This window comes from Pseudoalteromonas sp. ATL1 (assembly GCF_058933015.1).
The window spans coordinates 2,240,760-2,471,445 of record NZ_JBZYXL010000001.1 but is presented as its reverse complement, the minus strand read 5'-3'; the positions used below and the strand labels follow the sequence as shown (position 1 = coordinate 2,471,445).

At 42.1% G+C, this 230,686-nt stretch carries 206 protein-coding genes, 3 tRNA genes and 4 pseudogenes (1 of these 213 running past the window's edge); 63 read left to right on the top strand and 150 right to left on the bottom strand.

The window, feature by feature from the left end:
- Positions 1 to 148: 148 nt before the first annotated feature.
- Both AC5FX4_RS11215 and AC5FX4_RS11210 read right to left on the bottom strand, forming a co-directional pair.
- A complete protein-coding gene (locus AC5FX4_RS11215; protein ID WP_493606472.1) occupies positions 149 to 913 on the bottom strand; it encodes a substrate-binding periplasmic protein in 765 nt (254 codons plus the stop codon).
- Between the two features lie 80 nt (positions 914 to 993).
- Complete coding sequence (locus tag AC5FX4_RS11210; RefSeq protein WP_493606471.1) at positions 994 to 1,713, bottom strand: substrate-binding periplasmic protein; 720 nt, start codon at positions 1,711 to 1,713, stop codon at positions 994 to 996.
- Positions 1,714 to 2,564: 851 nt separating this feature from the next.
- Here AC5FX4_RS11210 and AC5FX4_RS11205 point away from each other — a divergent pair.
- Positions 2,565 to 3,248 carry a peptidoglycan-binding domain-containing protein gene (locus AC5FX4_RS11205; RefSeq protein WP_493606470.1) on the top strand — a complete coding sequence of 228 codons (684 nt, stop codon included), beginning with the start codon at positions 2,565 to 2,567 and terminating at the stop codon, positions 3,246 to 3,248.
- A gap of 374 nt (positions 3,249 to 3,622) precedes the next feature.
- Here the strand turns inward: AC5FX4_RS11205 and AC5FX4_RS11200 are convergent, their stop codons facing one another.
- From AC5FX4_RS11200 to AC5FX4_RS11185, 4 genes and pseudogenes are all read right to left on the bottom strand, one after another.
- Complete coding sequence (locus tag AC5FX4_RS11200; RefSeq protein ID WP_493606469.1) at positions 3,623 to 3,847, bottom strand: hypothetical protein; 225 nt, start codon at positions 3,845 to 3,847, stop codon at positions 3,623 to 3,625.
- 21 nt (positions 3,848 to 3,868) lie between these two features.
- Positions 3,869 to 4,114 carry a hypothetical protein gene (locus AC5FX4_RS11195; RefSeq protein WP_493606468.1) on the bottom strand — a complete coding sequence of 82 codons (246 nt, stop codon included), beginning with the start codon at positions 4,112 to 4,114 and terminating at the stop codon, positions 3,869 to 3,871.
- Positions 4,115 to 4,134: 20 nt separating this feature from the next.
- Positions 4,135 to 4,299, bottom strand: a complete 165-nt coding sequence (locus AC5FX4_RS11190; protein WP_493606467.1) for a hypothetical protein — start codon at positions 4,297 to 4,299, stop codon at positions 4,135 to 4,137.
- A gap of 42 nt (positions 4,300 to 4,341) precedes the next feature.
- Positions 4,342 to 5,873, bottom strand: a pseudogene (locus tag AC5FX4_RS11185) (DNA cytosine methyltransferase).
- 128 nt (positions 5,874 to 6,001) lie between these two features.
- Between AC5FX4_RS11185 and AC5FX4_RS11180 the strand changes: the two are divergent.
- Entirely contained in the window at positions 6,002 to 6,277 is a 276-nt protein-coding gene (locus tag AC5FX4_RS11180) for a hypothetical protein (RefSeq protein WP_493606466.1), read from the top strand.
- Positions 6,278 to 7,006: 729 nt separating this feature from the next.
- On the opposite strand, the gene AC5FX4_RS11175 is transcribed toward AC5FX4_RS11180, so the two are convergent.
- The 22 genes from AC5FX4_RS11175 to AC5FX4_RS11070 all read right to left on the bottom strand — a co-directional run bounded on the left by AC5FX4_RS11175 (position 7,007) and on the right by AC5FX4_RS11070 (position 24,144).
- Positions 7,007 to 7,954 carry a hypothetical protein gene (locus AC5FX4_RS11175; RefSeq protein ID WP_493606465.1) on the bottom strand — a complete coding sequence of 316 codons (948 nt, stop codon included), beginning with the start codon at positions 7,952 to 7,954 and terminating at the stop codon, positions 7,007 to 7,009.
- Positions 7,927 to 8,631, bottom strand: a complete 705-nt coding sequence (locus tag AC5FX4_RS11170) for a hypothetical protein (RefSeq protein ID WP_493606464.1) — start codon at positions 8,629 to 8,631, stop codon at positions 7,927 to 7,929. Before AC5FX4_RS11170 ends, AC5FX4_RS11175 begins: the two co-directional genes overlap by 28 nt.
- Positions 8,628 to 9,113 (bottom strand): baseplate complex protein, encoded by a 486-nt coding sequence (locus AC5FX4_RS11165; RefSeq protein WP_493606463.1) that lies wholly within the window; start codon positions 9,111 to 9,113, stop codon positions 8,628 to 8,630. Before AC5FX4_RS11165 ends, AC5FX4_RS11170 begins: the two co-directional genes overlap by 4 nt.
- Positions 9,110 to 9,739 carry a hypothetical protein gene (locus tag AC5FX4_RS11160; RefSeq protein ID WP_493606462.1) on the bottom strand — a complete coding sequence of 210 codons (630 nt, stop codon included), beginning with the start codon at positions 9,737 to 9,739 and terminating at the stop codon, positions 9,110 to 9,112. The genes AC5FX4_RS11165 and AC5FX4_RS11160 overlap by 4 nt, the downstream gene beginning before the upstream one ends.
- Positions 9,732 to 10,007, bottom strand: a complete 276-nt coding sequence (locus AC5FX4_RS11155; RefSeq protein WP_493606461.1) for a hypothetical protein — start codon at positions 10,005 to 10,007, stop codon at positions 9,732 to 9,734. Before AC5FX4_RS11155 ends, AC5FX4_RS11160 begins: the two co-directional genes overlap by 8 nt.
- A gap of 200 nt (positions 10,008 to 10,207) precedes the next feature.
- Complete coding sequence (locus tag AC5FX4_RS11150; RefSeq protein ID WP_493606460.1) at positions 10,208 to 11,458, bottom strand: SUMF1/EgtB/PvdO family nonheme iron enzyme; 1,251 nt, start codon at positions 11,456 to 11,458, stop codon at positions 10,208 to 10,210.
- On the bottom strand, positions 11,458 to 12,033 hold the full coding sequence (locus AC5FX4_RS11145; RefSeq protein WP_493606459.1) for a phage tail-collar fiber domain-containing protein: 576 nt from the start codon (positions 12,031 to 12,033) through the stop codon (positions 11,458 to 11,460). Before AC5FX4_RS11145 ends, AC5FX4_RS11150 begins: the two co-directional genes overlap by 1 nt.
- Entirely contained in the window at positions 12,030 to 12,833 is an 804-nt protein-coding gene (locus AC5FX4_RS11140; RefSeq protein WP_493606458.1) for a hypothetical protein, read from the bottom strand. The genes AC5FX4_RS11145 and AC5FX4_RS11140 overlap by 4 nt, the downstream gene beginning before the upstream one ends.
- Entirely contained in the window at positions 12,826 to 13,974 is a 1,149-nt protein-coding gene (locus tag AC5FX4_RS11135; protein WP_493607811.1) for a baseplate J/gp47 family protein, read from the bottom strand. The genes AC5FX4_RS11140 and AC5FX4_RS11135 overlap by 8 nt, the downstream gene beginning before the upstream one ends.
- Positions 13,964 to 14,293: a DUF2590 family protein gene (locus AC5FX4_RS11130; RefSeq protein WP_493606457.1), complete on the bottom strand. Its 330-nt coding sequence runs from the start codon at positions 14,291 to 14,293 to the stop codon at positions 13,964 to 13,966. The genes AC5FX4_RS11135 and AC5FX4_RS11130 overlap by 11 nt, the downstream gene beginning before the upstream one ends.
- Entirely contained in the window at positions 14,293 to 17,067 is a 2,775-nt protein-coding gene (locus AC5FX4_RS11125) for a phage tail tape measure protein (protein ID WP_493606456.1), read from the bottom strand. The genes AC5FX4_RS11130 and AC5FX4_RS11125 overlap by 1 nt, the downstream gene beginning before the upstream one ends.
- Before the next feature lie 3 nt (positions 17,068 to 17,070).
- A complete protein-coding gene (locus AC5FX4_RS11120; protein ID WP_409076818.1) occupies positions 17,071 to 17,214 on the bottom strand; it encodes a DUF6890 family protein in 144 nt (47 codons plus the stop codon).
- Positions 17,215 to 17,237: 23 nt separating this feature from the next.
- Entirely contained in the window at positions 17,238 to 17,525 is a 288-nt protein-coding gene (locus AC5FX4_RS11115) for a putative phage tail assembly chaperone (protein ID WP_493606455.1), read from the bottom strand.
- Positions 17,515 to 18,147, bottom strand: coding sequence for a hypothetical protein (locus AC5FX4_RS11110; RefSeq protein ID WP_493606454.1), 633 nt, complete (start codon positions 18,145 to 18,147; stop codon positions 17,515 to 17,517). The genes AC5FX4_RS11115 and AC5FX4_RS11110 overlap by 11 nt, the downstream gene beginning before the upstream one ends.
- A complete protein-coding gene (locus AC5FX4_RS11105; protein ID WP_493606453.1) occupies positions 18,147 to 18,596 on the bottom strand; it encodes a phage protein in 450 nt (149 codons plus the stop codon). Before AC5FX4_RS11105 ends, AC5FX4_RS11110 begins: the two co-directional genes overlap by 1 nt.
- 10 nt (positions 18,597 to 18,606) lie before the next feature.
- A complete protein-coding gene (locus AC5FX4_RS11100; RefSeq protein ID WP_493606452.1) occupies positions 18,607 to 19,707 on the bottom strand; it encodes a DUF2586 domain-containing protein in 1,101 nt (366 codons plus the stop codon).
- Positions 19,708 to 19,728: 21 nt separating this feature from the next.
- A complete protein-coding gene (locus AC5FX4_RS11095; protein ID WP_493606451.1) occupies positions 19,729 to 20,361 on the bottom strand; it encodes a phage virion morphogenesis family protein in 633 nt (210 codons plus the stop codon).
- Positions 20,354 to 20,824 carry a phage tail protein gene (locus AC5FX4_RS11090; RefSeq protein ID WP_493606450.1) on the bottom strand — a complete coding sequence of 157 codons (471 nt, stop codon included), beginning with the start codon at positions 20,822 to 20,824 and terminating at the stop codon, positions 20,354 to 20,356. The genes AC5FX4_RS11095 and AC5FX4_RS11090 overlap by 8 nt, the downstream gene beginning before the upstream one ends.
- Positions 20,821 to 21,258, bottom strand: coding sequence for a head completion/stabilization protein (locus AC5FX4_RS11085; protein WP_493606449.1), 438 nt, complete (start codon positions 21,256 to 21,258; stop codon positions 20,821 to 20,823). Before AC5FX4_RS11085 ends, AC5FX4_RS11090 begins: the two co-directional genes overlap by 4 nt.
- A 109-nt stretch (positions 21,259 to 21,367) precedes the next feature.
- Positions 21,368 to 22,096 (bottom strand): phage terminase small subunit, encoded by a 729-nt coding sequence (gpM, locus tag AC5FX4_RS11080; RefSeq protein WP_493606448.1) that lies wholly within the window; start codon positions 22,094 to 22,096, stop codon positions 21,368 to 21,370.
- Positions 22,097 to 22,182: 86 nt separating this feature from the next.
- Positions 22,183 to 23,220 carry a phage major capsid protein, P2 family gene (locus AC5FX4_RS11075; RefSeq protein ID WP_493606447.1) on the bottom strand — a complete coding sequence of 346 codons (1,038 nt, stop codon included), beginning with the start codon at positions 23,218 to 23,220 and terminating at the stop codon, positions 22,183 to 22,185.
- Positions 23,221 to 23,262: 42 nt separating this feature from the next.
- Complete coding sequence (locus tag AC5FX4_RS11070) at positions 23,263 to 24,144, bottom strand: GPO family capsid scaffolding protein (RefSeq protein ID WP_493606446.1); 882 nt, start codon at positions 24,142 to 24,144, stop codon at positions 23,263 to 23,265.
- Positions 24,145 to 24,347: 203 nt separating this feature from the next.
- On the opposite strand from AC5FX4_RS11070, the gene AC5FX4_RS11065 reads away from it, so the two are divergent.
- The 4 genes from AC5FX4_RS11065 to AC5FX4_RS11050 are packed head-to-tail and all read left to right on the top strand — an operon-like array spanning position 24,348 to position 27,977.
- Positions 24,348 to 26,132, top strand: coding sequence for a terminase large subunit domain-containing protein (locus AC5FX4_RS11065; RefSeq protein ID WP_493606445.1), 1,785 nt, complete (start codon positions 24,348 to 24,350; stop codon positions 26,130 to 26,132).
- Entirely contained in the window at positions 26,132 to 27,199 is a 1,068-nt protein-coding gene (locus AC5FX4_RS11060; protein ID WP_493606444.1) for a phage portal protein, read from the top strand. The genes AC5FX4_RS11065 and AC5FX4_RS11060 overlap by 1 nt, the downstream gene beginning before the upstream one ends.
- Entirely contained in the window at positions 27,196 to 27,522 is a 327-nt protein-coding gene (locus AC5FX4_RS11055) for a phage holin family protein (RefSeq protein ID WP_493606443.1), read from the top strand. The genes AC5FX4_RS11060 and AC5FX4_RS11055 overlap by 4 nt, the downstream gene beginning before the upstream one ends.
- Positions 27,522 to 27,977 (top strand): hypothetical protein, encoded by a 456-nt coding sequence (locus tag AC5FX4_RS11050; RefSeq protein WP_493606442.1) that lies wholly within the window; start codon positions 27,522 to 27,524, stop codon positions 27,975 to 27,977. The genes AC5FX4_RS11055 and AC5FX4_RS11050 overlap by 1 nt, the downstream gene beginning before the upstream one ends.
- A 34-nt stretch (positions 27,978 to 28,011) precedes the next feature.
- Here AC5FX4_RS11050 and AC5FX4_RS11045 read toward each other — a convergent pair whose 3' ends face one another.
- Together AC5FX4_RS11045 and AC5FX4_RS11040 are read right to left on the bottom strand one after the other, a co-directional pair.
- Positions 28,012 to 28,578 carry a hypothetical protein gene (locus AC5FX4_RS11045; RefSeq protein WP_304179124.1) on the bottom strand — a complete coding sequence of 189 codons (567 nt, stop codon included), beginning with the start codon at positions 28,576 to 28,578 and terminating at the stop codon, positions 28,012 to 28,014.
- 154 nt (positions 28,579 to 28,732) lie between these two features.
- Positions 28,733 to 29,290 (bottom strand): hypothetical protein, encoded by a 558-nt coding sequence (locus AC5FX4_RS11040; protein ID WP_493606441.1) that lies wholly within the window; start codon positions 29,288 to 29,290, stop codon positions 28,733 to 28,735.
- 344 nt (positions 29,291 to 29,634) lie between these two features.
- On the opposite strand from AC5FX4_RS11040, the gene AC5FX4_RS11035 reads away from it, so the two are divergent.
- Positions 29,635 to 29,880 carry an ogr/Delta-like zinc finger family protein gene (locus AC5FX4_RS11035; RefSeq protein ID WP_493606440.1) on the top strand — a complete coding sequence of 82 codons (246 nt, stop codon included), beginning with the start codon at positions 29,635 to 29,637 and terminating at the stop codon, positions 29,878 to 29,880.
- Positions 29,881 to 30,501: 621 nt separating this feature from the next.
- On the opposite strand, the gene AC5FX4_RS11030 is transcribed toward AC5FX4_RS11035, so the two are convergent.
- The 5 genes from AC5FX4_RS11030 to AC5FX4_RS11010 are packed head-to-tail and all read right to left on the bottom strand — an operon-like array spanning position 30,502 to position 35,532.
- The gene (locus AC5FX4_RS11030) at positions 30,502 to 33,735 is read right to left on the bottom strand and encodes a replication endonuclease (RefSeq protein ID WP_493606439.1); all 3,234 of its coding nucleotides are present in this window, start codon (positions 33,733 to 33,735) and stop codon (positions 30,502 to 30,504) included.
- A complete protein-coding gene (locus AC5FX4_RS11025; protein WP_493606438.1) occupies positions 33,729 to 34,136 on the bottom strand; it encodes a hypothetical protein in 408 nt (135 codons plus the stop codon). Before AC5FX4_RS11025 ends, AC5FX4_RS11030 begins: the two co-directional genes overlap by 7 nt.
- Before the next feature lie 22 nt (positions 34,137 to 34,158).
- Positions 34,159 to 34,749 (bottom strand): SAM-dependent methyltransferase, encoded by a 591-nt coding sequence (locus AC5FX4_RS11020; protein ID WP_493606437.1) that lies wholly within the window; start codon positions 34,747 to 34,749, stop codon positions 34,159 to 34,161.
- A gap of 8 nt (positions 34,750 to 34,757) precedes the next feature.
- Positions 34,758 to 35,162, bottom strand: a complete 405-nt coding sequence (locus AC5FX4_RS11015) for a hypothetical protein (protein ID WP_493606436.1) — start codon at positions 35,160 to 35,162, stop codon at positions 34,758 to 34,760.
- Positions 35,155 to 35,532: a helix-turn-helix transcriptional regulator gene (locus tag AC5FX4_RS11010; RefSeq protein WP_493606435.1), complete on the bottom strand. Its 378-nt coding sequence runs from the start codon at positions 35,530 to 35,532 to the stop codon at positions 35,155 to 35,157. The genes AC5FX4_RS11015 and AC5FX4_RS11010 overlap by 8 nt, the downstream gene beginning before the upstream one ends.
- A gap of 164 nt (positions 35,533 to 35,696) precedes the next feature.
- Between AC5FX4_RS11010 and AC5FX4_RS11005 the strand changes: the two genes are divergently transcribed.
- A complete protein-coding gene (locus AC5FX4_RS11005) occupies positions 35,697 to 36,155 on the top strand; it encodes a helix-turn-helix domain-containing protein (RefSeq protein WP_493606434.1) in 459 nt (152 codons plus the stop codon).
- A 14-nt stretch (positions 36,156 to 36,169) separates the two neighbouring features.
- Here AC5FX4_RS11005 and AC5FX4_RS11000 read toward each other — a convergent pair whose 3' ends face one another.
- The 5 genes from AC5FX4_RS11000 to AC5FX4_RS10980 form a co-directional block, all read right to left on the bottom strand.
- Positions 36,170 to 36,529, bottom strand: a complete 360-nt coding sequence (locus AC5FX4_RS11000) for a hypothetical protein (RefSeq protein ID WP_493606433.1) — start codon at positions 36,527 to 36,529, stop codon at positions 36,170 to 36,172.
- On the bottom strand, positions 36,529 to 37,083 hold the full coding sequence (locus AC5FX4_RS10995) for a hypothetical protein (protein ID WP_493606432.1): 555 nt from the start codon (positions 37,081 to 37,083) through the stop codon (positions 36,529 to 36,531). Before AC5FX4_RS10995 ends, AC5FX4_RS11000 begins: the two co-directional genes overlap by 1 nt.
- Positions 37,084 to 37,105: 22 nt before the next feature.
- The gene (locus AC5FX4_RS10990; protein WP_493606431.1) at positions 37,106 to 37,279 is read right to left on the bottom strand and encodes a hypothetical protein; all 174 of its coding nucleotides are present in this window, start codon (positions 37,277 to 37,279) and stop codon (positions 37,106 to 37,108) included.
- A gap of 208 nt (positions 37,280 to 37,487) precedes the next feature.
- Positions 37,488 to 38,495, bottom strand: a complete 1,008-nt coding sequence (locus tag AC5FX4_RS10985; protein ID WP_493606430.1) for a hypothetical protein — start codon at positions 38,493 to 38,495, stop codon at positions 37,488 to 37,490.
- An 83-nt stretch (positions 38,496 to 38,578) separates the two neighbouring features.
- Entirely contained in the window at positions 38,579 to 39,790 is a 1,212-nt protein-coding gene (locus tag AC5FX4_RS10980) for a tyrosine-type recombinase/integrase (protein WP_493606429.1), read from the bottom strand.
- A gap of 112 nt (positions 39,791 to 39,902) precedes the next feature.
- Here AC5FX4_RS10980 and sbcB point away from each other — a divergent pair, with 112 nt between their 5' ends.
- Positions 39,903 to 41,369 carry an exodeoxyribonuclease I gene (gene sbcB, locus AC5FX4_RS10975; RefSeq protein ID WP_493606428.1) on the top strand — a complete coding sequence of 489 codons (1,467 nt, stop codon included), beginning with the start codon at positions 39,903 to 39,905 and terminating at the stop codon, positions 41,367 to 41,369.
- A gap of 71 nt (positions 41,370 to 41,440) precedes the next feature.
- Here the strand turns inward: sbcB and AC5FX4_RS10970 are convergent, their stop codons facing one another.
- On the bottom strand, positions 41,441 to 42,325 hold the full coding sequence (locus AC5FX4_RS10970) for an NAD(P)-dependent oxidoreductase (protein ID WP_493606427.1): 885 nt from the start codon (positions 42,323 to 42,325) through the stop codon (positions 41,441 to 41,443).
- Positions 42,326 to 42,465: 140 nt separating this feature from the next.
- Here AC5FX4_RS10970 and AC5FX4_RS10965 point away from each other — a divergent pair, with 140 nt between their 5' ends.
- Together AC5FX4_RS10965 and AC5FX4_RS10960 are read left to right on the top strand one after the other, a co-directional pair.
- The gene (locus AC5FX4_RS10965) at positions 42,466 to 42,981 is read left to right on the top strand and encodes a glutathione peroxidase (protein ID WP_493606426.1); all 516 of its coding nucleotides are present in this window, start codon (positions 42,466 to 42,468) and stop codon (positions 42,979 to 42,981) included.
- Positions 42,947 to 43,930: a 2-hydroxyacid dehydrogenase gene (locus tag AC5FX4_RS10960; RefSeq protein WP_493606425.1), complete on the top strand. Its 984-nt coding sequence runs from the start codon at positions 42,947 to 42,949 to the stop codon at positions 43,928 to 43,930. The genes AC5FX4_RS10965 and AC5FX4_RS10960 overlap by 35 nt, the downstream gene beginning before the upstream one ends.
- Positions 43,931 to 43,986: 56 nt before the next feature.
- On the opposite strand, the gene AC5FX4_RS10955 is transcribed toward AC5FX4_RS10960, so the two are convergent.
- On the bottom strand, positions 43,987 to 44,883 hold the full coding sequence (locus AC5FX4_RS10955; RefSeq protein WP_493606424.1) for a DMT family transporter: 897 nt from the start codon (positions 44,881 to 44,883) through the stop codon (positions 43,987 to 43,989).
- Positions 44,884 to 45,001: 118 nt separating this feature from the next.
- Here AC5FX4_RS10955 and AC5FX4_RS10950 point away from each other — a divergent pair, with 118 nt between their 5' ends.
- Positions 45,002 to 45,775, top strand: a complete 774-nt coding sequence (locus tag AC5FX4_RS10950; RefSeq protein ID WP_493606423.1) for a substrate-binding periplasmic protein — start codon at positions 45,002 to 45,004, stop codon at positions 45,773 to 45,775.
- Positions 45,776 to 45,803: 28 nt separating this feature from the next.
- On the opposite strand, the gene AC5FX4_RS10945 is transcribed toward AC5FX4_RS10950, so the two are convergent.
- The 5 genes from AC5FX4_RS10945 to AC5FX4_RS10925 all read right to left on the bottom strand — a co-directional run bounded on the left by AC5FX4_RS10945 (position 45,804) and on the right by AC5FX4_RS10925 (position 54,740).
- Complete coding sequence (locus AC5FX4_RS10945; RefSeq protein ID WP_493606422.1) at positions 45,804 to 48,494, bottom strand: ATP-binding protein; 2,691 nt, start codon at positions 48,492 to 48,494, stop codon at positions 45,804 to 45,806.
- A gap of 74 nt (positions 48,495 to 48,568) precedes the next feature.
- Positions 48,569 to 50,809 (bottom strand): TonB-dependent receptor, encoded by a 2,241-nt coding sequence (locus AC5FX4_RS10940; protein ID WP_493606421.1) that lies wholly within the window; start codon positions 50,807 to 50,809, stop codon positions 48,569 to 48,571.
- Between the two features lie 90 nt (positions 50,810 to 50,899).
- Positions 50,900 to 53,143: an NAD(P)-binding protein gene (locus tag AC5FX4_RS10935; RefSeq protein WP_493606420.1), complete on the bottom strand. Its 2,244-nt coding sequence runs from the start codon at positions 53,141 to 53,143 to the stop codon at positions 50,900 to 50,902.
- Between the two features lie 21 nt (positions 53,144 to 53,164).
- A complete protein-coding gene (locus AC5FX4_RS10930; protein WP_493606419.1) occupies positions 53,165 to 54,121 on the bottom strand; it encodes an acetoacetate decarboxylase in 957 nt (318 codons plus the stop codon).
- A 22-nt stretch (positions 54,122 to 54,143) separates the two neighbouring features.
- Complete coding sequence (locus tag AC5FX4_RS10925; protein ID WP_493606418.1) at positions 54,144 to 54,740, bottom strand: dienelactone hydrolase family protein; 597 nt, start codon at positions 54,738 to 54,740, stop codon at positions 54,144 to 54,146.
- 278 nt (positions 54,741 to 55,018) lie between these two features.
- Between AC5FX4_RS10925 and AC5FX4_RS10920 the strand changes: the two genes are divergently transcribed.
- Positions 55,019 to 55,882, top strand: a complete 864-nt coding sequence (locus tag AC5FX4_RS10920; RefSeq protein ID WP_493606417.1) for a TIGR02285 family protein — start codon at positions 55,019 to 55,021, stop codon at positions 55,880 to 55,882.
- Here AC5FX4_RS10920 and ccoG read toward each other — a convergent pair.
- The 3 genes from ccoG to AC5FX4_RS10905 all read right to left on the bottom strand — a co-directional run bounded on the left by ccoG (position 55,879) and on the right by AC5FX4_RS10905 (position 59,866).
- The gene (ccoG, locus tag AC5FX4_RS10915) at positions 55,879 to 57,261 is read right to left on the bottom strand and encodes a cytochrome c oxidase accessory protein CcoG (RefSeq protein WP_493606416.1); all 1,383 of its coding nucleotides are present in this window, start codon (positions 57,259 to 57,261) and stop codon (positions 55,879 to 55,881) included. The genes AC5FX4_RS10920 and ccoG overlap by 4 nt on opposite strands.
- Before the next feature lie 145 nt (positions 57,262 to 57,406).
- A complete protein-coding gene (locus AC5FX4_RS10910) occupies positions 57,407 to 58,834 on the bottom strand; it encodes a sigma-54 interaction domain-containing protein (protein ID WP_493606415.1) in 1,428 nt (475 codons plus the stop codon).
- Positions 58,835 to 58,906: 72 nt separating this feature from the next.
- On the bottom strand, positions 58,907 to 59,866 hold the full coding sequence (locus tag AC5FX4_RS10905; RefSeq protein ID WP_493607810.1) for a GlxA family transcriptional regulator: 960 nt from the start codon (positions 59,864 to 59,866) through the stop codon (positions 58,907 to 58,909).
- A 97-nt stretch (positions 59,867 to 59,963) separates the two neighbouring features.
- Here AC5FX4_RS10905 and AC5FX4_RS10900 point away from each other — a divergent pair, with 97 nt between their 5' ends.
- Positions 59,964 to 60,377, top strand: coding sequence for an MAPEG family protein (locus AC5FX4_RS10900; protein WP_493606414.1), 414 nt, complete (start codon positions 59,964 to 59,966; stop codon positions 60,375 to 60,377).
- A gap of 75 nt (positions 60,378 to 60,452) precedes the next feature.
- Entirely contained in the window at positions 60,453 to 61,892 is a 1,440-nt protein-coding gene (gene rsmF / locus AC5FX4_RS10895; protein WP_493606413.1) for a 16S rRNA (cytosine(1407)-C(5))-methyltransferase RsmF, read from the top strand.
- A gap of 264 nt (positions 61,893 to 62,156) precedes the next feature.
- Here the strand turns inward: rsmF and AC5FX4_RS10890 are convergent, their stop codons facing one another.
- From AC5FX4_RS10890 to AC5FX4_RS10880, 3 genes are read right to left on the bottom strand one after another with little or no spacing between them, the layout of a single operon-like run.
- Positions 62,157 to 63,659 (bottom strand): aldehyde dehydrogenase (NADP(+)), encoded by a 1,503-nt coding sequence (locus tag AC5FX4_RS10890; RefSeq protein WP_493606412.1) that lies wholly within the window; start codon positions 63,657 to 63,659, stop codon positions 62,157 to 62,159.
- 25 nt (positions 63,660 to 63,684) lie between these two features.
- Positions 63,685 to 64,686 carry a 4-hydroxyproline epimerase gene (locus AC5FX4_RS10885; protein WP_493606411.1) on the bottom strand — a complete coding sequence of 334 codons (1,002 nt, stop codon included), beginning with the start codon at positions 64,684 to 64,686 and terminating at the stop codon, positions 63,685 to 63,687.
- A 4-nt stretch (positions 64,687 to 64,690) separates the two neighbouring features.
- A complete protein-coding gene (locus AC5FX4_RS10880) occupies positions 64,691 to 65,602 on the bottom strand; it encodes a dihydrodipicolinate synthase family protein (protein WP_493606410.1) in 912 nt (303 codons plus the stop codon).
- A 252-nt stretch (positions 65,603 to 65,854) separates the two neighbouring features.
- On the opposite strand from AC5FX4_RS10880, the gene AC5FX4_RS10875 reads away from it, so the two are divergent.
- The 6 genes from AC5FX4_RS10875 (at position 65,855) to AC5FX4_RS10850 (ending at position 69,880) form a co-directional block, all read left to right on the top strand.
- Complete coding sequence (locus AC5FX4_RS10875; protein ID WP_493606409.1) at positions 65,855 to 67,099, top strand: NAD(P)/FAD-dependent oxidoreductase; 1,245 nt, start codon at positions 65,855 to 65,857, stop codon at positions 67,097 to 67,099.
- An 8-nt stretch (positions 67,100 to 67,107) separates the two neighbouring features.
- The gene (locus AC5FX4_RS10870) at positions 67,108 to 68,328 is read left to right on the top strand and encodes a M24 family metallopeptidase (RefSeq protein ID WP_493606408.1); all 1,221 of its coding nucleotides are present in this window, start codon (positions 67,108 to 67,110) and stop codon (positions 68,326 to 68,328) included.
- A gap of 89 nt (positions 68,329 to 68,417) precedes the next feature.
- A complete protein-coding gene (locus AC5FX4_RS10865) occupies positions 68,418 to 68,618 on the top strand; it encodes a ParD-like family protein (RefSeq protein WP_493606407.1) in 201 nt (66 codons plus the stop codon).
- Positions 68,611 to 69,396, top strand: a complete 786-nt coding sequence (map, locus tag AC5FX4_RS10860; protein WP_493606406.1) for a type I methionyl aminopeptidase — start codon at positions 68,611 to 68,613, stop codon at positions 69,394 to 69,396. Before AC5FX4_RS10865 ends, map begins: the two co-directional genes overlap by 8 nt.
- A 65-nt stretch (positions 69,397 to 69,461) precedes the next feature.
- Positions 69,462 to 69,617: a hypothetical protein gene (locus AC5FX4_RS10855; RefSeq protein WP_493606405.1), complete on the top strand. Its 156-nt coding sequence runs from the start codon at positions 69,462 to 69,464 to the stop codon at positions 69,615 to 69,617.
- Positions 69,618 to 69,655: 38 nt separating this feature from the next.
- Positions 69,656 to 69,880 carry a hypothetical protein gene (locus AC5FX4_RS10850; protein WP_493606404.1) on the top strand — a complete coding sequence of 75 codons (225 nt, stop codon included), beginning with the start codon at positions 69,656 to 69,658 and terminating at the stop codon, positions 69,878 to 69,880.
- 56 nt (positions 69,881 to 69,936) lie between these two features.
- On the opposite strand, the gene AC5FX4_RS10845 is transcribed toward AC5FX4_RS10850, so the two are convergent.
- From AC5FX4_RS10845 to AC5FX4_RS10830, 4 genes are all read right to left on the bottom strand, one after another.
- A complete protein-coding gene (locus AC5FX4_RS10845; protein ID WP_493606403.1) occupies positions 69,937 to 72,603 on the bottom strand; it encodes a TonB-dependent receptor plug domain-containing protein in 2,667 nt (888 codons plus the stop codon).
- Positions 72,604 to 72,970: 367 nt separating this feature from the next.
- Complete coding sequence (locus tag AC5FX4_RS10840; protein WP_493607809.1) at positions 72,971 to 76,051, bottom strand: error-prone DNA polymerase; 3,081 nt, start codon at positions 76,049 to 76,051, stop codon at positions 72,971 to 72,973.
- A gap of 148 nt (positions 76,052 to 76,199) precedes the next feature.
- Entirely contained in the window at positions 76,200 to 77,405 is a 1,206-nt protein-coding gene (locus AC5FX4_RS10835; RefSeq protein ID WP_493606402.1) for a DUF8225 domain-containing protein, read from the bottom strand.
- Positions 77,406 to 77,438: 33 nt separating this feature from the next.
- On the bottom strand, positions 77,439 to 79,169 hold the full coding sequence (locus AC5FX4_RS10830) for a hypothetical protein (RefSeq protein ID WP_493606401.1): 1,731 nt from the start codon (positions 79,167 to 79,169) through the stop codon (positions 77,439 to 77,441).
- 413 nt (positions 79,170 to 79,582) lie between these two features.
- Between AC5FX4_RS10830 and AC5FX4_RS10825 the strand changes: the two genes are divergently transcribed.
- The 4 genes and pseudogenes from AC5FX4_RS10825 to AC5FX4_RS10810 all read left to right on the top strand — a co-directional run bounded on the left by AC5FX4_RS10825 (position 79,583) and on the right by AC5FX4_RS10810 (position 85,473).
- The gene (locus AC5FX4_RS10825) at positions 79,583 to 82,111 is read left to right on the top strand and encodes a TonB-dependent receptor plug domain-containing protein (protein WP_493606400.1); all 2,529 of its coding nucleotides are present in this window, start codon (positions 79,583 to 79,585) and stop codon (positions 82,109 to 82,111) included.
- 309 nt (positions 82,112 to 82,420) lie between these two features.
- Positions 82,421 to 82,939, top strand: a complete 519-nt coding sequence (locus tag AC5FX4_RS10820; protein WP_493606399.1) for an SEL1-like repeat protein — start codon at positions 82,421 to 82,423, stop codon at positions 82,937 to 82,939.
- Between the two features lie 103 nt (positions 82,940 to 83,042).
- Positions 83,043 to 84,244 (top strand): annotated as a pseudogene (locus AC5FX4_RS10815) (IS256 family transposase).
- A gap of 167 nt (positions 84,245 to 84,411) precedes the next feature.
- The gene (locus AC5FX4_RS10810; RefSeq protein ID WP_493606398.1) at positions 84,412 to 85,473 is read left to right on the top strand and encodes a Kelch repeat-containing protein; all 1,062 of its coding nucleotides are present in this window, start codon (positions 84,412 to 84,414) and stop codon (positions 85,471 to 85,473) included.
- 136 nt (positions 85,474 to 85,609) lie between these two features.
- On the opposite strand, the gene AC5FX4_RS10805 is transcribed toward AC5FX4_RS10810, so the two are convergent.
- Together AC5FX4_RS10805 and imuA are read right to left on the bottom strand one after the other, a co-directional pair.
- Positions 85,610 to 87,010, bottom strand: coding sequence for a Y-family DNA polymerase (locus AC5FX4_RS10805; protein ID WP_493606397.1), 1,401 nt, complete (start codon positions 87,008 to 87,010; stop codon positions 85,610 to 85,612).
- Entirely contained in the window at positions 87,007 to 87,696 is a 690-nt protein-coding gene (imuA, locus tag AC5FX4_RS10800) for a translesion DNA synthesis-associated protein ImuA (RefSeq protein WP_493606396.1), read from the bottom strand. The genes AC5FX4_RS10805 and imuA overlap by 4 nt, the downstream gene beginning before the upstream one ends.
- A gap of 360 nt (positions 87,697 to 88,056) precedes the next feature.
- Here imuA and AC5FX4_RS10795 point away from each other — a divergent pair.
- Positions 88,057 to 88,431 (top strand): annotated as a pseudogene (locus AC5FX4_RS10795) (transposase); the annotation flags it as partial.
- Positions 88,432 to 88,646: 215 nt separating this feature from the next.
- Here the strand turns inward: AC5FX4_RS10795 and AC5FX4_RS10790 are convergent.
- From AC5FX4_RS10790 to sdhC, 9 genes are all read right to left on the bottom strand, one after another.
- Positions 88,647 to 91,442, bottom strand: coding sequence for a TonB-dependent receptor plug domain-containing protein (locus AC5FX4_RS10790; RefSeq protein ID WP_493606395.1), 2,796 nt, complete (start codon positions 91,440 to 91,442; stop codon positions 88,647 to 88,649).
- Between the two features lie 241 nt (positions 91,443 to 91,683).
- Positions 91,684 to 92,556: a succinate--CoA ligase subunit alpha gene (sucD, locus tag AC5FX4_RS10785; RefSeq protein ID WP_105168407.1), complete on the bottom strand. Its 873-nt coding sequence runs from the start codon at positions 92,554 to 92,556 to the stop codon at positions 91,684 to 91,686.
- On the bottom strand, positions 92,556 to 93,722 hold the full coding sequence (gene sucC / locus AC5FX4_RS10780; RefSeq protein WP_152086094.1) for an ADP-forming succinate--CoA ligase subunit beta: 1,167 nt from the start codon (positions 93,720 to 93,722) through the stop codon (positions 92,556 to 92,558). Before sucC ends, sucD begins: the two co-directional genes overlap by 1 nt.
- Before the next feature lie 178 nt (positions 93,723 to 93,900).
- Positions 93,901 to 95,394 carry a 2-oxoglutarate dehydrogenase complex dihydrolipoyllysine-residue succinyltransferase gene (odhB, locus tag AC5FX4_RS10775; protein ID WP_493606394.1) on the bottom strand — a complete coding sequence of 498 codons (1,494 nt, stop codon included), beginning with the start codon at positions 95,392 to 95,394 and terminating at the stop codon, positions 93,901 to 93,903.
- A gap of 10 nt (positions 95,395 to 95,404) precedes the next feature.
- Positions 95,405 to 98,218, bottom strand: a complete 2,814-nt coding sequence (locus AC5FX4_RS10770; RefSeq protein WP_493606393.1) for a 2-oxoglutarate dehydrogenase E1 component — start codon at positions 98,216 to 98,218, stop codon at positions 95,405 to 95,407.
- Between the two features lie 85 nt (positions 98,219 to 98,303).
- On the bottom strand, positions 98,304 to 99,023 hold the full coding sequence (locus tag AC5FX4_RS10765) for a succinate dehydrogenase iron-sulfur subunit (RefSeq protein ID WP_476291102.1): 720 nt from the start codon (positions 99,021 to 99,023) through the stop codon (positions 98,304 to 98,306).
- A 10-nt stretch (positions 99,024 to 99,033) separates the two neighbouring features.
- Entirely contained in the window at positions 99,034 to 100,806 is a 1,773-nt protein-coding gene (gene sdhA, locus AC5FX4_RS10760) for a succinate dehydrogenase flavoprotein subunit (protein ID WP_493606392.1), read from the bottom strand.
- Positions 100,807 to 101,154 (bottom strand): succinate dehydrogenase, hydrophobic membrane anchor protein, encoded by a 348-nt coding sequence (gene sdhD, locus AC5FX4_RS10755; protein ID WP_493606391.1) that lies wholly within the window; start codon positions 101,152 to 101,154, stop codon positions 100,807 to 100,809.
- On the bottom strand, positions 101,145 to 101,522 hold the full coding sequence (gene sdhC, locus AC5FX4_RS10750) for a succinate dehydrogenase, cytochrome b556 subunit (RefSeq protein WP_493606390.1): 378 nt from the start codon (positions 101,520 to 101,522) through the stop codon (positions 101,145 to 101,147). The genes sdhD and sdhC overlap by 10 nt, the downstream gene beginning before the upstream one ends.
- Positions 101,523 to 101,917: 395 nt before the next feature.
- On the opposite strand from sdhC, the gene AC5FX4_RS10745 reads away from it, so the two are divergent.
- The 3 genes from AC5FX4_RS10745 (at position 101,918) to AC5FX4_RS10735 (ending at position 104,937) form a co-directional block, all read left to right on the top strand.
- Complete coding sequence (locus AC5FX4_RS10745; RefSeq protein WP_493606389.1) at positions 101,918 to 103,204, top strand: citrate synthase; 1,287 nt, start codon at positions 101,918 to 101,920, stop codon at positions 103,202 to 103,204.
- Between the two features lie 102 nt (positions 103,205 to 103,306).
- Entirely contained in the window at positions 103,307 to 104,524 is a 1,218-nt protein-coding gene (locus AC5FX4_RS10740) for an aminotransferase class V-fold PLP-dependent enzyme (protein WP_493606388.1), read from the top strand.
- A gap of 5 nt (positions 104,525 to 104,529) precedes the next feature.
- Positions 104,530 to 104,937 carry a SufE family protein gene (locus AC5FX4_RS10735; protein ID WP_493606387.1) on the top strand — a complete coding sequence of 136 codons (408 nt, stop codon included), beginning with the start codon at positions 104,530 to 104,532 and terminating at the stop codon, positions 104,935 to 104,937.
- 17 nt (positions 104,938 to 104,954) lie between these two features.
- Here AC5FX4_RS10735 and AC5FX4_RS10730 read toward each other — a convergent pair whose 3' ends face one another.
- The 7 genes from AC5FX4_RS10730 to AC5FX4_RS10700 all read right to left on the bottom strand — a co-directional run bounded on the left by AC5FX4_RS10730 (position 104,955) and on the right by AC5FX4_RS10700 (position 112,559).
- The gene (locus AC5FX4_RS10730; RefSeq protein WP_493606386.1) at positions 104,955 to 105,725 is read right to left on the bottom strand and encodes a substrate-binding periplasmic protein; all 771 of its coding nucleotides are present in this window, start codon (positions 105,723 to 105,725) and stop codon (positions 104,955 to 104,957) included.
- Between the two features lie 102 nt (positions 105,726 to 105,827).
- Positions 105,828 to 106,628 (bottom strand): tRNA cyclic N6-threonylcarbamoyladenosine(37) synthase TcdA, encoded by an 801-nt coding sequence (gene tcdA, locus AC5FX4_RS10725; RefSeq protein ID WP_493606385.1) that lies wholly within the window; start codon positions 106,626 to 106,628, stop codon positions 105,828 to 105,830.
- A 1-nt stretch (position 106,629) separates the two neighbouring features.
- Positions 106,630 to 107,295, bottom strand: coding sequence for a TIGR01621 family pseudouridine synthase (locus AC5FX4_RS10720; protein WP_493606384.1), 666 nt, complete (start codon positions 107,293 to 107,295; stop codon positions 106,630 to 106,632).
- Positions 107,283 to 107,480 carry a Trm112 family protein gene (locus AC5FX4_RS10715; RefSeq protein ID WP_493606383.1) on the bottom strand — a complete coding sequence of 66 codons (198 nt, stop codon included), beginning with the start codon at positions 107,478 to 107,480 and terminating at the stop codon, positions 107,283 to 107,285. Before AC5FX4_RS10715 ends, AC5FX4_RS10720 begins: the two co-directional genes overlap by 13 nt.
- Positions 107,470 to 108,450 (bottom strand): tetraacyldisaccharide 4'-kinase, encoded by a 981-nt coding sequence (lpxK, locus tag AC5FX4_RS10710; protein WP_493606382.1) that lies wholly within the window; start codon positions 108,448 to 108,450, stop codon positions 107,470 to 107,472. Before lpxK ends, AC5FX4_RS10715 begins: the two co-directional genes overlap by 11 nt.
- Positions 108,451 to 108,452: 2 nt before the next feature.
- The gene (gene msbA, locus AC5FX4_RS10705) at positions 108,453 to 110,189 is read right to left on the bottom strand and encodes a lipid A export permease/ATP-binding protein MsbA (RefSeq protein WP_493606381.1); all 1,737 of its coding nucleotides are present in this window, start codon (positions 110,187 to 110,189) and stop codon (positions 108,453 to 108,455) included.
- 150 nt (positions 110,190 to 110,339) lie between these two features.
- Positions 110,340 to 112,559, bottom strand: coding sequence for a DNA internalization-related competence protein ComEC/Rec2 (locus AC5FX4_RS10700; protein WP_493607808.1), 2,220 nt, complete (start codon positions 112,557 to 112,559; stop codon positions 110,340 to 110,342).
- Between the two features lie 30 nt (positions 112,560 to 112,589).
- Here AC5FX4_RS10700 and AC5FX4_RS10695 point away from each other — a divergent pair, with 30 nt between their 5' ends.
- Entirely contained in the window at positions 112,590 to 113,096 is a 507-nt protein-coding gene (locus tag AC5FX4_RS10695) for a DUF2062 domain-containing protein (RefSeq protein ID WP_493606380.1), read from the top strand.
- A 64-nt stretch (positions 113,097 to 113,160) separates the two neighbouring features.
- On the opposite strand, the gene AC5FX4_RS10690 is transcribed toward AC5FX4_RS10695, so the two are convergent.
- The 21 genes from AC5FX4_RS10690 to AC5FX4_RS10590 all read right to left on the bottom strand — a co-directional run bounded on the left by AC5FX4_RS10690 (position 113,161) and on the right by AC5FX4_RS10590 (position 142,015).
- Positions 113,161 to 114,897, bottom strand: coding sequence for a DUF3466 family protein (locus tag AC5FX4_RS10690; protein ID WP_493606379.1), 1,737 nt, complete (start codon positions 114,895 to 114,897; stop codon positions 113,161 to 113,163).
- Between the two features lie 11 nt (positions 114,898 to 114,908).
- Complete coding sequence (gene uup / locus AC5FX4_RS10685; RefSeq protein WP_493606378.1) at positions 114,909 to 116,822, bottom strand: ATP-binding cassette ATPase Uup; 1,914 nt, start codon at positions 116,820 to 116,822, stop codon at positions 114,909 to 114,911.
- 1 nt (position 116,823) lies between these two features.
- Positions 116,824 to 117,054, bottom strand: coding sequence for a glutaredoxin family protein (locus tag AC5FX4_RS10680; protein ID WP_493606377.1), 231 nt, complete (start codon positions 117,052 to 117,054; stop codon positions 116,824 to 116,826).
- Positions 117,047 to 119,158, bottom strand: coding sequence for a bifunctional 23S rRNA (guanine(2069)-N(7))-methyltransferase RlmK/23S rRNA (guanine(2445)-N(2))-methyltransferase RlmL (gene rlmKL, locus AC5FX4_RS10675; RefSeq protein WP_493606376.1), 2,112 nt, complete (start codon positions 119,156 to 119,158; stop codon positions 117,047 to 117,049). Before rlmKL ends, AC5FX4_RS10680 begins: the two co-directional genes overlap by 8 nt.
- 59 nt (positions 119,159 to 119,217) lie before the next feature.
- A complete protein-coding gene (locus AC5FX4_RS10670) occupies positions 119,218 to 119,745 on the bottom strand; it encodes a cell division protein ZapC domain-containing protein (protein WP_493606375.1) in 528 nt (175 codons plus the stop codon).
- 125 nt (positions 119,746 to 119,870) lie between these two features.
- Entirely contained in the window at positions 119,871 to 120,881 is a 1,011-nt protein-coding gene (gene pyrD / locus AC5FX4_RS10665; protein WP_493606374.1) for a quinone-dependent dihydroorotate dehydrogenase, read from the bottom strand.
- Between the two features lie 95 nt (positions 120,882 to 120,976).
- On the bottom strand, positions 120,977 to 125,815 hold the full coding sequence (locus AC5FX4_RS10660) for an NAD-glutamate dehydrogenase (protein WP_493606373.1): 4,839 nt from the start codon (positions 125,813 to 125,815) through the stop codon (positions 120,977 to 120,979).
- A gap of 201 nt (positions 125,816 to 126,016) precedes the next feature.
- Positions 126,017 to 128,347, bottom strand: a complete 2,331-nt coding sequence (locus AC5FX4_RS10655) for an efflux RND transporter permease subunit (protein WP_493606372.1) — start codon at positions 128,345 to 128,347, stop codon at positions 126,017 to 126,019.
- Positions 128,347 to 129,345 (bottom strand): WD40/YVTN/BNR-like repeat-containing protein, encoded by a 999-nt coding sequence (locus AC5FX4_RS10650; RefSeq protein ID WP_493606371.1) that lies wholly within the window; start codon positions 129,343 to 129,345, stop codon positions 128,347 to 128,349. The genes AC5FX4_RS10655 and AC5FX4_RS10650 overlap by 1 nt, the downstream gene beginning before the upstream one ends.
- Positions 129,346 to 129,448: 103 nt before the next feature.
- Positions 129,449 to 130,816, bottom strand: a complete 1,368-nt coding sequence (locus AC5FX4_RS10645; protein WP_493606370.1) for a DUF1329 domain-containing protein — start codon at positions 130,814 to 130,816, stop codon at positions 129,449 to 129,451.
- An 11-nt stretch (positions 130,817 to 130,827) separates the two neighbouring features.
- Complete coding sequence (locus AC5FX4_RS10640) at positions 130,828 to 132,945, bottom strand: DUF1302 domain-containing protein (protein WP_493606369.1); 2,118 nt, start codon at positions 132,943 to 132,945, stop codon at positions 130,828 to 130,830.
- A gap of 237 nt (positions 132,946 to 133,182) precedes the next feature.
- Positions 133,183 to 133,404, bottom strand: a complete 222-nt coding sequence (locus AC5FX4_RS10635; RefSeq protein WP_493606368.1) for a DUF2835 family protein — start codon at positions 133,402 to 133,404, stop codon at positions 133,183 to 133,185.
- A gap of 8 nt (positions 133,405 to 133,412) precedes the next feature.
- The gene (pepN, locus tag AC5FX4_RS10630; RefSeq protein WP_493606367.1) at positions 133,413 to 136,010 is read right to left on the bottom strand and encodes an aminopeptidase N; all 2,598 of its coding nucleotides are present in this window, start codon (positions 136,008 to 136,010) and stop codon (positions 133,413 to 133,415) included.
- Positions 136,011 to 136,058: 48 nt separating this feature from the next.
- On the bottom strand, positions 136,059 to 137,516 hold the full coding sequence (nhaC, locus tag AC5FX4_RS10625; protein ID WP_493606366.1) for a Na+/H+ antiporter NhaC: 1,458 nt from the start codon (positions 137,514 to 137,516) through the stop codon (positions 136,059 to 136,061).
- A gap of 180 nt (positions 137,517 to 137,696) precedes the next feature.
- Positions 137,697 to 139,727: a carboxy terminal-processing peptidase gene (gene prc / locus AC5FX4_RS10620; RefSeq protein ID WP_493606365.1), complete on the bottom strand. Its 2,031-nt coding sequence runs from the start codon at positions 139,725 to 139,727 to the stop codon at positions 137,697 to 137,699.
- A 12-nt stretch (positions 139,728 to 139,739) separates the two neighbouring features.
- Positions 139,740 to 140,390 (bottom strand): RNA chaperone ProQ, encoded by a 651-nt coding sequence (gene proQ / locus AC5FX4_RS10615; protein ID WP_493606364.1) that lies wholly within the window; start codon positions 140,388 to 140,390, stop codon positions 139,740 to 139,742.
- Positions 140,391 to 140,402: 12 nt separating this feature from the next.
- Positions 140,403 to 140,684 (bottom strand): hypothetical protein, encoded by a 282-nt coding sequence (locus tag AC5FX4_RS10610; protein WP_493606363.1) that lies wholly within the window; start codon positions 140,682 to 140,684, stop codon positions 140,403 to 140,405.
- Positions 140,681 to 141,142, bottom strand: coding sequence for a GAF domain-containing protein (locus AC5FX4_RS10605; protein ID WP_493606362.1), 462 nt, complete (start codon positions 141,140 to 141,142; stop codon positions 140,681 to 140,683). The genes AC5FX4_RS10610 and AC5FX4_RS10605 overlap by 4 nt, the downstream gene beginning before the upstream one ends.
- 131 nt (positions 141,143 to 141,273) lie before the next feature.
- A complete protein-coding gene (locus AC5FX4_RS10600) occupies positions 141,274 to 141,648 on the bottom strand; it encodes a hypothetical protein (protein ID WP_493606361.1) in 375 nt (124 codons plus the stop codon).
- Positions 141,649 to 141,790: 142 nt separating this feature from the next.
- A tRNA-Ser gene (locus AC5FX4_RS10595) sits at positions 141,791 to 141,881 on the bottom strand.
- A gap of 43 nt (positions 141,882 to 141,924) precedes the next feature.
- Positions 141,925 to 142,015: transfer RNA gene (locus AC5FX4_RS10590), tRNA-Ser, on the bottom strand.
- Positions 142,016 to 142,254: 239 nt separating this feature from the next.
- Between AC5FX4_RS10590 and AC5FX4_RS10585 the strand changes: the two genes are divergently transcribed.
- Genes AC5FX4_RS10585 through AC5FX4_RS10565 form a run of 5 tightly spaced genes read left to right on the top strand, consistent with a single transcriptional unit; the run spans position 142,255 to position 144,281 of the window.
- A complete protein-coding gene (locus tag AC5FX4_RS10585) occupies positions 142,255 to 142,920 on the top strand; it encodes a Bax inhibitor-1/YccA family protein (protein WP_476294249.1) in 666 nt (221 codons plus the stop codon).
- 55 nt (positions 142,921 to 142,975) lie between these two features.
- Positions 142,976 to 143,329: a sulfurtransferase complex subunit TusD gene (tusD, locus tag AC5FX4_RS10580; RefSeq protein ID WP_493606360.1), complete on the top strand. Its 354-nt coding sequence runs from the start codon at positions 142,976 to 142,978 to the stop codon at positions 143,327 to 143,329.
- Positions 143,326 to 143,682 (top strand): sulfurtransferase complex subunit TusC, encoded by a 357-nt coding sequence (gene tusC / locus AC5FX4_RS10575; RefSeq protein ID WP_493606359.1) that lies wholly within the window; start codon positions 143,326 to 143,328, stop codon positions 143,680 to 143,682. The genes tusD and tusC overlap by 4 nt, the downstream gene beginning before the upstream one ends.
- Positions 143,679 to 143,948 carry a DsrH/TusB family sulfur metabolism protein gene (locus AC5FX4_RS10570; RefSeq protein ID WP_493606358.1) on the top strand — a complete coding sequence of 90 codons (270 nt, stop codon included), beginning with the start codon at positions 143,679 to 143,681 and terminating at the stop codon, positions 143,946 to 143,948. The genes tusC and AC5FX4_RS10570 overlap by 4 nt, the downstream gene beginning before the upstream one ends.
- Before the next feature lie 3 nt (positions 143,949 to 143,951).
- A complete protein-coding gene (locus AC5FX4_RS10565) occupies positions 143,952 to 144,281 on the top strand; it encodes a TusE/DsrC/DsvC family sulfur relay protein (RefSeq protein ID WP_493606357.1) in 330 nt (109 codons plus the stop codon).
- A gap of 83 nt (positions 144,282 to 144,364) precedes the next feature.
- Here AC5FX4_RS10565 and AC5FX4_RS10560 read toward each other — a convergent pair whose 3' ends face one another.
- Both AC5FX4_RS10560 and AC5FX4_RS10555 read right to left on the bottom strand, forming a co-directional pair.
- Positions 144,365 to 144,700 carry a zinc ribbon domain-containing protein YjdM gene (locus AC5FX4_RS10560; protein WP_493606356.1) on the bottom strand — a complete coding sequence of 112 codons (336 nt, stop codon included), beginning with the start codon at positions 144,698 to 144,700 and terminating at the stop codon, positions 144,365 to 144,367.
- Between the two features lie 93 nt (positions 144,701 to 144,793).
- Complete coding sequence (locus AC5FX4_RS10555) at positions 144,794 to 145,720, bottom strand: alpha/beta hydrolase (protein WP_493606355.1); 927 nt, start codon at positions 145,718 to 145,720, stop codon at positions 144,794 to 144,796.
- A 577-nt stretch (positions 145,721 to 146,297) separates the two neighbouring features.
- Here AC5FX4_RS10555 and AC5FX4_RS10550 point away from each other — a divergent pair.
- Both AC5FX4_RS10550 and AC5FX4_RS10545 read left to right on the top strand, forming a co-directional pair.
- Positions 146,298 to 147,419: an ISAs1 family transposase gene (locus AC5FX4_RS10550; protein WP_493606354.1), complete on the top strand. Its 1,122-nt coding sequence runs from the start codon at positions 146,298 to 146,300 to the stop codon at positions 147,417 to 147,419.
- A 995-nt stretch (positions 147,420 to 148,414) separates the two neighbouring features.
- Positions 148,415 to 148,762 (top strand): hypothetical protein, encoded by a 348-nt coding sequence (locus AC5FX4_RS10545; protein ID WP_493606353.1) that lies wholly within the window; start codon positions 148,415 to 148,417, stop codon positions 148,760 to 148,762.
- 589 nt (positions 148,763 to 149,351) lie between these two features.
- Here AC5FX4_RS10545 and bamJ read toward each other — a convergent pair.
- The 5 genes from bamJ to trhO all read right to left on the bottom strand — a co-directional run bounded on the left by bamJ (position 149,352) and on the right by trhO (position 152,132).
- Complete coding sequence (bamJ, locus tag AC5FX4_RS10540; protein WP_493606352.1) at positions 149,352 to 149,969, bottom strand: BamJ family beta-barrel-assembly machinery protein; 618 nt, start codon at positions 149,967 to 149,969, stop codon at positions 149,352 to 149,354.
- Between the two features lie 71 nt (positions 149,970 to 150,040).
- Positions 150,041 to 150,409: a hypothetical protein gene (locus AC5FX4_RS10535; protein ID WP_493606351.1), complete on the bottom strand. Its 369-nt coding sequence runs from the start codon at positions 150,407 to 150,409 to the stop codon at positions 150,041 to 150,043.
- A gap of 51 nt (positions 150,410 to 150,460) precedes the next feature.
- Positions 150,461 to 150,551: transfer RNA gene (locus AC5FX4_RS10530), tRNA-Ser, on the bottom strand.
- A 68-nt stretch (positions 150,552 to 150,619) separates the two neighbouring features.
- Positions 150,620 to 150,991 (bottom strand): hypothetical protein, encoded by a 372-nt coding sequence (locus AC5FX4_RS10525; protein WP_493606350.1) that lies wholly within the window; start codon positions 150,989 to 150,991, stop codon positions 150,620 to 150,622.
- A 154-nt stretch (positions 150,992 to 151,145) separates the two neighbouring features.
- Positions 151,146 to 152,132: an oxygen-dependent tRNA uridine(34) hydroxylase TrhO gene (trhO, locus tag AC5FX4_RS10520; protein ID WP_493606349.1), complete on the bottom strand. Its 987-nt coding sequence runs from the start codon at positions 152,130 to 152,132 to the stop codon at positions 151,146 to 151,148.
- A 220-nt stretch (positions 152,133 to 152,352) separates the two neighbouring features.
- On the opposite strand from trhO, the gene AC5FX4_RS10515 reads away from it, so the two are divergent.
- From AC5FX4_RS10515 to AC5FX4_RS10500, 4 genes are all read left to right on the top strand, one after another.
- Entirely contained in the window at positions 152,353 to 153,675 is a 1,323-nt protein-coding gene (locus tag AC5FX4_RS10515) for a DEAD/DEAH box helicase (RefSeq protein WP_493607807.1), read from the top strand.
- A complete protein-coding gene (locus tag AC5FX4_RS10510; RefSeq protein ID WP_493607806.1) occupies positions 153,672 to 154,505 on the top strand; it encodes a CvfB family protein in 834 nt (277 codons plus the stop codon). Before AC5FX4_RS10515 ends, AC5FX4_RS10510 begins: the two co-directional genes overlap by 4 nt.
- A 62-nt stretch (positions 154,506 to 154,567) precedes the next feature.
- Entirely contained in the window at positions 154,568 to 155,443 is an 876-nt protein-coding gene (locus AC5FX4_RS10505) for a hypothetical protein (protein WP_493606348.1), read from the top strand.
- Entirely contained in the window at positions 155,409 to 156,611 is a 1,203-nt protein-coding gene (locus AC5FX4_RS10500) for an IS256 family transposase (protein WP_493606347.1), read from the top strand. Before AC5FX4_RS10505 ends, AC5FX4_RS10500 begins: the two co-directional genes overlap by 35 nt.
- Positions 156,612 to 156,947: 336 nt before the next feature.
- Here the strand turns inward: AC5FX4_RS10500 and AC5FX4_RS10495 are convergent, their stop codons facing one another.
- Genes AC5FX4_RS10495 through AC5FX4_RS10485 form a run of 3 tightly spaced genes read right to left on the bottom strand, consistent with a single transcriptional unit; the run spans position 156,948 to position 159,151 of the window.
- Positions 156,948 to 157,538, bottom strand: a complete 591-nt coding sequence (locus tag AC5FX4_RS10495) for a cytochrome P460 family protein (protein WP_493606346.1) — start codon at positions 157,536 to 157,538, stop codon at positions 156,948 to 156,950.
- Positions 157,539 to 157,546: 8 nt separating this feature from the next.
- Complete coding sequence (locus tag AC5FX4_RS10490) at positions 157,547 to 158,155, bottom strand: cupredoxin domain-containing protein (RefSeq protein WP_493606345.1); 609 nt, start codon at positions 158,153 to 158,155, stop codon at positions 157,547 to 157,549.
- 9 nt (positions 158,156 to 158,164) lie between these two features.
- Positions 158,165 to 159,151, bottom strand: a complete 987-nt coding sequence (locus AC5FX4_RS10485; RefSeq protein ID WP_493606344.1) for a cytochrome-c peroxidase — start codon at positions 159,149 to 159,151, stop codon at positions 158,165 to 158,167.
- A 164-nt stretch (positions 159,152 to 159,315) separates the two neighbouring features.
- Between AC5FX4_RS10485 and AC5FX4_RS10480 the strand changes: the two genes are divergently transcribed.
- Entirely contained in the window at positions 159,316 to 161,736 is a 2,421-nt protein-coding gene (locus AC5FX4_RS10480; RefSeq protein ID WP_493606343.1) for a methyl-accepting chemotaxis protein, read from the top strand.
- A gap of 31 nt (positions 161,737 to 161,767) precedes the next feature.
- On the opposite strand, the gene AC5FX4_RS10475 is transcribed toward AC5FX4_RS10480, so the two are convergent.
- The gene (locus AC5FX4_RS10475; RefSeq protein ID WP_493606342.1) at positions 161,768 to 163,831 is read right to left on the bottom strand and encodes a TonB-dependent receptor plug domain-containing protein; all 2,064 of its coding nucleotides are present in this window, start codon (positions 163,829 to 163,831) and stop codon (positions 161,768 to 161,770) included.
- Positions 163,832 to 163,998: 167 nt separating this feature from the next.
- Positions 163,999 to 164,217 (bottom strand): DUF1289 domain-containing protein, encoded by a 219-nt coding sequence (locus tag AC5FX4_RS10470; protein WP_493606341.1) that lies wholly within the window; start codon positions 164,215 to 164,217, stop codon positions 163,999 to 164,001.
- A 397-nt stretch (positions 164,218 to 164,614) separates the two neighbouring features.
- Between AC5FX4_RS10470 and AC5FX4_RS10465 the strand changes: the two genes are divergently transcribed.
- On the top strand, positions 164,615 to 165,028 hold the full coding sequence (locus AC5FX4_RS10465) for a hypothetical protein (RefSeq protein WP_493606340.1): 414 nt from the start codon (positions 164,615 to 164,617) through the stop codon (positions 165,026 to 165,028).
- Between the two features lie 170 nt (positions 165,029 to 165,198).
- Positions 165,199 to 165,558 carry a hypothetical protein gene (locus AC5FX4_RS10460; RefSeq protein ID WP_493606339.1) on the top strand — a complete coding sequence of 120 codons (360 nt, stop codon included), beginning with the start codon at positions 165,199 to 165,201 and terminating at the stop codon, positions 165,556 to 165,558.
- 103 nt (positions 165,559 to 165,661) lie between these two features.
- Here the strand turns inward: AC5FX4_RS10460 and AC5FX4_RS10455 are convergent, their stop codons facing one another.
- Positions 165,662 to 165,805, bottom strand: a complete 144-nt coding sequence (locus AC5FX4_RS10455; RefSeq protein WP_493607853.1) for a hypothetical protein — start codon at positions 165,803 to 165,805, stop codon at positions 165,662 to 165,664.
- On the opposite strand from AC5FX4_RS10455, the pseudogene AC5FX4_RS10450 reads away from it, so the two are divergent.
- Positions 165,788 to 166,084: pseudogene (locus AC5FX4_RS10450) on the top strand (ISAs1 family transposase); the annotation flags it as partial. The gene AC5FX4_RS10455 and the pseudogene AC5FX4_RS10450 sit on opposite strands and share 18 nt — an antisense overlap.
- 149 nt (positions 166,085 to 166,233) lie before the next feature.
- On the opposite strand, the gene AC5FX4_RS10445 reads toward AC5FX4_RS10450, so the two are convergent.
- Complete coding sequence (locus AC5FX4_RS10445; RefSeq protein WP_493605013.1) at positions 166,234 to 167,568, bottom strand: IS5 family transposase; 1,335 nt, start codon at positions 167,566 to 167,568, stop codon at positions 166,234 to 166,236.
- A 373-nt stretch (positions 167,569 to 167,941) separates the two neighbouring features.
- On the opposite strand from AC5FX4_RS10445, the gene AC5FX4_RS10440 reads away from it, so the two are divergent.
- The 4 genes from AC5FX4_RS10440 to AC5FX4_RS10425 all read left to right on the top strand — a co-directional run bounded on the left by AC5FX4_RS10440 (position 167,942) and on the right by AC5FX4_RS10425 (position 170,386).
- Complete coding sequence (locus AC5FX4_RS10440; RefSeq protein ID WP_493606338.1) at positions 167,942 to 168,253, top strand: hypothetical protein; 312 nt, start codon at positions 167,942 to 167,944, stop codon at positions 168,251 to 168,253.
- 90 nt (positions 168,254 to 168,343) lie between these two features.
- Positions 168,344 to 168,925: a hypothetical protein gene (locus tag AC5FX4_RS10435; RefSeq protein WP_493606337.1), complete on the top strand. Its 582-nt coding sequence runs from the start codon at positions 168,344 to 168,346 to the stop codon at positions 168,923 to 168,925.
- Between the two features lie 11 nt (positions 168,926 to 168,936).
- Positions 168,937 to 169,974, top strand: a complete 1,038-nt coding sequence (locus AC5FX4_RS10430) for an SPASM domain-containing protein (RefSeq protein ID WP_493606336.1) — start codon at positions 168,937 to 168,939, stop codon at positions 169,972 to 169,974.
- A complete protein-coding gene (locus AC5FX4_RS10425; protein ID WP_493606335.1) occupies positions 169,958 to 170,386 on the top strand; it encodes a hypothetical protein in 429 nt (142 codons plus the stop codon). The genes AC5FX4_RS10430 and AC5FX4_RS10425 overlap by 17 nt, the downstream gene beginning before the upstream one ends.
- A gap of 178 nt (positions 170,387 to 170,564) precedes the next feature.
- Here the strand turns inward: AC5FX4_RS10425 and serS are convergent, their stop codons facing one another.
- From serS to lrp, 6 genes are all read right to left on the bottom strand, one after another.
- Positions 170,565 to 171,866 (bottom strand): serine--tRNA ligase, encoded by a 1,302-nt coding sequence (gene serS, locus AC5FX4_RS10420; RefSeq protein ID WP_493606334.1) that lies wholly within the window; start codon positions 171,864 to 171,866, stop codon positions 170,565 to 170,567.
- 9 nt (positions 171,867 to 171,875) lie between these two features.
- Complete coding sequence (gene crcB, locus AC5FX4_RS10415; RefSeq protein ID WP_493606333.1) at positions 171,876 to 172,256, bottom strand: fluoride efflux transporter CrcB; 381 nt, start codon at positions 172,254 to 172,256, stop codon at positions 171,876 to 171,878.
- Positions 172,249 to 173,589 (bottom strand): replication-associated recombination protein A, encoded by a 1,341-nt coding sequence (locus tag AC5FX4_RS10410; protein WP_493606332.1) that lies wholly within the window; start codon positions 173,587 to 173,589, stop codon positions 172,249 to 172,251. Before AC5FX4_RS10410 ends, crcB begins: the two co-directional genes overlap by 8 nt.
- 5 nt (positions 173,590 to 173,594) lie before the next feature.
- Positions 173,595 to 174,224, bottom strand: coding sequence for an outer membrane lipoprotein periplasmic chaperone LolA (gene lolA / locus AC5FX4_RS10405; protein ID WP_493606331.1), 630 nt, complete (start codon positions 174,222 to 174,224; stop codon positions 173,595 to 173,597).
- Positions 174,225 to 174,229: 5 nt separating this feature from the next.
- Positions 174,230 to 176,773, bottom strand: coding sequence for a DNA translocase FtsK (locus AC5FX4_RS10400; protein ID WP_493606330.1), 2,544 nt, complete (start codon positions 176,771 to 176,773; stop codon positions 174,230 to 174,232).
- A gap of 67 nt (positions 176,774 to 176,840) precedes the next feature.
- Positions 176,841 to 177,320 carry a leucine-responsive transcriptional regulator Lrp gene (gene lrp, locus AC5FX4_RS10395; RefSeq protein ID WP_190363691.1) on the bottom strand — a complete coding sequence of 160 codons (480 nt, stop codon included), beginning with the start codon at positions 177,318 to 177,320 and terminating at the stop codon, positions 176,841 to 176,843.
- Between the two features lie 142 nt (positions 177,321 to 177,462).
- On the opposite strand from lrp, the gene ald reads away from it, so the two are divergent.
- Complete coding sequence (gene ald, locus AC5FX4_RS10390; protein ID WP_493606329.1) at positions 177,463 to 178,584, top strand: alanine dehydrogenase; 1,122 nt, start codon at positions 177,463 to 177,465, stop codon at positions 178,582 to 178,584.
- A gap of 171 nt (positions 178,585 to 178,755) precedes the next feature.
- Positions 178,756 to 179,808, top strand: coding sequence for a Kelch repeat-containing protein (locus AC5FX4_RS10385; RefSeq protein WP_493606328.1), 1,053 nt, complete (start codon positions 178,756 to 178,758; stop codon positions 179,806 to 179,808).
- 40 nt (positions 179,809 to 179,848) lie between these two features.
- Here AC5FX4_RS10385 and AC5FX4_RS10380 read toward each other — a convergent pair whose 3' ends face one another.
- Positions 179,849 to 180,829, bottom strand: a complete 981-nt coding sequence (locus AC5FX4_RS10380; RefSeq protein ID WP_493606327.1) for a DUF4382 domain-containing protein — start codon at positions 180,827 to 180,829, stop codon at positions 179,849 to 179,851.
- A 361-nt stretch (positions 180,830 to 181,190) separates the two neighbouring features.
- Here AC5FX4_RS10380 and AC5FX4_RS10375 point away from each other — a divergent pair, with 361 nt between their 5' ends.
- Both AC5FX4_RS10375 and AC5FX4_RS10370 read left to right on the top strand, forming a co-directional pair.
- The gene (locus tag AC5FX4_RS10375; RefSeq protein WP_493606326.1) at positions 181,191 to 183,059 is read left to right on the top strand and encodes a methyl-accepting chemotaxis protein; all 1,869 of its coding nucleotides are present in this window, start codon (positions 181,191 to 181,193) and stop codon (positions 183,057 to 183,059) included.
- Between the two features lie 187 nt (positions 183,060 to 183,246).
- Complete coding sequence (locus AC5FX4_RS10370; RefSeq protein WP_493606325.1) at positions 183,247 to 184,173, top strand: hypothetical protein; 927 nt, start codon at positions 183,247 to 183,249, stop codon at positions 184,171 to 184,173.
- 1,039 nt (positions 184,174 to 185,212) lie between these two features.
- Here AC5FX4_RS10370 and AC5FX4_RS10365 read toward each other — a convergent pair.
- The 3 genes from AC5FX4_RS10365 to AC5FX4_RS10355 form a co-directional block, all read right to left on the bottom strand.
- Positions 185,213 to 185,695: a GrpB family protein gene (locus AC5FX4_RS10365; RefSeq protein ID WP_493606324.1), complete on the bottom strand. Its 483-nt coding sequence runs from the start codon at positions 185,693 to 185,695 to the stop codon at positions 185,213 to 185,215.
- Positions 185,696 to 185,997: 302 nt separating this feature from the next.
- Positions 185,998 to 187,821: a glycoside hydrolase family 16 protein gene (locus tag AC5FX4_RS10360; RefSeq protein ID WP_493606323.1), complete on the bottom strand. Its 1,824-nt coding sequence runs from the start codon at positions 187,819 to 187,821 to the stop codon at positions 185,998 to 186,000.
- 618 nt (positions 187,822 to 188,439) lie between these two features.
- Complete coding sequence (locus AC5FX4_RS10355) at positions 188,440 to 189,027, bottom strand: class I SAM-dependent methyltransferase (protein WP_493606322.1); 588 nt, start codon at positions 189,025 to 189,027, stop codon at positions 188,440 to 188,442.
- A gap of 80 nt (positions 189,028 to 189,107) precedes the next feature.
- On the opposite strand from AC5FX4_RS10355, the gene AC5FX4_RS10350 reads away from it, so the two are divergent.
- Positions 189,108 to 189,518 (top strand): helix-turn-helix domain-containing protein, encoded by a 411-nt coding sequence (locus tag AC5FX4_RS10350; protein WP_493607805.1) that lies wholly within the window; start codon positions 189,108 to 189,110, stop codon positions 189,516 to 189,518.
- Between the two features lie 11 nt (positions 189,519 to 189,529).
- Here AC5FX4_RS10350 and AC5FX4_RS10345 read toward each other — a convergent pair whose 3' ends face one another.
- Positions 189,530 to 190,096 (bottom strand): MarR family winged helix-turn-helix transcriptional regulator, encoded by a 567-nt coding sequence (locus tag AC5FX4_RS10345; protein ID WP_493606321.1) that lies wholly within the window; start codon positions 190,094 to 190,096, stop codon positions 189,530 to 189,532.
- Between the two features lie 104 nt (positions 190,097 to 190,200).
- Here AC5FX4_RS10345 and AC5FX4_RS10340 point away from each other — a divergent pair, with 104 nt between their 5' ends.
- Entirely contained in the window at positions 190,201 to 190,440 is a 240-nt protein-coding gene (locus AC5FX4_RS10340) for a thioredoxin family protein (RefSeq protein ID WP_493606320.1), read from the top strand.
- A 2-nt stretch (positions 190,441 to 190,442) separates the two neighbouring features.
- A complete protein-coding gene (locus tag AC5FX4_RS10335; RefSeq protein WP_493606319.1) occupies positions 190,443 to 191,186 on the top strand; it encodes a hypothetical protein in 744 nt (247 codons plus the stop codon).
- 91 nt (positions 191,187 to 191,277) lie between these two features.
- Here AC5FX4_RS10335 and AC5FX4_RS10330 read toward each other — a convergent pair whose 3' ends face one another.
- From AC5FX4_RS10330 to AC5FX4_RS10305, 6 genes are all read right to left on the bottom strand, one after another.
- A complete protein-coding gene (locus AC5FX4_RS10330) occupies positions 191,278 to 191,646 on the bottom strand; it encodes a hypothetical protein (RefSeq protein WP_493606318.1) in 369 nt (122 codons plus the stop codon).
- Positions 191,647 to 191,662: 16 nt separating this feature from the next.
- A complete protein-coding gene (locus AC5FX4_RS10325; RefSeq protein ID WP_493606317.1) occupies positions 191,663 to 192,508 on the bottom strand; it encodes a PhzF family phenazine biosynthesis protein in 846 nt (281 codons plus the stop codon).
- A gap of 33 nt (positions 192,509 to 192,541) precedes the next feature.
- Entirely contained in the window at positions 192,542 to 193,171 is a 630-nt protein-coding gene (gene upp / locus AC5FX4_RS10320; protein ID WP_493606316.1) for a uracil phosphoribosyltransferase, read from the bottom strand.
- 11 nt (positions 193,172 to 193,182) lie between these two features.
- On the bottom strand, positions 193,183 to 193,731 hold the full coding sequence (locus AC5FX4_RS10315; protein ID WP_493606315.1) for an NAD(P)H nitroreductase: 549 nt from the start codon (positions 193,729 to 193,731) through the stop codon (positions 193,183 to 193,185).
- An 86-nt stretch (positions 193,732 to 193,817) separates the two neighbouring features.
- Positions 193,818 to 194,516, bottom strand: coding sequence for an HvfX family Cu-binding RiPP maturation protein (locus AC5FX4_RS10310; protein WP_493606314.1), 699 nt, complete (start codon positions 194,514 to 194,516; stop codon positions 193,818 to 193,820).
- An 81-nt stretch (positions 194,517 to 194,597) separates the two neighbouring features.
- Positions 194,598 to 196,559, bottom strand: a complete 1,962-nt coding sequence (locus tag AC5FX4_RS10305; RefSeq protein WP_493606313.1) for an oxidoreductase — start codon at positions 196,557 to 196,559, stop codon at positions 194,598 to 194,600.
- Between the two features lie 265 nt (positions 196,560 to 196,824).
- Between AC5FX4_RS10305 and sppA the strand changes: the two genes are divergently transcribed.
- Positions 196,825 to 198,693 (top strand): signal peptide peptidase SppA, encoded by a 1,869-nt coding sequence (sppA, locus tag AC5FX4_RS10300; protein WP_493607804.1) that lies wholly within the window; start codon positions 196,825 to 196,827, stop codon positions 198,691 to 198,693.
- 58 nt (positions 198,694 to 198,751) lie between these two features.
- Positions 198,752 to 199,762: an asparaginase gene (gene ansA / locus AC5FX4_RS10295; protein ID WP_493606312.1), complete on the top strand. Its 1,011-nt coding sequence runs from the start codon at positions 198,752 to 198,754 to the stop codon at positions 199,760 to 199,762.
- A gap of 43 nt (positions 199,763 to 199,805) precedes the next feature.
- Here ansA and gnd read toward each other — a convergent pair whose 3' ends face one another.
- A complete protein-coding gene (gene gnd, locus AC5FX4_RS10290) occupies positions 199,806 to 201,179 on the bottom strand; it encodes an NADP-dependent phosphogluconate dehydrogenase (RefSeq protein ID WP_493606311.1) in 1,374 nt (457 codons plus the stop codon).
- Between the two features lie 453 nt (positions 201,180 to 201,632).
- On the opposite strand from gnd, the gene pyk reads away from it, so the two are divergent.
- The gene (gene pyk / locus AC5FX4_RS10285; RefSeq protein ID WP_493606310.1) at positions 201,633 to 203,066 is read left to right on the top strand and encodes a pyruvate kinase; all 1,434 of its coding nucleotides are present in this window, start codon (positions 201,633 to 201,635) and stop codon (positions 203,064 to 203,066) included.
- 30 nt (positions 203,067 to 203,096) lie between these two features.
- On the opposite strand, the gene AC5FX4_RS10280 is transcribed toward pyk, so the two are convergent.
- From AC5FX4_RS10280 to AC5FX4_RS10255, 6 genes are all read right to left on the bottom strand, one after another.
- Positions 203,097 to 203,921 (bottom strand): LytR/AlgR family response regulator transcription factor, encoded by an 825-nt coding sequence (locus tag AC5FX4_RS10280; RefSeq protein WP_493606309.1) that lies wholly within the window; start codon positions 203,919 to 203,921, stop codon positions 203,097 to 203,099.
- Positions 203,921 to 204,991, bottom strand: a complete 1,071-nt coding sequence (locus tag AC5FX4_RS10275) for a sensor histidine kinase (protein WP_493607803.1) — start codon at positions 204,989 to 204,991, stop codon at positions 203,921 to 203,923. Before AC5FX4_RS10275 ends, AC5FX4_RS10280 begins: the two co-directional genes overlap by 1 nt.
- 146 nt (positions 204,992 to 205,137) lie before the next feature.
- Positions 205,138 to 206,694: a SulP family inorganic anion transporter gene (locus tag AC5FX4_RS10270; protein ID WP_493606308.1), complete on the bottom strand. Its 1,557-nt coding sequence runs from the start codon at positions 206,692 to 206,694 to the stop codon at positions 205,138 to 205,140.
- Between the two features lie 122 nt (positions 206,695 to 206,816).
- Positions 206,817 to 207,275 (bottom strand): Lrp/AsnC family transcriptional regulator, encoded by a 459-nt coding sequence (locus AC5FX4_RS10265; RefSeq protein WP_476293459.1) that lies wholly within the window; start codon positions 207,273 to 207,275, stop codon positions 206,817 to 206,819.
- Between the two features lie 70 nt (positions 207,276 to 207,345).
- Positions 207,346 to 207,987 (bottom strand): MBL fold metallo-hydrolase, encoded by a 642-nt coding sequence (locus AC5FX4_RS10260; protein ID WP_493606307.1) that lies wholly within the window; start codon positions 207,985 to 207,987, stop codon positions 207,346 to 207,348.
- 1 nt (position 207,988) lies between these two features.
- Positions 207,989 to 209,779 carry a M14 family metallopeptidase gene (locus AC5FX4_RS10255; protein ID WP_493606306.1) on the bottom strand — a complete coding sequence of 597 codons (1,791 nt, stop codon included), beginning with the start codon at positions 209,777 to 209,779 and terminating at the stop codon, positions 207,989 to 207,991.
- 148 nt (positions 209,780 to 209,927) lie between these two features.
- Between AC5FX4_RS10255 and AC5FX4_RS10250 the strand changes: the two genes are divergently transcribed.
- Positions 209,928 to 210,755, top strand: a complete 828-nt coding sequence (locus tag AC5FX4_RS10250) for an SDR family oxidoreductase (RefSeq protein WP_493606305.1) — start codon at positions 209,928 to 209,930, stop codon at positions 210,753 to 210,755.
- A 61-nt stretch (positions 210,756 to 210,816) separates the two neighbouring features.
- On the opposite strand, the gene rplT is transcribed toward AC5FX4_RS10250, so the two are convergent.
- The 4 genes from rplT to thrS all read right to left on the bottom strand — a co-directional run bounded on the left by rplT (position 210,817) and on the right by thrS (position 214,103).
- Entirely contained in the window at positions 210,817 to 211,176 is a 360-nt protein-coding gene (gene rplT / locus AC5FX4_RS10245) for a 50S ribosomal protein L20 (protein WP_152086179.1), read from the bottom strand.
- A 15-nt stretch (positions 211,177 to 211,191) separates the two neighbouring features.
- The gene (gene rpmI / locus AC5FX4_RS10240; protein WP_070985175.1) at positions 211,192 to 211,392 is read right to left on the bottom strand and encodes a 50S ribosomal protein L35; all 201 of its coding nucleotides are present in this window, start codon (positions 211,390 to 211,392) and stop codon (positions 211,192 to 211,194) included.
- 182 nt (positions 211,393 to 211,574) lie between these two features.
- Positions 211,575 to 212,135, bottom strand: a complete 561-nt coding sequence (gene infC, locus AC5FX4_RS10235) for a translation initiation factor IF-3 (protein ID WP_105168483.1) — start codon at positions 212,133 to 212,135, stop codon at positions 211,575 to 211,577.
- Between the two features lie 57 nt (positions 212,136 to 212,192).
- Positions 212,193 to 214,103 carry a threonine--tRNA ligase gene (gene thrS, locus AC5FX4_RS10230; protein ID WP_493606304.1) on the bottom strand — a complete coding sequence of 637 codons (1,911 nt, stop codon included), beginning with the start codon at positions 214,101 to 214,103 and terminating at the stop codon, positions 212,193 to 212,195.
- Between the two features lie 255 nt (positions 214,104 to 214,358).
- Here thrS and AC5FX4_RS10225 point away from each other — a divergent pair, with 255 nt between their 5' ends.
- Both AC5FX4_RS10225 and AC5FX4_RS10220 read left to right on the top strand, forming a co-directional pair.
- Positions 214,359 to 215,363 (top strand): endonuclease/exonuclease/phosphatase family protein, encoded by a 1,005-nt coding sequence (locus AC5FX4_RS10225; protein WP_493606303.1) that lies wholly within the window; start codon positions 214,359 to 214,361, stop codon positions 215,361 to 215,363.
- A 63-nt stretch (positions 215,364 to 215,426) separates the two neighbouring features.
- Positions 215,427 to 215,873, top strand: a complete 447-nt coding sequence (locus tag AC5FX4_RS10220; RefSeq protein WP_493606302.1) for a DUF3010 family protein — start codon at positions 215,427 to 215,429, stop codon at positions 215,871 to 215,873.
- A gap of 39 nt (positions 215,874 to 215,912) precedes the next feature.
- Here the strand turns inward: AC5FX4_RS10220 and AC5FX4_RS10215 are convergent, their stop codons facing one another.
- From AC5FX4_RS10215 to glnS, 5 genes are all read right to left on the bottom strand, one after another.
- On the bottom strand, positions 215,913 to 216,461 hold the full coding sequence (locus tag AC5FX4_RS10215) for a hypothetical protein (RefSeq protein WP_493606301.1): 549 nt from the start codon (positions 216,459 to 216,461) through the stop codon (positions 215,913 to 215,915).
- A 24-nt stretch (positions 216,462 to 216,485) separates the two neighbouring features.
- A complete protein-coding gene (locus AC5FX4_RS10210) occupies positions 216,486 to 216,728 on the bottom strand; it encodes a DUF2164 domain-containing protein (protein ID WP_493606300.1) in 243 nt (80 codons plus the stop codon).
- The gene (locus tag AC5FX4_RS10205) at positions 216,718 to 217,026 is read right to left on the bottom strand and encodes a hypothetical protein (RefSeq protein ID WP_493606299.1); all 309 of its coding nucleotides are present in this window, start codon (positions 217,024 to 217,026) and stop codon (positions 216,718 to 216,720) included. Before AC5FX4_RS10205 ends, AC5FX4_RS10210 begins: the two co-directional genes overlap by 11 nt.
- A 107-nt stretch (positions 217,027 to 217,133) precedes the next feature.
- The gene (locus AC5FX4_RS10200) at positions 217,134 to 218,978 is read right to left on the bottom strand and encodes a serine/threonine protein kinase (protein WP_493606298.1); all 1,845 of its coding nucleotides are present in this window, start codon (positions 218,976 to 218,978) and stop codon (positions 217,134 to 217,136) included.
- Positions 218,979 to 219,033: 55 nt separating this feature from the next.
- Entirely contained in the window at positions 219,034 to 220,698 is a 1,665-nt protein-coding gene (gene glnS, locus AC5FX4_RS10195; RefSeq protein ID WP_493606297.1) for a glutamine--tRNA ligase, read from the bottom strand.
- A gap of 229 nt (positions 220,699 to 220,927) precedes the next feature.
- Between glnS and AC5FX4_RS10190 the strand changes: the two genes are divergently transcribed.
- Complete coding sequence (locus tag AC5FX4_RS10190; RefSeq protein WP_493606296.1) at positions 220,928 to 222,004, top strand: DUF3083 family protein; 1,077 nt, start codon at positions 220,928 to 220,930, stop codon at positions 222,002 to 222,004.
- Here the strand turns inward: AC5FX4_RS10190 and AC5FX4_RS10185 are convergent.
- From AC5FX4_RS10185 to mltG, 7 genes are all read right to left on the bottom strand, one after another.
- Positions 221,988 to 225,575, bottom strand: coding sequence for an ATP-binding protein (locus AC5FX4_RS10185; protein WP_493606295.1), 3,588 nt, complete (start codon positions 225,573 to 225,575; stop codon positions 221,988 to 221,990). The genes AC5FX4_RS10190 and AC5FX4_RS10185 overlap by 17 nt on opposite strands.
- 410 nt (positions 225,576 to 225,985) lie before the next feature.
- Complete coding sequence (locus AC5FX4_RS10180) at positions 225,986 to 227,845, bottom strand: alkaline phosphatase D family protein (protein WP_493606294.1); 1,860 nt, start codon at positions 227,843 to 227,845, stop codon at positions 225,986 to 225,988.
- Positions 227,838 to 228,623, bottom strand: coding sequence for a TatD family hydrolase (locus tag AC5FX4_RS10175; RefSeq protein ID WP_493606293.1), 786 nt, complete (start codon positions 228,621 to 228,623; stop codon positions 227,838 to 227,840). The genes AC5FX4_RS10180 and AC5FX4_RS10175 overlap by 8 nt, the downstream gene beginning before the upstream one ends.
- An 8-nt stretch (positions 228,624 to 228,631) precedes the next feature.
- Positions 228,632 to 228,958, bottom strand: coding sequence for a PilZ domain-containing protein (locus AC5FX4_RS10170; RefSeq protein ID WP_493606292.1), 327 nt, complete (start codon positions 228,956 to 228,958; stop codon positions 228,632 to 228,634).
- Positions 228,959 to 228,966: 8 nt separating this feature from the next.
- Positions 228,967 to 229,866, bottom strand: a complete 900-nt coding sequence (holB, locus tag AC5FX4_RS10165; RefSeq protein WP_493606291.1) for a DNA polymerase III subunit delta' — start codon at positions 229,864 to 229,866, stop codon at positions 228,967 to 228,969.
- Positions 229,866 to 230,495 (bottom strand): dTMP kinase, encoded by a 630-nt coding sequence (tmk, locus tag AC5FX4_RS10160; protein ID WP_493606290.1) that lies wholly within the window; start codon positions 230,493 to 230,495, stop codon positions 229,866 to 229,868. Before tmk ends, holB begins: the two co-directional genes overlap by 1 nt.
- Positions 230,485 to 230,686 carry the 3' end of an endolytic transglycosylase MltG gene (gene mltG, locus AC5FX4_RS10155; RefSeq protein WP_493607802.1) on the bottom strand. 785 nt of this gene lie beyond the right edge of the window, so only the last 202 of its 987 coding nucleotides appear in the window; the start codon falls outside the window, past its right edge; the stop codon is at positions 230,485 to 230,487. The genes tmk and mltG overlap by 11 nt, the downstream gene beginning before the upstream one ends.

The following is a 230,686-nucleotide window of genomic DNA, read 5'->3' as shown; positions in this document are numbered from 1 at the left end:
CAAAGTAAAGGTCTGTCACTGGTAAAAAGTCATAGTAGCTGATTATCGGCTTTTTCAGCCGCAGTGTCTTGGGTAAATTGAAAAAAGCGTGATTTTAATCGCTATTTGCGCGTAACCGAACACTAATTAAACACAATGAGTTTCAAAACTAATCGGCTGTCGTGCTCATTAATTTGGATAGTTCATCGTTAAAACGTGATAAAAACACATCGTTAATATCAGCCGATGCCTTACCGAAAATAAAATGTACGGGCTCGTCATAAATTTTATAAGGATAAATATGCAGTACGTCGTTGTGCGCTTCTTTCATATACAAACGCATGGTAATGGGATCGCCAACAACCGCATCAACTCGCTCCGCCACGAGCATGTCCAACCTATTTTGTAAGCCATGAATATGAAATATCTGGGCCTTTTTGGCTGCTTTTAAGTAGTCTTCAAACTCCTTGCCATACCAAGTATGCTTGTCCGTTGCGACCACAACACCTTGTGTATTCAAATCCGCAAGTTTATGAACCGACCACTTGTGCGCATTTTTTGCTAATACAGCAACTCGCACAGCTTCGTTGCGGTACGGTTTTGAAAAGTAAAACCCTTTCCTACTTTTCGTTTTATACGCATACATACCAATATCAATGTGCCCTCTTTCAACTTCTACTAAAGTGCGCTTCCAAGTCATTCGTACAAACTCATATTTACATTTCATGTTATTAAGAACGGCACTGATCAGCGCAATATCGTTACCAACCGGTTGGTCACTGTCGTCGGTCAAATAGGAAAATGGTTTATAGGGATGCCATGCAATTGAAAGCTTTTTGGCACCACAAGGTTCGGCGGGGTTTAAGAGACTCGCTTGAACACTCCCTGCCAGCAGCAAGTAGGCTATCAAAGATAAAACAACGCCCTTTAACATTCGCTCATCACCAAAAGTCTCAACTACTCAATGTTTTAGTGTAGTTTAAAGTAAAATTTTTGTTACCTTACAAGCGCCTATTATGGATGAATAAGCGCTTCCTGTGCTATGACTTCAAATGCCGCTTTAAGTGCATTCACCGTTTTATCAGGCGTCGCCAAACTCGCAACCACATACAATTCATGACGGTCATCAATTGCTTTATGTCTTTTATAGATGTGTTTTTTGCCAGCGGTATTGCGTTGTTCAGGCACATGAGATGCAAATATAGTCTGAACTCTTCTTTTGTTTAACATTTGCCACGCGCTTTCCATATTCGCCACCAACACCAAATTATCTCCCAGTTTAAACCCTAGACTAAGCAGTTTTCCTTCCTCATAACTGCCTCTGATCGCAACGGTTGAATACTTAAGCGCGTCATCAATACTTGAGACTTTTACTCGGGTATCTGGTAATGAATAGAAATCGTATTTAAGCGTGGTGATTTGATAAAGCCAATGAAAATGCGCGATACGCTGCTGGGTTTTTGCCATGGAAAACAACAGTACGTTTGGTTTCACCAACACCATTTCGTAGGCACGCGCCCAAGGGATAACCTCAATGTTTGACTCAAATCCAGCTAAAGCCAAAGCTTGCTTTACCTGAGATACGGCTCTACCCGTGAGCTTGCCCTCCTTTTCAACCACGGTATAGGGTGGAAAATGTTCTGTAAATACTAGTAATTGGCTGCTATTGGTATTGGCAACACACGAAGTAAACAATGCACTTAAACAAACCAAATATAATAAGGCACGTGACATAAATGGGTTCTGTAGCGATAGTCCTTCATAAGTTTAGTGATCAGCACCTCTTTTTGCACTTAAAGCATACATAGCTAATTACCTATTTTCATAGAGACCCCATAATCACCCGTCCTGAATGAAATGAAACACAACTCTTATCCGCAGCTCATCAAGGTTAATTAACAAATTTTGTATCTATATGTGCTACTCTCATTTACTGAACACCATGAATACAAAAGACAGCAAGACCGATGTATTCATGAACTATATTAAGTTTTAAACGAATACAGATGCTCATTTTACTAAGGATTAGACTTCGAAATGGCACAGATCCCCTATTTGATGACGATCTTGTTCTCGATTCTTGCGTGGACAATTAATCAACTAACTGAAGAACTCAGTGACAACCCAATTATTGAGATCACGAATGTTCGGTACGTTCAAAATACTGGAGAACTTGAATATACATTAACGAATGTCTCCAACAAATCTATGTTCACAGATTTATTCTTTCACTTGAAGCTTGCCAAGCCCCTTTGTAAACATCCTCCAGTGGTTCGATGGTCTGCGCCCAACGTAAAACTATCTGATACGGTCCCACCCAAGTGCGAGAACAAAGGCTCTGCCAGATACCAAGTACCCCAAATACACCCAAACTCAAAAATTGTATTGTTACTAAAAACTGATTCATATACAAATTCGGAACTGTTTGTACAAAGCACTAGCCCTGTGAACTTAACGAATAAGTCGCTTGAAACTTATCTCGTAAAAAACAAACTCACAATTCTGATTTGCTTGTTTTTCTTTTGGCTCACATTAATTTTAATTTACATCGTCGCACTTAAAAGAAAATGGTTGGAGATGCCGTCATGAAATGTATTCTTATATTAACTTTACTGGTTCCCGAGCTGACTTTTGCTAGCCCCAAAAAAGAAGCTTTGCGCATTGTAGACAAAGATACGACTCAAGGTGTGGAAACAACAATCCAAAAAGTGACCGTTAATAACCAGCAATATCCGGTATCTCAAACGGGCAAAAACGGCTACATATTGAAACCGTTCAACTGTGAGTTGTTGGAACGAGTAAAAATTTTACCGTTTGATTCAAATTATTACCAAAAAGAGATCCGATGCCCGCTGGTTGATAAAACAGTTTACCTGCAATCAGCCGAATATGAGTTGAACTTATATGCGAATGCTCAAGTGAGCCTTGACGTTGGTGACTTCGGTAGTGCTGCCATGGCTTACACAGAAATGAGAGCGAGAGTAAAAACCAACAGTGCTTTTAATAAAACGGTTATTGAGAAAAACGCCTATGATAGCGCTGGCAAATATTTCTCAGTTGCAACCGCAACTCAATTCGATCCACAACAAAACAAAGCGGTTATGAGCAAAGAGCTACAATCAGCCATTATTGAGTTTCAAAAGAGTCAAGGTATTAAAGTGACCGGTAAATTGGATTTTAAAACACTCAGCACTATGTCGAATAAAAACCTAACCGAGCTCGTTTTTAAAAAGCCTCAGCAGCTTAATGGCGTTGCGCCGAAGCATTAATGTTTAGGTAAGAATAAACAAGAAGATGCGCAAATTATAAGATGGTAAACCGTTTGCACCAACTCCTTAGAATAATTTTGCGTTTTACCCACTCCCCCACATTATGCGACAATGGTGATTAGTGTTTTGCATATGTGGTCACTTTATAAAAATTGTTGACTCAACATAATGAATAAGAAAGGTTTATCCCCCTAAATGGCAATACAAGAACAAAGCCCAAACGGTCCCACAATTTACTGGTATGATTATGAGATAAGAACCATAAAGCGCTGACTTTTAACAACAAATTAATTTAGCAATAAATCACATACACACAGCCATACACACTTTTATCAACTCATTATTTAACAATTTACTCTGTTATTCCAACTCAATTATTTCAACGGTATTTCCATTGCTGAAAACTGCTTTATTTCCCACCCAAGCTCAGTCATCCGCTCATTTAGAGTTCCAGTAAAACCTTCTCTCAATGCCACTTTCATAACGCTTTGCTCGCACTCATTTTTAGTTAATCTGGCATGGTGAAAGCAAATCAAATTTCCGTACTCGTCATCATGCACTGTCGGTGCGTAGAAGTTACTAGCAATTAATTCAGTCATAATTATTCCAACGTCTGATAATTAACGATAAGAGTTATGATACTGACGAATAAAATCGTCCTGAAAACACTCTTGATTACTTGTGATTATCACATCACCCGATTGCTCTTTAATACCAAAATGAGCCAAGTTATCACTAACACTATCAACCAAGTCTTTTTTACTTTTAACACTCGACCAAAGGGCGGCTCCATCTTCGTCATTTTGCATAAGCCATGTTTTCGCTTGCTTTGCAGTTAAGCGTGAAAATGGTACTTTAGTAGCCATAACAGTTCCCGTTTTCCAATTTAAAATTTAAAGTGAACTTCTTCATAAGCGACAGCCAGATCAGCCAGCGCGTCTAGTTCCTTAAATTCAGTTTCGCTTAGATTGCCTTCACCCATATCTATCAGTTCATCTATGCGTTTCATAATCGTTTTGTACTGCTCTTCTGATACACACTCACTAGACATTATCTGCCCCCGTATTCCAATGGGGCGCTAAGCGCCCGTTTATTAAGCCGCAACTTGGCTTGCATTTGAACTAAAGTTCGCCTCTACAATTGCTTGAGCAATTGGCGGACAAACTGCGTTACCACACCGGGCAACTTGGCTTGCTTTTGACAGTTTGTTGCCCTCACTATCGTGACCAATAATATAGTCTACAGGAAAACCCTGAGCGGCAAACAGCTCATGCGGTTCAAGCATACGCATGCCTATATCAACTATTTGATAGTCTTCACCTTGAATCGTAACCAAACCAAAGCGGTCTCTGGTCGTCACTGTATGCAAAGGCTTATCTACTCTGTGCGCGTTTCCTGCACCGTAATACTCAACTAAAAACGCTCGAACCTCACCAATATGAAAACCGCCGGCAGAAATAGTGTGAACGGGTTCATTAGTACCATGTCCAATATTTGTCCCACGCATTTTTATCATATGACTGGTCACAAGAGCGTTATGATCTTTCGCTGTGACTGTATGTAATGGTTCTTTTATATCTGAGCCATTTACACCTGTGTAGTGCTTAGCAATATGCGCAGAAACTAAAGCAAAATGACCGCCTTTAACCTGGGCGCATATCGTTCTTAGTGGTTCATTTGCTGACATATTTCGTTGATTACTGGCATTTGCATGTTCGGTAATAAATGGAGTTGAACATTCACCAGGTACAACGAATGGATCGTTCGAATTAATTACAAATCTCTCTAACCCTTTAGCTATTCGCTTCAGTGTATTCTCTGCTAAAGGACGCTTTCTGTTAAAAATAGAACGAACAGGAATGCTCCAATCAATAATATCTGCGGCCGTTTTATATGGTAGTAACCCCTCGCCATGCGTTGGTTTTGGCCAAGCTATGGGTTGGCTATCATTTCTCGCAACCATAAACAAACGCTTGCGTGTAGTAGGTGCACCATAATCACACGCAGAAAGTATTTTCCACTCTACCTTATACCCTAGACCACGCTTGATAGATTTATAAATAGCGAGCTTTTTTGTTATGTTGTAGTTACATCGAAAAAGCGACTCGTAAACGTCTTTGTATGCAGCGTGACTTTTCTCCAACCCATTAGAAAGTGCTGCAACAAAGCCCTCAAAAGTTTGTCCACGCCTTTCTTTACATGGTTTTCCATCAACAACAGGCCCCCACGTAAGAAACTCTTCAACGTTTTCAAGTGCTATAACCCTAACAGGCACTTGAGCTGCCCAATTGATTGCTACCCATGCAAGGCCCCTTATATTTTTATCTACAGGAGTAGCGCCTTTTGCTCGCGAAAAGTGCTTACAATCAGGCGAAAACCAAGCAAAACCAAGCAAAACCAAGCAAAACCAACAGGTCTGCCACGACAAGCAGATACCGGATCAACGTCCCACACTGACTCGCAATAATGTTCGGTCTCTGGATGATTCAATTTGTGCATATCTATCGCAGCAGGATCATGGTTGATAGCAATATCAACGTGTCGTTCAAGTCCTAGTTCAATACCAGTGCTTGCCCCGCCTCCACCTGCAAAGTTATCAACTACGATTTCACCTGGTAAAAGCATGGTTACTCCTTATTGAATAAATCAACTTTGATGTATACATCATAAATCAAAGTTGATTTATTTCAATTGATTTTTACATCATTTTTGATTTATTTAATAAAAGATACTAGGATCGCGAGATTACATAATTGGACGATAAGACATTGCCAAAGAAGTTAGACGACAACCCACATTACGTAGAAGCGTTGAGAAGCTTTTTAAAAGCAGAACGCAAAAAAATGGGTGGAACAAAAGCGCTTTATTTGGAGCTGTACGGTACAGAGCCAAAGGAAATAGAAGAAAAGCGGCTAATTAACCTGTTAAATCGCGGGGCGCTCTCAGGTGAGTTTATTGGCCTGTGTGTTGATAAGCTGGGCTTGGCAGATAGAACACTTGGTGAAGCATTCAATATAAATCAAAGTTGATTTAAATAGGCATAAGGCCTAAGTAGGAAGGTCACACTACACCGCTTAACAGCATCAGAAACAAGCCTTTTTCTAACTGGCTTGTGACCTTTAGTGAATGGCATATGACACCAGATTTACACCCAATTCCAATGTAGTATATTAAACAAACACTGAAAACTACAGGTATTGAGTTTATTGGTGATATTGGAAATGTCCTTTGGAGTGCAAAGGCTTCACCAGCCTTTGCAATTTGATAGATCAGATTCAATTGAACAATGTTTCTAGCAGCTCTCGAATCAACCAAGAAACAAATCCTTGTTTCACGCCTTTTTGAAAGTCATTTTCAGTGGTTGTGTTGTCACTAGGTTTATTTTTTTGGGTCATATTAAGACTCCTATATTTATTTTTATATGATCCTAGCGCCACCAATTCATTTCAGCTTAAGCCACACGATTGCCACCAACGAAGCTTATGTTGGACATAGTATTAATTGAGAAAGAGTATGGATTTCACGCAGAAAAATACCGCAATTCTTTAGTAAGACAGCAGTAAAAATACAAAAACGAGATTGGTTTTCTAGGAGTGAATGAAACGACTTAATAGTTATAGTTCTTGTCGGTTCATAATTACATTATAACAGTAATGAGAATCGTTCGCAATAGGGTGTTATCGTTGCACACTTGAGGCTTCCAATCGGCATATATATGGTTGGGTATGCACAGCTTAGTCACAAAATCTGTGGGTAACTTAACCCACAATCGGATCTAGATCACTTTTTAACGATTTTGCATCCGCTGAGTATGATGAAAAATCCCCTGACTCTGCGGGTGGTTTTCCAGGAGGGTGAATATGGGCTGCTAACGTTTTATTGGTATCACTCACAATAGCAATCAGATCGGATAATATTTTCAATGCATTAACTGACTCATTACCTACCCACACTGTTGCGCCTTCTACTTTTGCCAGTTCGGTAGCCTTAGCATGTAGCGTTTTAAGCGTAGTTATATTCGTGTTTTCAGTCGCTTCAATATCTACCTGTTTTTTACTGCCAATTAACACCCCTTCTAGTGCAACGATTAATGCTTTCTCACCCGCCAATGCTTTGTATGCGCCCATCACTTCGGTTATTTGATTGCCATCGATCTTTAATATGTCATGCGTATCTATGCTACAGTTGCGTTGATGGTAATTTTCACCTCGGTTGCGCGATTTAATCGTGCTGGTATCGCTCGTTTGGGTTATATCTCCATCGGTTGAAAAGTGCCAATTACCGTCTCGGCCCTGTAATTTACTACGGCTACTTTGCTGTAGTGTTACGTCTGTGCGTTTATGCGCTGGCACTAAGCTTTGCCATGGCAATAGGCTCGTGATCACGGGGTGGCTATTTAAGCCATCAATATATTGTATTAAACAATGCATGCCTGGCGTTGGTTCGTTTAGTAATCCGTGATCGGACGCTTGGCCTGTGCTTAGTGTTACTTGCTGAAATACGGGCACGGCTACTGGCTCACCCGTTAGCGGGTTTAATAGCTGTACGTCGGCGGCTTTTAGCGGCCTAAACGCTGTGCTGATTGCAGCGGCGTCACTTGGCAGGTCGTATAGTTTTTCTATGCGTGCCAATTGCGGCAAATGTTTACGCTCGTTTAACTCTGGAAAGTAGCGCTGTATTAGGCGTTTAATGGCTTGTTTGACCATCGTATGTGCATCCTGTCGTTGATTAAGGTTACTTCGGTAATATATCGGCCATTTAGTTTTATGCCTGGTCGTAGTTTTGGGATAGCGATTAACTCGCCAGTAGTTGAGCTTTTAGCGGTTATTGTGTGCTCCGGAAAGTCATTGATAGCTGCGAGCGGCCAACGGGAGTCATGCCAACTGCCTACAAATATTTTGCCGTCTGGGCGTTGTTGGAATATAAAATCATTAATGCCCCATACTTTACCAATTTGCCTTAGCGCTTCGATGCCTGTGCCGCTGTGATAAAAAGCGGGGGCTATTTTATTTAAATATTCTGCGTTCTCTGGCGTTACAAACTCAACACCGAGCTTCGCCAATTCATCAAGCACCGCTTTAATTGTTGGGTGTCGAACCGCCAACGGTGCAGAGAAACTTAACGCGCCGAGTAATTCACGGCATGTTAAATACCATCGGCCATTAGCTTGATGTTTTGATTCTATGACGCCGAGAAAATACGGGATCATATTATCGAGCGTATACCCTAGGTGTAGCTCTACTAATCCTCTTGGCTCTTGCTCTGTAACCACTTCAAACTTTGCGCGGCCTGTGCTGGCAATATCTAGCTGCACGGTTTTAGCTACTATGTTAGTAACCGGCTGACCCGCTATTTTTAAGGTGTTAGATAGGCGGGTGCTCATGGCCCTTCTACCTCGTTGAATTTGTTTTGCACATCGTCGTTACTGGTTGTTGCTTGTGGCTCTGCGTTGGTGCTGGCTTGTTCGTCTAGCTGCTGTTGCTCGCGCTCGGATACTGATTGCACCTCTACTAGTTTAAATGTTACTTGCCATGCGCGCTTTTCTTCAAGCTCGGTGGCTTTTACTTCACCGTCAAATTTTGCTTTACGAATTTTATAAGACTCAGCCAGTGCATTAGTAATTGTGTAAATAACACGGGCGCCGTTTTCGTCTAGTGCTTTTGATTTTGCGATAAGATCTGCTAGCTCGCTTTCCTCCAGCATCGGGATTTTTGTTTTTACAGTAATTAAACCAGGCTTAACACCTTGATCACTACTTAGTGCAAAACTACCAAACCCCGACATGTCACCACCGGCGAGTTTTACCGATGCATCAACACGGGTTTCAAACCCCGGTATGTTCCAGCCGTCAATTGCTATGCTCATAAAACCTCTTTAATTTTATTAAGTTCGCCCAGTTCGCCAACGAATAAGCACATTGCCCAATAATTACGGTCATTGCCTTTGCTAGCAACTGAGTCGGCTAACTGCGTTGCTGTGCCGGCTGTTATTAATTGCACATCTACACCGCTACTTTTAGCCGTGAATTGCGCTTGATTTAGTCGCTCGTCGCGGGCTGTTTTTAGCTCTGCTGTTTGGGTTAATGCATCATCAATGGTAGTAATTAATTCCTTGCCACTATCATCGACCGCCGCGAGCTCGTCAGCTATTAGCTGATCGCGTAAAGGCGATAAATTTTGTAGGGTATTTGTTTGCCATTCGATACTTTGACTGTCATATGTTTCGAGCTTGCTTTGCTCTAAAGTGCTTTGACTTTTGGCATGCTGGGCGCAGGCGATAAACTCAGGGATCGGGCAGTATTCGTTTATTGATTCCAACTTACTGGCTAGTACTGCTGGATCTGCAGCACTTACTGATAACAACAAACCACCATGGCTTGTTGGTTTATCGGTGCGCGAGTTATCTTTAATTGCAGACTCAATCAACCGCGCGCCCACTTGCATAGAACAAGGGGCGGCAGTTTGGTGGTAGCAAAGCGCTAGTTTATGCATTTTCAGGAAGTGGGTAACGCGCTTTGATTTCGGTTACTTTGTCTTGCCACTTTTGGTGTAACTCTGGCGTGCCGTCGTATTGCGCTTCCATAAATAATGGATCTGACTCGGCTTTGTATGCAGCTTGGCGCTTTTCAATATTTTGGCTTAGCTCAAACTGCTCCTGATTTAATACAGAGTCGACTTGCTCTTGGTCCATGCCTAGGCTTTTCATGTACTCAGCGGTGGTGTTGCTATGGCGTTCGCCCTTATAAATATAAGTAAACATAGTTTTACCTTTTAAATGGAGTGTCAAATAACTTTAGCTTTATGCTGTGCGTGTTGGCGTGGCTTGCATGGCCTAACCACGATTGCACGCATTGGTTTATTAATATCTCTGCATTTTTCTTCTATTGCTAGCGCGGTCAAATTAATCTCCTTTTATGTTGTTCCCGGGCTATCGCCCGGGGTTCAAATTTCAATAACCAATTACGCAAAGAAAGCGGGACGAAAACCGATATTACTGCTCACAAGCGAACGGCCATAGCTGAGGTGGAGCGCGCCCAGGCCCGCGTTCGAGCCATAGCTCCAGTTGCCGCCACGCAGCGGGAATCGATTGCCATAATTTCGGCAGTAGATTGCACCAGGCACGGTTGTGGTTGATTCAGACTCAATAAGCAAGCGTCGCAAAATCTCGACTTTTTGATACGTTTCTGATTTTGTAATTGCTGCAAAATGGCTATTTGTTAAATACGGGTTGTCGTTACTATCTTCGCCGACTGGGCCGTTACGGTTTGTAATTGCGCTGTTAAGCACTGGAGATCCAGCGCTGCCGGGGCCTTCTGTGTTTGCGACTGGTGAATCAAAATAAGCTGAATGCTTGATCCAGTTTTGCTCTACGATTTCTGAGTTGTTATCTAGCGTGGTGATTACTTGGCCTTCGCTAAGCATCATTTGGTCTAACCACTCCCACACGTTACCAACAAGATCTTGAATACCCCATTCTGTGTGGTCGTGCGACCATGTTGCAGGACCTTTCCCGGTGTCGGTTCTTGCAAGACCCGCCGCATCTCCCGGTATGCCATCATCGTTACGACGCGCTGTCTCTAATTTATTTTCGTGACTGCGGCCATAGTTTGTATTGCCACGCGGCACTGTGTCGTTAGCTAGTGACCATAGCGCTATTGCAGCCCATTCGTGTATGCTCATCATGTGCCAGCCTTCGCCCTTATTGTTACACAGCGCTTTTGCTACATCGTAATGAACTGATGTACGCGGCTGAACACCACCAATTACTGAGCAGCCGCCATTAGCTCCTGATGATGCAAGATATTTAGCAATAAGAACCTCCCCCATTTGCTCGCCGTTGCGCTGGAACATGGTTGGTGTACCTGTGCCTAGCATTAAGTCAACACCCAAGCGGTCAAGAATAGCTTGGTTGATGTCTTCGTAATTAAAACGGGGGATTCGCACCATGACATTTGGATTGCCTTGCTCGTCAATTACTACAGTGTTGCGGCCACCTGACGCATCTTCGATTGCTTTACGGTAACCGTCTGATGCAACGATAGCCAGTTGCGCCGAGTTTGCGGCGACTTGCTGATCAAGTGCGGCCTTTTTTTCGTTGTAGTCGCTGGCTAGCGCGGCAGTTTTAGTATCTATTTCGGCGGCTTTGTTTTCTACCGCTGTAACCACACGATCTGCCGCTGTTACGATTTCGTTGACTTGTTCAATGTTCATCATAGTTCCTTAGTAAATACTGTAAAATCTGACATTAAGAAAAAGTTACGCAACGTGCGGTACATGTTATTTACCTGCGCTGTTGCTGTAGTTAGCGATAGCGCGTTTAGCGCATCTATTTGCGGGCTGTAATCAAACATCCACGATTGGGCTGGGATAGTGATACGCGCTAATGCCGCAGCGGCGGCGAACTTAAGCACAAACGATCGGTTGTGTACGTTGTTTACACCTTGGCGTTTGCGCTGGAGGGGTAAGTAATCAATGGCTAATAGTGTGCCATCTTGCGTTACTAGGCCTATCCAGTTGTAGTCAAAGTCGCCGATGTCTTGCTCTAGCACTACGGCCCATGCAACGGTGTTTGCGTCTACATAGCCAGACACATCAATGTTGCGGCGATGCGTTATTCTTAACGAGCTCGGCATTTGCTCGTTTGGGTTACGCTCGGCGTGCTCGTTTAAATTTGGTATGTTTGCAAACACCAGCTCTTTTACATCAAGCCCTTTGTTTTCAAGTGCTCGGGTAGTTATGTAGTTTTTACCGGCGTTGGTCATAATGCCGGTGATGGCTTCGCTCATAGTATCTCCTTGGCGACACTGACACCGCCCTCTTTACTTAAAAATCCATAGTGATGATGTGCGGCAATAACATGCTGTACATCGGTAGTTATTGCTTGGCGTGCGGTGTTGCTAACTAAGTTATCGAGCCCTAAAAATTGATATAGCAACTCAGTAGGCAGTGTGTGCTTTACGTTGTGCGTTATTGCATGCATTGGCGCGTGGCTACTTTCGTTTTGCAAGTCTGTAAAACCGTGGCTGTATTGTTGCTGGGCTTTATTTTGAGCTTCTAAACGTAGTGGGTGAGCAATATGGCAGCTATCCCACTGCACGTGCGTTTGCCCAACACTGAGTAGTACATCTGCTTTGTTATGAACCGTTAATTCGTAGCGGCGACATGTTCGGCCATAAAGCTGTATTAACTCTGGCAATAAATCTGTATTACCAGCTAACGTTGTATCAGTCATATCAATGCCGATAATATCCCAGTCTCGGCCATCTATTCGCTCACGAACGTTAAGCACTTCTAGCCCCAAGCGGTCAAAAATACTTTTAACTGACGCAATTTCCCCAGCGTCAATGGTGTTAACTAGTGCATACTGTACGCGCTTGCGATATAAATCGATTGGTTCATCATCTAAGCGATGGGTTAAGCGCTCCCACGCGAGAAAACCGAGGACAGGCTCTTCGTTTTGTGACTCGTCTTTTTGGTTAACAGCCCACATAACGTAATCCCGAGATTTTTCCCAATAGCCAGTTGCTGCTTTTACCAGCTTTTCTGCATAGCCTTTGTTTAACCAGATAGCAATTTGATTAGTCATTTGCTACCTCGCTGACTGTTAATGATGTAAGAACCGGCAGCCAGTTGGCCGCTGTTATATCGTCGATATCAAATTTGATTGATTTAAGTTCGCTAAATTGCTCGTGGCATTCTGCTATTAATTGGCTAATGCTGAATATCGTTTGATGTGCTACTCGCGTGGGGGCGTAGGCTGCATTTTGCCTAAAAGCTGCTTGTATAAATGTTTCAAGCTTGCTTTGAATGCTGGCACTCTGCGGGTGCAATTTATACTTTGCGGTAATATCAAAGCCCGTGGTTGCCATGGCGTAAACCAAAAAGTCGTCACCTAAACCATGATGGCCTGCGGTGCGAATGTGCTGGTTAATCGCGCTCAGTAATGCCGTTGGCACGGGGCCTACATCTAAATAAATATACGCGTTAGCAGTGCCAGGGCCACGAGGTGCGCCATTTTGTATTTCAATGTTATCTATCGGTACGCCAAAATTTGCGATAATTTGTTTGTATACTGCGTTGATATGCCATCGTGCTGCGGTGCCAAACACATTACGAATCCTTAAGCGGTAATGCTCGGTGCTTTCATCATCGGAACCTGGCTTAATTAGCCAATCGTTATTGTTGGTTACTGTGATCCCGTCTTGCTGTTCGTAAAAGTAGCGATAAGCATGAGCTGGTAAGTTAAATGCGGCGCCTGTATCGGTAGCCTCAGCTTGACCATGCGCGGTGCTTTGGGCGTCACTAAAATAAACATCTTGCAACAGGGTGAGCTTATAAACAGTATCACCTAACACGTCAGTTACCACCTGGGTACCAGCAACAATAGCGCTTTCACCTTCAGTATTGATACGGGTGAACGTGAGTATGCCTTGTGCTTTTACGCCTGCTTGAATAAATACATTACGCGCCGGGCCGTGGCGTTCAATCAATGCAGTGCGGCTGGCGGTCATAATAAATAAGTCAGGCATTAATTGCTGGGCTATCCAATTAAATAACTTAACGACTGGCTTTGTGATCAACGCTTCAACAGTACGCCAAAACGGGCCGAATGGTGAATCGTTTGCTACCTGAATATTTTGCTCTTTTAACTGCTGTTGCCATTGCGCTTGTGCGGTTTGTTCATCCATTGGCAAGCCTGCATTTTGCATTAGGGTTTTAAAGTCCACTTTGTAGGCCTCCGTATTGGCGCGTTTGCGCATTGATGCTGAGCGTACCGTCGTCATTTTTGTACACTTTTATAGTGCCTGGCTTTATGCGGTTATCTTGCTCTGTAAGTAATTCAAGCTCTGTTAAAATTGGGGCAATGCCATTTTTATTGCGCAGGCCAACGAGCTTGGTTAATAGACCACTTTCTAAAATTCGGTGTTTTATATCCTGCGTGATAACATCTGCTTTTTTTAATGTTGCAGGGTCTAACGAGTCGTTAAGCACAAAGTCGTTATCTTCAACAGCTAAATCTATGTGTAGTGCAATATCAAAATCCATTAGCCGGCTAACTCCATCATTTGCTCAAAGCTCTGCGCTACGTCGTCTGACTTAATCGTTAAGCTATCAATGTGCACACTCTTACGGTTATCGCTCTCGCTTGAGTTGCTGTTGTTTGTGTTTTTGTTTAGGTTTTGTAAAAATGCTGACTTTTGCACTTTGGCTTTATAGCTATTGCTTTGCTGTTGCTGCTTTGCGTTTAACTGCTCAACTTTGTATGCGCTGGTGTTTACTGCGTTAGTAATTACCTGATCTGTTTTGTTGGTTGGGAGCGGCTGCAAAGGCTCTACAACTTGGCTTACACTCGCAAGTTGCACACTTGATCTATCAAATACAGGCGAGTTAGCCGCGTTAGTAAAATTATCAGCTGTGCTGTTAGCTGTATTTTGCAGCGCTGATTGCGGTGCGAACGGCGTTGATTGTGCAATATGGCCAGCATAGTTATGTGTAGTTGGGCTGTATTGTAATGCTGAGTTAATAGCGCTGTTATTTTTGTTGGCCGTTGTTGCACTAGTTGAGTTTGCGACACCGTTCGCAGCTGTGGTTACTGCGTTAGTGTGTGCATTTGCTACAACTGAATTTATGGCGCGGTTATTTAACGCGCTGGTTTGAGTAAGCGCGTTATGTGATTGGTTTGTAGCAATGCTATTTTGCAATGTTGGGTTAGTTGCATTGCTCATTGCTGTGCTTGTTGAATACACAGCATCGTTAACAGCCGAGTAAATAGCGCTGTTATTGATGTTGGCAGTTTTGGCGCTTGTTGATTTTACGCTATCGTTCGTGGCTGTGGTTACTGCGCTGGTGTGTTCATTTGCTACAACTGAACCTACAGCACTGTTATTTAGCGCGTTATTTGTTTGCTCAATGGCATGACTACTTTGTAATGCTGAGTTAATAACATTATTCGTTTGGCCTGCGTTTAACTGCGTTCGATTTGAATATGTAATATCATTCACTGCAGCATCGTTGGCGTTGCCATTGCCTGGTACTTGCGCGGCTTTATTGATCACGGCTTGACCGTAGTCGCGGCTGAACGCTTGATTTGCATTTTGCATGACTAAATTGCTAGGCTGAGCACGGTTAATGTTTTCGTGTGTTGAGGTTGCCTCTGTTTTTATTTTTGCCTCTGTATCGTCAATCAGGCCGAGTTTTTCAAGCACCCATTTAACGCTATCAATTACCCCATTAAAGGCCGCTTTCACACTATCAAACACCACCATTAATACTTTGCCCCACGCGGTATTTTGAAACGCAGCCACTAAATCATCCCAATAATAGATAAGTGCCCCAACGGCTGCGATGAGTGCAATAACACCTGCTACCACCCACGTAATAGGGTTTGCCCAAAGCGCCGCATTAAACAACCACGTTGCAGCTTGACCTGCGAGCATCACCGCTTTAAATGTTCCAATGGCAATGGCCGCTGCGCCCATCGTGGCAATGAGTGATAAAAAGCCCAATACACGCAGTGCGATTAACGCCCCCTGCCATAGTTTTGTTAATACGCTTAAGCCACCTGTTAGCGCGGCAGTTGAAACAAGCGCCATTTTATACAGGCCCATCGTAAAAATAATGATGCCATGAACCGTGATCAGCGCGACGATAACCACAACCAGTGTTGAAATAACGCTTGATAAAAATGGGAATCGCTCAGTCAGTGACACAATGCCCGCAAAGCCGGCAGCGAGCATTTCAACGAACGGCTCAACCACTGGCAATAAGCGGTTACCCATTGCGGTAGCCGCTGCATTAAATGAACCGCCTAAACGATCCCATGGGCTGGCAATTATGTTTGCCATTTCCAAGGCTTTGGAGTTGTCTTGCACGTTTTCAAAAACGGTGATGCCATCTTTTAATTTGTCTACTTTAGTACTGAGTACATCAACAGCTTTTGCACCTTGTTTACCAAATATTTGGGTCAGTACATCACCACGCGCTACAGAACCCAGTGATGATAGCCGTTCATTAATACGCCCTAGCACCACATCAATCGCGAGCATGTCGCCGTTATCAGCGGTTAATTTTATGCCTAATGCATCTTGCGCTTTACCAATCCCTTGTAATAATGAAGCCGCTTGTGTACCAGCCACTGATCCTGATTTAGCAACCAGTTGCAGTTCACCCACTAACGCGAATTGTTGAGCCGAGCTTAAGCCAATGTTTGTCGCAGTCGCCCCAAGGTTTGAAAACGCGGCTTGCATTTCTGCACCGGTGGTTTTGTATAGCTGAACGGCGGTGGCGGTTTGGCCTGCTATTTGGTTTACCCAGTTGGCCTTGCCCATTTTGTTGGCTGTTTTTTCAAATATGCCATACATGGTGCCCATGTAGCTGGTGATTGTTGCTGCATCGGCTTTGGTGGCTACCGCTAACATATTTGATGTTTTAGTAAATTCTGATAGCTCATCGCCTGTTAAACCTGCAATGGCTGATTGAATATCGTAGGCGCTGCGTACAAACTCGGCAGAGTTACCACCGAACTGAAAGCCAAATTCATATGATGTTTTGGTTAGTTTTTGCAATGCGTCGTCGGCAACGCCTAATGATTGCACTTCACCTAAAGCGGCAACGTGATCAATAGCGGGCGCAAGTGATTTTGCAAGGGCGTAACCACCACCGACGGCAGTGGCTGCGCCGCGCATCATTTGATCTTGGGCGGCGGCGGTTTGCTGGCTCAGCTGATTAATTTTAGCCATGACTTTATTAACCGGCCCAGTGACTTTGTCAATGATGCCGATTGAATAAGTAAGCTTGTCTAATTTGCTGAGTGTTGCCATTAATTACTCGCCGCCTAATGCAGTGCAAATGCCGTTATTTACGGCGGTTACAAAGTTTTCTTGCTGTGATGTTTCTAGGTAAAGCGCCTGTGCCAAGCTCTCGTCAGTTACTGGTAGATTGCCAAAATATTTAGCGTGGTATGCCAGTAACTGATCAAGCCTGCTTTTGCCTATTTGCTTGGCTCGGCTTTCGATTTTTTTACCGTAAAATTAAACTCGGGTTGGTATTCTTCAACAATGGCACCCACTAAAAACAACGCGGCACCCGGTTGCTGTACCAGCTCTTTGAGCTTTTTAGCGTCGGCTTCAACCACTGTGTTTAATAAAAAGTTAGTCGCCGGCTGCACCTTGTTGTTCGGCTGAGTCGAGTTAATGTATTTGTTGTAGTCAGCGCCATTGACGTTAAATGTAATGTCGCCAACGGGGGTTTCTAATGCGATTTGTTTCTCAAACGCCATGATCAATACTCTCTTTAATATCTGCTTGCTCTAGCAGTGTGTAGGTAAAATAAGGGCCATACTTGGCTGCTGATTGCTCACACAAAGCAATAAATTCATCAAAGTCATTTGGGTTTGCAAACACCTGGCAACCGGCTGACCATTTATCTACCTGTGTAGATGTGGTTTTACTGTTTGCGCGGTGGCAGTTAATGCCAAAATAACCTTGCTGTAGTAATGCTTGGGGTGTAACGTCCGTGTCTAACTCGGTGTCGTGGTTGTTATCACGTAAAACAACAACCGGTTTATGTTGTACAAGGGCACGGTATTTGCCCTGGTGATAACCCAATGTCCACAGGCTTTTATGCTGCCCTGCAATTAGCACGGCTGTGCCATCTATATTCATTGGGTGTTTACGCCAGTAAATACCGGCATCAGTTGTGGCTTTGAACTGCTTTAACTGCCATTCAGCGTTTTGCTGATACAACACACAAATTGCATCGTTAAACGTGTTGGCACGGGTGTTTGCATGGCGAATACCTATAATGTTTAGGTTTAATTCACCCTCAAATACTTTATGCCCACATGCTTGCAGGGTGCTTAGTAGTGTTGTGGCAGTCAGCGTGCGAATGGCTTTAGTCATTACAGATCTCTCACTTCATCAGCGGTTAAATAAGGCACACCGTTGATTTTTACAAAATCAGGGCTGGTGATTGGGCATTTAATTGAGGTGGTGTCTTCTTCGCCGCCATCGGCTTTGATATTTAAAATTTCGTCTAACTGCGGCAAACAACCAAACGCTTCAACGTTCTTTTTACCGGCGGCTACTTCTGCATTAAATGCCACATCAAACGGTTCAATGCCTTTCCAACTGCCTGCTTTTTCGGCTTGCGCTTGCACTAATAACCAGTTTTCGTGATCGAGTTTTAGCGTTACTTCGCCTTCAACGTCGCCATCAATAAATCCTTTTGGAATACCACGCACTTTTTTAACGGTGCGCCCATCCGTAATTTTGCAAGTGGCTTCCATAACGTGAACCATCGACCCCCCGATAAAAATATCGAAGTCTTTACCGCCTAATACCTTTTGCATGTTCGCGCTCCTACTCTGCGTTATCTAACATGATCCCAACAATAATGGTGCTGGGTGAATCGATTGGCTTAACCTTAAGCACAACTTGCAACGTGGTCGCATCCATAAACGTGAGGTTAATACTGTCGTCTTTTGGGGCGTCAATTAAACCAGGGAACTTGTCGGCGCCGATGTTGACTGATCGCGCCATATCACGCAGTGGTTTACCCATGATGCGTTTACCAAATTCAATACCGGTGCTGCTATTGTTTAAGCGGCGATTTTTAACGTTTTGAATACCGATGATGCGAACGGCACGCGCGGCTTTATCGACAATGCGGCCAATTTCGATTTTTTGGAAATCACCGCCTTCAGCATCCAGCATGTTTACGTCGCCAAAATACACGCCGTCAAAATCAGGGTAAAACTGCGTGCAACTAAAACGCTGTGCATCCAGTGCCGCAGTGGTTGAGTTAGTAAGCGGTTTGCCTGCTGCATCGTTTGGCAATGGCATGAGCGACATTGCCCCAGTCAGTACACGCATTGGGCTATCAGCAATGGTGACTGAGCTTTTGCATAAACGCCCTGTTACGCCGCCGAGTTCATCACCAAATAAAAGCGGGATCACTGCAATGCGCTCGCCTACTACACCATCAGTTAATGGCTGTAATGCAGTGACTAGATCTGACCAATTTTGCTCAGGCGTTAAACCTGGTGCCGCTAATAAAAAGCGCACGTAACGCGATTGGCCTGACAGGATTTCAAGCGCTTTTGCTTGATAGCTTTCAATTTCGGCTTTACCAGTGACGGGCGTACAAATAACAATGATTTCAGGACTGATGTCTTGATCCATTGCTTCATCAATTAAGGCCATTACATCATCACCGGCGCCATGCGGGATGGCATAGCCACTGACTAGGTCGTCGCCGTTGCGTTGCCATGCTTTTACTTGGGTTTTTAATGGTGAGTCGGCGGCGCCAAACAAATCATCAAAATCACTTTGTGCGTTGATTGGTAGAATGCTGCCATTATTTTCGGGCGCTTGGCCTAAAAATAATACGCTGCGCTCTACTTGTTTTGTAGCGCCACTGCCTGTTTGAATAGCGGCAACGGATACTTTACCTTGTGCCATGGTCGTTCCTTTTGCTTTGCGCTACGCCACGTGCATAGCTTTGTTTAAAATAAAACTTTGTTGCTGTTTTTGTTCAGCAACGGTTTGCCCCAAAAAGGAGCGGGCAGGCAAATCAATTTGCCATGAGCTCTTACCTGAGCTGCCCTTTAAATCACGCAGTAAAAACCCTGCTTGGTTAATACTTAAATGCTCAGTTATCCATTTAATGCTGGGGCGTTTGCTGCCCTTCCCTTTGCCTCGCGGAATTGTGTAGCCCTCAGCTATTAGTGCCCGGGCTAAATTTCGCGTGGCTGGGCCCACTTTGTTTTGTGCTGCTTTACCTTTTGGCTTGCCTGCATCTAGGCTTACACCCTCTTGATGAGCGCGCGCTATTTTGCCGCTGTTGCCACCTCTAAAATAAACCCCTGCGCTATTGGCGCCGTAACGTACTTTCATGTTGCGCTTTAGCTTGGTGAGCATTTTCTTTTTTTTGCCGTTTGCTCTGCCTTTCCATGTTTTGCCTATCAGATCACGTTGCCCAGTAATGCGCTCTTTACTGCTTTTATTTGCTACACGTATTGCACTACGTAATATGTTGCGGCGTTTATTGGGCTTGAGCTGTAAAAACGCTAATTGTTCTTTGCTTTGGCCTTCGTCAAATTTGACGTTAAGCACTTACTTCACCATGCAGTGTGAACGCTTCAGCGATCCATAGGCTTTGCTCACCAAAGTCGTAACGGTTGCCGTTTAATTCAAACGGGCCGTTGGGTGTTTGAATAAGCTCAATATCTTCACAAAGCTGGTCAATCGTTAACTCAACTTCGTTACTATTGTCGTCGTTTACGTCGGCGCTAAATTCAATGTCAGTGCTGTCGAAGCGCCCGCCGTTGTTTTGCAACCAAAACGAGGCAAAGGCACAAATAAGCGCAGCCGGTGCAAAGCATGGGTTGATACTGATCACCCCTGAGTAATAAAACCGCGCGGCTAATACGCCATTGCCGTTAATGGTTTTACTGCATGGCTCTATACGTCCGCCTTCTATCCAGCTATCAAACTGGGTATCGAGCGCAAGCTTATGTCCTTGATATTCGGCGCTGGCTAAATGCTGTTTAAGCGTTGCTATTTTGCTCTGGCTCATAACAGCGCTACCGATAAGTTAGGGCTCAGTGCTTGCAGTAAACGCATGGCGTTTAGGCTTTCGCGTTGCCAATGATCATAATTATCAATGGCCGTTTGGCTTTGTGCTGTTGCGCTGTCACGGTGCGTACTGCCCAGCTTTGATACCAGTAAATGCGCCTTAGCTTTGCTATACACCGCATCGTTATAAAACATGACTTGTTGTGCGTTTAGCGGAGTGCCGTTTGTGAGCACCGCGCTTGCTAGTTCTTGGTTAATTTCACCCTGTGCACGCTTTAGCTTTTCAACAAGCAGCTCACTTTTGCTGGCGTAGTCTTGAGCAACCGCGTAATGTTCAATAAAGTGTGCCGTGCTTAATGCTGGGTAATAGCCATTACCTGGCACATCAACATTGATGCTTTGTAAATCTGCTTTTGGCATACCGCTTAAGTTCATATTGCACCTGTAAAACACACGTTAAATTGGGTGTGGGCGCCACTTAGTCACAGGCCGTCAAACAACGAATGCTGACGAAGTGCTAAGTTGCCCACCGGCGTTGGAGCTGTTATTCGCTAACGATCCCTTTTAACTGTTTCGTTAGCTTATCGACTAAACCTTTAACCCCTGCTTTGTCGTTAATCGCTTGAGCGTGCTCTGCAAATAACAGTGCATTACCATAGTTATGCTGAGCTGCATCAACCTTGGCAGCAATGGCGAACAATTTACCGCCCACTACTTCAAGGCCGTTCCAGTCTTGATTTTTTACGGTATTGATAAGGCCGCGCAGTACGTAGCTAATATCAAACAAGCCTTGCTGCTTTGATTCTGATAAATAGAAATTGGCATCGTCATAGAGTTGGTCGATAACGAATGCAGGCCAATGCTTGGTATTAAATACCGGTGGCATTGGTTGCTTTTGCTCAACCATAAATGGCAATAGCTCTAACACGGCATCCCAGCGTTTAAGATCAACCAACCAAATAAACACCCATGCTAAAACTGTGTTCGGGTGGCACTGGCCGCTTAGTCGATATTGATTGATGTAACCTAAATAATCCTGGCGCTCTAACGCTTCTGATTTGTAAGTTGCTTTGTCTGCAATATCAGTAAATGTTTTTAATTGAGCTAAGTCAGATTCGATGGCCGCTGCATAAAGCTGGTACTCGGTTTGCTTAGTGATAGTGGTTGGCGCATTGGTTTCAGTGGCTGTTGCGGTGACCGTTGGCGCTTTTTTGTCAGTGCTTGTTGGTACGCTACTTACTGCTTTGGCTAATGATTTTTTGACTAAGCTCATTTAAAAACACTCTTTAATTTGGTTAAAAAAAGCCGCCCCAAAACAAGGGATATAGGGCGGCTAACTGCTGCTAAATAATTAGCCTGTTATGCCCACTCGTCGCCGGTGGCATTTGGTAACTTGATGCTGGTAGACTCGAAGTACATAACTTTTTCAAGGTCTTCAACGTAGTAGCAATCGTTACGCGATAGGTAGTCTTCAACGCGCTTTTTCTTAGCGTTGTTTTCTACACTGGTACGCGTTGAGCCTGTTTGTACGTAGTGACTTAAGTTTTCAAAGCTGGTTACTAAAATGCCACGCGCAGGGAAAAATGGGATTTTATAAGTCATCAAACCGCCGTACGTATCAATCACCTGCTGCAATTCAATCTTGGTTTTTTCGCTTGGCGTGTGAGCTTGTTTGGCGTACAGCTTATTTTTATCGTGCGCTAATAACTCGTCGCCAATAATAGCGACCATGTTTGCACGCTTATGCTCTGGAATTCCTTGCAATGCATCGTGCACCGCTTGGTCTAGGTTTTCGTAATCGCCACCGGCGCCAATACGAATTTCGCCAGCGGTTTCGCCTTCACTAATTGCACGCTCGGGTGCATCGCGGCGGATCAACTGCAACCAACCAATGTTTACATCGTTCATCATTGGGTAGGCTGTAATGTCGGTTGTATCGGCTACGTGTGTACCATTCCAACCGATTTTAATAATGTCGAGTGCGATTGCTTGGCGAACATGATTACGATAGCGATTATGAAAATCAGGGAACTTAGACCACTGATCCATTTTTATCCATGTGATATGGATGTCACATTCAACCGGATAACAACGGTATTCACGCTTAGCTAGTTTTGATACATCGCGGGTTTTACGCTCTTTGGTGTCGTCGGTTTCAACCCCTGCACGGCCTGTAATACCACCGTCTACACTCATGATCACCGAATGACCAACTAGGTCATCAACCGGCGCAGTGTTGATCATCTGTAAAAATTCAGCTGACTCGTAAACGGCGTCATATAAACGCTGCTCTACTGTAGGCTCTACATTAAATTGCTCGCTCATAGAGGTAACACCGTAGTTAACGGCCATGCCTGCCATAATGGCAACGAATAAATCTCTTGTTCTAGTCTTCATCTGCTTTCCTGCGTGTTGCTAAGTAATGTTAAGGTGATGCACTTACAGCAATTGGCTGTATTTGCCTTCGTCGCCTTCGGGTTCGTCGTCGGCGTCGGTTGTGCCACCCGCAGGTGCTTTTAATGCTTTTTCAAACTTGTCGGTTAGTTCTGTAAGCAATTGCTTAGTTGAAGATAACTCTTCTTTAACTTGGCTTAGCTCGGTGCTTTGTTCGCCTTCTGGCGGCGTTTCTTCGTCTTCCACTTTGGTGGTTGAAAACGAATCAAGCTTAGTGATCACGCCGTCGAGCTTTTGGCCGAATTCGGTAAGCGGTGTGCCGAGTGCATCTTTTAATGCATTGGCTAATTGTGTTTCGTTCATGTCGGGATCTTCCTTTGCGAATAGTCGTTTAAAAAAGGGTTTTTTAGGTGGTGTGTCGATTGGCTCACATGACCCTAAATCAACGGTTAATAAGGCGACGTCCTTGTCGTCTGGTTTACTATTACTACTGAAATGGATTCGGTCTGTGTAGCAGCTTGCGGGGTAGTCGGTCACTGCTAAGCCTGTTAGGTAGGTTTTGCCAGAGCCCATAAAGTCGCGGCTAATTTCGATACTAAAGTAAACGGCTTGGTCTGCTTTGTTCAGCTCAACAAACCCTTGATTGGGGGCAAGTACGGCGTATAAACACACAACGCCTTCTTCGTTTTCATAGGCTTCAACGCTTACTACATCGCCCAACATGCCGGGTATATCTACGTTGTGCAGATTTTTAGCAGCCCAGCCAGACCAATTAAATTCGTGATCAATGTTAATGCGGGCGCCATATTTACGCGGGTTATAGGTTTCTACTATGTCGGCTACGTCTTGCTCAGTTATTTCACGGCCGTCAACGGTCATGCCAACGGCGGCAATTGATAGCGGTTTGGTACGTAGTTGACCTGGCATAAACAACCCTTTTAAATCTGTTTAAGTTAAGCGTTTTGCTTTAAAGTAGTTTGCAGTTTGCCCCCTCTTTCACATCCTTTCCAACGGTTTAACTTTTTGAAATTCCTATATTTAACTTTTAGGAATGGTTAGGTTTTTGACTGACAGATTAAGCGCTTTATAACGAATACACTGCCGCTATGGATTAATAAAAGCGGTGCAATATGAAGGCGAACTACGGACCAGAGATACGCAAAAAAGCACAAGACTTGTATGTTGTTGAGGGCTACACGGTGGACGAAATCGCCGAGCTTGACGATATGCCAAGTGCGCGTAGCGTTCGCCGTTGGGCTGAGGCTGGCAAGTGGGAGGATATGTGCCCAAGCTATAATGCCGAAATGGCGTATAGCAAACGCATTAATGTACTAGCCGATAAAGACAATAAAACCGATGCCGACTATAAAGAGTTAGATTTTTGCACGCGCCAATTATGCGCACTTAATAAAAGCAAACTGGCACCCGCCCCTAAACAACGTGCAAGTAATGACGATACGGCTAGCAATAATAGCGGCAGCAGTCATAACAGTAATGATAAAAAATCGAAGAAGAAAAAGAAGAACGATTGCTCAGGCATTACCGTTGATATGCTCAACGAGCTTAAAGACAAACTGCTTTATCCACATCAAAAACATTGGTTTGAAAACCAAGATCACCGCGCCCGCTTTATATTAAAACCCCGCCAAATTGGCGCGACATTCTATTTTGCCTTTGAAGCGTTTTATGATGCTGTTGTAAATGGCCGCAATAAAATATTTATATCCGCTAGTCGCGATCAAGCCGAAGTATTTAAAGCCAATATTGTAGCCCTGTGCCGTGAGCATTTTAATATTGAATTAACCGGCTCGCCGATGGTACTTAATTTAGCCGGCGGAAAAACGGTTAAGCTGATATTTAAGTCAACCAATGCGCGTACTGCGCAATCCGAATCCGGCGACTTATACATAGATGAAGTGTTTTGGATACCTAAATACAAAACACTGCGCGGCCTTGCCCAAGCCATGGCCACGCATAAGCATTTGCGTATTACGTATTTTAGTACGCCGAGTGTTACCAGCCATGAAGCGTATGATCACTGGAATGGTAAATGGTTTCGTAAAACCAAAGCCTGTAACGATCCTGAATTTGCCATTGATGTTAGCCATAAAAACTTAAAGCATGGCCTACTGTGTGACGATGGTATTTGGCGCCAAATGCTCACCGTGCACGATGTAGTGAGTTCAGGCTTTGACCGCATTGATATTGGCGTACTTGAAAACGAATACTCGCTAGATGAGTTTAATAACTTGTTTATGTGTAAATTTATTGATGATGCCCACAGCGCATTTAACTTAAAACAACTTATGAACTGTGTGGGCGATTCAACCAAGTGGACCGACTTTGATTTAGAGTATGAGCGTCCCTATGGTTTAAAACCTGTCGTTATTGGGTTTGACCCTGCCCGCTTTGGCGACAAAGCCAGTGTTGCCGTACTCAGTGCTCCCATGAAGCCCGGCGAAAAATTCCGCCTGCTTGAAGCACTTGATTTAAGCGGTAATGACTTTGAAGCCATGGCGAACGAAATAAAACTGCTCACCGAAAAATACAACGTGGTACATATTGGCGTTGATACCACCGGCATTGGTTACGGTGTCTGGGAACTTATCACTAAGTTTTACCCTAATGCAGAGCCTATCCATTACAACCCGATTATTAAAAACCGCATGGTGATCAAGGCAATCAACGTTATTCAAAACCGCCGTTTTGAGTTTGACCAGGACGCGGTAAATATAGCCAGCTCGTTTATTAATATTCGCCGCAAAGTGGTTGGCGATCAAATTACCTATGCCACAAACCGCACCGCCACGACAGGCCATGCCGATATTGCGTGGGCAATTATGCACGCCATGTTATTTGAACCACTCGACGGCAACGCCCTTAACCGTCAAACCTCTGTAGGAATTGCAGCTTAATGACCAAACCACGATTACAAGTAAGTAACGGCCAAGCGCCTAACTATAACCAACGTACAGCCGTAACCGATACGTTTAGCTTTGGCGATCCTGAGCCGTGTTTAGATAACCGGTTGACTGATTACATTGGGGTGTTTAGTGATAGTAACGGCATTTATGCACCGCCCATTAGTTTACAAGGTTTGGTAAAGCTGCTGCGCGTAAATGCCCAGCATGGGCCCATACTCTACTTTAAGCGCAACATGATCTTAAAGTGGTATAAGCCAAACCCGCTATTGAGCCACCAAGCGCTTAGTAAGTTTGCCTTTGATTTGCTGTGGAGTGGTAACGCCTATTTGCAGATTATTAAAAACTCATTTGGGCAGGTCATTAAGCTGCGCCATTTGCCTGCACTGACTATGCGTTATACCGATACGCGCGGGGTTTATGCGCAATTAAGTAACCGCAGCCACGAGCCTATTTATTTTAATGCCGGTGAAGTAATACACGTAAAAGAGTATGACCCCGCCCAAGGCATTTATGGCATACCGCAATATTACGGGGGTATACAATCAGCCTTACTCAATGAAGATGCCACCTTATTTAGGCGCCGTTATTACAAGAACGGTGCGCACATGGGCTTTATATTTTCAATGGCAGACCCGTTCATGAGCCTAGAAGATGAAAACGCACTTAAAAAAGCCATTCAAGATAGTAAAGGCGTGGGCAACTTTAGAAGTTTGTTTTTAAACTTTAGGGGGCAAAAAGCCGATGCTGAAAAGTCGTTAAAAATAACCCCAGTGGGCGACATATCAACTAAAGACGAATTTGAACGCATTAAAAAAATCACCCTTAACGACATGCTCAGCATGCACCGAGCACAAGAAGCACTGAGCGGCCAATCATCTGGCGATAGCCCCGGCTTTGGTGATTTAGACAAAATCACCCGCGCCTATTACAACAACGAAGTTGTGCCCCTGCAGCAAGATGTATTAGGGATCAATAACTACTTGCCTACTGCACAGCACATTGATTTTAAAGAGCCTGAATATTCAGACCTAAACCCAACAACGAAGGAAAGCGCATGAGCTTGATTGATGTTATCGAATTTATAAAACAATGGGGGCGATTACTTATGTTGAGTTTTTTAGCAGCCGCAATTCAAATGTATTTGAGCAAACGGCAGTTTACGTTTTTTCATTACTTTATGAGTGTGCTGATTGCCATATTTGCAGCCTACTTATCGGCCATGTTCTGTGAATGGCGCGGGTTTGACGAAAACTTAAAAACGGGCGTGATTGGGGTAACAGCCTACGCGGCCCCGCATTTACTTGAAGGATTCGACAAGCTAATAAAAGCCTTTAGCAAAGACCCAAAAGCGTTTATTAAATTAATCAGGGGGATAAAATAATGGGATGGTTAAAAACACTGGTTTCGTTCATCACAGACCCAATCGCCGATTTAACCGGCGGCTATGTTGAGCGTAAACGTATCGCAGCTGAAATGGCCGCAGACGTAGCACGCGCTGAAAACAATTTTAAAATTGCTCAGTTTGAAGCGAAAGCAAAACGCTGTATGCAAGCCGAGCAAAACGACGCTGATTATGACCTGCTTGTGCTGAAGAACCGCGACAAAACAATGATGGATGAAGTGATCATTCTATTCTTTTTGGGGTTGTTTGTGTGCCATTTTATACCCGCAATGCAGCCGTATATGGAAAAAGGTTGGCAGGCTATGGGCTATAACGGCGCGCCCTGGTACTTTGAATTTGTGATTGTAGGTATTGCGGTTTCAACCCTTGGGTTAATGCGATTGTTTAGAGCGTTTTGGGGCGGTCGTAGTAATAGCAAGGAAAGCGCTAGTTAAAGACTAGCACTATTTATGTTTGAAGTTTTTATTTCTACGTACCATGAAACTCTTTGGCAAAAAACTGTTTAAGATCTCGATATAGTGGAGTGAAAAAATAAACTAATGATGTCCATTCTGGTGCATTTCCTATCAAACCAGTACGTGACAACCTACCAAGTAAAGCCCCCAATACATCTGAATTGACAGTCACCTGGTAAGCACAATATTGAATGGCTTCTTCATATTGCTCTTGAGGGTTTGGCAAACTATCGTCATCAGCAACTCGTTCAGGTTCTTTTACATGGAGATCATCGGTATAAGGAAGACCTCCTTCATTTAAATAAAATAAAATAAGAATTTCCCTGTAGGATAACTCTGAAAAAATAGAAAGGATTTCTTGGTAAAAATCTGGCCGTTTTTCAATAAGTCCTGTTGAATCACCTAATATGAATAACTCCTTAAGCATATTCACTTTTTCTATAGTGGATGCTCGCTCAAGAGCTTCAATTGTACGTATTACGCTAGATAAATAACCAGGGCTCTGGATTTTAGCTTCACTAATGGTAATACCATCTAGCTCTAATTTTGATAGCAGTGACTCTTCCTTATTTTTATTCACAATCCTCATTAAGCTTTGGAATAACTTTACGGACGTTTTTATTTCTGGCGTTATGAGTAAACTCAAAATAACCTCCATGTAAAAAGAAAATAGTATTTTAAATATACTAATATCAAACTAGATAACATCTTACCACATATTATTTTATACAAAATCAATTAGGTATTTGGCTTTTCCAATGTTTAAGAACATCTATGCTGTCTATAAATTTCTCATCTACCTGCTCATCTTTATTTTCTAATATTTGCAAGACTTCGCCATATGCTTCGGCCAAGAATACATGTTCATTTTCAGTGCTGCGTTTGCTTGTACCAATATGGTTAATTTCAAGCTCTAGCCTTTTAACTATCCTATCGTTATGAGCTTCCCACTCTGCATCTGAAAAATTCTCATTAGGTAGAAGTAAGTTTAACTCAACCAATAAAGCATCAACTCTTTCTTTTATTAATTCTAATTTCATATCTTGCCTTTTTGAGTACCATTCAATTTCTAATGCGTTTTCAAATTTACCTGCAACTACTTCAAGACGCTTAAGTGCTCTTGTAAAATTTGGTCCAGGCACACCATTAAGTGTTGCTGCGTTGGTCTTGCTGATACCACGAACCAAGTAATCACTGAGTGCTGCTTTTATATCTTCACTGGTACTTTTACCAAACGATAAAAGTGCATCTAATCGCTCTTGGCTTTGTGAGCCTTTATGTAAATATTTCATAATTTATTTATCACTTAACTGATAATTAACTAATGGTATTTCAATATTAGGTAAATCGCCAGCTATTTGATCTTTTTGTTGTCACTTTATTGTCAAACATTGTCATTTTTTGACAATGCGATCTTTTTAAAATTGCTCACAGATCCTTTTACTGTGCTGGCTGGCGATTAATAGTGTGTCACTGGTCTTGTCAATTTGACGCGTTTTTTGCACGAAAGCGGAAGGCGAGGAGGAGTGAATTTTCCGCCCCTTTTGTTTCTCTGAGCTTGTTTTTGGTTATATTTGCGAGGGAGACAACCACTGTATATAATCACAGCACGTTAATTTAATTGATGGTGTTTAGAATGGCGAGAGTTACATGCCCAAATTGTGGAAGCAAAGCAACTGTTACATCACGTGAAACACAGTCTGATCATGTGGCTGATTTATATGTATCTTGTACTAACACTAAGAGTTGTGGCGCTACGTTCGTAAGCACGCTTGCATTTAAACATTATTTAAACCCGCCAAGGCAAGACACCGCCCAATTGGCTGCGTCTTTGCTACGTAACTTACCCAAAGAAAAACAGTTGGAGTTAATAGGACTATGATAGCTTTTTAGACTGTTCTCTTAGTATCGTTTAACTCAAATACTATCCTATCTTTCATTTTACATGACATCGGTGTATAAAAATTACGCACTTAGATTTTTTTTCTATTTTTCTTTGAGGCATGTTAGTAAATACTAACGCGTATACAACTAGCTGTTTACATAAAATTTATCAAACATTACTAAGAATAAACTCGTATTTATCCAAGAGTTATCCACAATCAAGTGCTTATTACACCATTGCAAATCGTTATAAATATTACTATTTTAATATAGTCGGACAAATGTTGAGCTTCCCATTTTGCTGGGAAAGAGGAAGTTTTGGACTGTCTAATGTGATAATCATGGAAGTCGGCACTATGCGCCAACATAGTGCCATCACGAAAAAGCTCTTGCTGAAAAAATCACCTTTTCTTTGTGTTACGATTAAAAGGTTATATCAAAGTTGATATATCAGCAAGGTTGTTTTTAACTTTGATATAGGAGTATTAGATTTGAAAATCACATTTTCAATCGAACTCTCTGATGCCACGTTGACAGTTTTATATAAGTTAATGATTGCATCTACTGCCTTGGTCAAGTGTTGGCCTTGGCAATAATATGAGGGGCTAAGCCCCTCTTTTTAAGCCCTTAACCCCATTGCCCACCAATCATTATCAGCTATGGCACATGCTTCGCCATTAATAACCAGCGTTGCCAGTTCAAGATCACCCAAATAGTCCGCTTTGCCTTTGGCTCTAACACTGATGTTTAACTCTTCTCGGTTTTCGATATCAGCATATGTGTAAGCAAGTGCAACTAGTTCACGTGCATAACGCCATTGCTCTTTGCTCGGTTCGTAGCTTTCAATAGGTTTAACATTGTCGCTATTCATTTTACCAAACGAATATAGCTCACCATTTGATACGTAATATACTGTATCTTCATGAACAACAGCCTCGCCGTCGTAGCCTGGTGTTTGTTCTCCGAATGGATTATTCAACTGATAACCTTTGAACTCACCAAAGAGCGGCCACACATCATGTTTAACTCGCGGTACTTTCATTTGTGGATATGAATACAACTCGTAAGCTATAGAGAAATATACGCGACCTCTAAATGTAAGGCTCTCACCATCGCGTAACCGGTTAGCATCTTCTAAACTGAAGTATGGCCAGTGCTTATTGCACTCGATTAACCCGTCACTATTGTTAGTATTTGCAGCTTTATACGCTTCAACATGTGCAATACTGTTGATTAATGACTTTTGGCTATCCTTGCGTTGCTCTTTTTTATCCAAAACAACCAAAACACCATTTCTTATCATATAAATTTGGTCATTTCTTCGAACTCTTCGTCCTGCTAGCAGATCCTTTTTAAACTCTCTGATCTCTTCCGCGGTAAAACCGTGCATATCTAGCAACAACTCGTCCTTATCCCTTGTAGTGCAAGGCGTACAATTATTCCCACTAGTCCAAGATAGGTCGGCTGCGCCGACGTTGTTAGCATCGTGCAACGTATCAGCATCGGTGTTGTTATTTGAAGTGGTGCCAATAGGCTGTTTGTCCCACGTGTGCACGCGGGTAACTAAACTAGTAAGCGAGTGTGTATCTTCAATGCCCTTTAATCGTTTAACACATTCACCGTATTCATTACGGTAGGGAGTAACTTCATATGCGGGTTTATACCTGGCATCACGGCCAATACCAAAACCGCCCATTAGATCAACAAAGGTTTTAAAGTCCCCTTGGTCGGCTGCAAGTCTTATTGTTTCAAGGTCATCATTGCCTTTGATTTCTTCTCTAACCCTGCGGAGCTCACGCCAAATGGTGATTGGTGGTGATTTTTGGAATTGGAATTGCCGAATACCCCAAGTGCTGGCCCACGCTTTAACAGGGTTGATAGCTTGTGTTAGCTTCTCCCCTGTTTCTGCATCGTATTCGTTAGCAAGTGCAAAACCATCTATATTCTTACTGATATATTTGGCAATATATGCAGCAGCACCGCCCTGGCGCTTACCATCTTTACCAACTATGGCTGGGTCCATTTTAATCGCTGTGTAGCGTGGGCCACTTGGCGTGTAGTCTTTTTTAGGCTCTTTTGTGTAAATACCACGCTTTTTGTTAAGCCCCCATATACGTCTAGATTTAGTGTATTTTGCTCTTAGCTCTCGGCGCCGTTTAAAACGCTCAAAAAACACGCCTCTATCGTCACGAGTAAAGTATCTGCGGAGTGTGTGATTTACTATATGGTAATAACGCTCAGGCATCCAAAGCAGCATGTGCCAATGCGGGCATCCATCAGCGTGCGGTTCCGCAACACGCAAACCCAGATAAGGGATCTCTAATCTATCTAGCTTGGCTCTTGCTTGTGAAAACAACTTGTTTAAATAGTCGTTAGCCTCTTTAGGTGTTGAACCATCCCAGTTTTTAGAATGAGCATGAAAACGGCTCGGGGCTGTTATGTTGAAAAAGCCACCTACATAGCCCATTGCCTCGGCCATTTCTTCGGTTTCACGAATGCGCAGCATCAATTCATTACGCATATTTTCAGGGTTAGCGACACCCGCTTCCACTGCTTTCATGAGTGAAATAACATCACCGCATTCGTTTACAAGCTCTAAGCTTTCTAAATACCTTTTACCCTTTTCTTTGTTGTGCTTATATTCACTTAACGCTTGTTTAGAGCAATATGCATTAATGCCCTTACGCTTTTTAACGCGCTCTTTATTCTTTTTATCGTATGCTGAAAATACATCACGACCAACTTCACCGGTGGCTATTTCTAAATGCTCAAGATAGCGCGCCCTAATTCTTTTTAACTTAACGCACCACCATTTATGGCACTGTGCTTTAAGTAGGCCAACTTCCGCATCTGGCTCAGTTAAATAAACGCCTTTTTCTGAGTATTTAAGCGACACACCCAAGGGGGCGGCAAATTCAGCAATTGCGTTGTAATAATCTATCGCATCAAAATTATTGTTTTCTTCTGCAAGCTCGCACAATAATGTGGAAACTTGATTCGCTAACACACCCGCATGTTTTTTGGTTTTTTCTAAATTGGCTAATATGTGCCATGGCAGTGGCATTTCAGTCACTATTTTTTGTAGAATCTTGATGCGCGGCTTAAGGCTTTTAATCGTTCGTCTAAACCATTCATTGGCTTTGTATTTACTCCGTACGCTATCATCACATCTTGATAAATAGCGCTTTGCAAACCGCATCTGTAGTGGCTTTGGTACTACTGTTAAACACTCAGAAACAAAGGCTTTGTCTGCATCATCCATTCCACTAAATAACGCAAGTACAGAGCTAGATACTTTGCTATTAGCAAGCTTTTTTAAGGTGCTAATGTGTTCAATATCATTGAATGAATGTGCCTCAAATGATAGTGGCGTGTGTGTGTATTCTTTGGCGAAACGAAGGTTTTTGGACGTTTGACGAACAAAAGAAGCTTGCAAGCTTCTTTTCTTTTTTGATTCGACTATTTGCTTAACTATGTAGTTATGGTGTTTATTATCATGCACCTTCTTAAGTGCTGATTTAGCTTGATCACTAAATGCAAACTTTTTAGTTTCACCCGCTTTAGTTACTAGGACCGTTTCAACATCAATACGTTGCTCTGATTGCTCTAAAAACTCACAAAACCAAGTGTTTGCGTTTTCACTTGGGTTTGCAGGCTCTTTTTCGTGCCAGCTTTCATCTTGTTTAAACTCAAGTTTATCAAGGTACTTTTGGACAAGCTTGAGCTGTGTGTAATTGGTAAATTTCCAAAGGCCGCTCAGTAATGTTTCACGGTGTTTAACGTCATGAACCGCAAGGGCCTTAACCTTTGCGGCTTCATTAACTGCATACACTTCATAATCAAACGTTACCATTGGCGTGTTAGGTGCCATTTGCAAACTAAATCATCTAAGTGATGCCCTAGTCGGTGCGCGCCTTGTTCATGTAAACTATCAACAAACTGTAATGTTATAGATAACTCAGATTCAGTAGCTAACCTGCCAAGTCGAAGAGCATCTTTAATCGCTCTGCAATAATCTATGCCAAGGCTAAAATATTGATAATATCGAGCTGACTTCTTTGTTGGTTGAGCGTTTTGCTTTGCTTTTTGCTTATCAAGCTCTACAGCGAATTGAATTTTAAATTCTTGGAATGAATACCACTCCCAGTTTGTTCGTCTTTTAAAATATTCGCTGGTAAAGCAATCATCCAGTAGCGGTTCAGAGTTGGCATTTCCATCACAAAATGGCAGATCTTGGTCTTTGATATGGGTCATTTTTAATCCTTAATGGGTGGTTTTATATAACGAATAGATTGGTGTGTTCGCAGCGTCTTTTGCTTTTGCTGAAAACAAAATGTGCGTATTCAATTGAATCAGCTTTGCTTGGTTTTTCGGGGTTAAATCCCGGTCTTTTGTGATGAACAAACACGCTATGTAGTGGTAGCTCTTTCCACATTGGGAACCGTTTTTGTGTGCCTAGCCAGTTTAAACGCTGTAAAAGGATTACATAGCCAGAGTCATTAACGTGCTCTAGGCCCTTGTAAGCAAATTCTTGAGCTAGCGTAAATGGTGGGTTAGTTATAACCGTTTGGTAATTTCCTTGGCCTCTTGTTTGTAAAAAATCAATTTCGCGGTATTCAGCTCTGCTATCTGCGCGAATGTCCCATGTGTCCACTTTTTTGCCGAACTTAGCAAGTGCTTTGGGGTAGCTCATTTCGTACTTTTCACAACCACCTGCGCTGGGGTCTAAAATATGATTACCAATCATAATTGGTCTAACGGGTGTGCCAAATGGGTCAATTGCATGTAGAAATTGCTCAATTAACCACGTTGGGGTAACGTAATAATCATCTTCGTTTCTATCCGATACTCGTGCTGTTGAACTCATAACATCACCTAATCAATTTGCTGTTGAATAGGGGTAATAGATACAACGCTACCCTCTTGATACTTAGGTTCATTCGGTTTTGTGCCTTGAACCCACTTTTCTGGCGCCAGAGCATTAGCATCAATAAAACTGATCACTACTCCGTTTATGAACATCAGTGCTTTTCTTAGCTCTTGGCTTTCGTCTAATGTGAATTCACCCCAACTTTTATCTGAATCAAAGCGCCCTAATCTAGCAACATAACAAAGTAGCAAACGCTCTTTTGTTGATAATAAGTTGTTCCAAACATATTCAGGAGTATTTTTAGGCTTGCCACGCATTTGACGAACTTTTAACAGCCCTTCTGGTACGTGGTTATGGTGAACAGATAATTGTGGTTCATGTTGTAACTCAATTGATTTTGCATTAGCCATGATTAACACTCTCGATTAAGTTACTTTCAAGATTGTTTCTGAACTCTTTTAACTCATTTAGTTTGTAACTGTTTGACTTTCCAAGCTGAATTGCTTTAGGAAATGATTCAAGTTTTGCGAGATCAAAAAACTTGTTACGGCCACATCCTAAAAATTTCATTGCCTCAACAGTTGGTAACAAACGATCTTCCATCTGTTCAATCTGTTGGCGTAAGTTAAAGTTCTCATTTACAAGACTAAAAAGTAGGCTTCTCGCATCGTCATGCAACCCCGCTAAGCTGTTAATCTGCTCATGTGAGCTCATGCTTTGATAAATTTGTGGACTGGCCTGTACATCTGTTAAGTTTTTCCCAAGTTCCTGTCTTTGCATATGACACCTCAATCGTTAGTTAGGTTAGTTCCTAAGTTATCCATCTTGTGCTAGCCTTAACATGTTACGTTCTTGAGCCTCAAAAACCAGACCGTAACAAACAACATTAAAACCCTTTTGGTTCATATTTGAACCTGAGCAAACAATAGGACACTTTAGAAACCATGTCAACCCATGTAGGTGTAAAGTTAAAATCTATTCGAACAGAGTTGGGACTAAGCCAGGCCGATTTTTGTGAGATGCTGGGAATCGGTTTAAGTGGATATAAGAAATATGAACTAGGATCGTCGGAACCTGGATATTCTGTTATTGAAAAACTTGCAAACCATGAAAGAACTAAAATGTACTCACTATGGCTTCTTACTGGGGAGAAGAACATAGATGCTGGTCAAATATCTCCAACGGATAAGCTACCAGCTAAAACAGTTCATAACAACATAGAGGAATTGTTTGTTGATGCTGTTTCTGATTCTATTTTGATGTTTGGTTACTTTGAATGGATAACAATAAACAAGGACAAAATTGACCTAGATGCCTGCGGAAAATATGTATTTCAGAAAGTAGCTCCCTTTATTGGTATTTCTGCCTCTTCCCCATCTCTAGAAAAATCGGTCAATGAATAATAATATTGACCGATTTATAATCCAGAATTATTTTTTACGACAGTTAAAATCGGTCTTCGGTCTTCGAGTATAATAATCTCTACTTGTGATTTCCGATAATACTGCTCAGACAATTTGAGCTGTTCATCAACTTTATCAAATCTCACTAATTTATTTTGCTCTTCAACAATTGCACGTCCAATCGCCGATACTATGTTATGGGCAGTAACATTCTCTACCACTTCGTTAGTTTCTCTAAAGCATTTGAAATAATCAGTAATAATTCTATTAAATTTTTGCTCTAACTTGCTCTTCGTATGCCCCTCAACTATTGAAAAAATTATTCCAAAACATAATAAGAGCAAGCATATAACAAAAGTAATTAACAAACCCATTAGATCCTTCCTATCCGTAGCTTAGACGATAAAATAATTTTAACCGGGTACCTTACTACTACCATCAACTCCGTTACATTAATTAAAGCAACTCCAAATTTATAAAATGGGCTAAAAAAAGTGCTGTCATTCATAACATGGAATACATATTGTGTTGTTTGTAACAAACACATTAAAAATGTCAAATATAAACACTGCCTAGCAGTTGAGGAAAATGTGCATTTTCTAATGATATGCATCACGACCATTGAAGCCGCAAATGCCAATGAAATACAAAACATCGAAAAATAGAAAAAGCTAATAAACTTTTCTTTCTCAATTTCAATGTTTAACGCATATTCTGTAACTCTTGACCCAACAAAGTAAAATACAGTTACGTTGAATGCAGATATGAAGCATGAATGAAGTTCATTACTTTCGATTGTCCCTAACGACTGCTTGTCGCCAAAGAACAACGACCAGCGATACCGCCAAAATTTGAGAATCAAAAATATCAACACTACGATCAGCATTGCTTTAACTAGCCAATCTATAGCTATGAAAATCTCATCCATGCCTGTTCCTTGCATTCTATTACTAGCAAATAAAGCTAAAATTTTGTTGTAAATACTCAGGTTGAAAGTGCGCAACAACTTGTTCTGTTGGAACTTTGGTACTACCACCGCCTCCGCCACCGCCATTAACTAATCGAGTATTCAAACTAGATAGTTCTTTTAGTTTTTTTGTTTTAAGTGCAATTAATTTCTTCATAATTCAGGTCCATATTATAAACTTATTACATATCCATTAGCACTTGTTGCAATGATGTTAACTCAATTTATTAACTCTAGCAACTTAGTCCAATCAGTTTAGAACAACTGAAGTGCTAATAACAGAAATACTGGTTAAAAACACAGTAAAAAATTAACCAGATCGCATTAATAATAAGTTAAATGAAATATGCTGAACAGAATTCTGTCTAAGAACTACTTGAAGTTACAATTTCGGCGACACCAATATCTCCAGTAATCAAAACTCTTAAAAATTCCGTCTGTTTTACACTGTAAGAACTATCTTTGACCCACTTACCTTCATTAATTAAAAAAGTGTCAAATGTTACAATGCCTTCATACATTGAGTTAGTATCTACATCCCAGCCCATTTCAACACCATAATTCACCTGTAATACCCGGCTGCCTTGATTGCTCTCAAACATAGCACCTTGTTTAAACGCTAAATTGGTTCCTTGAACCCACCTCATTACAGGCTTTTTATCCTCCATTCGCTCAAGATATTCCAATTTCAAAGCGTCCCTGTGACCATATTTAACATTAAACGCCCAATGTTCTGTTTTTAGAATTGGGTTCCCTTTACCATCCTTAACAACTGCGCAGATTAAGTTTTTGCTAGCAATTGCTCTTGGTTTCCACTGTTTTCGTTGTTCAGCAAGATAGTTGAGTTCAAACTTTAAATTTGGTTCGCCTTTGTAATGTTCGCAAAACAATTCATAGAACTTAGTTGCTGCGCTTTGAAAATATGTGCAACTAATCCACTTCTTGTTTTCCATATTAAGTAGCCACGGTTTTACCTTTTTAAAACCGTCACTGTCCACTTCACTGTATGTAAGCTCTAACAAGGGAGCATCATCTAGCTTAGGAACCAATTTGATAGAGGTGTTTCTTAACTTGAGTGAATGCTCTTTTTTCAAGAATGGATTTAATAATGAGGCCAGTTGATAAACTGAATCAATTTGCATCGGCAATTCAGCCAGCTCATATGCGTCAACCTCGTCAGGTGCGATGAATACTATTTTCTCTAGTTCAAAAGTTCTAACTTCTTCTCTCAGCTTGCAAAACGCCGTAATTGAATTAGCTGATATGGACCTTGGTATGATTTCACGAACTTTACCTGGGAAGCTGCCCGCCGCGTAAATCATATGAACAGTTGCATTATCTTCAAGCGCTTTTTGGGCTAAAGCTATAGTCATTTTCTTTCCTTAGACTTTTCCCAAAATGATAACCAAGAGTAAAAAATGTAACAACATGGTTATTTAAACAGTAAACAAGATCTCTAAAGGTTGTGTATTGCTCCCTCTACTCTTTCCCAGTAAATCTCATATGCCTTAGCTTGATCTTTTAAATAGTCATGCTTGTTATACACCGCCATGACACCGCGCATTTTATGGCCTAGCATCTTTTCAGTTACATGAGGCGGCACCTCAAGTTCGCTTAGCAGTGTACTAAGCGAACGCCGTGCATCGTGTGGTATAAACTTTTCAATTTGATAGTCATTGTTTAGGTGCTGCCACATGCGTGCACAAAACCTATTAATTGAATGAATAGTGATTGCTCTATCTCGTTTGCTCCCTGGAAAAACAAAGCCGTGACTGCCATAAATCAGCTTTAACATGGCTAAAATTTCATGCATTTTTTTGGTGATCGGACGCCTAATTGACGCATTAGTTTTGGAGTTTTCAGGTGGTACTGTCCAAATATTATTAGTAAAGTCTAAGTGCTCCCACTTCATCAAACGCACTTCTGATTGACGCGCCCCCGTTATAAATATCATTTGTAAGCAGGTTTTCGCCACCGGTGTGGCTTTGCTGCTTTCGATTTGACGCCATAGCAATGCAATCTCATTAAATTGCAAATAACGCTGCCCCTGCGTAGAAGGGATCCCTACATGCTTTGTTTGTAAATTGAATAAACTATTATTGTTTGGCAGTTCGCCACGGACTGACGCCCACCTGAATGCGGTTTTTAATCTCACGAGTATAATAGGCGCGGTTTTTAGTGAGCCTTGTGTACCGACAAAATCAAAATACTTGTGCCAGTCAATTGGCGTCATATCAACGGCAGGCTTTTCGTCTAAATATGGCAATATCCATTTATTGACTTGGTTTGTGTATAGAATTTGCGTTTTCTCTTTGTAGCTATCAATGTTCTTGTCTAGCCAATCTTTTGCTATCTTCGCCGCTGTTGGCTCTTCTTTAGTGCCACGTTGGTATTCTTTGTATTTCACCCTAGGGTCTTCACCCGCAGCAATCCAACCTTTGAGGGTATATGCGTGGTCCTGAGCATCTTTAATACCAATGTTTGGGTAGTGCCCGAGCGTGATGATTTGTTGTTTACCCAAATATCTACATCTGTATTGCCAAACCAAAGAACCATTTGCATTGCGTTTTACGCGCAACCCATCTCTATGTGATAATATTAGTGGGTCGTTTTTTTTGTTTACGAGGTTTCGCAGTTTTGCATCTGACAATGCCATGGTTACAGCCATACACACAATTTAAAAATTCATATACACAGTTATATACACACTTAATAGAGATTGCAACGAACAATAAAAAACAACAGCAACTAACACATTCAATTAATAGACTGTTTTATATATGATTTACCAGCCACAACACACAGAAAAAAACGACACCAATACACCTACGATATATTGGTATGACTTCGAGACTTGGGGGGCGTCGCCACAAAAAGACCGTCCAAGCCAGTTTGCAGGTATACGTACTGATTTAGATTTAAACATTATTGGTGAGCCGCTCATTGAGTATTGCAAACCTGCGCCAGATTACCTGCCGCATCCACAGGCTTGCTTGATCACAGGAATAACACCACAGCATGCGCTTAAGCACGGCCTCACCGAGGCAGAGTTTATGGCAAAAATTCATGCCGAATTTAGTCGCCCTGATACCTGTGTCGCCGGTTACAACAGTATTCGCTTTGACGATGAGGTGACCCGCTATAGCCTTTATCGAAACTTTTATGACCCCTATGAACGTGAGTGGCAAAACGGTAACAGTCGCTGGGACATCATTGACTTAGTTCGTGCTTGTTATGCCCTACGCCCCGAAGGCATTGAATGGCCACTCAAAGAAGACGACACACCAAGCTTTAAACTAGAACATTTGACGGTTGCCAATGGCATTGAACATAGCGCCGCACACGATGCGCTTAGTGACGTAACGGCCACCATTGCGTTGGCAAAACTGATTAAAGAAAAGCAGCCTAAACTGTATCAATTCTTCTTTAGTTTGCGTCATAAAAAGGCATTGCTTGATTTAGTTGATGTTTACAACATGCAGCCTTTGGTGCATACCTCGTCGCGTATTCCAGCCAGTCAAGGTTGCACCACTTGGGTTGCGCCTATGAGCTTTCACCCGGTCAATAAAAATGCAGTGGTATGCTTTAACCTGACGCACGATCCTAAAGTACTGTTAGATTTATCTGTAGAAGAACTTCGCGAGCGACTTTACACCAAACACAGTGATTTAGCCGAAGGGGAATTACCTGCTGGGTTAAAGTTGGTTCATGTGAATAAGTGTCCGATACTCGCCCCCGCTAAAACTCTGTTACCGGAAAACGCAGCTCGCTTAGGCATTGATAGAGCACAATGTTTAGAGCACTTAAAAACACTCAAAGCACATCCTGAGTTAAGAGATAAAGTAGCGCAAGTGTTTAATGAACAGGGAGATTTTAGCGCGACGACAAACCCCGATTATCAACTTTATAATGGCTTTACTAGTAAGGCTGACAAAGCCAAATTTGCCATTATCCGTGATGCGGCGCCTCAAACATTAGGCTCACTGAGTTTAGAGTTTGAAGACCCTAAGTTTTCCAGTATGTTGTTTCGCTATCGTGCTAGAAACTGGCCTGAAACACTGAGTCCACATGAATTAGATGTGTGGCGCAAATACTGCCAAAACAAGCTGATGCATGGGGAAGATAACCCTTCGATCAGCGCCGAAGACTTTATGCTAACGCTTGAAAATCTGGTGCATGAAAACGAGGGTAATGAAAAAAACCTCAGTATTTTAAAAGCGCTGTATCATTACGCACAAAGCTTGTAAATATTCATCCAATAACAAATAAAGCCGAACACATGTTCGGCTTTATTTGTTATTACTCACTTGTTATAAAACTACTTTTTATCGTGAATGGCATCCAATCGAGCCAACAAGCTAGAAGTATCAAAACGACCACCTCCAAGCGCCTGAACATCAGCATAGTATTGATCAACCATCGCGGTTAATGGAATGGACGCACCGTTGTTACGCGCTTCATCGAGCGCAATACCTAAGTCTTTACGCATCCAATCCACTGCAAAACCAAAGTCATATTCACCGGCAAGCATCGTTTTATAACGGTTTTCCATTTGCCACGAACCAGCCGCGCCCTTTGAAATGGTTTCAATCACCTTTTCACCATCTAAACCCGCTTTTTTAGCAAAATGTAAACCTTCCGCCAACCCCTGAACAACACCAGCAATACAGATCTGATTAACCATTTTACACGTTTGCCCGGCACCTACCCCACCGAGTAGCTGTGCAAATCGGCTATAAGCGGCCATCACAGGCTGAACTTTATCGAACACCGTTTGCTTGCCTCCCGCCATGACTGTCAAAACACCGTTTTCAGCACCTGCTTGACCACCTGAAACTGGCGCATCGATGAATTCAACCTGTTGCTGGGCCGCTTTTTCAGCGATTTCAACTGCGACTTTTGCAGATGTCGTCGTATGGTCAACAATAATACAGCCCGCTTTAACACCCGCTAGCACACCCGATCCGCCATAGACAACTGAACGTAAATCATCGTCGTTACCAACACACATAAATACGATATCAGCGTTTTTAGAGGCCTCTGCTGGCGTCGTTGCATACTCACCAGCATACTGCTCAGCCCAACTTTTTGCTTTTTCTGTCGTGCGGTTATAAACCGTCACCTTGTGTCCGTTTTGCGCTAAATGGCCTGCCATTGGAAAGCCCATCACGCCTAAGCCGATGAAAGTTACGTTCATTGACATAATTCTGTCCTATTTCGCTGTTATGGTATCAAGAATGGAGTTTTTATACCCAAGTCACACGGGTATAGCAAATGAAAAACAATAAACATTTTATGAAATATCTGAATATTAGAATTAGCGAGCAAGGAGTCTGAGGCGCTATGGAAACAATACACCGCTACAGTGTCAAACTTATTAATGGCGAAACGCTCGCGCTAAAACAATTGCAAGGTAAGACAGTATTAATTGTCAATATTGCCAGTAAATGTAGTTTTGCGGCACAACTCAGCGCCCTAGAAAAGCTCTATCGTCAATACAATCACTATGGATTGGAAATACTTGCCTTTCCTTGTAACCAATTTGGTCGCAATGAACCACTAGAAGGCGCTATGCTCAACGAGTTTTATAGAAGTCATTTTGGCTTAAGCTTTACCGTATGTGATAAAGTGCAGGTAAATGGTCCTGATGCGCACCCTTTGTTTAACTACTTGAAATCTAACACAAGAGGGATTGCACAAAACCGCGCAATTAAATGGAACTTTACCAAGTTTTTAGTAAACTCTGAGGGAGAGCTGGTTTCTCGCTACGCACCACGCACAAAACCAGACACGCTAAAACCTGTCATTGAGAGTCAATTAAATAATGAAAGTAGCCCTATTCAGTTCGCAAAACTATGAAAAGCCTTTTTTCAGCGAGGCAATAAAGGAATATAACAACATTGAACTGCATTATTTCACCGAATCACTGAACGAACAAACCACCCCACTGTGTGAAGGTTTTGATGCAATCTGTGCGTTTGTTAACGACAAGCTGGATGCAGTGGTTTTATCTCAACTTGCGGAATTAGGTATACATACCATCGCGCTACGGTGTGCAGGATTCAATAACGTTGATATACAAGCAGCCAACGCACTGGGCATTAGAGTGGTGAGAGTGCCTGCCTATAGCCCGGAAGCAGTGGCAGAACATTGTATTGCGTTAATGCTGACTTTAAGTCGTAAAACACACAAAGCATATAACCGCGTACGAGAAGACAACTTCGATTTAAATGGTTTACTCGGCTTTAATTTACACAACAAGACCATTGGCGTTATTGGCGCTGGCAAAATAGGCCAAGCTTTGATCTCGATATTAAATGGCTTTGGCGCCAATGTATTGGTTTACGATCCAAACGTTGGTGAAGGCCCTTACATCCTCTCTTCGTTAGATATGCTGCTTGAACAAAGCGATATTATCTCCCTGCACTGCCCGTTGACTGAAACAACGCATCATATGATCAATGAAACTGCCTTTGCGAAAATGAAACCTGGCGTTATGCTGATCAATACTAGCCGAGGCGCATTAATCGATAGTAAGGCATGCATTGCAGCACTTAAAAACCGAACAATCGGTTATTTAGGTTTAGATGTGTACGAGCAAGAGTCGGAGTTGTTCTTCAAAAACCGCAGCGATGAAATTATCCAAGATGACATCTTCTCGCGTTTAGTCAGTTTTCCCAATGTTTTGATCACGGGCCACCAAGGCTTTTTTACTCAAGAAGCACTGGAACAGATTGCATCGGTCACCATCAACAATTTAAATGAGATTGACCAAGGCTTGCAAACATTAACCAATCAAGTGACCTAACGGGCAATTATTTACGCTATGATAATGCGGCTGAGTTCGCCGCATTATTAGCCAGATCACCCGAGCAGTAATAAAGCAACGCCACATAAAGCGACAAAACCACCCAATACCATATTTGATGTTAAAGGTTCTTTTTTAATGTAACCAATGGTCATTACCATTAACGGCGCAGTTGCAAAAATCGTCTGTGCGATGGCGGGGTCTGTGTATTTCACCGAGATTAACTGCAGCCACAAACCGATAAAAGTACCTGAAAATACGGCAATTAATAGCCAAGATTTGTTACTGATCCGCTTCAACGTTATTGCTTGCATTAAACTTTGCTCTTTTAAACAAGCAACGACAAGTGCAACACACAATGTACCACTTGCAAGGCGGATAAATGCAGCCCATAAGCTACTCGTATCTTGTACATTCATCGCTCCTTTCGACATCACCATTCCTGCTGCTTGGCAAACTGCTGCCAGCAACGCAAACGCAAGTCCCTTGTAATAAATACTTTGCTCGACAGTGGGTAATATCTGTTTTGGTTTTACAGCGATCAACACCCCCACAATCGTCATTGCGATACCCAACCATGCGCTAAGCGATAAATAAGTTTCCAGTACAAATATATTAAGTACCCCTGCAATTGCAGGTGCAAAAGACTCTACGATCAAAGTCCTAGCAGCACCTATGTTACGCAGTGCTGCAAAATAGGCACTATCACCGATAGCAATCCCTACAATGCCACTCGCAATCAGCCAATACCACACGGATATATCTTCCGGTATTTGCCAATCCTTTGTAATTACAAACGCAAATATCATCATTACACACGCTAAAATCCCCTTCGAAACATTAAGCTGTAACGGTGAAAGATGATGGCTAAAGTACTTGTAAAGTAGGGTCGAACATGCCCAGACAAACGCGGCACTGATAGCAGCAATTTCTCCTATTCCTAGCTGGATCATTTTTATTATTTACTCTTTTTATATCTGGTTGGATTACGAAAACATTGAAAGCAAGTATCAAACACATTCATGTGCTTACTACTCCCCTATATGATATTGAATTCATGACCTAAACTGAATGTTGGATGCAATCATACTTGGAGAAACTTACATGCAACTATGCCAACTTGCATCTCTTTTTCTATTTTTTTGTTTTTCAATTCAGGCTGAACCAAGCTGTGTCCGAACTTTAAAACTTGGATTCGTGGCTGATTGGCCTCCGTTAACTTACTATGAAGATGGCCGTGCAAAGGGCTTAGATATTGACATCGCGCGGCTCATTTTGTCCGACCTCAATATTTGTATTATCTATGTGACCTTGCCTTCAAGTGCTCGCGCGTTAAAACGCATGGAGAAAGGTGATATAGATTTGGCCGTTATGGTGAGCTATACGACTGAACGCGCAAATTACGGTTTCTTCTCAATACCTTATAGAAAAGAGCAAATGCGTCTTTTTAGTGTAAAAGACCTTCGTACCTTGTTAGATGACTCAAAAACGATAGGTTTGAGTATTGGTTCGTACTATGGTGAAGAGATAGAAGCCTTAGCTAACGACGCTCAGTACCAGAACTTAATGGTCAGCATTTCAAGTGCTCAACGAAGAGCGGAAATGCTTATCAAAAACCGCGTTGACTTTATCATTGAAGATTTGATCACAGGCCTCTATATCAAAAGCATTTCTGGAAACAATAATATTAGGCCTTGGCCATACATCGTCCATGATAACGAAGTCCATTTTTTACTTCGCCGTACACAGCAACATATGCAATTAATTGATGAGATAAATGTTTCAATTGCAAAACTACGTCCACAAATAGATAAGGTCGTAAGTAACTACTCTCGATTAGACTAGGGCTATCTGAGTTTTGGAACTAAACAATTCAGCCTGCTTCTTTGTCACATTCAGCTTGTTTAATCGCCTGCTCAAGCGCGAGGATCAACTCGTTAACCAAGTGCACTATATCAGACTCATCGCACTTTGACTTTATTCGATCATCTAGCTCTGATGCCCATTTTTGTATGTCAGTACAACCAAACATACCTGCAGTACCTTTTATAGCGTGTACCGAGCGACCCAAACCTTCAATATCATGGTACTTAAGTTGATTTTGCAGTTGAACCTTTTGTTCATATAAACCAGACAAATATTTTTGTTTTAACAGCTCAAACTCTTCATTTGGAATATCAATATCTTCTAGGAGCGAAATGTTCAAATAATGGCTAACCTTTTTATTAAACTCATCTCTATCAATAGGTTTGGCTAAATGGTCGGTAAAACCTAGTTTGATATATCGGTCTATCTCGTGCTGCATGGTATTGGCGGTAAGTGCCAAAATTGGCGCAGAGCAACCTGTCGCCTGAATAAAATTCAACGCTTGCTCACCATCCATGACAGGCATTTGTATATCCATTAGGATCAAATCATATTCGTTTTCCAAAACAGCTTGAACTGCGAGCTGACCGTTTTCAACCGCGGTTACATTTAGGCCCATTCTCTCAAGTATTCTTTGAATTAACCTACTGTTATCTAAATGATCTTCAGCCAACAATACATCCCCTTTTAGGTCAGATTGAGGCTGCGTACTTACGCTATCTTCAGTGGGCTTAGATTTACCTACGCCATCTATAGACTCGACCCATTTGGTATTGTCGGTAGTGAATAAGCCAAGTGTCAGTGTAAATTCCGTACCTGAGCCCACTTCGCTGCTCACCGTAATGTCACCGTTTAACTTATTAGCAAGGCTCTTTGAAATATTCAGTCCAAGACCGGTTCCCCCATACTTGCGTGATGTGGATGAATCAGCCTGATAGAACGCACTAAACAGTTCTTGTTGTTCACTCGAGGTCATTCCTATACCCGTGTCAGTCACTGCTATTTTAAGCACATCGTCGGAACAAGATACATCAATGGTTATTTTACCAACCGATGTGAATTTGAGTGCATTTGACGTTAAATTCAATAAAATTTGTCTAAGCCGAGTGGGATCGATAATGATGTGATCAGGTAACGGAAAGTGATATTTAAGCTCAAACTCTAGACCTTTATCTCTAATTTGCTTACCTAACAATGACTCCACATGCGCAATAGATTTAAATAAATTAGCTTCCATTAATTCAATTTCAAGACGGTTTGCCTCAATTTTTGACATGTCTAAGATATCGTTGATTAATCCCAACACGTGCCTAGAGTTTTGTAGAATGATACTAATTGCGTGATTACGTTCACTGGGTTTTATATCACCGAGCATAATGCCATCAGCATACCCAATGATAGAGGTCATAGGGGTTCGGATCTCGTGACTCATGTTTGCCAAAAACCGACTTTTTGACTCGCTAGCATCTCTCAATTGCGAAGCAAGCTGCTCAAGCTCATAAGTACGCTTTAATACTTTCGTTTCAAGATTACGATTTAGCTCAACGTTTTCTTCATTAGTCAGCCTAAATTTGTCTGCTACCGCAAATGCAAGTAACAAAGCATCTAACGCCGTACCAATCAGGCCGAGTAAATACAAATTGAGTGTGGAAGCTGGCAATACGCCCAGATTGGTTAGATTCCCAATCATATTGGGTACCATCATTGCGATATACGCGAGCACAAAATACCGTGCAGGCTTAAATCCATCAATCAGTCTTAAAAAGCCGATATACATTCCCAAGCACAGTGCACTCCCTGTCATGACTGTCGCCCATAAAAAACCGAAGCCAGGAAATAATATACAAAATGGCATACCCAATGCGGAAATGATCCCAAGCCAAACAGATGCCACGGACAAACCTGGATGTGTTTCCTTTAGCTTCAGCAAGCTATTGTAAAATAGTATATTTGTTATTGGCGCAATAGAGAAACCAAGCCAATGTAGATGAGCTGAATAAAAACCAAATAGTTGATCAGAGATATGAAAAAAATGGCTCCAACTAAAAACCCATACACCAGCAAAAAGTGCAAAATATAGATGTGTTGTATCTTTTGAGCCAATGTAAATAAGCAAGTTGTACAAACCAAGTACAATGCCGACACTGAAACATAAAGTCATTATTAGGTTTTCTTTAATGACCAACTCATTAAATTCTTTGACCGGTTTTACCACAAGTTTGGTTGGGGTATAAAAAAAGTCACTTGAAAACGCGGTCACTAAAAAGTACTTAACATTCGGCTTGAGCTTAATTGTGTTGCCATAGTGAAATGCAAACTCGTTAGGATTATTACCTCCAGAAAAGTAACGCTGTACTTCACCATGTTCGCTGTAAATTTTTGTTTCGATACTAGAAAGCACGGTGTTGTAGGGATATAACACCAGCTCATCAAGCCCAGACAAATTGGTTATTGGAATAACCAACCAATACTTCCCAGAGAACAAAGCTCTAGATGGCAGTGAATCAAGCGATCTGCCCCACTGCTCAATATCATAGTAACTGTCAGGAAACCGAGTATTGTCTTTGGAGATATAGAGTCGCGCATGATCATGTAGGTTTGTGTCGCGCTTTTCCAACGTGTACTCAAAAGCATCGGCGCTCCCCAAAAATGAGGAGAGCACGAGAATGAGCGTTAACCATGCTTTTAGCAGCCGCATATGTTGCCTTGATTCATGCTACAACCCTCAAAACTGAATATGTTCCTATTCTACTCTTCAACATCTTCAATTCATCAGAACCGATAACTCACATCCAATCCCAATCTACGCCCTTCCCCTTTAAAGTCTTCCAACATACCTAAAAAGTTGCGTAGATCGAACTTCAAGTTACTGTATTCTTCGTCAAATAAGTTTTTGGCCCACACGTTCACCATCCATTTATCCGCATCGTACTGCGCATTTAAGTGCCATAAAACGAAACTGTCCTGTTTCGCGTAATCCGTTTGCTGTTGGTCAAAATAGTAATCAGATTGATAATCAAAACCTAAACGTGTAGTTAAATTCGCCGATCCCATCGAAATCTCGTAAACTACTTCACCATTAATGTTCCATTCGGAAGTAAATGGCAGTTGCTTATCCGTTAGAGAAAAGCCTGTTGGATCAACATACTCTTTAAATTGCGCATGGGGGATGTAACCTACCCCTAATTGTGTCGAGATCTGTGTATTTAGATCAAATCTAATATCTGTTTCTAATCCATAAATAGTGGAATCAGCTACATTTTTTAAAAGTTGCACAGGGACAGCTCCGGCAATGCTCGAGGGCTGGTTCATAAACACTTGCTGATCTCGATAGTCGTAATAGAACACGGCTGAGTTAACACTCAAACTTTGCTCAGGATAAAACAGCTTAGCGCCGAACTCATGTGCACGTAATGATTCGGCCCCATAATGTGCATCTCTCGCTTGCTCTGGACTTGATAATAGCCCTCCATTATAGCCACCACTTTTTTTACCGTTCGCAAAGCTATAATAAAGTAAGTTGTTGTTTGATAACTTATGATTAATACTTATTTTTCCGGACAATCCATCATCGTCAATACGTCCAGAAACGTCATAAAAAGGCCTAATCACTCCGTCTAAATTGTTGATATCCTCTACAACGTTTGTCGTGGAAACAGAATCATAGTCTACTGCTTCATCACTGTAGCGAAGACCAAATGTCATTGACGTCGATTCCAACCACTGCCACTCATATTGAGCAAAAGCGGCATACACTTTACTTATGATCTCATTATCATAGAAATAGGTTTTCGTATTCCCCCAAAACACAGGGATAAACCGCAGATCGCGGAGAATATCATTGTAGTTGTCTTGATATATACGCTCTTGAAGCTGGAATAAACCGGCTGTTAAATAGCCTTTCTCAGCATCAAGATGATAGCGTAATTCATTCGTTAGTAATTCAGCCTTAAGACCAAGATTACCCTCACACAAGTCGGCAGGTGAACCATCGCAGTTAAACGCATGCTGTCTGTCTAAACGACTAAATGCATTAATCCAAACTATATCCTCTTTCTCTGATGGGCTATATGTGATCTCTGCAGTCCACCCTTTGCCAATACTCAAATGCGGAGAGTCGTTGTTAACATTCACAGCCCAAAAATCATCACTACCATCATTGAAGCCAAAGTTATCTGTACATTGTCCAGCCGCGGCTTTGTCGGCCGAACACACGGCACCATTAATCAAATCGGCTACCCCGATATTGCCAACTGGCTGAACAATACCGTCCCAATGACTGTAGTTTGCTTTTAAATAAACACTTAAGTTGTCCCATTCACCTAAATAACTCAACCGCAAATCAGACTGCTTCATGTTTGCTTCAGGTGCTGTTGGATGTAAGTTGTAAGAGGTGTATTCATAATCTATTTGACTGGCAGCCAGGCGTATTGCGGAGTTTTCATTAAGACTTGCGTTAAAGTATCCTTGCACCCTACTCCAATCATCACTACCAAGACCAACCGTGACAGAGCCGTACGTACCAGCATCTGGGCGCTTGCTTCGGATCAGTACTGCACCACCGGTACTGTTCCTGCCAAACAGTGTACCCTGAGGCCCTTTTAAAACCTCGACTTGCTCAATGTCGAAAAAGTTAACCAGTTGATTGTTTGCAGATCCTACCGACGCTCCATCAATATATGTGGCTACGGGAGAGGTATTTGCGGTGTTGTAATCCAAAAGGCCAACCCCTCGGATATTAACTGCAGGTGGAGTGCCCTCGGCTGCATTTTGGCTTACTTTCATATTTGTAACGAAACGACCAAGCTCAGTTGTATCTTTAATACCAGAACGGCTCATCATTTCAGCGTCGATAGGTGTAACCGCAATACTGACTTCGTTTAACGATTGAGCACGCTTTTGAGCATAAACCTCTATAACCTCAATGTTGTTTTCATCTTGCGCAATGGCTGGATAAGCCAAGGCATTTACTATAACCGTGTACAATAAGCGCTTTGAGAGAGACTGTTGCATATCCTTACTCTTTTTTTACAATTCATTAGGTTAGTGAAAAAAGTATAGTTCATGTACTGATCTCCCCCAAAAATAAAAACAGATTAATCATTACGCGCCATCAGGCTCAAACCCAGTTTCCCCACTTATCTGTTGTGGTAAGCCACAAATTACTCTAGAAGTTTGCATGCCAGCCATAACCGCAGCCTCTACACAGCCTGCATTTACCCCTGTTTTGATCCAGTCTCCTGTCAAATACAAATTCTTAAACAAGCTGCCATCGGTCTCGAGCCTATATTGGCTACTACCGGTCACTGAAAGTACATATCGTTCACTTGGGTCAACATTTACACGCCAGTATTGACTGTCAAAGCGAGCGTCCCCTTGCTGCTGTGTAGGCGCATAAAGTACCGACCAATCAAACTGACTATTATCATAAGCACTTGTCCACAAGGGCTCCATCTCACTTTGTAATTTGGCGATTGCGTTTGCTTTAACTTTTGCAGTTTGTTCCGCAGTAAAGCCATGCGCAGTTCTAGGTGGATAATCCGAGCAACCAAAAGCACTACAGAAGTAAGCAATATTAATCGGTCCATTTTGCGGCCAATCTTCTACTCCTATTAAGTTCGACATTGCAGCCCAAGTATCGAACGGCTGTGAAAATGCACTTAAGATAGGCCTTTGTTCACTGGGTACAGAATAATTAAAGCCAAGTTGTTCATCTGTTTTATTCAGCCAAACTTGAAAAGCTTGCGTAGCCACGGTTTTTACTTTTGTAGCTTGCTCGCTTAGTTTGGAGTCGATCAGCAATAACTCGGGACATAAATGCTCGAGTGCCGCAACAGATATCCCAAAAATGACCTTGTCGAAATCTACGCCTTTTTGCAGCGTTTTAGTGGGTAATGGTTGACCGAATGCATTTTGATAAATCTCGGGCCAATCTGTCCAAAACGATTCCAAGTTAATATTATGCTCTGTGATTAACTGAGCTTGTTCTGGTACGACTTGATCCAGCAATGGCTTTGCTGGCCAACAAGGCAGGCCTTTGACAAAAACAAACGGTTGGTAGTCGTCATCAACTAAGGTCACTTGTTGTGTGATTTTGATTTCATCAACAACATGGTTGCCTAAGGTATCTGTACTCGGTAATAACGAATCTACTTGATTAAAAAACTCAAACTTAACGCCGCGACTCTTTAACAGTTCATAGATTGGCGCAAAAATCACATCGCCCATCCCTGCTTGCATCTTCCACATTACACCGCCTTTGTAACACAACATAATGCGCATCATCGCGAGCGTTGCAACCCCGGCCTCGACATCCCCTTTGTCAAAATCCCCATCAACATAGCCAAAAACCAAATCATAAAACCCTCGGACTGGCGCTGACTCCACTGTGTACTCTGGGTTTGCACCATTTTTGGCAAGCCAAGCCTTAAAGTCTATGTTGTTAATCGTGCCAAAGCCTTTTGAAAACACTTTGTCTTTAATAAGGCCAGTGATAACCGCAATACCCAGATCGGCACACACATAGAGTCGTCTGATATTTGGATTGTCATCCAACAGCTCAACCGCTTCTTGATTCAACCAACGTTTTAGCTTTCGGACAACGTACCAAACAACAAGTCTATCCCTAGCATCACTGAGATTTTTATCTGATGAGCGTAGACTAACAAGGCGTTGTAATTGTTGGCTTAAAATAGAAGGCGTCGACCAGATCTCACGCAACTCATCGTGCGCACTTTTGAAAAAATCGTCTACATCATCTTCTATATCATCAAAGGCTTGGCTAACTTGCGATGCTAAGTGTTGAAGTAAGCTTCTATCACGACGTTTAGTTGTTTGTAACTTGGTTTGTTTATGATGTAACGCAACTTCTTCTTCTAAGCCGCCAATAAACTTTTTCAGCCACGCCACAACTAATTCAATCAGCTGCCAAAAATGCAAATCCAACGTACCATCTGCGGGATTACCTTCAATCAATGGAAAATCGATTGGCCATGTTTCCCATTCGTTCTCAATGTATTCTTGTAAAACAACAAAACTATGCGGTTTAAATGCTTGCTGCCATGTACTCAAAGGCATGTCTGAAGGACGATTTAACTTGTTGTAAACGTTTTCAATGGCACGAAATGAGTTGACGTATGCGCCAAACCAAACATGTAAGCCATGTTCTTCAATCCGCTCACCTAAAAGTGCATTTCTGCCACTTGCTCCTTTACCACCCAATCTCCAACCTAACTGATAAACAGTAATATCATAGTTTTGTTGCCAATCTGGCTTTTCAGTTAAATAAACGGCAGCCGTCATTGCTGATACACCACCACCGAGTATCGCGATTTTCTCTTGACTCATTTTCATTTCCTTGTTGATGAATTACTTACCGCTTACGATTTCGTATGCACCATCTTGATCAAAGTCCATGCAGACGTAGTATGGAAGCATGGCCTGCTGCTCACCGATATCGATGCCGAACATGTCGTTTAGTGGAAATGCATCAACGCGGTTGATCACCACATTGAATTCGTCTTTTAAAAATCCCATCTTGTGGATTTTTTTAATTTCAGAAGGAGAATGAACCACGGCCTTATAAACCGCTTTATCTGCAAAACCATCGGGAAACTGTTTAAACAAGATTTGGTCCATTTGCGGATGTGTAAAACCTGAAAGGAATTGTTTCATTAGCTCTGCGCTAATATTAATATCATCGCAGCTTGAATGCAGTAACTGCGCAACTTCGTGACCTATCTCAAACAGTTCCTCAAACCAATTATCGTTATCAACAACGCGGTCAATCGTTAACAATTCATGCCACGTCATTTTTGTATCGGGGCTAAACGGGTTAAAAGTTTCCAAGCTTAATGAAAAGCGATCCGGCAGCTGGTTAGGATCGGGCATTTCATATCGGCATTGGTATTTGTTATAGCCCCATGTTTCGCGGCCATTCACCAAAGCATTAATATTGTTTACGGTGATGAAAGCAGGATACCAGTATAGATGGGTCATTTTTTGTGTTGAACTGTCAACTTGCGCGATTGGCAGCCAGATAATGATGTCGGTTTCTTGCATCCAACCGTAACTTCTAAAAGGCTCTACTTTGGATGCAATATTTTCTATGTCTGTGAACGTTAACAAGCAATACGACGACAGTGCTTTAAAACTAAACTCAGTACTGGCAACATTATTGAGTGTTTTATCAACATAATTTTGTATGGATACGTAAGTGCCTTTAATAAAAAAACCATACATCATCGCATTAAGCATTCTACAGGGAGGTTTCGCTATCGGATTACCATTGAAGTGTTGATATGCTCCGTATTGCTCTTCGCTCATCGTTAATTTCCTTCATTTTATATCATAGATTTACCTCCAGGTTTTCCTGTACTAGCGACTCCTGAAGTGTTTGAATTTCTTGTTCACACAAATGAGTATAGTGAAGGTATGCATATTTGTTGAATTGCTTTGAAAGCGCATTCATAAATCCATGTTCGTACCTAGTACGCGTGCAATTAACACCAGGCATTTTTTTCAAAGTATTGATAACAGGAGTAAGTTCGAAGTGAGCCTCGTTATGTGGGAATAGAAGTTCAACGTGACATCGTGGATGAGTGTTTAAATAGTTTCTGATCTGACCAGGATAAAAGCCAATGAGCTTTTTCGGGGTAAAACTCCCCGCTTTTGATACTGCTCTCCAAGCAGCCGAAGCTCCGGCACTAAAAGCAATCACAAGATCAGGTTTTACCGATTTAATTGCTCGCTGCACCTTAGATAAATAAACATCATGTCCAACTGCGTTAATAAACTGCTTGTAGACATCGTCTTCATTTTGGTGCGCAAAAAGCTGCTTCATTTCGTACGGTGAGCAAATTATCACTTCACCACTGAGTTCGTTCGCGAATGCATCCAAATTAGCGGTATGACCAAAAATATCACTGACTATTAGCGTTACCATATGAGTTTCCTTGTTATATTAGGTATTGCTTAGGGGTTGATAGCCAACCTGAAATTATATCTAACTGACTATTTAGATGTACAGCACTTGTAAGCTCTAAAATAAGTTCATATCCATTGATTTATAGAGCCATGTTTTATCGTACTTATTCAGGGTGGTCATTAAAATTTAGCAGTTCACCGTACTTTGTAAATACAATCAACACAATTATTTTACACTAATGCAAATTCATGTTTAATAGTATTTGCTAAACTCAAAGTATTACGAGCAGGTGGGATATGCAGATGAGAAAAATTTGGATCCCTACAATGCTTTTGTGGGCTTCTATTTTACAAGCTAAGTCAATAACTTGGATTTACGTTGATTTCTCACCGTATTATATCTTAGATGGTATTCAAAAAGGCATGGGCCGCGATGAAAGCGTTGTACAAATGCTTGCTCAGGCAATGCCAGAGTACAAATTTAACCATATCGTTTTTCCTGCCAGTCGCGCAATAAAAGAACTATCCGATCCTTCCAACACTTATTGCATGGTATCGCTTTACAAAACGGTTGATAGGCAAAAACACATCGCATACACCAACGAAGTGTCAACCATTGGACTATCCCCATCGATGGCCATCAGGAAATCTTCGCTACAAACTTTGAATCTAGAACCTGGTCAACAGGCATCGTTAAAAGAGTTATTACAAAAGCACAAACTCACGCTTGGCATCTCATACCAACGCTCATTCGGCAGTGAAATTGACGACATCATCAAAAATACCGATGAAGACCAAATTGTGATTCGGCCAGGCAAAGACCCACTGGTTGGCCTGACCGGTATGCTGATCAAAAAGCGCATTGATATCGCGCTAGGTTACCCAAGTGAACACTTTCATTTACAACAAATACTTGACCATAATTATGAGCTTTCGCAGCTAACCATCAAAGAAACAAACAACTTTGCACACGGATATATTGGTTGTACTAAACGAGACGAGAGTAACGAACTACTGAACGACTTAGATGTGGCATTAAAAAAAATTAAAACATCGAGAAAGTTTAACGACACTATGCTGTATTGGTTGCCAACTGAGCTCCAGCCAACTCTGACCAGCAAACTCTTGCGGCAACCAATTGATACGCCCCCTGAGAGTTAATTTTTGTAAAAGTAACTTTCTTTCTCTAACATGATACTCGCGTCTTCAACTGCACTGACGGTGAAGGTAATTTTCTGTGCTTTTGACTTGATGTCATATCCATCAGCACTCACCGTCACAGATACCAATTCCATATCTCCAGGGCCAATTTCTATCTGTTCTGGTACCGATAATGTTGCCCCCTCGATACCTTGCAGCGCAATGTGATAGTGCATCACTTGCTGAGTTTTATTAATAATATTAAGTGTATAAGGATTCTCAACAATCCCTTCATAGTTAACACGATACAACGCATTTCTATCTCGAATGATCGAGACTTCAAGCGGTGTACGCCCTAACAACCATACAACCATTGTTGCTACTACCAACGCCGTTAAAGTCGCATAGCCGACCAACTTTAACCTGAATGGGTTAGTGGTTTTGCCCGCAAGTTGATTCTCACTCTTGTAACTGATCAGGCCTTTTTGATAACCAAACTTATCCATTGTTTCATCACATGCATCGATGCACAATCCACAGTTAATACACTCATATTGCAAGCCGTTTCGTATATCAATGCCTGCCGGACAGACATCCACACACAAGTTACAATCTACGCAATCGCCAAGCCCTAACTTCGTAGGGTCGTCTTTGCGCTTTCTTTTACCTCGGCTTTCTCCTCTGACGTCATCATAACTGACAAGTAAAGTGTCTTTATCAAACATCACAGATTGAAACCTTGAATACGGACACGCCACCGTGCACATTTTCTCTCTTAAGAACCCTGCATTTCCGTAGGTGCACAGCGCAAAAAGAAATACCCAAAACGACACAAGGCCAGACCACTCAAAATAGATCATATTTGTATAGAGTTCTTTTGCTGGGATGAAGTAACTCATAAAAGACGTGGCAGTTAGGACCGATAGAACCAGCCAAATACTGTGCTTAGTGAATTTGTTAGTGGCTTTTTTTAAACTCCATGGGGCTTTATCTTGTTTAATACGCTGATTTCGAGAGCCTTCAACTCTGTGTTCAACCCAAGTAAACATGAGCATCCAAACCGTTTGAGGGCACATAAACCCGCACCACACTCGACCTAGCCAATTAGTCACAAAAAACAATGCAAAGGCACCTGCCATAAACAGCCAAGCCAGTATCATAAAATCTTGCGGTAAAAACGTCAGTCCAAAAATGCGAAAATGCTGATGTGCAACGTCGAGTAAAATCGCCTGCTGACCGTCGTAGCTGATCCAAGGTAAACCAACAAACGTTAGCATCAATAACCAACTTAAAGAGCGACGAATTTTCTGAAAATAACCTTTTTGTTCACGAATATAAATCGGACCTTCGTGCTTGTAAGGCTTAATGATGAGATCTTCTTCTTTAATATCAAACTTCATAACAAATCTACTTGCTTATGTAATGGACACAAGTACATTTGCAACTTTCAGACCAAACTGAAAGTTTGCATATCTTTTTGAATTTATTGAATTTAAATTTTAGCCACAAAACAACGTCGTGATATATCACGTTTTACGCTATTTTTCACGATCGATTGATTCCTAGCTTTTTCATTTTTGAACGTAACGTGCTTTCATTCAGCCCGAGCTTATCTGCAGCGCCCTGCTCGCCAGCTACACGCCAATGACATAATTCCAGTATCGTTAGAATGTGCTTACGCTGCGCTTCATCAAGAGACAAATCATCCATTTCTTTTGCCGTAATACCGGGCTGTGCGCCGGCATTGAGTGGTTGAGACAGTTGAATTAAACGCGCGTTACTTAAAATCGCTTCGCGCTCTAGGACATTTTGTAATTCACGAATATTACCGGGCCAATCATAGCGCTGCAGTTTATTGAGAGCAGATTTCGATACGCCTTGAAAGCGCTTACCTAAACGCTTATTGAGCTGTGCAATGATATTGGCACTGAGTAACGGAATGTCCTCTTTGCGCTCTCTTAACGCAGGCACTCTAAGAGGAAACACGTTCAACCTGTAGTACAAGTCCATGCGAAATGTCCCTTGCTCTACCATTTGCCACAAATTGCGATTTGTCGCCGTGATCAAACGAATATCAACAGACAGGGTCTTACTACCACCGACTCGTTCAAACTCTTTTTCTTGTAACACCCTGAGTAGTTTACTTTGCGCTTCAAGCGACAATTCACCAATTTCATCTAAAAACAATGTCCCCTTGTTCGCTAGCTCAAAGCGGCCCTTGCGCAATTCATTGGCACCAGTAAAGGCGCCTTTTTCATGCCCAAATAACTCAGACTCCAATAAACTTGGGGTAAATGCCGCGCAGTTTACCTTCACAAAAGGCAAAGTTTTGCGCTCGCTGAGTCTGTGCAAGTTACGCGCAACCAGCTCTTTACCCGTGCCATTCTCGCCTAAAATCAAAACAGTACTGCTGGTTTGGCTAACAAGTTCAATTTGCGCAAGCATCGTTTTAAAGATATGGCTACTGCCCACCAAGCCGGAATCCTGCCAATCTTCGTTCAACTCTGAAAGTAAGTAAGCGTTTTCATCTTTGAGTTGTTCACTCAATGTTTGCACTTGCTCCAAGGCATTACGCAGCGCCGTTTCTGTTTCTTGTTGCTTTGAAATATCACGAAATATCGCGACTGCACCAATGAGCATTCCATCTCGATAAACGGGTGTAGACGTATATTCAACGGGAAAACAAGTGCCATCTCTGCGCCAAAATACTTCATCTTTTACATGCCGATGTTTGCCGTCAAACATAGTGCAATAAATTTGGCACTGATCGGCTGGGTAAGGCGTACCATCCGCATGACTATGATGGTGATATTGGTGGATTTTCTTGCCTAATAATTCTTCGGCGCGCCATCCTGTCATACGCTCCGCAGCTGGATTAATAAAAACAGCATTACCAGACAGGTCAAACCCATAGATCCCTTCTCCGACTGCATTCAACAATAACTCAGTATCACCTAAAAATTCTTTTACCATGCTAACCAACACCGCCTCGTGAAATATCACGAGCAGCGTAGCACAGTTTAGCAATCACGTCGCTTTTCAATTTTAGTTTGCTTGTCGATAGTCAGATAAACTTTTTCCATACTGTGCTTTAAACACTTTATTGAGCGAACTTAAGTCTTGATAACCTACCTGCCACAATATTTCATCAATGCTCAAACGGGTTGTTCTGAGCAACTGTTTCGCTCTTTCTAATCTTGCGAGCCTCACATAGCTGGATGGTGATAAGCCAACCTGCTTTTGAAAACGTCGGATTAAAGTTCGCTCGCTTGCGCTCAATTTATTGGCCAAGGCTGGTAAAGTTAAATCTGCGGATAAGTTTTCTTTGATGTAATTTTGTAATGCTAACAGTTTGCTATCTTTGTGCAGCTCAAATGCGCCAATACGCATGTAAGGCTGTTGGCTCTGTAGCATTTCAGGTAATGCCAACCAAGAGCGCACATCTTCCGCAATTTGAGCACCGCAGCTTTGTTCTACAAAGTGCAGCATCATTGAAAAATAACACTGTGCAGCGCCTGAAGTAAGCACATTTCCCTGCTGTAAAAACACTTTTTCTTGGCTCACTTTAAGTGCAGGAAAATAACGCTGATAGAAGGATTTTAACCACCAGCTGCTTGTGACGTGCACACCATCTAAGAACCCACTGGTCGCCAAATAGCTCACCGAGGTGCAGGTTGCTATAACGTATTCTGCTTGGCGCGCAATTGCATTGATATGCTCGCTATGCCGAGTCAAATTTTGACATGCTTTCCAAAGTAGATGTGGGCCTTGAAATTGTGAGCCAACCCAAAGCATCACGTCCGTTTCTCGCAGCTGCTCAAGTGTTAAATCACAGTTGATGGTTAATCCCTGACTGGTTCTCACCTGTAATTGTTCAATACCCACCAATTGCCATGAAAACAAATTTCGCTGTGCGACAATATTGGTCACATTGAGTATATCGATGATCCCGGTCAATCCACTCGCAAGCGCATTGTCTGGGCAAATAATCGCCACATTTAACATTGTCACTTTTAACCTTTTTTATGTCATTAATGCCAATTTAGCTTTTCTACTTACTTTCGTAAAGTACCTATAATTAATCAACAAAAGGTATGTTCTGATGTGGATCCACTATCCAATTTTTTTCTTAGTCGCACTGATGTGCTTTTTATGGTTGCTAACCGCGAGTTTACGCATCGGCGCAATACGGCGTAAACAAGTTTCAGCCGCCGATATTCAGTTTGTTAAAAAGAAAAACCTGCCGCTTACCACCACCCTAGCAGGCAATAGTTACGACAATCAATTTCAGCAGTCGACACTTTTTATTGTGTTACTTTGCCTTTTAAATCAACAGCAAATTGATGGACACTTTTGGTATGTAGTGAGTACCTTTTTTGTTGTCGCGCGCTACTGGCATTGCTTTGAGCATGTAGTAGGTAGAAACCTATTGTTACGAACAATCGCCTTTGCGCTAGCAACAAGCTGCTTTTTCATCGCTTGGTTTGCATTCTTATACAACAATTTGTTTGTATAACCACAACCTCCTCTTTTAGCGCTTGTTCGGCGATGATAAAATGGCGTTTTGCACAATTGAAGCTAGGCGCCACTTTTGAATTCTTCGACTTATATTCCAGATGCTTTTTTAGACGACGTAAAAAGCTATATACCCAGCAACTTGTCAATCGACGATTTCATTAAAGCATGCCAAAGTCCGCTTAGACGTTCGGTTCGAGTCAACACCTTAAAAATGTCGGTTGCAGACTTTGTAGATTACTGTGAGAAGCACGACTGGAAAATCGATGCCGTACCTTGGTGCGACACAGGCTTTTGGCTTAGCCGCCCTGAACAAGAAGAACAAAATCTACCTATTGGCAACACCGAGTTGCACCTAAGTGGCTGTATCTACGTGCAAGAAGCCAGCTCAATGCTCCCCCCCATGGCACTTAAAGAAGCACTTGAAGAAAGTCAGTTTGTGCTCGACATGGCAGCCGCTCCCGGTTCAAAAACATCGCAGCTGGCAGCCATTATGAATAATGAAGGTGTATTGGTCGCAAATGAATTATCTTCGTCCCGAGTCAAAGTATTAGCCGCAAATATGAAGCGCATGGGAGTAGGCAACTGTGCTTTGTCGCATTTTGATGGCGTCATATTCGGCGATTATATGTTTGAATGCTTTGATAGTATTTTGCTCGATGCGCCTTGCTCAGGAGAAGGTACAGTTAGAAAGGATGCCGACGCCTTAAAGAACTGGTCAATTGAGTCGAATATCGACATCGCACAAGTACAAAAAAACCTGATAAAAAGCGCCTTTTACGCCCTCAAACCCGGTGGTACTTTGGTTTACTCAACCTGTACTTTAACGCCATTGGAAAACCAAGACGTCTGCTCATATCTGCTTGAACATTTTCCAGAGCAAATTGAGATAGAGCCGTTAGATTCATTATTTAAAGGCGCAGACAAAGCGACCACAGAACAAGGCTATTTACATGTTTGGCCACAAATATACGATAGCGAAGGCTTTTTTATTGCCCGCTTTAAAAAGCTTGGTTCCGTTGATAATGCCAACCAAAAAATCAAAAAAGGCGCTTTCCCATTTGTGCCAGCGGATAAGAAGCTTACACAGAGTTTTCAAAGCTATATCAAAAAGCAATTCGCGATAAAACAATTTCCCGGCACACTAATGAGCCGCGATAAGGAGTTGTGGTTATTTCCTGAACATTTCGAGCTTATCCAAGACAAGATTAAATACGCTCGCCTTGGTATTCAAGTCGGAACAACGCATAAAAATGGGGTGCGCTTAGAGCATGAACTGGCTACCTCACTTGGCTCACTCGCCGAGCAAAATACATTTGAAATGACGCAACAACAAGCCATAGATTACTTTCAAGGTAAAGACATACGTCTTGCACAAGCATCAACAAATATAGGTGAAGTAATTTTAACTTTATGTGGTGCACCTGTTGGTTTAGGAAAGTGGCAAAAGTCTAAAATTAAAAACAGTTTACCGAGAGATTTAGTGAGCAACAGCCAGTTGATAACTTGGGAATAACTTGAATATATCTTGGATATATCTTTTGTGTTTTTTTAGATTAATTTGTCATATGAGGCATAAACAACTGTTTTTAAATAACTTTAAAAATATTTCAGATGTTTGTAATTTTTATGAATAGTTAACTACACTTAAGTTTACTTTCTACTTCTCCCTAATGTATAGAAGGTGTTTTTAAGTAACGCATTGGCTCTCTAGAGCCATCCCCTAAACCCAGAGCATCCCTTTGCTCTGGGTCTTTTTTTGCTTAACATTTATCAACAATTAGTTACTTCTTTGACGACAAATTGGTCTTAAAAATCGCAACATTGCATTCAGCCCTACAGACGTACTTCTTACATCCGTACTTGAAGGGAATGGCCCGCCATGATTCATAGAAGCGCAAACTTCAACGCCAGTCGGCATTTGGTTTTCAATTAAACGACCTACTTTATATTGCAGTGCTTCGATTGTTTCAGCGTTGCTGGCGAAATCGCTTTGCGTGCCATGTATAGAGGCTGTTAACTGCCCTTCTAAACCATCAACCAACTGCTTTAGTTGCTCATCGTTGTCATACTTAACCATCATGACTGAAGGACCAAAGACCTCTTCGTGCAACGATGTGTTATTAAGGTATGTTTGTGCATCAGTAGTAAACAAATGTGCATTTGCATGAAAGTCTTCTTGTAACTGACCTTGAACTAACAGCGTCACCCCGTCTGTCGACTTTAACCTTTCAACACTTTGTTTGAACCCACTAACAATGTTAGGAGACAGCAAAGTATCAGAAGTGCTTTGTGATAGTTGCCTGATTGCTTCTTCAACCAATTGACTTGCACTGCTAGGTACAAACCACAAACCTGGGCTTGTACAAAATTGGCCATTGCCCATTAATACAGATTGACACAATGCTTGAGCTAACTCTTTGCCTTGTTCCACTCCTTTTTGAGTGAATACAACCTGCGGGTTGACGCTGCCCAATTCACCGTAAAATGGGATCGATTCTTTTCTGGTTGCGATCGTTTCCATTAGTTTTTGCGCAACACCAAAACTCCCTGTGAAACCAACCGCTTTCACATCATCAGCAGCAACTAATTGGTGAGAGATCCCATAGCCTTTCGCCTGGATCATCGAAAACACCCCTTTAGGCATACCTGTTTTTGCAATTGCTCTATCAATGGCATGCGTCATTAATTCACTGGTCGCCGGGTGAGCTGTGTGACTTTTCATAACCACTGGACAACCCGCTGCTAATGCCGCCGCAGTATCACCACCCAAAGTGGAAAATGCATAAGGGAAGTTTGAAGCACCAAATACGGCAACAACACCCACTGGTAAGTGACTTAAACGAGTATATGGCTTTGCTAAAGGTGCTCGGCCTGGATCTGCCATGTCTTCAATATCAAGATCCAATAAGCCATTTTTGCACTGCTCTAAATTTTGTGCGAATGCACGTAATTGAGTGACTGTACGTCCGCGCTCACCTTGTAAGCGCGCAAGTGGTAGATTCGTTTCTTGATGTGTTACTTCAAACAGTTGCTCACCGAGTGCTTCAATTTCATCTGCAATGGCGTATAAAAACGTAGCGCGCTCTGCTGGGCTAGTTTGACGGAATTGTACAAACGCCAACTGAGCCGCATTCACTGCTTGCTCTAACATCTGCGCTGTCGCTTCATAAATAGGGGTGATCAAAGGCTGATTCAATTTCGGTGAAAAGCCAAAAAACGGCTCTGCGCCCTCGGCGATACACCACTGCCCTGCGATGTAACTTGCTCCGCTGATCTCCATAACTTACTCCTGTTGTATATATTTATTAAATAACCTGAAATCCAAATGCGTACGGATCATCGTCATCTACGGTAATATTGCTTGTACCAGTGACTCTTGACCAACCACGAATGCTGGGCAATATAGCAGCTTTGCCCGCAATCTCTGTGATACCTTCAACACACCCAACAAACTGACTACCTATGTAGCTTTCGTGTACAAACTCTTCGCCAACTTTAAGCAGCCCTTTTGCGAACAATTGCGCCATTCTAGCGCTGGTGCCTGTGCCACATGGTGAACGATCGATTGCTTTGTCGCCGTAAAAAACGGCATTCGCTGCGCTGGAGTTTTGTTGTTTAGGTTGTCCTGTCCAAAGGACGTGAGAGGCCCCTTTGACCGTTGCATCGAGTGGATGCACACACTCAAGTTGTTTATTTATGATCTGTCGTACGATTGGGCTGTATTTGAGAATCTCACTGGCATTCCAGTTTTCAATACCTGGAAAGTTTTCCTGAGGCTCAACGATGATATAAAAGTTACCGCCATAGGAAATATCCACCGTTAATTGCCCAAGCTCGGGCACATCGACCGTGATATTTTCATGGGCCAGAAACGCAGGAACATTAAACAGTTTAACCCACTCGACTTTGCCATTACGCATCAAGTAATTCACATCAACACGCCCAGCTGGTGTATCAAGTTTTAATTGGCCTTGTTCATTAGGCTGGATCAAACCGTGCTCAAGTGCAAATGTGATGGTACCAATAGTGCCATGACCGCACATGGGTAAACATCCAGAAGTTTCAACAAACAGAATACTCGCGTCACCGTCTGCCGTCGTTGGTGGGTATATGAATGAACCTGACATCATGTCATGACCTCTAGGTTCAAACATGAGCGCCTGTCTGATCCAGTCATATTCAGCCATAAAGTGCTGTCGCTTTTCACTCATTGTGTCACCCCGTAAATTGGGGTGACCACTGGTGATTAAGCGCACAGGGTTACCACAAGTGTGGCCATCAATACATGAAAATGTCCCTTTGCGCATAAGCTTAACCCAAATTAAATTTAGTTAAGTCAACACGGTTACTCATTGCTTCATCGTACAAACGCGCCACCATTGCTTTTTGCTCTTCAGGAAGACTTAAGCGTGGTGCACGAGTTACTTCTGAGCCTCGGCCCGCTAATTGCTCAGCATACTTAATACACTGTACAAGCGTAGGAATTGTGTCTAAACGCAGTAATGGTAAGAACCAACGCCAGATCTCTTTGGCTTCTTCATAACGTCCTTGGCGTGCCAATTCATAAATTGCCACAGACTCTTTTGGAAATACGTTAGTCAGACCTGAGATCCAACCGGTTGCACCCAACATCAAACTTTCTAGGGCAATATCATCTACACCTCCAAAGATAGTGAAACGATCACCAAATGCGCTTTGCAGCTCAGTGATCCGGCGTGTATCTTCTGTGGCTTCTTTAACTGCCACAATATTTTCCTCATTCGCCAGTACCTTCATACCTTCGATAGATACATCAACGCCATAGGTGATTGGATTGTTATAAATCATAACAGGCAAAGACATACTGCGCGCTACTTGCTGATAATGATAAATTGCCTCTCGTTCCGTTGAGCGGTAGACCATCCCTGGAAGTACCATCAATCCATCGATACCAATTTCTTCCGCATCCTGACAAAATTCGATAGCAAACTGCGTGGTTGTCTCAGCTACACCCGTTAATAATGGTACGCGGCCAGCAACGATGTCTTTCGCAGCTTTAAGTACTTCGCGCTTTTCATGCACTCTTAAAGAGCAATTTTCGCCCACAGTACCTAAAACAATAATGCCATGAACACCTTCTTTAATAAGCGCATCAATCATGCCCTTTGTTGCTTCAAAATTAATGCTGCCATCGTCATTAAATTGGGTTGTTACTGCTGGGTAAACCCCTTGCCAATCGATCATCTTATTTTTCCTCATTGGTTTTTGTATTTACCATCTTAGGTATATTGTATACAATAATCAATATCCGAGTGATAATTTTATTTTATAATTATTAACAAATGATGAAATCTATAGCTTAAATTCATGATAAAAAATAAAATTTTGAAGCGAGCTTTGTGCTAAATAATTATTAAATAATCGGTTATGGCTAAAATACAATCTAACAAAAATGCGCAAAAACTCGTTTGAACGACTTCTACAAGAGGAAACTGCATGTATAAAAATAAGCAAAAAATTGCCGTGATTGGCGCGGGTGTTATTGGCATATGTACTGCCAAAAAACTGCGCGATTTAGGGTTTGAAGTGACCTTGTTTGACGAAAATGGCGTTGCCGAACGTTGTTCAAAAGGCAATGCAGGGCATTTTGCGACTGAACAGGTATTTCCTCTCGCATGTGCATCTTTATTGCCAAAGCTACCCACTATGCTGCTCAACCCAAATAGTGCGCTGCGCATTGACTGGCGTTATTTACCCAAAATTTTTCCATGGTTTTTTCGATTTGTTTGCAACATGCGTAGCAGCGCATTTAAGGATCATACCAAAGCACTCAGAGCGTTAAATGAAGCGGCTCTGCCTGCTTTTGAGGAGTTATTAAATGAAGCAGATAGAGATACACTAATCACTAAAAATGGTTCTCTTTTAACCTTCGAGACTACGAAAGAACATGATATAGCTGCAACCTATCGCGCCTTTAAAGATCAGGGCGTTGCCGTGCAATGGCTTAAGGGCGATGCACTATTCGAACTTGAACCTAGACTAAGCAAATCAATAAAAAACGCGCTGCTGTTTAATGAGGTTGGGCATACAGCTAACCCACATAAATTGTGCCTACATATTTTTAATCAATTTATGCACAATGAAGGCGCTTTCATTAAAAAAGCGGTGAAAGACATCACCCCTTTTGAACAGAGTATCGAACTCCTTACTTCAGATAATCACAGATATGAATTCGACAAAATCGTGATTTGTACGGGCGCTTGGAGTAAACCCCTAGCAGCGAAACTGGGTTACAACGTGCCCTTGGATACCGAGCGTGGTTATCACGCGATGCTCGATGAACACGACGTTCTATCGCGTCCGGTTGCATCGGCCGAAAGACAGTTTATCATCACTCCCATGCAACAAGGTTTACGCTTAGCGGGTACTGTCGAGTTTGCAGGTCTCGATGCGCCAGAACGCACACAGCGTGCGACCATGCTCGTTAAACATGCCAAGCATCTAATTAATAATTTAAAAACACGAACGGTTAGTGATACTTGGATGGGTTGTCGCCCTTCACTTCCTGACTCACTGCCAGTTATTAGCCAAGCCCCGAATAATAGCAATGTGCTATTTGCATTTGGCCACCAGCATTTAGGTCTAACTCAATCGGCAATTACCGCCAAATTGATAGGCCAACTGTGTCAAGATGAACGCCCTTCTCTTGATTTAACCCCTTACAGAATAGACAGATTTTAGGAGCACGTATGACAACACTCGGCATTGGTACACAATCACAACAACAAGCCCTCAATGCACTTAGTGATATGACACAGGGGGTCGTCGCCATTCAGCCAGCAGAATATATGCAACGCATTGAAAAAGCACAAGCGTATATGCAGCAGCACAACATTGATGCCATCTATCTCAACGCTGGCACCAACTTAAAGTATTTTACCGGTATGCAATGGTACGCAAGCGAACGTATGGTCGGTGCAATCTTACCGGCGTCTGGTCAGCTTGAATTTATTGCGCCGACCTTTGAAATTGGCTCACTGCTTGATTATCAAATCATCGAGGGTCCAATTAATGATTGGCAAGAACACCAAAACCCTTATGCTCTATTCGCCAGCGTATTGAAAAAAATGGGGATCGGTGAGCAAGCGACCATTGGTATTGACGAAAGTACTGCTTTTTTTGTCGTCGATGGTATTGCAAAAGCAGCGCTCAGTTTAAAACTTATTAATGCCAAAGAAGTCACTGCACATTGCAGGATGCATAAATCAAGCAACGAGCTTGCACTGATCCAGCGCGCTATGGACATGACGCTTGCAGTGCATAAAGCCACCGCAAGCATATTGCATGAAGGGATAACAACAACCGAAGTTGAAGCTTTCATCAACCAAGCTCATAAAAAAGTTGGTGCGCCGGGTAACTACTTCTGTATTGTGCTATTTGGCAAAGCTAGCTCTTTCCCGCATGGTGTAAAAGAACCACAAGTACTTAAAAAAGGCGATGTAGTGTTAGTAGACACAGGTTGTAAGCTCGAAGGTTACTTATCTGACATTACCCGTACCTATGTATTTGGTGAGGCAAACGAACGACAACGTACGATGTGGCAACATGAGAAAAATGCACAGCTTGCCGCTTTTGAGGCTGCGGAAATTGGCAAACCATGTGGGGTTGTTGATGCTGCTGCTCGTGGTTATCTTGCCTCTGTTGGCCTTGGTCCTGATTATGACCTCCCGGGTTGCCCACACCGCACAGGTCACGGCATTGGTTTAGATATTCACGAATGGCCCTATTTGGTTAAAGACAATCCACAGCCACTTGCGACGGGTATGTGCTTTAGCAATGAACCTATGCTGGTTGTGCCTGATGAATTTGGTATTCGTTTAGAAGATCACTTTTATATGACGGATAACGGGCCTAAGTGGTTTACACAACCAAGCCACAGCATTGATGACCCTTTTGGACTGGCTGATTAACTTCGCAGCAGCTGAGGTTAAATAAGGCTATTGCTTTTCAACACCCAAAATATACAATGTATATACAAATCATATATAGGATGTATATTTTGGGTATTGTTAAAATCTCCGATGACTTGCACGAAGAGTTACGTACAACGTCACAAGTCATGTCTCGCTCCATTAATTCTCAAGCAGAATTTTGGATAAAAATGGGCCGCTTGGCCGAGTTAAACCCAGATAAAACCTTTACGCAGCTGATCCAAGCTGAGTTAACCCAACACTTGCAACAGAGCAAGCCCAATGAATGATGTGACTATCAAAACTCCCGAACAAATTGAGCTAATGCGCGAGTCTGGCCGTTTACTTGCGCAAGTATTTGTAATGCTTGATACGCTTGTAAAGCCCGGTGTTTCGACCATGGCAGTGAATGACGCCGTGGAAGCCTACATCACTGATGAGCTAAATGCCCGCCCTGCCTCTAAAGGGCAATATGGTTATCAGTATGTGCTCAATAGCTCGATTAATGAGGTTGTTTGCCATGGCATGCCGAATGAGCAACACATACTAAGTGAAACAGACATAGTTAACTTTGATATTACGCTTGAAAAAAACGGGTTTATTGCGGACTCAAGTAAAATGTATGTGATGCCAAATGCCACAGAAGAAGCTAAAAAGTTGGTGCAAACAACACAAGATGCCATGTGGCAAGCAATCAAACTTGTCAAACCAGGCACTCGACTCGGTGACATTGGCCATATCATTGCAAAACTCGCGCACCAACAAGGTTACAGCGTAGTCAAAGAATACTGTGGTCATGGTATTGGGGAACAAATGCATGAAGCCCCTAATGTACTGCACTATGGAAAACCGAACACAGGTTTGAAGTTGCAGGCAGGCATGACTTTTACCATTGAGCCTATGATCAACCAAGGTACCGCCAAAATTAAAACCAAAAAAGATGGTTGGACGGTGGTCACTAAGGATAAAAAACTGTCTGCACAAACTGAGCATACTATTTTGGTTACACACACGGGTTTTGAAGTGCTTACGCTACACCCAGAAGAAGCATATTTGCTTACAAATTAAGATATTGTATTCCCATACGCCATGCTAATGTACCAGGGTTAACGATTAACTCATTGAGGTATTTCATGAACCCTTGGTTATTGTGTGCAGCAATTGGCACGGGCATGGCTGCAATTATGCATTTGTACTGTATCTATTGGGGCCCAGACGGTTATCGTTTTTTTGGCGCTGGTGAGCAGTTCGCACAGCTTGCGGAACGAGGTAGTTCTACCCCACCCTGATAACATTGGCGATCACGGCAGTATTGTCGTGTTGGGCAGTGATGGCGTTTTATGGTGCTAAAGCGATTTCAATTGTGCCCATGACTCGATATTTGTTGCTTGCTGTTACCTGTGTGTTTTTACTGCGTGGAACCGTAGGTTTTACCTTTATTTTTAACCCACAAGGTCGTAGTGAATTGTTTTGGCTAATTAGTTCGCTCATCTGTTTGGCGCTTGGGCTGTGCTATGCCATAGGCCTCAAGCAACAGTGGCAAAATTTATAGTATAAAAAAGCCCAGCTTATCAGCTGGGCTTTGTTCGAACATACAATGCAATTAAATTAGAACTTATAGTCAAACTTCAAGTAAGCCTGACGACCCAACGCACTATGCGTTTTGTTATCAATACCCATTGACTCTGAAGGCGCAAGAGGTGCTTCTTCATTAAACAAGTTTGCCGCACCTAACGTCAGGGTTAAATCTTTAAAGCCAATATAGCTTACAGTAACGTCATAAGTCGTCCACGAATCAATTTCGTACTTATTGCCGTCACTGTCTTCAAGGTCTTTATTCGAATCAACGTAGTTCACGTTTAAGGTTGCTAACCAGTCATCTTTAGCCCAATCAACTCCAGCAGTCCAACGGTATTGTGGATGCTGATACTCACCATTTAAATCTTCATTAACAGGTCGTGTATTACCTTGTGCATCACTCTCAAATAGCTGCTCATCAAAGTTAAGTGCGTATGTCAGGTTGTAGTTAAATCTGAACTCACCCATCGTTTGGGTTGCTAACTCGTAGGCTAAGTTGACGTCAAAACCATCCGTTTCACGGCCACCAACATTAACAAACGTATCGTTGATCGTAAGAATTCGGCCTAGCGTGCTACCTTGACTTGGTGCACGAACAACCAGGTTTGGATCAGTGCTACAACAATCAACTAGCTTTTGCGCACCGATTTTTTTGATTAGATCTTTTTGATCGTAATTCCAATAATCAACACCCACACTAAACGCATCCGTCGCTTGCCATACCACACCTAAGTTGTAGTTTTCTGATTCTTCCGGTTGTAGGTTTTTATTACCTGCAACAACTGCTGTGTATTCAGTTGGCTCACAATCGACTTCCGCACCAGTTTGGCGACAACGGTCTTTATCTATCACTGATGGTGATTCATCAGTACGGCCTAAATGTAGCTGCACTAAAGAAGGTGCTCTAAATGCAGTCCCCCACGAGCCGCGAACAACGAGTGAATCAACTGGAGCCCATCTAAATGCCACTTTTGGATCGGTGGTGGTGCCAAAGTCACTGTAGTCTTCGTAACGAACAGCAAGTTGTAACTCTAACGTGTCTAATACTGGCACGCTAAATTCCGCAAACACCGCTGTGTTATCTCGATCACCATTCGCTTGTGTCGCTTCAGTACCAAAGATTTCACCACGGATATATTGGCTATCAGGATTATCTTCAATTTTTTCACGGCGAGTTTCAAAACCAAATGCCGCTGACACATAACCTGCACTTAGCTCAAATAATTCACCAGATACGGTACCATCAATCGATTGCATCGTTGATGCACCGTAACGTGTTGTGGTGGTCTCAAAATACGCGAGCCCTGCAGCTGTATTTGTGCTTGGTTCAAACGGGTTCCATAAACCCATATCAATGGCTTCTTGAGCACGGATTTTGTTAGGAAAACCATCAAAGCCCTTTTCGACCGCGCTTGAACGGATTGATGAATAAGCAAGCTCCCAATCCCAATCATTGAAGTTACCACGAGCACCTAATACTGCACGATAGTACTCTGAGTCGACGTCTTTTTTACGGTTACCAATATCGACTGTACGACGACGCATTGAAATATCAACGCCATGTAGGAAATGATCTGGATTATTTGCCAGTGGGTGATTTGGATTGTCACCGCTCATGGTTAATTCTGTGAAGCTTGGACTACCTGCACCTTGAATAAACGTAGAAGAGTGTTGTGCTGAGAATTCAGCAAAACCTTCAACGCCATCAGCAAGTTCTTGTACACCGTTATAATTGAAGCTGACACGCTCTGTTGAAGGAACAAGGCTCATCACTGAGGCATAATCATAACGACAAATATCACCAATGATCATATTTTCAGGGCAAGTATCGTTACCCCATACATCAGCAAAAATAGTTTGTCGAATTGGCGTGCCATCTTCTGCTGTACCAGTCACAGGCAATCTGTTCCACTGCTCGTCAGTAAGCATACTGCGTACAATTTCGATGCTACCAGGGAAACCTGAAGAACTCAGCGAGTTATTACCACCTCTAAAACGCTGATCTGCAGTCGCTGTGTAGTCTCTGTCACCATAAAAAACATCACCGCGCTTAAAATAATCTAAAGAGAAGTTATGCTGGCCTTTGTCTGTTGATGAGCCCCACAATACCGTGAAGTTTTGCTCATCACCACCGCCATCCGCGGTATCTGAAACTTTACCCGATATTTCAAAACCATCTATGTCATTACGCAAAATAATGTTGATTACACCTGCAACAGCGTCAGAACCATAAGTCGCTGATGCACCATCTTTAAGAATATCAATGCGCTTAACGGATGAAACAGGGATGGTGTTTAAGTCAACGAATGATGTTTCAATGTCTTTTGCAAATGGACTAACAGCAACACGGCGACCATTGATGAGCACCAATGTTGAAGACGCGCCTAAGCCTCTTAACGCAACACTCGAACCACCATTTGCAGTGTCATCACTTGAGTTACCTTGTGTACTGAAGGTACCCGTACCCGCAACTGGTAACTTCTGTAACGCACCTATTAGGTCGGTTGAACCTGTAGACGCTAAATCCCCTGCCGAAATTGATTGAATTGGAGATGGACCTTCCATATCCGTACGTTTAATGTGTGAACCCGTCACCTCAATGCGCTCAACTTTTTGCCCATCTGCTGCATGTGCAATCTGAGTTTGACCAAGTAACATTGCTGCAGACAATGCACTTAATGTAAATATTGGCTTCATTGTTTCCTTTCCCCTGTTTTTATGTAAGTTATTGTTTTAATTAACCACCCTTTTTCTATCACATATTTTACCGCCAGACAATTAGGCAAATTTTAACATTTAGCCTTAAATAATTTCCGTTTTTACAGCAAAAAGAAATGAAATTAAAATTTAAAATCAATAACTTATTTACGTTAAATTAGCAAAGACTGGCACCAAACACGCTATTTATGATTGCGATAGTGCGCAAAAATGTTACGACTAAAATGTTACATTTAGTTTCAACGAAGCGAATTTAGATAGACTTCAAGTACCCGTTAAACAAACTAATTTAGGGTGTAAGATTATGTTGAGAGGCTAATAGTTAACTTTTTAACAATGATAAATGTTAATGAAACTCTCTGGTGTTGGGTTTTAATGTCTCTAGCAAGTCAGTGCGATCTAACAAGCGACCAGCGATGATGTGGATGACATTTTCAGCACGTTCAATTGTGCCCTTAATCTCTAATATTTTGGCACTCAGATAAGCCTGTTTTTGTGCTCGTGCAGTGCCAGCCCAAACAATCACATTAATATTTCCTGTATCATCTTCTAGGGTAAAAAATGTCACCCCTGCCGCTGTGCCTGGTGCCTGCTTACCCGTGACTAAGCCAATCACCGTCACCAACTGTTTGTCATTAAGTTGCTCCAACTGCGCCATACGCGTAAAACGACCAAGCCGGCCGGCCTCATCAAGTAGTGTGATCGGGTGTTTATTTAGCGTCAACCCTGTTGCTGCATAGTCTTCTAATACATTATCCAACTCGTTGCCCTCGCCAATGGGCGCAGCCAAATCATCACTTTGCAACACTTGCAGGCCTTGGAAAAGTGGTAACTCGCTTTCTTTATCCATCAACTGCCAACGAGCGCCATACCGCCCTAGAGAAAAACAAGCCAGCGCATTAGCCGATGCTAAGCGCTCAATACTTGCCACACTTACGCCAATGGCTTTTAACTGTTCACAGTTGCTATAGCCATGTTTAGGGCGGTGCGCTAATAGCATATCGGCTGCTGAGTTGCTCAGCCCTTTCACAATACACAGCCCTAAACGGATAGCAAATTGCGACTGATAAACAACCACCTGATGTTCATATTCAGAGTAATTGACGCAAACTGGTAAAACCGCTACTCCGTGACGTTGTGCGTCTTGGCAAAGTTGTGAAGCACTATAAAAGCCCATTGGCATGCTATTGAGTAAAGCAGTATAAAAAAATGCAGGAAAATAACACTTAAGCCAAGCAGAGCTATACGCCAATACGGCAAAAGACGCAGAGTGACTTTCAGGAAAGCCATATTCCCCAAACCCACAGATCTGTGCAAATATTTGCTCAGCATAGCTTTGCGAATACCCCCTTTGTTGCATGCCTTTGAGCAACTTATCTTTAAATTGCAACAGCTCCCCTGTTTTTTTCCAAGAAGCCATGGCGCGGCGCAATCTATCTGCCTCCCCGCCGCTAAACCCTGCAGCAACCATGGCAAGTTTAATTACTTGCTCTTGAAAAATCGGCACGCCCAGCGTACGAGAGAGTACAGCTTTTACTTCGTCTGAAGGATAACTAATGGTTTGTTCACCGCTACGACATTTTAAAAATGGATGAACCATACCGCCTTGAATGGGGCCAGGCCGCACTATGGCTATTTGGATCACTAAGTCGTAATAGCAAGCAGGCTTTAACCTAGGCAGCATGCTCATTTGCGCACGTGACTCAATTTGAAATACCCCAACCGTATCGGCTAGTTGGATCATTTGATAAACCTGCGGATCATCACCTAACGCGGTGATCTCAGCGATACTAAAGCGGTAATTAAATTGCTGCTCAATATAATCGAACGACTTTCTTATCGCACTGAGCATACCCAAAGCTAAAATATCGACTTTTAATAAAGACAGGCTCTCCAAATCATCTTTATCCCATTGGATCACTGTGCGCTCAGCCATCGCCGCATTTTCTATGGGCACCAATTCATACAAAGGCCCAGCTGAGATCACAAAACCACCAACATGTTGAGATAAATGCCTAGGAAAACCCAGTATTTCTTCCACTAGCTCAATAAATAACTGGCCCTGATACGAATGAGGATCAAGCCCTAACTCAACCAACTGTGATTGCCATGACAGCACTTTGTCTCTGCGATTTACCTGCTTTATAAAATAGTCTAATTGGCTTGAGTCCATACCAAGTGCTTTACCTACATCGCGCACTGCACTTTTAAAACGATACGTGATCACGGTCGCAGCTAAAGCGGCGCGCTCTCGACCATATTTTTGATAAATATATTGAATAACTTCTTCACGACGGTGATGTTCAAAATCAACATCAATATCTGGTGGCTCTGCACGTTCTTGGCTTATAAAACGCTCAAAAAGTACGGAGATCTGACGAGGATCAACCGCTGTGATCTCTAAGCAATAACACACCACCGAATTTGCCGCAGATCCTCGCCCTTGATACAAAATCCCCCGCTCTTTGGCAAACATCACGACATCATGAATAGTCAGAAAAAAGTAAGGATAATTAAGCGACTCAATCAGCGATAATTCTTTTTCTATCAGGTTATTTATGTCATCCGGCATACCTGCGGCAAAGCGTAATTGTTTGCCCTTCTCCACCAGCAAACGTAAATAACTCATTGCACTATGGCCTTTAGGCACCAACTCACTTGGATATTCGTACTGCAGGCTATCCAGAGTAAAAGTACAGCGCTGTGCTATCTCACAAGCCGTATTTAACCACTGTGGTTTATAAAGCTTACTCAACTTCTCTTTGCTGCGCAGAGCGCGCTCTGCATTAGGCAGCAAATGTTCACCGGCCTCGTAAATGGAACTATTTAAACGAATTGCGCTAAGCACATGTTGTAATCTTTGCCTATTGGCTACATGCATTAATACGCCACCACAAGCGGTGATGGGAATATCATGCAACACAGCTAGCGCACTACAATGCAATATATATTCTCTGTCATCATGTAATAAGTGCCGCTGCAATCCAAGCCAAAGCCGTCCTTCATGGTGCTGCTTTAGCCAAACTGCCCAATGCGCATCTTGACCATCAAATGCGGGTAACCAAATAACATAGCAGTGTTTAACCGACATCAAGTCCCACAAAGCCAGCTCATACTTACCTTTCTCACCGCGCTTTCTAGCGTTACTGATCACACGACAAAGCTCTGCATAGGCAAGTCGATTAGGGCAAATCAATACAAATTTCAAAGATTGGTGTTGAAACACACTCCCTACAATTAACTTCAACGACAGCCGATGATCTTTAATCGCACGATACGCTCTCACTACTCCAGCAACAGAGCATTCATCACAAATCGCCAATGCATCGTAAGCCAAAAAGTCAGCTTGTTTTACCAACTCCTCAGGATGGGAAGCACCTTGCAAAAAAGAGAAATTACTTTGACAGAATAGTTCAGCGTAACGCATAACAAACAACAAAATACTGTATATAAAAACAGTATCCATTGTATGCAACGAAAAAGCAACCTAGGTAGCTATTACACTTGCAATAAATATCAAACATTAAAAAGGCAAGTGCTCAGCACTTGCCTTATTTGTAAGTGTAAAACAGCTGTTAGGAACCGTCGCGCTCTCTAAACAACCTTTCAATTTCAGCTCTATCATCATCCGATATGGCTGGACCTGCAACATCATTACAATCAAGATGTCCTATACAAGGACGTGGATTTTGAACAGGTCCATTGTACGGAATTGGTAGTGCAGCTAATGCCACTTGAAACTTCTGCGTAATTTGTGACCCATAATTGATTGGTACACCATCAATAGTAATATCACTCACCGTGAACCCATCAGATTCAGGCACTTCGAAGACAGCATGCAAGATCTTATCGAATCCAGAGTCCGTATGGCCACGGACCACGCGCCAATAATCTGCAGCTGTTCGACCAGCAGGTGCATTAGGCGGTAACTGGAAACTCGAAAAGTCAGGCGTCTGAATATACAAACCAACTGGATTGGCCAATGACACTTTTGTACCGCCTGAACGGATCACTTCATTTACCGCGCTGCCAATTGTAGGATCACTGTTGCGCCCAGCGGTACCAAAGCGGCTGCATTGGATTAACTGGTTTTTATTCGTCACAATTTTACCATCACAATCTCTAATAATAGTTGCTGCAGCGCCTAGGTATATCTCAGCGGGAAGCGTATTAGGGGGTGATATTAATGTCACAGCCCCATTGGTTGTATTATTATTGAATTGGTTAATTTTTTTATATCGACCATGTGAGTCCATTAAGTCTTCGACGCTTACATCTTGCCCTGTTAGCTTGCGATAAATATTCACCACAGCCGCAGGACTAACACGCCACAACATTGCATAATACTCTGGGTTTTCGCAGGTAAAATCTACTTTTGTGATGTCATCATTGCCATCTCTAGTCACACTCCACTCACAATATTCATCCTGCCACCCTCTAGGACCTTCTGGTTGATAGGGACGGCCATCAACATCTGGAGGGCCTTCATCTGCATAACGTAGCCTTTGTTGCTCACTGGCATTTGGAAATAGCAAGTTAATTCTATTTGGGAATGCCGTCCAGCGTACTATCGCAGGTGCCCCCGCGTCAGACAAATCAACATCTAACGGGTTGTAGTACCATGCTCGGTCGTTATCTAAAGGCGCATCACCACCGCGAATTGATTCATTAGTCCAAATATTTACTGCTGCAGACCAAAGAGCACGAAATTTATCTTCATCAGGCCCAGCTGGCAGATCATTGATATTTGCCGGTGGGTCAAATATTGGTAATTTACTCATAAGTCACTCCTTTTATACGTGTGTCACGTTGTGCTATTTAACTTCCACAACTTCACCATGAGCAGTCATCCTCAGAAACGGTGATGTGGGAAGATTTGAAAATGGGAAGAGCAAACTGAACTCCACCAAATTACCAATGATAGGTGCTCTTGCCATTTGAACATGTCTTGATGCTAACAACTTAAGATACTGGTCTTGCCCTATGCAATTGCCCTGTGCAGTACACTTCATATTGTCTGAAATAGCGGTAAAATATTTGTTGATCCTAAGGGTTGCGTTATTTTGCCAATCATTATCTTGCCACACTGCCGCAAACTGTTGCTCAGCAGAACAAGTATCTAAACTGGCGTCATTACATTTCGTTTGTTTCGCAGCTGCATCAGTAATTTTTTTAGCGACTCGCTCTCCCATATCGCTTCGCGAATTTACGATATTTGCAACGGCCACAGCCTGCGCATATTGAATTAAGCTGCTGCGTTTAGGCGAGAAAACTGGGTTTTGAAAATCAACCATCAAAATTGCCGCTATAAATTTTGGTGCCACCAGCTTTAATAACCGATTACCAACAGTTGCCCTTGTCAGCAAGTTTGCCATGAGGACATCTTCGGCAGCTTTCACTGGTGTGAAAGCAACAAAATGTGTCGAGCCTGCGACGGTAAATTTAGGTGTGTCTTGACACTGCGTTTTATTCGCTTCATTGAGTCTACATTGCTCTAGCCTTGAATTGGTCTGAGCTAGAAAATCGTTGTAGTGTTCTTTGGAGAACATTAAAGAAGAAGGAATATTGTAATCAAGCGCGATTGAGGAGCCTCTTAAGACGCTATCCGCTATCCAAAAGTTAGTCGAAAATGCAAATCTCGGTGGGTTATTCGGTGGTGGATTATTAGATTCCAAATTCACCGTAGTATCTTCAATCACAAAACGCAGTAGCTCTGGCACATTCGTAATTTTCGTAAAATCATCGTTAATATGTGAACGAATAAAACTCTCATAATACGTGCTTTGTGCACCACGAATAGTCGGCTCTAATTCTTGTGCTCCTACCCTATTCTTAAACGGCGGATCGTTCTGCGTTAATTTATCTACAACTGATATATCAATATTTGCACGCTCGGAATCCCAGTTATTCCATGGTATTTTCAACTCCTTCATAATGGGGATGCCATTATGGTGGCAATCAAAACAACCTTGCCCTATTGTCTGTTTCCTACGTGCCCAGCTAGAGTCTCCAGCCCAAAAGTAGTCTTTACGCGGTGCATTAAAGCGCTCGTAAAAGTTAAATTTCTGCTTTGATTCGTCATAGGCTATTACTTGCAAAAAATTACTTTCACTATCGCTCAGTGGCGCAGAGCTAGCAAGTATTTGAGCGGCACCACTGGCATTTGTCCAACTAACCGCATATCGCATATTACGTAGTTTTGCCGATGGCGGAATATCTTTAGATGCTGCTATCTGCCCCCCTTCGGCAACCACATATTGTTTTTTATCAAACGAAGGGTGACTTTGATCGACCTGCTCAGTGACTAATTTTAAAGAGGAGGCTGGCGCATTTGCGCACAATACTGACAACGCAAATGGGTCGTTTAGCTCTTGCGCTTTTTGAGCGGCATCCATAAGAACGGGCTTAGCATCTTCTCCTTCAATAAATCTAAAGATTTTGCCTTCACAGTCATCAGCTAGGGCCAAACACGAGCTTAGCAACGGACTGAGTGCCATTATGCCTAATCGTGCATACGGAAAAACTAAAACGCTATACGCTTTCATCACTTAAACTCCTTCTATCTTAGTTCCAAATGCGACACACCTGCACTTACATGCAAAGTATTATGAATTCCTCAACTAATCACTTATGAAAAAGTGTGCTTTTGGTTAATAAAGATTAAAGGTAGTCCTGATCTAGGCTAAACGACATTACAGTGAATTACACTTTTGCGAGAGCGATAATGTTGCCACAAACGATATATCAAGGCATTCAATTAAAGCTTAACTAAAAACTCTTTCATTATTAGTGCACTACAGCCCGCTATGATTCATGGTTTAAGAATTTTTTAACTAAACCCGACCATCATCTCAGGATAAATAACTAATTTAAAACAAATTAATTGCACTGTTTTCTTTTTTATGCCAAGTTGCCTCACAAGCAAATAAGAAAGTAACAATCAACAGAGTAGTAAACTATGACAGGAACAATTAAGCTCTCTCCTATCGCCCTTGCATTATTGGCAAGTACCTCAGTCATTGCACAACAAGCAAGTGAAGAAAAGATAGAAACCATCTCCGTACTCGGCTCAAAGGTTTCTAACCGAACAGCAACAGAATCCACCTCTCCGATTGATATTTTGGATACCGAACAGCTAAACAAAGGCGGCTTTACTGAGCTTGGTCAAAGCCTGCAATCTATCGCCCCCTCTTTTAATTTTAGCCGCACGCAAGTTTCCGACGGTTCGGATCTATTCCGTCCTGCAACATTGCGAGGCTTACAACCAGACCAAACGCTGGTGTTAATCAATGGTAAGCGCCGCCACACTCAAGCGATTTTTGGTTTATCTGGCACTGTCGGTGCGGGTGCAGCTGGTACAGACATGAACTCTATACCTATGATGGCACTAAAAAATGTCGAGATTTTAAGAGATGGCGCTGCAGCACGCTATGGTTCAGACGCCATTGCGGGGGTGATTAACTTATCACTAAATGACAGTACAGGTGTCACAACTGGCTTTTTCCAAGCAGGTTCAACGGGTGAAGGCGATGGCGACACATACTCATTTGGCCTAAACCGTGGTTTTGATATTGGCAATGAAGGCGGCTTTATTAACTTCTCACTGGAATACCGCGATGCAGACGGTACCAATAGAGCCGAGCGTGATACTGGCGGTTCATCAACCATCGAGCCCGGCCAATTGTCAGATACCGTGCGCTGGCGTCAGGGTAACTCAGATAGCGAATTTATCTCGGTTTTTTATAATGCTGCGCTACCTGTAGGTAATAAAGAACTGTATTCATTTGCTGGTTTTTCAAACCGCACGGCATTTGGTAACGGCTTTTATCGTGACTTTAACCGCGCCGAGCGAAATGTACCGCAAGTATACCCAGATGGCTTCTTGCCACGTATCGATAACGAAGCGGAAGATATTTCGTTTGCGGTGGGCTTCAAAGGTGAGCTAAGCCCTGACTGGAACTTTGATGTATCGACAGTTTATGGTGAAAACCAATACGATTATTCATCGTCTAACACAATTAATGCCTCTTATGCCGCGCAATATGTGGCAGAGAATCCAAATGCCACAGCGCAAGAAATCGCCGACAATGCTGGTCCTCGCGGCGGTTACTCAGGCGGTTTTAGATTTGATCAATGGACGACTAATTTAGACATTAGCGGAGTCATTGACGTAGCTGGTTCTGAGCCTATTTATCTCTCGATTGGTGCTGAATATCGTAAAGAAAACTACGAAATTGTACCGGGCGAAGTTGCTTCTTATGCGTGTGGTACAGCCAATGCAAACAGTTCATTCCCTTCAGTTATCAACCCAGAAGTATTTGCCGATTGTGGCTTTCAAGCATACCAAGGTTTAAGACCTGATGCGGCTAACAAAGCAGACCGCTCAAGCCATGCTATTTATGTTGAAGCAGAAACGCTCCTTAACGAAGACTGGCTGGTGAGCGCTGCTGTTCGTTATGAAGACGTCTCTAATGCAAACGATGACACTATCTGGAAGTTAGCAACACGCTATGAGGTCACTGAAGATTTAGCCGTTCGAGCTGCGGCTTCTACAGGCTTTAGAACACCATCATTACAACAATCTGGTTATACAGCTTTTACAACCACTTTAGGTAGCGATGGCTCGTTAGCAACCTCTTACACAGCGACCGCTGGTTCACCTTTCCCTGCCGCCCTAGGAATAGATGGACTTAAACTAGAGTCGTCAGACAACTACAACTTGGGCTTAGCTTGGGATGTCAGTAATGACCTATCGGTAACGTTAGACTTCTATCAAATCAAAATTTACGATCGTATCAATCTGGGTAGTTTTATTGGTTTAAATAGTGATGAATTAGCAAACTTCCCTGCCGCGAATACCGCGCTTAATGCTACGGGTGCCGTGCAAGGTAACTTTTTCTCAAACTCTCTAGATTCAACGACTAAAGGCGTTGATTTCATCGCGTCTTATAGCTTGGATCTAAGCGGTGGAGAGCTGGATGTCACATTTGCGGCAAACAAAAATAAGACTGAAATCGATAGAGTGAATGCACCAGCGGGTATTCCTGAAAGTATTGTATTAGATGATCAGCGCCGTTCATTCCTAACCCACGGCCAGCCTCAAGAACGTGCAACTTTGACCTTTGACTATCAACGTGGAGATTGGAGTTCACTATTGCGCTTTAATTACTTTGGCAAAACTGAGGTCAGTTACTTTGCGGCTAAGCACATTGAACTACCTGACTTCCTATCTCCGACCAATGATTGGCGTGATACCAGTGTGGTTGAGTCTGCGGTATTAGTGGATGTGAATGTGGGTTACCAGCTCAGTGACAATGTGAATCTATCACTGGGCATCGATAACTTGTTCGATGAAACCCCTGATGAACTAGGCGCTGATGAAGTGCTGAACTTTATCACCAACGGGGCAATGCGCTACCCGCTTCGCGCTTTACCGTATGGCTTTGATGGTATGACTTACTACGCAAAAGTGAGCTTTAGTTTTTAAGTAATAACGCACGGCGGTGAAATTCTGTTTCACCGCTTTCTATATCCTTGTTATAAACAGCTCACTTCAAGCCATCTCGTTCAGTTCACCACGTATAGTAGACCCTAAATAAACACCTACAAGCGCTACGATTAGAGCAAACCGTCCAAGACTGCCAAACTGCTGCAATACATTAAACTATGTACGTTATGATCAAGCGAACCTGTAAACTGCTCACGGAAAAGTTCACTATACAGAGCCTTAGGTACCTAATTCAGGTCACCTTATGATATACTCCATCATTAATATTTTTTAAATAGTAGGTTTATTATGCATTTGTGGATGCTTTCTCTTATTACGGGTATTTCGTTGTTCTTGAGCGGTTGTAGCTCAAGTGAGTTTGTTCTAATGAAAGAAACTAAGCTCGACAAAGCGGAGATGAATGGCATGCGTTACTATCGCAAGGGCGAGTATGAAAAAGCATTTAATTTACTAAAAGAACCTGCTATTTGGGGCTATAAAGGCTCCCAATATGTATTGGCATTTATGTTTTTAAAAGGTCAGTATGTTGAGCAATCCACCGTTATCGGTATGGGTTGGCTAGGTACAGCCAAAGAAGCGGATGTAAAAGATTGGAACCTTCAATTCGAAACATTTTACAACGCTGCACCTGACGACTTAAAAGCAAAAATAGACCAAAAAGTAACACAATACATTGGGCAATATGGCTTAAAAGCGCAAAACGTTACGTGCAAAAAGTCTTTAAATACTTCAACTAAGCGCGTTGATGTAAAATGTCACCACTACGCTGGTACTGGTAAATTATACGACATAGAGCTAACGGAGTAATTCGCTTTTGGTTAGCATAAAAGGGCTACGATAAGAGTGGGCAACTAGGTAGTGTTTAGAAATCTGTGTCATTTCAGTATCATTAAGAAAACAGGAATGACACATGACCAAAGACTTCGATTTAGAACAAGCCATTAAAGCCCTTCAGTCAGGGCAAGATCTGACAGGCAAAGATGGCTTCTTAACCCCTCTTATCAAACAGATCACCGAAGCTGCCTTAAAAGCAGAGCTGGAACAGCACCTTGTAGATGACGAGCAGCCTAACCGTAAAAATGGTTCTAGTAAGAAAACCGTTAAGTCTTCAGTGGGCACTTTCGAACTGGATACCCCGCGTGACCGTGCAGGCTCATTTGAGCCAAAGCTAGTTAAGAAAAACCAGACTAAGTTAACTGATGAGATCGACCGCAAGATCTTATCCATGTTTTCGCTTGGCATGAGCTATCGTGATATCCGCGGCCATGTTGAAGATATGTATGGCATTGACGTTTCTGAGGCTACCATCACAGGCGTTACCGACTGTTTGATACCCGAATTGAAAGAATGGCAGCAACGACCATTAGATGCGCTCTATCCGTTCGTCTGGCTTGAGCTATCCACTATAAAATTAAGGAAGATGGCCGCTATGTCAGCAAAGCAGTGTACACGATCTTAGGCTTAAACGTCGAAGGCAAGAAGGAGTTGCTTGGCCTGTACCTATCTGAGTCAGAAGGCGCGAACTACTGGCTATCTGTACTAACGGATCTGCATAACCGTGGCGTTGAAGATATCCTGATCGCCTGCGTGGATGGGCTGACAGGCTTCCCTGAAGCTATTGCAACCATTTACCCAAATACAGAAGTTCAGCAATGCGTTATTCACCAGATCCGCAACTCTATGAAGTACGTCGCTTCCAAGCATCAAAAGGAGTTCATGGCTGATCTAAAACCAGTTTACCGCGCTGTGAGCAAAGAAGCAGCAGAGATAGAACTTGAGCGTTTAGAGTCCAAATGGGGGCAACATTACCCGATAGTGCTCCGTTCTTGGCGAAACAAATGGGCAAACCTGTCCGTTTATTTTAAGTATCCAGAGTACGTTCGCAAGGCCATCTATACCACGAACGCTATCGAGGCTGTACATCGCCAGTTCCGTAAGCTGACCAAGACTAAAGGCGGCTTCCCAAACGAAAACAGCTTGCTTAAGCTACTGTATGCTGGGATATTGAATGCTTCTAAGAAATGGACAATGCCAATTCAGAACTGGAATATGACATTGTTTCAACTGGCGATTCATTTCGATGGCCGCTTGGATGATGTCTTAGATATCTAACCAAAATTAGCTGACACAGAATTCTGAACGCCCTCGATGAAAAAACAAATACACCTCTTAGGATTCATCAATTTTTTCCCGATAACTACTCATCTAACTTATTAAATTGAAAGATACCATCTTCTTACACGGTCATTAAATAAACCCGTATAAATAAAGGTACTTTCATGCAACGTAGAACTTTCCTATCTCACTTAGCCTTAGGCGGAATGTGTTTAGCAACCGCGTCATGCACATTTCCATCTCTGCTTTCTTCAAAACAAGTACGATCGACTTGGCAACGTAAAAAAGACATGCCACGTGCTATGCAGGAGATATACCCCACCGTTTTTAAGGGTAAAATTTGTGTTGCTGGCGGATTACAAGCAAGCGATGAACCCAATGCGCCATTTGGTCATCTCGCGCCCACAACCGATTTACATATCTATGATCCAAACCAGAATACATGGCGTAACGGCGCTCCATTACCACAAGCAAGACATCACCTTGGGCTCGTCACCTGTCAAAACACGCTGTATGGCATAGGTGGCTTTTATGCAGATAAAAAAAATCCTTGGCAAGTGCAAGCCAATGTGTTTAAAAGTGATGAACAGCTGGGCACATGGTATGAAATCGAACCATTACCTATTCCTCAAGCTGAATCTATTTACGCTAGTGTTCATAATAAAATTCATGTCATTGGTGGTAGATCTCTCAATGCCCGAGGTAAGCTCACCGACACAAACCGCCACTGGATTTATGACAATGGCCACTGGTATGAAGGTGCACCGCTTGATATTGCGCGTAACTCAGCCGCTTCCGTTGTATATAACGATTTAATTTATATCATTGGTGGACGCCAATTTGATAATAACAACCAAAATCTAAATATGGTTCAATGTTATGATCCAAAAGTGGATCGCTGGCGAACACTCACCCCTATGCCGTTTGCCAGTGCAGGCCTCGCTTGCGCATCCCTTAATGGACGGATCTACGCTTTTGGTGGAGAGCAATATACTTATCAGCACTCTGCACAGGGCAAGCAACTCGTGGATGCGAGAGCCTTTGATCAAGTCTGGAGCTATGACTTAAACAACGATACATGGCGAACCGAAACATTTAAGCTTTCATCGACACGACACGGCTTAGGTGCAGTGACCTTGAATGAACAAATTTACTTGATGGGTGGGGCTGTCAATGCCGGTGGAGAAGGTACATCTGACTTGCTGGAAGTTTTGATGCTTAGTTAGTTCTAACTGAAATAATACCAATTGTATTAAATAAATGAGTTATTTAGCTCGCGAGAATAAGCATGCTTTAATAAAATTGGTAAAAGACTGGTGCGCTTAGTTATATAAGCAATTAGCGATAATAGCTGTCCATTATTTAAAAATACCCGTGCACAAGCCATTGTGAAGATGAACTTTTATACACCCATAGCCACTGCCCTTGCCCATTACGCGCTATAAAGTAATCACGGGCAATCGTTTGTTCTGACCACCAACCAGTACAAATACGCTCAGGGCCTGCAAAAATGTCTACCTTTTCAGTCAAAGGTATAGCATATGGCAAGAGCATACTTGGATGTTTTAAGTTTGCTTTATGATTCAAAGTGGTAACTTTTGAAAGTGGATAAGAAAGTGCAAAAGCGTGCTCTGGGCGAGGATCTGCATTAAGTGTAAAGCCATTTACTGCATCAGAGCCTAGTTTGGCTGTTAGCTTAGCAACCAGAGACTGTGCTGAAATATCAGCACTTTCTACTTTAAATAAATCATTATTTTGTAGGGTGTTATGTGCGAATTGCTTAGCTTTTAGCGTAATCGCTTGGACAGGCTCAGGCAGCTGGATTGTTGAGAATTTAAGTTCAATTAATTCCAGCCAAGCATTGGCTTTATACTCTCCTTGTGCAAAAGCTATATCTACCTTTAAAACGTCTGCATCTCGAAAATGCAATTGAATACTAATTTGCTCTGCTAACTTGCTACGGTGTAATAAAAAAGACTCAAATTCCTGTAAAAGCTTATGTAAGGGCTTAGTTAGCCATTGCATATTTTCTAGTTCATACATTAAAACCAAATGGCGAGAAAAGGTTTCAGAGGGTACATAAAATGTGATGGGATGATGTAATAAATCTTGTAACCGGCCAATATATAACACTAAATCAGCATCAAATCGTTTTGCAAGCTGTGCAACTGGGATACCCATGAGCTGCGTTAAGGTCGTAATTCTCACTCGTTGTAACTGCTCACAAGTGCTAGAGGACAGATCTGTGCTGTATAAATTCAGCAATTGTACTTGTTTTAATAATTCTTGTTTATCGTCCGTAAGCCGCGACACACCATTTCGAGCCAGCAAACGTGCTACTAGTGGCGAAAAGCCGGTTGAGTAGCTGTAACGTAAGCCAAAAGGCTGCAAATGCGATTGGATCTGTAACCAGTAATCCTCAAGATTTTTATACAATGCCAGCATATTGCTTACTTTAAGCAGCATGCCATTAGGCGGGAAAAGACTGATGTCAGCAGTGACCAAGTATAACCAATCCGCTATCTCCTGTAGCCTAGACTGCTCTCGTTGTTCATCATAAGGTACAATTTGCAAGTTATCGCATAAGGCAGCCATGCTGGCCAAGCCAGCCCCAACTTTAACGCCACATTGTTTTGCCCGCTCACACAGTTGCACAACTCGATGTGCCCTCGACTCAACAACCACGATTGGTTTATCCGCTTCTCGACGCTCTAAGCTATCTAACTGCAATGCTTCAAAGTGTAAATAAAGCCATAAAGTCATGCGCCATAACCCATTACGGTTGGTAAAGTGACGACATTATTTTGCTTGTTATCGGTTTGAGTGATGGCATAAAGCTGTGGCCAGTATTCTTGTAGAGATAAAAAGAAAGGTTCTTGTGCCACGTTACCTTTTTGCTTTTTAATATGAACCGTCATGCCATCCGAATGGGCTGACAACAGCATGGATAATTCCACTGGTAAAGAGAAATGTGCTTCACTTTGCTCCCGGAATAACAAGAGTGTTGCACTTCCCTTATGAGCTGCTAGTTGAAGACGTTTGGCTTGAGCAACAGTCATTAATTCATGCCAAAGCAAAACGCTGCTACACACTCCGCTCTTAAGACATTGTTCAGCAGCCCACAACACGTCAGTTGGCGCGCTGGGTTGTATTACGAGCAGTTGCTCGCAGTTTATTCCTAAGTGATAGAACTGAGCTGCATTAGGCACACCAGGCGGGCAAATGAATATCAGCAATCTATTTTGCTGTACTAAGTAAGGCTGGAATAACTGTAGCTCTCCTATTCCTTTTTTAGATAGAACCTCCACTACTCCGTGTTTAGGCAGTCCACCTTGTAGTTTGTTGTCCAACGTTTTAATTCCAGTGGCAATTCGTTCAAAAGAGCGGCTTTGTTCACAGCCATGCCATAGCCATTGACGATGCTGAAGTAAGTCAATCATTTCGCTCATACATACCAAAAAACAAAATGCTGTACATTTAAACAGTATAGTTATTTATGTATAAACTACAAGATCAAACTGGGATCTGCTCGCAACTTGAAATCCATATACTTTGAAAGCAATCAGTTAGCCAGTCCAATATTTTTCAGTATCTTTTTAAGCACAAGATGAGCGTTTACTAAAAAAGCAACCCCATAACCAATTGTAATGTAAAGATGAAATTTGTTTTATCTATTATCAAAGTGCTGCAATACGAGGTTATTCATACGCAAAGCCCTACTTTACTTTTACGTAATCGTCAATTCACCTTTACGCAATCAAGCAAAAAATACCAGTCACTTACCTGTGGCTGGTATTGTTGTTTCACAGTGCCCTCAAGGGGAAACCTTAATCTATAAAACCACGAGTAGAACAGGATATCGACACTATCATTCCGACCCAAGAAAATGCCAAAGTTGTCCCGTAAGAAGTCAGTGTACAGCCAGTAAAAATCAAACCAAAGTCATCACACGGCATGTTTGGCAATCGAGCGTAGAAAACACCAATGCGATTAGGTTGAGCGACTGGGGTAAAAAGCTTTATCGACGACGAACGAAAACAGTGGAAAGAAGCTTCGCTGATGCGAAACAACATCATGGACATCGCTACTGCCGATATAGAGGCCTGCCAAAAGTGACCGCGCAGTGCTTGCTAGCAGCGGCATGTCAAAATATGAAGAAAATAGCGCTTATGGCTGCTCGCTAGCTAAAAACCTTCGAAAATTCTCCCCTCAAAGCCCTCAAAACGACCTTAGACACAGCAAGCCATAATAATTCGCCTAGCTAATACAAAAGTCCAACGCTAAAACTTACGGCAGAGAAAACGGCCCAAAAACAGGAAAAAATAAACCCCGCTTAAATAAAGCAGGGTTTATCATCAATCTGAAATGCTAGCCTTATGGCTAGCATTTTTTCTTATCATTAAAAGCGAACGGTCGCTTCTAAGAAGTATTCCATCCCTACAGGGCTATACTTAGTTAAATCAGCGAAAGGCCAATATTTCTCTGAAACATGTTGATGTGGTTTTTTATCAAAAATATTGACCACATTTAGAGAAATATTAATGTCTTCAGTCACATTGTATCCTGTTCTAAAATTAACGGTAGTCCACTGTGGATAGCGTTCATAATCATCTGCGTCCTTGATTGGTGAGCTACCAAGGCGGTTGACAAAGATTGATGATGAAAAGTCCTCATAGCTCCAAGATAACGTTAGGTTAGTTTTGGTTCTAAACGTTTTATTCCATTGAAGATCTCGTATTTCTTCTGCCTGATCCTCAGCTAAAACCCGACGTTTAGTATCAAAAATATGACTGTACGCCAATTTTGCTGTAAATGACCCAAATTCATCAGTGTCTAATTTATACTTGGTATTAAAGTCAACACCTGTTTGCTCATATAAGCCTACATTAAAGGGTTTAGAATCAAAGCGGTCAATACGTCTTTGATTGTTTGGGTTACGCGTAACAGCAGTAGCAAACTCTTTACAACGAGCAGAATTGGGATCTACCGCCGCCCCCCATTGATTAACGCCAAAATGGCACTCAGCTTCGGTTCTTAACAAACCATTGTTAGATACCGCTGAAATCTGGTTTTCTAAGCTGATTTTGTAAAAATCCAACGTTGCTGACCAATTATCAGTTAAATCTACAACTGCACCTAAGCTTGCGGAATAACCCTCTTCTTCTTTGAGCTTAAGGTCACCCTTGGTGTAGGTTCTCACTCTAGATACACCAAAATTATCACTACAATCGCCCCAATCACCATTAAGTGCCACCGCACCATCTTGAAGGCAACTTAAGTAATCTGTGCCACCAACAAAAGAAGAGCTTTGTTCGGCGTTCAACACATGCATATCTGGTGATTTAAACGACGTTGCATACATAGAGCGAACCATTAGCTCATCTATCGGACGCCAAGAAAGACCAAGCTGATAGGTCAACGCCCCGCCTACATCCGATTTATCATCATAATAATCATAGCGCGCAGCTACAGTACCTTCTAAAGCACCAATACTAGACTTTTTAGCCATCAAAGGAATCGACAGTTCAAAGCCGGTTGCATAATGGTTACGTTTACCTTTACCTCTTATACCACTCCAGCCAGCAATTTTGCCATCTACTGTTTCTTGGTCAGTCAAAAACTCATAGCCTTCATGAGTTGCCTCTGCGGTTACAGCAAACTGTAACGGACCTGCATCTAGCTCCATAAGTGAACCCGTTAAATCGAACGCTAGACTATAAGTCCAAGACTTACCATCACCTACCGAGTTGTGCAATGCATCAGCAAACACCTCGGGCGTTAACGCTCCAAAGAAGTTGATGCCAGTTGGAAGATATTCACCATCCAACGAATCCTGCTGCGCTACAACCCAGCTGCTGCCTGCCCAAGGTTGATCCCAATCGACGCCCTTTTCACCAAAAATTTTGGATAACATTTTTTGGTCATTAAATCGAACAATAGAGTCTTCGTAATTATAACGACCACCCGTCAAGCTAACATGGTAGTCATATTCATCCGCAATTACGCCTTTAAGGCCGGTCATTAAGGTAATCGACTTTTCATCAAATTTTTGGTTTGAAGTATTCGTTTCGCTATTTTTAAAGACGCGGTATGCATGGCGACTTCCGACCCAAGAATCGGCGTCATTAATATCGGTACGAACGTCATAGTTAAAACTATAACTATATCGAGGAATACCCGCATAGCCTTTTGATTGCATTAAAATAGCATCAGCATATATTTCGGTATCACTATCAAGTTGACGGTCTAAGTGTACATAGGCAGACTTTTTGTCGCGCTCATTTCTAACTGTACGGTCACCATAGGTGTTATCAGCACAATATTCAGGCTTGTCTGTGGTATTGTCCCTAAATACATTGAAACTTGGATTGTGTTCTCTTGCAAACCCTAGCGTGTCACATTTGCTACCAATATCAATAATGTCCCATGAGTTAGGGTCGTAACGAGACCAAAAAGAAGCAAATTGCGGAAGTACATGCTTAGATGGATCAGGGCTATCCGTTGGGTCGTCAAACCAGTCTCTATCAAACCCAGTAATCGGGTCACGCTTATCAAGCTCAATACCAAACAAGTAGTTGGTTTTACCAAACGCACCACCAGTTGTAAAACTCAACTTATCTGATGCGCCACCACCGTCTTTTGTATCACCTTTTCGATAAGTTAAAGAACTGCCTTCAAATGTATCTTTAAGAATGATGTTGACAACACCTGTCACCGCATCCGCACCGTAAATTGCTGACGCGCCGCCGCTTAGTACGTCAATTCGCTCTACTGCGTCCGTAGGAATAGTCGATAAGTTGGTAACATTACCACCAACGGTGCCAGAAGGCTTGGGTAGTACAGGGATACGGCGACCATTGATTAAAATCAAAGTATAACTTGAGCCAAAACCTCTTAAATTGAGCGCTTGCGCATTAGCATTAAAGTTATTGCTATTCTCTTCTCCCATAAATACACCGCTGCTGAAAGACATAGAGCTCAGCGCATCATAAACGTTCGCATGCCCTTGTAATTTAATATCAGCAGCGCTAATGGTTACAACAGGAGAGACACCTTCTATGTCTGCTCGCTTTATTTTTGATCCTGTGACTTCAAGTACTTCAATCTCTTTTTCAGACTCATTTGCCATAGCAGCCGAATTGGCACACGCAAACGCTATCGAAACGCAAAGTAGCGACTTTTTATAGTTCCCCATACGATAGTTACCCTTTTTTATTAGTAATAATTATTTCCGTTAAATTGCAATAATGACTAACTCACAATTAACCTGGGGGTTTAATATATTGTATACAATAGTAAATTGTCTTTTTGTACCAAATGAGGAAAATGGCATAGCTAAAAAAGGAAGGTTTTATTGATAATTCGAATGATATATACAAAAATGCCAGTCACAAGGACTGGCATTTGATAATTGCTTTAAAAAGCTAAGGGGTTGACTACCAACCCGCTTTTTCTTTAAGTGCAGAGCCGATATCAGCGAGTGAACGAACAGTCTTAACGCCTGCCGCTTCTAAAGCTGCAAATTTCTCATCAGCTGTACCTTTACCGCCAGCGATGATTGCACCAGCGTGACCCATACGCTTACCAGCAGGTGCAGTTACACCGGCAATGTAAGATACTACAGGCTTAGTTACGTTGTGCTTGATGTACTCAGCTGCTTCTTCTTCAGCTGTACCACCGATCTCACCAATCATTACGATTGCTTCTGTTTGCGGATCGTTTTGGAACATTTCTAGTACGTCGATGAAGTTAGTACCTGGGATTGGATCACCACCGATACCAACACACGTAGATTGACCAAAGCCAGCATCAGTAGTTTGTTTAACGGCTTCGTACGTAAGAGTACCAGAGCGAGAAACGATACCTACTTTACCTGGCTTGTGGATGTGACCAGGCATGATACCAATCTTAGTTTCACCCGGAGTGATAACACCTGGGCAGTTAGGACCGATCATACGAACACCAGTTTGGTCTAGCTTAACTTTAACGTCAACCATGTCTAGTGTTGGGATACCTTCAGTGATACAAACGATAAGCTCGATACCTGCATCGATAGCTTCTAAGATTGCATCTTTACAGAAAGGTGCTGGTACGTAGATAACTGATGCTGTTGCGCCAGTTGCTTCTACTGCTTCACGTACAGTGTTGAATACAGGAAGACCTAGGTGAGTTTGACCACCTTTACCTGGAGATACACCACCAACCATTTGCGTACCGTATTGGATAGCTTGCTCAGAGTGGAAAGTACCTTGACCGCCAGTGAAACCCTGACAGATTACTTTAGTATCTTTATTAATTAATACAGACATTATTTGCCCTCCGCAGCAGCAACAACTTTCTCAGCAGCATCTGTTAGTGATTCTGCAGCGATAATGTCAAGGTCAGAGTTAGCTAGAACTTCACGACCTAGTTCAGCGTTAGTACCTTCTAAACGTACAACTACTGGTACTTGAACGCCAACTTCTTTAACTGCACCAATGATACCTTCTGCGATCATGTCACAACGAACGATACCACCGAAGATGTTAACTAGTACTGCTTTAACATTGTCATCAGAAAGGATGATCTTGAATGCTTCTGCTACGCGCTCTTTAGTCGCGCCGCCACCAACGTCTAGGAAGTTAGCTGGCTTACCACCGTGTAGGTTTACGATGTCCATAGTACCCATTGCTAGGCCTGCACCGTTAACCATACAACCAACGTTACCGTCAAGAGCAACGTAGTTAAGCTCGAAGCTTGCTGCGTGAGCTTCACGCGCGTCTTCTTGTGAAGGATCGTGGAATTCACGGATCTTAGGTTGACGGAATAATGCGTTACCGTCTACACCAATTTTACCGTCAAGACAGTGAAGGTTGCCTTGATCAGTGATTACTAGAGGGTTGATCTCAAGTAATGCGAAATCGTGATCGTTAAACATAGTTGCAAGACCCATGAAGATCTTAACGAACTGTTTAATTTGTGCTGGGTTTAGACCTAGTTTGAAGCCTAGCTCACGACCTTGGTAAGCTTGAGGACCAACTAGTGGATCAATTTCAGCTTTATGAATTAGCTCTGGTGTTTCTTCTGCAACAGTTTCAATTTCCACACCACCTTCAGTAGATGCCATGAAAACAACTTTGCGAGTTGCACGGTCTACAACAGCACCTAGGTATAATTCGTTTGCGATGTCTGTGCAGCTTTCAACTAAGATTTTAGCTACTGGCTGACCTTTTTCGTCTGTTTGATAAGTAACTAAGTTTTTACCTAACCAGTTCTCAGCAAATGCGCGAATTTCTTCTTTGCTATCAGCAAGCTTAACACCGCCCGCTTTACCACGGCCACCGGCGTGTACTTGACACTTAACTACCCATTTGTCGCCGCCGATTTTAGCAGCTGCTTCTACCGCTTCTTGAGGTGTATCACAAGCGAAACCCTCAGATACTGGCAAACCATAGTCGGCAAATAGTTGTTTTGCCTGATACTCATGCAAATTCATGATGCTTTATCCAATTTCTTATACTAAAAAAGCTGAATATTTATGCAAATAATCAGCTATCCCAAATTGCGCTCCTAGTATAGATCCCAAGGCGTTCGATGAAAACCCTAGTTAGACCAAAGGCGCAAAAAAAAAGCTGTATGAACTAACATACAGCTTAATATCTAATCAATATCGATTAAACGTCTAGTAATAGACGTGTTGGATCTTCAAGTAGCTCTTTAATTGTTACTAAGAAGCCAACTGATTCTTTACCATCGATTTGACGGTGATCATAACTCAGCGCTAGATACATCATAGGTAAGATTTCAACTTTACCATTCACTGCCATTGGACGGTCTTGGATCTTGTGCATACCTAAGATTGAAGACTGTGGCAAGTTGATGATAGGTGTTGAAAGTAATGAACCAAATACACCACCGTTCGTGATAGTGAAATTACCGCCAGTCATATCGTCAACAGTTAGCTTACCGTCACGACCTTTAAGCGCTAACTCACGAATACCTTTTTCAATTTCAGCAACTGATAGCTTGTCACAGTCTCGAAGAACTGGTGTTACAAGACCACGAGGCGTAGATACCGCGATGCTGATATCGAAGTAGTTGTGATAAACAATGTCATCGCCGTCGATAGATGCATTTACTTCAGGGAAACGCTTAAGTGCTTCAGTTACCGCCTTCACGTAGAAAGACATGAAGCCTAAACGAATGCCATGACGCTTTTCAAAAACTTCTTGATACTGCTTACGAAGATCCATGATTGGTTTCATGTTTACTTCGTTGAAAGTGGTCAACATTGCTGTTGAGTTTTTAGCTTCAAGTAGACGGTTTGCGATTGTCTTACGTAAACGAGTCATTGGTACACGTTTCTGCGTACGCTCACCTAAAGCCACTGCTGGAGCTGCCGCAGCTGGTGCTGACGCAGGTTTTGCAGCTGGTGCAGATTTCAAGAATGCATCAACGTCTTCTTTAGTGATGCGACCGCCTTTGCCTGAACCTTTGATCTTAGAAGCATCTAGGCCTTTCTCAGCAATTAGGCGACGTACTGACGGTGTAAGTACATCTGAGCTTTCATCTGAAGCTGCAGGTGCTGCCTCAGCCGCAGGTGCAGCAGCTGGTGCGCCACCTGCTACAATCTTACCGATTACTTGCTCACCTAATACAGTGTCACCTTCAGCGTGAAGGTGCTCACCCATTACACCGTCTTCTGGTGCAACAACTTCTAAAACAACTTTATCAGTTTCAATATCAACTAGGTTTTGGTCACGGCTTACTGCTTCACCTGGTTGAACATGCCAAGTTGCGATTGTAGCGTCTGCTACTGACTCTGGAAGTACAGGTACTTTAATGTCCACTTCTTTACCTTCTGATGCTGGCGCCGCTGAAGACGCTGCTGGTTGTTCACTTGATTGAGCAGGTGCACTAGCTTGCGCGCCAGCTGCACCCAAAATTGCGATAACTTGTTCACCTAGAACCGTTGCGCCATCCACTTCTTTAATTTCAGTGATCACACCGTCTTCTGGTGCTACAACTTCTAGTACTACTTTATCTGTTTCAATATCTACAAGATTTTGGTCACGCGATACAGTATCACCAACGCTAACGTGCCAAGTTGCCACCGTGGCGTCTGCAACTGACTCAGGAAGAACAGGAACCTTAATTTCGGTTGTCATCTCTTATCCCTTATTTCTTAATTGTTAAAGCGTCAGCAACTAACGCATTTTGTTCTTTAGTATGTGTTGACATGTAGCCACACGCTGGTGCTGCCGAAGCTTTACGGCCAGCATATGTTAGGTTTGCACCAGCTGGGATAGCGTCCCAGAAGTGGTGCTGAGAGCAATACCAAGCGCCTTGGTTTTGCGGCTCTTCTTGACACCAAACAAAGTCTCTAACGTGTTGATAACGAGCCATAATCTCATCCATTTCTTGATGAGGGAATGGATATAACTGTTCTACACGCACAATTGCAACGTTATCTAGCTCTAGCTTACGGCGCTCTTGTAATAGCTCGTAGTAAACCTTACCACTACAGAAAACAACACGTTCAACCTTCGCCGGATCGATATCATCGATCTCATCAATCATATTATGGAACACACCGTCTGCAAGCTCTTCAAGAGAAGAAATTGCCAGAGGGTGACGTAACAATGATTTAGGTGTCATTACAATCAATGGACGACGCAGTGGACGCACTGATTGACGGCGTAACATAGCATATACCTGCGCAGGTGTTGATGGCACACACACTTGCATGTTGTGGTCAGCACAAAGCTGCAAGTAACGCTCAAGACGCGCAGAACTGTGCTCTGGACCTTGGCCTTCATAGCCGTGGGGCAGCAACATAGTCAGGCCACATAAACGACCCCACTTCTGCTCGCCTGAGCTTAAGAACTGATCGAATACAACCTGTGCACCGTTAGCGAAATCACCAAACTGTGCTTCCCACAATACTAATGAAGTTGGTTCAGCCGTTGCATAACCATATTCAAACGCCAATACCGCTTCTTCAGATAGCACTGAGTCATATACTTCAAAAGCACCTTGTTTTTCATGAATATCTTGCAACGGAATGTATGTAGATGCATCTTGTTGGTTATGAACAACAGCATGACGATGGAAGAACGTACCACGACCTGAATCTTGGCCTGTCATACGTACATCGACACCCTCATCAACAAGCGTTGCATAAGCCAGTGTTTCAGCCATCCCCCAATCGAGAGGCTTATCGCCGCTAGCCATCGCTTTACGATCATCGTAAATTTTCTTAACGCGTGACTGAGCTTTATGCGTTTCTGGGTATGTAGATACCTTTTCAGCAAGTGCTTTTAGCTTATCAACCGACAACTTAGGATCGTATGCAACATCCCAATCGTGACCAACAAACTTAGACCAATCAGATGAATGTTTTGTATCTGGCTTAATCTCTTCAACCACACACTGACCATTGTCCAAGCCATTACGGTATTCGTCAGCAAGTACTTTGGCTTCGTCTAACGTGATGATACCTTCTAACGCTAATTGCTCAGCATAGATTTGACGAGGTACTGGGTGCTTCTTGATTTTTTGATACATCAACGGCTGAGTTGCATTTGGCTCATCAGCTTCGTTGTGACCGTGGCGACGATAACAAACTAAATCAATCACAACATCGCGACGGAATTGGTTACGGAAATCAAGTGCAACTTGCGTTACAAAAGCAACCGCTTCAGGGTCATCCGCGTTTACGTGGAAGATTGGCGCCTGAACCATTTTAGCGATGTCTGTACAATAATCAGTAGAACGAACATCTTCTTGCTTAGATGTTGTAAAACCAACCTGGTTATTCACAACGATACGCACTGTACCACCTACGCCAAACGCACGCGTTTGCGACAGGTTGAAGGTTTCTTGTACAACACCTTGTCCAGCAATTGCTGAATCACCATGAATGGTAATAGGAAGCGCTTTTGAACCTGTTTTACAGCCTAAGCGATCTAAACGAGCACGTACCGAACCCATTACTACTGGGTTAACAATTTCCAAGTGTGATGGGTTAAATGCCAACGCCATGTGTACATCACCACCTTGCGTTGCAAAGTCAGATGAGTAACCCATGTGATATTTAACGTCACCAGAACCGGCTAATTCACCGTATTTACCAGCGAACTCGTCAAATAATACTTGTGGATTCTTACCTAGCACATTCACTAACACGTTTAAACGACCACGGTGCGCCATACCGATAACAGCTTCTTGTTGGCCGCTTTCACCTGCGCGATGAATAAGCTCTTTAAGCATGGGTACTAGTGCGTCACCGCCCTCAAGAGAGAAACGTTTTGCACCTGGGAATTTTGCACCTAAGTATTTTTCTAGACCATCAGCCGCTGTAAGGCCTTTTAGAATACGTAGTTTTGTTTCTTTGCTAAATTGAGGCTTTGAGAAAGTTGACTCTAGGCGTTGCTGTAACCAGCGCTTTTCTTCTGTAGAAGTGATGTGCATATACTCTGCACCGATAGAACCACAGTATGTGTTCTTCAAAGCAGCATATAAGTCTTTTAATTTCATTGTCTCTTTGCCACAAGCAAAAGAGCCAACGTTGTATTCTTTGTCTAAATCCGCATCTGTTAGCTCGTGATAATCAAGTTCTAAATCGCGAACTCGCTCACGTTTCCATAAACCCAACGGGTCTAAGTTGGCGTTTTGGTGGCCTCTAAACCTAAATGCGTTAATCAGTTGCAGTACTCTAACCTGCTTTGCGTCAGATGAACCATCTGCTGCAACTACTACTTCTCTGTGTTTGTTTTTCGCAAGCTCGGCAAACTGTTGTCTTACTTGTGAATGTTTAACATCAACATCAACACCATCTACTTTAGGTAGTTGATCAAACACTTCTCGCCACTCTTCTGGCACTGAAGTCGCATCATCAAGATACGCTTCATAAAGCTCTTCTACATAAGCTACGTTTCCGCCGTACAAATGCGAAGATTCTAGCCATGCCTTCATCACACCTTCGTGCATTTATTAGCCCTTTTCTCTAGCGCAGAAATTTAATTGATAACAAGATGGCATGCCGGAGCATGCCATCTAAGGATTTAAATATGTATTAAACCGAACGATTTAACAACATAGATTTAATCTGACCAATGGCTTTAGTTGGATTCAAGCCTTTTGGACATACGCTAACACAGTTCATGATACCGTGACAGCGGAATACGCTGAACGCATCGTCAAGGTCTGCCAAACGCTCTTCTGTTGCTGTATCGCGGGTATCTGCTAAGAAACGATAAGCATGTAAAAGACCTGCTGGGCCAATGAACTTGTCTGGGTTCCACCAGAACGAAGGACACGACGTTGAACAACACGCACATAAAATACACTCATACAAGCCATCTAGTTGCTCACGCTCTTCAATAGATTGAAGACGCTCAACACCACCAGTTGGTTTGTCGTTAATTAAGAAAGGCTTAACTTTTTCATATTGAGTGTAGAATTGGCTCATATCAATAACTAAGTCGCGAATAACTGGTAAACCAGGTAACGGACGTAAAATGATTTTGCCTTTGCCATTCTTTTGTAATGCTGAAATAGGCGTGATACATGCTAGGCCGTTTTTGCCGTTCATGTTTACACCATCAGAACCACATACACCTTCACGACAAGAACGACGGAAAGATAACGTTGGGTCTTGCTCTTTTAGAAGTAAAAGCGCGTCCAACACCATCATGTCACGACCTTCTTCTACTTCAAGCGTGTAATCCTGCATACGTGGTGCATTGTCCACATCAGGATTATAACGATAAACAGAAAATTCTAAAGTTGCCATCGCTTAGCTCCTAGTAAGTACGTGCTTTAGGTGGGAATGCTTCACGAGTCTTAGGCGCGTAGTTAACTTCACGCTTACTCATGCCTTCCGTTACTGGATTATATACCGTGTGGCATAACCAGTTTTCGTCATCACGATCTGGGTAGTCAAAGCGAGAGTGAGCACCACGACTTTCTGTACGGAAGTTTGCAGCAACAGCAGTTGAGTACGCAGTTTCCATTAGGTTGTCTAGCTCTAAACACTCGATACGCTGAGTGTTGAACTCAGTCGATTTATCGTCAAGACGTGCGTGCTTCAAGCGCTCACGAATTTCTTTAAGCTGCTGTAGACCTTCAGCCATCGCATCACCTTCACGGAATACCGAGAAGTTAAGTTGCATACACTGTTGTAGGTCTTTCTTGATTTGAACCGGATCTTCGCCCTGGCCTTTCGTTGAGTTTTCCCAACGATTGAAACGAGCAAATGCGGCATCGATGTCATCGCTTGATGCATCTTTAGAAATTTGCGCATCAGCAAGATATTGACCAAGGAAGTTACCAGCAGCGCGACCGAATACAACAAGGTCAAGTAGTGAGTTACCACCTAGGCGGTTAGCACCGTGTACAGATACACATGCAATTTCACCTACCGCGAACAAACCTTCAACTAGTTTACCATTACCATTTTCGTCAACGCTCAATACTTGGCCGTTTACGTTTGTAGGTACACCACCCATCATGTAGTGACATGTTGGGATTACTGGGATTGGCTCTTTCGCAGGGTCAACGTGTGCGAATGTCTTAGACAAATCACATACACCAGGAAGACGCAGGTTAAGTGTTTCTTCACCAAGGTGATCAAGTTTAAGCTTGATGTGTGGACCCCAAGGACCGTCACAACCACGACCTTCACGAATTTCAGTCATCATTGAACGAGCAACAACATCACGAGACGCTAAGTCTTTCGCATTTGGTGCATAACGTTCCATGAAGCGTTCGCCGTCTTTATTTAGAAGGTAACCACCTTCACCACGACAACCTTCAGTTACTAGCGTACCCGCACCAGCAATACCTGTTGGGTGGAACTGCCACATTTCCATGTCTTGCATCGCAATGCCAGCACGCGTTGCCATACCAACGCCGTCACCAGTATTGATGTGCGCATTAGTAGTTGAGGCATAAATACGACCAGCACCACCGGTTGCAAGAACAACAGCTTTAGACTTGAAATAAGTCACTTCACCTGACTCGATATCGATTGCAGTACAACCTACTACATCACCGTTATCGTTTTTAACTAAATCTAGTGCGTACCACTCTGAGAAAACGTTGGTTTTATTTTTAACGTTTTGTTGGTACAAGCAGTGAAGCAATGCGTGACCTGTACGGTCAGCCGCAGCAGCTGTACGAGCCGCTTGTTCACCACCAAAGTTTTTAGACTGGCCACCGAAAGGACGCTGGTAAACGCGGCCATTTTCAAAACGAGAAAACGGTAGACCCATATTCTCAAGTTCAGTGATAGCTTCAGGACCTGTTTGACACATGTACTCGATGGCGTCTTGGTCACCGATGAAATCAGAACCTTTAACCGTATCGTACATGTGCCATTCCCAGTTGTCCTCGTGTGAGTTACCTAGTGCAACAGTGATACCACCTTGCGCAGATACAGTGTGAGAACGTGTTGGGAAAACTTTAGAAATCAATGCACAAGTTTTGCCTGATTCAGAAATAGCAAGCGCTGCACGCATACCAGCACCACCGGCACCGATTACAACAGCATCAAATTCACGAGTATTGTATTTCACTTAAACACCCCACAGAACAAACAGACCAATTGCTACGTAAGCAAGGGCCATTAAGTTTAAAACGAAGCCAAGTACCGTACGCATCGTTGAGCACTTTACGTAGTCCGTAAGCACTTGCCAAAGGCCGATACGCGTATGCACCATGATGCACACTAAAGTAACGATTGTTGCTGCTTTAACAGCTAGATTTGAGAACAAACCTGTCCACGCTTCGAATGTTAGTTCTGGAGTAAGAAGTAAATAACCAACAATAAATACTGCATATGCTGCAATGATCAATGCGGTTGTACGCAATGAAACGTAATCTTGTACGCCGTCACGCTTGAGAGTTGCTTGATTTAAGACCATATCCACACTCCTGCTAAAATTGCTAATACTACAGAAAGTGCAATTGCAATTTTCGCGCTGCTATTGCCAGACTCTAATTCTTCCCAGTGACCCATGTCTTGGATCATATGGCGGATACCACCGATTAGGTGATAAGCCAACACACTGATGGTGCCCCACGCGATGAATTTTGCAATAAAGCCGCTAAACAGCCCTTTCACAAACTCAAAACCTTCAGGAGAAGAAAGAGACTCAGACCAAGCCCAAATGACAAAAGTTAAAGCGAAGAACAATGCTACACCAGTTACACGGTGTAGAATCGACGCTTTAGCCGTTGCCGGCATCGATATAGTCGTAAGATCTAGATTTACAGGTCTTTGCTTTTTCACAGTTACTTGCCCATCTTGCCCACTAAGGAGCTCATCTACTTGTTTTTATAAAATCCACTTGCATGAACACAAATGGCACACTCTAAATAAACCTGTTTTTCCAAAAAACCGATCAATTTTTCGTAAAAATAGGTTTACCCACAGACGATACGGTATAAAACCTTTGACAGTATATAAGGCCGAGCGGGCTTTTACAATTCTTGTTTAGATTGAGATGCTTGCGAATTAGCCAATGGTATAATATTTAATCCATACAGAATATTTATTATACATATTTGCATAATTCTTAGAAAAATTGACTTTCCACCCCTGTTGTACGTTAAAATGATCAGAATTTGCTTAACATTAGTATCAAACATAACAATCAGAATTGTTATTTCATAGGAGATAAGTAGATGGCAGATAAGAAAGCCACAGTACATATTGAAGGTCACGACCCGATCGAGCTTCCAATTTACTCAGGCACAGCTGGCCAAGACGTAATTGACGTTCGCACACTAGGTGCTCATGGACACTTCACATATGACCCAGGTTTCATGTCTACAGGTTCGTGCGAGTCATCTATCACCTACATTGACGGCGGGAAAGGCGTATTGTTACACCGCGGCTACCCAATTGAACAGCTTGCAGAAAAATCGAACTACATCGAACTTTGTTATCTTTTACTAAACGGTGAGTTACCAACAGCTGAACAACATGCTGAATTTGCAGATGAAATCACACGTAACACCATGTTACACGAGAAAATTGCAGTATTCTTCCAAGGCTTCCGCGTAGATTCACACCCAATGGCAATGCTGTGTGGCGTTGTTGGGGCGATGTCGTCTTTCTACCACGATGATCTAGATATTTCTGACTCAGAACAACGTCACCGCAGCGCGGTACGTCTTGTTGCTAAGTTACCGACAATCGCAGCGATGGCGTACAAGTACAATGTAGGTCAACCATTTGTGTATCCTCGCAACGACTTAAGCTATGCTGAAAACTTCTTACACATGATGTTCTCAGTACCTGCTGAAGAGTACAACGTGAACCCTATCCTTGCTAAAGCAATGGATAAAATCTTCATGCTTCACGCCGACCACGAGCAAAACGCATCAACGTCTACAGTGCGTCTAGCTGGTTCTTCTGGTGCAAATCCTTACGCGTGTATCGCAGCAGGTATTGCGTCACTTTGGGGTCCTGCCCACGGTGGTGCAAACGAAGCATGTCTAACCATGTTAGAAGAAATCGGTTCAGTTGATCGTATCGACGAATACGTAGCTAAAGCAAAAGACAAGAACGACCCGTTCCGTCTAATGGGCTTTGGTCACCGTGTTTATAAAAACTTCGACCCGCGCGCGACAGTAATGCGTGAAACGTGTCATGAAGTTCTTAAAGAACTGAACATCCAAGATCCATTGTTAGATGTTGCGATGAAGCTAGAACAAATCGCATTGGAAGACCCATACTTCATCGAGAAGAAACTATACCCTAACGTAGATTTCTACTCAGGTATCATCCTCAAAGCGATTGGTATCCCAACAAGCATGTTCACCGTTATCTTCGCGATGTCGCGTACTGTTGGTTGGATCTCACACTGGGATGAAATGCTATCTCAGCCAGGTCACAAAATTGGTCGCCCTCGTCAGTTATACACTGGCTACACACAACGCGACTACAAGCCAGCATCAGATAGATAAGCTCGGTAAAAATCGTTTTAGGCCGCCTAGTGCGGCCTTTTTTATTGGCTTTGATGCAAATTATCATTAAAATCCCCCCTCGCTTTACCCAAGGATTTTTGCATGACCAATATCGCGCAGCTCAGAGATAACTTCCCTATTCTAAAACAGATAGTAGAAGGTAATCCTTTAGTCTATCTAGATTCAGGTGCCACCAGCCAAAAGCCTCAGGCTGTGATCGATGAAATAAATCTGTTTTATGAAAAAAATAATGCAAACGTACATAGAGGTTTACACACACTCAGTGAGCGGGCTACATCTCAATACGAATACGTAAGAGAAAAATTAGCAACGACTCTTCAGGTATCCGCAAAAGAGCTTGTTTGGACCAGCGGCGCGACAGAAAGTATCAATCTCGTTGCTTCAGGGTTAACTCAGTCCATAGCGCAAAATAATATTATTCTAATTACTGCATTAGAACATCACGCGAACATTGTGCCTTGGCAACAGCTGGCGCTGCGCACTGGCGCAAAACTTGAAGTCATACCAGTCACGTCACTGGGTATAGTTGACACTCAAACCGCAGTCGAAAAAATTGCTGAATTCAAACCTAAAATCTTCGCTTGCTCGCATGCCTCTAATACCTTAGGTAACATTCAGGATGTGCAAACTTTGGTAGCTGAAGCCAAAAAGCACGGTGCAGTCACTCTGGTAGATGGCGCACAAGCTTTTTTGCACCTTAGGCCAAATTTAAAAGCGCTAGACTGCGATTTCTATGTTCTATCAGCCCATAAAGCCCTTGGCCCAACTGGACTTGGTGTACTGTATGGACGATATGAATTGCTCAATGCATTGCCTGTCTATCAAACAGGTGGTGAAATGATCCAACATGTCAGTTTTGAAAAAACCACATTTCGAGACGCGCCAGCTAAATTTGAGCCGGGAACACCAAATATTTCTGCCGTTTTGGGGTTTGGCGCGGCATTAGATTATTTGAATGCCATCGATTTTCAACAAATGCATCAATATGAACAAGCATTATTCGCATATTTAGTCGAACAATTATCCGCGATTGAAGGTGTTAGGCTGTATGGCGACTTGGTTAATAACATTGGTACGGTGAGTTTTTCATACAAATCAGAGCATCACTATGACCTAGCGATGTTGCTCAACAGTTATGGTGTTGCCGTGAGAAGTGGCCATCATTGCACGCAGCCACTTATGCAAGCACTCAACTTAAATGGCACCATACGGGTCAGTTTAGCTTTTTACAATAATAAAGACGATATTGACTGTTTTATCAGCGCATTACAAAATAGTATTGAGCTGATCGAAGGATAAAATTTGTGACTTATCAAGAAATACATACCACACTCTCCAACACATCTGGCTGGCAACAAAGCTATCGTGAAATCATGTTGCTTGGTAAAAAGCTTCCTGCTTTGCCTGAGGCTTTAAAAACAGAGCAGGCCAAAGTCACTGGCTGCGAAAGCAATGTATGGTTACACATTGAATTGGACGAGCAGCAACAAAACCTGCTGTTAGTTGGCGATTCAGACACGCGTATTGTGAAGGGGCTGCTCGCAATCGTACTGGCAATGTACAACGGTAAAACCCCTGCACAAGCAAAACAGATTGACGCTTATCACGAGTTCGAAACATTAGGATTAATTAAGCATTTGAGCCCATCAAGAGGCAATGGAATTAAAGCAATCGTTGATACTATCCAACAGCAAATTATTCAGTGGGCGTAAAACGGCCTGCTTTATAGTTATTGGCTGTTTATTTCATCTTTGAAGTGTTGTCGTACGTACCAATCTCTTTTTATCCGAAGCAATTCTCCAGAGTTTTTCAGTGTCAAAAATGCTTTTCGATATCGCTCAATTAATAAGGGTTTGGAGTTTTTGTTGAATGCAATGCTCACATGAATATTCAAATCTGTTAACTCAATGACTTTCACTAGAGAGGCTAATTCCACACCTTCTTTTACGGCACGCTTCCAAATAGTCTCTTCTGTGCCAGCGATGAGATCTATACGATCCTTTACAAGCAACTTTAACAGTTGCTCTTCAAAACTAACCGGCACGAGTTCTTGAAAACGATTTGTCGTTAAGTATTGAGCCACATTAGAGCTTCTTATTACTGCGGTATTAAAATATCGGAGCGTATTTAGTGTATAAGTAGCATCTGGAAATTTACTTTTCAGTCCCCAAAGATAGATCCTCGCACTGGGTACCTCTCCTACCCATTCAAATTGCTGGCTACGGGCTTTTGTATGCACAATTGAATAGATCATAACATTTGGCTCGTTCAGTGCCGTCTCATAAGCACGTGCCCAAGGCATAACTTCGATATTATATTTATCACCAGTCAATACAAACATGGCATTCACGATATCTGTCATATATCCGCCCAGTTGGTCATCATCGGTCTTAACTTGGTATGGTTCTAGATATTCTGTAACGACTCGTATGCCCTCAGCTTGTGCAACTGAAGAAAACTGCATAGATAGGATAAAAATGAAGATGAGAATATACTGCATGTGATTATCGATACAACGTTGATAAAAACAAAGCATAGCATCGTTGCCAACGTAACGGTATTAAGAACGACGGCTATCTGGCCGCCGATCTCAACAAATAACTCACCTATTAACGAGCTTAACCTTTTTATCCAAATATTTACGGATAGCTCTTGATGCGGCAAAAAAGCCAAATGTGCCGGTAACCATGGTGGCAGATCCAAACCCCGTTGCACAATCCATGTTTTTGCTACCATCGGCCTGCTGCTTAGCCATACACACCTCACCGCTTTGGGTCGGATAAACCAACTGCTCAGTAGAGTAAACGCAATCAACACCAAACTTACGCTTTGGATTAGTTGAGTAATTATAATTTTTACGCAGCAAATATCTGACTTTGGCAAGCAGTGGGTCTTGTGTGGTTTTGGCCACATCACCAAACTGAATTTGGCTCGGGTCCGTTTGTCCACCCGCACCGCCTGTGGTGATCACGGGAATTTTACGACGTTTGCAATGGGCAATAAGCGCGGCTTTTTCTTTAACCGCATCGATGCAATCAATCACATAATCAAAGTCGTTGATGTACTCTGAGATATTCTCAAGCGTAATAAAATCGTCAATAAGCTCAACGTCACAACTGGGGTTGATCTGTTTAAGTCGCTGCGCCATCGCCTCAATTTTTTGCTCACCAATCGAGTCTGAAAGTGCATGAATTTGTCTGTTTACATTGGTTACGCAAATATCATCCAAATCAACTAAACAAATACGACCTACGCCTGTTCTAGCCAAAGCCTCAGCCACCCAGCTACCTACGCCACCGATACCAACCACGCAAAAGTTTGCTTCGGCAAGCCAGCCTAGCTGTTGAGCACCGTACAAACGCCCTATTCCACCAAAACGAAGTTGTGTTTGTTGATCAGTCATATTACCACTCTAACTGCCAAGGGTTTTGCCAATCGGCGAACCCTTCATGATTAATTAATTTACCGAACAGTCCCATTGGTTCTGGCACCGTAAAATATTGTTTCTCCACCCCATTCCACTCAAAGCGCAATGCAAAGGCATGTAGGTAAACTCGATCGCTCACTTGCCCAGCATATAGCTCATCGCCCAGAATCGGCGCTGAAAGGCTCTTAAGCGCCACTCTAAGCTGATGTGTTTTGCCCGTGAATGGTTTAAGAATACAGGCACGTAGGCCTGGCTCTATGCTCATGGAGTAAAATCGCGTTATCGCGGGGTTCTCATTTGATGTTAACAGCTTATAGGCTCCACGACGTGCTTTCGTCATATCGCCTTTCACCCAACCTTGTTTTTTCTTAGGTTTATCCGAGATCAATGCCAAGTAAGCTTTATCTATCTTTTTTTGCGCGAACAAAGCACTGAGTTTACTCGCTGCTTCACTAGACTTGGCGAGGATAATCAGTCCAGATGTCACCTTGTCGAGCCTATGCACTGAATACAACTTCATAACAAGTTGTGTTTCTAACTGAACAACAAACCCCGCCTCGTTTTCAGAGTGAAAACTAATCCCCGCAGACTTCACTGCGACAACATAATCTTGCTCATCCGCAACGATTGTTATGCGTGCCATTTTTCCATTTCTTCAGCGCTCAATTCGCGAGCCTCATTTTCAAGAAGAACGGGAATATCATCGCGAACTGGATACGCAAGCTTGGCAGCAGTGCTGATTAATTCGCTGTTCTCTTTGTCGTACTGCAGTTTACCCTTGCATACAGGACAGGCGATTATCTCTAATAGTTTTCTATCAAATGCCATGATGGATCTCTTTTGATTTTAATAAGGTTAACAATGCTGATTGCAAAGCTTCTGTAGGCTGTGCATCAACGCGTAAATAGTACCAATTGTTTTTAGCAAATGCCTGACATTTTACCGCGTCTTTTTCGGTCATAAAAACGGCACCCTGCGCAAATTCGTCAAAATCGGCTGGACAATATGCATGATGATCACGAAAATGTTTGCTCGCATTAATTGTAATACCGAGCTCAATTAAGCTCTGTTCAAACCGCTGCGGGTTACCTATCGCACTAACGGCGCTCCCTTCATGAACAAAGTCCCTGCACATTTCATTGTCTCGTACTCTAAAAATACCCATACTTTCTAGCTGATAGCTAAATGGTACATTCCCCCCGTTTTCTATAACGAGATCGACACTCTTTAATCGTGAAGGTAACTCCCTTAAAGGGCCTGCGGGGATCAAACAGCCATTACCAAAGCGGCGTTTTGCATCAACAATGCACAACTCAATGTCTCTGTTCATCTTGTAATGCTGTAATCCATCATCAGAGACAATAATATCAACATCATGGTTTTCTTTGAGATACTGGCAACTGGCTTGTCTGTCGGGACCGATAACTAAAGGACAATTTAAACGAGAAGCAAGTAAGAACGGCTCATCACCCGCCTCTATAACCGAACTATTCGCGGTTACTTCAAACGGATAAAAAGGCGCTTTAGATCCATACCCTCGACTTATCACTGCAACCTTAAGACCAAGCTCTTGCAAATAAGGAACGAGCCACAAAGCAAAAGGCGTTTTGCCATTACCACCAATACCTATATTACCAATCACAATAACGGGGACGTGTGCAGAGAAAGCCTTACTTAGGCCAATTTTGAAACTCACACGTCGCAAACTACTTATCACCCAGAAGAGTCCACTTAGTGGTAGCAATAAGACAGTAAGCAAACCTTTTCGCTTATACCAACTATCCTCAATGAAGCTCAAAACTAAGCTCCATGCTGCATTTTACATAGCGCTGCATAAACACCATCTTTGGCGAGTAATGCTTGATGATCTCCCTGCTCCACAATGCGACCTTGTTCAAGCACATAAATCCTGTCTGATTTTTCAATGGTTGAAAGACGATGTGCGATCACAATTGACGTTTTATTTTCCATCAAGGCATCCAATGCATCCTGGATCAACCTTTCCGACTCCGTATCCAAGGCCGATGTTGCTTCGTCTAAAATAAGTATCGGTGCATTTTTCACAATAGCACGCGCAATGGCAATGCGTTGACGTTGACCGCCAGACAACATAACGCCATTCTCGCCGACCATCGTATTAAGCCCTTCTGGTAAGTCTTTAACAAACTCCCAAACATGTGATTGTTTAACAACAAGCTCGAGTGCTTGTTCTGAGAGTGGTTTTTCTTGACCGTACATTATATTGTTCGCAATGGTATCGTTAAAAAGCACAACTTGCTGAGATACGATAGAGAACTGGCGACGTAAATCTTTAAGCTTGTAATCTTGTATGGCATGACCATCGAGTAATATTTCACCCGATTCAATATCGTAATGACGAGGTAATAAACTAGAGAGCGTTGATTTACCAGAGCCAGAACGACCTACCAAAGCAATATTTTCGCCCGCTTTAATATGCAAGTTTAAATCACGAATTGCAGGCTCTTGCTTGGTTGGATAACAAAAGGTTAAGTCTTTAATTACAATCTCACCTGTGCAAGATGTGATCTGTTTTGTGCCTGTGTCATTTTCTATGGGTGTATCGAGTATTTTAAAAATACTTCTCGCGGCTTCAATCCCTCTTTGCATTTCGCCGTTCACGTTAGACAGTTGTTTAAGAGGCCTTAACATCATCATCATAGAAGTGAGTAAACTAATAAAGGCACCCGATGTAATGGTATCAATCATCGACGTTGTACCTAGAATAGCCAATACCAATGCCATTGCACTTGCTGCTAGAATTTGGATCACCGACACACTGATAGCCCGTGTTGCATCCATTTTTACACGTTGCTGCCTATTGCGATTGTTAACATCCGCAAAGCGAGTGATTTCTTTGGTTTGGCCTTCAAAGCCATGTATTACTTTGTGACCTACTAGCATTTGTTCAGAGCTACGCGTCACTTCACCCATTGCATCTTGAATATTTTTTGAGATTTTTCTAAATCGCTTAGATACGATGTTAACAATGAGCGCAACCAATGGAATGATGATTAAAAACAGACAAGTAAGTTGCCAGCTAGCCGTGAACATACCCACTAACACAAATACGACAAACGCACCTTCGCGAATAACTATTTGTAGTGCTTTAGTAACCGCTTGCTGAACTTGCTCCGTATCAAAGGTTATTTTAGAGATCATTTCACCATTGGAATGCTGATCATGAAACGACACGGGTAAATACAACATACGTTCAAATAGCTGCTGTCTTAACTCTCTAACGACTTGAGAGCCAACATAGGTCATGCAATACGACGCCATGTAATTAAATATACCACGACCGACCACCAAGGCAATCACGACGATTGGCGCCCATTGCAGTACTTCTAAATTTCTTTCATTCAGCCCTTTGTCTATGAACGGCTGCATCAATTTAATAAACAGTGCATCCATCGCCGCATAGCCCAACATACCTACCACAGACAAGATAGCAACAGCTTTATAGTCGAAGGTATATCTCAAAAGCCGTTTGTAGATTTGTTTAGCGCTTTGCTGCATAAAAACTCTCTGCTTAGGGGAAAAACCCGCCCATTGTACTTGCGCTCACCATAAAAACAAAATGATAAGTCGCTAAAATCAATTATATGGAGCCAAAACAAGCAAACTGCAAGGCCAGTAGCCAGAAAAGCTCAAATTGGTGCAACTTGGCTATAAAAACCAATAGCCGTATGTTCCTCGCGCGGTTTCTATAATTTGATCAGACTTAGTAAATTTAATTCTGATATGGCCATCCGTCGCGGTATCAAACTGTTTTACATTTAACGCATTGTAATTTTCTACTACCCCTTCATTTGGAAGACGCCAAATCGAGTGATACGCTCGCGAGTATATTGCAACTTTTGGAGAAACAGCGTTAATAAAGCCGAGGCTTGATGATGTTTTGCTACCGTGATGTGGCACTAGTAAAATATCGCTTTGTAAACTTTGGCCATATTTTCGCACCAATATTTGCTCAGCAGTTTTCTCAATATCACCAGGTAGCAATATTGAAGTCCGACCATCGGAAATTTTCACCACACAAGAGTTATTGTTATCCGAGCGCATTGGTTTATCTGGCCACAATGATTCTATTGTAAGTATGCCCAATATTTCCTTTGTTACCTGACAACTAGAACTTGGATCATAATGATGAAACGCACGTAACGGTGCTTTTCCAGAAAACCTGAGTAACTCATCGATTCCACCAACATGATCTTTATCTTGATGGCTTAAAATCACATGCTTGAGTGTTATGCGCTTTGTCTCAATATATGGTTGTACAACATGTTCAAACAAAGAGTAATGCCCAAAGTATTTCGTGCCTAAATCATAAAGTACGGCATGTCCTTCAGTTGAAATCAGTACCGCAGTACCATGATCGACGTCAAACACGTCAATTTGCCACTGTATTTTTGGCGCAAATGAACTATGCCCGAATAAAGAAATTATGGGGATCAAGGCTAACCATCTGAACCAAGTGAGGCTTAAAAACAAAATAAGAGAAAGATATAACGCCACTACATACCCCCACTCAATAGGAGGCAAATTGAACCAGCCATAATCGGCAAAGATTCGCTCAAAACTAGTCAGCAACCTCGCTAATCCCGTGTCTGCGATAGTAAACATTGAAATTGATATCCCCAACGCACTCATCAACAAAATCACTAGCAAGGCTGGCAAAATAGCGAATGATAACAATGGAATAAATATCAAATTAGTCAGTACAGAACAGATGCTGATTCCGTTAAAAAACAACCAACTCAGCGGTGCAAGGGCGATTAATAGTGCAAACTGCATTAGCACTAATTGAAGCAAATGAGACAGAACGCCAATCCCTATCTTGCATTTCATTAGTTTAATACAGAAAAAGATGCTTAATACGGCAATAAACGAAAAATACAGACCCGCATTAAGCAAAGAAAATGGGTTTAAGAATAACACTGCTGCCAAAGCGAACAGTAGCGTGTGGTAGCTGACGATTTGTTTACCTTTTACATAAGCCATGATAAACACGCTAAGCATGATGAATGCTCGCTGTGCGGGTATTCCCGCACCACTAAGTAGTACGTAAACCAATGCTGCGCAAAGGCCAAAGATCATCCCTGTTACGTTGATATCGATACTTTGCTTAAATGAAAAGTCGAACTTGGCTAAAAGCAAAAACAGACAACGGGAACAATAAAAAAACAAACCATAAATGATACCGATATGCAATCCAGATACAGCGAGCGTGTGGCTCAGACCCAACTTTTGCATCATTATTTTATCGCTCTTTGCTATTTTCGATTTATCTCCACTAAGCAGTGTGGAATACAACCAAGCCAATTTAAACTCGGATAAATGTGACCATAGCCAAGCTTTGTATCGTGTCACAAGTCCAAATTTGGCTGGAGAGATATGAGCAATGTCGGTGACTTTTCCCTTGAAGTAAATGTGGTTGGCAAATGCATACAATTCGCTATCAAAAACAAGAAAATTTTTTCTACTTCGATACGGTTTTAACTTCACGTTAAAGGTTACGATCGCTCCTTCTTGCAGCTCCTTACTTACTTCTGGGACAGATAAATTTGCTCTTACCGATTTAAACCAAGGCAACTTGTTACCATTCATATGTAAAATTTTGGCTGTAAAATAACCGTCGCTAAGTTCACGCTCCAGTTGGCTAACAATCGTTATGCCTTCTTTTAAGGTCTCTACGTCATAATCAAATTTATAGAAAACAGTGTAATGTACCCAGATTGAAAAAATAGCGAAAATAAACCCTAACAAAACGAAGCAAAACGGCTTAAAATAACGCACAACAACAATCATAAAAATACAGCTGCTATAAAACGGCCACTGTTTATAAAAAAAGACAGTCACGATGCAGCCAAAAATGAATCCACACACCAAGAGAACTGACGTATATGGTTGCAAGTTATGGCTAAGAAAACGATCCAACGCTTTTTACCCGATCATAATAAGATCAAGCAGCAGAAATCATTAAAGATATTTGGTCGTTTATTGCACGACGCTAATTTATGGCATCTCAACAGACGCTCAGCACGAGGCGCGTTCTCTGTTGGACTATTTTTTGCGTTCATCCCTGTCCCTTTTCAAATGGTTTTAGCGGCCGCTTTTGCAATTCCTTTCCGCGTTAACTTACCTTTGTCTGTCGCCTTAGTGTGGTTAACTAACCCACTTACTATGCCGCCAATTTTCTACTGTTCCTACTTAGTTGGCGTTTTTGCACTCGGCCAAGAAACTCAACCTTTCCATTTTGAAGCAAGCTGGGAATGGCTTTCTCAAAGTCTGAGCACCATCGGACCCGCTTTCATTGTTGGTTCACTGATTTGTGCGTGTTCAGCCGCTATAATTGGCTACTTCGGCATAGACTATTTGTGGCGTCGTTCCGTTAACAAAGCTTGGGCGGCACGCCATCAATAACCACTTGAGTATAGACACAAAAAAAGCCCTTAAGGGCTTTTTTTGTGTCTGCTTTAAAGTCTCTTTAAGCTACTGTAAGCTTTCTACGTCTTAACCATGCAAATGGCAATGCCAGAAGTGCGAACACTGATAAACTACCTGACTTACGCTCATAAGTTTCAGCTTCAGGCGGTGCACAATCCTCAACAGTTCCATTTGGTACTGGCGTAAGTAGTACTGGTAAAGTCACTGATTCATACTCGATATTACCATCACTGTCTTTTTCAATATTACCTAGCCTATCTCTACGCTCTACAGTTTTTGTCGCAATGGCATAGATCTTGTTCGCTTCGGTAATTTTAATCGCCTCAGCAATTGTGTATGGATAGTTGTTGCCACTACTGTCTTTACAAGGCAATAAATCATTGATATTTGTTAATTTATCTTCACCTATTTTAAAGATAAAGCCTTCTCTACGACGGTTGCTAGAACTGCTCTTTTCAATCTCTGCTTGACCGATAATGTAGCCCGCGTCATTGATATCCGTTACAACGGTACGCGAACCTTTAAAGAAGTAAGGCATTTCGGTTAACTTTTTATCATTAATGTCGTAATAAAAACCATACTGCTCCGTAAGCGAGCTTCGCACTTGCAATGCTGTATAGCCAACCGCGACATTATTGTTATTAATATCAACCGCTTTACCTGTTTCATACCATTTTTCTAACTTATGGAATGGCGTAAATTGACCATCTGCAAAGTAACCCGCTAAGCCGTAGGGATATAAGTCGTCCCCTTTTCGATACGGAGAGTAACCAACAGCAATACCTGATTTATTCACTGCAAGTGCAGTACTCACAAATGCGTTATCTTCGTCATCTTTAGGCGTTAGACCGAGCCCCAAGTTTGTCGTGCTAACAATGTTAAAATTGTCATCTAATTTCCATTGAAAAGCGCGTAAATCATAAAACTGTCTCGCAACTTGTTGCTGCCAAACACACACCTTCTCAGGCTCATCTTTATTATCACAGTTGTCGTTGTAATTATTTTGACGATTTTCTGGAATGCCGGTACTGCTATTACCCACAACAATATAGCCGCCTTCATCTAACTTTTTGATATCGGTTGCGATACTTGAGCCACCATGTTCAGTAAACTCTGGCTCTAATACAACTTGCTCACCTTGTGGCGTGATGACAAGACCTCGAGAACTCCAATCTCTTACAAAGTAAGTTTCATCTTCAGATTCATTCTCAGGTCTGAACGTCATTTTTGCGTAAGGCGCTGAACCCCAGCCAACAACAACACCATCTTCACTCAATGCAGTTAGGTAGTTTGCTGTAGAACGAGTCAGTCCGTTGGTATCATCGCTTTCGATATCAAATAGAATTTGCTCTTGCGCTGCTACCGCATCAATGTTGAGCGCAATTCTGTCATTAAATTTTTGATATTGTGCTGAACCAGAACGACCACTTAAAAAGTTAAGCATAAACACATTCGCGTCTGCATTTGTCGCCGCAACACCATTTTTTATATCTTCCAGCGTAAAAGTGATTTCTTCATCGATAGATTCATACGCACTTTTGGTGTTGTCATAGGCGTTTTTAAGCGTCGCGTCGTCAAAATCAATATAACTGACATCAATTGGCAAACCGAATAAGCTGCTTGCAGCGCCAATGATCTGTCCATTGTCGTTCGCATCTGAGATAAAAGTATATTTACCGTTTTCATAACGCTGTAATTCACTTAATTGATAGGTTGCTGCCAGTGCTTGGCCACTTAGACCAGCAAAAATACTCGCAGCCAAAAATGTTTGTTTCATTTTAATCCTTACTACTGATTCTGTAATGCTTCTAATTCTTCCCAGCGCTCGAACGCGGTTTCAAGCTTCGACTCAAGTTCAGCCAATTCGTTCAACGCAGCTTGTGTTGTCTGCGAATCTTGTTTGAAAAAGTCTGGGGCATTAACGATTTCTTGTTGTTGCTCTAGTGCCAATTCAAGTGCCTCTACTTTACTTGGCAACTGCTCTAATTCAAGTTTTAATTTGTAACTTAGCTTGGTGGTTTTGTTGCTATTCGTTTTTGCCTGTTTAACTTGCTTCTCAGCTTCTTGTTTAACCTGTTTTTCAAGTTCTTTGGCTTGTGCTTGGCGCATTGCAACGTACTGCTCATAATCAGTATACCCGCCAACGATGTCTGTAATTTGGCCACTGCCTTCAAACGCCCATACAGAGTTACAGGTGTTATCTATAAATTCACGGTCGTGACTTACGATCAGAATAGTACCCTGATACTGATTTATGATTTCTTCAAGCAATTCCAGAGTTTCAATATCTAGGTCATTGGTTGGTTCATCCAGTACCAAAACATTGGACGGCTTCAAGAATAGCTTAGCAAGCAGTAGACGGTTCTTTTCACCGCCTGACAACGCTTTTACAGGCGTTCTCGCTCGTGCAGGCGGAAACAAAAAGTCTTGTAAATAACCAAGTACATGACGGCTTCTGCCACCCATCATGACTTCTTGTTTACCTTCGGCAACGTTATCTTGCACCGTGGCTTCTTCGTCTAGCTTTTCACGATACTGATCGAAATATGCCACTTCAAGATTAACGCCTTGTTTGATCTTGCCACCATCAGCCGCCAAATCTCCAAATAGAAGCTTAAGCAGTGTGGTTTTACCTACCCCATTGGGACCAACAAGGCCCACTCTATCGCCACGCATAACTAGGGTAGAAAAATCTTTCGCGATCACTTTATCTTTAAATGCATGTTGAACGTGTTGCGCTTCAAATACTAACTTACCAGAGCGCTCTGCCGTCTCAATGTTGAAGTCTGTTTTACCTACTTGCTCAACACGTTGTTTGCGCTCGCTCCTAAGTGCTTTAAGCGCTCTAACACGTCCTTCATTGCGTGTTCTTCGCGCTTTGATCCCTTGGCGGATCCACGCTTCTTCTTCTGCAAGCTTTTTATCAAACAGCGCGTTTTGAGTTTCTTCAACTTTCAAGTCATGGGCTTTTTGTTCAAGGTATTTAGCATAGTCACCAGGATAAGAGATTAGCTGACCTCTATCCAAATCGAGAATGCGTGTGGCAACTGCACGGATAAACGCCCTATCGTGAGAAATAAAGACGATGCCACCCTTAAATTCTTTTAAGAATTGTTCCAACCAAATAACACTGTTCATATCCAAATGGTTGGTTGGCTCATCCAGAAGTAAAAGATCAGGATCACTCACCAATGCCTTCGCCAGTGCCACTTTACGTAACCAGCCACCGGAGAGCTTTTCTAAACGCATAGTTGATTCAAGTTCTAGCTGACTTAAAACCAACTTAATGCGACTTTCAAAACGCCAAGCATCTGCGGCTTCAATCTTGTTAGACAGCTTTTCTAATTTACTCAGTAATGCCGGTGATTGATCGGTTTGCAGCGCTTCGCTAACATGGTTAAATTCGATAAGTAACTCTGCGATATCGGGCAAGCCATTCGCGACGTAGTCAAATACCGAACCTTCCGCGCCCTTGGGGGGATCTTGTTCTAAACGCGAAACTTTTAATTCGCCAACGCGGTTTATTTCACCATCATCTAGTAAAACCTCGCCATCAAGTACTTTTAGTAAAGTTGATTTACCCGCACCGTTTCTACCAACGATACAAACTCTTTCACCCGCTTCGATCACGGCATCTGCGTTATCAAGTAAAGGGTGTGTACCAAACGCTAACTGCGCTTTTGCTATTCTGATTAAATCCATATTATTCTACGAGTTGTGCAATTTGTTGCTGATCAAAAGGCCAAAATAACGCCTGTTGATCAGAGATTCTTTTTAATACTGGAATTGATGTTTGATAAGCACTCATCAACGCGTCGTCGCTAACAATATCAACCAATTGAAACTGCTCGACAGGTATCAGCTGCGTTACCATTTCATGGGCAAGCTCACATAAATGGCAGCCATCTGTGTGGTACAAAACGTACTTAGCCATGGGTTATCAACCAACTATTATGTATTTGTTTGTTACGCTTAAAGTCTGGTGACAAAGTCTCGTCAGAGGTATTTTGAGCCTTTAAGCCTAGCCCTATTAAACCTACTTCATCCATTTTAAAGCCACGTTTATTGTTTGAAAAAATCAAAGTGCCTTTTGGACTCAAAATCTTTTTAACCCAGGTCAGCAATTGAATATGATCACGCTGTACATCGAATACATCTTTCATTCGCTTTGAATTAGAAAATGTCGGTGGATCTAAGAAAATAAGGTCGTATTGCCCCTGAGCATGCTCTAACCATTTAAGGCAATCTGCTTGTTCAAAACGATAACGCGGGTTTTTGAGATTATTTAAAGCAAAGTTTTCTTCGGCCCACTTTAGGTAAGTTTTTGACATATCGATAGTTGTGACTGATTTAGCGCCCCCTAAAGCTGCATGCACAGAAGCCGAACCGGTATATGAAAATAGATTCAAAAAGCGCTTATCTTTAGCATTTTGTTGAATATAACGGCGTGCTAAACGGTGATCCAAAAATAGACCTGTATCTAAATAATCGAATAGATTAACTTTAAATTTGGCACCAAATTCTTCAACCGTATCGTAACGGTGTTGTTTATCCATTGCCGTATATTGCGCTTCGCCTTTTTGCTTTTTACGCACTTTAACAGCGATGTTTTCTGGCGCAATTTCTAATTGCTCAGCGGTCAAAGTGATCACATCTTGCAAACGCTTTTGCGCAATGTTGTCATCAATTTCTTTAGGTGCCGCATACTCAAATATGACGGCAGAGTCGTTATAAACATCTACCGCTACATTGTATTCAGGAATATCCGCGTCATAAACACGATAAGCATTGATCTGTTCTTTTTTAATCCAGCTTTTTAGCGCTTGCTTGTTCTTTTTCAAACGATTGGCAAACGCACTAGACCCCTCAAAGTTAAGTCCCGTTTTTTGTTCGTTTTGAGTCACCTGACGTTCATTAAGCTCATACATATTGAGTTCAACGTCAATTGGCCCATTTTTAAATTTGTAACGCTTTTCTCGCGACAGCTTGAGCAGTTTAAACAAACTATCATCCGTGCCGAGCAAAGCCAAACGCCAGTCTTTAAAATGCTTTTTAAAGGCGATACCCATATTGCGATATAAATTCACAAGCTCAGCCATTGAACCTAAGCGCTCACCGTAAGGTAAATTGCTCAGTACCACACCTGGTCGTTTTGCGACTGTGTCGAGGGTGTTAGCATCCTTTACTTTGAATTCAATGTGCTCTGAAACACCTGCTCGCTCAGCATTTTGCGCCGCTACATTGATCACTTTCTCATCGACATCCGATCCAATGATCCACAACTTTGTGTCAATTTGATCAGACTTTAACTGTGCTTTGATCTCATCAAACTTCGCTTTTCTAAAACTAGGTAGACGTTTAAAGGCAAATTCACGGTTCAAGTTGGTATAGATGTTATTTGCCATGCATACTGCTTCAATCAACAAAGTGCCTGAGCCACAACAAGGATCGAACAAAGGCCTTGTCGTATCTTCAAGCCATCCGCTACGTTTAACGAGTGCTGCTGCAAGATGCTCTCGTATTGGCGCTTTACCCTGACGAGTACGATAACCTCTATCGGACAAACGAGGGCCTGAATAATCAATGTATAGCGCACATTTGTTTTTGTTTAATTTAGCAATGACGCGAATATTGGGATCAGCTTTATCTACGTTTGGACGCTGCTCATAGAGATCGTTAAAATAGTCAACGATGGCATCCTTAATAACCAGACCAGAGAATTGTGTATTTTTTAGCTCGGTGTTTGTGCCATTAAATTCGATAGCAAATGTTTGAGTTGGACCAAACCAGTCTTGCCACGCTTGAAAACGTGCGAACTTGTAAAGTGCAGTTTTATCTTTTATTTCTTCACTTTCATCGATCATCAACATGACACGTGTTGCAAAACGTGTCGTTAAGCAGAACTTTTGTGCTTGTAAGTTATCAGCATTAAAACGAACTGAGCCAACGCTTTGTTTGGAGACTTCTAGACCCGCTTGTTCAATCTCTTGTGCCAGAAGATGTTCAATACCAATGGAAGTGAGCGCGATAAATTGCAATGTACTAACCCTTTATAATCAATTAGCAGCGAGTATAACATAGGTTAGACGGAGCTTGATCACGCCATTTTGGAAATTTTATTACAACCTAATAGGGGGTGAATACGATCGTTTAGTACCTTGATCGCTTGGAACTGCTCTAACGTGAGGTTTTCATCGAGGGCAAACTCAGGGCTTAAACTAATGCATAGACATGTGCCTTCTGATTGCTCCACAATAAAGAAGTCGCCATCTTGCTGTTGTGATTGCAATTTTACGATTGCCTCGGTACAGGGGGTAGTGCCTCGATATGTGTTGAAAAACCAGCTCTTTGCTTGAACAGGTAATAAATAAAACTTAGCCGCCGTTGCATTAAGTGCAATTTGACAGCATTGTGGTTCAGACCACATATTGAAATCACAAAGATAAGCGAATACATTTTGGTAATACGACGCTTCGTTGAGACTAAAATGAGGATTAACAGCAGCGTCTTCGGTTAACTGGCGCAACCGAAAAGGGGTGCAAAGAACCATGTCTTCACCCAAGTCTACAAGCAAACGATTTCTTTGGTGACAACTTACCCACTGCCACTCTTTAGATGCTTGCAAAACTGACCTCCTGCCTACTATTTGTTTTTATTGAATAGTACGCAGGAGTATAACGAAAAATTATATAGTGGGAAAATATTTATAAGAACAATTTGTTTACGATCATTTTGTTATATAACTGATCATTATAAACCGTTCACGATCCTTTTCACTAACTCAGGACCTTCATAAATAAAGCCAGTATACACTTGTAACAAAGAAGCGCCAGCATCTAACTTCTCGCGTGCGGCTTCTGCTGAGTCGACACCACCAACGCCAATAATTGGCAGTTTTCCTTCAGTGATACGTTTAAGTTCATTGACCACATAAGTTGACTTTTCGCGAACTGGACGCCCTGATAAACCACCAGCTTCCTGCGAATGTTGCATACCAATAACGGCTTCTCTTTCTAGCGTTGTATTGGTTGCTATCACCCCATCTATGCGGTTTTTCATAAGGGATTCAGCTATTTGTGCAACTTGAACCGCATCAATATCCGGCGCGATTTTTACTAGCATCGGCACCGACTTATTGTGTTTTGCAATCAAATCCATTTGTTCGTTTTTCAAACTTTCTAATAAATCATCCAACGCATCACCGTACTGAAGATCACGCAACCCAGGTGTATTCGGTGAGGATATGTTCACGGTAATATACGATGCATGCTCAAATACTTTACGCATACAATAGATATAATCGTCTTTGCCCTGCTCATTTGGCGTATCTTTATTTTTACCAATATTGATCCCTAAGATCCCATCATATTTGGCGTTTTTAACGTTGTTGACTAGGTTATCGACACCTTTGTTATTGAAGCCCATCCGGTTAATGATTGCATGTGCATCAGGTAAACGGAAGATACGAGGCTTATCGTTACCCGCCTGTGGCCTAGGTGTCACGGTTCCAACCTCTATAAAGCCAAAACCCATTTGCGCAAACGCATCGATACATTCTGCATTCTTATCTAACCCAGCGGCCAAACCAACCGGGTTTTTAAATTCTAATCCAAGGAAGTTAACTGGCTTATCGGCAACAGACTGTGACCAAGCCACGCTTAGAGGCGTGTGTGCGAAGCGACGCAAATTGCTTAATGCAAACTCGTGTGCCCATTCAGCATCACGGCTAAACATATAGCGTCGTGCAATATCATAAAACATGAAAACTCCTTAAAGATCCTAAGTAACAGTGTTCTACGCTAAGCGTAGATAAAAAAATACCCCAGCAAGGCCGGGGTATTTTAACGATTTAAAAATTATTTGGAAGTATCGCAGTTGTGGCTAAGTAGCATCAACTCTCTCAGTGCAACTGAGAACTTCGCAAAGTCGTGGCTCTGAGATGTCTTGAACTCTTGTAGCATTTGCTGCCAACGTTGCAACAACGCAGACTGGCTATCCATCCACTGTTCAATTAGCTCGTTTACGTCAGCCTCTTTCTTATCAAAGCTATTAAGCACCACTTCACTGAGTGAACGTTGCTGCCAATCAAGCTCTTCACGATATGACGCACGAGCAAGTGCTTGCCAGTGGTTTGCTACAGGCTGAGCCGTGATCTGATCTAAGAACCAGTGAAGACCCATTCTCGCACCAAGCTTAAAGTAAGTATTTGATACAAGGTCAACTTTACGACCAGAGTTATTCGCAACTTCTGCTAAATCCATCACTGAGAACAAGCTAGATAGTGACACTATGCGCATAGCGATATCACTTGGTACACCCTGCTCTTCCAGTTTCTTCGCATTAGCGATGATAGAAGCGCTTTCAGATTCCACTAAGTAGCTGTTTAAGTTTTTACTTACATCCTTAAACACTGGTGCAAAGAACTCGATGGTTTGCTCAATGCTCATTGCTTTATTGCGATGACGTAAGAACCAGCGAGTAGCACGACGTACAGTACGACGCAATTGATACAACATTTCTGTTTGCACCGCTGCCGGGATCTTATTATCAAGCGCAGCAATCGCACTCCATGTATTCTTCATTTCAAAGATGGCACTTGCGATTGAATAACATAGTGCGATTTCACTTTCAGTTGCACCTGTTTCTTCATGCATACGTACCATGAAGTTTAAGCCCATATCGTTGACGATAGCGTTTGCTAGCTTGGTAGCAATGATCTCTTTACGAAGTGGGTGATTATCCATCGCGCCACTGAACTTTTCACGCAGTGGAACTGGAAATGAATTCACCAGAAGCTGACGGTAATATGGGTTTTCAGACACTTCATCAACAACAAGTGACTCTTTAAGCACCATTTTAGAATACGATACAAGTACTGATAACTCAGGACGAGTTAAGTCTTTGCCCGCAGCTGCACGTTCAGCAAGTTCTTCATCTGTAGGTAAGAACTCAATAGTACGGTCTAACTTGCCTTCTTTTTCAAGAGCATGGATAAAACGTACTTTTTCTTTTAGTGTATCTGGACCTTTCGACTTCGTGATAGACAAAGTGTGCGTTTGGCGATAACAGTCAGCAAGTACTAATGTAGATACTTCATCAGTCATTGAGTAAAGTAGTTCGTTACGTTGCTTCTTAGTCAGGTCACCTTCAGCAACTAAGCCATTAAGTAGGATCTTAATATTAACTTCGTTATCTGAACACGCTACACCACCCACGTTATCGATAAAGTCAGTGTTAATGCGACCACCTTTGCTGGCAAATTCAATACGGCCTAGCTGAGTAGCACCTAAGTTACCACCTTCACCAAACACTTTTGCACCAAGCTCAGCACCGTTGATACGTAGAGCGTCATTTGCGCGATCACCCACTTCAGCATTTGTCTCTTTAGAATGCTTAATGTAAGTACCGATACCACCATTCCAAAGTAAGTCTGAAGGCATCATTAACACAGCTTTGATTAGCTCATTTGGTGTCATGCTTACTTTTTTGGTGTTAAGCATTTTCTTCATTTCTGGTGTCAACGTAATTGACTTCGCTGCACGAGAGAAAATACCGCCACCTTCAGAGATTAACGCCTTGTCATAGTCTTCCCATGATGAGCGAGGAAGTGCAAATAAACGCTCACGCTCTTTGTAAGAACTCGCCGCATCTGGAGTTGGGTCAATAAAAATGTGCATATGGTTGAATGCCGCTTGCAAACGAATATGCTTAGAAAGCAACATACCATTACCAAATACATCCCCCGCCATATCGCCTATACCAACAACGGTAAAGTCTGTAGTCTGACAGTCGATATCCATTTCACGGAAGTGACGCTTAACTGATTCCCAGCCGCCTTTAGCGGTAATACCCATTTTCTTATGGTCATAGCCGATAGAGCCACCTGATGCAAATGCATCACCCAGCCAGAAGTTGTATTCTTCAGCGATACCATTGGCAATATCAGAGAAAGTAGCAGTACCTTTATCCGCCGCTACAACCAAATACGGGTCATCTTCATCGTGACGAATAACACTTTCTGGTGGCACAATTTCACCATGAACAATGTTATCAGTGATGTCTAACAAACCTCTGATAAAGATTTTGTAGCACTCTTGGCCTTCTTTAAAGAACGCTTCACGCTCCGTTGGAAGCTGCTTACATACAAAGCCGCCTTTAGAGCCAACCGGTACAATTACCGTGTTCTTAACTTGCTGTGCTTTAACTAGGCCGAGAACTTCTGTGCGGAAATCTTCACGACGGTCTGACCAACGAAGACCACCACGAGCAACTTTACCACCACGTAAGTGAACACCTTCAACGCGTGGTGAATAAACGAAGATTTCAAACGCAGGCAGAGGTAACGGCATATCTGGAATGCCACTTGATTTGATCTTGAATGATATGTACGACTTGTTCGTGCCATCTTGCTCTTTTTGGAAGAAGTTAGTACGAAGCGTTGCATTAATCATATCTACGTATAAACGAATGATACGGTCATCATCTAGGTTTGCTACGTTTTCAAGCTCAGCGTAAATGTCAGCAACTAACTTATCGATAGTTTTCTGTGCTGCTGGTTTAGTTGGAGAGAACTTTTTAACAAATAAATCAACAATTTGAGTCGCAATATGCGGATAATGGTCGAATGTATTTTCAATGTAGTTTTGCGAGAATGTCACACCGATTTGACGCATGTATTTAGCGTAGGCGCGTAAGATAGACGCTTCGCGACCTGTTAAACCACCCAACAATACTAAGCGGTTAAAACCATCGTTCTCTAATCGATTATGCCAAACGTTTGTCAAAGCTGCGCGGAAACGCGCTGATACTTTGTTAAAGTCTGCAATACCATCACTATCCAATAGCATTGAGAAATCCATGATCCAGTTGACCTGACCATCATTTGATTTAATCGCATACGGTGTTTCGCCGATAACACGTAAACCAAAGTTCTCAAGCATTGGCATCACGTCAGACAAGTGGATTGGCTCGTCTTTATGGAATAAGCTCAAACGCACGATATGCGAGTTCGCTTCTTCTTGAGGACGATAGAACAGCATATCTAGCTTGTTCTCTTCGCTCAATAATTCCAGCTTTTCGATATCAACCACAGCCGCACTTGGCAATACGCCGTCTTTATATGCGCCAGGGAATGCAGTCGCATACTTTCTGAATAACTCGTTACCACGAGATTCACCATTACTCTCCAGTAATGCACCTTGTAGCTTGTCTTCCCATGTACGAGCGGCTTCAATCAGATTGTTTTCGATGTCTTTCACGTTATATTCAATATTGTTGTCAGCTACGCGCACTGTGTAATGCGTACGTGCAAGCGTAGACTCAGAGAAATAGGTGGTGAACTCAACTTTTTCTTTAGATTGGAACGCATTTGCCAATAGTTGTTGAGTTTCACGTCTAAGCGCAGTGTTGTAGCGCTCTCTTGGTACATAAACCATACAAGAGAAGAAACGGCCATAGATGTCTTTACGTATAAATAAACGACACATGTCACGCTCTTGCACCTGCAGTACGCCTGTTGCTACTTCAAGTAACTCAGACTCACGCGCTTGAACGAGTTCATCACGTGGATAGGTCTCTAAAATATTCAGTACCGCTTTGTATGCATGCGTGCCTTTAGCAAAATCACACATCTGCATGATGCGGCTTATTTTACTTTTTAGTACTGGTACATCCGCTGCGCTGTTGTTGTAGAAACTTGACGAGAACAAACCGATAAAACGGTCTTCGCCAACAACGTTTCCATCTTTATCAAAGCGCTTAATGCCGACATAATCAACGTATGCTGGACGATGTACGCGAGATAGAGAGTTCGTCTTTGTCAGGATCAACAAGTTATTGCTGCGCGCTTCTTTTCGGGCAACTTCAGGCAACTCAGACAGCAAACGGCCATGTTCGTCAGCAGATTTTTTCATCAAACCAAGGCTTGTGTCAGGCACATGCTTCAATTCGTAATCACCTTGCACGGGTGTTAACTCATACTGACGATACCCCATAAAGGTAAAGTTATCTTGGGTTAACCAGTCTAAAAACTCGATAGCCTCTTTTACTTCACTCTCATCACACTTAAAGTGACGAGTAGGAAGCTCTTTAATTACAGACTTGAGTTTATCGCGAATAGGTAACCAATCTTGTACTGCTAAAGAAACATCTTGCAATACAGATTCAAGTTCCTTGGTGAAGGATTCGATTGCTTTTTTATCCGTTTGACGGTCAATCTCAATAAAGAACACAGTTTTAGTCGAATTCGACTCTTGTTCCGCTTTTAGATTAGAAATAGCAGTTATTTTTCCTGCACCATCACGTTGGATCTTAAGAGGGCTGTGCAATAGCAAGTGCGAAACAATGTTTTCGCGGCTCATTGCCATACGTACTGAGTCTACCAAGAAAGGCATGTCTTTGGCGATGATCTCTACGATTGTGTGAGATGACTGCCAGCCATCTTTAGCCACTTCAGGATTAAATACGCGGATAACCGCGTCATCTGATTTATTTTTTTCGAGAGCGTTCCAAAGACTAAGTGCAGCACCGTATAGGTCACTATCGTTGCGATGAGCCAAGTCCTCTTTCGACATGTTGCTGTACAGGGATTTGGCAAATGTTTCAACGAGTGACACGTTCTCTGCATGAACTTTCTTGTGGATCAACTTACATACGTTATCTAAGATAACTGATGCTGGACCTTCATTTTGTGTCATATGTGTTCCTTAATCTATACCACCTTTGAACGGTAGATTATTTGTACAGCTGTTTATTAGCGTGGAGTCAGTGGAATTTTAACCTTTCTGACGCTAATAAACAGCTTTTTCGATGAAAACATTTTAAGCTTTTCAGCCATTTGCTCATCTATTCACAAAATATAGATATAAATGGTCAATCATGACCATTTAGAAGCACATTTATTCACTATTTTTTTTCTGGTCGGTCCAGAGCAGCGTACCTATAGCAGGCAATAACAGTACTGCGCCGAGCATATTGACCAAGAACATGAAGGTCAAAAGAATGCCCATATCGACTTGGAATTTAAGTGCAGAGAAAATCCATGTACTCACACCTATCGCCAAAGTAATCCCAGTGAATAAAACCGCACTACCACGCTCGGCTAAGGCATTTCTATATGCAACTGATAAAGGGGTACCCTGTTTCAATTGCCCCATCATTGAAGAAAGAATATAGATACCGTAATCAACGCCAATACCCACGCCCAGTGCAATAACAGGCAATGTCGAAACCGTCAAACCAATCTCTAGTTTAACCATAAGTGCTTGTGCCAAAGTCGAGACTATATAAAGAGGTAAAACAACAGCAATCGTTGCTTTAACGCTTCTAAAGCTCAATAAGCACAGGATAATAACCGCACCGTAAACGTAAATCATCATCGGCAACTGAGCTTCAGATACTGACTCATTGGTTGCAGCCATTACACCGATTGGTCCTGACGCCAACTTAAATGCAACCTTGTCGGTATTCTCTTCTTCTGCAAAACGCTTAATACTCGATACAACGTGATCTATCGTTTCAGCTTTATGGTCTTCCATAAAAATGATCACCGGCATTACCGAACAATCACCATTAAGAAGTCCAGTGCTCGTCTCAACGCGAGATGTTGCTTGCACCAATGACGCACTATTACGCGGTAAAGTTTGCCATTTCTGGTTACCCTCGTTGTATCCTGCATTAACGGCTTGTGCAACAGAACTTAAAGACACCGCAGACTGAACACCCGCTAAGTTCTCAACGCGCCATTGGAAACGACTGATCCTTTCCATGGTGTCATGATCAGTACAAGCAGCTGGATACGCTTCAACAATGACTTTTAGAATGTCTGATGAAATTGCATAGCGATCAGAAATCAAGAACGTGTCTTGATTATAACGCGCATCCTGATGCAACGCAGGCGCACCCGCGTGCAGATCACCAATGCGCATATTCTGTGATTGCCAATAACCAAACGCAAATAACAACGCCGAAACCACTAGAATAATACGTGCCCACTTTTTATCAGTCGTACACACCAGTGCTTCTCGCATCACTAAAAATAGCGAATGAGTGCCATCTTTGCCGTCGTCTACACGCTTGATCTTACTAGAACTAAAGTAAGAAGCTAAAATTGGCAACAAGAGTAAATTAGTGAAGATGATCACCGCAACGCCTAAACTCGCAGTAATCGCAAGTTCACGAATAATACCAATATCTATCGCTAATAAGGTCAAAAAGCCGACCGTATCGGATAGCAACGCGATACCACCAGGGATCAACAGTGCTTTAAAGCTCGCTTGTGCTGCTACTTTACTTGAAACCCCCTCAGCCACTTTTTTACCAATCGCGTTGATCATTTGCACCCCATGGCTCACACCAATAGCAAAGACAAGGAATGGTACCAATATAGACATGGGGTCTAAGCCAAAGCCCAACGTAGACAATAGGCCCATTTGCCACACAACTGCGATAATAGAACATGCAACAGGCAATAAGGTTAGCTTGAAACTCTTACAGAACAGCCACACCATCACAAAGGTGAACGCGATGGCGATTGCAAAAAACAGAACGACCCCTTTAGCACCATCCGCTACGTCTCCCGCCATTTTTGCAAAGCCAATAATATGAATACTGACCTTATCGGTACTAAAAGGTGCGCGAATTTGCGACTCTAATTTTTGTGCAAATTCAAGTGTGTCTAACTTTTCTTGTGTTTGCGGATCGGTTTCCATTAACTGCGCACTGACCATCGCACAGCTATAGTCGCTTGCTATCATGCGACCAACAACATTGGCTTTCTCGATATTTTGTTTAACGACAGCAAGACCCTGTTCTGTCGCTGCAAAGTTTGCTGGAATTATTGGACCACCCGCAAAACCATCTTCAACGACTTCAACAAATCGCGCACTTGGCGAAAAAATCGAATTCACCAGAGGTCGATTTACACCTGGTATAAAATACAGTTGGTCATGTACTGCTTTTAACTGTGTGAAAAAGTCAGGGTTAAAAATATTCCCCTCTTTATCACAGACTGAAATTAAAATACTATTCGCACCGCCGAACTGTTTTTCATGCTTTAGATATAACTGCATGTATTCATGTTTTAGCGGAATATTCTTGTTAAAAGATGCATCGAGTTGAATATGTGTTGCTTTATAGCCAAGCAGTAATGTCAAAACCGTAAAAAGTAAAACGACGGCCATACGATGACGAAATACCACATATTCGAGTTTATTTAATATCGCTTGCATTACTTCTTAGTCTCCCAAGCTTTTAGTCCCTTTTCCGTCGCTAAAATAAGATGATTATTAAATTTTTCTGCCGCTAAAATAGCATGGCCACTACTGAGTTGAGATTGCTTAACTTGACCATTGTGGTATTCAAATAAAAAGCCACTGTTTGCTAACATAACGGCATGGTCTTCAAAGTTTACCACTGAGTTAATTGTCGCTTTTGTTGGGATCGCTATTTGCTCAAAGTCTAGTAGATCCCTATCAGCAATAAATGCATTACCACGTAAACCTGCAACAATCACTTTATTTTCTTGTGTCTTGCTAATCGCAAAAAAAGATCCGGGATAGAACTCTTCGAGTCTTTGCCATGTTTTCCCCATATCTACACTTTGTGCAACCAGTCCCATTTCGCCCACTAAAAAAAGCTGCTCTTTAGTAATGAATAAACGATTAAAATGAGGCAAGATAAACTTTGTTTCTTCTTCATAGGCTGCTGGGTCATCTTCTTTTAAGCCCTGTAAATATTCTTTGTCATCAGGATGCACAAAGTCGTCTATAAAACGCTTTTCCCAAGTTTGACCACCATCATTTGTCTCGAAAAACATGCCATACGCGCCAATGGCAAAGCCAATTTTGTTATCTATAAATTCGATGTCTAAACAAGGCTTTTGAGTTTTTGGCAAGTACTGCTGAATATGCCAAGTTTGCGCGTTATCATCACTGAACAAAATACTGGCATCATGCCCACATGCCCAAGCGTGCTTTTGATCTTTTGCTGTCACTGCGGCAAGTAAAGATTGCACTGGCACTTGCGCTTGCTGCCAATTTTGCCCATCAGAGCTGGTTACGATAGTGCCATGCTTACCAACAGCAATTAATGTACCTTCATTATTTACAATGTCTGTAAATAACGTTTTTTCAGGGTGGCTAACCTGCAACGCGGCCTCGGGCACAGTTTGCGCGGCAGATACGGTACTGAACACTACAAATGCACTCGCAATAGTTGTTTTTATCATGCTGAAACTACTCAAATAAACGTGACATGTGGCGAGAACTCGCCAGGAATAAGACATTGCTAGCAGTGAACTCACTGCTAGCAATAATAGGCTAAGAACCCGATTAGCGCTTGCCCTCACGGCGTAATGCACTTTGTGTGAATTCGTTGTCTTGGAATGTCTGACTGAAGTCATACATAGCCTCTTCATTATCCAAACCAATCGCCAAATAACGACGAGAGTTCAAATCATGATACACATCTAATGTACTCCAATGTGTAGGTACTTCGTAATAGTTCAAGCCATGTGCCATCGCAACGCGATACATTTGGTCACGATTATCGTAAAGATCCGCTATATGAATTTGCCAGCTATCTTCATCGATATAGAACACACGTTTTTTATAAATATGACGAGTGCCTTCTTTTAGGTTTGCTTCAACAACCCATACTCGGTGCTTTTCATAACGCACGTGTTCAGGGTTAACGTGGCCCGGTTTCAAGATATCGTCATATTTCAGCTTGTCGCTATGTAGCTTATAGCTGTTATAAGGAATATAAAGCTCTTGTTTACCTTTTAATGTCCAGTTGTAACGGTTTGGTGAACCATTGAACATATCAAAGTCATCAGTAGTACGTAAGCTATCCGACGCAGTTCCCGGTGCATCGTATGCAACATTAGGTGCGCGACGAACACGACGTTGGCCAGTGTTGTATGTCCATGCCTGACGAGGCGTTAGGATCTGATCCATCGTCTCGTGCACTAGGAGTGCTGTACCCGCTAAGCGTGCCGGTTCAGTTACCTTTTGCTTAAACTTAAACAATACGTTTGACTCTTGAAGTTGCTCAGGTGTTGCATCCAGCGCGGAGTACTTAACGAGCAGTTGTTCGTCAAAACCAATTAAGTTGTAATCACCCGATTCCGTTGGCATTGCTTGGCCGCCAAAACGAGCAATTGACAAACCACGATAACGTAACAAGTGGTTCCAGATTGCTTCTAAGCCATCTTTAGGCACAGGGAACGGAATACCAATTGCAGTATTTTTAATACCATTACCGCCTTCAATTAGCTCAGCGGTTGAGGCATATTTTTTAGTCGCATCGTATACAAATTGAGGATAAGAAGCACTGCGACGTGTCGGGTAAATGTTCATTTTGAACGTGTCTGGGTAGGTTTCAAACAACGAAACTTGACCCGGACTCAAAAATTGCTTGTATTTATCCAAGTTGGATTTATCAATGGTAAATAACACTTTGTCATCAGCAAATGGATCAGGGTGATGCATGCCAGGTTTATAGTCCGCAGGCGGCTTAGTAATACCACCGTTCCACGCTGGAATAGAACCGTCTTTGTTACCCGCTTTTTCAGCGCCAATAGGAGTTAGATCTGCGCCTAAACGCGCGATCTGATCTGCCGACATTTTTGCCATCGCGCTTGAAGCGCTCAGCATTGTTATCATTGTTGCGGCAATGAGTGTAGGTTTTCTTAACATACTGAAAGCCCTTAAATTGAATACTTGATGTTGAAAGATACAAAATCACGGTCTGCAAAGGTATTGGTTGCACCACCGCCCCAGAACGTGTTGTAACCAAAGTCAAAAGACCAGGCATTTTGATAATTAAAGTTAAAAGTCACGCCTAGAGATTTTCGATCTTCCACGAATAAGAACATTGGGTCTGGCGTTATACCGTTTACATCATGTGAAAAGACGATTCTTGGTGAGAAGTTAACACCAGAGAACAAGTTGTTGTACTCACCTTTTGCGATCAGGCGGTAGCCCCACGCAGAAGATGTAGGAAATGGATTTACCGTTGGTCCATCAGAGATTGCCTTATGGATCAAATCGTAACTGCGACCCGAGAGCCCCTCAATCGTTCCACTTTGACCTGTGCCTGCCACATTTAAACGCAGCTGATCATAGGTCGGCATATCTTTTATGGTTACCGCCCCAACTTCACCTACCACAGCCCAACTGTCGGCACCAAGTGAAGGACCGAACAAATGCGTTGCCGTAAACTGCGCCTGGAGCGTATCTTTTAGAATGTAACCCTGAGCGACCTCACCGGGGTTGACATATGCTACCGTATCTCCCTCACTTAACTGAGACAAACCACCAAAATCAGGTCTACGCTCAGCATATGCTAATTGCTCAGCCATACCTGCATATAACAGCTCCACATCATCTATTTGTAGCGGCTCATCTTGTCGGAATGTGAATTCACCAGAGAATGCGGTTGTACCCAAGGTAGTGTTAAAGCTCAAGCCATATAGTTTGATATCTTCAGGGTATTCGATTATGCCTTGCGTAAAAGCTTTAAGCTGCGTGACGTTATTTTCATCAATTTGATTGTTGAAAATAAAGTCCAAGTCGTGCGCAACGCCTGCATTTGTAAAATTAGATGCTTTACCTGAAATAAGCGGTCTACGACTGTGATAGTTAATGTAATAAAGCGCAAATTCAGTGTCGTTTAACTCTGGTGAGTAAATACCTAAACGAGCACCATACTGGCCTCCATCTTCTGGTTCAATTTTACCACTATCTCCCTTGCCTCTTAGTGCAACCTTTGTTGGATACGCCAAGTACATTTGAGCGAGTAGCTTTTGAGCCGACGCGCTTGTTGTTACACCTTCTTGTGTTACATCAAGACCTTGGGCTGTCAACGCACCTAGCCAATTAGCCTGTAGTGAATTAAGTGCGTCACTTAAATGGTAGACATCGATATCTGGATTTGACGTAAAGCCTAACTGAACATTTTGAGAAAAACCATTTGCTGAAGCAAAGTCATTGGTCGAGAAATAGCTCCCTGTAGCAGGCAGACGCGTCTCATGCCAATCATATTGATAAAAAGCTTCCAGTGTGACATTTTCAGTAATCCCCAATGAAGCCCACACCATTCCCACAGGAATGAACGCTTCTTTCACTTCAGAGCCTGGTGCTTTTAAACGATCAATGTCAACAGGGTTAACGTTAATACCGTGAGAAATAAGAGTACTCTCGCCCCAGTTAATCACTTGCTGGCCAATTCGCACTGACAGAGGGTTTTGACCATCATTTAGATCAAAATCGGCCCAAACAAAGGCATCTAAAAGACGAAAGTCTGAACATACCTGCTCACTTGTCTCGTCATAAGCACACGGGTCAACTTTCTTACCTGAAACAGGGTTTTTGTAAGCGAAGTCACCGTCTTCCATTGCAAAATCATAAAAATACATGAAGCGTGAAAAGAAACCATAGTTATCTTTGCTTATCGCAAAATCATGCGTACCTTTCACTAACTGCGAAAATGTGTCACCCGAATCAAAGTTCAGGTTACCAGCATCACCATTATTCGAATAAGCGCCTGGCTGTGCCCACGCTTCTGCTGAGCTATATATCGTATTACCAGTACTGGCGTTATATCCTGTCCAATCAAATCTTGGGTGATTGCTCTTACCAATGTACTGAAAATCTCTATCTTCTACACGAATGCTTTGACCGTAAGAAAATGTGGAATCAAAAGTGATATCAAAATCACCGACTTGAAAGCTTGCAGCAAGTAAAGGTGTACTACTAAAAGATAGAGCAGCAGCACTAAGACCGAGCATGATTTTGTTTTTCACAAAAAGCGATCTTTTTATCATTATTTCTCCCCCTTCTGGCGGGTTTTTTATAATCAAGTTGTTGTTTTTTGTTGTCGTAACGATAGAAGCGATTTATGTAAATTACAAATAGAACGCGTTCAATCGGTGCTTTTTTAGCTTTTAGGGCGCTATTTTGCTCTTGGTAAGACGTCCTACCAGACAATTTATAACACGTAATTTAAGTTTACAACAAACCCATTTAACAAAAATACAATATGACTGAGTTAAAATTCTAGGTTAAGCGATTTTTTCAAGTGAAATAAACTGGTTATGGCCGTCTAGACATAAACGAAAGCGCCCTCTTATGCCCAAAGACGAAATAAATTTTCTAATATGTACTGCAGGGAAGCGAATTCGCTTCCCACCATCTTCTACAACCTGAATGTACTTAAAACTACCGTCGTAGTACCCCATACATTCGTCATAGGTGAAGTACATAGAAAAATAATATTCTTGCATTTCTTCAATTAATTTAATGCTTTGTCAACTTTTTCATACAAATCATCGCTTAATTCACTCAGCTCGGCCAACCTTTGCAATTGCGCACGCATCAGTTGCTGTCTATTTTCGTCAAAACGTTTCCAAGACATAAGCGGTGTTAACATTCTTGAGGCATTTTGTGGGTTAATCACATTCAGCTCAATCAATAAATCACCCAGTAGCTGATAGCCAGCTCCATCTTTTCGATGGAACTGTTCAGGGTTACTTCTTGCAAAACTGCCCACTAACGCTCTTACTCTATTGGGGTTTGACTTATCAAAGCATGGATGTTCATACAAGCTACGTATATGGTCTATCGCATTTTCGCCTGTTTGCGTCGCTTGTAACGCAAACCATTTGTCCATAACGAGTAAATCATGGCGCCAATTTGAATCAAATTCAGCCATCGCCTCTTGTGCCATTGGCAGTTGTGCACTGACCATCGCCTTAAGCGCACCGAGTTTCAAAGTCATATTGTCTGACGCTTTTTGTGTCTCGAGCCAACTCTTGACATTTTCATCTGCATCTTTAGCTAAATAATATAAGCACGCATTTTTCAATGCGCGAGCTGAAACCGCTTCATGGGATAACTCGCCGTTTTCCTCGCAGCTTTGATATGCATCTTTCAAAGCAGTATGAAGCGAGTTTGCGATGTCAATTTCAAACTGCTCAATACCCGCATTCAATGCATCAACAGGAATTTGTTCAAACGAAGTTGCCAAATTATCAAAACTTGGTACACGAATAAGCTCAGCCAAAAGCGCCAAATCACCTTGCCTTTCTCTCAATAAAGCTTCAAGCGCAGCGATAAGCTCTTGTGACAAAGAAGGTGTTTGATTTTGTTCAAATTGCGCAACCGCCTTTTTAATTTCTAGTGTAAACGCTTGTTGCGCAGCTTCCCAACGCGCATAGTCACTAGATGCAAAGCGTAAAATATGAATTAATTCAGGTAATTGATAATCATAATGCACAATGCACGGTGCTGAAAAATCTTCCAATAGTACCGCGACTGGTTGCTCTTCAATCCGTTCAAAAGTAAATCTTTGCTCTGATTCTGTAATATCTAGAACTTTAGAAACAGCTTGGCCATTAATGACTAATGAAAGCGGTTCGCCCTTGTGATTAAGCAGTTCTAATGCAAAAGGTATGTGAAGCGGTCTCTGGATCGGATCATGTGGCGCATTTTTTTGTACGACTTTCAAGGTAAATGTACGGCCTATTTCATCATAGTGCGTTTCAACGTTAAGCACTGGTGTACCAACTTGCTCATACCAAAGCTTAAACTGCGCCAAATCAATATTGCTAGCATCTTGCATTGCAGCAACAAAATCGTCACAGGTAACCGCTTGGCCATCATGACGCTCAAAGTATAGTTGCATACCTTTTTGGAAGTTTTCTTCACCTAAAAGGGTATGCATCATGCGGATCACTTCCGCACCTTTGTCATATACGGTGACCGTGTAGAAATTATTCATTTCTATCACTTCTTTTGGCCTGATCGGATGTGCCATAGGGCCAGTATCTTCAGCAAACTGGTGAGTTCTCATCGTCATAACTGCATCAATACGATTCAAACCTCGCGAGCCAAGATCACTACTAAATTCTTGATCTCTAAAAACAGTTAAACCTTCTTTTAATGATAACTGAAACCAATCCCGACACGTTACCCTATTCCCCGTCCAGTTGTGGAAATATTCATGGCCAACAATAGATTCAATCGTATGATAATCTCGGTCCGTCGCAGTCTGCTGGTTTGCCAACACACAAGCGCTGTTAAATACATTCAGTCCTTTATTTTCCATCGCACCCATATTGAAAAAATCGACCGCAACAATCATATAAATATCTAAGTCATACTCGAGATTGAAACGCTTTTCATCCCACTCCATTGCTTTTTTGAGGGATTCCATCGCGTGCGGCGCTTTAGACAAATTGCCTTTATCGACAAACAAAGCTAGCTCTACTTGACGCCCAGAACGAGTCACAAACTTGTCTTCCAGCACATCAAAATCACCAGCGACAAGCGCAAATAAATAACTCGGCTTTTTAAAAGGGTCATGCCATTTGGCGTAGTGACGACCATCGGGCAGTTGACCTTCCTCCACCTTATTACCGTTAGACAACAGACTAGGCATAGTCTGTTCACCAATGATCTTTACCGTATAAACAGTTAAAACATCTGGGCGGTCTAAGAAGTATGTAATTTTGCGAAACCCCTCGGCCTCACACTGAGTGCAATAGGCGCCGCCCGAAAGATATAAACCTTCTAATGACGTATTGGTTTGTGGTGAGATCTCTGTTTCTATTTCTAATTCAAAACGGCTTGGTAATTGTGTCAAAACGAGGTGCGACTGAGTCTGTTCATAGTGCTCAAATGGCTTTCCGTCGACTTTGATAGAAAGTAACTGTAATTCGACACCGTCTAATTTCAGCGACGAGATGCCACCCTGCGACGCCTCATAAACAGACTTGGCAGTTACTCTGGTATGTGTAGGATTTAAGTCAAAAGTAAGATCTAGGTTTTCGACCTTATGAGAAGGTGGTTGATAATCCTTTAGATACTTAGCTTGAGGTTTAGTTTGCATATTATAGTCCTCAAAGAAACGCCCCGAATGTAAGTCGGGGCGATACGATTAAATTTGTTCTGACGCCTCTTTTGGTTTTATCCTCAAGATTTTAATGCCTAGGTAAGCGTATATAACCGCCAAAATCGGGTTTATTAAATTAAAGAAGGCATACATTGCATAGTCAAATGGGTTGATAAGCAAAACGCTTTGCATGTAAGCACCACATGTATTCCAAGGAATGAGTGGACTGGTTATCGTACCACCATCTTCTAAGGTGCGAGACAAGTTTACAGGCTTAAGACCTCGTTTCTTATACTCTTCTTTAAACATACGCCCGGGCACTACAATGGCGATGTATTGATCTGCGGCAACAATATTAGTTCCAATACAGGTCGCTACCGTTGACGCAATCAAAGAGCCTGTGCTTTTCGCAATTTTTAAAATACTGCGCACAAAGATTTCTAATAGGCCCGTTTTTTCCATAATGGCGCCAAACATCAAGGCAGTCATAACAAGCCAAGTTGTCGTCAACATCCCTGACATGCCACCACCACTCAACAGGTCATCCATTTTTGCATCGCCAGTTCTTACACTGAAGCCATCATAAAAAGTCGCCCACACAAGCTTGAAATAGCCTACTAGTTGACCCTGAGATGCATCGATTTGACTTTGGATTAAATCGCCTTGAAATAACATCGCCCACACAGCGCCGACAACAGCACCTATCGAAATAGCTGGAAAAGCAGGCATTTTTTTAAACGCTAAAACAAGTAACACTAACAAAGGAACTAGCATCACCGGATTAATATTAAAGTTGCCTTGTAAAATACTGACAATTTCATCAATACGACCAATATCGCTAGCCACGTCAGCGCTGAAACCCATAAAGGTGAAAATGATCAACGCAATAACAAAACTAGGCACAGTAGTCCAAAGCATATGCTGAATATGCTCAAACAAATCGCTTCCAGCTACCGCAGGTGCCAAGTTGGTGGTTTCCGACAAAGGACTTAACTTATCGCCAAAATATGCACCAGAAATAACCGCACCGGCCGTCACAACTTGGTCTAACCCAAGTCCAGTCGCCACGCCAAGTAAAGCAACACCTATGGTTGCAGCTGTTGTCCATGAACTACCGATACTCATCGCAACGATGCCACATATCAAACAACTAGCCGCGTAAAACCAGCTTGGGCTGATAATTTGTAGCCCGTAATAAATTAACGTGGGGACAGTGCCTGATAACAGCCAAGTGCCTATCAGGGCACCTACCATTAAAAGAATAAGAATTGCACCTAGAGATAATGTGATCCCTTTGATCATCGCCTCTTCTAGGGTTTTCCAAGTATACCCATTTTTCAAACCGACTAATGCCGCGGTAAAAGTAGCAAACAAAAGTGCTATTTGGTTTGGACCTGACGACGAACTATCACCGTATAAATACACCGCTGCGCCAAGTAAACAAACGAGCACACTTATCGGTAAAAGGGCATCAAAAAATGAGGGTTGTTTTGGTTGCTTCAAATTGAACTCTCCTATGCATGATAGCCATGCTTATTATTATTTTACTCACAACCTGAAGTCGCAGTAATTGCAATATTTAGTTATTCAAAGAGTGATAAGCGTGAATAATAGCAAATTCATAGCGTAAGTCGTAACAAAAAAAGGCGCCTTAGCGCCTTTCTTGTGTTTGTTGCTCAAATATCATACGTCGTTTTTAGCTAAGCGACCGTAAGAGATCAGATCTTGTGTGATTAAAGCCGCTTCTTCTAGATAAGGATCTAGCTCTGAAAGTACTTCAGGTAAATCATCTAAATTTTCTACTGGCTCTAAACCTAAGCGCTTCAGACGCTCATTACTACGAGCTAACGAACGCTGTTCAGCCTCTTCGCGTTCTTTCAAACGCTCAGCTTCTACCAAGGATATTTGCTTATCATCTTTTTGCTGCTTATAACGTGCAATATCGTCGTAAACATATTTAAATTCAGGTTCTTTTTTAACGCGAGCATCATGCTTAGAGCGCAAATATTCAACAACTGGAGTTAAGTTATCTAAGCTATTGTAACTGGCCCGTTTGATGCTATCCCAAGGCAGTGCGTTATCTTCTTGGCTCTCACCCCACTCTTCAGGCTCGATTGCTGAAGGCAACATAACGTCAGGGATAACGCCTTTATTTTGGGTACTACCGCCATTTATACGATAAAACTTGGCAATTGTGTAAGTAACACTACCTAAAGGGTTACTAAAAAGATCATAGTTTTTTGTTAAGCCACGGTGCTGTTGCACTGTACCTTTACCAAAGGTTTGCTCACCGATTACCACACCACGTCCATAATCTTGGATTGCTGCAGCAAAAATTTCCGATGCTGAGGCACTATAGCGGTCAACCAATACGGTCATTGGACCATCATAAAAAGTGATGCCATCTCTGTCTTTTTGCGCTTCAACTCGGTTGTATGCTGTATGGATCTGGACCACTGGACCTTGATCAATAAACAAACCGGTCAACTGCGTTGCTTCGTATAAAGAGCCCCCGCCGTTTTGGCGAAGATCAATGACGATACCATCAACCTTTTGCTCTTTCAGCTTCGCAATTTCGACTTTTACATCTTTAGAAAGATTGTTGTAAAAGCTAGGAATTTCAATCACACCTATTTTGCTTGTTAAATCAGAATATTTCGCTTCAAAAACTTCTGATTTAGCGGCTCGGTCTTCAAGGCGAATTTTGTCACGCACGATTTCAACGACTTTAGGCGTGCCATGCGTATCTGAGCCTTTTAGATACTGTAATCTGACTTTGGTGCCTTTTGGCCCTTTGATTAAGTCGACCACGTCATCTAATCGCCAGCCAATAACATCAACAAAGTCTTCTTTGTCTTGTGCGACACCTACGATGCGATCGTCAGGTTTGATCTGCTCTGATTTGTCGGCTGGACCACCCGGAACTAGAGAGCGAATAATTGTATAGTCTTCGTCATAACCAAGTACCGCACCAATACCTTCTAATTCAAGGTCCATATCCATCTTGAATTGTTCTGCTCGACGAGGTGAAAGATAAGAAGTATGTGCTTCTACACTACGAGCAAAAGCGTTCATTACAACTTGAAAAGCGTCTTCACTGTTTGTTTGTGTTAAACGTTTCAATGTGTTGCTGTAACGCTTGGTTAAGACATCTTGAATGTCTTTCCACTCTTTGCCCGTCAATTTTAAGCGCAGTGCGTCAGATTTAACGCGTTGACGCCAGTACTCATCCAGCTCTTGCTGAGTTTTAGCAAACTCAATGTCTTCACGGTCGTAATAAAACGCGTCTGGTTTATCAAACGTCATTTCATTTTCTAGCAAAGACAGCGCAAATTGAAAACGCTCAAAACGACGCTTCATGCTTAAATTAAACATGTCATAGGCAAACTCTAATTTGCCGTTTTTTAACGCATCGTCAAACTGCTTTCTGAATGCGCTAAATTTTTCAATGTCGCTTTGCAGGAAAACTGAACGGTTATAGTCAAGCGAGTCGACATAACGATCAAAGATTTCTTCCGACAAAGCGTCATCAAAACTAAATCGCTTATAGTGCTGTCGAGTAAATAAGTTGGTCACTCGTTTGCTAGCCGTCGTATGCTGCGCTTCCGGCGCCAAGACCGGAATATCCTTCTCAGTAACGGTATTTGATGATGCAAATGTTGCCCCTGATAATAGCGCGGCAACAATAGGAATGAGTGTCAACTTTTTACTCATACGCACAACTCCTTAAACGATATATAGGCTGTCTGCTTTAGTTTTAACTTGCATGCCCGTTACCAACTCAACATGAACTTCATCTTTGTTCACTTCAGTGATAGTTGCATTAACAAGTGCTTGGCCTAACTTAACTTTTACTTTGTTATTAACCTTGACCTCATTTGCAGGCAATGGTTCAACTTTACCTGAACTACGTTTAGCTTGCTGAGGAGCTGGTTTCTTGTTAACTCTAGCGTTTTTATCGCCTGAACGAGGATGAGGCGCACCTTTCTTTTTGTAAGATTTTGTGTCACCGTCTTGGCGAGGACGTTGTGGCTTTTTACGTTTAGCCATTTTCGCACGGCTTTCTTCTAACGCTTTTTGAGCATGTTCAATATGTTCTTGCTCTACTTTTTCTGCGTCATTGCCGTCTAAGTCGATACGGAACTCATGTTTTGTCACCGCTTCAAGATAACGCCAGTTTGAAGTGTATTTACGAAGTGCTTGACGCACCTGCGTTTTACTCACTTTGTCTGAGCCTTCGATACGCTCAGCGATATCTTTAAAAATACCGACCTTTAACGGCTTGATGCCGTCTTTTTGTTTAAAACACTGAGGAAATTCTGAATATAGAAAATCCAGTACCTCATTAATATCTTTTAGCTTGTTTGTGGTTTCCATTTTTGAACCTATTTATGATATCTGTTCATCTAAAGATGATTGGATATAGTGTGTTACCCAGTCTGTTAACTCTTCAAATTCAGCTTCTAATAAAGCTAAATCACCACGAAGATGTTCCCAAATACCGTTTATTACATTATCGATGATTTCACATTCGAGATCATCAGGTAGTTGTTGCCATGCAAAATGGATCAACTCATTGAGCGTTTCGGCAACATGTTCTTCTTCGCCTTCCCAGTCACCCACGTCGGCAATCGAAAATAAATAATCTTGTACGTTTAGTAGGTCTTTCACGATAGAGTCAACTCAAAGCATTTCACTAATGCTTCTAGCCCTTCTTTATCGTCTTGGTCAAAACGACTCAAGCTTGGACTATCAATATCTAACACAGCGAACACCTCACCATTTTTAAATACTGGCACGACAACCTCTGAGTTTGAAGCCGCATCACACGCAATATGACCCGCAAATGCATGCACATCTTCAACCAATTGAGTTTGTTTTGTTTCGGCAGCCGTACCACATACCCCTTTTCCCATTGGGATACGGATGCATGCTGGATTCCCCTGAAACGGACCCAAGACTAGCTCTTGTGGGCTATCGACAAAATAAAATCCTGCCCAATTGACATCATCAAGTGATGTAAATAGCAACGCGCTGATATTAGCCATGTTAGCAACAACGTTGCTTTCACCACTAATAAGGGCCTGTGCTTGTTTTGTGAGTGATTGATAAAAATCTTGCTTTTGCATTTACTAAATCGCGGTTACAACATACAAAAGCCTAAGGTACTCTTTCAGAGAATTAATTGAAACCTTTTATGGCGAAAAAGTATTAAATAACTGTAAATATGAAGCTAGTTGGCTAAATTACATGCAAGCTGCTAATTAAAACGCCGCAACCCGTATAGAAACAGCCCTGCCGCCAGCGCTGACATGATGGCATTGACGATAAACGCCCCTCCACTTTGGGCGGCAAATATATAACTAAAAAATGCCCCACCTAATAAGCCTAATGTCAGCACAGCACTCAACCGTACTTTATTATGCTTGTACATAGTCATATAGCCAGGCAACACAAAAACGCCCATAGCCAAACCAACCACATGTGCATTTAAAAGCGCGCTGGTAAGCAATGAAATAAATACTTGTAACGGGGCAGCCCGATTTGCCATCGCAAAATATACTCCTAACAGCGAGCCCACTACGAGTGGTGACATGAGCGATAAAGCGACACTTTTAATTAATCTTTGTTTCATTAACTTGGCCTTTATTTACGTCGATAAGCAAAGACTGCCTAACTTAGAAATAATGGCTACTGTACTTTGGTATTAGTGTTGGATAAAAAACAATAAAAAAGCCGCTGTATTGCTACAGCGGCTTTGCTATTCATAAGAATAGTGGCGGAGAGATAGGGATTTGAACCCTAGATACGCTATTAACGTATGCCGGTTTTCAAGACCGGTGCTTTCAACCGCTCAGCCATCTCTCCAAAAGCGGATAATAAAACGCAGTCGCGCTTTATAAAAATTTAGTGGCGGAGAGATAGGGATTTGAACCCTAGATACGCTATTAACGTATGCCGGTTTTCAAGACCGGTGCTTTCAACCGCTCAGCCATCTCTCCGCAGCGGGGCGAATATTAGATAATCCCCACGCCAATGTGAAGCTTTTTTTTCAAAAAAACGTTTAAGTGCTCAAAAAACCTCACATTTGAGCAAAAGAACACCAAACCAAACGAGTTATAGGGAACTTTTGCTAAAAATGGCACTCTATTTGATCGACAATGTTTGCTCAACCATATAACTATTGGTAGTCTTAACCCAGTTTAATTATTGGAACATTTGTTCACTAAGGAGTTTAACCATGGCGTTCAATCACTCGTACGGTGCCGCTAAACCGGTCATGTCGACAGTTGAAACTAACAAGGTACTAAAGAATACGTATTTCCTTCTTGCAATGACACTGGCATTCAGTGCCATTACTGCAGGTATTTCAATGACGATGGCTCTACCTCGTTTTACGGGCCTTGTATGCTCTCTTATTGGTTTAGGTTTGATTTTTGTTATTCATAAAAAAGCAAACTCGTCTTCGGCTATTGGCTTAGTGTTCTTATTCACTGGTATTATGGGCTTTGGCTTAGGACCATTGCTTAACCACTACGCAGCGATGCCTAACGGCGGTATGCTGATAATGCAGGCTTTGGGTTCAACTGCGCTTATCTTTTTTGGTCTATCGGCTTATGCATTAACCACTAAAAAAGACTTCTCTTTTATGGGCGGCTTTTTAACTGTTGGTTTAATTGTGGTTATCATTGCCAGCCTAGTTAACTTATTTATTGGTAGCAGCGTTGCATTTATGGCGCTGAACGCCGCTGTTGTACTAATCATGTCTGGCTTCATTCTATATGATACAAGCCGTATCATTAACGGTGGCGAGACTAACTATGTATTAGCAACTGTTGGCTTGTACCTTAATATCTATAACCTATTTACTTCATTACTTGCTCTTTTGGGTGCAAGTGATGACTAACCAGTTTGTTCTGGTAAAATAAGCCCCTTATTGGGGCTTTTTTTATGAGTGTGTTTTGAGTAAATTCGTTTTATCGTTGCATACTGGGGTTGCTGATCAACATAGTTTGATGAGCTTATCTCGTTTTGCACATGCAGCCACACAAAGTGGCCACACAATTGACTGTATCTTTTTATATCAAGATGCCGTGAGCCATGCATCTTCTTATCTACAGTTACCAAGCGACGAGCTTGATGTTAAAGCCACTTGGCAAGCGCTTGCAGACTTAAACATCCCCTTACTTTTGTGTGTTACTGCAGCTGAAAAACGCGCTATCGATGTGAATAATACAGCGCCTTTCAAAGTTGGAGGGCTTGCTGAGTTTGCAATGTTGAGTGCCAAAGCTGACAAATGGGTGCAATTTAAATGAAGAATGTTTTAGTGATCAGCCAAAGTAGCCCATTCGATGGTTTAAAACTACGTGATGCGCTAGATACAACACTTATCTACGCCGCCATTGATCAAAATGTGTCTTGGCTCTTAACAGGCAGTGCAGTACTTGCTTTGAAAAGCGAACAGTCGGCGGCTCCTTTGGGGCTTAAAGATTTTTTCAAGACCATAAAAACGCTTGAAATATATGACGTTGAACAGGTTTATGTATGTGAAGATGCCCTACTACATTATGGTTTGGATGCCCAACAGCTCACCATTGATGTCACAGCTCTAAGTAAACTAAAGCAGCGAGCACTTTTACAGCAACAAGATTATGTGGTGACACTATGACAATCAATACGGTCCACATTTTTTCAAAACCCGTGCAGTACTATCTTGGTAGTGAGTTAAGTAGCCTAATTGCAGATAATGACGTTGTGCTGCTCACCGGTGATGCATGCTATGACATCCGCTCATATAAATCGTTTTCTAAATCGATTTATGTATTGTTAGACTGCGCGACAGCAAGGGGACTCCCCGCTAATGATGTTACAGGCATTAATGATCTTCAATGGGTGGAATTAATCGATAACGCCCAAAAATCAATTACTTGGTAAATTATGTTAGAAATAAACAATCAATCCATTGAAACCGACAAGCAAGGATACTTACTCGATCATACACAATGGACGCCAGAGCTTGCCCCAATAATCGCAGAGCAAGAAGGCATTACACTGTCTGATGCCCACTGGGAGGTGGTTAATTTCGTTCGCGACTTTTACGAAGAATATAACACCAGCCCCGCCATTCGTATGCTGGTAAAAGCAATGGCTAAAGCACTTGGGGAAGACAAAGGCAACAGTATGTATTTGTATAAACTGTTTCCTAAGGGCCCCGCTAAACAGGCAACCAAAATCGCCGGGCTGCCAAAACCAGCAAGATGTATTTGATTTCATAAACAAAAACGCTCATGCCATCACATTGTGTGCTACATGAGCGTCTTAAAATTTTCTTGTGTGCTTTGAGTAGTTAATTATGCCTTCTTAACAAACTTAGCCGTGACCATCATTTCGCCCACACCATCAACTTTACAGTCAAGTTCATGGTCTTTTTTATCAAGCACGCGTCTAATCAAGGCTTTGGTGCCTATTTTAATCACTTGTGAACTGCCTTTAATTTTTAAATCTTTGATCACAGTCACCTTGTCACCATCGGCAAGTAGTGCCCCGTTGGCATCTTTTACATGCACAACATCATCATTATTCACTTCAGATGGGTTCCACTCGTGTGCGCATTCGGGGCAAATAAGGTTTGTTTGATCTTGATAGACGTATTCTGATTGACATTTCGGGCAAGGAGGAAGAGACATAATTTACCGTTATTTTATTCGAGTTACCCACACCTCCCCTTGAAGGTGTGGCACAATTGCACGCGATTATAACACTACAAAACAATACTGGGACTAATTCGCGGCCACTGTATTTATTTCTTGAGCAATATACTCAATACATTTGCGCGCAGAGCCAGATACTCCTGAAAGCTGATAAAAACCGTGGATAACACCCAAGTACCGCTGACAATATGCTTCAACCCCATGAGACAAAAGCTTTTTGTAGAGCTGTTCACCTTCATCTCGCAAGGGATCAAATTCCGCTGTAATAATCGTTGTAACAGGCAAATTACTTAAATCGGCATCCAATAAATTAAGCTCAGGCGTATTTTTAAGTTGCTCTTGTGAGCCACCATACAATGCAAAACCGGACAGCAACATTTGCGCGGTAATAATAAAATCAGTGCCATTTTCTTTGTAACTGTTGGATACACCAAACGGATCTAACATGGGGTAAATTAGTATTTGTTTTTTTGGCAGCCGAAGATTGCTGTTTTTTAAACGCATAGATGTCGCAAGCGCAAGCTGTCCGCCCGCACTGTCGCCCACGAATACGATATTGTCCGTATTAGCACCATATTTATGTCCGTGTGTTTGAATGTTTAAAACTGCTTCAAAAACATCGTCATGTGCAGCGGGATAAATATGCTCTGGCGCCAAGCGATACTGAATACAAATAACCAAGGTTTTTGACAAAGCAGCGAGTTGCCTAAGTTGCTGTTCATGGGTTTTAAAGCCACCACTAACAAAACAGCCACCATGAAAGTATACCGTTACAGGCAAGTCTATCGCATTGAGTGGTTTATAAATTTTAACTTTTATACCGCCAAGTTCATCTTCAAATTCCTCAGCCATGACGGGACTGCTCCCCGCTAGCGTGGTACTTGCAATATACCCTTCTCGCCTTGCTTCAATACTCTGCTGTGAAGCACATGGCTTACCATCAGCAATAAATTCTTCAACTAATGTTCGTATACCCAGTTCTAAGTGATTGATCATGATTACTATTAACAGAGATAATTAGGCTGCAATAATACATGAATTTAGAAGCATGTATATATATACAGCAAGCTAACTTGCGTACGGTCTATGCCAAAGCGCCAGAATACAAGTGTATAATCTGGCATGCTTTTGAACGCTAAATAGATTTAACGGGAATACAGTGCTCAACAGGCATTATTTCCTAATTTATGAGAATGTTTCAGGCTGAGTGCGATCGGATCTTCAGACCCAACAACCTAATAGTTAAGATGGAAAAAAATATAAAAAATTGGTCACAATACAATCGGGCTTTAATACAGCACGGTAACACCTAACTGTGTGAAAGTAGAATAAATTAAACATAGATAAGCGAATAATTTCGACAAGCAACCACTTTATAAAAAACCTTCAAATCAGTGGATCATAGCAGGCCAGACAAGGCCTGCTGTTCGACTAAGACTAGCTAAACACCCTTAAGCACATTGCCACGTTTGTGGGCATTGCTGAGTTGGTAAACACATAGGGCAAGATCATGAACTTTACCTTGACATAATTTTATGATCTTATACTGCTTTTCAGATTAAGCAGCACAATTATGTCAGCCAATAAGTTGTTCGAACACTTTTCTTCAATTGATGACCCACGCCAGCAAGGCAAAGTACAACATACATTGTTCGATATTCTGTTTCTAACTATCAGTGCCGTGATCGCAGGTTGCCAAGGTTGGGAAGAAATTGAAGATTTTGCCCATGACAAGCTATCTTGGTTACGTAAATTTATAGCACTATCGAACGGTGTGCCTCGGCATGACACGATTGCAAGGGTTATAAGCCGTATCGATATGACCCAGTTTCAAGCCAGTTTTTCTCAATGGATGCACAGCTGTAGTGAACTCACAGACGGCAGTGTGGTTGCCATTGATGGAAAAAGGCTAAAAGGTTCATTTAAACAGCCAGATAGAAAAGATGCGATCCACATTGTCAGTGCGTTTGCCTGCGAAAATGGCGTAACGTTAGGTCAATGCAAGACCGACTCGAAGTCCAATGAAATCACCGCAATCCCAGAGTTGCTACAGTTACTAGAGCTAAAAGGTTGCTTAGTGACGATTGATGCGATGGGCTGCCAAAAGGAAATTGCAAAGCAAATTGTAGAAAAAGAAGCAGATTACTTGCTGGCTCTCAAAGCCAATCAGGGCAACTTATTTGAACAAGTGAAACAACTCTTGCAACCAGAAATATCACGCCAGATAGCGACTGATAGCTTATTAAGTGAAGTAGATTATCAACGAGGTCGAGAAGAATTCAGAGCGGCTGTTGTCTGCCATGATATGGCTCAAATTCCCGCAAGTGCTAGCTGGCCCAATTTACAAAGTGTAGGCGTGATAGTGTCTTACCGTAAATCGGATAACCAACAGCAAGGTGAATTAACATATCGATATTACATAAGCTCAGCGAACTTGAGTGCGCAAAGACTAGCAGAAGCCACGCGAGCACATTGGTATATTGAGAACAGTCTTCATTGGTGTTTGGATGTGGCAATGAATGAAGATGGTTGCCGTATACGCCGCGACGGAGCAGCAGAAGTGTTGGCTGGTGTAAGACATATTGCATTGAATTTATTGAAGAAAGAGACATCCTTTAACAAAGGTGTACGCGCGAAACAGCTAAAAGCAGCTAGAAACGAGTGCTATCTAGAAAAGGTATTGAATAGCAAGTGATTTTTCATGCTCTTGCCCTGGGTAAACACATAAGTGTATCGAGATTAGTCCCCCCCGCCACTTGTGGTGTTTGCCCAGAAGCTAGCTTGTTTGAAGAAGTGTTAAGGCTTTTAACTGCTTTTTTATTTAACTTAAGTAACATCGTAATTTCCTTTAGTTAGTTACAAATTTTGCAGCAAAGATAGCAGGTTTTTATATTTACAAAAAGCGATAAAATCGCAAATATTTTATCTAGATCAACTCAAGCTTAAGAATCATACAGACCTTAAAACCATATTAATTTAATCATTCATATTTCAGACGAAGTGTTTTCATATCTACATTAGCCAGATTAAATGAACTAAGAAAAAGGGCTTGTCTGATATTTTCATATTTTATATACGAAATTTCTGGGATGCACTTGTGAAAATAGACTAAAGCAAAAATAAGCAAGTACTTAGCCACGGAGCTGTTGAGAATCAATTGCACAGGGGTCTTGACGTCTCATTCACAGAGGGCAACTACCCAATAAATCGGCATCATGCGGCTGAAAATTTCAGCTCGTTCAGGCATGTAGAACTGAATCAATTAAAAAGAGAGACCACCTTAAAAGCCAGCGTACGACGAAAACAACGCCGCGCTGCGATGGATACTGTATGTTTAGCTAAGATGACCTGTGTTCAAATGTTGACATATTGTTTGCACAATTGCCTTATTAAGTACCGCCAGTTACTTTTTAGTAAGAGCATCTACTCAGGATTTACCACTTAATTCTTTCATATTAAATTTACTTTTTTAGCGACCATTTATATCGACATAATATAAGCAACGGTTTGAATTACAAAAAGTCCCAGTAAAGGGCTGAAAATAAAAATGCGCTAGCTCATAAAAAAACAAAAAAGCAACCCAATTAACTTTATGTAACATATTTTAAACTTTACTACGGTAAGTTCTCCGTGGAATGCAACTGCATTCAATATAAGAAACTGAAAATAAAATTTACTTAAAGGAATATCATGAAACTTTTTACTAATGTAGTGGCCCTAGCCGCCCTTTGCTCAACTTCTTTACTATCATTTGATGCCGAGGCTGGAAGCTATTGTGTTTCTCGAATTGACAGCATAACAAACACACCATCCGGTGTTGTCGTTAAAGCACACAGCCCATATTCAGGCGCAATCTACGATCCTATGGAACTGTCCTATCAGGATCGTCGCTTAGGTAGCATCTTAGAAAAACTGGCTGAGGCCTTAGATTCTAGAGAAAGGGTCAGAGTATATATTCTTGAAGAATTTGACGGGGATGACGGCAGAAACTGTACTGATGGTGTCGCTGATTATATTGGCTCAGTGCACCCAGCTTAATCTAGCTTAATTAGAAAGCGCCCTATAAATAGCCATTTGGGTGCTTTTTTAGTTACGAGATGCATGTCAAGATTCCTATCTACCCATAAGCACATAACCAACAATCTCATTAAGGTCACAAGCACCACAGTTCATTTGTAAGCGTCGCTCAAACCCCACCTAGCCACTGACAATAAATCTAGGATTGCCCTTTTCCTGCATTTTACCTAACTATGGACGTTTGGAATGTTCATCCAATGAAACTCTAGCTTTATCCAATACTTTACGGCTTATACCATTCACTTCAAGCGCAAGCTTCTGCTCTTTACTAAAGGAATTAGCACCATCTTAAAGACTATAATTAAAGAGGCAGACAATACGTATATTCAGCCAAGCGAATGGCAACTGCTTAAATAAACAGTGACATGTGATGTTGGTGTTTTTCTTCATAAGCGCTTTTAGCTCAGATAAACTGAATCGAACGCTTGAAATAAGCACATAAAAAATCCGACAACAGTAAAACTGATATCGGATTTTAAAACTGAAGAAACTCACTTACTAACAGGCATTACGCCGATAAGTGAAGTTCATTCCATCACAAGTTCAAGAATTATAAAACTTCTAATAACTCAACATCGAATACTAACGTTGAGAAAGGTGCGATTGATGCACCAGCGCCACGCTCACCGTATGCAAGTTCGTGTGGAATGTATAAACGCCATTTTGAACCTGGAGTCATTAGTTGTAGTGCTTCAGTCCAACCTTTAATCACGCCATTTACTGGGAATTCAGCTGGCTGACCACGGTCGTATGAGCTGTCGAATACTGTACCGTTGATTAGTGTACCGTGGTAATGAACACGTACTTTTGAATCAGCAGACGGCTTGTCGCCTTCGCCTGTGTTTACTACTTCGTATTGAAGACCTGACTCAGTCACGGTGATTTCAGCGCGCTTTGCGTTTTCTTCTAAGAATGCAACGCCTTCAGCAGCGAGTACTTTTGCTTCTTCTTCACGACGCGCTTGAATTTCAGCGTTGATTTTTTCGAATGCAGCTTGGATCTCAGGGATCTCAACACGGAACGCGTCTCCAGCGTATGCGTCTTTCATTCCCTCAAATACTGAATGCAAATTAAGACCTTCAAATGGATTCGCTTTTAGTTGCTCACCCATTTGTAAGCCAATTCCGTAGCTTGCTTTTTCAGCATCTGTATTAAATAAATCTGACATAAGTTATTTCACTTTGTTTCTATTAAAAGACGAGCGCAGTGTAACATAGCCAGTTATGAGTTTAAACGGACTTACTTGTCCGCTTCGCTTTGAGGTAGCTTGATTTTTCCAACTAACAAGGTTGCCAGTGGCAAGCTGACAGCTAACCCTAAACCAAGTTCAAAGCTGTACTGCGCAAGGCGTTGGGTAAAGAAATAACCAAAGCCAACAATGCCCGTCATGCTGATAACAACTGAAGCAAGCATCGGCCATAATTTTTCGTACTTTCGTATTAAATGCGCAACAAGTAAGCTAAATAGAAAGGTCAGCCCAAGTGTTTTGGGCAGTGTTGGATCTTGTTGGCCGTCAATGGCCAAGCGTAACGCCATTTCTAACCCACTCAAATAAAAGAAGCCAAATACAATCCACAAACTAGCGTGTTTTACGACTAATGCTGACATTACTGCCTCCTAACGAAAAAAACCGCCGTAAAGGCGGTTTTGGGAATGAGGTGGCGGAGAGATAGGGATTTGAACCCTAGAAGGGCTATTAACCCTTGCCGGTTTTCAAGACCGGTGCTTTCGACCACTCAGCCATCTCTCCGTTGTTGGCGCGCATATTAGTGGTTTTCAGTTACGCTGTAAAGGGCTAAGTCTAATTTTTTGTTAAATTCAATAATATTGCTTGGGTCTTTTCGCAAACCACGCGCATACAAGACTAAATATTGTACAAACGATAAGAATTGCGGCACTTTTAATTACGACTAACGTCAGCGCTTGAAATGGCACTAAGAGATTAAACAAAGGTGGCATGCATGAAACGGTGGCAACCAGCAGTAAAATTTTGAATGCGCGAAAAAACTCAAACCGCTTACTGTAGTTCATCCAAATCGCCAATGCCGCGGCAATGGCACAGGGCGTCAAATAACCTATCATAGGCTGCGTTGATAAACTCAGTGAATACGCGCTCGTTAGGCCGCCGAGTAACCCCCACATAAGCCAAACCCACCAGCGCTCCCGTTCTCTCAGAAATAAGTTACCCATAACCGCGTTTATTGTTGTTATAAAATACACAATTAGACTAACAAATATACACACCAGAATACAACCGTACGAAAGCATGACATTGGTTGCAAAAGCAACAAAAAAGCCCCAACTATAAGTTGAGGCTTTTCAAGGATAATTAATTTAGATGCGTTTAAGCCGTTTTTTGTCTTTGCGCTTCTTTTTGTGCTTGCTTAGCTTCTTTACGCTGACGTAAGGTTTCTTGTGCATCGTGACCAATATGACCTTCACCACGTGCTTGCGCTAATTGAATTTGCTTTTGACGCTCAGCAAAACGTGCGCGCTGCTCTTCTGTTAGGCTATCGTGACAATGGTGACAAGATACGCCTTCCATATATTCTTCACGTTGCATTTCTTCTTCAGTGATAGGCATACGACACGCATGGCACTGCTCGTAAGAGCCTTTTTGTAAATCGTGGTCAACCGCTACGCGGTTATCAAATACAAAGCACTCACCTTCCCAAAGCGACTCTTCTTTTGGTACTTCTTCTAAGTACTTTAAGATACCGCCTTCTAGGTGATACACCTCTTCAAAGCCCTGCTCTTTCATGTACGCTGTTGATTTTTCACAGCGAATACCGCCAGTACAGAACATAGCCACTTTTTTGTGCTTGCTTGGGTCTAGATTGTCTTTTGCCCACTGCGGAAATTCACGGAAAGTTTTGGTGTTTGGATCGATAGCATGCTTGAACGTACCAATTTCAATTTCGTAATCGTTACGTGTATCAACAACAACCACTTCAGGATCTGAGATTAGGTCATTCCACTCATTTGGCTTCACATAGCTGCCCACCACTTTCAGTGGATCGATGCCCTGTACGCCCATGGTCACGATTTCTTTTTTCAGTTTTACCTTAGTGCGGTAAAACGGACAGGTTTCATCGTACGATTCTTTAAATACAATGTTATCTAAACCCGGCTGTTTATCTAGCCACGCAAGAAGTGCATCAATGCCTTCTCTTTGACCCGCAACAGTACCGTTAATACCTTCAGCCGCAAGCAATAAAGTACCACGTACTTCATTTTGCTCCATTACATCGTGAAGGGGTTGACGAATTTGTTCAAAGTTTGGCAGTGACACGAATTTATACATGGCACAAACCACAAATGGTTTAGACATAAGTTTTCCTAATTTTCAGCTTTCACTTCGCTTAGGGCATTAAGCACAACGCCAAAAGCACACTTACCGGACCGTAAATCCGGCGCTAGAGCGCGCATTGTACGGATTTTTACTTTAATTGCAAAAACACTGATGCAAAACGCTTTAATGCTAGGAGAGCGAAGCAATGCTTTGCTATAATACGCGGTCTTATAGAAAATCAGTTTTGGAGAAAAACGCTTTGCACTTTACCGAATTAGGCATAGAAACTCGCCTCGAAAAACAACTTGCCCATCAAGGGATCACAGAGCCTACTGAGATCCAAGCTCAGGCCGTACCAACGGCTATTGCTGGGCATGATGTATTCGCACAGTCCAAGACAGGTTCTGGTAAAACCTTAGCGTTTTTGTTGCCCGCCGTTCACCGCGTTATGAAACAAAAAGCATTGAGCAAGCGCGATCCGCGCGTTTTGATCATCGCCCCTACCCGCGAGTTGGCAACGCAAGTTTTCACCCAATGCCGTTTGCTTATTGCAGGCACCAGCATTAGCGTGGTTAAAATTTTAGGTGGCGAAAACTTCAACGATCAAGTTAAAGCACTGCGCAAAGATCCACACATCGTGATTGGCACACCGGGGCGTATTGGCGACCACCTTGAGCAACGTTCGTTGCAATTAAGCGGTCTTGAGTTACTGATTTTTGATGAAGCTGACCGTATGCTCGACTTAGGTTTTGCTGATCAGCTTAATAAAATTAACGATGAAGCAAATCATAGATTGCGTCAAACCTTGCTGTTTTCCGCAACCCTAGATCACGCACAGGTTGAAGTGACTTCTCGTAATTTACTGCGTTCCCCGAAAAAAATCATTTTGAGTGACGCCCACCAGCAACACGGCGATATTAAACAAACGCTCTATTTTGCTGACCATTTAGATCACAAAGATGCGTTGCTAAAGCATTTTGTGCAGCAAGACGAGGTGGGTCAGTGCATCATTTTTACCGCAACCCGTACCGATACAGTGCGCATTAGCGAGCAACTGAACGAGTTAGGTGTTAAAGCCACTGCCCTTGCAGGCGATTTGGCGCAAAACAAACGCCTTGATATTATGGATGCGTTCAGCCGTGGATTGTTTAAAGTGCTTGTAACCACTGACGTAGCATCTCGCGGGCTCGACTTACTGAGCGTGACCCACGTCATTAACTTTGACTTGCCAAAACAAGCCGAAGAATACGTACACCGAATTGGCCGTACAGGCCGTGCGGGTTTTAAAGGCACCGCGATTTCTTTGGTAGGTCCAAAAGATTGGAACAGCTATATCGCTATCAAAAACTACCTAAGCGATAAATTAGAGTTTGCCAGCGTTGAAGGCCTAGAGGCCAAATTTAAAGGCTTCAAGCCAGTCAAACCAAAAACCGCTAAGCCAACAGTAAACAAGCCGGTTGCTAAAAAGCCAATTAAAAAAGCCGTTAAGCCAAAACCAAGAGTTAAAAAAGCCATTCCGGCACCGTTTGACGTAGACGGTGCGGCACCGCTGCGCCGTAAACCTAAGCCATCTGAGGAATAAACATGTTAGGTCGTATTGAAACACTCATGATCAGCGAAATATGCGCTGAAGGCGCCTACCTTGATGGCAAAGAGCTGGGCGAAGTATTTTTGCCAGCCAAAGAACTTGAAGATCACTTGGAAGAAGGCGATAGCGCACGCGTTTTTATTTACCAAGACGCACAAGGCCACCCTACTGCCACCACTAAAACTCCCATTGCACAGGTGGGCGACTTTGCACTGCTACGTGTTAAAGAGATCAGTAACGTAGGCGCATTTATGGACTTGGGCATCGACAAAGACGTGCTAGCGCCGTTTAACGAACAAAAACCCAAAATGCGTGAAGGCTATAGCTACTTAGTTAAGCTCTACCTAGATAACGCCAGCCAGCGTTTATGTGCCTCAAGCAACCTCAATAAGTTTGTTAATAAAACCGAGCCAAGTTATGAACAGTTCCAAGAAGTGGACATTATCGTTGCAGCTAAAACCGATATTGGCTACAAGGTTATTATCAATGAACAACACTTCGGCGTGGTATTCTTTAACACTGTATTTAAGCGCATGTTTATAGGTCAAAAATTAAAAGGCTACATTAAAGTTGTTCGCGAAGATGGTAAAATTGATGTCGTGCTAGACAAACCAGGTATGGGCAAAGTAGTCGACTTGGGCGAGCAAATTATGCAAGCACTTAAAGACAACGGCGGTCGATTAGCCCTTGGCGACAAATCAGACCCTGAACAAATCAAAAAAGCATTTTCAACCAGTAAAGCCAACTTTAAAAAAGCCATTGGTGGGCTGTTTAAACAAGGCAAAATTGATATTGAAGCCAAATCGATTTCGTTAAAAGATTGATTTATAAGGTGAGCCTAGCTCACCTTTTTAATGTCAAACACCGCTTATGTATAAGGATCATCATGAAAACCTCTGACCTGGTTGCGCAGATTGAAGCACACAAGCATGAATACGAAATCGGCAAGTTACAAACCTTGCGTAAGCACCTGAAAAACCTTTCAAAGGTACCTCAGAATAATATTTTTCGCGTTAGCCAAAGCAGCACCAGTACCGTGGATGATAATGGGTGTTGGGGCTTTCATTTTGGTGGCAGAAGCGAGCTGCAATTTAATGTTGGCATTGAACATCATAAGCAACAAGTGCTGGTCAGATATGGCGTGGCATTTAATATGGAGCCGAGCCAAAATGCACCAGAACCATGGAAGCAACTGCGCCCAAGCATTGATCGCTTTAATCAGTTTTTAATCAATCATATCAGTTCGCTCGGTGATTTAACCATGACTTACAACAGTGATGAACACCAAGCACTGCACAGCCCATTTGTGATAGATGACGCGTTAATTCGGCCTAACCAATTTATTTTTCTTGGTAAATATGTACCACTCAACAAACTTGAACTAAGTGATCTGCTATACACCTTTGACCGCCTACTAACATTGTATATTTTTGCTGAAAGTCAAACTCTGAGCCACACAAACGAAAGCTTTGTTTTTAAAGGCCTTGAGCGCGTTAACAAAAAGCTTAAAACTGAATATCAAGTATGTGCAAAAACCGTGAGCGTAAATTTAAAACACAATAATTTAAGCGATATATTAGAAGCACAGTTAATTGCACAATTCGGTGAAGCGGCAGTATCAATGGAAAAGAAGCTAGGCCGAGCAATGCAATGCGACGCCTTGGTCAAACAGGTAGTGTTTAGAAATCTGTGTCATTTCAGTATCATTAAGAAAACAGGAATGACACATGACCAAAGACTTCGATTTAGAACAAGCCATTAAAGCCCTTCAGTCAGGGCAAGATCTGACAGGCAAAGATGGCTTCTTAACCCCTCTTATCAAACAGATCACCGAAGCTGCCTTAAAAGCAGAGCTGGAACAGCACCTTGTAGATGACGAGCAGCCTAACCGTAAAAATGGTTCTAGTAAGAAAACCGTTAAGTCTTCAGTGGGCACTTTCGAACTGGATACCCCGCGTGACCGTGCAGGCTCATTTGAGCCAAAGCTAGTTAAGAAAAACCAGACTAAGTTAACTGATGAGATCGACCGCAAGATCTTATCCATGTTTTCGCTTGGCATGAGCTATCGTGATATCCGCGGCCATGTTGAAGATATGTATGGCATTGACGTTTCTGAGGCTACCATCACAGGCGTTACCGACTGTTTGATACCCGAATTGAAAGAATGGCAGCAACGACCATTAGATGCGCTCTATCCGTTCGTCTGGCTTGATGCTATCCACTACAAAATTAAGGAAGATGGCCGCTATGTCAGCAAAGCGGTGTACACTATCTTAGGCTTAAACGTCGAAGGCAAGAAGGAGCTGCTTGGTCTGTATCTATCCGAGTCAGAAGGCGCGAACTACTGGCTATCTGTACTAACGGATCTGCATAACCGTGGCGTTGAAGATATCCTGATAGCCTGCGTGGATGGCCTGACAGGCTTCCCTGAAGCTATTGCAACTATTTACCCAAATACAGAAGTTCAGCAATGCGTTATTCATCAGATCCGCAACTCTATGAAGTACGTCGCTTCCAAACATCAAATGGAGTTCATGGCTGATCTAAAACCAGTTTACCGCGCTGTGAGCAAAGAAGCAGCAGAGATGGAACTTGAGCGTTTAGAGTCCAAATGGGGTCAACATTACCCGATAGTGCTCCGTTCTTGGCGAAACAAGTGGGCAAACCTGTCCGTTTATTTTAAGTATCCAGAGTACGTTCGCAAGGCCATCTATACCACGAACGCTATTGAGGCTGTACATCGCCAGTTCCGTAAACTGACCAAGACGAAAGGTGGCTTCCCAAACGAAAACAGCTTGCTTAAGCTACTGTATGCTGGGATATTGAATGCTTCTAAGAAATGGACAATGCCAATTCAAAACTGGAATATGACATTGTCTCAACTGGCGATTCATTTTGATGGGCGCTTGGATGATGTCTTAGATATCTAGCCAAAATTAGCTGACACAGAATTCTGAACGCCCTCGTCAAACAGCCACACGGCCATCATATTTACGAAATTAAATCATACACCTCGGTTAAACACTGTATTCGCGAAGCATTAGGTCAACTGCTTGATTACGCTCACTGGCCTCAAAATCATCAACTAAAGATTAAAGAACTCGTTGTTGTGGGTACATCGGCACTTTGCGATGACTCTCAAAAATATCTATCAACGTTACAACATGTATATAATTTGCCGCTAAAATATCAACAATTGAGCGTTTAAGCTCCTAAATTGCATACTACAACGAGTACTTTTTATGGACCGGTTTAGCCCACTCCATTCATTTAGATCCAACTCTATTGCGAGAGAAAAAATTAGCAAAAATATAATCTCGCTCCGCGATACTTGAATGGCAATCTGCACATGCTTTTTTTATTTCTGGTTGAGACCCTTTACCTCTAAGTAGCACATTACCCTCTCTATCAAACTGCGCATATTCCCAATCACCAAATTCAGGAGAATAGCCTTTTTCACGTTTTAGCATCATCGTAACTGTGAGCGCTGTTTGTGGCGAGCCTGATTGAGCAGAAAAGTTTTCTTTTAACACAATCGTACCAGCACTATAGTGCTTAAATTCTGGGGGAGATAATTCTTCTTCGTCTTCATCATAGTCCTGATAATACCTAAGGTATTCCATATAATTACGTTCATATACCTCAGGCTGCCTATTAATAAACACTAAAATGAACTGCTGCCAATGCAGCCCCGAATGCTCAAATCCCGTTACTCTATGCCAATCTGTTCGATAGTTTTTTAGTTGTGATTGATATTGCTCAGGAATTTTAAACGGATAAACATCAAACGGCCCCGAAAGCGCATTTCCTGATGCACAAATACCAATGCATAGCGCTAAATAGTATATAACTTTCATTGACTTTCCTATTGTAGCTGTAATGTAAGTGTTGCTCTCTTTTTACCTTTGTATAGAACATCAACCGATTGTTGTTCTCCTGATTTAAGCTCTACTTCGACAGGATCATACTTAGGGATTTGAAGTACAAATTTGGTGTGATTTCCAGCTTCCAGCTTAATCGGATAAGTTTTTTGTTTCTTCTCAAAGGGTAATACTTGATAAGCGTCACTATTAACATTAGCAATGTAGCTTCGCATTTTTGGATGGATCTTACATCCTATTCTTGTCAAAGTATTATCAGCCCAATTGACTGTCACGTTTGAGTTTTGTCCTTCATTCATTAGTCCTACATCAAATTTCACACCTGTTTTAGGGTCATTTGCAAAAATATTGTGCTGAAAACTATCGGAGTTTTTAAACGTGATTTCTCCATTATTACCAACGACAATCATTTTCTTGTCAAAAACTTTGTTTGACTGATCTAATTGTGCTTTTGCTGGGCCAACCCCTCCTTCAGCGTAAATAATTCCCACAAACGAGGGTTTCTTCACAAACTCTAAAGTTCCAGTAAGTGTCGCACTTAAGGCGCCAAATGAACAAAACATAAAAAACAACATAAAAGACTTAAACATCATATTTCCTCCTTAGGGTAAAACGGGACGTTCAATGATTATTGGATCGGTTAAAGCAGCCATAAATGCGATCAGATCCGCTTTTTCTTGTGCATTTAAATTAAGTGGTTTAATAAGTGGACTCAGGTGTTTATTTTTAATTCCACCAATATTGTAATGTTCCACCACTTCTTCTAATGTTCCCAATGATCCATCATGCATGTAAGGAGCACTCATGATGATATTGCGCAAGCCAGGAGTTTTAAACGCCCCTATCATATTCTTATTTTTATTAACCTTATAACGCCCTTCGTCTTTATCTCCAATACCAATATTGTGAAAACTATCATCGGTAAAATTAGCTCCATCGTGACATTTATCACATCTTGCTTTTCCAACAAATAACTGCAGACCTCTCATCGCAGACGGGGACATTGCCTGCGTATCACCCGCCAAATATTTATCAAACGCAGAGTTGTCGCTAATAATCGTTCTTTCAAAAGCCGCTATCGCTTTTCCTACGTTTTCAAATGTTAATTCACCATAAATATCATCGAAAGCTTTTGCATAATAGGGTACGTCATTCAGTCTTTCTAGTACCTTTACTGGTGTCATTTGCATTTCAACGTCGGACACAAGTGGCCCGAGCGCTTGCTCTTCTAAACTAGAAGCTCTGCCATCCCAAAAGAATATAGATGACCAAGCTAAGTTGTATAAATGGGGGGCATTTCGATCTAATATTGCACCACTGCTGCCATTTCCTTTAGCGACGCCGTCACTAAACCCTAACTCGGGGTTGTGGCAAGTTGCGCAAGACTGATTTTGGTTTTTGGATAATCTGGGGTCGAAAAAGAGCAGTTTACCTAGATTAATTTCCGCCTTACTATGCTCTTCATCATCCGGGTATTCGATGTCATCCACGTCAGGTGTACTTATCGTTAAACTCTCATTTGAAGCATTCAAATTCATAGAGATAAAACTCAAAATACATAAAAACAACATATACACCTTTGAGTTCATGTATAAACCCCTTTTTGCCAAATTGTTAATCAGATTAATTGACCTCAATCAAGGATTGTCTATATTTAGCGATAAATCAAAGAAAAGTTGCGGTTTTTTAAACTCAGTAGGTTCGCATGAACATCGACGCCCTAATAAATTGAATTAATTAGAGATATTATAAAATGATAAATTCGCGTTCCTCTTATAGTATCGGCGCAAAGATGCTTTTAGCCTTTGCAATTATTACTTTTCTCGGCATATTTAGTAATTTCTTCGTATACTTGACGACCACAAAAATAGGAAACAACTTTACTTCGGTCTCTAATACTTCGATTCCCCTTGTAAAGGCCAACTCACAATTGAGGCGCAGTATTTTAGAGTCTTCGACTTCTTTAAAGGATCAGATCATTACAGGTAATGATCCAAACTCAAAAAGTAACGCAATTGCTCAACAGAACAAAGCATGGAATGATGTTTTTATCCATTATCAAAGTATTGAAAAGTTGGCTGTTAACACAGGGTTTTCTCCGAAAGTACTGACTGAGATTTATGATGCTCTGATATCGCTGAAAAAAGAACAACAAGTTATTTCTAATATTGCCAACACAGTTGACAATGAACCCGCTGTAAAACTATTAGTTACCCAAGCAATTCCACTTGCTACATCCATGCTCTCGTTACTTTCTAAGATCTCAGAAATGGACATGGCGGAAGACGCCGATGACGAAGAAAAAGCAGAGCTAAACCAATTATTGGTTGAATCGCAGATTAGCTTTGCCACCGCTATCTCAGAGTTGCGTGCTTTTTTATTAACTCGGGATAAAGAAAATATAGATGGCTTTGATCAAGCATGGATTTTAAATAGTGATGCCTTTACAGAGGTTCAAGATGACTACGAAGATGCATTTACCCCTCTACAATTACAGCTTTGGCAAAACTATAGTAAAGAAAGGGAAAAACTCGCACCCATTACGATTATGGCATTTGAAAAACAAGCGAGTGAACAAGCTAACTTCGCAATTTATCATTTAAGAACGACTGTAAGCCCATTAACCGATAGAATATTCGAGAAACTAGATTCGCTCAGTGAGCATGTCGTCAATGTGTCTCAAAAAGGGATTGAAGATACTGATTCATCACTTACAGATATGCTCACAATTATTTTTATTAGTTCCATTTTGACCGTAATAATTGCCAGTACAGTTAGTATTACCTTCAGCCAAAAGTTAAAGCTAAGAGTCCAGCAACTACTAAAAAGAGCGCATAATATTTCTGGAGGTAATCTGACAACGCAAGATGACTACTTTGATATTCGCACCAATGACGAGCTAGGCCAACTTTCTGAGAGTTTTAATCATATGACTTTATCGTTATCAACGGCCATATCTACGGTCAAACGTCAGTCTCGCCAAGTCGGTCATTCTGCTCATCAGGTGGCGGCCATAGCTTCTGAGATAACGGTTGTGGCACAAAAGGAAAACGAAAGTTACTCAGACGTAATGCGAGTAACTGAATCATTTATGGATTTGTTAATTGAGTCTAGTACCGCTATTAGTGATAGTGAAAAGGTGTTAGAAGAAGCTAAAATACAAGCTGATTTAGGGATCACAGCAGTCAATAATAACCTGACAGAAATGAATCGAACGGTAGAAGTTGTAGAGCTAGCCTCCAAAGAGGTGGAAGAGCTAAAGCTTGCTAGTGAGGAAATAGAATCTGTTACCGATGCCATATCAACCGTAGCAGATCAAACCGCGCTGATAGCTCTCAATGCTGCTATCGAAGCAGCTAGGGCTGGTGAACAAGGCCGAGGGTTTGCAGTTGTAGCAGATGAAGTGAGAAACTTAGCACAACGAACAGCTAGTTCAACAGACGAAATTAGAGTTGTAATATCACAACTCATAACAAAGGTCGCTGACGTTATTAGGTTAATGTCAGACATTATTGAACAGGTAAATGTCAGCAAATCTCGTTCTGATGATAGTGGTAATACTTTGCGTTCAATGACCAAAACAATAGACAATATTATTTCTGTTAATCAGCTAGTATCTATACGCTCAAATCAACAGAGCGAGCAAATGCATGAGATGCAAATTAAGTTACAGCATTTATTTAGTTCACTTCAGCAAAATGCTGAAAAAGCTCAAATGGTATCTATGATCGGTGGGGATTTATACGTTACATCAGAATTAGTTAATCAACTGATGGATGGTTTTAATTTTGATAACGATGGCTTACGTGAATTATCTACAGAGGAACAAAGAAGTTCAACACGCTTAGAAGCCAAGGTGAAAGTTGAAGTCATTCAACAAACTAATAAACACTCAACAATTACACGCGAACTTAGCTGTACAGGTTGCGGAATTACGTTAAGCAACCAATTAAACCAAGAACTTGAAGTAGATTCAGAAGTTACGCTCGTATTTTATGTTCCCAAAAAAAGCTATCAAGCTTATATGGGCCAATCTCCTCTTAAAGTAGCCTCTCGCGTTGTCTGGCAACAAGGTGACGATATTGAGCATACATATTATGGTCTCGAATTCTTGCCAAGAAACGATAACGAACGTAAAGCAATCAAGGAGCTGTACCTATTCTTTGACGAGTAATATATTTCGCTTTTTCTAATTCCAAGCTACTTCAAAACTTAAAGCTAAACTGTGCACGAATATTTCTGGGTGCTTGTAGGTATTTTACGGGTGAGGTACCTCGGGCATTACCATGGTAAATGGCTTTATCAAATAAATTCTCTACATAAATGCCATAGCGATATTGCCCACTTTGCTTAAACACATGGACATTGAACGACGTCCAGCCATCAATTTGTTCAATGTGTGTGCCTTTACCGCCCAAGAGATTTGCCTCGGTATAAGTTTTTGCCCAGTGGTCAACAAAACCTGCTACTTTCCAACCATCATTGAGCCGATAAACCAGCCCGACCTTCACTTTGTATTTAGGGATATTAAGCGCTTGGCGATGACCATTAACCTGTTCTTCGTCTGGATACGCATATCTCAATGCCACTTGCCCACCCCAGCGCGTACCCTGAAATTTAAGCTGGTTTTCCCAACCATATACACTGTGCTCGCCCGTTATTTGTGTGCGCCACAACCCAGTTACGGGATCGAGTAATTTCTCATAAAAGTTTTCAGCCTTCATATGATAAATGGCTGAAATATTAGCAAGCTTTACATCATGCCAAGTAAAACTGCGGCTCCAGTTGAGTTCAGCCATTTTCATGGTTTGTGACTCGAGTTCATCATCCACAACTAAATCGAATTCAAAAATTGTTGGTGGCCTGAATGCTTCACCATAAGTAAATTTAATGGCTTGCTCACTATCTGGTTGGTATACAATACTTGCTCTGGGTAAGTACGCAGAATTGGTAAAGTCTTGACGATTATAACGAAGCCCCCCACTTACTTTGAGTAACTTATCATCCCAGTTAAAAGTTTTAGAGTACTGTCCATATAAGGCGTGTTTTTTTGATTTTTCTTTGTCTTCAGCCCATTCTGGCGGCGTAAATAAGGTAATTTTTCCATTTGAATCGCGGTACTTTACTTTTCTACCAATAACGGTACGCCAACCATCATAGCCAAAAATCCAATCGGTGTTTTCATCAACTTGATACTGCCACTGTGTCGCCAATCGAATGCGATCGGAAGGCCCTATATCTTCCCGTTCATTATATTGAATTAAATCGCGGTAGCCTGTCGCCGTTTCTGGAATAATCGTAGTAAGTCTGTCTTTTTCTTTATATTCTCTGAAATAGCTCACTTCTAATGTGCCGTTCCAACGCTCATTTGGAAGAAACTGCTGGCCTACATAATAATTTTCGTAACCTCGACGGGAATCATCGCCCGTTACGTAATCATAGGTTACAGCCTCAATGCCACTGACATTTTCAGCACGACTGATGTTTCCACCAATATAGAGATCTCGATACGTTATTTTGCCGTCAAACGTATAATTTTGTTCATTATTTCGAAACTCTTTAGTGGATAAGCTACGTAACGTATCCTTACTACTGCGGCTAAATTTTTGGGTATCAACAATAAACTCACGAAGCTCGTCGTAATCCTGATCGCTGCTGAAGTAACTCATGTTCAACGAAAGATTCACTTCACCTTGGCGATGATTGAGCAATACGTTGGCATGGTGTGTGCCCACTTCACCGACCAATAAATGTACCTCATTCTCTTCGCTGCCCAAACGCGTGATCACATTGATCACCCCTTGTGTTGCATTACCACCATACAGGGTTGAATTTGGTCCTTGCAAAACTTCAACCCGCTCAATTCTACTTGCTGGGAAGTTATTCATAATAAATGCTTCATTTGCGAGCAAGTTTTGCATTTCCCTGCCATCTATCAGCATTAAAGTGCCTGACATATTGCCAGTAAAACCCCGTTGACCACCGGGCAGCCAACTCCATTGATAGAAGTAATCCATATTCGGGATGCTGGCGAGTACTTCTTTAAGGTCACGCCAGCCATAATTTTCGATATCAGTGCGACTAACTACGTAGACTGTGCCAGAGGAAGATAGCCAAGGCTCGCTTTTGCGTGCAGCTACCGTGACTTCTAGCTGCTGTAACTCTTCAACTGCAAGTGAAAATATATCCAATGAATCTTCGCTCGGCTGGGCAAACACAGGCATATAAATAAAAAAAGGTATTATCAAAACGGTGCGCAATGAAGCCATATAACACTTAGTGAGTGAATATCTTGACAAAAAGTATAGTACATAAGCGCAATTGCTAAAGACGAGACATGCAAGTCACATGTGAGCAACCTCTGAACGGCGAAAGTCCGTTACTCGATTTCCGGCTATGTGACACAAGTTCCCACTTTAGCCATTAGAAAGCTGACTCATTGTTTACCGCTGCAATTTGTATTCCTGTTGCCCTTTATTTTTCTTTGTTTGCAGCGCGCGAGAATTTGTTGGCGTTCTTTAGAGTTACAATAACTCCAGTCCAATATCTCTGACAATGTTCTATAACAACCCACACACACGTCATCACCATCCAAACAGCAATGACGTATGCATGGAGAAGCCACTTGTACTTCGTCGCTCTTTTCGTCGTGCATGTTCCTGCCTTTTAATCTCAAACTAAGTATAAAACTGAGCAGCTAAATAACAAACACAGCTTATGCACTCGCATTGCACTCTAAAGCGGCATACGCGTAAAGCTAACATATGATTTGTAAAAGAGTATTGCATAGCAACATGCAATAGAGATTTTCTTTTAAAGGACTGTGTCTGACCCTCTAATCATCAGCAAATCAGTCAAATAGACGCTTTTTTAAAATTGTAAAACTTCACAGTATCTATTGGCAATTCCATTAAAAGGGACGGTCAACTATTTGAACAGGAAAAATACACAAATTTTTACATATAAAACATTCTTAAAACAAAAAATAAACATTAAAAAGTAGAAGCGCTGCATGTGCGCGAGCAAAAAACTTTAAATACAAGGATAAGAATATGAAAACTCTACTCGCAACTTCGATACTCTCACTTGGACTACTATCAGGTTCAGCCATGGCCAATTCAAGCGATGATGGTGTACTAAAGTACTCATATAGCTACGTATATCTCAAGTGTCAATCAGCATCATGTGGCGGACTCGTCACTCGCTGGCACCCCATGAAAGTCTATTACAAGCAAATTGCAGGTATCCCACCGCACAATGAAGTACGCTTATATTGGAATAAAAATGAGCCCGCTGACATCGCAGCTGGCCGTTACGAAGCACACACAGTGGGTGACTATTGCCCTGATGGTTCACGTATGACTGCAAAATGGTTTATCGGAAGTGACTTCAAGCCGACAAGTGCAATTGCTACCGATTGCGATGGCCAAGAACATACCTACTCAGTTCACGAGTTCCATTTCTAAGAACAAATCACCTATTTCTCTAGCTAACCAACGAGCGCATCGGCTCGTTGGTTTTTTGCCTCATTGAAAATAAATTTGTATTCATTTTCCATACATCTCATTTTATTTATATTGCTTTGTACAGCATTTCAACCCAAGGTTTCATGGAAATAGCATTAAAGGAGCCAGTTGTGAAAGGACGCTATCTATTACCTGTTTTACTAATTCAATTATTCAGTATAGGCTGTGACACTGCGCCGATAGGCGTATCTGTTACGATAAAAAACAGTAGTGCTCAGGCACAAACTTTACAATTCTATGTCGCAAGAAATACGATTCTAGATCCCATCTCAGTAAACACAAACAGTACATTGGAGGTATTCATTCCTGCCGATAAGATTAACAGTTCAATAAAAGAGCAAGGCTTTTTTGAAGGAAACCTGATGCTTAAATCCTCCTCCACAAATGTAGAATATGGGATATGCGGATATATTGAATTTGCGGGCAATGAGATCTGTGCACAATCGCACTTTGAGGTCACGCTTAATTAAAAATGCGAAAAGCAAAACGCCCGCTATATTGCGGGCGCTTTATTGAGATCAAGTTATATCACTTCTAATCCGCCCATATATGGACGAAGAACCTCTGGTACTACTACGCTTGTAAAATTTGCTCAGCATCTTCAAGTGCCGCCATTGAGTCTTCAGGCTTAACCAGTTGTACCAATTCAACTTTATCGAACTGGTGCTGACGAATAAGGCCACGTGTATCACGACAACAACAAAAATAGACACACACTTTTATGTCACTTCCGTCGAGCCAGATGCACAGATGTTACAATAAGCCATCCGCCATCATTGGCACATCGAGAACCAACTGCATTGGGTGTTGGATGTCGTATTTAAAGGAGATGCTTGCCAGATAAGTGAGCCTATTTCGGCGGAAAACATGGCGCTGTTCAGACGGGTCGTCCGCAATCTAGTAAAGCAGCACACGGACCGTAAAGATTCGATACGTGGTAAGTGCGTTCGGGCCAGCTTTGACGATGAATTTAGGGCTGAACTTATCTTTGGTTAATGGAATTAACAAAGTATGCTCTCACTCTGGCTCTCACCCTAGATTGAAAACAAACACCACTCTCTTAGAGTGGATTAATTAGTCGATTCTGAAAATCTCGGCTTTCCAGTTAACCGAGCCTTTCCGTTCCCAATTCATCCACTGCAAGTCTAGCTAGACAATTCGATATTTGTCCGATTTTTCCAACTCAGACACATTTTCAACCAACATAAAATCCAGACGTAAAAAAGCCTCAATAGGCTTAGAATTTTTCTGAAGTTTTGCCCGATACCCGCTAAAATGGCATTGAGTTTGTCGCCCAATATGCCTTTCAAGCGGTTTAACCCCAAATGGCCATCACTTTTCATGTGCCCGATGATGGGCTCTATCCCATTGCGCCGCTTGAGTTTTTTCTTTATCGCAGGTGTCACACCGCGTTTTTGTCCTGCGATAAAGACTTCATACCGCTCTGCCATATGACCGCGATAACCTCGGTCTACAAAACACGTAAACGGGCGAATGTTGGTGACGTCTTCGACTATTTTCAAGGTGCGATACAAGGTGTCACCATCATAAGGGTTGCCGTGCATGGCATGACAGCATAGGACAAATTGTTCCTTCACCGTCGTTGCTACGCTGACTTTTACCCCAAACTCGTACGGTTTTGCACTTTTACCTTTCGCGATGCATTCAACGTGCGGCTCATGCAGTGAGTACAGCTTCGATTTACTGAATTTATCTTGCTTGAGCAGTTTTTCAGCTTGGCGGAGTTGAACGACCATCGCCGCTGAGGGGTTGGTATCTAACTTACGAAGAATGTCGCGGAACACACGGCCAAGATACGACTTTTGTTTTTTCAATGCTTTACGCATCCGCTTGTATTGTTTGGCATGCGCATAACGACTGACTGAATTTGCGACCTTCACACCTGCTCTCGCATAGCTTTGCCGCAGTGTGATACCTGCGTGTTTGGCGAGGTCGACTAGTTTTTTACGGCATCGTTCAAGCAGTTTACTGTCGGTTGGAAAACTGATGTTCTTTTCCATCACGGTGCTATCCACCACTACTTCGCGCAAACTACTTTCTTTTACCGCGCCGACTTTTAGTCCGACATCGACGGTGAGCGACAACATCAATTCCGCACCCTGTTCGCCAATTCGCTTGCGAAAGCGAACCATCGAACTTGGGTCACACGGCATCTGATGAGTAAAAAACTGCATCCCACAAAAATACTGCCAATAGGGATTTTCACACCACATGGCGACCGTATTTTCATCCGAAAGTTTATGAATTTGTTTAAGATATTCCAATCCAGCCAATAACCGAATGGGTTTTCCCAATGCGCCAGTATCTGCACTATAAAGTTGACCAAATTCGGCTTCTAAACGCTGCCAATCAATGATGTTGGCCAATTTAACCAGTTCATGGTTGGGCGCCACGAGGTCAATCAATTCGATCGTGAACAGCTGCTTTTGTGGTGTATGGTTGGTCGCTTTTGGCTTCATTTTTAATCTCCATTTTGCAAGGTTTTGAGGGGTGAGAAAACAAACCTTGCAAAATGAGGATAGTAAGATCGTTTAGATCATCAAGAAGATCAATACATTAAGTGTTTTTCAGTGTCGACTAATTAAATTGTAGCTTATATGCAAAAAATATCGGACCTTCCATCCACCTAAAAAGCACAGAACAAATATCAGAAAAAACTAATTCATAAAAAATAAAAGAAAAAATTAAATATTTCATAAAAAAACTAAAATGAAATAAAAAATTTGCACTCCCTCAATCTTTGATTATTCTTCTTTTTGAGCTGCTCATTATGTGGTTGAGCAGTGGAAGGAACATTAACCTTACAAGGTATCTTAAAAAGGAACTTTAATCATGTCTAAAAATTTTAAAAAATCCTCATTATCTCTGGTGGGAGCATCTTTGATCATCCCTGTTCAAGCTATTGCAAGTGAAGGTAACGCTCTTTACGGCACTCCTGATAGTCTCAAAGAGTCGGTCAATCTCAATGAAACCAAGAATACGTTAAGAATAAAAATAAAAGATACACAGTTTTCAAATATTGAAAATAAATTGAATATACTGATCAGACGATTATTTGAAGATCATGACTACGCATCTTACTTCTCAGCAAATAAGTCACAGATATATCAAGAGTTAGGAGTTAATAAAGAGCAGATAGAGTAAGATCCAAGTATTAAAGTACTTGAACTAATTGCGCTCCCTGAATTTAGAAATGCTACTCAAAGACAAGACTTTGAGCAGTTATTATACATTATGATTGACAACGGACTACTTGGCAAAGACGATTTCAGCTCTCTTGAGAAGAAATATGCTGACTTTTTAAATGAAAATAAGTCAACGTATAAAGATGTTTTTGACGAAAATGGTTTAACGGACCTTTCAAAATTTGCTAACAACATAGAACCACAAATTTGTGTTACATGTATTTCGTTTGCGGCAGTTGCCGTCAATGTAGCGGCAGCCACAAACGTTGTCGCTGCAGTTGTTGCTGCAGTATATGCGGCAGTTTATCTGTGGGGTGGAACTTGTGAAAGTGCCCCTCACCCTGAAAACACAGACGATACTAAACAATTTGGAACTGTTGCTTTAACTGATAAAAGCATAGCAAAAAATAAAGATGCGGCAATGAATGCAGCCTACTTAGCTGGGTTTAATGGCTTTGAAAACTATATATACAGGGATCTAGCTAAGCTAGAAATAAAAGCGTTTTACAATGCAGCCTATCGCATTGGGTTAATAAAAAATGAAGAAACTCTGTCGTTCATAATTGACAGCGCGATGGCTGAAATAGACTCATCATTAGAAGTTCCAAACTATAACCCTCAGTGTCTATAGGTAGGTGAAAAATGGAATTACCATCACCGAAGACACTCACTATTTTGCCAACCTATAGGTGTACCGCTGCTTGCAAGGAATGCTGTTTTGAGTCAAATCCAAGCTTAAAATCAAAGCTAAGCCTTGACGAAATCTGTAACTGTATAAATGAAGCCGTGGCTACATTTCCCAAATTACAAAACGTAGTCTTTAGTGGAGGTGAGTGTTTTACGCTAAAAGATGATCTTTTTTCTGCTATTGCACTTGTTTCCTCCTATGCTTTAAAAAGCAGGTGTGTTACCAATGGTTACTGGGCAAAAACAACAAGCAGCGCAATGAAAATAGCAAAAAAGCTATCTACGGCACGACTGTATGAAATTAATTTCAGTACTGGACTGGATCATCAGAAGTATGTAGATGAAAGTACGATCATTAACGCTGTAAAAGCTTGTGCTAATTTTAATGTAAAGCCATTAATTATGGTTGAAAAAGATTCCCATGACTCTAGATGCAGAGCTTCCTTAGAAGAGAATGATGATATAAAGGAGTTACTCAGCAAGAAAAAATTAGTTATTAACAGTAATACGTGGATGCCATTTCAAAAAGACTACACCGATCGTGGTTTTCAAATCGCTCCAGAAGATCTTAATACTGGTTGCGAACAAGTCTTTGAAAACATTGTTATTACACCGCATGGTAGAATATCTAGCTGCTGTGGGCTAACATTCGAACATATCAATGAAATGAAAATTGGTAATATTTACAAGAAGGACTTTTTAAAGGTCGCCCATGAATCTCAACTGGAAGATTTTCTGAAGATATGGATAAAAGTTGATGGTCCGGCGAGAGTCATAGCATTACTCATGGGAGAGGATTACATTGCAAACAATATAGGAACAATGAATCATAATTGCCAAGCGTGCGTATATTTACACAAAGATGAAAAGATACTTAAAACGTTAAAACAAAGATACCCAGAGTTTTTACCAAGTGTAATGCTCAGATACAAAGCTAAAAATGGACTAGATTCTCGCTTAAATAATAGGAGTGAATATGGAAGATTATTATAATGTTCAGTATGGATTCTCATTTTTATTTATCATAATATTAATTATGGCCATTGCACTTTTTATAATGAAAAGCAATAGCTTTATCGCTTACTTTTTATTTGCTGTTTCACTTGCAATATCTGTAAATTTTTACAGCTTAAGTATTAATGTTTCTAATAGCGAAATAAAATGGGAAATGGGGTTAGGGTTAATTTCTGGTAGTATTGAAATAGCTCAAATTGAGCAAGTTAACTCAGTTAGCAACCCGTGGTATGCAGGCTGGGGCATAAGAGAAATCAGCAATGGTAAGCTTTACAATGTGTCAGGATTTAAAGCGGTTCATATTAAAATGAAAGATGGAAAAAACGTTCGATTAGGCACTAATGAACCTAATAAACTCGAATCAGTCATTAAGAGTAAGTTGACTAACTAATTTACAGATAATTTTTTAATATAGCTTTTTCTGAGCGAAGTAAGATAGGCTCCATTTCGTTCGCTAAGCCATATTTCTCATAAATTATTCTAAAGCTAATTTACAATCATTTAGATCATATAATAAAAAAGCGCCCATTTTACCATGAGCGCTTTTTTAACTTAATAAAAGCAGTCTATTAACTGATCACTTCTAATCCGCCCATATATGGACGAAGCACTGAAGGCACAACCACACTGCCATCTGCTTGTTGATAGTTCTCTAAGATAGCCACTAAAGTACGACCAACCGCTAAGCCTGACCCATTCAATGTGTGCAGTAGCTCTGGCTTTTTCTCGCCTTGACGACGGAAACGTGCTTGCATACGACGCGCTTGGAAATCCCACATGTTTGAACATGACGAGATCTCTCGATAAGTATTTTGCGCTGGTAACCACACTTCTAAATCGTAAGTTTTAGTTGCACCAAAGCCCATATCACCAGTACACAGAATGACTTTACGGTATGGCAGCTCTAACGCTTGTAAAATTTGCTCAGCATGGCCTGTTAGCTCTTCAAGTGCCGCCATTGAGTCTTCAGGCTTAACCAGTTGTACCAATTCAACTTTATCGAACTGGTGCTGACGAATAAGACCACGTGTATCACGACCATAGCTACCTGCTTCACTTCTGAAGCATGGTGTGTGTGCCGTCATGCGAATTGGTAACTCTTTCTCGTCATAAATTTCATCACGCGCACAGTTTGTTAACGGTACTTCCGCCGTTGGGATCAAGCTAAAGCCATCTTGCTCAACACCATCATCGCTTACCAAACCTTTAGTGTGAAACAAGTCTTCAGCAAACTTAGGTAATTGACCAGTACCAAATAAGCTGTCTTTGTTCACAAGTAACGGTACATACATTTCTGTATAACCGTTTTTGTCTGTGTGTGTATCAAGCATAAACTGCGCAAGTGCACGGTGCATACGCGCAATACCGCCACGCATGACAGAAAAGCGAGAACCACTGAGTTTTACGCCTGTTTCAAAGTCTAGCCCTTTGCCCAGAGTATCACCTAAATCAACGTGATCTTTTACTTCAAAGTCATATTGTTTCGGCTCGCCCCACTTGAGAATCTCAACGTTTTCGTTTTCATCTTTACCTTCTGGCACTTCATCAGCAGGTAAGTTTGGCAATGACATTGCGATATCGTTTAATTGCGCAAGAATATTGTCTTGTTCTTCTTTTGCAGCAGCAAGTTGGTCGCCTAAATTTGCCACGGCATCTAACAAAGGTTGTACGTCTTCACCTTTTGCTTTTGCTTGACCAATGGCTTTGGAACGGCTGTTACGCTCACTTTGTAGTTCTTGAGTTTGAGTTTGTAATGCCTTGCGCTTTTCTTCTAGCGCGTTGATTGCTTCAACATCCAGATCAAAGCCACGCTTTGCTAAGCGTGCCGCTGCTTCTGCAATGTCTTGACGTAAGTATTTTGAATCTAACATTTGCTATTTTTAACCTTTTTGCATGACCAAGCAAAGGCCCAACCAAGCCATAAAAATACACACAACCACGTTGAGTGTGACATTAAGAGCCATTTTCAGAACCTGTCCTTGTTGTAACAACAACACAGAATCCATGGAAAATGTTGAAAACGTTGTTAATGCGCCCAAAAATCCAATACCGATTAAGGTTTTGGCTGGGCTGACGGTAATAATTTGTTTTTCGATTAAACCGTAAAGAATGCCCATTAACAGTGAACCGAGAATATTAACGGTCAATGTACCAAAAGGGAATCCCTTACCCAAGAGTTTTAGCATTATATCGTTAATGAAAAATCTCAGACAGGCACCCAGAGCGCCGCCAAAAGCAATGGTGAGGTACATTTTAATCATCTTGATACCTTTTTTGCGCGCTTTGTTGATTTTGTTGCGCTAGATACTCTAATTTGGTTTTTATCTGTTTCTCAAGACCGCGCTCAGTTGGGAAGTAGTATTGCCTATCTTTGATACTTTCTGGGAAGTAATTTTCACCCGCAGCAAAAGCACCTGGCTCATTGTGCGCATAGCGATACTCGTCACCATATCCCAACTCTTTCATTAATTTGGTGGGGGCGTTTCGCAAATGCACAGGGACCTCGTGATCGGCGTCACTCATTGCATCTTGCTTCGCTTGATTAAATGCCATGTAGACTGCATTACTTTTTGGTGCGCTAGCTAAGTATATGGTTGCTTGAGCAATAGCACGCTCCCCTTCGCTGGGGCCAACGCGTTGATATATGTCCCATGCATTAAGTGCCACTTGCATCGCTCTTGGATCGGCATTACCAATATCTTCTGTGGCAATCGCAAGCAGGCGTCTAGCAACATAAAGCGGATCGCCACCACCTGCCAAAATGCGGCAATACCAATATAAGGCGGCATCTGGGCTACTGCCTCGTACCGATTTATGAAAGGCTGAAATCAAGTCGTAATAAAGGTCACCGCCCTTATCATATTTGGCTAAATGGCTGGGTAAAACATGCACCAACACCTGTTCGTCTATCACAACTTGGTTATCGTTACGCTGTGCCAAGTCTATCGCTTGCTCTAACAAATTAAGTGCTTTACGCGCATCCCCGGTACTGGCTTTAGCCAGCGCCAGAAGAGCCTGACTACTCATTGTTACCTCAAGTTGACTGAGCTGCTCATCCTGTTCAAGCGCGCGATTGAGCACACTGACAAGTTCGTCCTCGCTCAATGCCTTCAGGGTATAAACTCGAGCTCGAGATAAAATCGCGTTATTTAATGCAAAACTGGGATTTTCCGTAGTCGCACCAATAAAAATAAAGGTGCCATCTTCAATGTGAGGTAAAAATGCATCTTGCTGAGATTTATTAAAACGGTGTACTTCGTCAACAAACAACAAGGTACGTTGCCCTTGTGTGAGTCGATTCTTGGCTTCAACAACCGCTTCGCGGATTTCTTTCACGCCCGAGGTAACAGCAGATAATCTTGTTAATTGCGCACTAGCATGATGAGCGATAATTTCAGCAATGGTGGTTTTACCCACCCCCGGCGGCCCCCAGACAATTAAACTATGACAGCGGCCGGCCTCAATCGCCTTATACAAAGGCTGGTCCGGGCTTAAAATATGTGATTGACCAATATACTGCGCCAAACAAGTTGGCCGCATACGCGCGGCCAATGGTCTTACATCTGGGGCAAAGTCAAAACCCAAATTACTCAAAAGAATTATTCACCTTGTGTTTGGTCATCAACTACAACGTCAGCAGGCATGGTAAATGAGAACAGTGCTGTGTCTAATTCCGTATTCAACTTACTCTGTTCAAAACGAAATGTTGAAACCTGGCCAGAGACGTCTTTTACGCTCATAGATTTTAACGTGTCTTGTTCCGCAAACACCAGCTCTAGCGCTTCGACCTGAGACTCTACGCCTTCGTTAGGCGTGATTTTGTAGCCGATTTCCGTCTCAGCCACTTGATATTTAGACCACTGTTCATTAGCGCGCGTGGTCAATAGTACAAACGGCGTTGTGTTGATAAGACTTGTGGTTTTCATCACCGTTACTTGCTCAGCAAACATGTCGTAATAATAAGTTTTACTACCATCCGATACCAACAGTGTTTCGTCAGGTTGCTGTTGTTGCCAACGAATTTTCAGTGGATGAGCGAGTGCGATATTGCCAGCGCCTTGCTGTAAAACCGAGCCTTCTTCATCAGTCACTTGTTGAGAAAACTGGGCTTGAAAGGTATTGATTTTTTCAAGCTTTAACTTTAAATCGCTGGCAGCGTCAGCAAACGCATGACCACTGATCACCATACTTGCGCATAACGCTGCGGCTTTAATTATAACCTGTTTCATTCTCATTAATTTGCTCCTCCTCTCGGTACGAGTACTTCTCGAGCACCATTATGACCGGGCGCACTCACCACGCCCGATGCTTCCATTTGTTCAACTAAACGCGCAGCACGATTATAACCGACACGAAGCTTGCGCTGCACACTTGATACAGACACTTTACCCGACTCAATCACAAAGCCAACCGCTTCGTCATACAACGGATCTGACTCATCGTCGCCACCTTCAGCAGCCTCACCCGGCAACAAAATATCTTCAGTGGCATCGCCACATAAAATTTCTTCTATATAGTTAGGCTTACCTCTGGTTTTCCAGTCGTTCACAACCGCGTGTACTTCATGGTCATCAACAAAAGCACCGTGAACACGAACTGGCACACTCGTTCCCGGCGGCAAGTAAAGCATATCACCCATGCCTAATAAGTTTTCTGCACCTTGTTGGTCCAAAATCGTTCTTGAGTCAATTTTACTCGATACTTGGAACGCCATTCGAGTAGGAATATTCGCTTTTATCAAACCTGTAATTACATCAACAGATGGACGTTGCGTTGCAAGGACCAAGTGAATCCCCGCCGCACGCGCTTTTTGTGCGATACGCGCAATCAGCTCTTCTACTTTTTTGCCCACAATCATCATCATGTCGGCAAATTCGTCAATCACAACCACGATGCTCGGCAGTTTATCAAGCTCTTGCGGGCCTTCAGCCATGCCATCAGTATCTTTAAACAAAGGATCTAAGATAGGCTGCCCTGCTGCTTTGGCGTCCAACACTTTCTGGTTATAACCTTTTAAGTTACGCACGCCCAGTGCCGACATCAGTTTGTAACGGCGCTCCATCTCACCCACACACCAACGCAGTGCATTGGCGGCTTCTTTCATGTCTGTGACCACTTCACACAATAAATGTGGAATACCTTCATATACTGAAAGCTCTAGCATTTTAGGGTCAATCATGATCATACGCACGTCTTCAGGCGGCGACTTATACAGCAAGCTTAATATCATGACATTAACGCCAACTGACTTACCTGAACCCGTTGTACCAGCCACCAGCAAGTGTGGCATTTTCGCAAGGTCCGCCACCACAGGCTGACCGGCAATGTCTTTACCTAATACCATGGTCAACGGTGACGCATTTTGCTCAAACTTAGGCGCATTAATTACTTCAGACAGACGCACAATTTCGCGGTGCTTGTTCGGAAGCTCAAGGCCAACATAGGTCTTGCCAGGAATAACCTCAACAACACGTACACTCACTGCAGACAGCGAACGCGCTAAATCTTTCGCAAGGCCCGTGATCTTAGCCACTTTAATACCCGGTGCTAAGTCCAGTTCAAATCGGGTTACCACTGGGCCCGGATACACTCCAACCACGCTTGCTTGAATATTGAAGTCTAATAGCTTGACCTCGACAAGTCGTGAAACCGCATCCAGCTCTTCTTTTGAAATCGGGTTTTTCTGTTTGTCAGGTCTATCAAGCAAGTCCAATGACGGAAGTGGGTCCATAGGAGGACGTTCTTCCAGCAAGGCTTCAAACTTTTCTTTCGCAGACGGCTCTGGTTTAAAGGTAGATTGTGGTTGCACCGAGTTTGCTGGCTTAAGAGGTCTTGCTGGAGAGACCACCGTTGTTTGCTTAACAGGCTCTGCGGCTGATTCATCCAATGCATTGAGCGCTGAAGCTGTATCAAAGCCCTCATCGTCAATTGCAGAGAAATTAATTTCCTGCTCAAGAATATCATCCAGTTCGTCAAATACTGATGGGTCATGAGGCTCGCCGATGCTCGGCGGTACTTTTTCCTCAATCTTTTCTTTTTTAGAAAATAACTTTTCTTTTAAGCTAAGTGGTTTAGGTTCAATCTCGTTATTAGTTGCAAGGTTGTCATCTGGCTCCACTTCATTGAATTCAGCATCTTGCTCTATAACGTCATGTACTCGGTCGCTTACTGACAACTGTGACTTTGATTCCCAACGCGCTTCCAATTTGGCAGATAGCCATCTGAAAAACTGCACCACCTTTTCACCCAAATAGTCCACAAATTCAACCCACGAAACACCTGTGAGCAAAGTTAAACCGGCGAAAAAGAAGCAAAGTAATAAAATTGAAGTACCAGTAAAGTTAAATGCAGGCATCATAGCCCCTGCAATCACATCACCGACTACCCCACCTGACGAAACACTAAAAATATCATCAAAGTTAATGCTACTGATGGCACTGGCTGAGGCAATAAATAAAGTTAGGCCAATCACACGTAAACCAAGCGTCGTGTAATCAAGCTGGAAAATTTTGTGCGGTTTTTTGAATAATAAATAGCCCAAAATTTGAATACCCGCAGGCACCAAAAAAGCCAACCAGCCTAAACTGACGAGTAAAATGTCAGCAACCCAGGCACCAGCAGAGCCTGTAATGTTTTTGACTTGAACATATTCGCTAGTTTGAGACCATGCAGGGTCTGCTGGGTCGAAACTGATCAGCGCGCACAAAATAAAAATGGCGGCTGCCGTACTCACGATTAATCCGGTTTCAAGGAGGCGTTGTACACCATTTAGACGCATACTGGCGTTTTCCTCTATTTTTGTTCTTTTATTAACAATTTATAGGCACACCTTAGCAAGAAAAGGCTTATGGTGCATAGGGTTTTATTATTTCTCCCTCTTCCCCTTTTACCTCTTCCATGACCACATAAGTGCGACTTTCACTCACATTGGGTAATTTTAATAAAATTTCACCTAACACGCCTCTATATTCTGACATATCGGTCACTCGAGTTTTTAATAAAAAGTCGAAGTTTCCTGATACAAGGTGGCATTCAATAATTTCGTCATGCTGACGAACCGCTTGATTAAACCGGTCAAAAACATCAGGAGAGTTCTTATTTATAGTAATTTCTACGTAGACGAGCAGCCCTTGACCTAGTTTAGCAGGATCCACTACCGCTTTATAACCACGGATAAACCCTTCTCGTTCAAGTTTTTTTACTCTTTCTAAACATGGCGTAGCGCTCAAACCTATGCGCCGCGCGAGTTCGACGTTAGAAATACGTCCATCTTTTTGTAGTTCGACTAAAATTTTTCTGTCGATTCGATCTAATTGTTGATGCATTCTGGATAGTTTTTTCTACTGTTTCAGATAAAACATTAGTATATAACACTACTCGTGGCGTGTAAAAAGGTAGGACACACTAGTGTGGCATACATATAATAGTCGAAAATTTTATCCCGTTCTATTTCAGAGGCGATTTATTATGATTATCGGTGTACCTAAAGAGATAAAAAACCACGAGTACCGTGTAGGTATGGTTCCTGCGAGTGTTCGTGAACTAATTAATCACGGCCACCAAGTTATTGTTGAAACGAATGCTGGTATCGGCATCGGCTTCACTGATGAAGATTATGCTGAAGTTGGCGCAACTGTATTAGGCACTGCTGCGGAAGTATTTGCACAAGCAGATATGGTAGTAAAAGTAAAAGAGCCTCAAGCAGTAGAGCGCGCTATGTTACGTGAAGGTCAAATCCTATTCACTTACCTACACTTAGCACCAGATCTTCCACAAACTGAAGACCTAGTTAAGAGCAAAGCTATCTGTATCGCTTACGAAACTGTGACTGACGCACGTGGTGGTTTACCACTTCTAGCGCCAATGTCTGAAGTTGCTGGCCGTATGTCAATTCAAGCTGGTGCTCAAGCGCTTGAAAAATCTCGCGAAGGTCGCGGTATGCTTTTAGGTGGTGTGCCAGGTGTTGAGCCAGCGAAAGTAGTTGTTATCGGTGGTGGTATGGTTGGCCGTAACGCGGCTCAAATGGCAGTAGGCCTAGGTGCAGACGTAACGATCCTTGACCGTAGCATTGATGTTCTTCGTTCGCTAAACGCACAATTTGGCAGCCAAGCAAAAGCGGTTTACTCAACTGCTGATGCGCTTGAGAAGCACGTACTTGAAGCTGACCTAGTAATCGGTGGTGTACTAATTCCTGGTGCTGCGGCGCCTAAGCTAGTAACCGCTGAGCACATCAAAGCAATGAAGCCGGGTGCAGCGATTGTTGACGTTGCGATCGACCAAGGTGGTTGTATCGCCACTTCTCGTGCAACTACACACGCAGAGCCTACTTACATCGTTGATGACGTTGTTCACTACTGTGTAGCAAACATGCCAGGTGCTGTACCACGTACTTCTACGTTTGCACTAAATAACGCAACATTGCCTTACATCATCAAGTTAGCGAACAAGGGCTATAAAGCTGCACTACTTGAAGACAAGCACTTTATGGATGGCTTGAACGTGATCAACGGTCAAATCACTTGTAAAGAAGTTGCTGACGGCTTCAACATGGAATATGTTGATGCACGCACTGCACTAGAAAACGCTTAATTCGTTTAAGAAATAAACCCATGCTTTTGCATGGGTTTTTTTATACCTAAAGCATATCCATGCAACAAGTTGATAAAATATCATTCACCTTCATTTACAATAATGAAAAAGTTCTATTGAATATCGCCTTTATTTTGCTAATCTTTTCGAATGTACCTAAAAAGGATATGTATGGAACGTCGAACATTCATGAGCAACTTGGCTCAGTTGGCTTTGTTAACAATGATCCCTCGTGCGCTCGCTGATACTGCAAGCGACTTGGCACATTGGCATAACAAGCCTCACCTTCCCAAGCACTTACAAGAGCTTTACCCATGCTTATTTGGTAAACATCTTGTTGTGGCTGGTGCGCTCGAATTAACCGGTGCTGAGCAAGGTACGATGGGCGTTATGAATGCGTCAAATGCATGCTATTTATTTGATTTAGTGAAGCAAGAGTGGCGCCTTGGTCCTTCTCTTCCCGTACGCAGGCACCATTTAGGACTGGTTAGCACTGAACATGGTGTACTTGCAGTCGGAGGATTTGCAGCAAGTAAGTCTGATCCATGGCAAGCCTGTGCCGACACATTTTTGCTTTCCAGATTAAGCGAACATTGGCACAGCTCTGTTCCACTGCCATCTCCCCAAGCTGAATCTGGCTACGCCAATATCGAAGGAAATGCCCATGTTATTTCTGGTCGTGGAATTGTACATGGTCGTCTGACTGATGTTGCAGAGCATGTTTTTTATGATGGTACTAAATGGCAATATGCAGCTCCCGTACCTTTGCCTAGAAACTCCGGCGCATGCGTCAGCATGGACAAAGGATGTTTATTGATTGGCGGTCGTATCCAAGAGAAGAATCATGAAAACCAATCCCGTGTTGACTTTTATGACCAACGTTCCGACAGGTGGTTTGAATTAGCCCCTATGCCGCAAGCCTGTGCGGGGATCGCAGCGGCCAAAAAAGGCAATAAAGTGTATGTATTTGGTGGAGAGCAATACAATCTAATCAATAATCATAATTCCGTGCCGATTATGCAAAGCAAAACCTTCAATAAAATTTGGGAATATGACTTTGCACGTGATCATTGGCAAGCACTCCCCATTACCATGACGACAACTCGCCATGGATTGGGCGCAGTGACCACCAATGAAGGCATATACCTTATAGGTGGTGCAAAGCGCCCGGGGGGTGAAATGACCACTAACTATGTCGAGCTGCTGAGCTTCAATAAGTCTTAAACGTAAATACGTCTTTAAAGCCTCCGTTATTCAACTCATCTCACGGCTCAACTGAAAAATCCAACGTTGTATTTTCAGATATCGCTACTGGTTTAATTTGATATAACTTGAATAACTCTTCTTGTGTTTCAGCATCATCAATGTGGCCAACACAGCTATATCCCACTTTATAAGTGCCTGCTTGAACAAAACCGATGGCATATTTGTTTTGCTCATCGACCGTCGCGGTTGCAATTGGAGAATTAGCGTTAACAGGATCGGTTTCAAATACATCACTCGGCTCCATTGCCTCTTCGTCATAGAGGTAAACTACATGTTTGTATTCACCTTCCGTAGGCGCCAAGTCGATATTGTCAGCAACACAAGCATCACTCAATTCTGCGCTTATCACGCCTGATAACGTATAGGTTTGTGATACATTTTCTAAACGAACAGACGTAGGTTTAAGGTAAACCGTTACATCATTTTTAGATGTGACCAGCGAACGATTTAAATCAAATTCAAGAACAAGCGAATTTTCACCCTCATTAATGGTTACTTCATTGATTTGTATTTCGCCTACCCCGTCATTTCCTTTACGTTTTACATCTAATGGAGCACGTGTATCGTCGCTGTATACAATGTGTGAGCCAAGCTCTACATTTTCCACACTCGTACCATTGATAATGTTCGCTCTGAGCCATTCATACTCACCTGCATCCAGTTCTACATCACTTAATAGTGGAAATATCGCATCCCCCGAGTATTGAAGTAAGTTAATTTGTGTTGGGTTGCCATTTTCATCTTTGGTATCGAATACGCTTGTTGAACTCTCTTTTTTCAACGTAATACCATCAATCACGATGTTCACAGCTTTCACATTCGTTACGGCTGCATCCGAAACGCCCAAAGTCATTGACGTTTTCTGGCCTGTGCTGGTGTCTTGTGAGGTATTTGAAGCGTTACCCGAGCTACTTGAGCCGCCACAGGCGCTAAGTAGTATGGCCGCCCCCAAAGGTAAAATATAAGTTAACTTAAACATGTGTTGCCCCTTTTATACTTCCAAAAATAACAACACTAACTATACAAAATGAACCTGAACACGCGTTTAACCAACACAAATAACTAGCACAAAAACAAAAAGCACTACTTTGTACCTATATTTACATGGGTTGTGCAAAATAGCTTGATTAAACGACATTTTACGAGGATGTATTCGCGACAACATGAAATCGACAATTTATCCCTTTCGATACACATAACGTACTTATTACATTATAAATTTTTAACTTCACATAAAAGATTTCAAGTTCTGTAATATCTGGTACATTAAACAGAAACTAACATTGCAAGTTTTTGTTAATGTTTTACATTTAAATGATGTCGAGTGTTGGAGATGTGCCGTGAAGTTCAAACACAAAATTGTATTAGTATCCTCGTTAGTTTTATTTCTAGCGCTCAGCGTTTTATCAATCAAACAATATTTTTCAATTAAGCAAAATTTAGAACTGCAAGTTGGCCATAGTATCAATGAGATCATTCAAGGGATCAGCAACACGGTCACTGCCAAAATGCAAGGCAGTGTTGATCTAGCATCATTGACGACGTCACTCGTATCAGAAACCAACTCTTTGCAAGAAGCATATCCTATTTTGGCACAGCCAAAACTGTCTGATAAATTTCTGCTTATCGGCTATGGCGAAGAAAATACGGGTAAATATGTGGCTAGTGATCCGTCGTGGAACCCCGGCCCGACTTGGGACCCTCGCAAAAGACCTTGGTACACAGATGCAAAAGACGCGGGTAAACTGATTGTTACAGCGCCTTACGCAGATTCAGTGAGCAAAGAAATCGTCGTATCAATTGGCACGCCAGTGACCAAGCAAGGCAGATTCCACGGCGCCATATTTTATGATGTGAGCCTCGCTGAGCTGGGCAATATGATTAACTCATTCAACCTCTTCGGCGCTGGCTTTGCCTTCATGGTCAGTACCGACGGCACTATCATTTCTCACCCTGATGTCAGCTTAAACGGCGACAAAGCGGTGAAGTTTTTGGGCGACACAAAGTTTAGCAACGATATGCAGTCAATTAGCTTAAACGGCGTGGAATATCTGGTTGACTTCCAAAAGGTAGACGGCTTTGACTGGCTCGTTGGTGTCGCACTTGAAAAAGAAAAAGTGTTTGCCGCCGTCTCTGAGCTCACGCAGGATTCCGTGTTATTTACTGTGTTATTTGTGGTTATCAGTATCATTGTGCTGTCATTGGTCGTAAACCTCCTGCTTAAACCGCTTGAAGATATTAACGATGCCATGGCTAATATTGCCCAAGGTAATGCCGATCTGACCGTGAGGCTCAATACCAATAGCGATCCTGAATTCTCCGCTCTGGCTGAAAACTTCAACTTGTTCACTGCGCGGCTACAACAGCTCATCGCGGATATTCAGGTATTAGGCCGTGAAATTTTAGAGGACGCGAAACAAACCTCTTCGGGAGCAAACCAATCTAGCAACGCAATTTCAAGACAGCTAGAGTCGCTAAACTCTTTGGCAACTGCTACTGAACATATGGCTGAAACAGAGCTACGCGTAGCAAACTCAGCGCAAGAAGCCGCAGACGCTATTCAGAAAACCGATACAGCGGCGATGGAAGGTCAAAAAATCGTGGTGCAAACCACCGATACCATTGCCAACCTATCTGAGCAGATCTCAACGGCGGTGGATGTAGTTAATGACTTAGAAGTGTCCACCAGCGGCATTGAACAGATCCTATCGGTGATCAACGGTATCGCAGAGCAAACCAACCTACTGGCACTCAATGCAGCGATAGAAGCCGCGCGCGCGGGTGAATCTGGTCGCGGGTTCGCAGTCGTTGCAGACGAAGTGAGAACACTGGCGCAACGCACCCAAGAAGCAACCACTGAAATCAAGTCGATGATTGATCAATTACAAGCTGGCGCAGTTAATGCGGTGCAAGTGATGAAACAGAGCCAATCAATTGTAGAAAAAACCGTTGGCAAAGCAGATGAAACAAGTGATTCACTACAAGCGATACGCCAAGCCATTGAACATATCGTGCAGCTCAATCTGCAAATTGCCGATATGCTCAACGAGCAGCGTCAGGTAGTCAGTGAAGTTAATTCAAACGCGATGGAGATCCGCAATATCTCAGACATGGTGTTTAATGAAGCTAAAACCGTCGACCACACAATGCAAAGTCAGGTCGACAAAATAACCGAACAAGAAAACATGCTTGAGCAATTTAAAGTTTAATAACCCATCTCATTTTTTTGCTAGGTTTGAGCAAACGCGCCAAACCTAGCAAAAATTTGAACTCCCCACCCAATTTTTACTTAATCATCGAAAAGTCATGAGAAAGTCAGGTATTTAGAACCCAGCTTCGATAAAATAATTTGCAGATTAATAAAAAATAAAAACAATTGATTTTAAAAGGAATATTATGATCCGCGTACGCGCATTAATTATTTTATCCATTTTAGCAGCCTCTTTTACAAGCCAGAGTCAAGACCAGAGCGCGTTTCCACCGCTAGAAGCTCGCTATATGGGCCAAAAGCGACCTGGACTGACACCCCAGCCATTTGCGCCGGGCATTATTGCCACAGAAGAATTCCTTGAAAGTGAAGTTTTGTTTTTACCTGATATGAGCGAACTTTCTTTTACTCGAACCGGAGGCAAGTATAAAGAGCCTACTTGGATTGTGATGCAGTATAAAGATAATAAGTGGCAAGAAAAGCCAATTCCAGCGGACGAAATTAAACAATATAAAGAAAAATTCAACCCAAGTGTCTCTAAAATAAAAAACCAAGTTCCCTTTAAGAATATACCCATTATTGGTTACACCACATCAGCCGCTAAAACACAGTATTTTTACGTTTTAGACTTTACAGATGGCAGTGGCCATATGAGCTATTCACGCTTCAAAAATGGCGCGTATGAACAAGCACACAAAATGAGCAGTGCCGTAAATCAAGGCAAATACATTGCCCACCCTTTTATTGCGCCTGACGAGTCATATCTACTAAGGGACGCGGAGAAAATAGACGAAAACACCCCGGATATTTACATCAGCTTTCACAAAAAAGATGGCTCTTGGAGCGATGCGGCGAGTTTAGGCAAAACAATCAACACCCCACTGTATGAACAACGCGCGAAAATATCCGCTGATGGCAAATACTTATTTTTCTGGAAAGGCGATGTTAAAACAAGAGAAGATGGCAGCCGCTACGTGGTAGGTAGCCCCTATTGGGTTGACGCAAAAATAATGGAGCAGTTTAGACCAAAAAAATATATAGCGTTTTATAAACGGGTATTTTTTCTACTGTTGGATGGCGCCTTCGGCTTAATCACCACCGTTTATACCCTGTAGGTCGGTATAAGTGGCGAAGCCACGCCATCCATCACTTTATTTCTTGGATTTGTTGGTGCGCCACTGAATAAAGTAAAACAAACCCGCCCCCAAAAGTGCGCTGTACAAACATACCTTATGTAGGCTATTGACTGAAATATAATTTAACAACGGATTGTATAATGAAAACGGGAAAAACGGTTGCACATCACCATGCATAATGCCATCCAAAACCACATGACTAAAACAGCCTATAAACGCGCTAATAAAGGCCACTAACCAAGATATGTTGATGATGCATCATAACGTTTCTTTGTTATCTCTTAAAGATGATAAAATATGTTTTATCGGGTAGATTGATATTATACATATTTGAACACTGTTCAATAACCACCCAATAACCACATAATGCATCTTTAGCTCATGGTAATTAAAGTATCCTCTGGCGATAAGTTGAACAAATTGTGTTAACATCATAATCAATGCGGTATATAGGATAACGCGAGTATAGAGGGAAAATAATAATAGGCTCAACCTATGAAGTGCATAAACACTAGCTAGGCATATGAACTGATTAAGCATTTTTGCTGTATAAAACAATTGTACTTTGTCATCCATCCTCATAACCAATCCCAACAAATACATACTTAATTGGTTACCTAGCATATCATTTACCAATAGGCAGAACACTGCGATAAAGCATGAACGTTCTTCATGGCAAGTATATGTGGTGGTACTTTTTCTCAGGACCAACAAACTCCTCTTATATTTCGAACAACAAATAAACCAAGCAACAATTATAGTTTCATAAATGTGCATGGCACTGGCAAGTTTTAAAAGTATTCGGTCAAGTTCGCTCATAGCCTTCACTTTCTTACATAAGCAAATAAGAGTAATAAAAGCTCATAAATATTTGAAGTACAGAACTCTATACAATGAACTTTTATAAGTTAAAGTGGGTATAAGTAAGTGGGTGTCAATTATAATTTCTGCTTCATAATATAGAAACAGCAAACCCAGCCTATCACCCATAACGACCATTCCAGCACTACCATCCCCCCTAGCCCTCAAAAACCTTATTCACCTTGTCATAAAACCACTCTTTTTCCACTTGATACGCATCTTTGTTGTCAGGGTACTTTGCTTGAAGTGCGACTTTTAAGGCATTGAGCTCATCAACCAAAGCGGGTGTTGATTTCATCACCTCGACAAAATGTAAGTGTTTAAGTGCATCAGGGTGGCCATCTTCAAAGATGTGCAAATGCGCCTTGCGCTTAGCTTTTGAAAAGTACTCACGCCCTTCAATACCATATGCGCCGCGCGCGTCGTAGCCAATAGATTCAAACTTGTTGCGCGCGTTTGTGACTTCAGATAGGTCGCTCACAATACCTAAAATATCGATGCAGTCTTTAGCCATTAAGCCGGGTATAGATGTAGAACCTATGTGGTAATAGCGGATTTTACCCCTGTATGCCGATGTTAAGCGCTTTACTTCAACTTCAAAGTCATCGGCCCAACCTGCCGAATGTGGCAACACGTACATTTTTACACCTTGTTTTTAAAAGCAATTTTATAACTTAATGTAGAACTAATGTAACCGTCAAGCGGTGTCTCTTTGCAATGACTCATTTAGGCTTTTTAAACCGATACTACGGCGTTAAAGTGAAAGCGCTCTCATCTATTTTCGCCCGAAAAAAGCAGATGACTGGGAAGATAAATTGTATGTGAAAGCAACTGAATCAGTTTGAAAGTAATAATAAAAGGTGGCTATAAACAGGTATATGATATGGTAAAAAAGCGCCAACATGGTATCAGCATGAAAACGCTTTCAGTTAATTGAATAAATTAATCACGGACGATATAACGCTGCTCAGTGGTATCAAGTGCACCGTTTTCTTTTAGGTAAGTAAACCAATATGTGATCTCATCCGATGCTCGCAAATCGCCTAGCGTTAGTTCATTCCGCCCTGCGTTCATGATCATACGTACATTCTGCTGCACGCCATTATTTACACGGTAATGCACATCTGCCCAACCGGTACTATTGACGTAAAACTGCACATACGTGCTATCAAGTTGCGTAAGCCCATATTCTGATGCCACAATTGCACAGCCTTTATCATCCACGGGGGTGTTTGCTGGCGTATCGGCACATTCATCAAGCTCATCGGGCACACCATCATTGTCTGAATCTTTAATGGGTGTAGCTCCGCCCCCAATCCAGACTATGTCATCAATCGCCATAACAAAAGACCGATTGGGTATTTGCCCATCCAGTGAAGCAATATTAAAGTGGTTTTTAATAGATTGCAGCGCAATAAGTGGCCCAGCTAAGTCATCAATTGGCACTATGGCTTGCGCCCAGTTACCATCTCGCACTAAACCGTATTTGGTTTGCCCCGCATCAAAATTGAGCCAGTGCTCATTGGTGTAAGTATCACTCACACCAATTTTAAAGCCCACATCGGCGGGGATCTTAATTCTAAAGCGTAGCTGGCCATCTCTAAATGCACTCATATCTCGCGCTTGACGTACTTGAAAGCCACCACCAAACCATTGATTAGGTTTATAGTCCCAAGCAATCACATTCTCACCCTCATAGGGAGCTAAAGTCCCCTGCGAAATCGAATTTTGATTCCAAACATAAATATCCGAGTCAACACCCGGATTGAGCTGATTGTCTGTCGGCGTGGTATCGGTAAAAACGCCGAACGTGCCGTGCTCAGGTGTTGTCACGCTGCCAAGCTTCACCTCTCCCAATCCATCCCATTCATATACCTTGACATAATCAACCACCATTTTGCCGGGTAAGGGAGCCGTGACTTGATCGTTGCGTTTGGCGTCCGTGAAGTTCCCCCCTATCGCTAAATTCATTAACAGGTAAAATGGCGCTTTAAACTCATCCGACTCGCTGCTGATCGTAAAAGGTTGATCAAACATAAAATATTCAGCGCCATTATCTATCACGGTAAAGCGGATCTGGGTGTCGCTCCAATACACGCGATACGTCACAAAGCGATTGGTTAAAGGCGAGTTTGACAGATGCGCGTTGTCATTTTGCCAAGCGACACTGGCAGCACATGTGGGGTTACCTGCACTACACGCATCTTTGCTATAAAAGATCAGGTTTGACCCGGTGTAGCTATTACTATCCGCATTAGGAAAACCAGCATCGATACGCCCTTGCATCGACTGGCCCATTTCCATGATGTCGATCTCGCCTTTGGCAGGCCACGATGCGGTGCTTGTACCCAACATCCAAAGCGCAGGCCACATTCCCGTATCGACATTAGATACTTTCACTCTAAATTCAACCATACCATATTGAATTGCTAGCTTATCTTTACTGTGAATTTTGCCTGATGAAAACGCTTTCGTACCGATGTGTTCTTTGCGCGCTTCTAGCACCAAGCCTTTGTTGCCAGGCTCTCCTTCAATATCAGCAATAGACACATTATTGTCGCTATACCATTGCAGCTCTTGGTTGCCCCAGCCACATAAACCTTGATCGCAACCATCACCAATATCAACCGTCCAAACATCCGTATTAAAGGTGTTAAAGTCATCTTGCCACAACAGTTTACCCACAGCCGCCCAAGCCGGTGAGGCGCTTGCAAACGTCATTGCAACACCAGCCAAAGCCAGTTTTGTATCTTTAAAATTATTCATTGCTTATTCCTTTACATGTTGTCATCAATTGCGCTTTGGCATACTCGCCAATACAAGCTGCGCAGTCAGTATCTGTTACAAGCCAGTCTGCAAAGTTGTTTTGAAGGCATCTAAACAGATAACAAAACGCTAACATGTAAGCGCTTACACAAACAAGCGTAAATTTCAAAATTTTGTGAGTCAGCTCTTAATATACCGGCTTTTAGTGATGCCCATTTGTCCATTCAAGTTTCATGTAGCTTAGGCAATATATTGATATCTATAATTTGATCTGTATTTGCTCATTCGACCTTCGTGCATTCAGTTACGACTTTAAAACATCGCTATTTTTGCAGTGGCGATGAATAATCATAAAAACTCAACACCCACTCTCTGCCCGAAGCTTCCTTCGTTTGAGTCGTATTAGCCATTAAAGCAATCGCAAAAGATCAAATGAAAGATAATATGAAAGTGTTTAACTGATTGATAAATAAAAATCTGATAAACACTCATACACGGCAATATTAAGCAAAATACACGCTCATTAATGACCATAATCGCCATTTATTTGCATTAAGAGAATTGAGTGTAAACGCTTTCAAATTAAATAGGCTTTAGCAATTTTCACCATGTAGCCGCTTATATTTTGTGGCCGATGGCCTGTACTACAGAAGCAAGCCCTGTGTGATAAATCCCCTCTAACACTTCCCGTTCTCGCTCAACCAAGGTGCTAAATTGTAAGCTTGGTAGCTCTGTTGCGAGTGTAGTCTTGGTTTGCATCGTATCAGCGCAACTTCCACCACCTGTGCCGTATTTTAGTTGCTCTGGAGTGTAAGACTCCGTTAAAAACACCCCACCAACACAGAGCCCACGCGCCACTTTTTCGTATACCAATGTCCTAACATCCGATGGTAAAGGGCAAAATATTGAGATGATTGCCTGCCACGCATTTTCTTCTATTTCAAAATCACTTAAATCTGCATGAATACAGGTTATCGATACGCCATTTAAACGGGCGAGTTTTTGCGCTTTCTCAAGCCCTACAAGCGAGCTATCAACAGCGGTAACATCATAGCCCTGTGTGGCTAAATACACTGCATTTCGTCCTTCACCCTCAGCGAGACTTAACACGTTTCCCTTCGGTATACAGTTTATATTTTCCTTTAGAAAGTCATTTGCAGAAGTGCCATACACATAATCGCTTGTTTGGTATCTTTCATCCCACATAACAGGTTCCTCTTTGTAGATTTAGCGCCTTTATGAGACCATGCTACTACTTCAAGTCAACTTTAAGTCAAGATCAGCATATGGATATTAGCGAAGCCTCTAAACTATCAAACTTACGCTCCTCCACACTTCGCTATTACGAAGAAATCGGTTTAATTAAGTCCATAGGGCGCAGCGGTTTAAAGCGCGTATTTGCCAGCAATATTATTGAAAAGCTTAATTTTATTTCTTTAGGGCGTGCTGCTGGGTTATCACTCGACGATATAAAAAGCATGATGCATTCTGGGCAGATACACGTTGATAGAACACTTTTACTATCAAAAGCAGATGAATTAGATAAACAAATAAATACATTGAGGGCAATGCGTGATGGTCTTATACATGCGGCTAATTGCCCAGCAAACGATCATTTTGAATGCCCAAAATTTGTTAAGCTACTTAAAATTGCCAATCAACGATGGAATTCATTAAAGCGTTCTAAAAAAGATTAAACGTATAACAATCACTCGGTATTTTCGTGTTCGCGACAGATCAGTGCAACATCACCTTCACTAAGAGGCAGCTTCACCAATTCACAAAAATAACTGCCATCATCCTCTTGCCTGTTGTAACGACAAGATTTACATACACCAAACGTTTTTAAACCATTGGCATTCAATAACGCCAATAACAACTGTTGCAGTGCGGCGGCAATATCATCTTGTGTTTGCTCACTCAGCGTATTACATGCGTTAACAAATAAAGTGGTAGGAATTGTTTCTTTAACTAGCTTGTGCCCTGCCGAAGACAACCTTAGATGAGTCACTCGTTTGTCTACAATATCAATCTCTTTTACGACGAGTTCTTTCTTTTCTAGCACTTTGATTGTTTGCGAAACAGTCCCTTTGGTTAACCCCAAATACTCAGTCACCGCCATTGGCGTATCAGAAAAGCGATTACACAGGGATAAATAATGCAACACTTCAAGCTGCACGGGTTGTAGCCCATGCTCTGTAACCGCTTTACGTGCGCCAACTTTGAGCAGCTCCGCCAAGCGCTCCACGCTGTTATAGATATAATTTGATTTCATACGTCAATAGTATCGACTAAAAACTAGTTTGACAACTTAGATTTTGCCAAGTAGATCAAATTAGGTATCGAATCGATACCATTTAACCATCAAAGGAGTTAACTATGAGTAAGGCAATTTTCTATCATGCAGGTTGTTCAGTATGTACGAACGCAGAAAAGCTTGTACTGTCGGCACTGGACAAGAGTCGTTATGACGTTGAAGTCATACATTTGGGCGAAAATAAAGGTGCTATCACCCAAGCACAAGCATCTGGGGTTGAGTCTGTACCCGCATTGATTTTAGACGGTCAAGTTTTTCACATTAATTTTGGTGCATCTCTAGATGCCGTAATAGGAGCATAGTCATGCTTGAATCTATGTTTTTATTACCAATAATTACTGCAATTGTGGTAAATCCAGTGTTGGCCCATTCAACACATATCGGCGGCATACAAGCAAAAGTAAACCAAGCAACGTTAGCGCCTTTTGACATCATTCACGCCAAAATTACAACGAAGGGAAATGTCGCCACTTTTCATATGGCCGTTTCGGGAAAGGCAGGTACAAACAAACCCTCAGCGACTGGTAAGCTTGCGGGCAGTAATGTGTTTTCTTATGTGTGGCCCACGACATTAGATAGTTATGAAGTCGGTTTTGAGAAAAACGCGGGTATTTTAGCGCTTGCGGTGACTGCCCACCCCGATTTTGACGATACACCTCTGTACGATGAAAATGGCGATGGCAACACAAAAAATGACGGCAATATTTGGCATAGTCACTGGGTGGTCCTAAAACCAAATGAACGATGTGGCAAAGGCGCATTGGGCGTTGTTGATATTCCGAAAGGTAGTAAACCTAGACTACCAAAAACGTGGCCGGGGTTACCTATTTTACTCGATAGCCCGGGTTGGAGCCCAACATTCAACGGCAATACTTTAGAGGTGCAAATACCTTTTGATCGAATAGACAATGTTGAGAGCATCTCGTTTGATGGGGTAACATCTGGGTTGAGAGTGAATCAAAGTGTACACGCTCCATTGCTTTGCGTTGTTAATGCGATGGATATTGCCTCAGGTGATCTGTCATTGCCAGGCAAAGTAAATTTATAACCAATGTTGTTTGGTACAGTTTGTTAGCCGACCATACGTCGTCGATGCAACTGTGCCAAACTTAAACGACTACTCAAACTAACATCAAGCACTATTTAATTCGGGTAACAATAAAATCGACGCTTAGAATACAACAGGCGAGTAGCAAAGATAACCCGCTAAATACCATTATAGGTTCTACGAACATCCCTGCATACATGATGTAGCCCAATACCGCACAACCAAGCTGTGAGATTGCAACATGTGAAAGGGTGATCTGTGGGTACTTTAAAGCCGCTACAGACATAACAAGCAAAGTCAACAGCCCAACGAGTGAGAAGATTAAATTCGCAATTGAGAGCAGGTTTGGGTTTAAATCACGAAGGAACACCCAAATACTAACAAGGCTAATGCCAAACCACACAAAGCTTGCGGGCCAAATCAATACACGCAGCAGATATTTTATGAGGGTCACTTTCATGTTTGTAACTCAATCGTCATGCGGGTATAAATTCTCCCACTTTGCTCACATAGCCACTCACTACCACATCCGTAATTTTCGTTTGGTCACAGATCAGTGCGACATCTATTTCACTCGGTCTATCTACAAAGCGACCTTGTTTGATCACCACTTTTTTGTCTGTTGTTAATCCGTGCTCATACAGATACACCGCAACTGGGCCTGCCGCACTCCCCGTTGCAATATCCTCTACTCGCCCAAAATTGTCCCATGTTCTTCCTTCAAAGTTATTAATATCAACAAGATATAAAAACTTTGCCTGATATTCGCCAAGCATAGTTTCAAGCTCAGTCGTTTTAAAAGACACTTTACTGAGCCCATGCTCAATGGGTAAAACGAGGTAAGGCAGCCCAGTGCTGATCACCTGAGCAGGATAATCTTGAGGCTGTAGATGCCCAATACCAAGCGCATCATAAAATGGCTCTGCCTGTTTGGTACTAAGCGTTGCTAAAAACTCAGGCGCACCTTGGTGCATAGATGCAATAAAATGCTTGCCTTCCCAGCGACTGGTTAGCTCTACATGAGTTTGGTTGAGCTCAATACACCATTTCTGCAAGGTGCTGTGCTCTGCCAGATTTTCATGTAAGTGATAAGCGAGTCCAATTAATGGATGCCCTGCAAAATCAAGCTCCTCTTCCATGGTAAAAATCCAAGCACGATAAGGTTCTACATCTGTTTTTACGAAAATAGATTCGAACTGACGCATCTCTCGCGTCCACGCCTGCATTTTACGCTTATCTACATCTTCAAAATCATAGAAGATTGAAAGCCCATTACCTTGTAGTTTTTGCTTGCTAAATACATCAACCAATTTGCAGCGCATCACTATTATTTCCCGCTAGAATTTCGCTTGTGGTTAAACCGTACCAAATATCTTGTCACCTGCATCGCCTAAGCCCGGCACTATGTAACCATGCTCATTCAGATGGCTGTCTAATGCGGCCGTATAAATCTCGATATCTGGGTGCGCTTCCAGTGTGGCTTTAACGCCTTCAGGTGCGGCAACAAGCACAATCGCTTTAATGTGTGTACACCCTGCTTTTTTGAGCATATCAATCGTGGCTATCATCGAGCCGCCCGTTGCAAGCATCGGGTCGATCACTAAGCTCAGACGCTTATCAATGTTACCCACCAGCTTTTCAAAATACGGCACAGGCTCAAGGGTTTCCTCATTACGCTGCAAACCAACAACACTGACTTTTGCAGATGGGATCAATTCCATCACACCTTCCATCATCCCCAAGCCTGCACGTAAAATTGGCACGACAGTAATTTTTTTGCCTAGCAGCTTTGATACTTCAATATCATTGCCTTCCCAGCCTTTTATCGTCTGAGTTTGCAATGGCATGTCTTTCGTTGCTTCGTAAGTCAGCAAAGTGCCAATTTCTGATACTAATTCGCGAAAGCTCTTAGTGCTAATACCAAACTCGCGTAGCAGGGCCAGCTTATGTTGTACGAGTGGATGGTCAATAATGTGTAGTGACATGGCGATATTCCTTACAGTTCACTAAAAAACGATTCGCTTTTATGGCGAACAGGTTTAGTACAAGCGACCGTTGGTGTGCCCAAATACAGGTAACCCACAATTTCATCTTGCTCATTTAAACCTAGCAAAGATTTAACCATTGGGCTTTGCGCAAAATAACCTGTGCGCCAAACGCCAGACAAACGCTGCGCAAATGCTGCCTGCTGCATTGCAAACACACTACATGCCGCGCTTTCTATCTGTTCGATACGTGGAACTTTTGGGTGCTCTTGGAACGGACAAATAGCGATGATCAACATCGGCGCACGTTGCGGTAATTCTTTGGCTCGGCTAATTGTTCGCTCATCTTGGTTTTCTGCAACCGCAGCCTGATGGTATATTTCACCTAGCTTTTCTCTTCCTTCGCCTTGCACAACAATAAACTTCCAAGGCGCTAAACCGCCATGATCTGGTACTTTTAAGGCCGCTTTTTTTATGATCTCTAATTGTTCTTGTGAAGGGCCAGGAAACGACAAATTGCTGTCTGATTGGCGTGTGGTTAGTAGCTCGATGGCATCCATTGTTGTCACCTAATTGAATATCATTCTTGTTAAGTGAAAGAATACCATCGTATCTTTACATCATCTATCGTTTATTAGTTTTTATCTTAACTTTCAATACAATACTTTTTACCATATCGCTTTACCCAATGATCTAAGCTAACAAAACGCCCACCACCGGTAAAAATCAAACTCAGTAACATAGCAAAGTAAATCGCCGCAAATTCAATACCATTGTTCAAAATAACAATGCCGCCATTTTCGTATAAGTAATCTGGGTAACCATGGGTATCTATGAGTGATTTAATTTTTTCAAGTCGCTCTGCTGCTTGAACACTATTTTCGAGGCTTGCTTGTGCGGCGGGTATGCCCATCCATTCAAATACTTGTACAGCACTTGTGTCAGGATTCGTCGGGGTAACTGAAAACCAACCATTTTCCCAATGCACACTGATTGCTGCAATAAACATAGTGACAAGCAATGGAATGGCAACAAAGCGAGTTAACAGACCAAGTAACAATAGCCAGCCGCCCAAAAGCTCGGCCCAGCCTGCAATAAGTGCTAATAAATCAGGAAACGGTAAGCCCAACCCCCACTCTGTATTACCAAACCATGAAACCACACTCTCATCTGCTAAGAGGTTCGCTGGAAACGATACATCTTCTTTGGCAAGGTTGAGCTTGCTATATCCTGCAATGATCATAACTGGGCCTAAGATTAGGCGAAACAATAAGGGGGGGACACCACTGAATAATTGAGATTTTTCAACGATGCATTGGTAAAGCTTGTACAACTTACAGATCATAAACGGCCTATTTGGTAATCAAAAGTTTCATAATTACCAGAATAGACCGTTAGGTTCGTTTTTTTATTACAAATATGAATATTAAATTAATCTAGCAGCTTGCAGAGCTTCGTAAATGGCGCGTTTTGCATCAATAGCGCTTGCCAGCTTCGCACCACCAATTACATGGTGATTAGTTGGCAACGCTTCTTTGTTAAACAACTTATCGTTAGACACTTGACCAATACACGCTATAACCGTATCAACATCTAGCCATTTTTCTTCTCCCGCTTGCTTTATAAGCAAACCTTTATCAGAAAAGGCGATGTATTCACACTCTGCAATTTGTTCCACTTCGTGCTGTTTTGCAACTTGTCGATGGATCCAACCCGTGGTTTTGCCTAATTCACTACCAAAACGACCTGGACTGCGCTTCAGCATATACAGCTTGCGCGGATCTTTGAGTGGTTGCGCGTCACATTCAATGCCCCAATGATGCTTAAACTCGTCAATTGATTGCTCTGGCTTCTCAGCCAAAAAAGCAACCATATCAAAGCCAATACCACCAGCGCCTAAAATAGCGATTTTATTGCCCAGTTCCACTTCTTTTCTGATCACTTCATCGTAGGCATACACACGTTTGCCATCACTGCACTCAATGTTCGACAAACGCGGGCTCACGCCCGTTGCAAATACAATGTCGTCAAATTCACTGTCCATGCTTGACTGATATTCAGTGCCCAAGCACAACTCAACACCTAAACGCTCAATTTCATGCAAGTAATATTTAAGCGTCTTTTTAAAATCTTCTTTACCCGGAATTTGCATCGCCAAATTGAACTGACCACCTGGCTGAGTACTTTTGTCAATTAGCTTGACCGAATGCCCTTTGCTCGCCAGATAATAACTTGCCGACAGTCCTGCAGGGCCCGCACCCACAACTAGTACGTTCTTTTTATTTGCCGTAGGCGTAAGAGGATAATCCAGCTCAAAGCCAGCTTGTGGATTCACTAAGCAGGTTGCACGTTTACCCTTAAATACGTGGTCCAAACAACCTTGGTTGCAGCCAATACACACATTGATTTGTTCGCTTTTATCCGCTGCATATTTATTAAAGAACTCGGGATCAGCCAATAAAGGACGGGCCATCGAAATCAAATCAGCCTCTTGCGCTGCTAAAATACCGTTTGCAATATCAGGCGTATTAATACGGTTGACCGCAATTACCGGAATATCAACCACGTCTTTTAAGCGCTTAGATGCTTCTTTAAATGCACCCGGTGGCACCATACTGGCAATTGTTGGTACACGCGCTTCATGCCAGCCGATACCTGTATTTAAAATATCGACGCCTGCAGCTTCAAGCGCTTTAGCTTGAGCGGTAACCTCGTCTGCGGTTGAACCATTCGGAATAAGGTCCATCACAGACAATCTAAAAATAATTAAAAAGCCATCACTAACTGCTGCACGCACCGCTTTTACGGTCTCGACTGCCAAACGCATACGATTTTCTAAACTACCGCCATATTCATCGGTGCGCTTGTTGGTGTGATTCGCCATAAATTCGTTGATCAAATACCCCTCAGAGCCCATGATCTCTACACCATCATATCCTGCTTTTTCGGCAAGCTTTGCGGAGCGCGCAAAGTCTTTGATGGTTGCCTTGATCATGCTTATAGACATAGCTTTAGGTTTATACGGATTAATTGGCGCTTTTATCGCACTGGGTGCGACATTAAATGGATGGTAAGCATAGCGACCAGCATGTAGCAATTGTAAGCAAATTTTTGCACCATGGTCATGCACAGCTTTTGTGTACGCTTTATGTTTGATCACATCGTAATAAGAATTAAAAGAAGATGATATTGGGGTCAGCTTCCCTCGCAAATTTGGACTATAGCCGCCAGTTATAAGTAACCCTGTACCGCCTTTGGCGCGTTCCTCGTAAAACGCACTTAAACGCTTACGATTGTGCCATCCCTCTTCTAATCCTGTGTGCATTGATCCCATGACCAAGCGGTTTCGAAGCGTAGTGTGCTTCAATTCTAATTGTTTTTCTAACATTACTTGCCCCAACTAACTGGTCTAACCTGTGCAACATTATCAATTTTCTAAGATTTAGCAAGCGTCTATATAAAGTAAATTAAATGTTTCAAGTATGACCCCTACTTAAACCGCGCAATATATGTACTTTGCTAATGTTTTTATTGGCTTTTTTACACTCAATAAATACTTCGTTACGTTTTTCAGGTAACACCCGAAATCAAACTAGGTTATGATAACCAAATGATAGATTAGACAGTTTATTGAATGGGGAATCGCTTTGAGTCTGATTGGTAAATTTTTTAAAATTCTGTGGAATACCCTCAATTTTTCACGTCGTTTGGTGTTCAACCTTATCTTTATCTTCCTTATCGCGGCTGCGCTAATCGCTGCCTTTAGTGGCGATAAAGAAGCAAAAATCGCAGACAATAGCGTACTTAGGCTAAATCTTAATGGTTACCTAGTTGAGGAACTTACTTACATTGATCCGATTGATGCTGCATTTCAAGACATCAGCGACTCAAGTGATCAACCTAAAGAAATACTGCTTGATGACGTACTCGATGTGCTTCACAGCGCAAAAGATGATGCGCGTATCGGCGTATTGTTACTAGACCTTGAAAAGTTATATGGCGGCCATCTAGACAAACTAGAGGTGATCAGCCAAGCCATTGACGAGTTTAAAGCGACAGGTAAAAAAGTAATTGCCCATGGCGCACATTACTCTCAAGCCCAGTATTACCTAGCTTCTCATGCCGATACCATTTCGATGCACCCATATGGCAGTGTCGATATTAAAGGCTTTGCATCTTATCCCATGTATTTTAAAGATGCGCTAGATAAACTAAAAGTCACGCAACACATCTTTAGAGTGGGTACTTATAAGTCTGCAATTGAGCCATTGATCCGTAATGACATGTCAGACGCAGCCAAAGAAGCCAATCGTCTATGGTTAGGTGAGTTATGGCAACAATACAAAAATGAGATCAGCGAAGCGCGTCAGTTTGACATGACTAACTTTGATGAAACGCTCAATGACTTTGCAAGCAAAATACAAGCTGTGAATGGTGATTGGGCTCAATACGCACTGCAAAATGGCTGGGTAGATGAACTTAAAACCAATCAGCAACTTCAAGAAGAGCTGATGGAATTAGTTGGCAAAAACCGCAGTGGTAAATCGTACAAGCAAATTTCATTCGAGAAATACTTGGATGTGGTTAAACCAGCCGTACAATTTGAAAACCCTGTTACAGAAAAAGTCGCAGTAATTGTTGCTCGCGGAAATATTGTAAATGGTAAACAAAAAGCAGGCACCATTGGTGGTGACTCAACAGCGGCTCTGTTGAAAAAAGCACGCCTAAACGACAAGGTTAAAGCGGTTGTACTAAGAATCGACTCAGGCGGTGGCAGTATGTTTGCTTCCGAAACCATCCGTAATGAAGTACTTGCAATTAAAGCTGCTGGTAAGCCTGTTATCGCTTCAATGGGTTCAGTTGCGGCGTCGGGCGGTTACTGGATTGCAGCCTCTGCGAATGAGATCTGGGCGGCACCTAGCACAATCACAGGGTCAATTGGTGTATTTGGTGCCATGCTAACTTTTGAAAACTCTTTAAAAGAGCTTGGTATTTACTCTGACGGCGTTGCAACCACTGAACTAAGCGGTATTTCAGTAACTCGTGGTATCGACAAGCGCTTAGCCGATATTTTCCAACTTAGCGTTGAGAATTCATACGACAAGTTTATCTCGTTGGTGGCTCAAGAACGTGGCATGGACAAAGAAGCGGTTGATAAAGTAGCACAAGGCCGTGTATGGACTGCAACGCAAGCCAAAGAATTTGGTTTAATTGACCACTTAGGCTACAAGCAAGACGCCATCGAAGCGGCGGCTAAGTTAGCCAAACTCGATTTTTATGATGTGATCACAATAGAACAAGAACTGACTGAGAAAGAACAGTTGCTACACGATATTTTCGCAACATCGATTGTAAGCTCTGCGATTTCTAGCTTAAAAGTGTCTTCACCAATGACACAACTGGCAAGCGGCTACCTAGCCCCTATCACCAGTCAAGTTGAAAACAATTTAACGATTTTGAATCAGTTTAACGATCCAAATGACACTTACACCCGCTGTATGGTGTGTGAGGTAAGTTTCTAACTGCCAATGTGATGCTGCAGTTGATATACTAAGCCCAGAACCTAATCTGGGCTTTTTTATGAAAAGAAAAAAAATATACATTGCTTATACTGGCGGTACGATTGGTATGAAACAATCGAGCCGAGGTTATATCCCTGCAGAAGGTTACCTAACGGAAACCGTCAAAAACAATGCGGAATTCACTCGAGATGAAATGCCATTGTTTGATATTCACGAATATTGTCCATTGATTGACTCTTCAGATATGTCGCCGATGCATTGGCAAATGATTGCTGATGATATACAGCAAAAGTACGAGCAATATGATGGGTTTGTGGTTCTTCACGGTACCGATACCATGGCCTATACCGCATCCGCGTTATCTTTCATGTTTGAGAATTTAACTAAACCTGTGATAGTGACAGGCTCACAGATCCCGCTGTCGCAACTACGCTCCGATGGTCAGGTAAATCTGCTCAATGCCATGTATCTGGCTGCTAATTACCCCATTGCCGAAGTCAGTTTATTCTTTAATAACAAATTGTTCCGAGGCAATAGAGCAACCAAAGCCCATGCAGATGGTTTCGATGCGTTTGCTTCCCCTAACCTGCAACCATTAGCACAGTCTGGTATTAATATTCAGCTCAAAGAAGGCAAGCTGAGCCCGTATGCTGATCAGGCACTACAAGTCACCCCGATTGTGCCTCAGAATATTGGCATCTTGTACCTATACCCTGGGATTGACATCGACATTATCAATAATGTTATTAACGGCGACATAAAAGCGCTGATTATTTTGAGTTTTGGCGTTGGTAATGCCCCGCAACAGCCTGCATTTTTAGCGGCTTTAAAGGCTGCAAGTGAACGTGGTGTGGTACTGATCAACTTAACTCAGTGTATCCAGGGTCAAGTCAATATGGGCGGTTATGCAACGGGCAATGCCTTATTAAATAGCGGTGTGATCAGTGGTTTTGACATGACACTCGAAGCGTGTATCGCCAAACTACACTATTTGTTTAGTCAAAAGTTAGAACTTGAAACCGTCAGGCACCTTATGCAAGATAATTTGCGTGGTGAACTCACTCGATAAAAAAGCCGGCGAACAGTCGCCGGCTTTTTACTTTTAATATTTATTAGCGTACTTTTGACTCTAGCTCTGCCAAGTCAGTTAAATGACAAGTTTCGCCTTGGTGCGTTTTAACACCATGCTCGCCAAAGTAATCACGTTGCGCTTGTACCAAATGGCCATTGCTTGGGGTACTTAGCGTCGCAATGTAGGTTTGCGTCGATGCCAATACTGGGAAAGCTAAACCACTTGCTACAGCAAGACCGGTAACTTTACGTAGTGCATCACTTTCTTTACCAAGCGTATCTATAAACTCAACACCCTGTGCAATATCATCTAGATAATCTGCGCGAATAATACATCCGGCGCGCCATGTTTGAAGTGTTTTAGCGAGGTCGACCTTCCATTGATGAGTACGTGAAGCACCTTTAATTAACGCAAGACCTTGGCGATAACACAATAAACTTGCTAGATAAAATGCATCTTTTAGCTCTTCTAAATCAACATCTACTTTCACTGTTGATTTTGCAGCGTAAGTCATTTCTTTTGCTGCGTGTGTATCGATTGTATTGGTTAAATGACGAGCCTGTACCGCTGCCACTAGAGATGGCACGGCAATACCCAACTCTAGGGCATTTTGTGCAGTCCAAAGACCTGTGCCTTTTGCGCCTACTTTGTTGTCGATGAGATCAACAAGCGGCTCATTTTCGTCTGTTTCTAAACTAAGGATGTGGCTAGAAATAGAAAGTAAGTAGCTGTTTAATGCACCTTGTGACCATTGCTCAAAGATCTCTGCCACTTCTTTACAGCTTCGGCCCGTACCATGGCGCAATAACTGATACACTTCTGCAATCAGTTGCATAAGCGCATATTCAATGCCGTTATGGACCATTTTAACAAAGTGGCCGCTGGCTGATTGGCCAACACGGGCAAAGCAAGACTCACCATTGTAGCTCGCTGCAACTTTTTCAAACCATGGCTCGACACGCTCCCAGCCACCTTCTGAACCACTGGCCATCATTGCAGGACCATGGCGAGCGCCTTCAGCACCGCCTGAAATTCCCATTGTGGCAAATTCAAATTTATTTTGATATTTGAGCTTACGCGCAATGCCATCTTTATAGTTACTATTACCACAGTCGACAATGATGTCTTCTTTTGCTACACCCGCTTCAATTAAGTCTGTACACACTCTATCAACCAGCTCACCAGCAGGCACAAGTAACAAGATAGAACGTGGCGACTCTAAGCGTCTTACCATATCACCGAGATCTGAAACTATGTGTAAGCGCTCAGCCAAGCCAAGTGATTGAGCACAGCTTAATAGCTCAGCGCCTGCGTCGGGGTTTTTGTCATAGGCAACTAATGTTAACCCCTTCTCGATAAGATTCAGCGCGAGGTTTTTCCCCATCACACCCAAACCAACTAATGCAACCTGCATTTAGTTTCCTCCTCGGTAACTACAATTTTGTGAGTATTTTGTACTTCGACACGCATTATACCCTAGCCTTAATAAGAAGCTAGGCGCTGACCAATTATAGCAACTCCCCTCTCAGCGAAGGGTGATTTTAAAAAACAGCGAAATCAAGATCTAAATTTATATAACTCTCTGAACCAAAAACTCAGAAAACTGAAGTACAAAACACTCTCTGTATATTTTTTAAGCAACAATATCAGTGATTGACCTCCACTGACACCGGTGTCATAATGACGTCATACAGATCATATAATTTAATCGAAGTGTTAAAAAGCCTTTTGTGGCAAATCTTTTTAACATGAATGATAATTTTTAGAATCTATGCCGTCTCATTCGCATATTTTCAATAAATGATGTTGTAATAAATCAGTAGCAAATAAAATAGCCCTATAACGAATAGGTTTACAGGAGATCCTGATGCTTAGACGCACAAAAATCGTAGCGACACTTGGACCTGCAACAGACAGAAACAACAATTTAGAAAAAATTATCCAAGCTGGCGCGAACGTTGTCAGACTTAATTTCTCCCACGGTGTTGCTCAAGACCATAAAGACCGAGCGCAAGCTGTACGTGACATCGCAAAAAAGCTAGGTAAGCATATTGCCATCTTAGCCGATCTACAGGGTCCAAAGATCCGTGTTTCAACTTTTAAAGACGGCAAGGTAAATTTAGAAGTTGGCGCAAAATTCATCCTTGATGCACAAATGGGCAAAGGTGAAGGCACGGTTGATGCGGTAGGCATCGACTATAAAGAATTGCCACAAGACGTCAGCAAAGGTGACTTGCTATTGTTAAACGACGGTTTAATTCAACTGACCGTTGAAGGCGTAGAAGGGCACCTAGTACATACAACCGTCAAAGTAGGTGGCGTGCTATCAAACAACAAAGGCATCAACCGTTTAGGTGGAGGCTTAACCGCACCGGCGTTTACTGAAAAAGATAAAGAAGACCTGATCACTGCAACTGAAATTGGCGTGGATTATATTGCCGTATCATTCCCTCGTAGTGGCGATGACATGCGCTACGTGCGTTCTTTAGCAGAACAAGCAGGCTCGAATGCTCAACTGCTTGCCAAAATTGAACGCGCGGAAGCGGTAGAAAGCCAAGAAGCTGTGGATGACATCATTCTAGCGTCTGACGCTGTTATGGTTGCCCGTGGTGATTTAGGTGTTGAAATTGGTGATGCAGCCTTAGTAGGCAAGCAAAAACTGATCATCCGTCGCGCTCGCTCGCTAAATCGCACTGTGATCACAGCAACACAAATGATGGAGTCAATGATTGATAACCCAATGCCTACACGCGCAGAGGTTATGGATGTTGCAAACGCAGTGTTAGACGGTACAGATGCGGTCATGCTATCAGCTGAAACCGCTGCAGGTGATTATCCAGAAGAAACTGTGGCAACGATGGCGCGTGTTTGTTTGGGTGCAGAATCACAACCTGAAATACACGTATCTAAACATCGTTTAGATAGTATGTTTGCAGATACATCTGAGACTCTGGCGCTTTCAGCAATGTATGCTGCAAATCACCTTGGCACGGTTAAAGCGATTGTTGCATTAACTGAATCTGGAAAAACGGCCAAGTTGATGTCACGTATTAGCTCGGGATTACCTATCTATTCACTATCTCGCCATACAAGTACACTTGGTCAAACTGCACTATATCGCGGTGTATACCCAGTCTACTTTGATTCGACAAAGTGTTCAGACCAAACAATGGTAAAAGATGCACTTAACACACTTGTTGAAGCGGGTTCATTACAGCCAGGTGACACGGTGATCCTGACCCACGGTGATGCAATGGAAACCGTAGGTGCAACAAATACGATGAAAATTGTTACTGTATAATCGTCCTTCCAAGCAGCCTGCAAAGGCTGCTTAACTTGCCAAAGCGGCTTTCACTTTATCTCTGTAACTGCGGCTTACTTTCAATTCTTGACCATTATCTAACACCAGTAAATATTCACCGCTACTTTGCGTCACAAGCTTGCTAATTTGTTTGGTATTTACAATAGCGGAGCGATGTACACGCACAAATAATGCTGGGTCTAACTCCTGCTCTAGCTCTTTCATGGTTTTTCGTAAGATATGCGTTTGGCCATCGCTGCAATGCAAACACATATAGTCGCCAGCCGCATCGACCCACTGAATTGAAGCTGTTGATACGCGAATAATTTCGCCCTGCTCTTTCACAGCAAGAGACTCCGGGTACTTTTTATCAACTAATGCATCACCCGTTGCTAATTTTTTGAGTATTTCTTCGCAATTATTCCCTGTGATCCCTGCTACAAAGCTCGCTAGCTTTTTCTTGTGAGCGTTATCTTGTTGTGTTTTTAAGTAACTTTGCACTTTTTCCACCGCCTGTTTTAGTCTGTTGTCATCAACGGGTTTTAAAATGTAATCCAATGCATGGATCTCAAATGCTTGAACGGCATACTGATCAAAAGCAGTTACAAATACGATAGCGGGAAGTGGTTTTACACTCTCGCTCAACGCTCTTGCAACTTCAAACCCGTTCATACCCGGCATTTGGATATCTAAAAAAACTAAATCAATATCTTTATCGTGACAGGCATCAATCGCTTGTTGGCCACCACTACATAGCTCAACAACATCAATGTCTGAAAATTCTTTTAAGCGTACCGCTAGGCCCTTTCTTGCCAAAGGTTCATCATCAACAATCAACGCTTTAATTTTGCTCATTACTTCTTAGCCTTCTCAAAAGGGACACGAATATTTACTTTTAATCCACTGGGCTCATTATGCGACAACACAAAAGAATAATTGTTTTCGTATAATGTTTTTAATCTGTCTATGGTGTTGGCAATGCCAACTCCCTGCGCACTCGTAAGCTGTCCATTCTCAATCTCTGCGCCTGGACCATTATCACCGACTTCTAACAACAGCTCGTTGGCGAAAACTTGTGCTTTTATCTCTAGCTTACCGCCTTCTACTAAATGAGCAATCGCATATTTAATTGAGTTTTCAATTATTGGTTGTAAGATCAGGCTCGGTACAAGTGCTTGCTTCGCTTCGTCACTCACTTCAACTTCAATCGCTAAGCGCTCATCAAAACGTACTTTTTCAATTTCTAAATACAGCTGTAAAGCGTGAAGCTCTTGCTCCAGCGCGACTTTTTTAATTGGATCTGTGTTGAGTGTGTAGCGTAAGAAGTCACTTAGCCTTGCAACCATTTGGTTTGCATCTTTGTTTTCTTCAACCAAAATCAAAGTTGATATCGCGTTAAGCGTATTAAATAAAAAATGGGGGTTAAGCTGATAACGCAACATTTTTAACTGCGCTTCATGTGCCATTGTATTGGCTTTCAGCGCTTTTTGCCGCTCACTTTGCAATAGTTGGTAGTACTTAACGCCAAAATACAAACCACTCCAACATAGCACGATGTAGACCGAATCTAGGCCTTGTTGAAAATAGTAAAACCATTCTTCTGGCCGGTAGCCATGGCGGTAAATTTCCCAAAGATTAAACTTCTGTACCACAGCCCAGAGTGTGCCGGTTAAATATGAAGCACCAAACACCACTAAGATCAGTACCCATGGCGACGCGTTCCATACTCGACGGTACAAGTATCGAAGCGGCACTGTCATTAGACAGCCTGCATAAGCATTCAACACGATCACAAACACATAGATGTCGCGCATTTCAAATACTTTTGAGCCAATGTAATTAACCAGCGCGTATCCAAACCAGCCGGCTATTTGTAAAACCCAAAAAAATCGTTGTCGATTATCGACGAGTGCTTGCCATTTCAACTGTTTAATCAACTCCCAGTATGCTTATTAAATTATATCTCAGTGCTGGTTTTTGGATCACTGCTAGTGGTCTTGCTTTTCTTACGTTCCAGCGCAAATTAAAAAAGGCACCGTAGTGCCTTTTATGTTTCTTAAATATGTAAAGGTTATGCAAGTTTATCTGACGCAACCTTGTAGGTTGGATCTTCAATCACATTGACTTCAACCAAATCACGAGCTTTCTCAAGCAAGTCTTTACAATCTTGACTTAAGTGACGTAAATGTAACTTTTTACCTGCTTTGGTATATCGTTCTGCCAAGCTATCAATGGCTTCAATAGCACTGTGATCAGCTACTCGACTGTATTTAAACTCGATAATAACATCTGCAGGGTCCGTATTTACGTCAAATAGTTCAGCAAAGTTTTTAACTGAACCGAAAAATAGCGGGCCATGAAGCTCGTATACTTTAGAACCTTGTTCGTCGATATAGTTATTCGTGTAAATGTGCTTTGCATGTTCCCACGCAAAAACCAGCGCTGACACTATCACACCCACACACACAGCGATTGCCAAATCGGTCACAACAGTAACACCTGATACCAATACGATCACGAACGCATCAGTCTTAGGAATACGTTTCATTAATCTAAAACTCGACCATTCAAATGTACCCAGTACCACCATGAACATTACACCCACCAAGGCCGCCAGCGGGATCATTTCAATCAAGTTTGCAGCGAATAAAATAAACGCTAAAAGTAACACTGCAGCAGTAATACCAGATAAACGGCTGCGACCACCTGAGTTAATGTTGATCATTGATTGACCTATCATGGCACAACCACCCATCGCACCAAATACACCACAGGTCATGTTTGCAGCACCTTGGCCAATACATTCGCGATTACTGTTACCACGAGTTTCTGTAATTTCATCAATTAGTGTCAAAGTCAGCAATGACTCAATTAAACCAATTGCCGCTAGAACAAGTGCATAAGGGAAAATGATATATAAGGTTTCTAAGTTAAATGGCACTTGAGGAATGTGGAATTGAGGCAGGCCACCTGCAATTGTCGCATTCACATTGCCTGACATATCTTTCAAATAATCCAGTACGTTGCGTGCATCCAAATCAAGACCAATCACCAAACCAGTTACCACTAAAATCGCAGCTAATGAAGAAGGCACGGCGGTTGTTACTTTAGGTAGGAAGTGAATAATAAACATGGTCAAAGCAACTAAGCCAAGCATGATGTAGAGCTCAGCGCCCTGCATCCACTGTAGCTGACCTTGGGCATCCGATACCTTAAACTGACCAAGCTGAGCAAGAAAAATAACGATGGCTAATCCATTTACAAAACCCAACATCACTGGATGCGGTACCATGCGTATGAACTTACCTAACTTAAAAACTCCCGCAAGTATTTGCAGTATGCCCATGAGTAGCACGGTCGCGAATAGGTATTCAACCCCATGCTCAACAACCAGACTTACCATAACAACGGCTAGCGCACCTGTCGCGCCCGAGATCATGCCAGGACGGCCACCGAAAATTGACGTAATTAAACCAACAATAAACGCAGCATAAAGACCAACTAGTGGATCTACTTGCGCTACGAACGCAAAGGCGACCGCTTCTGGCACCAATGCAAGCGCAACGGTCAAGCCAGACAAGATGTCATTTTTAGCAGAGCTCGGCGCTTTGCTGATTAAATTAAACATTCACATCCTCGTTTTACAACATACAGAAAAGCGCTGGATCTTAACAAAAATCAGCGCTTTTCACAAACTAGATGCCAATATTATAGCGAACTGGCGACAGCTCTATGACAACTGCTCAAATATTACAATGGCAACGCTGTCGTACGTTTCACACAAGTCATGGTCACATTTGAATGCACCTCTTGCACGTACTCTAAATTAAGTAAATTGTCTCTGACAAACAACTCATAACCTTCGATACCACGAGAAATAATTCTCAGCATAAAATCCATCGTGCCAGCCATGGTGTAGCACTCTGTCACTTCGTCATAGCTCATAATTAGCTTTTCAAATTCAGCCAAATTATTTTTGCCATGATTCGACAAACGAACGTGTGCGTACACTAACATATCAAATCCAAGCTGCTTTTCATCTAACAAAGCAACTTTCCCTTTGATATATCCATCCTGTTCTAGTTTGGCAATTCGACGCCAACAAGGCGATTGTGAAAGACCAACTTTGTCAGCGATTTCTGCTGTGGAAAGACTTGCGTCCTGCTGCAATAGTGCCAATATTTGGCGATCAACCTGATTTAATGACATTGTTTTTTCTTTAAATTTTAGTCAGTGGAAAAAATTATACATGCAGACAAAGCATTTGTCCGCCCCTTCGTTAACCAAATCGTCCACTCATAAATGGGTTATTTTGTTTTTCATACCCTATGGTGGTGTTTTCTCCGTGACCTGACATCACTTGCGTATTGTCAGGTAGCGTAAATAACTGCTCTCTAATTGATTGCTGCAATTGCGCCGCATTTCCTTTTGGGAAATCAGTACGGCCAACCGAGCCTTTAAATAACACATCACCAACAAACACTTGCGCCGATTTTTCATTATAAAAAACAACATGTCCAGGTGTATGCCCAGGGCAATGCAATACTAATAATTCCGTTTCCCCAACCACAATACGCGCATTATGTTGCAACCACTTGTCGGGATAAAAAGGCGCTTGCGCTTGAAAACCAAACATTTGCGCTTGCATTGGTAACGCGTCAAACCAGAACATCTCATCCTTATGCGGGCCAATGATTTTTATATTTAGCAGCTGTTTAAGCTCTTCTGCAGCACCCACATGATCTAAATGACCATGGGTAAGCAATATACATTCAACATCAAGCTCATATTGTTTGATGTGTGCGAGTAGCTTTTGAGTCTCGCCACCGGGGTCGACAATCGCGCTTTTATGAGACTTTTCGCACGTAATAAAGCGCGTATTCTGCATAAAAGAGGTGACTGGCACCGTTTGTACTTTCACCTTACTTCTCCTTGAACGACATGAGGACAGGGTATTTTAAATAGCCCTGATCATAATACGGTGTCTGTGCATAAAGCCACTCCATTCTTGCCTTCGGGTTCTTTGCAAATTTATCATCTTCACGAATTTTGCGATCGAACTCTAGTGCCATCGCTGGATTCTCTTTTAACATGGAACGTGCGAAAGGCTCTAATGCATAATTTTCAACATACTCGGTTCTTTGGAAAACCGTATTGAACTCCCCCCAGCTGAAAAATGAGTCGGGTGCTTCGGGATGTAATAAATGCGTAGCCAGTCGGCCCTTGGGTTGCTCTGTAGTAACTCGATACCAGCCAATTACGTCTGCGCTGCTCAATGTTGATAGAGTAAATTTTGCACTCACTCTAAAGCGGCCTTCAAATGGCACTTTGTCAAATTCATACTCCTGTATTGAAGCCTGCTTTAGTAATAAAGTAGCGTTGTCAGCTAATTGTACTTTTTCAATTTCAATACCATGCAGCTTTAACTTCTCCACAATTTCAGGATACGTGGGTGGAATATAAAACGCGTCTGGCACTTTCACGGTTTTTGCGACTTCTTTTTGCCAAAAAATAGGCAAGGCCTCGTAATGCTCCGCTGTTCCTAAATATTTCGCTTCCAATTGGCCTGATATTGCACTTTGAAATTGCTTGTAAGCGATACCTTTAAACTCAATGTGTTCCGGCTTATCGGAATATGAGCGCTCGACCACCAACTCTTTTGCTCTACGTTCGGCATCAATTTTCACCGCTACACCAAGTTGGGCTTTATGCTCCGCCAATGCTGAAATCACCCCATCATATAATACGTACGTGCCTAATACTCTTTGCTTGTACGGCTTAAGAGAATGATTTTCCACAAGAATGGTCGGCACACCAGCTAAATCTCCCCAACCATTTGAAAAGCGAGGGCTCGCAACCCAACCAGCGAGACCTTTTTTAAAGTCTCTTTTGTCCATAACAAAAACTAAAGGCCCAGGGGTATGCCCTTGTTTTAACAATGCTTTGTCTATCACAGGTGAAATGTTGTCGCTCAACACTTTTGCAATAGAGGGGGATTCGCTCGCAAATACCGGATTAAAACCATATGTTATGTCGTACTGATAATCCGCACCGTCAGTGACATGCACATCTAAATACAGACTTGGCTGATAGTCATTTATCACTTTTAACACAGCTTGAATACCTGGGGTATCCAGTTTTGTGTAGTCACGATTTAAATTTAAATTCTTGCCATTCGTTCTAAAACCCATCTCTACTGGGCCACGCTGATTAATCCGATTATATTTGCTGCGACGCGCGTGGCCATCAACATTTAAAATGGGGATGAACAAGATGTTCGCCTTACTCAACAGATCTCGTCGCTTACCAAGTGCAACGTCTCTTAGCATCATGAATCCCGCATCTTTGCCATCGATTTCACCGGCATGGATCCCCGCTTGGATCAACAAAGTCGGCTTTTCGCTGTTACGTAACATTGCCGCCGAGAATTGCCCGTCTTCTGACGCAATCAGCATTTTGATGGCTTGGCCTGAATCGCTAAAGCCTATATCTATGGCTTTAAATTGAGTTGGGTTCGCCGCGACCAAACGCTCTACAAACGCCATAGTTTGTTGGTAATCGGGCGAATTTAAACCGTCACTTAATTCAAAGTCGGTAGTCAATGGCCCACTTTTTTGTATCAAGTTTGTGCTCTGCCCTTGCCACGGCATCAACGGTGGCAAGTGACCATCTAATGACAAGCTTGCAGCTAACATAATCATGCTTGCTATCATTTATATTTCTCAATTTTCAGCCTAGATTGCACAATTATATCAATATTTTAGTTAACATCTTACAATGTGCGGTGATTCAACAAAAATATGCAGCTAATAACATAACGCTCACAATTATCAGGACCATAAACTGTCCAAGAAGGCTTTTATGACAAAATCAATTCTTATTACGGGATGCTCTTCGGGCATTGGCTACTACTGCGCTCACGCTTTGAAAGAGGCGGGGTTCAATGTAATTGCATCTTGCAGAAAAGCAGCTGATGTAGAAAAACTCAATTCACAAGGGGTGCAATGTATTCACATTGACCTTAGTGATGAAAATAGTATTCAACAAGGATTTGAAGCAGCACTCAAACTTTGCGATGGTAAGCTCGACGCACTTTTTAATAATGGCGCTTACGGGCAGCCTGGTGCCGTCGAAGACTTGCCTACCCAGGTTTTGCGTCAACAATTCGATGTAAACTTTTTTGCTTGGCACACACTCACAAACCTTGCTGTAAAACATATGCGAAAAAATGGTGCTGGTCGAATTATTCATAACTCATCAGTTTTAGGGCTGGTTGCATTACCATTTCGTGGGGCGTATAACGCCAGCAAGTTTGCCTTAGAAGGCCTTACGGATACTATGCGTATGGAACTAAAAGGCACCAACATTCAAATCAGTTTAATTGAGCCGGGACCAATCGCATCTAAATTTAGAGAAAATGCCAAACAGGCGTTTGTCGATAACATTGATATTTCATCAAGCCCCTATGAACAAGAATACAATGCACAATTAAACCGACTCGCAGCGACAACTGCACCGCAACCATTTACCTTACCGCCAGAAGCTGTGTATAAAAAGCTGTTACACGCCTTAACAGCAAAGCGCGCTAAACCAAGATACTATGTGACTTTTCCCACTTACTTAATGGGTTATTTAAAACGCGTTTTAAGCACAAACTTAATGGATAAAGTGCTAATAAAAAATCGCTAAATGATAAGATCAAAAAAAGGAGCCATTGGCTCCTTTTTTAGGGAATAAGCTTTAGTGCTTATTAAGCAGCTAGACCGTCTTTTGCTTTAGCAACTAATGCTGCGAAAGCTACTTGGTCGTATACTGCGATATCAGCTAGGATCTTACGATCGATTTCAACAGATGATTTTTTAAGACCATCGATGAAACGGCTGTAAGAAAGGCCGTTTTGACGTGCTGCAGCGTTGATACGTGCAATCCATAATTGACGGAAAGTACGTTTCTTAGCGCGACGGTCACGGTATGCGTATTGACCTGCTTTAGTTACTGCTTGGAAAGCTACGCGGTAAACACGTGAACGTGCTCCGTAGTAACCTTTAGCTTGCTTTAATACTTTTTTGTGACGTGCACGTGCGATAACACCGCGTTTAACTCTTGCCATTTCTGATATCCCCTATTAAGCGAATGGTAACATACGGTCGATAAGACCAATGTCGTTTTTGTGAACCATAGACTTAGCACGTAAGTGTAGTTTACGCTTAGAAGACTTCTTAGTCAGAATGTGACGAAGGTGCGACTGTTTACGCTTATAACCGCCTGAAGCAGTCTTTTTGAAACGCTTAGCTGCGCCTCTGTGTGATTTTAGCTTATAAGCCATTGCAATAACTCCAAATGTATTGCTTTAAACCAATGTAAGCAGGCGGATGTTACCATCACTTTTAAGGCCTAACTCACAACCAAATCCGGTGAAGGAACTACCCTTTCTTCAATACCGGTTAGCACAGGTGGTCCAAGACACTTTAAACCTGTACTAAATTCGCGCGCATTATGCCGTGTTTATTACTTTTTAGCAATAGGCGACATCATCATAACCATCTGACGCCCTTCAACACGATTTGGGAAAGACTCAACAACTGCTAAATCTTCTAAATCAGTTTTAACACGGTTAAGTAATTCGATACCAATTTCTTGGTGAGCCATTTCACGACCACGGAAACGAATTGTGATTTTAGCTTTATCGCCAGCTTCTAAGAATTTTCTTAGGCTGCGTAGCTTAACTTGATAGTCACCTTCGTCAGTGCCAGGACGGAACTTGATCTCTTTAATTTGGATCTGCTTTTGCTTTTTCTTTTGTTCTTTTTGTAATTTTGCTTTTTCAAAAAGGAACTTACCGTAGTCCATCACCTTACAGACAGGAGGTTCAGCATTAGGACTAATCTCTACTAGATCCACTCCGGCTTCATCAGCAATCGCTTGAGCTTCTTTTAACGACATAATGGTCGCTTCCTGACCTTCGACGCCAGATAAGCGAACTTCTTTCGCAGTTATTTCTTCATTGATACGATTTTTTTGAGCTGTAGTTTGCCCTTTTTTTCCGCCTCTAATGGTACGTTCCTCCAAGAAAATCAAAAGTAAATGCGTGCAGCATTTTCATATTTATGCCACACGCAAATTATATTATTGTCGAGTTTTAATTTCTTCGCTGATTTTGGCGATAAAATCTTCGACTGAGAATTTGCCGAGGTCTTCACCTTTGCGTGTTCTCACTGCTACTTCTTGTTGTTCGACTTCTTTATCACCAACAACAAGTAAGTAAGGTATACGTTTTAAAGTATGCTCCCGAATTTTAAAGCCAATCTTCTCATTTCTCAAGTCAGCACAAGCTCTAATTCCAAGTTTATTTAACTTTTGCACAATTTCATGCACGTAATCAGCTTGTTTGTCGGTGATATTCATGATCACCACTTGCTTTGGTGCTAACCAAGTTGGGAAAAGACCCGCATATTCTTCAGTTAAAATACCAATAAAACGTTCGATTGAACCTAAAATAGCGCGGTGGATCATCACCGGTGTTTTACGTTCGTTATTTTCGGCAACATAAGTTGCACCTAAACGACCCGGTAGTGCAAAGTCTAACTGCACTGTACCACATTGCCACGCACGTTCTAAGCAATCGTATAAAGTAAATTCGATTTTAGGACCATAGAACGCACCTTCACCCGGTAGATATTCAAACTCAATACCATTGGCGGTAAGCGCTTCGGCCAACGCCGCTTCTGCTTTATCCCACATTTCATCTTCACCGATACGCTTTTCTGGACGAGTCGATAGTTTTACAACAATCTTCTCAAAGCCAAACGTTTCGTAGGTGTCGTATACCATTTTGATACAAGATGATACCTCATCCATGATCTGCTCTTCTGTACAGAACACGTGGGCATCGTCTTGCGTAAAGCCACGTACACGCATCAAGCCGTGTAAAGCACCTGAAGGTTCGTTACGGTGACAACAACCAAACTCTGCCATACGCAGCGGTAAATCACGGTAAGACTTTAAACCTTGGTTAAAGATCTGCACGTGACCCGGACAGTTCATTGGCTTGATTGCATACTCGCGTTTTTCAGACTCTGTTGTGAACATCGCGTCAGCGTATTTATCCCAGTGACCTGATTTTTCCCAAAGTGCACGGTCCATCATCATAGGACCTTTCACTTCTTCATAGTTGTATTCACGCAGTTTTTCACGTACGAAATCTTCTAGTTCACGGTAAATGCTCCAACCATCGTTGTGCCAAAATACCATGCCCGGCGCTTCTTCTTGCCAGTGCCAAAGATCGAGTGCTTTACCAATTTTACGGTGATCACGCTTCTCAGCTTCTTCAAGTCGCTTTAAGTACGCTTTAAGCTGCTTCTTGTCTGCCCAAGCTGTACCGTAGATACGCTGCAACATTTTGTTTTCAGAGTTACCACGCCAGTACGCACCAGCAACTTTCATGATTTTGAAATGCTGACAGAACTTCATGTTCGGTACGTGAGGACCACGACACATATCGATGTATTCTTCGTGATGATAAAGGCCTGGCTTATCATCTTTAGCGATATTTTCGTCTAGGATCTCAATTTTGTAAGTTTCACCACGCGCTTCAAACGCATCACGTGCTTCTTGCCAAGAAACGGTTTTCTTAACAACGTCGTAATTTGTTTTTGCAAGATCTAGCATGCGCTTTTCAATGGCATCTAAGTCTTCTTGTGTTAAAGAGTGGTCTAAATCAACGTCATAATAAAAGCCGTTATCGATCGTAGGACCGATCGCCATTTTAACGTCTGGAAATAACTGCTTAATTGCATGACCGATTAAGTGAGCACAAGAGTGACGAATGATTTCTAAACCATCTTCGTCTTTTGCCGTGATGATTTCTAAATTTGCATCTTCTGTGATGATGTCACACGCATCAACACGTACACCATTTACACGGCCAGCGATGGTTGCTTTTGCAAGACCAGGGCCGATATCTTGAGCGACTTGTAAAGTTGAAACTGGGTTTTCAAAGGCACGCTGACTACCGTCAGGAAGCGTAATAATTGGCATGATAAATCCTATTTACAGTGGTGACACCTACGACGCATCACATGTAGTTAAATTAATTAATATAAAAATGAATGCCCAACAACGCTTTTACGAATAAGCATTGGCGCCGGCAGCGATTTAGCGTACCGTGTGCTTGGGGACTTCCAAACCGAACGGTATTTTGACTGTGCACGTGACGAAATTCAAGGGAAAGACTAAAATTGATACATAAATTATTAAATTTGTACACCTTAGCGCATTACATAAGGTTAAAACATGACTGAACAGACTCGTTACTGCTTTGCTTCTTTAAATTTACTTAACTTCGTTGCACCTCCGTTTTCCTTTTACCAACCTCAAGAACATTATAGTGAGTCACAATGGCAGTCTAAAACTCAATTCATCACCGGGTTAATTGAACATATGGACCCCACTTTGATTGCGTTTCAAGAAGTGTTCAGCATTGATGAGCTAAAAATATTGTGTAAAAACTTAGGGTTGGAATATTTTGCAACGGTTGACACACCGCAGGTAGACGCTATTTATCCCAATGTGCTGTTTAACCCGGTCGTCGCTATCGCATCAAAAGTTCCCTTTAAACAAGTATCCGCTTTGGTTCCCTGCCCTGAACTACTTGAATATTTGAACAATCAGCACAATTTTCGATTTAATAGAACCCCCGTAAAGTGCCACGTTGAATTAGAGGGTATTGGTGGTATTACCTGTTATGCAGTGCATTTGAAATCTCAAAGGGTCCTTTCAATGGCCCACATGTTTGCTGAACAAGCGCAAGACGATCCGCTTTTATCCATGTTACAACAAACGGTAGGGACAATGCAGTCACAAATATCGCGCTCGTTAGAGGCTTCGATAATTTATTATGATGCGTTGAAAACACAAAGAGAGCAAAACTGTGCGACGCTGGTCATGGGTGACTTTAACGATAACATATATAGCCCAGCGCTCTCGTTTATGACCAAAGCATTTCCAGCTCAAGTAAACGTCCAATCTTCGTTTGAAAATGTTGGGTTATTTGACAGCTTTAACTTTGCCGATAACGCACATAGCTTCGAGCACAAACCACCAACACATTACTACCAAGGTACTGGTAATGTGCTTGATTACATACTCGCCTCTGAACAGTTCAATCCAAATATAAAGGATACGCGAATCCAATCCGTTATTTACCGTAATTTTGATGCGCATTTAGACCCGCAAAGAGATGAAGAGGATATTCGCTACTCAGATCACAGCGCAATTGCGATTGAAGTCATGGTGTAAGCTTTTGCTTTGAGTGTGAGATTGCTATAATTCGCCGATAACACAATAAATTGGAAACAACTAATGAGAACATGTGGTGTTGAGATCACAGGTAGCGAAGTATTGCTATGTTTGCTTACCAAACAAGATGACGTTTTTGATATCAGAGACGTACGTCAAACTCGTTTCACGCTTGGCAATGTTGGCCAAGATACCGAAGAAATGCGTAAATTTCAGTTTGATTTCGCAAAATTAATGACCGACTACCAAATCGACTCTGTTGCTATCCGTCAACGCGCACCCAAAGGCAAATTTGCTGGTAGTGCTACGGGCTTTAAGATGGAAGCTGCTATTCAGTTAATTGAAGGCTTAGATGTTCGCTTACTATCGAGTACAGAAGTAAAAGAGCAGTTAAAACGCAACCCTCTGCCAATTGATTTTGAAGATACCGGCTTAAAAAAATATCAAGAGAATGCGTTTGTGAATGCCTACGTATACATCATGAAAAAAACCTATCGACCTGACGAATAATCATTATTCACTAGAAAATCCGGCGCTAAGTCGGATTTTTTATGCCCCCTGCTTTTCTCGGTAGTGATCAACAGCAAATGCGTAGCATACCTTGACTAAAAACAAGCTTGCGATTATTTGAAACCAAAGAGTCAACTGCAATGCAGCAATGCTAACTAAGCCAATCAAAACCACGGTCATTGCCATCACCTTTTGCAAACGCATGTTAAATAAACAATTAAGCAATATGGCGCACAAAATGGTGTATGCCCAAACATAAGCACTTTCTACAAATGGTTGTTCGAGAGCCAAAGCGACGACAAGTATATGAACATGAATAGCAATAAACACCCAACGGGATGTATTTCGATTGGCGTAATAGTCATTTGTACCACGGGTAAAATTGGCGGCACATCCTGCAATAATATCAATAACCAATAAAACACCGAGCATTACCTGCCACCAAGGCAGCTTTTGCATATCCGATTGGTGAATAAGTAAAAATAAAACCAACGTGGTTGTGGCTATTGTAAACAGGGCAATTGCCAGCAATCCCGACTTTGTTTGCTGCTCACCAAGTACTTCATGTAGTGACTTTGGCATATCCATATGCAGTTCTATCCTGTGAGTTAATTAGTATTTTTCTAGCTCGTATAACCTGTCGCAAAGTGCATCAACATGTTGTGTTAGATGTGCTTTCGCGTCTTCCAGTGCTTGATTATAGACTTGCTTGCCTACCTGCTCGATGAAAAAGTCGACCATAAATGCAGCGTCAAATTGTTCCAGTTTTAGATCATGATGCTTATCACAATATGCCTGTGTTTGTTCTACAAGTAAGTCATATTGCAGCTTAGATAATGAAATTTTATTGCTCATGTTCAGTTTCTAATTGATACAGTCGGTTTGATACCTCTTTGAGGTCAACGTGCTCGATAAAATCGTCACTCAGGGTCAAAATGGCGTTCAGGTTATTAGTCAATTTGTCTTTTTGTAGCTCGCCTGGTTTCAGAGCTGTTTGCAATAGATGCAACGCCATATCCGCAAGCAATAGTCGTTGTTTTTCAGGCCATGATTCATCATTTTGTGATGCTGGATGCTTTAACACGGCTTGTTCAACGTCATCGTGAATACTCCAACTGAGTTTCAAAATGTCCTGTCTTTGTTGTTTATCCATAAAGTAACCTTGCTTATAACTTGTTGTGCTGTTGCTAATGTGAAACAAGCAACTGGCTATTTCAATGTGATTTTTTTCATTCAGATTTATCAGCGCTTTTTTATTCTTTACAGCTCAAGCGCTTTTGGATTTTTTGGAAAGTAGTGCTCGCCTTGCTGCGCGCACAGGTCAAATTCCCGTGTATTTTTGTAAGGTAGCTTCATAAACCCGGCGACACCAACATCTTCAATGCTCATAGCGTACTGCATGATCCTATCCAATAAATCCTTAAACTGTGCTTCTTTGCTAGCATCCAACAATCGGTAGTAATGGTGTATTTTCATACGGTTTGCTAGCGATTCAAAGATAATACAACCTGTATGGTGTATCTGGTTCAATTCAAACACACACTTAATAATGCTTTTAGGTAACTGCAGTTGTTCGTCGGGATCTTTACCATCTTCAAAATAACTATGAGGACGCGTTAACTCATTACTTGATACATCAACGACCGAATAATTTAATTCCGGCACCTTATCAAAAATAAATGCACCAGTTTCATCTCGCTCAAGCTGGATGGTTTGTCTCGCATCGAACAGACAGCATTTGAACAAGCCTTTTTGTGTAATGCCCTGCGCCAACATTACAGTCGCATTGATAGCATCTGTTAACGCATTTTGCAACGCGCGATCGTGTAATATCAAACTCGACTCGATATACAGTGAATCTTGTTTCCAGTGAAAGCTCAAACCTCCGACCACCGGGTATTTTGCCAAACGGCTTATCGACGCTAAAAACGCCTTTTCCGTGTCGCCCGTATCAAATAAAAACTCTTTGTAGTATCTATCGAGCTGTGCGTCATTCACATCCACAAGCTGCTGATTATGGTCGGCTCTACGTAAAAACTCTTTACGCGAGGTGTACACTACAGTATCAGGTTGTTCTGGTGTGTTATTCACCCAAAACGGAATATTCGCTTTGTGCTCTGTGCGCGGCAAACGCGGCAAATATGCTCGCGCAATTTTTGGCATATTACGCATAAAATAATCACCCGCCTGATCTCTTACATGCTTGTCCTTACTCAACATAGCATCAATCACAGCAGCAAATTCTTTTGGTAAGCCAAGGCTATTAGCCGGTATCACTTGTGCACCAAAACGACAAGATTGGGCACTTGCTAACGCGTAGATAGTTGATGCAACACCTTGCTCATCAAATCGCGGAGATGACTGAGCCCCTGACATTTGCTCATCACCAATGAAATACACATCGCCCATTCTGGCATTGGTGCTTGATACATCCGATGACATTAAATCCATGATATTGCTGGCAACAGGTTCACCATGTTCATCAATTTGCGCGTATACAGAGCTGCCCCAGTCAACCAGAGAAAAACTTTTAGTTTCTTCATCCCAGACTATATTTGAGGGCTTTATATCGCCGTGCACAATAGGTTGTGGCGACATGCCATTGCGATGAGAACGCAGATCTCGTAACACATTTCTTAACTTCAGTGCGAGCTCCACCAGCTCATCGGGATGAAAACGCCCTCGCTTGAGAGAAATTTTCTCTAAATCCTCTCCAAGCGCACGTTCCATCATTAAAATCCCCTGCTTTTTAACACGCTCAAAAGCAAAGAATTTTGGCACCATTGGATTATGAATTTGCGAAAGCATATAAGCCTCGTCTTCAAGCCTGTCTCTTACCGCTTGCGCCAAGGTAATACGAGAAAACTTAAACACCCACTGTTGTCCGTCGGGGCTCACCCCAGCAAAAACAAAACCAAATGCGCCTGAACCAATGATCTCGACCTCTTTATATCCGAGCATCGACAGCTGTTTTTTACAAATATTGAGCCACTGACGATGCTTTTTCGCATCATGATGTGACAGCAAATAAATTGACTGCTGTTCATTGATATAGAAGTTATGAATTGCTTTGGCGCTTTGCTTATTTGCAGCAGGGAGTTTCATGATACCTTCACACAGACAAAAGGCCGAGAAGCTCGGCCTTTTTTAGAGGGTTTAGTTAGGCATTTTCAATTTTTGCCCAAGAGTCACGCAAACCAACGGTTTGGTTGAATACCAATTCCGCTGACTTATTATCGCGACTATAATAACCCATGCGCTCAAATTGGAAGCCTTGCTCAGCTTGCGCATTAGCTAGAGACGGTTCTAACTTAGCCGACGCTATGATCTCCAATGAATCTGGGTTTAGCGTTTGCGTAAAGTCTTCCGCAGCCGCTGGGTTTGGCACGTTGAACAAACGATCGTACTGGCGAACCTGCGCTTCAACGCAGTGTGTTGCACTCACCCAGTGAATAACCCCTTTTACCTTACGGCCATCGCTTGGATTTTTACCCAGCGTTTCTTCGTCATACGTACAGTAAATTGTTGTGATGTTGCCATCTGCATCTTCATCGAAACGCTCAGCTTTAATCACATAAGCATTACGTAAACGAACTTCTTTACCCAACACTAAACGTTTAAATTTCTTGTTCGCTTCAACGCGGAAGTCTTCACGTTCAATGTATAACTCTTTGGTAAATGGCAATTCGCGCGTACCCATTGACTCATCCGTTGGATGATTTGGCGCAACTAACTGCTCTACTTTACCTTCATCAAAGTTTTCAATAACAACTTTTAATGGGTCAAGTACTGCCATCGCTCGCGGTGCACTCTCATTTAAATCATCACGAATACACGCTTCTAACATGCCCATTTCAACCATGTTGTCTTGCTTAGTGATACCGATGCGCTTACAAAATTCACGTATAGATGCTGGGGTATAACCGCGACGACGTAAACCGGCAATAGTTGGCATACGTGGGTCATCCCAGCCTTCAACATGGCCGTTTACCACTAAGTCATTAAGCTTGCGCTTTGACATGACTGTGTATTCTAAATTTAAACGCGAGAATTCAATCTGTTGTGGATGACACTCGATGCTAATATTATCAAGTACCCAATCGTACAAACGACGGTTATCTTGGAACTCAAGCGTACAAAGTGAATGTGTGATCCCTTCTAACGCGTCCGAAATACAGTGTGTAAAGTCGTACATTGGATAAATGCACCACTTATCACCTGTTTGGTGATGGTGCGCAAAGCGAATACGATAAATAATAGGATCGCGTAAAACCATGAATGAGCTGGCCATATCAATTTTGGCGCGCAATACACATTCACCTTCTTTGAATTCACCGTTACGCATTTTTGCAAATAACGCTAAGTTTTCTTCAACCGGTGTGTCACGATACGGGCTATTCTTACCAGGCTCGGTTAACGTACCACGATATTCGCGCGCTTGATCCGGCGATAAGAAACACACATACGCTAGACCTTTTTCGATCAGCTCAACCGCGTAATCGTGAAGTTTGTCAAAGTAGTTTGATGAATAACAAATATCACCGTCCCACTTAAAGCCTAACCAAGACACATCTTCTTGAATCGACTTTACGTAATTGATGTCTTCTTTTTCTGGGTTCGTGTCATCAAAACGAAGATTACACAAGCCTTTGTAATCTTGTGCTATGCCAAAGTTTAAGCAAATTGATTTGGCGTGACCAATGTGCAAAAAGCCATTTGGCTCAGGCGGGAAACGCGTATGAGTTTGTTGGTGCTTACCGCTCGCCAAATCTGCATCAATGATATTTCTTATAAAGTTTGTTGGGCGATTCTCTGTTTCCGCCATGGGTATGCATTCCTCTGAAATTTTGCACTGAATAACTTCGGCATTATTACAAAAACAATCGCGAACTTACAGCAAATCCTTTATTGAAGATAAGAATAATTACCTGATTTAGTTAACGACTTAACAAGATTTTAAAATTTCATGACATTTTTTGTTCTATCGCAATAAAAAAGTCATAAAATTGCATTATAGTGCGCGCATAAAGTGAAGTAACTCAAGGACAACACAAATGGCTTCAATGAATTTAAATCGCGTGTACATCCCGTCAAAAGCGCGGAACAACCAGTATATTCTGGCTGAATTCAAACCTACGGACGAATTTTACAACTGCTTTGATGACCTACAAAGCTGCTATGAGCGTTTAGCTCGTCAACTTTTCGCTTTATGTGATGAGTACGAATTACACAACGTGCATTTCATTGCCAACGATAAATTACCCGTCGTTCGCTATCACGAAGAATCATACTGCTTACAAACGCAAAAGCAAATGTTGTTTTTCTACAATCCTAAATATCATGAAGCGCATAAGTCTTATTGGGAAGAGGGTGTAAAAGCTAGAAAAATTACCCTACTCTTTTTAGCGACAGGCGACGACATTCGAGCCAATGCAGCAAGCTTCCACAATAAAGTCAAACTCACTTTAGATGCATTAGTCGATGTAGTTAAACCAATTGCTGAAAACACGCTACGTGTACGCGACCACCAACATTTAACCTACGATATTTTTGCTAAGGCAAAAGGCAGTAAGGAGAGCTACGGCTATAAATTACGTAGCCTATATCCACGATACCAAGCAAGAAATTGCAACTTGCCTGATAAACACTCGGAAATGACGTATGCAACCTTCAGCTTACCTATTACCCGTGCGTTAAAAACTGAGTATCAACATCTGATCAACAACCACGATGATTACAGTGCTTTTTATAAAAATATTGAAGACTTATTTCTGTCAAGTTGTGCTGATAAGCAACTACAACTCAGTGCCTTTTTAGCGGATGATCGTTTACCGTTAATACGTAACAGTCAAATAGATAAAAGCAGTGGCAACGAAGAGCTCTGTAAATTGAGCTTTGACACTGATAATCAAGAAACGCAGTTCCACTCAACATGGGACGCTAACAGACTAGTGGATACCATGAACTTTGTGCTTGTTGCTCATAACTCAGATAAGAAAGATATGGGCTATGGACGTTTTATGAATAACGTTGAAGCAATGATCCGTGCATTTACTAACGAATTAAATGTCAATCCAACTAAGCAAGATGTTAATGTGCGTTTCTTCCAACATATTAGCTATCAGTATTAACTGACTGTTTGGTGCCATCATCTGAGCTTTCAGCTTGCATGACTGGCACCTTTAATTTGACCTCAATACCTTTACCTTGTTCGGATGCACAACGGATCTCCCCTTTTAGCAATTGCGTGACAAGGTTATAAACAATATGCATACCTAATCCACAACCTCCTTGACTTCTCTTGGTCGTCACAAAAGGGTCAAACACCGTCTTCAACATTTCTTTGCTCATACCAACGCCGTCATCACGATATGTGATCAGCCATTCTTTATCGTCGGCGGATAATTCTACGTCGACACATCCTTTACTTTTATTCTCAAAGCCATGGATCACCGAATTATTAAGCAAATTTGTCATAATTTGATAAATCGCCCCAGCATATGTGTACAACTCAATATCTGCTTCTCCATGCACCTTGATTTCAATATTTTTGCCTTTGATCAAGGGTTCCAACGAAATCAAAACATCTTTGATGTAGGTTTTTAGATTGATGGTTCGACAAATTTCACTGGATTGGTCTACTGCAACCTGCTTAAAGTTACCGATCAGGTCTTGTGCCCTATCTAAGTTTCTAAAAATAAGTTGGTAACCCTGTGTTTGATCTTCAATGGCTTTACTCAAATCTTTTTGACTGAGAGTTTTATTCTGTAGCTTTTTCGCTACTTTTTGCATACTTTCTTCGTTGTAGGTCAAGGCCGTCAATGCAACACCCAGCGGCGTGTTGATTTCATGCGCCACGCCAGCCACTAATCCCCCTAATGACGCCATTTTTTCGCTTTCAATTAATTCATCCTGCGTATGTTTTAGCTCCAACATGGCCTGTTCAAGCTTTTGATTTTTCTTGTATATTTCATCCGTACGCATCGCAACTTTTATCTCAAGTTGCTCATTCAGTGCCTGCAGGGCATTTTCATGCTCTTTAAGCTCTTCAATGTCCTTCAAAGCGCCAGCTATGCGAACCGCTTGACCTTGTTTATCCCGTTTAACAACCTTTCCCCTATCAAGCACCCAAACCCAGTTTCCGTTTAAATCCTTTACTCTGATGGGAATTTCATAACTTTGGGCTTCACCGCTTATGCAGGCCTTCACTTTATTTCTAAGTCGGCCACCATCTTCTGGATGCACAAATTCACCGATGTCTTCTAAAGTCATACGTTCTTGAGTCACGCCATAATCGACTCGTGGTGAAACACTGTGCCTATAAATAGTACTACTGGTGATATGCCAATCCCAAAGTTCGTCGCCGCTTGCCCAAAGAGATAACTCCAAACGCTGCTGCAAGTCATGCATTTTTTTGTTCGCAACAAGCACTTGTTCATAGCGCTTTTGCCGCGCTCGGGTAACTAAAAACAATGCCAGTAATATAAATAACGCGTAGACTGTTTTGGAATACACATTCCACCACCATGGCGCACCAATATTTAAAGCAAAGCGGTGTACTGGCGAAGCTATGTTAAAACGATTTACGGTATAAGCTTCGACAACGTATTCTCCAGGCTCCAACCGTAATAAATTAACCTGCCTAACCCCTGAAGCAAGCTTTAACCATTTGTCACTCAGACCTAAAACGCGATAAAAAAACTGTTGCTGTTCAGAACCGTAATCCAAACTAGAGTATTGCAATGAAACAATATTTTGATCGTGAGCTAGATTAAGACTGGTTGCAAGTTCAGGAGATGTGCTCAGCAAACCGTCTTCTTTTGGGACCAATAGCTTTCCTAACAGCTCAATATGGCTTATCAGCAACGCCCGTTCGCTCTTATCTATAATCACTTTTTGTGGATAGAATTGATTAAATCCTTTAGCACCGCCAATGAACACTCTACCATCTGGTGCTAGCCAAGCCGCGTTGTAGTTGAACTCGTTATCCTGAACGCCATCAATCGGTGAAAAGTTATGAATGGACATACTCGTCGTATGAATTTGACTCAATCCACCACTAGTTCCCGCCCAGATATGTTCAGAACCATCATAAACAAGTGCCCAAATCGCCGTGTTTGCCAAACCATGTTCCTTGGTTAGCACGTTAGCAACGTTAAACTCTTCAGTCACAATCGAAAGCCCGAGTTCACTTGCAATCCAAACTTTGCCATATTGGTCTCTCTCAATCATAAACACGAGATCAGACACCAAGCCATCTTGTGTCGTCAGATTTCTCAGCTCTCCTTTAGCATACTTAAATAACCCGTTACCAATAGAACCAAACCACAATTGGCCATCAATATTTTTCATTGATGAAACATGGCTAGGCGCGCGAATTGAAGGGTGAAAATAAGGCTGCAAGTTATTTTTATCCGCCACATACTTTAAAATACCTGTGGTGCGTGAACTAATTAAAACCTCTCCTTCAAACTTTATGAGGCTGTTGAATGTCAGCTCTGGTCCATTACCAAAATCAGGCTTAAGATGTTCTAACCGCCCAGTTTGCATTTCGAACCTGAGCGCCCCGTTACCCCGAGTGGTAACCCACATAACGCCATCAATGAAGGCGACTTTGGTCACAAAACTGTTATCCAATACATCAAGTTGAGCATACAGCACTTTGGCTTCACTAAATCCCGTTCCATCAAACACAAACAAGCCGCTTGATGTGCCAAACCAGAGGCGATCCTCTTTATCAATCGCAAAGCTTCTAATATCGGTACTCTGCAATGGTGACTCGGGATAGTTAAATTGACTGACATGACCAAATGATTCGCTCAACTGACTAAAGAAGTGTAAGCCGCGTGTTTCAGTCCCAAGCCAAAGGTCCTGATTTAAATCTCGCATTACAGTGATGACATTGTTGTCCAGCAATCCACTAGACTGATGTGCACGTTTGTACCAATGGTTAATGAGTTGCCCTTGCCTGTCGAGCAAATATAAGCCATTACTACTCGTCACTAGCACCTCGTTGCCGTTCACAACAACATTATGCAGGGTTACGTTAATGTCGTTGTTAAAACTTCTAGACCACAATACCCGTTCATATAAGGTATCGTAGTTAACAAGCTGTTGTGCTTTACTGATCAAAACAATGCGCTGAACCGAAAAGCTCATTTTTTCGAACTCGCCATCAAGCAGTAATATCGCTTCACCTGATTGCTTCATGAACTTCATCAACCCTTGATCGCTCAAATAAAAATAAGCATCATTGCGTTCAACAACATTTCGGATAAATCGACCAGGAAGGGAGACTTTAGTTGGTTGTAGTGTAGATTGGTTAATTTGATACACATTACCGTCTTCTTGTGACACGACGACATTTGATCCATTGCAATCCAAGGAAATGACGCGGTCTGAGACAATTGCATCATGTTGATCAGACAAAAAAGAAGTAAAGAAGCCCTTAGTACTATGGTACACGCTCAACCCGGTACGCGTACCTATCCACACCTTGTCGGCGCTAATGCAGAGATCGGTGACAAAGCCACCAGCAAGACTTTGATCATCCTGCTGTTTGGGAACAAACTGCTTAAATTCATGACCATCAAACCGATTAAGACCCGCTTGAGTGCCAACCCATATATAGCCATATTGATCTTGCGCTAATGCTGTAACCGTAACTTGACTCAATCCATTGCTGTAATCGTAGTGACGCATTATTTGCGCAGTGTCAGTAAACTGTGGAACTGCATAAGCGAAATTAAATATGAAACTTAAGCATACGAGCCATTTTTGCTGCATAGGGCGCCGAGTCAAAATGAATTTAACTAAAATATAGCAAAGACTAGGGCGTGTTGAATTTTGAGGTATGATTTTTGTTCAAATCAAAGGCTTTCATTACCAGAAATGCGCTATGACACATAGTGATCTATGTGAGTAGCGCATGACGCCGTAGTGGAAGCCTTTGGTTGAACCCTTTGGGCAGCGTCATTCGGTCATTTTTTCTACGTTATCGCCTCACTTACATAGAATACTATGCGGCGCAGGCTCTGCCTTGCCAAAATACCCGAATGACTGCTGCAAAAACACACAGCAAAGTTCAACACGCCCTAAAATTTATGAGGTTTTTACTCGTCGCTCAATTCGAATTCTTGCAACTTTCCACAACCATGAAGTAATTGATAGCGCGACAGCTTGCCTTGCTCTAGCGAGATCAAGCTTATTGCACTATCTGAGATCAAATAAGGCTGCTTTTTAGATGACGTTTTCAATGGATGTTTGTTTACTTCCATATGCCAACGTTTAGTGAAAAAATTCAATGGACTCCATGGCGCGTATAACACTGAGTCCAGTTTATCAAAGCAATGGATGAGCTTTTTAGGAAACTCGTTTTTAATGCCCGATGCGGTCAACTGCCAAATACGATTATGATGCTTACCAAAACGGCTTTGCACCGAAAAACAAAATGAATAATGCACATCCCCAGATAAAATAATGGTTTCTTTTGGCGTATCAGGACGTCGGAAAATCTCAAGCAACTTCTTAGCTGACCCTTCGTGTGCCATCCAGTTTTCGACATCCACTAGTAAAGGTTGGCCACAAAAGTTAAATATGGATTGCACCGCTTCTATCGATTTAACGCCAAAAACGGGCGCTGGAGAGACCAGAATAACTTCTCTGTGATCGAGCAACGTATCCTCAAGTTCCATGAGCATTTCCCAATCCATGAGCCCACTGGGTTCATTAAAGTTTTGCTCGTTACGCCAGCGATGCGTTCGCGTATCCAACACAACCACTTTCGGGTAGGTTTCGAGGCAATAATGCCAATTTGCAAAGCGGGTAAGTGCTTTGTCTAGCGTCTTAAATTGCCATTGGTGAGAGATTAAGCTGCGCTCAAATTCGCTGCATAGAGAGCCAGTTTGTTGCATCGCATCATTGCCTAACCCTTGAAACAGCCAGTAACTTAATAAGCCACTATTGATAATACGTCGGCTGCTATTGTGTGCAGCAATAGCCTGCTCCCAACGCGCCGTTAAGTTCCAGTCATCGGTTACATCATGATCATCAAACATCATTAATGTGGGAATATTTGCAAACAAGCGCTGTGCTTTTGGCAAATCTTGCACAAAGCCTTCAACTGCCTCAAGGTGACTATCAAAGCGTTTTTGTACCTTTAGATCTGTACCTTGATATCGCAATGATGCTTTATCAATTAATTGCCAACACTGACTACCAAAGCTAAGCAAATAACAAGCTACAAACTCTTGAAAATAAACAAGATGGTTACCAGCATACATGCTGGTAAAGTGTGCTTCGCCTTTTTTAAACCAATAGCCAAAACTAAATTTTGAACATAATTGCCACGGCGTTTTTGGTAAATAATTTTGCCGCGCGTAAAGTTGCTGCTGAATACCTTCCGGCAAAGTGTCTATATGCGCAGCTTCCTTATAGAGCCCAAGTAATTCAACAAGCTGATCGATTGCCAACAACACCGGGCCCGCAACATCATCTGCGTAAATTTGATCGCCGGACATCAGAAGTAAGCTTGGAAGTTCTAAACCCTTTTCAAAACCTTGCTCTAAATGCTGATCAGCAGCAACAAGGCTATCACGGCTAGGATGATGTGGGTTTCTACAACTACCATGGAGCACATGTGTTAGCTTCTGAGGCACGATACATTGCGGAGACGTTTTAGCGCTATAACTAAAATCGACAAGTGATAAAGGTTGTCCGTCTAAGGTTAAGGCATAGTCGCAGTGAGTATCTGCTGCAAATAGCCCTGAACAAGGTGAAACGATTAGAATATGAAAAAAGCAGTGCTCACCAAGACGAAGGGTTTTTTGCTGTGTTTTACACACATAGCCTTCTACTTCAACTTCTACTTTGTGCTGTGCACTCGTAGCCAATTGAATACAAATCGCAGCTTGCTCCGCACGCCGAAGCATGGGACCAAGCAACAAGGTGGGCAATTGCGCGCGACTAGTCATCCGCCCGAGGTGCTAAATTGAACAGCTTGTAAAAGTTGTTTGTGGTTGCAGTGGCAAGCTCTTTATAACTGATCCCTTTCAGATCTGCGATATAATAGGCAACGTCCTGAACATACGCAGGTTGATTTGTTTTACCGCGATACGGTACTGGTGCCAAATACGGCGAGTCGGTTTCTATCAGCAATCTATCTAACGGGATTTGTTTAACAACGTCTTTCAATTCAACCGCATTTTTGAATGTGACAATACCAGAAATCGATATGTAAAAACCTAAATCGAGCGCTTGTTTTGCCATGGCCCAATCTTCAGTAAAGCAGTGCAACACACCACCACATTTTTCAGCGTTATGTGTCTTCATCAAGTTAATTGTGTCGGCTTTTGCATCTCGAGTGTGAATGATCAAAGGCTTATTCAAGGTATTGGCAACTTCTATGTGGCCAACAAAGCTATCCTGTTGAACTTGATGGGTGTCTTTTGAGTAGTAGTAATCTAAGCCTGTTTCACCAATTGCCACAACCTTTTCGTGGCTTGCTAAACGCGTGAGTAACTCTTTATTCAACTTATCTTTTTGATCTAAAGGATGCACGCCACAAGATGCTGACACATCATCATATTCAGAGATCACATCCAGCATGCTTGGAAACTGGTTTAACGTAACACTAACACACAAAAAGTGTTCAACTTGCTTAGCTCGCGCAGCATCCAATACTTGAGGCAAACTCAAGCCAAGTTTATCAAAATCTAGTCTATCTAGATGACAGTGAGAATCTACAATCATAACTACTCTTACATGGTGTAGGTGGGTTTACCAGAGTTTAAAACAGTGCCAAGCTGCTTGATAATTCTATCATTAACTCTATCTGGGTCTTCAATAAAACTAACGCCAGCCCCAGGAGGGTTTGAGTTTTGTGCACCTTGCGGTGTCAGCCAAACAACTTTGCCGACAATAACATGATCTTCTAGTTCATCAGGAAGCGTCACTCTAAGAGACACAGACTGACCAAGCTCAAAACGCGCGTTGCTCTTAACAAACAGGCCACCTTGTTTAAGCGTTGCCATATAACAAAGATATAATTCATCTGGATCTTGAAGGTCTAGTAGCAATTCTTGCACTGGGTTTCCTATTCACTCATATTTTTTATTGTATCGACCAATTTATTCAACGCTAAAGACTGGTTTAGGCCCAATATCTGTTGCGTGTCTGACATAAATTGATGCAGTGCATGTTGAAGCTTATCATATGCTTGAAACGATAAACCCAATAACAGTCTATCTTTAAGTTGCATCTGAATAAAGAGACAAAATACACTCATCAACTCAGGCGTTTCAGCCAACGTTGCTTGTACCTGTGCAAAATTATCTCCCGCTTTAAGGTTACATGCAAATTTGTATAACTCATCGACTTTATCTAACAGGTTATCTTGGTGCCATTTCGTAACAATAAGCGGCTGGTTCAAAAAGCACTTAACCCAAGGATATTGGCCAATATTGATATTTTGAGCTGCGAGCCAATTTAGGCTTTGCTCAGTCTGTAAAACGCTTACTTGAACGTGACTACAACGACTTAAAATAGTCGCGGGTAACTGATTTGTGTTATCGCAAGTAAGCAAAATATAGCGCCCTTGATTGGGCTCTTCTAACGTTTTAAGTAATGCATTGGCTGCCGAATGCGTCATTTTTTGGGCATTCGTAATGACCGCCACTTTTTTGCCACCTTGCTGAGCTGAGTGATGAACAAAACTCGCAAGGTAGCGGATCTGCTCAACCGAAATACTCTGACTTTGTGCACTGATCAGCATGAGATCAGGGTGAGTTTGCGCCTGAATAAGCGCACAACTTTTGCATCGACCACACGCATTGAGCGTTTCGTTGGCATCGCACAACAAACCATGCGCAATATCTTGCGCTAGCTGTCGTTTACCAACACCTGCTAAGCCAACCAGTAATTGCGCATGATGAAAACGATGTTGTTGATGGCTTAACGACAATTGCTGCCAAAGTTGAGCATGCCATTCATACATTAGTTTGTAACCCGAGTATAAAACTGGTTGAGGGCTACCAGAATATCTCGATGAACTTCTTCAAGCGTCTGATCTGCATTAATAATCACACAATTTTCATCAGCTCGAGCTAGCTCTAAATAACGCGCTCTAGTGCGTTCGAAAAAGCTCAACGCCTCAAGCTCAATGCGATCTAGCTCACCTCTGCCCTTTGCTCTGGCCAAACCAATCTCAGGTGGTATATCTAGATATAACGTCAAATCCGGTTTCAGTCCATCAAGTACAATTTGGGATAATGCTGACAACGTCGATGCCGATAGCTCTCTACCACCGCCTTGATATGCTTGAGATGACATGTCATGTCTATCAGCTAATACCCATTGACCGTTTTCCAATGCGGGCTTAATGACATTATGCAGAAGTTGGCAGCGCGCTGCGTACATGAGCAATAGCTCTGTTTCGCTGGCAACTTTTTCTTGATGCTGCTGTTTGATGAGTGTGCGCAATGATTCAGCTAAGGGCGTACCACCGGGCTCACGGGTTTGTACAAAATCAACGTGTTGTTGTTGCAAAAACTGCTGGCAAATAGCCATCGCCGTTGACTTCCCTGCACCTTCTAGCCCTTCAATTACAATAAATTTAGCTGTCATTATTTCTCTTTAATATGTATCTCTGTACTGCCTGATTATGTTCACGCAAGTTAATTGAAAACTGATGTTGTCCATTACCTTTTGCCACAAAGTAGTAATATGGCGTTTGCGCCGGTTGCGTTGCTGCACGCACTGCATCCGCGGATGGCATTGCGATAGGCGTTGGCGGCAACCCTTTAATTCGATAAGTA

Coding starts and splice junctions, on each gene's coding strand:
- AC5FX4_RS11215 (WP_493606472.1), bottom strand. CDS start 913: ATGTTAAAGGGCGTTGTTTTATCTTTGATAGCCTACTTGCTGCTGGCA.
- AC5FX4_RS11210 (WP_493606471.1), bottom strand. CDS start 1,713: ATGTCACGTGCCTTATTATATTTGGTTTGTTTAAGTGCATTGTTTACT.
- AC5FX4_RS11205 (WP_493606470.1), top strand. CDS start 2,565: ATGAAATGTATTCTTATATTAACTTTACTGGTTCCCGAGCTGACTTTT.
- AC5FX4_RS11200 (WP_493606469.1), bottom strand. CDS start 3,847: ATGACTGAATTAATTGCTAGTAACTTCTACGCACCGACAGTGCATGAT.
- AC5FX4_RS11195 (WP_493606468.1), bottom strand. CDS start 4,114: ATGGCTACTAAAGTACCATTTTCACGCTTAACTGCAAAGCAAGCGAAA.
- AC5FX4_RS11190 (WP_493606467.1), bottom strand. CDS start 4,299: ATGTCTAGTGAGTGTGTATCAGAAGAGCAGTACAAAACGATTATGAAA.
- AC5FX4_RS11175 (WP_493606465.1), bottom strand. CDS start 7,954: ATGGTCAAACAAGCCATTAAACGCCTAATACAGCGCTACTTTCCAGAG.
- AC5FX4_RS11170 (WP_493606464.1), bottom strand. CDS start 8,631: ATGAGCACCCGCCTATCTAACACCTTAAAAATAGCGGGTCAGCCGGTT.
- AC5FX4_RS11165 (WP_493606463.1), bottom strand. CDS start 9,113: ATGAGCATAGCAATTGACGGCTGGAACATACCGGGGTTTGAAACCCGT.
- AC5FX4_RS11160 (WP_493606462.1), bottom strand. CDS start 9,739: ATGCATAAACTAGCGCTTTGCTACCACCAAACTGCCGCCCCTTGTTCT.
- AC5FX4_RS11155 (WP_493606461.1), bottom strand. CDS start 10,007: ATGTTTACTTATATTTATAAGGGCGAACGCCATAGCAACACCACCGCT.
- AC5FX4_RS11150 (WP_493606460.1), bottom strand. CDS start 11,458: ATGAACATTGAACAAGTCAACGAAATCGTAACAGCGGCAGATCGTGTG.
- AC5FX4_RS11145 (WP_493606459.1), bottom strand. CDS start 12,033: ATGAGCGAAGCCATCACCGGCATTATGACCAACGCCGGTAAAAACTAC.
- AC5FX4_RS11140 (WP_493606458.1), bottom strand. CDS start 12,833: ATGACTAATCAAATTGCTATCTGGTTAAACAAAGGCTATGCAGAAAAG.
- AC5FX4_RS11130 (WP_493606457.1), bottom strand. CDS start 14,293: ATGGATTTTGATATTGCACTACACATAGATTTAGCTGTTGAAGATAAC.
- AC5FX4_RS11125 (WP_493606456.1), bottom strand. CDS start 17,067: ATGGCAACACTCAGCAAATTAGACAAGCTTACTTATTCAATCGGCATC.
- AC5FX4_RS11115 (WP_493606455.1), bottom strand. CDS start 17,525: ATGGCGTTTGAGAAACAAATCGCATTAGAAACCCCCGTTGGCGACATT.
- AC5FX4_RS11110 (WP_493606454.1), bottom strand. CDS start 18,147: ATGACTAAAGCCATTCGCACGCTGACTGCCACAACACTACTAAGCACC.
- AC5FX4_RS11105 (WP_493606453.1), bottom strand. CDS start 18,596: ATGCAAAAGGTATTAGGCGGTAAAGACTTCGATATTTTTATCGGGGGG.
- AC5FX4_RS11100 (WP_493606452.1), bottom strand. CDS start 19,707: ATGGCACAAGGTAAAGTATCCGTTGCCGCTATTCAAACAGGCAGTGGC.
- AC5FX4_RS11090 (WP_493606450.1), bottom strand. CDS start 20,824: ATGAGCCAGAGCAAAATAGCAACGCTTAAACAGCATTTAGCCAGCGCC.
- AC5FX4_RS11085 (WP_493606449.1), bottom strand. CDS start 21,258: ATGAACTTAAGCGGTATGCCAAAAGCAGATTTACAAAGCATCAATGTT.
- gpM (WP_493606448.1), bottom strand. CDS start 22,096: ATGAGCTTAGTCAAAAAATCATTAGCCAAAGCAGTAAGTAGCGTACCA.
- AC5FX4_RS11075 (WP_493606447.1), bottom strand. CDS start 23,220: ATGAAGACTAGAACAAGAGATTTATTCGTTGCCATTATGGCAGGCATG.
- AC5FX4_RS11070 (WP_493606446.1), bottom strand. CDS start 24,144: ATGCCAGGTCAACTACGTACCAAACCGCTATCAATTGCCGCCGTTGGC.
- AC5FX4_RS11065 (WP_493606445.1), top strand. CDS start 24,348: ATGAAGGCGAACTACGGACCAGAGATACGCAAAAAAGCACAAGACTTG.
- AC5FX4_RS11060 (WP_493606444.1), top strand. CDS start 26,132: ATGACCAAACCACGATTACAAGTAAGTAACGGCCAAGCGCCTAACTAT.
- AC5FX4_RS11055 (WP_493606443.1), top strand. CDS start 27,196: ATGAGCTTGATTGATGTTATCGAATTTATAAAACAATGGGGGCGATTA.
- AC5FX4_RS11050 (WP_493606442.1), top strand. CDS start 27,522: ATGGGATGGTTAAAAACACTGGTTTCGTTCATCACAGACCCAATCGCC.
- AC5FX4_RS11040 (WP_493606441.1), bottom strand. CDS start 29,290: ATGAAATATTTACATAAAGGCTCACAAAGCCAAGAGCGATTAGATGCA.
- AC5FX4_RS11035 (WP_493606440.1), top strand. CDS start 29,635: ATGGCGAGAGTTACATGCCCAAATTGTGGAAGCAAAGCAACTGTTACA.
- AC5FX4_RS11030 (WP_493606439.1), bottom strand. CDS start 33,735: ATGGTAACGTTTGATTATGAAGTGTATGCAGTTAATGAAGCCGCAAAG.
- AC5FX4_RS11025 (WP_493606438.1), bottom strand. CDS start 34,136: ATGACCCATATCAAAGACCAAGATCTGCCATTTTGTGATGGAAATGCC.
- AC5FX4_RS11020 (WP_493606437.1), bottom strand. CDS start 34,749: ATGAGTTCAACAGCACGAGTATCGGATAGAAACGAAGATGATTATTAC.
- AC5FX4_RS11015 (WP_493606436.1), bottom strand. CDS start 35,162: ATGGCTAATGCAAAATCAATTGAGTTACAACATGAACCACAATTATCT.
- AC5FX4_RS11010 (WP_493606435.1), bottom strand. CDS start 35,532: ATGCAAAGACAGGAACTTGGGAAAAACTTAACAGATGTACAGGCCAGT.
- AC5FX4_RS11005 (WP_493606434.1), top strand. CDS start 35,697: ATGTCAACCCATGTAGGTGTAAAGTTAAAATCTATTCGAACAGAGTTG.
- AC5FX4_RS11000 (WP_493606433.1), bottom strand. CDS start 36,529: ATGGGTTTGTTAATTACTTTTGTTATATGCTTGCTCTTATTATGTTTT.
- AC5FX4_RS10995 (WP_493606432.1), bottom strand. CDS start 37,083: ATGGATGAGATTTTCATAGCTATAGATTGGCTAGTTAAAGCAATGCTG.
- AC5FX4_RS10990 (WP_493606431.1), bottom strand. CDS start 37,279: ATGAAGAAATTAATTGCACTTAAAACAAAAAAACTAAAAGAACTATCT.
- AC5FX4_RS10985 (WP_493606430.1), bottom strand. CDS start 38,495: ATGACTATAGCTTTAGCCCAAAAAGCGCTTGAAGATAATGCAACTGTT.
- AC5FX4_RS10980 (WP_493606429.1), bottom strand. CDS start 39,790: ATGGCTGTAACCATGGCATTGTCAGATGCAAAACTGCGAAACCTCGTA.
- sbcB (WP_493606428.1), top strand. CDS start 39,903: ATGATTTACCAGCCACAACACACAGAAAAAAACGACACCAATACACCT.
- AC5FX4_RS10970 (WP_493606427.1), bottom strand. CDS start 42,325: ATGTCAATGAACGTAACTTTCATCGGCTTAGGCGTGATGGGCTTTCCA.
- AC5FX4_RS10965 (WP_493606426.1), top strand. CDS start 42,466: ATGGAAACAATACACCGCTACAGTGTCAAACTTATTAATGGCGAAACG.
- AC5FX4_RS10960 (WP_493606425.1), top strand. CDS start 42,947: ATGAAAGTAGCCCTATTCAGTTCGCAAAACTATGAAAAGCCTTTTTTC.
- AC5FX4_RS10955 (WP_493606424.1), bottom strand. CDS start 44,883: ATGATCCAGCTAGGAATAGGAGAAATTGCTGCTATCAGTGCCGCGTTT.
- AC5FX4_RS10950 (WP_493606423.1), top strand. CDS start 45,002: ATGTTGGATGCAATCATACTTGGAGAAACTTACATGCAACTATGCCAA.
- AC5FX4_RS10945 (WP_493606422.1), bottom strand. CDS start 48,494: ATGCGGCTGCTAAAAGCATGGTTAACGCTCATTCTCGTGCTCTCCTCA.
- AC5FX4_RS10940 (WP_493606421.1), bottom strand. CDS start 50,809: ATGCAACAGTCTCTCTCAAAGCGCTTATTGTACACGGTTATAGTAAAT.
- AC5FX4_RS10935 (WP_493606420.1), bottom strand. CDS start 53,143: ATGAGTCAAGAGAAAATCGCGATACTCGGTGGTGGTGTATCAGCAATG.
- AC5FX4_RS10930 (WP_493606419.1), bottom strand. CDS start 54,121: ATGAGCGAAGAGCAATACGGAGCATATCAACACTTCAATGGTAATCCG.
- AC5FX4_RS10925 (WP_493606418.1), bottom strand. CDS start 54,740: ATGGTAACGCTAATAGTCAGTGATATTTTTGGTCATACCGCTAATTTG.
- AC5FX4_RS10920 (WP_493606417.1), top strand. CDS start 55,019: ATGCAGATGAGAAAAATTTGGATCCCTACAATGCTTTTGTGGGCTTCT.
- ccoG (WP_493606416.1), bottom strand. CDS start 57,261: ATGAAGTTTGATATTAAAGAAGAAGATCTCATCATTAAGCCTTACAAG.
- AC5FX4_RS10910 (WP_493606415.1), bottom strand. CDS start 58,834: ATGGTAAAAGAATTTTTAGGTGATACTGAGTTATTGTTGAATGCAGTC.
- AC5FX4_RS10905 (WP_493607810.1), bottom strand. CDS start 59,866: ATGTTAAATGTGGCGATTATTTGCCCAGACAATGCGCTTGCGAGTGGA.
- AC5FX4_RS10900 (WP_493606414.1), top strand. CDS start 59,964: ATGTGGATCCACTATCCAATTTTTTTCTTAGTCGCACTGATGTGCTTT.
- AC5FX4_RS10890 (WP_493606412.1), bottom strand. CDS start 63,659: ATGGAGATCAGCGGAGCAAGTTACATCGCAGGGCAGTGGTGTATCGCC.
- AC5FX4_RS10885 (WP_493606411.1), bottom strand. CDS start 64,686: ATGCGCAAAGGGACATTTTCATGTATTGATGGCCACACTTGTGGTAAC.
- AC5FX4_RS10880 (WP_493606410.1), bottom strand. CDS start 65,602: ATGATCGATTGGCAAGGGGTTTACCCAGCAGTAACAACCCAATTTAAT.
- AC5FX4_RS10875 (WP_493606409.1), top strand. CDS start 65,855: ATGTATAAAAATAAGCAAAAAATTGCCGTGATTGGCGCGGGTGTTATT.
- AC5FX4_RS10870 (WP_493606408.1), top strand. CDS start 67,108: ATGACAACACTCGGCATTGGTACACAATCACAACAACAAGCCCTCAAT.
- map (WP_493606406.1), top strand. CDS start 68,611: ATGAATGATGTGACTATCAAAACTCCCGAACAAATTGAGCTAATGCGC.
- AC5FX4_RS10855 (WP_493606405.1), top strand. CDS start 69,462: ATGAACCCTTGGTTATTGTGTGCAGCAATTGGCACGGGCATGGCTGCA.
- AC5FX4_RS10845 (WP_493606403.1), bottom strand. CDS start 72,603: ATGAAGCCAATATTTACATTAAGTGCATTGTCTGCAGCAATGTTACTT.
- AC5FX4_RS10840 (WP_493607809.1), bottom strand. CDS start 76,051: ATGCGTTACGCTGAACTATTCTGTCAAAGTAATTTCTCTTTTTTGCAA.
- AC5FX4_RS10835 (WP_493606402.1), bottom strand. CDS start 77,405: ATGAGTAAATTACCAATATTTGACCCACCGGCAAATATCAATGATCTG.
- AC5FX4_RS10830 (WP_493606401.1), bottom strand. CDS start 79,169: ATGAAAGCGTATAGCGTTTTAGTTTTTCCGTATGCACGATTAGGCATA.
- AC5FX4_RS10825 (WP_493606400.1), top strand. CDS start 79,583: ATGACAGGAACAATTAAGCTCTCTCCTATCGCCCTTGCATTATTGGCA.
- AC5FX4_RS10820 (WP_493606399.1), top strand. CDS start 82,421: ATGCATTTGTGGATGCTTTCTCTTATTACGGGTATTTCGTTGTTCTTG.
- AC5FX4_RS10810 (WP_493606398.1), top strand. CDS start 84,412: ATGCAACGTAGAACTTTCCTATCTCACTTAGCCTTAGGCGGAATGTGT.
- AC5FX4_RS10805 (WP_493606397.1), bottom strand. CDS start 87,010: ATGACTTTATGGCTTTATTTACACTTTGAAGCATTGCAGTTAGATAGC.
- imuA (WP_493606396.1), bottom strand. CDS start 87,696: ATGAGCGAAATGATTGACTTACTTCAGCATCGTCAATGGCTATGGCAT.
- AC5FX4_RS10790 (WP_493606395.1), bottom strand. CDS start 91,442: ATGGGGAACTATAAAAAGTCGCTACTTTGCGTTTCGATAGCGTTTGCG.
- sucD (WP_105168407.1), bottom strand. CDS start 92,556: ATGTCTGTATTAATTAATAAAGATACTAAAGTAATCTGTCAGGGTTTC.
- sucC (WP_152086094.1), bottom strand. CDS start 93,722: ATGAATTTGCATGAGTATCAGGCAAAACAACTATTTGCCGACTATGGT.
- odhB (WP_493606394.1), bottom strand. CDS start 95,394: ATGACAACCGAAATTAAGGTTCCTGTTCTTCCTGAGTCAGTTGCAGAC.
- AC5FX4_RS10770 (WP_493606393.1), bottom strand. CDS start 98,218: ATGCACGAAGGTGTGATGAAGGCATGGCTAGAATCTTCGCATTTGTAC.
- AC5FX4_RS10765 (WP_476291102.1), bottom strand. CDS start 99,023: ATGGCAACTTTAGAATTTTCTGTTTATCGTTATAATCCTGATGTGGAC.
- sdhD (WP_493606391.1), bottom strand. CDS start 101,154: ATGGTCTTAAATCAAGCAACTCTCAAGCGTGACGGCGTACAAGATTAC.
- AC5FX4_RS10745 (WP_493606389.1), top strand. CDS start 101,918: ATGGCAGATAAGAAAGCCACAGTACATATTGAAGGTCACGACCCGATC.
- AC5FX4_RS10740 (WP_493606388.1), top strand. CDS start 103,307: ATGACCAATATCGCGCAGCTCAGAGATAACTTCCCTATTCTAAAACAG.
- AC5FX4_RS10730 (WP_493606386.1), bottom strand. CDS start 105,725: ATGCAGTATATTCTCATCTTCATTTTTATCCTATCTATGCAGTTTTCT.
- tcdA (WP_493606385.1), bottom strand. CDS start 106,628: ATGACTGATCAACAAACACAACTTCGTTTTGGTGGAATAGGGCGTTTG.
- AC5FX4_RS10720 (WP_493606384.1), bottom strand. CDS start 107,295: ATGGCACGCATAACAATCGTTGCGGATGAGCAAGATTATGTTGTCGCA.
- AC5FX4_RS10715 (WP_493606383.1), bottom strand. CDS start 107,480: ATGGCATTTGATAGAAAACTATTAGAGATAATCGCCTGTCCTGTATGC.
- msbA (WP_493606381.1), bottom strand. CDS start 110,189: ATGCAGCAAAGCGCTAAACAAATCTACAAACGGCTTTTGAGATATACC.
- AC5FX4_RS10695 (WP_493606380.1), top strand. CDS start 112,590: ATGGCTAAGAAAACGATCCAACGCTTTTTACCCGATCATAATAAGATC.
- AC5FX4_RS10690 (WP_493606379.1), bottom strand. CDS start 114,897: ATGAAACAAACATTTTTGGCTGCGAGTATTTTTGCTGGTCTAAGTGGC.
- uup (WP_493606378.1), bottom strand. CDS start 116,822: ATGGATTTAATCAGAATAGCAAAAGCGCAGTTAGCGTTTGGTACACAC.
- AC5FX4_RS10680 (WP_493606377.1), bottom strand. CDS start 117,054: ATGGCTAAGTACGTTTTGTACCACACAGATGGCTGCCATTTATGTGAG.
- pyrD (WP_493606374.1), bottom strand. CDS start 120,881: ATGTTTTATGATATTGCACGACGCTATATGTTTAGCCGTGATGCTGAA.
- AC5FX4_RS10660 (WP_493606373.1), bottom strand. CDS start 125,815: ATGACACAAAATGAAGGTCCAGCATCAGTTATCTTAGATAACGTATGT.
- AC5FX4_RS10655 (WP_493606372.1), bottom strand. CDS start 128,347: ATGCAAGCGATATTAAATAAACTCGAATATGTGGTATTTCGTCATCGT.
- AC5FX4_RS10650 (WP_493606371.1), bottom strand. CDS start 129,345: ATGATAAAAACAACTATTGCGAGTGCATTTGTAGTGTTCAGTACCGTA.
- AC5FX4_RS10645 (WP_493606370.1), bottom strand. CDS start 130,816: ATGTTAAGAAAACCTACACTCATTGCCGCAACAATGATAACAATGCTG.
- AC5FX4_RS10640 (WP_493606369.1), bottom strand. CDS start 132,945: ATGATAAAAAGATCGCTTTTTGTGAAAAACAAAATCATGCTCGGTCTT.
- AC5FX4_RS10635 (WP_493606368.1), bottom strand. CDS start 133,404: ATGCAAGAATATTATTTTTCTATGTACTTCACCTATGACGAATGTATG.
- pepN (WP_493606367.1), bottom strand. CDS start 136,010: ATGCAAACTAAACCTCAAGCTAAGTATCTAAAGGATTATCAACCACCT.
- prc (WP_493606365.1), bottom strand. CDS start 139,727: ATGAGTAAAAAGTTGACACTCATTCCTATTGTTGCCGCGCTATTATCA.
- proQ (WP_493606364.1), bottom strand. CDS start 140,390: ATGGAAACCACAAACAAGCTAAAAGATATTAATGAGGTACTGGATTTT.
- AC5FX4_RS10605 (WP_493606362.1), bottom strand. CDS start 141,142: ATGCAAAAGCAAGATTTTTATCAATCACTCACAAAACAAGCACAGGCC.
- AC5FX4_RS10600 (WP_493606361.1), bottom strand. CDS start 141,648: ATGAAACAAAGATTAATTAAAAGTGTCGCTTTATCGCTCATGTCACCA.
- AC5FX4_RS10585 (WP_476294249.1), top strand. CDS start 142,255: ATGGCGTTCAATCACTCGTACGGTGCCGCTAAACCGGTCATGTCGACA.
- tusC (WP_493606359.1), top strand. CDS start 143,326: ATGAAGAATGTTTTAGTGATCAGCCAAAGTAGCCCATTCGATGGTTTA.
- AC5FX4_RS10570 (WP_493606358.1), top strand. CDS start 143,679: ATGACAATCAATACGGTCCACATTTTTTCAAAACCCGTGCAGTACTAT.
- AC5FX4_RS10565 (WP_493606357.1), top strand. CDS start 143,952: ATGTTAGAAATAAACAATCAATCCATTGAAACCGACAAGCAAGGATAC.
- AC5FX4_RS10560 (WP_493606356.1), bottom strand. CDS start 144,700: ATGTCTCTTCCTCCTTGCCCGAAATGTCAATCAGAATACGTCTATCAA.
- AC5FX4_RS10555 (WP_493606355.1), bottom strand. CDS start 145,720: ATGATCAATCACTTAGAACTGGGTATACGAACATTAGTTGAAGAATTT.
- AC5FX4_RS10550 (WP_493606354.1), top strand. CDS start 146,298: ATGTCAGCCAATAAGTTGTTCGAACACTTTTCTTCAATTGATGACCCA.
- AC5FX4_RS10545 (WP_493606353.1), top strand. CDS start 148,415: ATGAAACTTTTTACTAATGTAGTGGCCCTAGCCGCCCTTTGCTCAACT.
- bamJ (WP_493606352.1), bottom strand. CDS start 149,969: ATGTCAGATTTATTTAATACAGATGCTGAAAAAGCAAGCTACGGAATT.
- AC5FX4_RS10535 (WP_493606351.1), bottom strand. CDS start 150,409: ATGTCAGCATTAGTCGTAAAACACGCTAGTTTGTGGATTGTATTTGGC.
- AC5FX4_RS10525 (WP_493606350.1), bottom strand. CDS start 150,991: ATGGGTAACTTATTTCTGAGAGAACGGGAGCGCTGGTGGGTTTGGCTT.
- trhO (WP_493606349.1), bottom strand. CDS start 152,132: ATGTCTAAACCATTTGTGGTTTGTGCCATGTATAAATTCGTGTCACTG.
- AC5FX4_RS10505 (WP_493606348.1), top strand. CDS start 154,568: ATGAAAACCTCTGACCTGGTTGCGCAGATTGAAGCACACAAGCATGAA.
- AC5FX4_RS10500 (WP_493606347.1), top strand. CDS start 155,409: ATGACCAAAGACTTCGATTTAGAACAAGCCATTAAAGCCCTTCAGTCA.
- AC5FX4_RS10495 (WP_493606346.1), bottom strand. CDS start 157,538: ATGAAAGTTATATACTATTTAGCGCTATGCATTGGTATTTGTGCATCA.
- AC5FX4_RS10490 (WP_493606345.1), bottom strand. CDS start 158,155: ATGATGTTTAAGTCTTTTATGTTGTTTTTTATGTTTTGTTCATTTGGC.
- AC5FX4_RS10485 (WP_493606344.1), bottom strand. CDS start 159,151: ATGAACTCAAAGGTGTATATGTTGTTTTTATGTATTTTGAGTTTTATC.
- AC5FX4_RS10480 (WP_493606343.1), top strand. CDS start 159,316: ATGATAAATTCGCGTTCCTCTTATAGTATCGGCGCAAAGATGCTTTTA.
- AC5FX4_RS10475 (WP_493606342.1), bottom strand. CDS start 163,831: ATGGCTTCATTGCGCACCGTTTTGATAATACCTTTTTTTATTTATATG.
- AC5FX4_RS10470 (WP_493606341.1), bottom strand. CDS start 164,217: ATGCACGACGAAAAGAGCGACGAAGTACAAGTGGCTTCTCCATGCATA.
- AC5FX4_RS10465 (WP_493606340.1), top strand. CDS start 164,615: ATGAAAACTCTACTCGCAACTTCGATACTCTCACTTGGACTACTATCA.
- AC5FX4_RS10445 (WP_493605013.1), bottom strand. CDS start 167,568: ATGAAGCCAAAAGCGACCAACCATACACCACAAAAGCAGCTGTTCACG.
- AC5FX4_RS10440 (WP_493606338.1), top strand. CDS start 167,942: ATGTCTAAAAATTTTAAAAAATCCTCATTATCTCTGGTGGGAGCATCT.
- AC5FX4_RS10435 (WP_493606337.1), top strand. CDS start 168,344: ATGATTGACAACGGACTACTTGGCAAAGACGATTTCAGCTCTCTTGAG.
- AC5FX4_RS10430 (WP_493606336.1), top strand. CDS start 168,937: ATGGAATTACCATCACCGAAGACACTCACTATTTTGCCAACCTATAGG.
- AC5FX4_RS10425 (WP_493606335.1), top strand. CDS start 169,958: ATGGAAGATTATTATAATGTTCAGTATGGATTCTCATTTTTATTTATC.
- serS (WP_493606334.1), bottom strand. CDS start 171,866: ATGTTAGATTCAAAATACTTACGTCAAGACATTGCAGAAGCAGCGGCA.
- crcB (WP_493606333.1), bottom strand. CDS start 172,256: ATGATTAAAATGTACCTCACCATTGCTTTTGGCGGCGCTCTGGGTGCC.
- lolA (WP_493606331.1), bottom strand. CDS start 174,224: ATGAAACAGGTTATAATTAAAGCCGCAGCGTTATGCGCAAGTATGGTG.
- AC5FX4_RS10400 (WP_493606330.1), bottom strand. CDS start 176,773: ATGCGTCTAAATGGTGTACAACGCCTCCTTGAAACCGGATTAATCGTG.
- lrp (WP_190363691.1), bottom strand. CDS start 177,320: ATGCATCAACAATTAGATCGAATCGACAGAAAAATTTTAGTCGAACTA.
- ald (WP_493606329.1), top strand. CDS start 177,463: ATGATTATCGGTGTACCTAAAGAGATAAAAAACCACGAGTACCGTGTA.
- AC5FX4_RS10385 (WP_493606328.1), top strand. CDS start 178,756: ATGGAACGTCGAACATTCATGAGCAACTTGGCTCAGTTGGCTTTGTTA.
- AC5FX4_RS10380 (WP_493606327.1), bottom strand. CDS start 180,829: ATGTTTAAGTTAACTTATATTTTACCTTTGGGGGCGGCCATACTACTT.
- AC5FX4_RS10370 (WP_493606325.1), top strand. CDS start 183,247: ATGATCCGCGTACGCGCATTAATTATTTTATCCATTTTAGCAGCCTCT.
- AC5FX4_RS10365 (WP_493606324.1), bottom strand. CDS start 185,695: ATGTACGTGTTGCCACATTCGGCAGGTTGGGCCGATGACTTTGAAGTT.
- AC5FX4_RS10360 (WP_493606323.1), bottom strand. CDS start 187,821: ATGAATAATTTTAAAGATACAAAACTGGCTTTGGCTGGTGTTGCAATG.
- AC5FX4_RS10355 (WP_493606322.1), bottom strand. CDS start 189,027: ATGTGGGATGAAAGATACCAAACAAGCGATTATGTGTATGGCACTTCT.
- AC5FX4_RS10350 (WP_493607805.1), top strand. CDS start 189,108: ATGGATATTAGCGAAGCCTCTAAACTATCAAACTTACGCTCCTCCACA.
- AC5FX4_RS10345 (WP_493606321.1), bottom strand. CDS start 190,096: ATGAAATCAAATTATATCTATAACAGCGTGGAGCGCTTGGCGGAGCTG.
- AC5FX4_RS10340 (WP_493606320.1), top strand. CDS start 190,201: ATGAGTAAGGCAATTTTCTATCATGCAGGTTGTTCAGTATGTACGAAC.
- AC5FX4_RS10335 (WP_493606319.1), top strand. CDS start 190,443: ATGCTTGAATCTATGTTTTTATTACCAATAATTACTGCAATTGTGGTA.
- AC5FX4_RS10330 (WP_493606318.1), bottom strand. CDS start 191,646: ATGAAAGTGACCCTCATAAAATATCTGCTGCGTGTATTGATTTGGCCC.
- AC5FX4_RS10325 (WP_493606317.1), bottom strand. CDS start 192,508: ATGCGCTGCAAATTGGTTGATGTATTTAGCAAGCAAAAACTACAAGGT.
- upp (WP_493606316.1), bottom strand. CDS start 193,171: ATGTCACTACACATTATTGACCATCCACTCGTACAACATAAGCTGGCC.
- AC5FX4_RS10315 (WP_493606315.1), bottom strand. CDS start 193,731: ATGGATGCCATCGAGCTACTAACCACACGCCAATCAGACAGCAATTTG.
- AC5FX4_RS10310 (WP_493606314.1), bottom strand. CDS start 194,516: ATGATCTGTAAGTTGTACAAGCTTTACCAATGCATCGTTGAAAAATCT.
- AC5FX4_RS10305 (WP_493606313.1), bottom strand. CDS start 196,559: ATGTTAGAAAAACAATTAGAATTGAAGCACACTACGCTTCGAAACCGC.
- ansA (WP_493606312.1), top strand. CDS start 198,752: ATGAAAAGAAAAAAAATATACATTGCTTATACTGGCGGTACGATTGGT.
- gnd (WP_493606311.1), bottom strand. CDS start 201,179: ATGCAGGTTGCATTAGTTGGTTTGGGTGTGATGGGGAAAAACCTCGCG.
- pyk (WP_493606310.1), top strand. CDS start 201,633: ATGCTTAGACGCACAAAAATCGTAGCGACACTTGGACCTGCAACAGAC.
- AC5FX4_RS10280 (WP_493606309.1), bottom strand. CDS start 203,921: ATGAGCAAAATTAAAGCGTTGATTGTTGATGATGAACCTTTGGCAAGA.
- AC5FX4_RS10270 (WP_493606308.1), bottom strand. CDS start 206,694: ATGTTTAATTTAATCAGCAAAGCGCCGAGCTCTGCTAAAAATGACATC.
- AC5FX4_RS10265 (WP_476293459.1), bottom strand. CDS start 207,275: ATGTCATTAAATCAGGTTGATCGCCAAATATTGGCACTATTGCAGCAG.
- AC5FX4_RS10255 (WP_493606306.1), bottom strand. CDS start 209,779: ATGATAGCAAGCATGATTATGTTAGCTGCAAGCTTGTCATTAGATGGT.
- AC5FX4_RS10250 (WP_493606305.1), top strand. CDS start 209,928: ATGACAAAATCAATTCTTATTACGGGATGCTCTTCGGGCATTGGCTAC.
- rplT (WP_152086179.1), bottom strand. CDS start 211,176: ATGGCAAGAGTTAAACGCGGTGTTATCGCACGTGCACGTCACAAAAAA.
- rpmI (WP_070985175.1), bottom strand. CDS start 211,392: ATGGCTTATAAGCTAAAATCACACAGAGGCGCAGCTAAGCGTTTCAAA.
- thrS (WP_493606304.1), bottom strand. CDS start 214,103: ATGCCAATTATTACGCTTCCTGACGGTAGTCAGCGTGCCTTTGAAAAC.
- AC5FX4_RS10225 (WP_493606303.1), top strand. CDS start 214,359: ATGACTGAACAGACTCGTTACTGCTTTGCTTCTTTAAATTTACTTAAC.
- AC5FX4_RS10220 (WP_493606302.1), top strand. CDS start 215,427: ATGAGAACATGTGGTGTTGAGATCACAGGTAGCGAAGTATTGCTATGT.
- AC5FX4_RS10215 (WP_493606301.1), bottom strand. CDS start 216,461: ATGGATATGCCAAAGTCACTACATGAAGTACTTGGTGAGCAGCAAACA.
- AC5FX4_RS10210 (WP_493606300.1), bottom strand. CDS start 216,728: ATGAGCAATAAAATTTCATTATCTAAGCTGCAATATGACTTACTTGTA.
- AC5FX4_RS10205 (WP_493606299.1), bottom strand. CDS start 217,026: ATGGATAAACAACAAAGACAGGACATTTTGAAACTCAGTTGGAGTATT.
- AC5FX4_RS10200 (WP_493606298.1), bottom strand. CDS start 218,978: ATGAAACTCCCTGCTGCAAATAAGCAAAGCGCCAAAGCAATTCATAAC.
- glnS (WP_493606297.1), bottom strand. CDS start 220,698: ATGGCGGAAACAGAGAATCGCCCAACAAACTTTATAAGAAATATCATT.
- AC5FX4_RS10190 (WP_493606296.1), top strand. CDS start 220,928: ATGGCTTCAATGAATTTAAATCGCGTGTACATCCCGTCAAAAGCGCGG.
- AC5FX4_RS10185 (WP_493606295.1), bottom strand. CDS start 225,575: ATGCGTCACTACGATTACAGCAATGGATTGAGTCAAGTTACGGTTACA.
- AC5FX4_RS10180 (WP_493606294.1), bottom strand. CDS start 227,845: ATGACTAGTCGCGCGCAATTGCCCACCTTGTTGCTTGGTCCCATGCTT.
- AC5FX4_RS10175 (WP_493606293.1), bottom strand. CDS start 228,623: ATGATTGTAGATTCTCACTGTCATCTAGATAGACTAGATTTTGATAAA.
- holB (WP_493606291.1), bottom strand. CDS start 229,866: ATGTATGAATGGCATGCTCAACTTTGGCAGCAATTGTCGTTAAGCCAT.
- tmk (WP_493606290.1), bottom strand. CDS start 230,495: ATGACAGCTAAATTTATTGTAATTGAAGGGCTAGAAGGTGCAGGGAAG.